Below are 219,950 nucleotides of genomic sequence, written 5' to 3'. Positions count from 1 at the left end.
TGAGGGGTGTGAGAAGCGTCAGCGACGAACGCCTTGAGCGGCCGGCGAAAGGCAGCAACGGGGTACCGTGCGGCCCCCTCATCCGACCCTTCGGGCCACCTTCTCCCCGCCGGGGAGAAGGGGGAGCAAGGTTGGTGCCTGCCGCCCAATTGGCTGTGTCGCCTTGAACCGAAAGCCTTTATTCCCTAAATTGCCTGCCATCGACCATTTCAACAGGATGTGTGCCGCAATGGATTTTAACCCGATCGCAACGCCAGTTCGCCTTGCCAACCGGGAAATCCATATCCATGCCTGCATCCATCACCCTCTCCCAAATTTCGTGGTCCGCGCCTGACGGGCGGCCGCTTTTTTCCAATCTCGACCTGAGTTTCGGGGCCGAGCGTACCGGTCTCGTCGGGCGCAACGGCGTCGGCAAGACGACGCTGCTGAAGCTCGTCTCCGGTGAAATCCAGCCGCATTCGGGCACCGTATCCGTCAACGGCAGCCTTGGCGTGCTGCGGCAGAGCGTTCAGGTAGCATCTGACGAAACGGTTGCCGATCTCTTCGGCGTCACCGATGCACTCGCTATTCTTCGCCGCGCCGAAGCCGGCGCGGCAACGGCCGACGAGCTGGCATCCGCGGACTGGATGCTGGAGGCCCGCATTGCCGCAGCGCTCACTCGGACCGGGCTCGACGCGTCACCGGAAACCCCGCTTGCGGCACTCTCCGGCGGGCAGCGCACACGTGCCGGGCTGGCGGCGCTGATCTTTACCGAACCGGATTTCCTGCTGCTCGACGAGCCCACGAACAATCTCGATCGCGAAGGCCGCGAGGCGGTGATCGCGCTGATGTCAGGCTGGCGGGCCGGCGCCATCATCGTCAGCCATGACCGCGAACTGCTCGAAAGCGTCGACGCGATCGTCGAACTGACCTCGCTCGGCGCCACGCGCTTCGGCGGCAACTGGAGCCATTATCGCGAGCGCAAGGCCCTCGAGCTCGTGGCGGCACAGCATAATCTCACTGAAGCCGAAAAACGCATGGCCGAGGTGGCAAAGAAGGCGCAGGCAACGGTGGAGCGCCAGGCGCAGAGGGACAGCACCGGGCGGAAGATGGCCGCCAAGGGCGGCATACCGCGCATCATGCTCGGCGGCATGAAGGAGCGGAGCGAAACGACAGGCGGCGACAATGCCCGCCTCGCCGACCGCCGGCGCGCCCAGGCCCTGGAAGAGGCAAGGGCAGCGCGCGAGAAGATCGAGATCCTCCAGCCCTTGTCGGTCACCTTGCCGCCGACCGGGCTGCCCGCCAGCAAGATCGTGCTGAGGATGGATGGCGTGACATCGGGCTACCAGCCGGGTGATCCCGTCATCCGCGATCTCTCCTTCGATGTGACCGGACCGGAGCGTATCGCCGTCACCGGCCGCAACGGCTCGGGCAAAACGACCTTGCTGGCGCTCATCACCGGCGACCTAAAACCCTGGGCGGGCACGATCGGCGTCATGACTGCCTTCTCGATGCTCGATCAGACGGTCAGCCTACTCGATCCGTCGGTCTCGATCCGCGACAATTTCCGCCGGATCAATCCGCTTTCCGATGAAAATACCTGCCGGGCGGCCCTTGCCCGCTTCATGTTCAGGGCGGATGCGGCGCTGCAGACCGTATCGACGCTCAGCGGCGGGCAATTGCTGCGCGCCGGCCTTGCCTGTGTGCTCGGCTCAGCGCCGCCGCCGCTGTTGATCCTCGATGAGCCGACCAACCATCTCGACATCGACTCGATTGCCGCCGTCGAGGCCGGATTGCGCGCTTACGACGGCGCGCTCATCGTCGTCAGCCACGACGCGACATTCCTCAGGAGTATCGGGATAACGCGGCGGCTGGATTTGTCTGCCGGCCACCCGGGATAACTCCGGCTCATGCCTGCTGCCGGCCTCCGACGCGACGATTCCGGCAGACGGCGACGATCAACGCGGTGACGCAGATCAGGAGTTCGAGAACGAAGGTCCAATGCAGCATGAAACTCACGATCCAATTGCTGTAGGTCGCCGGCACCGTCGTCAGCTCGAATTTCGACCAATCGAATGGCGCGAGCCAAAGCATCGGCGCAGCGACGGTATCCATAACCATATGAAGCACGACGGCTGCGAAAAAGACGGCGGCCGTGGGAAGCCAGTCCGGCGCCAGTCGACTGATCGCCGGCAGGGCCGTGGCGGCGAAGCCGAGCCAAAAAAGCGGCCAGTGGGAGACATAGTCGTGATGGTGGACTTTGCCGCCGGTCAGGAAGAAATAGACCATATCGAAATCCGGCAATACGCTTCCGATCAAGGCTACGGTCATGATGCCGGGTGCGGCGGACCGTTGCCGCGCGGCGCTCCCGAGAAGGTAGCCTGCAGGCAAATGGGCAATGAGCATGCGTCTTATTCTCCCGGTCGGTCCCGAAGAATCCTCTATGCGCGGTTTATGGCTAGAATCGGCGCAGGTCCGGCTCTCTTGCCTCTTTTTGCGGGCAATGTTATTTGGGTCTTGCAAGCTTTTGAGAAAGGAGGGTCACGCAATGCAATATTATTTTCGGTTTAATCGCCAGCGTGGTCCCGTCAACGCCCTGCAAATGCGTTTGCAGGGCTGACCAGAGACCGTTTCTCGACATCTCTTCCTGGTCTGCCCTTCGTGGCCAATGCCGCGCCGTAATTGACAGCGCGCATTCCTCTCATTTCCCGGGCTCGAACCGCGCAATCCCGTGATGGCTGAATGCCCGGATCGTGCCGACCACCCGGTCAAGACCAGAGAACGATCATGACACTCATCAATATCCGCAATCTCGGCGTGACGCTGGGCAATCCGTTGTTTTCCAAGCTCAATCTCGTCGTCAATGCCGGCGACCGCATCGGCCTAGTCGCCGCCAACGGGCGGGGGAAATCGACGCTGCTTGCCTGCATCACCGGTAAGCTGGAGCCGAGCGAGGGCGAGATCACCAAGGCGCGCGGGCTGACCATCGGCCATGTCGCGCAGAATGTACCGCCTGCCCTTTTCGACACGCCGTTCTACGATGCGGTGCTGCAGGCGCTGCCGGCCGATCAGGCCGAAAGCGAGAGCTGGCGCGTCGACGTCGTGCTGGAATCGCTCGACGTGCCGGAGCTCATGCGGAGCCGGCCGCTGAAGCAATTGAGCGGCGGCTGGCAGCGGCTTGCCATGCTTGCCCGCACCTGGGTGAGCGAGCCCGACGTGCTTCTGCTCGACGAGCCGACCAACCATCTCGACCTTGAAAAGATCGCGCAGCTGGAGGGCTGGCTGAATGCGCTGCCGCGCGACGTGCCGGTTATCCTGTCCAGCCACGACCGCGCCTTCCTCGATGCGACGACCAACCGGACGCTGTTCCTGCGGCCGGAGCAATCGCCGGTCTTCGCCCTGCCCTATACCAGGGCACGCGCCGCACTTGACGAGGCGGACGCTTCCGAAGCCCGGCGCTACGAGCGCGACATGAAGGTGGCGGAGCAACTGCGCAAGCAGGCGGCGAAGCTCAACAATATCGGCATCAATTCCGGCAGCGACCTGCTCGTCGTCAAGACGAAGCAGCTCAGGCAACGGGCGGAGAAGCTGGAGGACGCGGCAAAACCGGCGCATCTGGAGCGCTCGGCCGGGGCGATCCGGCTCGCCAACCGCGGCACCCATGCCAAGGTGCTGGTGACGTTGGAGGATGCGGTGGTGACGACGCCCGATGGAACGCCGCTGTTCAAGACCGGCCGGCAGTTCATCTGCCAGGGCGACCGCATCGTGCTGCTCGGCCTCAACGGCGCCGGCAAGTCGCGGCTGGTGTCGATGCTGAAACAGGCGATCGAAAGACCGGAGACAGCGCGCGACAGCATCAAGGCGACGCCCTCGCTCGTGCTCGGCTACGGCGACCAGGCGCTTGCCGATCTTGCCGACAGCGATACGCCGATCGGCACGATCATCCGCCGCTTCGATGTCGGTGACCAGCGGGCGCGGGCCTTGCTGGCAGGCGCCGGCATGACGATCGACATGCAGGCAAAACCGATCGGCCAGCTCTCCGGCGGCCAGAAAGCGCGGCTCGGCATGCTGGTACTGAGACTTGCGGAGCCGAACTTCTACCTGCTCGACGAGCCGACCAACCACCTCGACATCGAGGGCCAGGAGGCGCTGGAGAGCGAGCTGATGGCGCACGAGGCGAGCTGCCTGCTGGTATCGCATGACCGCAGTTTCGTGCGGGCGGTGGGAAACCGGTTCTGGCTGATCGAGAAGAAGCGGCTGGTGGAGGTGGAAGGTCCGGAAGGGTTCTTTGCTTCGGTTGGAGGGTGATGGTGGTGGGTGGTGGGATCCGGAGCGTAATTGTTGTTGACGGTGTGCCGTGAGGCCCCCTCATCCGGCTGCCGCCACCTTCTCCCCGCTGGGGAGAAGAAACTCGTGGCGACGTCTCGATTCCCCCTTCTCCCCTCGGGGAGAAGGTGCCCGTAGGGCGGATGAGGGGGCTGCACGGCACACCGCCAACGTCGCTCCCAAACCTACCGCTTCGGTGCGACCAGACAGAAGAAGGCGCCTTGCGGGTCGGTGGCCTGGACGATCCAGCTGCCGCCAGGGACTTCCATCGGGCCGTGGACGACCTTGCCGCCGCCCGAGGTGAGGCGTTCGGTTGCAGCGTCGAGGGTCGGCACGATGAAATAATAGCACCAGAAGGGCATCGGAAGGTTTTCCGGCTTGGTCATCATGCCGCCGATCTGCCTGCCGTTATGGGCGAAGAGATAATAGACGCCCATCGGACCCATGTCGAATTCGCTGTGCTTCGTCCAGCCGAACCGCTTGGAATAGAAGGCCAGCGCTTCTTCGCCATTGGCAGCATAGAGTTCGCGCCAGCCGATATTGCCGGGGGCGTCGAAGGCCAGTTCCGGCATGGGATTTTCCATCGGCGCCGGCGTCATGATGCAGAGCACCGCGCCATGCGGATCGGCGACGACGGCGAAGCGGCCGATGGTCGGGATGTCTTCCGGCGGACGGCGGACCGAACCGCCATTGGCGGCAAAATCCTTGGCCGACTGGTCAACGTCGTCAACGTCGACATAACCCGTCCAGTTCGGTGGAATGCCCTTGCCCTCGAGTTCGGCCGGAAATTCCATCAGGCCGGCGACGCCGATGCCGTTCGCCTCGAAGATCGTATAGGTGGGCATGCCCTCCATTTTCATTTCGGAGGTGGTCCAGCCGACGACCGAGCTGTAGAATTTCGCGGCAGCTGATGTGTCGGGGGTCATCAACTCGCACCAGATGAACTTTCCATGCGTCTCAGACATCATACTCTCCCTTTTTCGACGCTCCTCTTCGGAGGCCTCTTTGCAAGGCCCCTATTTCGAGGGTGAGCGCCGTGATTGTCAGATCCTGCGGGCGTAATGCGCTTCCATGAACTGCTTCCAGGCGCCATCCGGCTGCTTGGCGCTGGAGACGAAGGTGCGGTGATCGGCATCGACGAAGATGATCTGCTCGCGGTACTCGGCAAGTCCCTCGTCGTTGAAGTCGGGCCCTGTCGTATAAAGGTCCAGCACATTGCCTGACGCATCGACCTCGCCCTCATAGACCCACATATAGTCCATCATGCTGCCGATCCAGCTGCCGACATACTTGCCCTTTGTGGCGTTGTAGCCGAGCGTCAGGATGCTGGTGGCCTCCTTACCGTCCGGCATGCGGCCGGTCCCTTCGGCGACGAACCAGATGCCGTGCAGCGAGCGGACGGTCTCGGTCCAGGGCTCACCGCCACTCATGTCGGGTGCGGTGACGGTCCAGTCGCCGATCAGCCTTTCCAGAAAGGAATGTTCCTTCAGCACTTCAGCGGTCTTCATCATCCTCTTCTCCCTTGAGTGATGGTGGCGCTTGTTTTCCGCATTCCGGACGCAAAACCGCTTACACTTTTCGGCATCATGCTCCGGCTCAGTGACAGCAGGATGGCGCCTTGGCGGCCTCCTCATATTCGTCGTGGCGGCGCACGAAATTCATCGTGCTGTCCTCGTTGCGGCCCTTCGGCGCGCGGTCGAGGATCATCAGGGTGCCGATCAGTTCTTCCGGCCCGCGAGCATAGCTCGAATAGGTATGGAAGATCTCACCCTTGTCGTTGCGGTAGAAAGCGCTGAGGCCCGGCAGTTCGTCATTGGCATCAGCCGGCTGCATAGGCGTGAAATTGTAGAAGACCTTATCTTTGGCAAGATCCTCGGGGCTAAAAGAAACGTGATAATCGAAATTGAAATCGCTGCCGAAAGAAGAGACCCAGGGAAATTTCCAACCCATGCGCCGTTTGTAGGCGGCGATCTTGTCAAGCGGCGCGCGCGAAACGGCGACCCAGGTAACGTCATGATGGTTCAGATGCGGCAGGGCGCCATCGACATGATCCGATAGGAAGGAGCAGCCGGTGCAGCCGGCATCCCAATCCGGGCCGAGCATGAAATGGTAGATCAGCAACTGGCTGCGACCGTCGAAGAGATCGGCGAGCGACTTCCTGCCCTCGGGCGTTTCGAAGACATAATCCTTGTCGACCTTTACCCAGGGCAGCGCCAGACGGGCAGCGTTGACGCTGTCGCGCAGCCGCGTCGCCTCTTTCTCCTCTGCCAGCAGGGCACGGCGGGCCTCCAGCCACTCTTCGCGGGAAACAACCTCATTCTGCATGGAGTGCGCCCTCCTCCGGCGCTTGCCGGTGAAGCCGGCTCATCTCCTTCTCCTTGACTAAATACATTGATATCAATAGAAATGAAGCATGTCAAATTCGATCGAGATTCCCTTTTCCACGACGCTGATGGTGCGCGACACCTGCCTCTGCCTGCATGTGCAGCGGGCAGCGCGCGCGCTTGCCCGGCTGTTCGACGACGCGCTGAGGCCGGCCGGGCTGACCAATGGGCAGTTTTCGCTGATGATGTCGCTGAACCGGCCGGAGCCACCGCCAATGGGGCCGGTCGCCGCCCTCCTCGCCATGGACCAGACGACGCTGACGGCGGCGCTGAAGCCGTTACAGCGCAAGGGCTGGGTGACGGTGATGGAGAACCCGAGGGACAGGCGCGGTCGGCTGCTGAGCCTCACCACTGAGGGCAAGGCGGTGTTGGTGAGAGCGCTGCCGATCTGGGAAAGCACGCATGCGATGATCGACGGAAAGCTGCCGGATGGCAGGGTCGCAAGGCTGCGGCAGGATCTGCTGGCGCTGTCATGAATGGCGGCAGAAACGCCGAAGCCGGCCGGATAGCACCCTACCCGACCGGCAGATGGCGGCAGCCGATACGGCTGCCAGCTTTTTAAAATCGATCAGGCGACGGTGACCGGAACCTCGGTCGAGGTGCGCATGGCGTGGCTGTAGGGGCAGACGATATGGGCTGCGGCTGCGAGCTTTTCAGCCGTTTCGCGGTCGAGACCCGGAATGTCAACCGTCAGCGCCACTTCGATGCCGAAGCCGCCGCCATCTTCCCGCGGGCCGATGCCGACCTTGGCGGAGACCGTCGTGTCTTCCGGAATCTTGACCTTCTGCTGGCCCGCGACAAATTTCAATGCACCGAGGAAGCAGGCGGAGTAGCCGGCAGCGAAGAGCTGTTCGGGATTGGTGCCGGTCGCACCGTCGCCGCCGAGTTCCTTGGGGACGGTCAGGGTCACGTCCAGAACGCCGTTTTCGGAAACGGCGCGGCCTGCGCGGCCGCCGGTGGCAGAGGCTTTGGTCGTATAGAGAATAGGCATGACGATCTCCTTTGGTTGGCCCTTCGATGGGGTTGGATTTTTAGTATCGCACAATTAAATTGTACGCAAGTGAATTTTGCAAATTGCATTTCGAATTCGAAAGGAGGACAATCGGGCCTTAGAACAGGATGATCTTAGCCGCGCCGGCCTAGAATCTGAATCCTGTTCTAAATTAAAGAGTTAGAGCATGATGTCGCCCGAAAACCGCTGAAACTTTTCGGCATCATGTTCTAGAGCAATTCCAGCAAAAGTGCGCAGCGGTTTTGCGCCCGGAATTGCGTGAAAACAAAGGGATAGAGCATTTCGTGATTCGAAGAAAAACGGGAATGCTCTAGGGATGATGGATATGAAAGCGCACACGACGAAGACGATGGAGATACCGCAAGAGGAGAAGCGGCTGGAAAAACAGCTGTGCTTCGCGGTCTATGCGACGGCGCATGCTTTCACCCGCGCCTACAAGCCGATCCTCGACAAGGTCGGCCTGACCTATCCGCAATATCTGGTGATGCTGGTGCTCTGGGAACGCGGCGAATTGCCGGTCAAGACGATCGGCGAGCAGTTGGATCTCGATTCCGGCACGCTGTCGCCGCTGTTGAAACGGCTGGAACAGAGCGGGCTGATCAAGCGCATCCGCGACCTGCGCGACGAACGGCAGGTGATCGTGTCGCTGACCCCTAGAGGTGAGGCTATGAAGGGGGAGATCGATACGATCATGATGGCGATCGGGCAAGCCGCAGGCTGCACGCTTAAGGAAATGGCCGAGATGCGCGACATGCTGCATCGGCTGCGGGGTAATCTCGGGCGGGCCGGCGCGGACGGAGGCTGAACGCGTCCACCCGGTAGACCCTCATCAGCGTGCGCTCCGAGAGATCAGGGCCGCGGCTTAGCCGGCGACCGACGCTTCTTTGCAGGAGCTGCCTTAGGTTCGGCCTCGGCCTCCTGCTGCAAACGCAGCGCCTTCAGCTTCTCCGTCTTCTTGTCACGGGCCGACGCCTCGGCGGCGATGATGGCACGCGCCGTGTGATCGGTCGCTTCTGCCTTGTCGCGAGACGAGAGCTTGGCGGGATTGAAGAATTCTCCCTTGGTGGCGGTCATGTGCCCCTTTCCCAGGTGATGGCGGCGCTACAGCATAATTCCTTAAATCGGAATTGGCTCAAGGAATTATGCAGAAATTCAAAGTGTTACAGCGTCCATTGCGCGTCTCAAAAGACGCGCAGCGCTGCAAGCCATGAATCCGCGGCTGAAAGCCGTGATCTCACGGCTGAAACCATGATTCCGCGGTCGGACCGTGATGCCACGGCCGGACCGCGACTCCCCGGCCGGGATCAGCGGGTGCGGAGAACTTTCTTCGGTGCCGGCAGCAGACCTTCGCGCTGCAGCTTCTTGCGGGCAAGCTTGCGCTGGCGGCGAATGGCCTCGGCCTTTTCGCGGGCGCGCTTCTCGGACGGCTTTTCAAAGGCGCTGCGCGCCTTCATTTCCCGGAACAGGCCTTCCCGCTGCATCTTTTTCTTGAGCACGCGGAGCGCCTGATCGACATTGTTGTCCCTGACGAGTACCTGCAAAACGATATCCTTCCTGTTGCGGCGGCGAGGCCGCACTGTCCAAAATAAAAAACCCGGGACTACTTCCCGATTTTGATGCTCGAAAACTTCAGCCAGGGTTCGGCGCCATCGGACTTGGCCGCCGCTTGGGGGGAAACCCTGGATGGCGTTTCCCCGGTATCGATGTCGGCCTCAGTGATGCGGCGTTCGAAATTCTCTGCGTCGAACTGGACGCGGTATTGCACATGCCCATGGTCGTTGGGCAGGATGCTGGAGATCCGGCACCGCTTGTCGGCTTTCGCCGTGCGGGTGAGGCCGGACTTCAGCACGATCATGTCGCCGACTTTATAGTTTGGTCTGCCCATTTCAGCGTCCCTTCGACTCTTCGGCTGCTCAATCGGTCAATCAGAACGACCAGGGGCCATTCCGGAACGACCGAGGGCCATTCCGGAAAAGCCTGCGATCAAAGCAAAAAGGCCGGGCTCGGACCCGACCTCTTCCAGTCACTCAGCCCGCTGCCCGTATGGTCAGCTCACCGCCACCCCTGGTCAGCTCGCTGCCAGTACATCCGTGGTCAGCTTGCCGCCAGCACATGGCCAGCCCGCTGCCATACTCATGGTCAGCAGAGGCGAATGACAAATCATGCGGCCTGAAGATTATCAGCCGAATTCTTGCCGGACTTCTTGTCGCGGACGAGATCGTAGCGGATCTTCTGACCTTCAACGAGTTCGCGCATGCCGGCGCGTTCAACCGCTGAAATATGGACGAAAACGTCCGTAGAACCATCATCCGGCTGAATGAAGCCAAAACCCTTGGTGCCATTGAACCACTTGACGACGCCTGAATTCATAACGATCTCCTTTTCAACCGTTTGTGTTCGCCTGCGGAGAGATATCCGACAAGCCGTATCGATGTTGAGAGGATATCTGACGGTGCGCTCAAGCGCGTGGACAAAGGTCGCAAGCAATTCGATACGCACCATGTAGGATATTTACCGAATTAAGCAATGGTATTTCGGAAAATAATTCTCTTGCGGGCGCAATATGAAGCTCTTGTCCAGGGGAAAGCAACCTGCTTGCCCGGGGACAAAGGGATCGGTCCGAGGCGGCCGGATCGCGGCCGCCTGGGTGAAAATTACTGCCAGACGACGATCGGCGCCTTTGTCGGAACGCGATCGTAGAGATCGATGATATCCTGGTTCAGCAGCCGCACGCAGCCCGAAGAGACGGCCTTGCCGATCGAGCGCCAATCGGGATTGCCGTGCAGGCGATAAAGCGTGTCCTCTCCATTCGAGAAGATGTAGAGCGCGCGGGCGCCAAGCGGGTTTTTCAGGCCAGGCTCCATGCCGCCGTTGTCGATCGAATATTTGACGAGTTCCGGCTGGCGGGCGACCATCTCGTTCGGCGGTTTCCAGCGCGGCCATTTCTGACGCCACTGGATGACGCCCGACCCCTGCCAGGCGAAACCCTCGCGGCCGATGCCGACGCCGTAGCGCATCGCCATGCCGTCGCCCTGGACGAGATAAAGGAAACGCGACGGCGTATCGACGACGATGGTGCCGGGCGGCTGGCCGGTGGGATCGACGACGCGCTGGCGATAATAGCGCGGATCGATCTGCTCGTAGGGAACGGCGGGAATGAGAAAGCCGCCATCCTCAACCGGGCCATACATGACGGCAAGCTCGGGCCCGCTCGGCACGCTTGACGCGGCCGGGGACTGGAACAGGCGCATGGGCGAACGATAGATGATCGACGTATCGCCCGATGTTACCGTATTGCCTGAGGAGGCGCAGCCGGTGAGCGCGGAGGCTGCGGTCAATGCCGAAAAGGAAAGAAAGCTGCGGCGGGAAAGATGTCTATCGAAGCTCATGACGCGGGACTGATTTCCTCTGATGCGGGAAGCCGGACGAAAGGGCTGATAAACCAGCGATTCGCCCGATGCCGATAACAACAAGAGAAGATCTATCGGCTTGCGCCAAATAAACCATAGCTTCACGCAGACGTGTCCGGCCTGAAGCGGACGATATGAGCAGCGCTGTTGCAGCGCTACATCACAACGATCTCGGCCCTGGCAGGCACGCGGTCGTAAAGATCGACGACGTCCTGGTTCAGCATGCGCACGCAGCCCGACGATGTGGCCTTGCCGATCGATTGCCAGTCGGGCGTGCCGTGGACGCGATAGAGCGTATCCTGCCCGTCCTTGAAGATATACATGGCGCGCGCGCCGAGCGGGTTCATCAGCCCCGGATTCATGCCGCCATTCTCCGCCCCGAACGGGCGAACCTCAGGCTGGCGCGAGACCATTTCGACCGACGGCGTCCAGCGCGGCCACTTCTGCTTCCACTGGATGACGCCGCGGCCCGACCAGGCGTAACCGTCGCGGCCGAGGCCGACACCGTAACGCATCGCCTTGCCGTTGCCCTCGACGAAATAGAGGAAATGCGCCTTGGTATCGACGACCACGGTGCCGGGACGCTCGGTCGTCTGATAATCGACCTCCTGGCGCAGGAACTGCGGCTGCACGCGGCTGACCGGGATCGCCGGCAGGGTGAAATCCGCGTCGCGAAGCTCCCCATACATCGCCATATGCACGGGATTGGTGACCGGCAGGCCGTAGGTCTGGTGGAACTGGGTCTTGTAGAGTTCACGCGTCTGCGGCACCGGCTGATCGGGGATAGGCCGCACCCGGCGCGGATCGACGCCAGGCGGCTGATAGAAGACCGGCGAGGTTTCCTGGACGAAGCGGGCGGGCGAATCGGCGGCGACATCGGGAATGAGGATGTTGCACCCGCTCAGCGACGCAACCGCAATCACGAGCCCGGCAATCGGGAAGACCCGGCGCAGAAAATTCATGGAACCACCCTTATCAACGATCGGCAGACAACGACATCTGCCGGGACGATGGCATCCGCGGCTGGCGCGAGGCTGGCGTTGGGGTGGAAAAGGCACAAGGTCAGGAACGACCAGCCCGCCGCCATCGGTGGCGGGATCGCGGATCAATCGTCCAGGGCACTTAATCGCAATTGCCGGTGGCGGCGAAACTCAGGCCGCCACCCCGTGGAAGAAGCGGATGCTCTGTTCGATCTCGGCCGGCAGCGCCGAGGTATGATTGCCGGCGACGGTTTCGGTCTCGATATGGATGCCGGCGGCGCGGGCGCGGCGGGCAAGCAGATCGGCGCGGTCGTTGAAATGCGGCTCCTCGGTGCCGTGGACGACACGCACCGGGCATTTGAAGCTCTGGGCGTAACACAGAGCCGAGCGCACCTCGAATTCATGCTCATTGCTGTCGTCGAAGCGGATATCCTGGGGATAGCGGCTGAAAAAGCGGAAGGCGTTGGGGTTGCCCGAAATCGGCGCGGCGGCGCGGAACTTGTGGGTGGTCATCGCCGTCAGCATGGTCAACGTGCCGCCGATGCTGTGGCCGGCGATGAACAGCCGTTCGGGGTCGACGCCCGGCAGATGCGCCAGGCGCTCGGTGGCGGCCAGCACGTCGTCGACCTCGTCGTAGAAGCCGGAGAAATTGCCCATCTGGCCGTTTTCGCCGCGCAGCGACGGCATCATCACGACATAACCGGCATCCATATAGGGCTTCATCAGCTGCCAGTGGCCGATGCCCATGGCATTGCCGCCGTGCAGGAAGAGCACGGCCGGTTTGGCGGCGCGCTCGCGCTTGTATTTGGAAACCCAGGCCGCCAGTTCCAGCTCGCCGTAGCCGGAGCGGTAGAAGATCTTGTCGGCATCGGCAGGCGCATTCAGCGGTTCGTATTTGTCGGGCGCCGGGCCTTTCTGCAACAGCTTGGTGCGGAAATGGTGGCGGACCTTGGCATAGTCGTGCTTGGCGAGGCGCGGCTCGTCCGGGACATCAAACGCGGCTGCCATGCGCGGCAGGATGAGTGCACCGGCAAGACCCGCCAGAACGGCACGGCGTTGACGGAAAAAGGAATTTTGTTCAAGCGAGCTCATAACGCACCCATCATTTCCCCGGCACGCAGAATCTGCACCGGAAGATCGTTGCCGCCAATACACATGATGTTGAAAATATTGCCCTGCGTCATTGTTGCGCAGGGCATGCAACCTCATTCCGGCTTGGCGTCGATCATGGCGATCAGCGTGCGCAGCCGGTCGGCCTCGTAGGAGGGCTTGTCGGGGCGAAGGCGGGCGATGCGGGGGAAACGCATGGCGACCCCCGATTTGTGCCGGGTCGAGCGGTTGATGCCCTCGAAGGCCACTTCGACGACGAAGCCAAAATCCTTGTCGGCGCGCACGGCGCGCACCGGGCCGAAGCGCTCAGTGGTATTGTCACGCACGAACTTGTCGAGCACCTCGAGTTCGGCATCGGTGAAGCCGAAATAGGCCTTGCCGACAGGCACCAGCTGTTCGCCGTCCTCGTCATCGGCCCAGACGCCGAAGGTGAAATCAGAATAGTAGCTGGAGCGCTTGCCGTGGCCGCGCTGGGCATACATCAGCACCGCATCGACATTATAGGGGTTGCGCTTCCACTTGAACCAGGGGCCCTTCATGCGGCCGGCCTGGTAGATGCTGTCGCGGCGCTTGATCATCACGCCTTCGATGACCGGATCGGGCGGCGCGGCGCGGAGAGCGTCGAGCTCTTCCCACGACGAGAACGGCACGAGCGGCGAGAGATCGAAACGGTCATGGGGGGCGCGGTCGATGATCTCGGTCAACCGGTCGCGGCGATCGATATAGGTCCGGCCGCGGACATCCTCCTCGTCGTCGAAGAGCAGGTCATAGGTGCGGATGAAGGCGGGATAGTCGCCGAGCATCTTCGTCGTCACCGTCTTGCGGTTCAGGCGCTGCTGCAGGTCGGAGAAGGTCCGGGTCGGGCTGTTGGAGCGGGCGGTGCCGCCAACCAGCAGCTCGCCGTCGACGACGCCGGAAAAACTGATCGCGTCGAGAATATCGGGAAAGGCGCCTGAAATGTCGTCGCCGGAGCGGGAATAGATCTTGCGCCTGTCGCCGGAGCGGGAGAGCTGCACGCGGATGCCGTCCCATTTCCATTCGGCGACATAGTCGGCCGGATCGAGACCAGTGAGATCGCCCTCCTCCACCGCATTGGCGAGCATGACGGAGTGAAAGATTGCCGGTGTGGCCAGCACCGGTTTTTCGCCGCCATTCGCCAGCCATTCAAACAGCGTCTCATAGGGCGGCTGCAGACCGTGCCAGAGGGTTTCGATCTCGGTGACGTCCTTGTCGCCGAGATCGGCCAGCGCCTGCTTGGCAAGGCGAGCGGAAACGCCGATGCGCATGGCGCCGGTCGCCAGCTTGATGAAGGCGAAACGGCCGGACGAATCCAGCCGGTCGAGCAGGTCACGGACGAAGCTGCGCACTTCTGTGCGGCCGAGTGCGTTCATGCCGGTGACGACCTCGCCGAGACGCGGCTGGGCGAGCGCCGAGCGGTCGAAATCCCTCTCATTGTCCCAGACAAGCGAGATGGTTTCGGCGAGATCGCCGACATAATCATAGGAATAGCGGAACAGCACCTCGTCCATGCGCTCGAGCACCAGCTCACGCAGCATGGCGGGCTTGACGTTGCGCACCTCCAGCGTGCCGGCAATGGCGGCAAGGCCATAGCCGCGGTCAGGATCGGGCGTATCGCGGAAATAGTCGGTCAGCAGCTTCAGTTTGCCGTTGCGGCTGGGTGTGAGCACCAGGCGGTCGAGGAGGTCGGCGAAGGCTTTCATGGGCGCCTCCCGACTTCGGAGGGGTTTTGACGCGGGATATTGCTCATCTCCTCAATCGGCCTCATCCTCATAACCTACCAGATGCAGCGGTTTCGCCTTGATGCCCTGCAATTGGCACCAGCGCACCAAGGCCTCCTCGCGGCCATGCGTCACCCAAACCTCGGCCGGGTGCAATTCCCGGATCGTTTCGGTCAGCTCCGGCCAGTCGCAATGATCGGAGATGACGAGCGGCAGTTCGACGCCGAGCTGTTTGGCGCGCTGGCGCACCATCATCCAGCCGGAGGCGAAGGCCGGCAGCGGCTCGTTGAAGCGCCGGGCCCAGCGGTCGGCGAAGGCCGATGACGGGCCGATGACGACCGCACCCTTGAAGACTGATTTGTCGCGGCTTTCGATCGTCGCCGGCAGCAGCTCGCCGAGATCGATGCCCTGCTCGATATAATAGTCGCAGAGTTTTTCCATGGCGCCGTGGATATAGATCGGTTCGGCATAACCGGCATCGCGCAGCAGCCGGATGACGCGCTGGGCCTTCCCCAGCGCATAGGCGCCGACGAGATGGGTGCGCTCGGGAAATTGCCGCAGCGACGCCAGCAGCTTGGCTATCTCCTCCATTGGATCGGGATGATGGAAGACCGGCAGGCCGAAGGTCGCCTCGGTGATGAAGACATCGCAGGCAACCGGCACATAGGCGGCGCAGGTCGGATCGGGGCGGCGCTTGTAGTCGCCGGAGACGACGATGCGTGTGCCGTTCTTCTCAATGGCGATCTGGGCGGAGCCGAGCACATGGCCGGCGGGATGAAAGCTTACCTTGACGCCGTTGACCAGCAGTTTCTCGCCGAAGGCTGCGGCCTGCTCGCTGGCACAAAAGCCGTCGCCGTAACGCAGGCGCATGATGTCGAGCGTCTGGCGGGTGGCAAGCACGTTTACATGGCCCGGGCGGGCATGATCCGAATGGCCGTGGGTGACGAGCGCCTGCTCGACCGGCCGCACCGGATCGACATAGAAGCCGCCCTCGGGGCAATAGAGCCCCTCCGGGGCGGGATAAAGCAGCGCATCAGGTCTCATGAAACGAGAGATAGCGGGAAATGGACGCGAGGCCAGAGGGCGGGAAGAACGGACTATGGAATGGGGCGCGGCTCAACGACTGCAATGTCATGACCCTATCCCGTCGAGAAAGTTGACCACAGCGACATTAAACTCACCCGGCCGCTGCAGCGGCGCGAAATGACTGACGCCTGTGAGATAGATCATCTCAGCGTTCGGAATGCTGCGAGCAAGATATTCGGCATGGTCGGGCTTGATGAATTCGTCGCGCTCGCCGAGAACGATTGCGACCGGCACCCGGATCAGGCCCAAGTCGGCGGCCTGATAATTCGGCTCCGTCCGCATCATCAGGCTGACCGCCTCGACGAATGGATTAAAATCGTCAGGCGTGGTGGACAATGCGGCATAGTCCTTGGCGTGCCGGCTGAAGCATCGGTCGATGACCGGGCTCGGAACAAATTCCAGCGTGCCGCTCGGATCCATGTTGCAGGCGAAAAAGAAGACCCCCTCGACGCGTGACGGCGCCGTCATGGCGAGAATCAGGGCGATGCAGGCGCCGTCGCTCCAGCCGACGACGGCCGCCTTGTCGAGATGCAGCGCGTCCATGACGGCGAGCACGTCGGAGGCCATCAGCTCATAGCTATAGGGACGGGCATCGCGGGTGCTTCTTCCATGGCCACGGCTGTCGATCAGCACGACGCGGCGGCCGCGGCGCAACAGTGCCGGGACCTGATAGCCCCAGTTGCCGCTGTGACCAAGGCCGCCATGCAGCAGAATGACAGGGGGACCTGCGCCGTAGGACGCATACCAGATGCGGGCACCGTCGCGCGCGACATGCCCTTCAACTGCTGCCGGCGGCAATGGGGCGCCGCCATGCGTCTCGAAATGGATGAGCTCGTCGTCTTGTGGTTCCATAGCGATGAGGCTCCCGTCCGGCGAATAGACCGATGGCATAGAAAAGCCGGAAAACAGCCCAAGAACAACCAGAATCGCTTTCTAGCCCTTGCGATGCAACCAGGGGGATCAGCATTGGGCAGGAAGTTTTTCTATTGTGCGGCGGCAATCGCGGTCGTCGCGGCGGGCATCTACCTCAACAATACCAGCCTGATAGCCGAACACCGACCGGGAAAACCGGTGCTGCTCGCCCATCGCGGCATCGCCCAGCGCTTCGACGAAACCGATCTCAAGAACGACACCTGCACGGCGAGCCGCATGCTGCCGCCAAAACACGATTATCTCGAAAACACCATCCGCTCGATGCAGGCAGGCTTTGCGGCCGGCGCCGATATCGTCGAGATCGACGTACATCCGACAACGGACGGGCAGTTCGCCGTCTTTCACGATTGGACGCTCGACTGCCGCACCGACGGGCATGGCGTCACCCGCGAGCATTCGATGGCTGACATGAAGAGGCTCGACATCGGCTATGGCTATACCGCCGATGGCGGCAAGACCTTTCCCTTTCGCGGCAGGGGCATCGGCATAATGCCGACCCTTGCCGAGGTGCTGTCGACCTTTCCGGATCGGCGCTTCCTCATCAACGTCAAGAGCCGCGATCCTTCCGAGGGCGAAAAGCTCGCCACAGTGCTCAACGGACTTTCCCAGGAAAGACGGGCCGAGATTATCGTCTATGGCGGTGACGAGCCGATCGACGTGCTGCGCCGGATGGCACCCGATATCAAGACCGCCTCGCGCAAGAGCCTGAAGGGCTGCCTGTTCGGCTATATCGGCTATGGCTGGACCGGCCTGCTGCCGGACGAATGCAAACATGCGATGATGCTGGTGCCGATCAATATCGCCCCGTGGCTCTGGGGCTGGCCGGACCGTTTTCTCAACCGGATGGCGGATGCCGGGACCGAGGTCTTCGTGCTCGGTCCCTATCGCGGCAGCGATTTTTCCACCGGCATCGATGACCCCGCGCAACTGGCGCGGCTGCCGCCAAACTATGCGGCGGGCATATGGACGAACGAGATCGAGGCGATCGGCAAGCTTGCGAAATAGAGCTTGAAAGACGCCGCATCGACCTGATCGATGCGGCGTCTTTCAATGTTTCCTTTTGTGCATGTCGTTCTCCCAAAACCGCTGCACACTTTTGGGCGACATGCAATAGAGCCTTTCCGGGTTAGATTGAAGCATTCTGTTGGCTCAAACGGAGTCGGATGGTCGACCGGCCGGCGCGCGTCGTAGCCCGGCTCTACGGCCAAGCCGGCCGGTCGATCAGCCGGCCCGTTTCAGCCAACCCGAAGGGCCGGGCATCTTTCCGCCAGGATCAAAGGCGATCGGCTCGGACGTACCTTGGGGTATGCCCGTCGCCAATCGCCTTTGATCCTGACGAAAACCTGCTCCGGCAGAATGCTTCAATCTAACCCGGAAAGGCTCTAGAGGCTCCGCGCCCGCAACAATGCCGGGATCTCCTCCGGGGAGACGGGTTTCGAGAAGCGGTAGCCTTGCGCCTCCTCGCAACGCGCCTGGCGCAGGAAATCCATCTGGGCGTCGGTTTCGACACCCTCGGCGAGAACCGAAAGCTTCAGCGTCTGCGCCAGCGAGATGACGGCCGAGGCGATGGCGACGGCGGTCTTGTCGCCCGGCAGGGCCTCGACCAACGAACGGTCCATCTTCAGGCGGTCGAAGGGGAAAGTCTTCAGTGCAGCGAGGCTGGAATAGCCGGATCCGAAATCGTCGATCGACAGGCGAACGCCCAGCGCCCGCAGCGATTCCATCATGGCGAGCGCGCGTTCGGCATCGTGCATCACCACGCTTTCGGTGACCTCCAGCTCCAGCCAGCGCGACTGCAGGCGGTGGCGCTCGAGCGCTTCGGTGACATGGGTTGCGAAATCCGGATCGGCAAACTGCTTGGCGGAGACGTTGACGGCGATCGTCAGCGGCGGCAGGCCCATATCCTGCCAGTTGCGCGCCTGGCGGCAGGCCTCGTTCAGCACCCAGAGACCGAGGGGGACGATCAGGCCGGTCTCTTCGGCGAGCGGAATGAAATTGACCGGCGGCAGCCTGCCCTTGGCCGGATGGTTCCAGCGAACCAGCGCCTCGAGCCCGGTGATGCGGCCGGTGGCGACATCGACCTGCGGCTGATATTGCAGGAACAGTTGGTCGCCGGCGATCGCCAGGTGCAGTTCCTCGTGCTCGCCGAGCGGCATTCCGAGGGGCGTGCTGCCGCCCTCGTGATGTTGCAATGTGTTGCGGCCGAGTTCCTTGGCGCGGTACATGGCGCGGTCGGCATTGGCGAGAAGCTCTTCCGAGGTTGCGCCATCGAAGGGGAAGGCAGCGACACCGATGCTCGAGGTGACGGTGATCTCGCCGTCCGCGCCGCGGATCGGCCGGTTGATCGCCTTCTGCAGCTCGCGAAGACGGCGCGTGATGCCGGCATCGTGGCTCGACTGGTGGACGAGCACCACGAGGAATTCGTCGCCGCCGAGACGCACCACCATATCTGACGCCCTGACGCTATTGGCCATCCGGGCGGCGATCTCCTTCAGCACCTCGTCGCCGGCGGCGTGGCCGCGGCCATCATTGATGTCCTTGAAATTGTCGAGATCGATATAGGCGACGGTCACCTTGCGGTTGTTGCGCCGGGCCTGGTCGAGGATACTCGCGAGCCGCTCCTTCAGGAAGGCGCGGTTCGGCAGGCCCGTGAGATCGTCATGATGGGCCATGAAATGAATGCGGTCGTCGACACGCTTGCGCTCGATGGCGATGCCGGCGATATGGGTGGCGAGCGCCACCAGCGTCATCTCGTGCTCGGTGGGACGGCGGACTTCCCTGGAATAGAGCGCGAACGTGCCGAGCACATTGTTCTGCGATGTGGCGATCGGCGTCGACCAGCAGGAGCGGAAACCGAACGGGGCAATCAACGCGCGAAAATCCTCCCAGAGCGGATCGCTCATCACGTCCTCGACGATCACGGTCTGACCGCGCCACGCGGCGGTGCCGCAGGAGCCGACCTTCGGACCGATCGTGACACCATCGATGAGGCGGCTGTAGCCGCCGGGCAGATTGGGAGAGGCGCCGTGATAGAGCCTGGTGCCCTCGCTGTCGAGCAGCAGCACCGATCCGTCGATCCCGGTCAGTTGCGCCTCGATCATCAGCACGAGCGCCTCGAGGATCATCGGCAACGGCTCGTTGCGGGCAATCATTTCGAGCAGGCTCGCCTGGCCGCGATGCAGATCCTCCTGGCGCTTGCGTTCGGTGATATCACGGGAAACACCGATCAGGCCGACGATTTCGCCGCGATCGTTGCGCAGCGGGATCTTCGAGGTCAGCCGGCATATCGGTCTTCTACTGCCGGGAAGGACGTAGGATTCCTCCATGTCGATGCGGGCTTCGCCCGTCGTCATGATCTGCTGCTCGATATCGAAATGGTGGAGCGCCGTCTCGAAATCGAACAGGTCAAAATCGCGCTTGCCGGTCATCAGCGCAGCGCTCTCCAGGCCAAGGCTGCTGGCGGTGACGGCATTGGCAAAGACGAAGCGGCTGTCACGATCCTTGACGTAGAGAAAATCCGGAAGCTCGTGGACGATTTCCTTGAGGCGGAGGTTCTCGATACCCTCGGAAAAGTGGTGGGCGGTCGATGCCATCATTGCCTCCGTCGCGGCGACGATGCGCCGCGTTTCGGCCGTCAGGGCATCGGCTGATTCCCATCGCCTGGCACTCGGTTCGTGCATGCCGCCATTCTCCCCGCCGGCCGAAGGCCGTATCCCACACCCGTCATCATAGAATTTCCCTTAAAAGTAGTCCTCATTTCCTTCGGCTTGCTTAAATGAAAGGGTGAACAAGACGACAATATAAGCGGCGATATCCTGCCGTCGCGCTCGCCACGACGGCAATTTCGCCCGCCTTTGCCAAGCTTGTGCCAAAAGAATACATGCCCGCCTGGCACGTTTCCTGCTACGGGCGCCTTATGAAAGGAGTACCCGGGATGCCCTCACGCCGCGACATGCTTTTATTCCTCGCGGCCTCGGCCGTTGCGGGAGGGACATCACGCGCCGTCGCCTCGCCGCTGACGGCGGCCGCTCAGCCCGACCTGCGTGGGACAATCGACGCGGTGGAATATCGCGCCATTCCCGAAAGTGGCGACCGCAAGACACGCAACCTTGAGCAGATGATCAAACAGGCGGCGCGCGCGAACGTGCCGGTGTTCCTGCCGCCCGGCACCTACCGGGTCTCCAACCTCACCTTGCCCGACAATACCCGCATCACTGGCGTGCCTGGCGCTTCACGGATCGTCTATACCGGCGACGGCCACCTGTTTTCGGCCGAGAACGTGCGGCGGATCGAGCTTTCCAATCTCGTCATCGACGGCGGCAACCGCTGGCTTGGCGACGATGCCGGCGGGCTGTTGCAATTTACCGGCGTCGACGAGGTGCTGATCGACAATTGCGAGATCGGCGGCAGCCGCAAACATGGCCTGCAGCTGGAGCGCTGCGGCGGCAGGATCGAGCGCAGTCACATTTCGGGGGCTGCCCAATCCGGACTTTACGCGGTGGATTCCACCAACCTTTCGGTCACCGGCAATACGATCTCGGATTGCGGCAATGGCGGCATCCTGGTGCATCGCTGGAAGAAGGCGGAGGACGGCACGGTTGTCTCCGGCAACCGCATTTCCAACATCCGCGCCAATGACGGCGGCACCGGCCAAAACGGCAACGGCATCAATATTTTCCGCGCCAACGGGGTGATGGTGGCGAACAACCACATCTCCGACTGCGCCTTTACGGCGATCCGCGCCAATTCGGCTTCGGATATCCAGATCAGTAGCAACCAGTGCCGGCGCTCCGGTGAGACGGCGATCTATGTCGAATTCGCCTTCGAAGGCGCCGTCGTTTCCGCCAACATGATCGACGGGGCGGCAAACGGCATCTCGATCGCCAATTTCGACGAGGGCGGCCGGCTGGCGAGCGTTACCGGCAATGTCGTGCGCAACCTGACGCTGAAAGGTCCCTACCAGCACGAGGTCGGTTTCGGCATCGGCATCGCGGCGGAGGCCGACACGCTGATTTCAGGCAATGTGATCGAGGGCGCGCCGCGCTGGGGGCTGCAGATCGGCTGGGGTCCCTATCTGCGCAACGTCGTTGTGACAGGCAATGTGGTGCGCAAGGCCCCGGTCGGTTGCGCCGTCTCGGTCGCCGACGGCGCCGGGACCGCGGTCATCACCGACAACATCTTCCAGGAGATCACCGAAGGCGCGGTTTTAGGCTTCCAGTGGGAGAAGAAGGTGTCCGGCGAGATGGCAGGCGGCGGCTCGCCCTATGCGCAGCTGACCGTGGAGCGAAACCGTATCTCCTGAAGGCCATCAAAAGCTTTCATCATCCCATCAGCCACAAGGACTTTTCCCACGCCGATCCGGCATTTACGGTCTCTCGGACACATCGAGGGGATATGGACATGCTGACAATCTACGGAGTCTATCGATCGCGCGCCTCACGCGTCTACTGGATGGCGGAGGAACTCGGGCTCGAATTCCGCTCGGTGCCGGTGCTGCAGGCAAGGCGGCTCGCAGATCCGCTATCTCAGGATGCGCCACTCAACACGCATTCGCCTGAATTCATTGCCGTCAACCCGATGGCCCAGATCCCCAGCATTCGGGATGGCGACCTCGTCATGCACGAGTCGCTGGCGATCAATCTTTACCTCGCCCGTAAACATGGCGGACCGCTTTCCGGCCAAACCGTCGAAGAAGACGGATTGCTGACGATGTGGACGGTCTGGGCGGCTGCGGAGGTCGAACCGCACACAGTGAAGATCGTACTCACCTATGATAACGGGCTTGAAAACAGCGAAGGTGGCCAACAGACGATCGCGGTTGCCTGCCGCTCGCTGCGCAGGCCGCTGGCGGTTCTCGAAGGCCACCTCGCCGGCCGGCAATGGATCGTCGGCGACCGTTTTACCGTTGCCGATCTCAACATCGCCGAGGTGCTGCGCTACGCTCAGAGCGAAGAGGCGCTTTTCCAGGCGCATCCGAATATCAAAGCCTGGATCGAGCGCTGCCAGTCCCGCCCAGCTTACAAGGCCATGCAGGCGACCCGCGGCAAGGAGCCGATCGAAATTTGAGGACTACTGGAAAAGTGTGAGCGTGCCGGCCATTTCCTCACGGATCCAGGCCTTGAAATCCTTGACCTTCTTCGGCTCGCGCGTGCCTTCGGCGGTGACGAAATAATGACCGAAGCCGGTCGGCGCGCGAATGCCGAAGGGGGCGGCCAGCCGGCCTTCGGCGAGCGCAAAGGCGGCAAGGGTCTGCCAGGCCAGCATGACGCCCTGCCCTGCAATCGCCGCATCGAGGCAGAGCGAGGCGTCGTTGAAGACGTGACGGGTCGAAAGCGTAGCACCGGATAGTCCGACCTCGCGCATCCAGACCTCCCAGGTGAACATGGCATGGCCATCGATGATGGCAGGCAGTTCGAGAATATCGGCAGGCTCTTTCAATTTTGCCGCCATCTCGGGCGAACAGACGGGAAAGACCTCCTGCTCCAACAGCAGCTCTGCCTTCACGTCCGGCCATTTTCCGGTACCGACGCGGATACCGATATCGACGTCGCAGAGGGCCGGATTGACGAGATTGGTGGTTGCATCCAGCCGCAGCTTGATGTCGGGATGGCGCTCGGCGAAGCGGTCGAGCCGGCAGACCAGCCAGCGGGCGGCGAAAACCGGCGCCACCGAGATGGTCAGGATCGTATCGTCCTTGCGGCTGGCGATCGACACCGCCGCCGAAAGACGGGCGAACCCCTCGTCGAGCGCCAGAAGCACCGGCTGGCCGGCTTCGGTGGCGATCATGCCCCTGGCGGTGCGCTCGAAGATCACCTGACCAAGCTGGGCTTCTGCCTTGATGACCTGCTGGCTGACGGCGCCAACCGAGACGCCGAGTTCGTCGGCCGCCGCCTGGAGCGAGCCGAGACGACCGACGGCCTCCAGCGCGCGCAGGCCGTTGAGATGGACCATGTTCAAGTTCTTCATATAGTTTTTCTATAGCGCCGCCGCATTAATCTCAATTGAAAATCTACCTGTTGAGGCCGACATTGCAAGCACAGGCAATCCATTCAAACGCAGGACGCGAGCGGATGGGATGGTTCAGCAGGCGCCAGCCGCCATTGATCATCCTTCTGCGCTACTGAGAAAGCGAGGCATGCCATGTCTTTGTTGAAGTTTTTCTTCACCCCTGTTCGGCAGGTGGCAAGCGCGGAAATTGCCCCAGCCTGGAAGGATGATCCGCTGCGACATCCCGAGGTCGAGCGCATGTCAATGCGCGAAATCGCCGATCTGCCGCTCGGGATGCCGGCCGGCTTTCCCAAAGAGACCAAGCCGCCGCTGGCGAAATGCGCGTGAGATATGGTAGGTTCGCCCTAACCGAAAGGGCGGAGCAATGGCCGACGACGTCGATGCGATCTTCGAACGCCTGAAGCGGCTGGCGGCGGAAGCCGGCCTGCCTGATGTCGAGGAGAGCACCTCCTATGGCAATCCGGCGCTGAAGGTCGGCGGCAAGAGTTTTGTCGCGGTGAAGAATGCCGAGACGATCGTGATCTCGATTTCGCTCGACGACAAGGATCACCTGCTGGAAATGGCGCCTGACGTCTATTTTCAAACCGATCATTATGTCGGCTGGCCGCATCTGCCGGTGCGCGCCGCCGTGATCGGCGACGAAGAACTGCGGTTGCGACTGATCGGCGCCTGGCTGTTCCGGGCGCCGAAGAAGCTTGCCGCAGGTTTTAACGGTCAGGCCCGATCGTAGGCCAGCGCCCGCTGGACGGCGGGGCGCAGCAGCATGCGGGCGTGGTGGTCGCTCGCCTTTTCGAACCGGGCGGGATCGACGCCGTCCGATGGCAGCCAATCGGTCATGACGAAGAGATAGGGATCGGCGAGCGAATAGGCCTCACCCATCACCCATGGGCCTTCGAACATCGTCTGCTCGATCAGCGTGAAACAATCGGCCATGTTCTCGGGCACCTTGGCCTTCATTGCCTCGATTGCCGCCGGCTCGTCGGCCCAGCGCGAGCCGCGCGGGCGATGGGCATGGTTCACATGCACGGTCGAGCAGATATAGCTGTTAAAGGACTGGAGCCTGGCAAATTCGAAGGCATCGTCAAGCGGCGCCAGCTTGGCGGCCGGCGCGCTCTGGGCGATATAGGCCAGGATCGCCGGCGTTTCCGTCAGCACGCCATAATCGGTGACCAGTGCCGGCACCCGGCCCTTCGGGTTGATCTTCAGATAGTCCGGCGAACGCTGCTCGCCATCGCGGAGGCTGATCTTCTTCGTTTCGAAGGCCAGGCCGGATTCTTCCAGGGCAATAAGGCTTGCGAGCGCGCAGGTTCCCGGCGCGTAATACAGTGTCAGCATGGTTCTCGACTCCCTTTCGGCAAGGGTTATAGCGCAGCGGTCGGTGGGCCGGAACTGGGGAGATTGGGTTTTGATCGTCCATGGGGACAAGGTGGGTGCGAGTGTGAGGACATGATCGGTGTGCCGTGTGGCCCCCTCATCCGACGGGTCGGTTGAGGGGGTGAGCGACAAAGCTGCGAATGCGCTGAGTGTAGCGAAGGGTAAAGCGCGGGCGCTGCAATCCGCTCAGCCGCAGCCCGGCACATCCTCCAGCCTGTGCCAGACCGGAATGCCGCGTTCCCTGGCGATGCGCACGTCGTTATCCGCTCCCTTGGAATCGCCGGGCAGGCGCAGCACGCCTTCGCAGAGATGCAGCAGCCGGCCGGCAACCGGGTGGAAGATCTCTTCGTAGAGCGCATCGCCGACCGACCGGCCGCCGGCGGCATGCCAGATCGGCAGCGCCACCCATTCGCCGATCATCGGCACGTGGCCCGCCTCAAACAGCGCGTGTGAGGGTTCTTCCAGCCGCTTCAGGTTGGCGGCCATCTTTTCCGGGTCGTCGCCCGTTCCGGACCGATAGGGCCCGGCAATCAAAATCAACATGATCCACTCCTTCGCTCCGCATCTGCGTGAGCACTCCCGGCCTCATGCACGGGATTTCGTGAAAATGCACGATATTTCTTGAATGTCGAGTCGTTTCGTGCAATATCGGGCTATTATGTTTAATTTCGTGCAGAGAGACGATGCTGTCAACGCAACGCAAGACCCTCATTCTCGACATCCTGCGCCGTGACGGCCAGGTGATCGCCAAGCGCGTCGCCGAGGATTTCGCCCTTTCGGAAGACACGATCCGGCGCGACCTCAGGGAAATGGCGGCGGAGGGGCTGCTGAAACGGGTGCATGGCGGGGCGATGCCGCTGGCGCCTGACCTGCCTGACTTCACCGCCCGGCGCAGCGTGTCGTCACAGATCAAGGCACGGCTGGGAGCAGCGGCGGCGGCGATGATCAAGCCCGGCCAGATGATCTTCCTCGATGGCGGCACGACCACGGCGGAGATCGCCCGGCATTTGCCGCGCGACATGCCGCTGACGGTTGCGACCCACAGCCCGACGATCGCCGCCGAGCTGGAACACCACCCGACAGCCGAGGTGATCCTGACCGGCGGACGGCTCTACAAACATTCGATGGTGGCGACGGGCGCAGCGGCGGCAGCGGCGATCTCGCAGCTTCGCCCCGACCTCTTCTTCCTCGGGGTGACGGCGGCGCATCCGGTGCACGGGCTTTCCACCGGCGATTTCGAGGAAGCGGCGATCAAGCGGCACATTGCCCGCTGCTCGGCCGAAACGCATGTGCTGCTGACTGAGGAGAAGTTCGACCTCGTCTCGCCCTGCCCGGTGCTTGGCATTTCCGAGGTGGCGGGGCTGATCGTGCCCATGGAGGTGACCGCCGAACGGCTGAAACCCTATCGCGATCTCAACGGCGCAATCGCCGCAGCATGATGGTGCTGCGGGAGGGCTGCGGTGCTGCAGCATGCGGCAAGAGACTTGCGGCAAGGGCCGCGATGAAGGCCGCCAACACGGCATAGGCCGGCGCTATGCTGCCGGTTCCAAAGGTGAGCACCGTCTGCAGATATGGCTGCGCCAACGCGATGACGACGGAAAGTGCCGGCATGTCGAGCAGGGTCCCGGCGATCCGCGACAGTTCCGGCATGAAGGCTGCGCCAGAAAGCGCGCCGTAGACCGCCGTCAGGCGGAGTGTGAGGCGCAACGGCACCGAGGCTGCAAGCGGCGGCATGTCGCCATCCTCGAGGGCAACCATGAGATAGGCTGCGAAAGCCGCCAGAAACAGGAAGGCGACGGGCAGTGCGGCCAGGGTAGCGGATTGCGTCAGCGCCGCCCCATCCGCCGCCAGGAAGAGCAGGATCGGCGTGGAAGCGACGAACCAGATGGCGACGATCGGCCCCCAGAACCAGATGAGCGAGAGAGCGTGAAGACGGAGCAGCGTCGCCATGAAGAGCACGCCGATCGCGGTCCAGATGCAGGCGGGTTTGAGCACGCCCGATATCAGCCGCAGGGCCGGCTCGCAGGTCCCGGCCATCTCGCCGCAGCCGGACAGCTGGATCGTGAGCCAGGTGAGATAATCGAGGCTCAACGTAGCGAACATGAAGATGCCGATGCCCATCAGCATCCACCAGAGATAGCGGCCTGCAAACATGCCCTGCCCTCACGGCTTCCAGGACTGTGCTCACGTCGCCGCGAAAGGGTGCATCCGCGATCGCAGGACGTACCCCTTTATATTAGGCAATTCTTATTTTTCTAATAACTTATGTAAGCAAGCTCGACTCATCCGGCCAAGGCGGAGGTGACCCTGACATCGCCGACATGGATGCCGTTCCAATTGCGCATTGGCTTCGTGGCATGGGCGATCAGGGCCGCATGCACCTCGCTCTCGGTCTCGAAGAAGCGGGCGAGGGTCGCCGCCACCATGGCTTCGGCGGCGCGGGTCGTGCCATCCTCGCATTTCAGCGCGATGGCAATGCCCTTTTCCGGGATGGCGGCGCAGAAGACGCCTTCGGCGCCTGTTTTGCAGAAGATACGGCCGGGGGCGATCTGCATCAGTTCCGTGCAGGCGCGGCCGGAGCCTGCGACATAGAAGGGCTCGGCCATGCAGGCCTCGATCAGGCGGCGGGAAGCCTTGGCGCGCAGGGGTTCGAGGCCGGTGCCGGTCGCCATTTTGGCAAAACCGTGGGCAAGGCTCTTGAGCGGCACGGCATAGGTCGGAATCGAGCAGCCGTCGGTGCCGCAGCTCTCGGCGCCGAGCACGGCGCCGGTCAGGCTTTCCATCGCCGCGCGGATCTCGACCTGCAGCGGGTGCTGATAGCCGACATAGCCCTTCGGATCGAGGTCCTGATGACAGCACGCGCAGATGAAGCCGGCATGTTTTCCCGAGCAATTGTTGTGCAGCGCGTTCGGTGCCTCGAGCGTGCGGGCCTGATGGATCAGGGTCTTCTGATGGAACGACCAGTGGGCGCCGCATTCCAGCGCCTCGGCGTCGCGACCGGCGCGCGACAGCATGGAAGCGGCCAGCGCCACATGCTCGTCCTCGCCACTATGCGAGGCGCAGGCCAGCGCCAATTCCTTGTCGCCGAAGCCGTAGGCATCGGCAGCACCACTCTCGACCAGCGGCAGCGCCTGCATCGCCTTGCAGGACGAGCGCGGGAAGACCGCGGCCTCGATGTCGCCCAGCGAGAAGACAAGCTTGCCATCGCCATCGATGACAGCCACCGCGCCACGATGGCGACTTTCGACGAGCAGGCCGCGGGTGACTTCGACGGTGACGGGATTGGTCATGAGCTCTCATCCGGATGCTGGCGGGTTGCGCAGTCCATAACGCGTCACGCGGCGAAAGCCAACGGGGTTGACGTGGCGTCGGGGTTTAGGCGGCTGCGCGGGTGCCTGCTGATAGTGCACCGGCTCTATGGGTGGCTGGACATCACCGCATATTCCGCCGTCCCAGCCCTTGAGTTTAGACGGCTCGAGACGTTATGCCTTGCAACCCAATTCACAATCCGAGGGATTGTTTTGCAATCGGGCATATCTATCACCGAGTCCACGTTGTTGGCACTTTTCACGATTGTCTCTCTGAGCTTGGCGTGTTGGTTGGCACGCCAGCCCGCAAAGACGAGCGTCGGAATCACCCTTGGAGTCCTTCTTGGGCTGGTGTTGATATACACCACCTCAGCGCTCGTCGCTTTTTTGGCAAATGTTCTTCCCTTCGGGCAAATCGACTTCTGGCTCTCGAATTTGGTCGCGAAATTCTGAAATAGGCATTCAGCCCCCTTGCAGGCTTGGACGCGATCACATCGTCCAAACATTCATCACAAAAATTGACGGAGACGATCTAAAACTATCGTTTCTCTGATAGGTCCGATGCAGCTAAGAGTGGTGCATCAGGAACCGCCCCATGCCATCCACCTTTTCCTTGATCCTTCGCGACAACAGGATCCGTATTCCGACCGTGACACTCGTCGCGCTCGCCTTCACCTATGCTTCGACCGCGCCCTACCAGTCGATCATCGGGATCAACGAACTCGGCTTGAGCAATGGCGCCTATTCGGCGCTGGTGTTCTTCTCGGCAATCGTCAACGTGACGACGAGCCTGACGCTCGGCATCTGGTCGGACAGGCTGAAAGAGCGCCGGCCGCTGGTGCTGGGGCTTTGCGTCGCCGGCATGCTCGGCTTCGGGTCGATCGCGATCATTCATAGCCCCGTGGTCTTCATCTTCTCCACGCTGTTGCTGGTGCCGATGAGCAATTCCACCTATTCGCTGCTGTTCGCCAGCCTGCGCGCCAGGACCAATCAAATGGACCGTGGCCAGGGGGCGGCGATCACCGCAACGGTGCGAGCGCTGTTTTCCGGCTCATGGGCGCTGGCGCCGGGGTTGATCGGCCTCTATCTCGTCAGTTCGCCGTCGATGACGCCGGCCTATGGGATCGCGGCATTGGCAAGCTGCACCTGCTTCTGCCTGTATTTCTTCTTCGCACCCCGAAATGGCGCCGCCGGCCCTGCCCCCGATCACGCCGGATTCTTTGCTTCGCTGAAACGGATTTTTGTGCCGCACGTGCTGTCGCGCGTTATCGTCATGGCGATGCTGTTCGGGCTGCAGCGGCTGAACAGCATGCTCTTGCCGCTGATCATCACCCATGCGGCCGGCGGCACCGTCGTCGATGTCGGCTTCATGGCAGGTTTGACGGCGCTGCTCGAGATGCCGTTCATGATGATGTGGGGCTTTGCGCAGCGCCACTTCCGGACCGTGCATGTGCTCGCCTTCGGCGCGCTGATCTACTGCGCCTATCTGCTACTGCTTGGTTTTGCTTCCGCGCCCTGGCACATCTATGCACTACTCCTCCTCAATGCCTGCGGGGCGGCAGCGATCCTCAGCGTGCCGATCACCTATCTGCAGGACCTGATCGCGGACCGACCGGGGCTTGGAACCTCGCTGATCTCGCTGAACACGTTCATTGGGACCGGCATCAGCGCCGGCCTCTTCGCTTTCGGCACCGCGATCACCGATTATTCCGGCACCGCCTTTGTCGGCGCGGCCGCGGGTCTCGCATCGATCGGAGTGCTGCTCTATCTCGAAAGCAACTGGCGGCAGGCGCGGCAGCCGGCGTGAAGCGCCAGCCGGTTGCGAGCGATATCGGTCAACGCGGCATGATGCGGTAGGCGCAGCGGCGCGCGCCGGCGAGGATGTGTTCGCTGCGCTCGATATCGGCGCCGAGGACGGCGCGGAAGGTTTCGAGTTCGGAGCGGCAGAAGCCGGCGCAGGCGGTAGCGGCGGCGCAGATCGGGCAGTGGTTTTCGACCAGCATGAAGGAGCCGTCCGCCTCCTGCCAGTGATCGGCCATATAGCCCTCGCGGGTGCGGATGCCGGCAAGGCCTTCGATGCGCGAGGCAAGGTCATGCGCCTCGCCGAGTTCCTGCCGATAGCGCTGCAGCGTCTCGGCCTCGCGGGCGGAGATGACGGTATCGAGGGCTGCGGCCCCGAGCTGTTCGACCAGCGTGCCAAGGAGATTTGCCGTCAGCTCGGCATGGCCATCCGGGAATTGGCGGTTGCCGCTGGCCGTGAGGTGCCAGAGCTGGCGCGGCCGGCCCCTGCCCGCGGCGGCAACGGTGACCGGTTCCACCAGCCCCTCCTCCGCCATCTTCGACAGCTGCTGCCGGGCGGCTTCGCCTGATATGCCGAGCGCATCGCCGATCGCGGCGGCAAGCTGCGGGCCATCGGTCTTTATCAGGATCAGGATCCGGTTGGCTGGGGACTGGCGCATATTTTCCAAGTCACGTCTTGTTTTAATCGAAGCGGCATGCAATTTTCCAATTTATAACTTGGAAAATAATCCTTCGCCAGTAAAAATCTCGGGGTCCTCCCATGTCGAATATCGACCAGACCGCAGCCGTCTCGAATTCCAGCTCGGTCTTCCGCCTGTTCCTGCCCGAGCACCTGCCGGCAACGCTGATGCTGGCCGGCGGCGTGACGCTTTATGCTGTGGAGAGTTACATCATGGCGACGATCGCGCCTTCGATCGTGCGCGATATCGGCGGGCTCGCGCTGTTTTCCTGGGTCACCAGCCTGTTCGTCGCCGCCGCCGTGCTCGGCTCGATCTTCGTCGCCATGCGGCCGCGCGGCATCGGGCTTCGATCCGTCTATGTGATCGCGGCACTGGTCTTCGGCGTCGGCAGCCTGATTGCCGCAGCCGCACCGTCGATGCCGGTGGTGCTGATCGGACGCGCGGTGCAGGGTCTGGGAACTGGGGCGCTGGCCGCGCTCGGCTATGCCTTCATCCGCTTCGTCTATCCCGAGCCACTCTGGCCGAAGGCCTCGACGCTCTATGCGGCGATCTGGGGCGTGGCGACCGTCATCGGACCGACGCTCGGCGGCTTCTTTTCTTCGGGCCACACCTGGCGCTACGCTTTCATCGTGCTCGTGCCGCTCGGGCTGTTGATGGCAGTGCTGGCGCCACGGCTTCTGCCCAAGGTCGAGGACGACCGCGAGCAGGAGAAGACCCCGGTTGCCCAGATCGGACTGCTGCTTGCGGCCGTGCTGATGGTGAGTGCGGCCGGCGCGATCGAGACAACAGGCGCGAAAGCGGCGCTGATTGCGGCCTCGGTCATCGCGGTGGCAACCATGCTTCTCATCGAGCGGAAGAGCCCGAACCGGCTCTTGCCGTCCGGCGCCGTCAGCCTTTCCCAGCCGATTTCCCGGGTCTACCTGGCGATGCTCGCCATGACCGTCGTCCTCGTCAGCGACGTCTTCATTCCCTATTTCCTGCAGACCCTGCATGGGGTGGCGCCACTCCTATCGGGATATCTCGTCGCACTCGTCGCCCTCGGCTGGACGTTTGCGGCCTTCCTCAGTGGCTCTTGGACCGGCAGGCCGGCTTACCGGGCAATCGTCATTGGTGCCCTTATCGAGACGGCGGCGACCGCTTCGCTCGCGATTTTCCTCGCGAGCGACAATTCGGAGGGGCATATGCTTCTCATCGTGCCGGCGGCGATCGGCATGTTGATGATGGGCTTCGGCATCGGTCTCGGCTGGGCGCATCTGGTCGCCATGGTCCTGAGGCTTGTTGCCGACAACGAGCAGGACAAGGCCTCTTCGGCGATCCCGACGATGAGTTCGCTCGGCGGCGCCTTCGGTGCGGCCTTCTCGGGCGTCATCGCCAATGGCGCCGGCCTCGTCGATCCGGGCGGCGTTGCAGGCAGCATCTCGGCGGCCCACTGGCTCTATGTCGCGATGGCGCTGCCCGGCATCGTCGCGATTGTGGCGGCGATGACGCTGAGAGACAGCCGAAATTGAAAAAGGCGCCTCGGGTTCGGGGCGCCTTTTCATAACTGAATGCTTGCTGCGCTCTTAGAACAGGATGATTTAGGCCCTATCGGCCTAAGGTCCGAATCCTGTTCTCAATTCAAGAGTTAGAGCATGATGTCGTCCGAAAACCACTCACACTGTTCTGACGACATTATGCTCTAAAGCGCGTCGCATCAAATTTGCTTCATGCAACACGCTTTAGCTCTTTGTTTTTATGCATGTCGTTGTCCCGGAACCGCTGCACACTTCCGGGCGACATGCATTAGGCGACGTTGCGCTCCGGTTCCGGCTCCTGCTGGACGGCCTGCTGCTTCACGCCGAGATAGAGGACGGAGCTGCGGCCGATGCCATAGGTATCGCAGACCTCGGGCGTCAGGAATTCGGTGACCGGAACTTGCTGCACCGCCAAACCGGCGCGCTGGATCACATCGATGAACCCGGACCTTGAGAAGAGGCGCACATGGTCGTCTTGGCCGAAATGCGCCCAGCGGCCTTCCGGCGTCGTCACTTCGGGATTTTCATAGTTGTCCTCGATCGACAGGCAGATCGGCGCCATCAGGATGGCGATGCTGTGTTCCTTGAGAACACGCCGGATTTCGGCGGTGGCACGCACCGGATCCTCGACATGTTCGAGCACATGGGAGCAAAGCACGAAGTCGAAGCTCTCGTCGGCGTAGGGCAGGTTGTGGATATCAGCTTTGTCGTCTGCCTCGGGCATATACATGTCGCAGCTGCGGTAGAAGATATGCGGGTGGCTCTTGAGCCAGAAGCTCAAGGCCCGTCCCGGCGCAATGTCCAGGAACCGGAAGGGGTGCGCCTGGTTGAGGCGCTGGAACACTGGCGTCAGGAACAGCGCGTAGAGCCTGTCGCGATCGGACGAATGACAATTGGGGCAGCTATAGGCCTGATGGTTGATCGTCTCGAATTCATCGACGCGATAGGGAAAGCCGTGCTCGACCGCCTTGTCGATGTAGTAGCGCGGAAGCGGTATGAAATGCGGAATTCTGCTGCGGCAGATGGGGCAGGCGTGGAATAGAGCCATTGCATTCCTCGTAGGGACCGTACAATGCGCAAGCAACACCACATCAAGATGCGCAGTTTCGGGGCCGGGTTTCGATCAGACGACTGTTCAACGACCCGGGGAGACTCACAAACGGCCAGGATCAGCTTCACCTTGCGCACAAATGCTGGTCCGAAGCTGACCTCAGACGGTGAGCATGACCTTGCCGACATGGCTGCCGCCTTCCAGCAGCCGGTGGGCTTCGATAACCTCTTCGAAGGCAAAGACCTTGTGGATGACGGGGGCGATGGTGCCGGCTTCCAGCAGCGGCCAGACCTCGGAGAGCAAGTCGTCGCGGATGGCGCGTTTTTCTTCTGCCGTGCGCGGCCGCATGGTGGAGCCGGTGACCGTCAGCCGCTTGACCATGATCGGCGAGAGATTGACCTTTTCGGCGATCGCGCCGCCGAGGAAGGCGATGATCGACAGGCAGCCGTCCTTGGCCAACGAACCGATGTTGCGCTCGAAATAGGAGGCGCCGATCATGTCGAGGATGATATCGACGCCGTGGCCGGTCTCGGCCTTGATCACCTCGGCGAAATCCTCGGTCCTGTAGTTGATCGCGCGTTTGGCGCCGAGCCTCTCGCAGGCCTCGCATTTCTCCTTCGAACCCGCCGTCGCGTAGACTTCAGCGCCGAAGGCGCGGGCGAGCTGGATCGCCGTCGTGCCGATGCCGCTGGAGCCGCCATGGATCAGCACCGTTTCGCCTTCCGTCAGCCCGGCCATCTGGAAGAGATTGGCCCAGACGGTGAAGAAGGTCTCAGGCAAAGCGGCCGCCTTTACCGCGTCATAGCCCTTGGGAAAGGGCAGGATCTGGCCTGCCGGCAGCAGGCAATATTCGGCATAGGCGCCACCATTGGCGAGCCCGCAGACCTTGTCGCCGACGCCATACCCGCTGACGCCGGGGCCGACGGCAACGATTTCGCCTGATAGCTCCAGACCGAGGATCGGGCTCGCATCCTTGGGCGGGGGATAGCTGCCCTGGCGCTGGGCAATATCGGGGCGGTTGACGCCGATCGCCTCGGCGCGCACCAGAACCTGCCCGTCTTGCGGTACGGGAAGCGGTCGCTTGCCGATCGTCATCACCTCGGGCCCGCCGAAGGACGGCAGATCGACGAAACGCATTTCCTGAGGCAATGGCATGACCCGGCTCCTCCCTGGAGCAGTTCAGCTTTTGGTGGAAGTGCGCGGAACCGCTCTGGCTTTTTGTCTAAAACACAGGAAGTAAATCAGCCCCGCAGGCTTGGGAAGACTTGATGTGGCAGAGGCGTCAATTCGCCTCGCCCACTGCATAAGTGCTACAGCGTCCTTTGCGCATCTAAAATGACGCGCGGCGCTGTAGGAGATGGAAGACCAGGCCTCCCTCGCTGTCCTTGGCGGCCGACTTGATGATGGCGATTTCGGCGCTGACGCGGTTGATATCGTCGATGACCAGGCCCTCCGGCAGTTCGATGACGCCGATCGAGCAGCGCATCAGCGGGAACAAAGCTTCGGCGCCGGTGCGGTCGTGACCGAGGATGCGGCCGGCGGCGCGATCCTCGTCGGAATAGAGGTCCCGCACGTCGTCATGGAAATCGCTGATCAGCCGCTCGAGGATTTCCGTCAGCTCTTCCTTGGTCCAGCCGACGACGCCGATGAAGAAATCGTCGCCGCCGACATGGCCGAGGAAATGACGTTCGGCGAAGAAATAGCGGCGCATCAGCGCGGCAAACAGCGAGATCGCGTGGTCGCCGAGATGGAAGCCATAGGCATCGTTGAACGGCTTGAAATTGTCGAAGTCGCAATAGCAGAAGTGGCGAAGCGCATCGCCGTCGCGGCCGGACTGACGCATGAAATCGCGGATGGCACGATTGCCCGGCAGGCCGGTCAGCGGGTTCTGGTCCTGCGCGGTCTTCAGCTGTTTCTCGTTGATGACCTTGATCAGCGACGCGGCGGAGACGACACCGGCATAGCGCATATTGTCGGTCAGGATCAGGCAGTTGCTGCCTTCCATATTGGCGAAGATGGCCATCAGTTGCTCGGCGTCGCTGTCGAGGCCGACGATCGGCGCCATCTCGACGAAATGCGAGATGCTGCGCTCGTACATCTTGTTCTTCAGGAGATCGCGGCCGAAGGGCTGGTAGATATATTCCTTGAGGTGATGCTCGTGGATGATGCCGCGCGGCTCGTCATTGGCGTTCAGGACAGGAAAGAAGGCCTGGCGCGGATTACGCCGGAAGAGTTCGAAGACGCTGTCGATGCTGTCATTCTCATAGACCGTCGGCAGCAGCTCGATCTGCTTGCGGATGAGGATTTCGTCGAGCGACTGGCTGCCCCGCTTGCTCTTGCCGAGCTCCTGCAGGTGCGGGTAGGACGGCGCCAGCTCTGATATATGCGTCGTCGGGCGGGAGATAAACCAGCCCTGGACGAGGTCGACGCCATATTCGCGGCAGGCGATGAATTCGGCCTCGGTCTCGATGCCTTCGGCGATGACGCGCGTGCCGAGCACATGGGCAATGTTGACGATGCTCCTCAAGAGATGGCGCTTGCGGGGGCTGCGGTCGATCTCGGCGACGAAATGGCGGTCGATCTTGAGATAATCGACGGCATAATCGCAGAGCAGCTTTATCTCGCCGTGGCCGACGCCGAAATCGTCGATCGCCAGTTTGAAACCGGCCTTGCGCAGCCTGGAAACGAGGCCGGAAAATTCCGGCACGCTGGTATTGTCGAAACGCTCGGAGAATTCGAAGCAAACGGAAGACGGCGGAATATTCGCCTTGCGCAGATGCTGCAGCAGGCTCTCGACCAGGTGTTCTCCATGCGGGATCAGCCGGACATCGAGATTGAGGAACAGCGTCGAGGTGGAGAAATTCGATAGCGTCGCGAATTTGGCGAGCGCGCGGCTGGCGACCATCTGTTCGAGCTGCAGCAGCTGGCCGGCCTGGTGAGCCTCGTCGAGGATTTCGAGGGGCGTATCATAACCGATGCGTTCCTGGCCGCGCATCAGGGATTCGTAGCCGAAAACCGTGCCGGTGCCGGCCTCGACGATCGGCTGGAAGGCATTCTCGACCACGAGCTTGGCAAGGGTGACGATCTGATCGCTGGCGTAGCGGCGCAGGACATCCGGCGCGACGGTGGCAGCCAAGGACATGCTGGTCTTCATTGTGGGCCGATCTCCACTGTGACTTGTTCTTTTTCGTCCGGAACATGCCGCAGAAGGATCAATGAACTCTTTCGCCAGTGTGAAAGTTTTATGAAACGCGCAAGAGCATCCTGCGCGTTCCGCGTTCATTCAATTTTTCCAATGCAATCAAATGCTTGTTCAGGCGGAGCGACGGCGCTCCGCCTCGTGATCGGCGAACATGTCGGCGACGCATCTGCCGCCGGATGGAGCGCCGTCGTCAAGAATATCGTCCCGGAACTCATTGAGCTTGCGGGCGGTATCCCAGAGGCGGAGCGCCTCGCGGACGACCTCACTGCTCGAGGCATAGCCGCCATTGTCGACGGCGGCGCGGATGCCCGCTGCCTGTTGCGGAGAGATGGAAACGGTGACCATCGGCATGAACTTCCTCCCTTTTCTGATCAGGCAGAACCCTGCCTCTGGGGGACGCATGACCATTTTCAGCATTCTCGGCGATCTCGCCGGTGCCTTGGTGCATTCGCACTCAGACCGTTCACTTGACTTAGGACCGGTCTGTAACCCGTTAAGTCTAATCCCCTGTCATAGTCTTGTCAAAAAAGAACGGTCAGCGGCATCAGTTTCGACTGCGGATGCCGAGGCTGAAGGCAATCATTGTCGAGCCCTGGACGATGAGATCGGCGGCGAGGAACAGGCCGAGGATCCACAGGCTGTTCACCGGCCAGCCGAGCGCGATGACGAAACCGGCAAGAGCGGTGATGACGCCACTTGCGACGATCCAACGCCAGCCCTTGGTGGGCTTCATGCGCATGCCGACCCAGGTGCGGAAGACGCCGGCGATGACCAGTGCGAGCGAGAGAAACAGCGTCAACGCCGCCGAGGTCAGGATCGGATTGACGAAAGCGCAGATGCCGGCAAGCACATAGAGCAGGCCGCTCAGTATCCAGAACAGCACATGATCCCAGCCGCGCACCTGGAAGGCATGGACGAGATAGATCACCCCGCCGAACAGCATCAGCATGCCGACATAATAGACCGAAACGACGGTGGCGAGCATCAGATTGCCGAGCGCGATCAGACCGCAGACGAGCAACAACACGCCGAGGCCGGCAAACCAGATCCATTTCGACTGTAGCGAAGATGTCGGCGTTCCCTCGAAGACATCGGTCATGATGCACCTCCTGAGATTCTGAATATGTTGCAGCAATTTGACAGGGAAAGATCCGCGCCCAGTCAAATCGCGAAAGATTTTTATTGATTGATCAGTCAATCAAAAATAACCTGCCGCTGATTTCAAGGAGTGGTTTGTTGCCGAAAGTCGGAATGGAGCCGGTGCGCCGCAAGGCGCTTGTTGATGCAGCGCTGCGGGTGATCGGCGATCACGGCTCGCTTGCCATCACCATGTCCGATATCGCCCGGCAGGCCGGCGTGTCGCCAGCCCTGGCGCATCATTATTTCGGCAGCAAGGAACAATTGCTGATCGAGACGATCCGCTCGCTTCTCCGACAGTTGCGCAGCGATACGGTGGCGGCACTTAAGGCCGCCAGGACGCCGCGGGCGCGGCTTTCCGCCATCATCCGCGTCAGCTTCCACGCCGACCAGTTCGCGCCGGAGACGATTGCCGCCTGGCTTGCCTTTTACGCCGAAGCGCAGCGCTCGGAAGAGACGCGACGCTTCCTGGTGATCTATGCGCGGCGGCTGCGCTCCAATCTGCTGGCCGACCTCAAGGCGCTGTTGCCAGCTGACGCCGCAGAACGCATCGCCGAAGGCGCTGCGGCGATGATCGACGGGCTTTATATCAGGCAAAGTCTGAAATCCGCGCCGATCGGCATTGAAGCCTCGATCGCGCTGACGGAAGATTATCTGAATGCGCTTTTGGCCACCGCCTCCCCCTCTCCCCGGAGCGAGAAGGGACGACCACATCGAACCACCCAAGGACAAATGACATGAAAGCCCAGCCGAAAGCCTCGCACTTCATCGACGGCGAATATGTCGAGGATACCGACGGCACCGTCATCGAGAGCCTCTATCCCGCGACCGGCGAGGTGATCGCCCGGCTGCATGCCGCAACGCCCGCGATCGTTGAACGGGCGATCGCGGCGGCCAAGCGCGCCCAGCCGGAATGGGCGGCGATGAGCCCGATGGCGCGCGGGCGCATCCTGAAGCGGGCAGCCGACATCATGCGCGAGAGAAACCGGGCGCTTTCCGAACTCGAGACGCTCGACACCGGCAAGCCGATCCAGGAGACTGTTGTCGCTGACCCGACCTCGGGTGCCGATGCCTTCGAATTCTTCGGCGGCATTGCGCCGGCCGGTCTCAACGGTTCGCAGATCCCGCTCGGCCAGGACTTTGCCTATACCAAGCGGGTGCCGCTCGGCGTCTGCGTCGGCATCGGCGCCTGGAACTATCCGCAGCAGATCGCCTGCTGGAAAGCTGCGCCGGCGCTTGTCTGCGGCAATGCCATGGTGTTCAAACCGTCCGAGAACACGCCGCTCGGGGCGCTGAAGATCGCCGAGATCCTGCATGAGGCAGGACTGCCGAAGGGCCTCTTCAATGTGATCCAGGGCGACCGCGACACCGGGCCGCTGCTCGTCAACCATCCCGATGTCGCCAAGGTGTCGCTGACCGGCTCGGTGCCGACCGGCCGCAGGGTGGCGGCGGCCGCCGCCGGCAACCTCAAGCATGTGACGATGGAACTCGGCGGCAAGTCGCCGCTTGTTGTCTTCGACGACGCCGATCTCGATTCGGCGGTCGGCGGCGCGATGCTCGGCAATTTCTATTCGACCGGGCAAGTCTGCTCGAACGGCACACGCGTCTTCGTGCAGAAGGCTGTTAAGGCCGAATTCCTGAAGCGGCTGAAGGTCCGCACCGAGGCGATGCTGATCGGCGATCCGATGGACGAGGCGACGCAGGTGGGCCCGATGGTTTCCTGGGCGCAGCGCGAGAAGGTGATCTCCTACATCGAGAAGGGCAAGGCCGAGGGCGCAACACTCATTGCCGGCGGCGGCATTCCGAACAACGTCTCCGGCGAGGGTTATTATGTGCAGCCGACGGTGTTTGCCGATGTCACCGACGACATGAGCATCGCCCGCGAGGAGATCTTCGGGCCGGTCATGTCGGTGCTCGATTTCGACGATGAGGACGAGGTGATCGCGCGGGCCAATGCCAGCGAATTCGGCCTTTCCGGCGGCGTCTTCACCGCCGACCTCACCCGCGCCCATCGCGTCGTCGACCGGCTGGAGGCGGGCACGCTCTGGATCAACACTTACAATCTCTGCCCGGTGGAAATCCCCTTCGGCGGCTCGAAACAATCCGGCTTCGGCCGCGAGAATTCGCTGGCCGCGCTGGAGCATTATTCCGAGCTGAAGACGGTTTACGTGGGCATGGGGCCGGTGGTGGCGCCTTATTGAACTGAAGAACATCTGCGCTGCCCTTTGCCCCTCACCCTAACCCTCTCCCCGCGCGCGGGGAGAGGGGACGTGCCAAACGTAGCGTCGAGGTTAGGGGAAGCCGGTGCGGCATATCCCCTTCTCCCCGCGAGCGGGGAGAAGGTGCCGGCAGGCGGATGAGGGGCAGGCTCTGGGAAAAACAAGAAGCAGCCGGATGATGGCAGCTCGAGGGAAACAAGACTATGCAAGCAGATTTCGTCATCATCGGCTCGGGCTCCGCCGGCTCCGCCCTCGCCTACCGTCTGTCGGAAGACGGCAAGAACAGTGTCATCGTCATCGAGGCGGGTGGCAGCGATTTTGGGCCGTTCATCCAGATGCCGGCGGCACTCGCCTGGCCGATGAGCATGAAGCGATATAACTGGGGTTATCTGTCCGAGCCGGAGGCGAACCTCAATAACCGGCGCATCACCGCGCCGCGCGGTAAGGTGATCGGCGGCTCCTCGTCGATCAATGGCATGGTCTATGTGCGCGGTCATGCCGAGGACTTCAACCGCTGGGAGGAGCTCGGCGCCAGCGGCTGGGCCTATGCCGACGTGCTCCCCTATTACAAGCGGATGGAGCATTCGCATGGCGGCGAAGAAGGCTGGCGCGGCACCAATGGGCCGCTGCATGTCCAGCGTGGCGGCTTCACCAATCCGCTGTTTCGCGCCTTCGTCGAGGCCGGCAAACAGGCGGGCTTCGAGACGACGGAGGATTATAACGGCAGCAAGCAGGAAGGCTTCGGGCTGATGGAACAGACCATCTTCGGCGGCCGCCGCTGGTCTGCCGCCAATGCCTATCTGAAGCCGGCGCTGAAGCGGCAAAATGTCGGGATCGTCTATGGCTTCGCCCGCAAGATCGTGATCGAGGACGGGCGGGCGACCGGCGTCGAGATCGAACGCAACGGCAAAGTGGAGGTGGTGAAGGCGAACCGCGAAGTGATCGTCTCGGCCTCCTCCTTCAACTCGCCGAAGCTCTTGATGCTCTCCGGCATCGGCCCCGGCGAACATCTGAACGACATGGGCATCGAGGTGAAGGCCGACCGGCCGGGCGTCGGCGCCAATCTGCAGGACCATATGGAATTCTACTTCCAGCAGGTGAGCACCAAGCCGGTGTCGCTCTATTCCTGGCTACCGTGGTTCTGGCAGGGCGTGGCCGGCGCACAATGGCTGCTCTCGCGCGGCGGGCTCGGCGCCTCCAATCAGTTCGAGGCCTGCGCCTTCCTGCGCTCGGCGCCGGGGCTGAAGCAGCCCGACATCCAATACCATTTCCTGCCGGTGGCGATCAGCTATGACGGCAAGGCGGCGGCGAAGAGCCACGGCTTCCAGGTTCATGTCGGCTACAACCTGTCGAAGTCGCGCGGCAGCGTGACGCTGCGTTCGGCCGACCCCAAGGCCGATCCGGTGCTGCGCTTCAACTATATGAGCCATGCCGAGGATTGGGAGAAGTTCCGCCACTGTGTGCGCCTCACCCGCGAGATCTTCGGCCAGAGCGCCTTCAACGACTATCGCGGGCCGGAGATCCAGCCGGGCGAAGGCGTGCAAAGCGACGAAGAGATCGACGCCTTCCTGCGCGAACATCTGGAAAGCGCCTATCACCCTTGCGGCACCTGCCGGATGGGCGCCAAGGACGATCCGATGGCGGTGGTCGACCCGCAAACGCGGGTGATCGGCGTCGATGGCCTGCGTGTCGCCGACAGCTCGATCTTCCCGCACGTCACCTACGGCAACCTGAACGGACCCTCGATCATGACCGGAGAGAAGGCGGCCGACCATATCCTCGGCAAACAGCCGCTGGCGCGCTCGAACCAGGAACCCTGGGTCAACCCGCGCGCGGCGGTCAGCGACAGATAGTCAGTGGTAGTCTTCTTCGCGCTGGTGACGGACGGCGATGACAATGACGCTCGTTTCGCTCATCACTTTGAAAAGAATGACATATCCGGCTGAGCCGAATGGTACGACGAGCTCGCGCAGCAAGGGATCATCCGCAGAGGCGCGTCTGGCCATCAGCGGGAAATCCTGAAGTATCATCAGAGCTTTTTGGATGGCGTTGATGGCACGTTCCGCCAAATCCGGATCACGTTCGATCAGAAAATCGGCGAGCCGGTCCAGATCTTCATAGAAGGTCTGGGTATACTTTAGCTCGAAGGTCATTTTTGCTGTGCAGCTTTACGAGCTTTCGCCTTTTCAAGCTTTTTGCGCATCAACTCCTGAATGTCGTCCGTTGTGTAAAACACACCGGTGCGCTCTGCGTCCGCCAAGCCAGCCAGACCCCGCGCGATGAACTCCGCTTGGGTCTTTCTATAATCGATCTGGCGGCGAAGAGAGTCCTCTATCAGCGACGACAAGCTCTCGCCTTCTTTGAGAACGCTTTCGGCGGCAGCGCGCAATTCAGGATCCACGCGAAGGGACGGGAGAGATGCCGTTTTCATGACGTTCCTCATGCGTTGCAATTGCAATGCAATATGATGGATCATCGTGTTATATTCAACTCCCCTCCACCTGACGCAATTCATATGCGCCGCGGTTGAGAAAATCGGGAGCGATCCCATCAGAGAAATCCGATCCAGCGTCCCGCCACAAGTGCGGCGATCCATGTCGCCGCCGACAGAGCCGCCGAAACTCTTATGGCAGGGCGAAGAATGCCGACAGTGGTTACCGTTCGCCAACCCTGCCCAGCGTGCACGACCAGCACGTTGAGTAATCCGAAGGCAATCAGCCCGAGCTTGGCGAGGAAGGCGGGATTGGCGGCGTATTCGACCGCCCGGACGCTGAAGAGACAGAAGCCGGTTAGAATAGCCGCGGCAAGGCCGACGCCGGCGGAGCGGGAGAGAAACGGGGCAACGACTTCAACAGGCAGCTTGCGGAAGAAGCCGGCGAGCTTGAGATCGAGCGGCAGGATGGCGCCGATGAGAAGACCGATCGCCAGGATATGGGCTGCGTTGACGAACATGTAGAGTGTTCCGGAGCGCCGGAGCGCGACCGCAGGCGTGGTGGCTGACAGCCATTCGAGAATGTCGATCACAGCTCGGTTCGCCCAGAGGTCAGTTCGTCTTGATGCGGTCGGGATAGATATCGTAGCGCTTCTCGCCGATGGTGAGGCGCACCGCCTTCATCCGCTTCTCCTTTGGATCCTGCGAACGGTTTCCAAGGGCCACCACCTGGTCGCCGGGCTTGGCGACACCTTCGACGAAGCCGGAGCGTTCCGTCTGGCGCGGATTACCGAGCTCGACGAGCCAGACGCCGTCATTGGCGGTCGCGACGTTAAGGGTCGGATGCGGCCCGCCCATGGAGATCTTCTCGATGGTGCCGCGAAGCTCGATCTGATCCGCCTCTGCCCAGGACCAGCCGTGATGGGCCATTGCGCCGGTGGCGAAAGCCACAGAAAGCATGGCTGCAGCCACTAGAGTATTTCCGTTTTTCTTCGCACCACGGAAATGCTCTATCTCTTTGTTTTCACGCAATTCCGGACGCAAAACCGCTCTGCACTTTTGCTGGAATTGCTCTAGCCGCTGTGCTGAAATTATAGACATGACGTCCTCCCTACCCGTATTGACGGGCAGGTGGAGCATTAGAGCCGGAAGAAAAGGGATTTCACCAAATCTTGAAGAAAGATGCGGGCGTCAGTTCACCCTGATGCTCAGGCCAGCAGACGGGTGACTTCGGCGCTGTGCGCTGGGGCGACGGCATCGGCGATGGTCGTCGAGAACAGCACCTTGCGGGTGGCGTCCGCCACCTTGGCGAAGACGTGGCGGATCTGGCAGTTCTGTTCGCCGTCGCAATCGTCGCACCGGCGGTAGGCGGTGATCGAGAGGCATGGAAGCGGGGCGATCGGGCCGTCGATGATGCGCAGGATCTCGCCGAAGGTGATGGTGTGGGCGGGCTTGAGGAGGAGATAACCGCCCTGCTTGCCGCGGCGGCTGGCGACGACGCCGTGATGTTTCAGGTCGAGCAGGATCTGTTCGAGGAACTTCTTCGGGATCTTCTGCTGCGCCGCGATATCGGAAATCATCACCGGTTCGTCGGCATCGGCATCAGCCAAGACCGTGAGCGCCCGCAGCGCATATTTCGCCTTTTGCGTAATCATTTTTGACCATCGACACACACAGGCAGTGCGAATTTCCGCACTGCTACGGAAGTACTTTCACCTCTATGGCACAACCAGCATGAACGGAATTTGAACGCGCCGGAGAAAGCCTTGAGAGACAAGCGTTTTGGCCTTGTTTTTTGCTCTCGGCCAAGCTCTCTTAATCTATGCCAAAACTGCGCCTTCTGCACCATTTTCGGCATCACTTCAGATTTCGGATTGACAGGCTGCGTGTAACTCTACTATTTCTATAGACATTCGAGCTGCCGATGTGGATTTTCATCCGCAGGCGGCTGCTTTTCTGCATCGCGGCAGCTTCGGAGAGATATTTGCTCTTCCGGCCGCAGCTTTCGAAATCCCTTTTTCTGTCCGATCCCTGTGTGAACTGCGATACTCCGGTCAACAAAGGACAGGATTCTCATGACTGCTATCAATCCGATTGCGGAAGACGGGCCGATTGCGGAAGAAGGACCGATTGCGGAAGCCAAGGCGCTGAATGACAGACTGGCAGGCATCGACCTTGCCGGACGTCTGTCGCTGGTCTCAGGCCTCGGCGGCCGCGTGGTGTTCACAACGTCACTCGGCATCGAGGACCAGGTGATCACCGCCGAGATCGGCACGCACCGCCTGCCGATCGATGTCGCCACGCTGCAGACCGGCCGGCTGTTTGCCGAAACGCTGGCACTGATCGAAGAGACCGAAAGCCAGTACGACATTCGCATTCATCGTTACGAGCCCGAGAAGGCCGATATCGACGCCTATGCGGCGCAATACGGCCTCAACGGTTTCTACGAGAGTGTCGAAGCCCGGCATGCCTGTTGCGGCGTGCGCAAGCTGAAGCCGCTTGCACGGGCGCTCGAAGGTGCTGCGATCTGGATCACCGGCCTGCGCCGCGGCCAATCGGCCAATCGCGCCGAAACGCCCTTTGCCGAATACGACGCCGAGCGCCACCTGCTGAAGGTCAATCCGCTCGCCGACTGGGACCTGGAGGCGATCAAGGCCTTCGTTTCCGCAAATGGCGTGCCGGTCAATCCGCTGCACCAGCGCGGTTATCCTTCGATCGGCTGCGAGCCCTGCACCCGGGCGATCAAGCCCGGTGAGCCGGAACGCGCCGGCCGCTGGTGGTGGGAGCAGGACGAAACGCGCGAATGCGGCCTGCACGTCGCCGAAGAGGCCGCAGCGATCGCCGCACAGTAAATCACCTCACGGCTTTCCCAATCGGGGCGCGGCGACCACCGCAGCCTTGGGAAAGCCAACATTCCCGGGGAAAGCCACCGTTCCCGGGGAAAGCCAACATCAAGGAATTGTTTTGCGGCGAGCCGTAAACGACCGATAGCCTGGAGTAAAACATGCCCGATAGCCGTCCGGATACGGAACTCAGCAATCCGCAGAGCGCCAAGGCGCCGCTCGACCCGCATCTGAAAGCGCTGGAAAACGAATCCATTCACATCTTCCGCGAGGTTGCGGCCGAATTCGAGCGTCCCGTCATGCTCTATTCGATCGGCAAGGACTCCTCGGTGCTGCTGCATCTGGCGCGCAAGGCCTTCTATCCCGGCCGCGTGCCCTTCCCGCTTCTGCATGTGAATACCGGCTGGAAGTTTTCCGAGATGATCGCCTTCCGCGACGAGACCGCGAAGAAGTATGATCTCGATCTGATCGAGCACATCAATCCGCGCGGCAAAGCCGAAAACATCACGCCGTTTACGCATGGATCGGCTGCTTTCACCGACATCATGAAGACCGAAGGCCTCCGTCAAGCGCTCGATGCCGGCCAGTTCGATGCCGCTTTCGGCGGCGCGCGGCGCGACGAGGAAGCGAGCCGCGCCAAGGAACGCATCTATTCCTTCCGCACGCCGGACCATCGCTGGGATCCGCGCAACCAGCGGCCCGAACTCTGGAACATCTACAACGGCATGATCCGCAAGGGCGAGAGCGTGCGCGCCTTCCCGCTGTCGAACTGGACTGAGGTCGATATCTGGCGCTACATCCAGGCCGAGGACATTCCGCTGGTGCCGCTTTACTACGCCAAGAAGCGGCCCTTCGTGGAGCGCGACGGCATGATGATCCTCGCCGAGGACCCACGTCTGGAACTGCTGCCCGGTGAAGTCCGCCAGGAAGGCATGATCCGTTTCCGCACCCTCGGCGACTTCCCGCTGACCGGCGCCATCCGCTCACAGGCCACCACCCTCGAAGAGGTGATTGCCGAACTCGAAATTGCAACGGTGTCCGAACGCCAGGGCCGCGCCATCGATCGCGACCAGTCCGGCTCCATGGAAAAGAAGAAGCGTGAAGGATATTTCTGAGATGACCGCAGCCCAAACCGCCGTCTCGGCCGCCACCGTCGTCAGCCTGCCCGCCGCCGAGCAGCAGAAAGCTCTGCGCGACTCGCGCCCGCTGCGCCTCATCACTTGCGGCAGCGTCGATGACGGCAAGTCGACCTTGATCGGCCGCCTGCTCTGGGACACCAAGGCCGTCAAGGAAGACCAGGCCGCCACCCTGCAGCGCGATTCCACCGGCAAGCAGAACGATCTCGGTCTGCCCGACTTCGCATTGCTGCTCGACGGCCTGCAGGCCGAGCGCGAACAGGGCATCACCATCGATGTCGCCTATCGCTATTTCTCGACCGACAAGCGCTCCTTCATCGTCGCCGACACGCCCGGCCACGAGCAATATACCCGCAACATGGCGACCGGCGCCTCGACCGCCGATCTCGCCATCCTGCTGGTCGATGCGCGCTTCGGCATTCTCGAGCAGACGCGCCGTCACGCGACGATCGCCTCGCTGCTCGGGATCAAGCAGTTCGTGCTTGCCGTCAACAAGATCGACCTGACGGGCTATGATCGCGCCGGCTTCGACAAGATCAGCCATGACTTCCGGGAATTTGCCCTGTCGCTCGGCGTCAAGCAGATCACCGCCATTCCAATGTCGGCGCTGAAGGGCGAAAACGTCGTCTATTCCGGCCAGGCCGCCATGCCCTGGTACAGCGGCCCAACGCTGGTGGAGACACTGGAGCTTGCCACCGTGCGCTCGTCGCAGACGGTCGGCTTCCGCCTGTCCGTCCAGCGCGTCTCGCGTCCCGGCGAAAGCTTCCGCGGTTATCAGGGCACGGTTGCCGGCGGCTCGGTCAAGCCGGGCGACAGCGTCATGATCCTGCCGTCCGGCATGGTCGCCAATGTCTCCAAGATCGTCACCTTCGATCTCGTCCGCAATGCCGCCGTTGCCGGCGACGCGATCACGCTGGTGCTCGACCGCCAGGTCGACGTGGCGCGCGGCGACATGATCGTCTCCATCGACGCCCAGCCGCAGGTCGGCCTTGCCTTCGACGCGCAGATCGTCGCGCTGCAGCCTGAGGGTATCGAGCCCGGTAAGCGCTACTGGCTGAAGAGCGGCAGCCGCCGCCAGCGCGTGCAGGTGCAGCCGCTCAGCCAGCTGGAGCTGAAGACCGGCAGTTGGAACGCCGCCCAGCGGCTCTACATGAATGCGATCGGCAAAGTCCGGCTCGTCTTCGACGAAGCGGCGATCTTCGACCCCTATGAGCAGAACCGGCTTTCCGGCTCCTTCATCCTGATCGATCCGGAGACCAACAACACGGTTGCCGGCGGCATGGTCACCGGCAAACGCACGGAACTCGGCGGCCTACACAATGGCGAAGCCCGCGTCATCCTCTCGCTTCCGGCCGATCTTGCCGAGCAGATCATGGCAAGCGAACTCTTCGCTAGCCGCAGCCATGAGGCCGAGGTGCGGCGCATGACGGCAGCCGAAGCGGCCGACCTCTGGTCGAGCGCTGCAAGCGATATCTAAGGGATAAGGGGCCAGCAAGTCTGGCCCCTCATCGAGACCGAATCCGCTGGCTGCAGGGCCGGCGGATTCCCTGTCGAGCGGCAAAGAACCGATCAGAACCTGAGACTTTGCGATAGGGGCTCTCCACTACGCGGCCCCACGCTGCTTGAACGCAAAATCGGCAGGTCCCCCCGCTCAATTTTCTGTGTCCGCCTCTACGGCGGCTAAAAAAATCAGAGTTTGCAGAAAACGGACTTTTTCAATTCACGATTCGCTGTTTAACGCTTGCCCGCAGGCCAATGTGGGGCCATTCTTAGATCGGATCCTGGCGGTGCGGTAAGACGAGAGGTCAGGCCTTGCAACGCTCAATCTCGACCTCGAAGCACGTGGCGCCTTTTCTCGACTGATCCCCGAGCGAGGAGGTTGTCCATGTCCACGCCCTTTGTCGACCATCCGCTACAACCGGGCGACCGGGTCCCGAACGTTGTGTTTGATGCGATCTCGCGCGAGGGGAAGATCGCTCTTGATGATTTTCGCGGCCGCAGCCCGTTGTTGATCGGTTTGTTTCGAGGCCTGCATTGTCCGTTCTGCCGGCGCCATGTCGCGGCCATGGCATATCTCAACCCGATGCTGCGTGAGAAAGGCGTCCAATCCCTGGCGGTGGTCAACACCCCGGTCGAACGGGCGCGGCTCTATTTCCGTTACCATCCGATACCCGATCTTCTTGCTGCTTCCGACCCGGTACGGGCTTCGCACCAAGCCTTCGGCTTACGCGAGGTCGGGATCGACACGGTCATGGCGATACGGATCGATCTTCCGGGCGAGTTGCCCGAGCCGATGGGCGTGATGGCAATGGACGAGTTCATCAACGAGAAGGAAGGATATCAGATTACGGAAGCCGATCAGCAGATGATGACTGCCGACCACGGGCAGCTTGTCGGTCAGTTCCTCATCGACCGGGAGGGCATCGTACGCTGGAGCTTCACTGAAGTTCTGGAGGCTGGGCTCCAGACATTCAAGGCACCGAATTCCGAGGAATTGATGTCGGTAGCTTCCCAAGTCGTACATTAACAACGAAAAACTCGCTGGACGACCCGCCACAAGTCGGCCTTGCCGGTGCGGCGCACGACGGCCGCCGAAGCGGCCGACCTCTGATCGAGCGCTGCAAGCGATATCTGACAAGGGATAAAGGATAAGGGGCCTGCAAGACTGGCCCGTCACCGAAATGCGGGATCACCGAACCCGCTGGCTACAGGACTGGTCAGAACCTGAGACTTTGCGATCAGGGCTCCACATCCGCTCCGGCCCGAAGCGGTCCGATGGCGTTCCTCTAGACTTCGGCATTTCCGCGATCTACATTTGAGCTTCTGTGAGCCTGAATTATATCAGCTCTCAGCCCATTCGCATCGCCCACCCTCACCATTTGCGGTTCGGGCCTGCGCTTCACCCCCCATTCAACGTAATTTCGCCGTGCAAGCGGGAGGAGTTTCCATGGCCAATGCCCAATGCGCCTGCGGCGCTCTGAGACTGATGCTCAGCGAGCCGCCACAATTGACAGCTCTCTGCCACTGTTTGGCTTGCCAGCGCAGAACGGGTGCGCCGTTCAGCGCAAATGCTTTCTACTCGATCGGCTGTGTCGAAATATCTGGAACGTCTACAGAATTCATTCGCACTGCCGAGAGCGGTCGCAAGGTCCGCATGCATTTTTGCCCAACTTGCGGCTCGACCGTCTATTGGAAGGCCGATGCTGCGCCGTTCTGGATCGGGGTGGCGGTAGGTTCCCTTGCCGACCCGGCCTTCGCCCCTCCTGCCCTATCAGTCTTCGAACAATCGAAACATAAGTGGGTGCAGCTTGACGAAGCGGTAGAGCACTTTCAGAGCCATCCAATCCGCCAATTGGAATGAATCGACACGGGCTTTCGGCCTGAAGCGGACTTTGGATCATCGGCAGCGGAAGCTCTTTCGCTGCCTGCTAGATAACCCTTTCGCGCAGACCATTGATCGCTGACAACACCGTTGCCTCCGGACCGAGCCCTCTCGGCAGATAGTCGCGCAAAACTCAGAGTGATCGTTCGAAAAGAAGCTCATTCTCCTTTTCGCCGACATGCTCCCAACCAGCCGCTCGATAAAATCTCTCGGCTCGGGTGTTTGGATCGGTGGTGAGCCACGCGCGTTCGATGCCCGCAGATTTGAGGCAGGCGCAGGCTTCGGCCAGCAGAATCGAGCCAATCCCTTTTCCTTCAAATCCGGGAGCGATAAAGAGCGCCCAAATGTTTCCGTTGCGTGGGTCAGCCGCGGAAAAGCCGACCACATCGCCGTTCTCTTCCCAAATGGCCACTCCCGGATTTCTTACATACCATTCATAATCGTGATCGGTGACCTTAGAGGGGTCAGCCAATACGTTTTCGACGACTGAAGAACGGACAACTTTGAGCGCCATGAGGTCACTCGCAACCGCTTTTCGGAGCATGCAACGATCTCTCGATAGCTTGTGAAGGCTTGCAGAATGCCTCTTTGTGGCGATCAGTTCAATGACTGCCTCTGCCGCTTTGCGGCCCTAGCCAACTGAACGGACTACTTCCCCAGAGCATTCTTCAGCGCCTCGACGACGACGCGGACGGAAGGGACGTCTTTGATATCAGAATGGACAACCAGCCAGACCTCTCTTGTCAAAGGCCGTTCGGTCTCAATGCGCTGGAGACCAGCGAACTCCAGGACGGCGAAATCGGGCAGCATGACGACACCGGCGCCCAGGCTTGCGGTTGCGGCCTGAAACTCCAGAACGGATGACCTCACAGCGATCGGCCGGCCGGCGGCCAGTTCGATCAGCCGCAATTGTTGCGGCGAGGCGTTCATGGTTTCGTCGTAACCGATGAAGGTCCAGTCCGGCGGTGGAACCGTCTCGAGATAGGTCTTTGATGCGTAGAGATGGAAGCTTGTCTCACCGAGCTTGACAATGGCGTAATCGCCGTCCTCGGGACGCGACATTCGCACGGCGATATCCGCCTCTCGTCTGTTGAGGGACGCGAGGCGCTTTTCTCCGACAAGCGTGACCTGCACACCCGGATGGTCTCGCCTGACGGCCGCGATCGGCTTTGCCAGGAGCACGCTTGAGAGAGCAGGAGGCGCGCTGATCCTCACATGGCCACGCAATTCCATGGCGCTGCTGCGACCAAGCTGCTCGATTGCCGCAGTTTGCGCCGCGACAAGAGCTGCGTGCCTGGCAACCTGCTCTCCGTCCGCGGTTAACATGATGCGCCGTCCGCGGCGGTCGACCAGCTTGCGTCCCAGGCTGGCTTCAAGCGACGAAATCCGCCGACTGATCGTGGCGTGTTCGACGCCGAGCTGCTTTGCGGCACCAAGCAATGTTCCGGACTGCGCGAGCGCCAGGAAATGCCGAAGGTCGTCCCAGTCGATCTTTGTGAATTCCCTCCCAATCATTGTGAAGCAATAGGGAATTTTCACACATCATGCCATCACTTATTTTGTGCCCATGAAGGAGCACGAGATGACCGACCAAATCGTATGGCTGAACGCCCCTGGTGACATCACCCAATTCCATGTTGAGCATCATCATTGTGAGCCTCCCGGTGATGGCGAGATAACAATCCGTCATCAGGCGATCGGAACCAACTTTCTCGACGTCTATCATCGAAAGGGCATCTACCCCATGCCCTCCTACCCCGCGGTGATCGGTGCGGAGGCGGCGGGCGTCGTCGACGATGTCGGTCCTGGTGTCTCCCTGTTCCAAAAGGGTGACCGCGTTGCCTATGCCGGGCCTCCGGTTGGAGCCTATCGCTCCACGAGGAATATTGCCGCTGAACGGGCGATCAAGCTTCCGGATGCCGTTTCAGCAAAGACGGCAGCGAGTTCGCTGCTCAAAGGCATGACCGCCTACATGCTGTTGAAAAAGACCTATAATGTGCGTGCAGGCACTCAGGTTCTGATCCATGCGGCTGCGGGTGGGCTTGGGAGCATCCTCGTTCGTTGGGCCAGATCGCTCGATGCCACTGTGATCGGGACGGTCGGCTCTTCCGAAAAGGCCGCATTCGCCGCATCTTATGGCGCCGATCACCTTATTGTTGGACGAGGCGCCGATATCGTCGCGGACGTGAAGCGGCTCACGAACGGACTTGGTGTCGACGTCGCCTATGACGGGATAGGCGGCGACACGCTTCTCAAAAGCATTCGTTCTGTCCGCCCATTCGGCATGGCTGTCACCATCGGTCAGGCCGCCGGTGCTATTCCACCGGTGCCTGTCGAGGAACTTCGACCGGGAAAGGCACTCTGCCATCCGAGCATCATGGCCTGGTGCGCTGACGTCGGACAATATCGCGAGGCTGCTCTCGCTGCAGTCGGGGCGATGGAAGCGGGGATCGTTTCGCAGATCGGTGCCGAATATCGTTTGGCCGATGTTGCCAAGGCGCACGAAGAGATGGAATCCGGACGCTCGGCCGGCAGTATCCTGCTGATACCTTGATCGGTCAGCGTCCGTTATTTCGGTTTGCGCAGATGGAGAGATCCTGTCGGAATAGGAACCACACTGGCAAGTCGTTGGCCTACCACGGTACCGATTGTGGCAACCCCGGACGTATTCCTGGATGCAGGCTCGATTTGGCGAAGAAACAGTCCGCTATCATCTGCAAGAGATCCGATGGTAATCATCGGCTCATCGTCGACGAAAAGTATCAATCCAATGCCGGATCCGACCTTATCCTCCACCCTGCACGGCAGGGCTCTCAGTACGGTCTCCGCGTTTGTCGAAAACAGGGATTTCACAAGCCCGCCAAGGGCTTCGACCTTATTGACGAACGGCCGCACGACAAGCGTGACCGCGTCTTCTTCAGATAAAGAGAGTTTGACTGAAAACTGAGCCGGCGCAGAACCGGTTGGCAGGCAAGCACTATAAAGCTGGAAAATCGCGGCGCGGGCGAAATTCAAGCGTGTATCATGGGATTCGGCTTCGACGATTGATTGAAGAAAGCGTGAAGAGTTCACTGCCGCAATCCCTATTTCGAATCGGGGTAGCCCGATGAGGTTTCATTATACGATACCGCTTCTGCGTGCGAGCCGTCCGCATTATTCATATTAACGAATGCTGACCTTCGAAAATCTCCGGCTTGTCCCCGATATCCTGGATAGACCGCGAATATTTGGCGAAGCTGGAAAGCCAGTTTAGATCGCAACAAAATATGAAAGCATTTAGGTCAATACTCTGGCGTGTCGAGATCGCTATCACTCGTCTATGCGACGATTGTGGAGGGTGGAAAGCCCCCGGAGCATGATGCCGAAAAGTGCCCGCAGTATTCGGAAGACATCATGCTCCATAAAAACCGGATTCAGATTTCAGGCCGACCGGCCTAAATCATCCTGCTCCAGGGGAAAGAACGCGCAACCGTTCCGGTCCGCAGGAGCGCTTCCGATCTTCGTGTCACGCATATTGTCTTCTTGAAATCGGTTTCCGCCTTCGAGCGAGCCCTGATTATTGAAACTTGAGGGCGGCGGCGCGCAGAGCCTGCCAAGCAGGGCCTCCATCGTTATGAATGTCGAATTTGTCGTAGTCGTCCTGGGGATAGAGGCCTGAGTCCTGTGTGCTGACAAGCCGCCAAACCACCCAGCCTCCGCAATCCGACATGGCGATCGTGTTCAGCCAAGTTTGATAGGCATTTGCCTGATCGGGATCGGATCGCGGAACTCCAAATTCCTCCAGGATCACCGGTTTTCCGATATTTCGTCCGATCTCGCAGTATTCGCGAATGCGAGCATCGAAATCGGAATGGCTGATTTTGACATAGGATGGGTAGCCATGCCATGTGCCGAAATCGACGCTCGGAATGTTCATATCCGACAGCTTCTGATCCATGTTCCCATGGCCCGTCGTCACGAGCTGTTTCGGTGCCAGGGTTTTGACATAGGCTGACATTTCCGACACCCAGTCGTGAAGGAGCGGTTTGGGATGAATGTCAGGTTCGTTGGCCAGGTCCCAGGCAAAGATGGTGGGGTCATCGGAATAGCGGACACCAGTAATCGTGTTGACGCGCGACAAAACATGCCGAATCCATTCCTTGTAATCGCGTCGGGTTCGCGGATCAGCGGCAAAAAAGGTGTATTTGTCCGAACTCCCGTACCAGGCGTTCATTTGTTGGGCACCGCCCGTATAGGCCCAGAAATCGACGAATGCGAGGATCAGCTTAAGCTTGCGCTTCGCCGCTTCCGCGATGAGGTAATCGACCTTTTGCAGGCCGTCAGGTCCATCGTTGGGGACCATCCGTTTGGTTGTCGGATCCCAACTCATCATATAGATGCCCTTGGTACCCAGATTGCTGGAATCGGACGTGCTTTTTGAGTTCCAGATCGTCGGCACCCGGCCGTCCAGCGACCCTATAACCGGTTGGAGGAAGGTGCGCACCACATTGGCACCCATTGCCGTGGCATCGTCCAACACGCGGGTGACTTCGCCTGGCGAGCCAAATGTCAGATAATGGTTGTTTACGCCGGCCACGCGGAATGGCTTGCCGTCCAGCAGGAAGCCCTCCCCTTTCGTCGTGACGAAAGATTGCTGCCTAGATGACTGCGCGGCCGTAGATCCGACCTGAGCAGACCAAAAAAGCGCCAGCGCCGCAGCGCCGACAGCGAAATTCCGGAAGCGTTGAATAGGCCTCATGCGAAGAACTCCCTTTCAAGCCCGTGACGCAATTCCGATTTGGTCGGTCTGGTCGAGGGAATTGCCATATGTCGAGACACCGGCAGCCGCTGATGGCGCGGTGGTGGATGGCGTCGCAATGCGCCGCGCAGCCCAATACAATGCCGGGCACAGAAGGAGGCCTTCCAGCGAAACAGCAATGACCCAGAAGTTGGCTGTGCCTGCGATCCCGAATTGCGCACCGGCGGCAGCGGCCACGATCTCCAGCACCGCACCGCCGATCAGAACGAGCGTGGCAAAACCCAGGCGCCGCCGGACACGTTGAACCGCGAGATAATGATACTTGGACGCCATTCCGAAAGCGGCAAAGCCAAGAAACTGGAGACTATTTCCTGCAATCACAGCATAGGCCGGATTGAATATCCAGAGCATGAAGCGCGACAGGAACAGGAACGCCAAGGCGGTCGCCGCGCAAACCAGCATCGACAAGCCGAGCGACAGGCGCAGGCGCGCGGGAAACAGCTCCGGCTCCCGCACAGCGATGGCAAACAACACCGAGGCGAGTGACGCAGGGACTAGAAGCGCAACGTTCAGCACCGTCCAGGCGGCATAGAAGGCGGCGTTGATCTCAGCGGACAGCATCACCGTGACGACGAAGGGCAGCAGCAGCGCCGGCGCCTGAACAGCCATGCTGAGGGCATGATGACCTAAAACCTGTCCGAGCGCCGGGCGGAAGGCGTGGATGTCCGGCCGGTGGAAAACGCGCCCACCGGCATAAACAAGTAGCCCGGCCACGACGACCAGTGAGACAAGCTGCCCGGTAAACCAGGTGGTGAAGATCGCCAATTCGCTGCTTGCGCGGCCAAGTGTCAGGCCGAGAGCGATCAGTAGAAGAAGCTTGCTGGCGGCGAAGACGACATTTCGGGCCAGTTGAAGGCCGCTGCGCAGAAGGCCGACCAGGGCCTGGTCGAGCACGAGGGTCACGGCCGTCAGAGCGCAAGCAACAACGAAGAAGAGATCGGTCGCGGAGGAGCCGACGATCGAGCCAAGCTGCGTCGATGTCCAGGCTGCGATAGCAAGATAGATCAGCCCCACCACGATGGAGGCGCTGAACGAGGCAAGGAGCGCGCCCGTCAAAAAAGGGCCTGCTCTTTTCTGGCGGCCTATCTCGCCCATCAGGAAGGGTCCGAGACCGACTTCCCCGAGATTCGCGAGGAGGTTCATCAACGATATGGCGGCGGCGGCGAGCCCAACAGCCTCGGCCGAGAAGGAACGCGCCGCGAACCACCAGTAGACGAAGCCGAGAATGGCCGTCATCAACGTTCCAAGCCCCAACATGCCTGCATTGAGGAGCAGGACCGCCTGATTCATCAGGAGGCTGCGGACCTTGGCAATAGCGGCGTTGAGGGTCATCATGCCTATTCCACCGGTTCGAGAGCGCGAGCAGGAACGGAGGTGAACGGTCGCGTAAGGGCAGCGCGGATCCTGCCGAGAGCGAAGGCCGCCGCGGTGACCGCCAGGCCGGCGCCCAGCGCGACGGCGCGAAGAAGGCCGCTCGGCTGGCCAAGCAGCACATCAGCGAATCCCCGCATAACCCCTTGCGGCAACGTCCTCGTCATATAGGTCTTTTCCGACGCCAGCGCCTCGCCGGAGCCCGCCATCAACGATAGGCAGGCCTTTGAAAGCCCTTCGGCCCAGCAGCGGTGGAGGAAATATTTCCACGTCGCGCGATCGGCGGGTATGGCGTGATCGCTGCCGCTCGATGGCTCGAAGACGAAACGGCCATGCGGCAGGGCCTTGGTTGCACGGATGCAGAGTTCGGTTTCCTCGCATCCGAGCGGCAAAGCCTTGGCCGTTCGGCCCAGGCCGGAATCGAAGCCGCCGGTATGATCGAAGACGGAGCGGCGGATGCACATCGACGCGCCGATGAGGTTGCGCACCGGCCCTGGATGAAGACCGCGATAGGTGCAGCCAAGAGTCCACAGGAATTCGTCGGGAAACCAGGACGGACGGTCTGTTTCCCACAACGGGCGGATAGCCGACACGGCGCCCAGCACCGAGGGGTCCTCGAGTTGCCAAACCAAGGTCGCCAGCAAATCTTGATCCGACACGGCGTCGTCGTCGAGAAACAGGATGACCTCACCGCGGCTGACTGAAATCCCGGTGTTGCGGGCACCGGAGAGGCCGGGCGGATGAATATTCTCGACGATCCTGACCGGGGTTTCGAAGCACTTGGCGCGCAGACGCAGCGCCAGTGCCGGATTGTGATCGACGACGACAACGATCTCGTCCGCGGTCGGGACCTGGCGGGCTGCCGCCGCGATTGCCTTGTTGAGAATGTCCCAGCGCTTGTCGGAATAACAGCAGATGACGATTGCCGTCGTGAGCTTGCCGGGCACGGGGTGCTGGAAATCATCCATTTTTCGTCTCCGGAGCGGACTGAAGGGTTATTCCGGTCGGTGCCGGGGACTGGAGCGTGTCGATGGTCATCCAGACCTTGCGGTAGATCGTTCCCCTGTCGCCGCCCTTGTAGAGCCAGGCTTCCAGCCGTGCGGGTGGGCGCGTTTTTGTGGGTACGGAGAATTCGAAGGTTTGGCTGGAGGAAGGCGCCAGTTCGAAGGTTGGCATCTTTCCAATCAACGTGCCGCCCAGAACAAGGTCAAAACTGTAAAGCGTTTTGGCGTCTTCCGAATTGCGCACGCCGACCGTTACCACATTGTTGGTCCAGTTCCATTTGGGCACCATCCAAAGCTCGGTGAAATGAAACGGCTTGCGTTCAAGCGCGACCGGGCGCGCCACGAGGACGGAACTCGCCGCCAAGATCATGGAAACTGCGAAGATCGCAAAACGGCGGCCGGGCCAAGCCCAGGGGATGGCTGGAACCGGCCTTGCGAGCAGCAAAACGACATTCAGCCACCGAAGGGCGATAGTCGTCAGGCCCAGCGCGTAGACCCAGCCTCGCGCATCGAGATGGCCGACGACATGCAGCAGAAGCCCCAGAAAAATGCAGGTCGCGAAGCTCAGGAACACCGCGAACGTCCCCCTGGTGACCCCATCGCCCTCGAAGCGCAGGGTGTCCACCAGCATGCGGCCCGGGAAATACAGTAACAGCGGCGCGCAGAGCGCCAGACGGACCAGCTTCTCCCAGGTCGAAAAGGTTTCGGGCAGCCACGTTACGGCCAACGCAGCGGCAAGAACCCCCAGCGGAATGATTCCCAGAAAGACACGGCGGGCCATCATCGGGGGCGGGCTCCTGCATTCGCCCATGCCGTTGCGCCGATGATCTGAGCGGCGCCCGGGTTCACCTTCATGAGCTTCTGGCGGATCACATTCGGGTCGAAGGATTTCTGGACGAGATGAACGACCTTGCTGTCCAGCCGGCTCAGCGTGAGGCCGAGGCGGCTATGGATCTGCGTCAGATAGGCCCCGCGCGCATCGCGCATCGTCGGCGACAGGTGCATCACATCGAGCAGAAAGACGGAATAGAGTGTCCATTCTCCGAACCGCGTCTGGTCTTTTGACGCACTCAGACCCTTGAGCAGCTCGACGTAGGGTGTTGAGCCGTATTTCGACGCGATGTAGTCATTCAGCGCGATGAGCCATTCACGCTTGAAGCAGAAGAAATCGTTGATGAAATCGACATAGCGAAAAGACCGGGCCGGCTCGACGCCGAGGATCCTTGCGACATTGCGCAACCGCTTCTTCTCGAAACGGTAGTGAAGATCGGGAAGCCTGTGGCTGGAATAATAGAGAACCGGTTCGCGCCGGTCGATCAGATCGGTCGTCGCGATGGGCCGCAGCAGCAGTGTATCCGCACCGAGATTGCAGAAATGCTCGGTGCGGCAGAATTCGAAGGCGCGCAGCTTGATGATCTGCTGCCGAAACCAGCCGGGAAGTTCCAGTTCGCTGGCTGAAAGCCAGTCGTTGTCGCCGGTGACGGCGGCGCCAGGCACGAGACCCTTCCCGTCGAGGAAGGCTCTCAAAGCGACCGGGTTGTCCGTGACCATGGTTAGGTTTCCCTTGTCGGGGAAATGCTGCTGGTAGGAGCGAAGGGACGCTTCGAGCAAATATTCGATGTCCCGCGAATGGACGCACATGAAAGCGTCGATACGGCTATCGATCATTGTAAATCTCCGTCTGGTCGTCCCAGGGATTGCACCGGCTCTCCGGTCCGCCTAGGAGGGGCGGCGGGCTGCCGTGTTTTCCCGAGCCGCTCGACATCGAAAATGACCATGAAGCCGTTGTCGAAGGTGCGGTCGACATCGGGCTCGGAATTGAACTTGAGCAGCGACGACGCCTGGAGGGGGACCGTGTGGTTTCGGTCCTGCGCGCCGCCGTCGAAATAGACGCCGACGCCGGGCAGGCCGGTGGTCATGCGCAGATCGACCATGACGAAACCGACGCCCGAGTCGATCAGCAGCTTGCGTTCCATCGGGCCGAGATCGGCAGCGGTGATGGCCATGCCTGTATCCTGCCCGCTCTCAAGCGTGGTCGAGACCTTTTGCCGGCCGTAGGTGGACAGGAGCAGGCGATTGATCCGGTCGGTTGCGAAATGCTGCTCGCCGCCCAGCCATTCCCTGGTCCACTTTGCGGCGCTGATCCCCATCGGTTCTATCGACGAGGAGTCGGCCGAAACTTCATAGCCGGCCGGAACCAGGATACGTGGCCCCTCGGAGCTGATGACGCCAGCGATCAGCACCGTCGTTGCGGCGGCGGCAAGCGACGTTGCGCGCAGCCAGCCACGCGAGGTGCCGTGCCAGAATGCCGCGACGGCCACCGCGACGACGATTGCGACGCCGAGGAAAGATAGCGAGCCGATGCGGTTGCCGATCTCCCACCCACTGCGCGTCAGCCGGAAGATGATACTGACGGGATAGGCCAGCGTCACCAAAACGAGGATCTCGAGAAGGCTTGACCGCCATAGGCGCCATCTGGTCGGCGGCCAGAGGATGCTCGCATTCGGGTGCTGCCCATTGAAAACGAGCGAGCGGAGAAAGCCGGTGAGAAGTCCCAGGCAGATCAGCGCGACGCCCGCCATCGTCAGGTAACGTTGCCAAGCAGGCGCCAGGGCTCCCGTGTCCGACACGAAAAGCTTACGCGTCGAGGTCGAACTCGATACGAGTTGCGCTACCTCGTGTATGCCGCCTGCCAGTACGGGAAGGATGTAGCTGCCAGTGGGGTTCCCGACGATCTTCGACCAGGCGACCGGAGCAATCACGGCGATCGAGGCCAGCAGGATCGCCTGCCGCCTCTGCATAGCAGAAGCGCCCTGCCTCAGGCATTCCATCACCGCCGTGCCGCACAAAAGGGCCGTGCAAAAATAGGAGGTGAGATGATGAGTAGCTGCGAGCGCCACGATCAGGACCATGGTGGCGACGACCGTCGGCCAGCCTGCCGTGTCGCCTCGCTCCAGGCGTCGGCTTTCGGAAGCCAACAGCACCGCCGCAAGCATGGGGATCGCCAGGCTTTCATACGAGTAGTGGACGTCGAACAGCAAAAACGTGGACGAACCCATGTAGATCAGGCAGGCGATGGAGGCGATCCGTGCAGAATTCGTGATCTTCTCAAAGAGCAGGAATAGCGTGAGCATCAGCATCATCCGTGCTGCCGCCAACACGATGAGGCCTGCCGCGAAGACGGACAGTCCGGACAGTTTGACCAAGGCGGACGTTACGAGCTCTAGCCCGGGATAGAGGGGGCTGACCGGCAAAAGGGGATTGGGCAGGAACAGTCGCCCCGCCTCCAGAATGTCGTTAACCGTCGCCCAGTGCAGGAATTCGTCATGGTCTATGAAGGCGACGGGCGCGCGGATCAGGCGTACCACGAAGAGGGCTGAGGTCACGATCACGATGAGCGCCAACCGCTCCAGGCGGCTGGCCCCCGGATGGATGATTCGCGCCGCAGCGGGGAGAAAGATCGCGGCGATGGCGGTATAGAACGTGGGAACCGCCCAGCCCTCTCCCAGCCGACTGGCATTTGCAGCAAGAGCGACCACAATAAGGGCGCAACTGCACAGGAAGGCAAAGGCCGGCGACATCCCCAGCGACGAAGGATCGGCAACACCCCCGACCGCGCTGTCCTGCCTGCGCAGGCCCAGAAATGCGGCGATCCACAGATCGATGCGTGGAATGGAAACCCCTACCGTATAGCCATGACGATAAGCTCCGTCCTGGTAGGCCTTCTGCTGGTCTGGAGACGTCCGCCCCTCAACAACGGTCATCGTGCTTCAAATCTCCAAGCAGTGCCGGACCGGTTCGCAGTTCAGGCTGCGGATGCGAAAGTACGCGTCTGTACACCATCAGCAGCCGGTCCGTGCAATCGTCCCAGTCCGGCAAGCTCGTCTCAACCGAGATCGGCCCCGCCTCCATGGCGGCGAGCATTTCACGCGCGGTGAAGTCTGGCGAAGCGTTGAGCGGAATGGATCGCACGAGGCCCTCCTCAGCCAGCTCCCGAAAGCCGGATGTGTCGGTGGTCAGTACGGGAGCCTTGACCGAAAGCGCCTCCATAACCGCCACGGGATGAGCTTCATAATCGCTGAGGAGCACGACAAGAGCGGCCGAAGACAAAAGATCGGCCATTGCGGACCGGTCGGTCGGCGGAATTGCCCCGATCTCGACACGCTTGCCGAGCCCGAGTTCGGCCACCTGCTGACGCAGCTTCGCCTCATAGGGGCCCTCTCCCAGGATCCGAAGGCGCATATCGGGGAATTTCGTTGCGAGCACATTAAATGCAGCAAGCGCCCGATGATGACCTTTGTAGCGCTCCAGCCTGCCGAGCGAGACAATCAGCGGCCTGTCGTGTGGTGAAGCCGGTCGCCGCCCGGACTTTTCCGGCAGGCGCGCGCCATTGGGGATAACGATGAACCGGTCTCTCGCGATTGCCATGTTGTGGCTGAACAGATCTGCTTCGAACCGCGACACGCCAATGAGTTGCGCTGCTCTGGCGGCCAGAGGCGCAAGCATTCTATGTTGGAAGCGCCGGATCGAGGACCGAAATCGTGACGAATGGCCACCGCTGTGAAAGGTGACCACGAAAGGAAGCCCGTTCCGCGATGCGGCGGCCATTGCCAGCGGTGCCAGGAAGGTGTGGTAGCCCTGAACATGCATCAGGTCCCAATCACCTTCGGCGACCGCCCTGAAGACGCCGGGGGCGAAGCACCAATCCCGCCCACGGGGAAAGGTCTTCAGCCTGACAATCTGCACGCCGTCTCGGCTTTCCGCTGCCGGAAGAAGGCCGTCGGGATTGCCCGTCAAGACCGTCACCGTATGCCCCTTGCGCACGAGCCGGGTTGCGACCTCACTTACATGGGTTTCCGTTCCTCCGGCAAAAGGCAGGTATCTCGCGCTGAGCATCAATATGCGCATCATGCGGCCTCGCCCATTAAATCCAGACCTCAGGACATGCCCTGCTCGAGGACTTGGACGCCCGTCGGCGTACTGACGCGTTCTCGGAAGATCGTCTTCAGCACGCGCCAGCCGTCCGGAAGGGCACGCAGATTGCTGACGCCGTAGATACGCTCCGATTCAAAGCTCGCGACTTCCATGATTTTGAGCTTGTTCTTCAGGGCCCGCAAATTGATCAGCGTCTCAATTTCGAAGCCGTCGCAGTCGGCACGCAGCAAGGGAACATGCCGTTTCCAAAAGCCCATGTAGCCGTAGCACAAATCGCTGAAAGAGCTGCCGTAGAGCATCCGGACCAGGAGGGTCAGGCCGAGATTGCCGAAACGGCGGATGACCGTCATGTCGCTGGTGCCGCCACCCTGCATAAAACGAGAACCCTTGACGAAATCCGCACCTGCAACAAGAGCCGCGACGAACAAGATGATTTCGTAGGGATCCATCGACCCGTCAGCATCAAGCATCACGATCATATCACCCGATGCGGCTTCGAAGCCGGTCCGCAATGCGATGCCTTTGCCCTTCTTGGGCTGGAGTACGATTTTGACATCGTCGCGCATGCTTCGCGCTATGTCTGGCGTTCCGTCTGTCGATCGCCCATCGACGATGATGATTTCATGCACCCAGGTCGGTATGCGGGGCAAAAGCAGCTTAATGTTTTCCGCTTCGTTCAAGGTTGGAATGACGAGCGAGGTCCTTGGCAAATTGAACATCGGACCCTGGACCGGCATTGAGGAATGCGAGGATTCTAAAGCTTCGATTGTAGACATAAGCTCTCCATGGCGTTTTGGACCGCGTGACAAATCGCAAATCAACGATGCCCCTGAGCTCTTGGGCCGAGAGGAGGACTAAACTCTCCCAGTCGGGAGGAGTATGCGGCTAAGTCTCAATGGACTTTGATCAGATCGCCAGGCTGTAAGACCGTTTCTTCGGTCGCAGGTTCGACGATGACACCGTTCGGTCCAGGCCGAACGATTTCGAATTCAACATCGGCGGTATCCTCCGACGATACCATGGACCGGAAAATTTCAAGATCGCTCTCGGTCGTCTTCAACGCCGTGGATAGGCCTCTTTCGGCATCCGCTGCTGACTTTTCGATCTCGATCTTGCGTTCGATATGATCGCGCTCGACGTCCTGTTTCGCTGCCGCCAACCGTTGCTTTGCGCTCTCGACATCGATGACGGCCTGCTGCTTTCGATCTTCAGACTCAGTCAGTTCGCTTTGCGCCCGGGTCAACTCGATGCTGGTGACAAGCTTGTTTTTGGCCAAATTCTCGATACTTGCCAGCCGATCCTGACGGACCCGAATTGTGGCATCATAATTGCCGACGCGGGCCTGACGCAGATCGAGATCGGCCTGAGCATCGGTAACAGATTTTGCGTAAGCACTGCTCTGCGCATCCTTGCTCGTCGTTACCAATTGGCGCTGCCATGTCTCATCATCCAACAACTGTTGAGCATCGGGATCGGGACCAAGAACAGGTGTGCCAATGCTGGCAATTTGCACGGAATCGCGCTTCGCCCTCAGCACCTCGGTTCGCGACGCAAGCCGCTTCAGATCGGCCAGCCCAGCCTTCAACCGCTCGATCTGGCGTGTAATCTCCACACTCTGCCATGGCTCGATAGTCTTCGCCGTCATGCCACCCGCTTGCGCAACGGCATGCAGAACAGTCATGCCATCAACATATTGAAACGAGCCTGGATTACGAACCGGGCCGGTAATGTAAATCGGCTGGTGCTCAATCCTGACGATGTTGACGAAACCCTTTCTGCCGACCAGACTTTCGTACGAAGGAAGAATTATCGCCTCCACATCGGCCGGAGGAAGCCCTCGAACCGGGAAGCGTCCCAAAAGCGGAAGCGAAATGGTTCCGTCCGCTTCAACGACGTATTCGCCAGTGAGCTCGGGGCGCTGGTAAAAGTTCCAGGGAACCGTGCCCCGTGAGCCCGTCCAGCGATCTTCTACAGAGGCCAAGCTTTCGTAAAATGCGAGATTCAATTTATCGCCTGAGCGAAGACCATCACGCAGCGATTGAGGCTGCCGGGCCGAAGTCTCGCCAGAGGTCACAACCGGGGCCGAACCTGTGGACGCAGGTAAATCTTCCGCTGCTGACGTCAATGGAACAATTGCTGCAAACACCATGCACAGTATTGTTTGATGGAGGCGAGAACCGATTCTCGACCTATATTGAGGCATCTCTGGCGATATTATCTTCGAAAGCTTCATGTTTCGAATTTCCGCTTTGAAAGCGCTGAACACTGTCCGATCTCTTTAAGGTTAACATAATATTAACCATATTCAATAGTACTTAACAATGATTAATACATCTGCCAGACAGGCCAAGAGTCTGCGTTGAAAAGAATTCAATAAAAGTAATATCTTGCGGCGACTGGGCAGCACTTCGAAACCTTTGGCCCTATCGGTTTATTTGACGATCTGCAGGGTGAACTTGCGTCTTTGCCATGCAGCTCTCAGCATTAGTCCATCAGAGCCGCCATCGGCGAAGAGATGTCTGAGCCAACGCCGGCATTTGAGAAGTGGTTTCAAGAACGACACCTGCGCGGTCGCGATGGATGGCGAACCAATTTGTATCCGGGCCTGGCCGGGACGCCATTTATCCAGAAAATGGCATTACGTTATGCATTTCAGATATCTACAGCCATAGAACCTGTTGCGATAGGGTGCCCGCCATCGAGTGGGCTCTCGGCACAGGCCGACCGCTCTCCCGCAAAACGACGCCTGCCACCGTAGCGGCGTCAATGACAGGGAAAGGTTTAAAGCTCTATGTCTGCACATGAAAAGCCACTGATCGCGATTGTCGGTGCAACGAGCAAACAGGGGCGCAGCGTCGCCGCGACACTTCTTGAGAGCCAACGTTTCCGGGTGCGAGCTTTAACCCGGAAAAAGGATTCGCCTGAAGCTTTGCGCCTGGAGGAACGCGGCGCTGAAATCGTAGCCGTCCCTCTCGAACTTGGCCGTCAAAAGGACCTCGTCACCGCCTTCAAAGGCGCGGATGGCGCATTTCTGATGACGCCGCCGATCGCCCCGCCCGAGACAATCGAGGCCCCTCTCGGCCGACAACTGGCGGATGCCGCCGTTGAGGCCGGCGTCGGGCATATTGTTTTCAGCACGCTTGAGAATGTCGACAAGATCACCAACGGGACGAAATATGCGCCGCATTTTACCGACAAAGCGCGCGTTGCAGACCATATTCGCGGCCTGCCGGTCTCTCATTCCTTCGTCATGCTGGCATTCTTCTACACGAATCTTCTCGAATATTATGTGCCGCGCATGGAGGGCGATACGCTCCTCTTGCCGATTTATCTTCCTGAAGATTTCCGAGCGCCGTTTGTCGATCCGCTGACGGCCACCGGGCCGGTCGTGCTTGAAATTTTCTCAAATCCCGAGCGTTACAACGGGAAAACGCTGCCGATCGTTGGCGATATCATTTCTCCGCGCGAGATGGTCGAAACCTTTCAGCGTGTGACCGGGCTCAAGGCCGCGTATCGAAACGCTTTCACCAGGGATGGCTTGCTGCACTATTTTCCGGAGTTTGCCGCCAACGAACTTCTCGTTCGAGAGCTTCTGGGGATGGTCGAATATGCTGTCGACCATGGCTATTTCGGCAAGGAGCACGACCTCGAATGGAGCCGTCGCCTGAACCCCGACACTCTCAACTGGGAGCAGTATCTCAGGACGACGGGGTGGCGTGGCGATAAGCGGTCTTTCGGATTTTGAAGCATGTCGCGCAAATGTGTGCAGCGGTTTTGCGATAACGACACGCTTGAAAACAAGGGCTTACGATGGCCGAATTCCCGGCAATTTGGAAACCTCGCCGACAAGAAAGTCGACGAGAAGCCGAACGCGGGCAATGGCGGCACGCTCTGGAACGATCAGCAAGCTCACCGGAACCGGTAAAGGACGATAGTCGCCAAGCACGACCTCGAGCTGGCCGTCGTCCAGAAGATCGTGGACCAACCAGAGATGTGTAGGACCAATTCCGCGTCCGGCGGCAAAGGCTTCGCGCGCCGCAAGCCCGTGATCGACGCGTAGCTTGCCACTGACCGGGATCATCACGCTTGTGCCGTCGGGAGAGGAAAGAACGAGCTGATCGCTCCCCGCCACATTGGACATCACGACGGTTTCGTAGCGTGACAGATCGGCTGGGCATTCCGGCCGTCCGTGGGAGGACAAATAGGTCGGAGCGCCCACCAGCAGCCGATGGCTTTCTCCCAGCGCATGAAGTTTCATCGCGCTGTCCGCGAGAGGCCCAAGACGGAGTGCGACGTCAACGCCTTCGCGAACCAGGTCGATCCGCTCGTCCGTCAGGTTGAGGTCGACCCGAATGTCCGGATGCTTGTCCTGAAAGTCAAAGATGAGGCGGGTGATGTGCATCACGCCGAGTGCTGCCGTACAGGAAAGCCGAACAGCCCCAGCAGGAGCCCGGCGGGCATCTCTCGCTTCTTCCGCAGCCTGTTCGACCAGGCGTAATATCTGAAGGCAGTTCGTATAGTAGCGGCTGCCTTCGTCGGTAAGGGTGACGCGTCGCGTGGTTCGGCTGAGAAGCGGTACGCCGACAGCCTCCTCAAGTTCATTGAGGTGCCGCGTCACGGTGGATTGACCGACACCCAGCTCTCTTGCGACCATCGACAGGTTGCCGCGTTCGGCGACGCGGACAAAGGTGCGCATTCTGTCCAGAGACAGTCCTGCACTATCCATTTTTCAGCACAGTGATCCTCATTCATTCTATATAGGGAATAATCTCGGCTGTGCCTACTGCATAATTCCTTAAATCGGAACCGATTTAAGGATAAAACTACGCAGCAATTCAAGGTGTTACAGCGTCCTTTGCACGGCTGAAAAGATGCGCGGCGCTGTCGTTCGAGCAAATCGGCCGGATTGATCCGGCCGATCGCTGTTCATCCGAATTTGACGAGGTTGAGGACAGGCAACGGCCCGCCGGGGAATTGCGCGAGCTTGCCGCCGATCGAAATCGGCCCGAGATCGATGCCGGCAAAGCCCAATTTGGAGATCAGCGTCCCCACTTCGGCCTTCGATTGGGCATCGTCGCCGGAATAGAAGAGCACGCGGCTGCCGCCCTCGGCGCGGGGATCGGCTGAAACCACATGCGCCTGGAGATGGTTGAATGCCTTCACAACGCGAGCACCGGGCACCAGGCCGGCGAAGACCTCAGTCGACAAACGACCATTCAGCTCGGCTGGTTTGAACAGCGGCCCTTCGATCGGATTGTTGGCGTCGATTACGATGCGACCCGCCCAGTTAGGAAGACCCGCCAATGCCTTGGGTAGCTTCGACCAAGGGACGGCGACAAGGACGAGGCCGGCTTTCGCCGCCTCTTCGATTGTCCCCGCCGTAATGTGCGGCGACAGTTCCTCGGTCAGATCCTGCAATGTGTCGGGGCCGCGACTGTTCGAGATCGTGGCGGCGATGCCGTTGCGGGCAAGGGCTCGGGCGAAGGCGGAGCCGATATTGCCGGCGCCAATGATGCCGATGGTCATTGCGATAACTCCATTGTTTGGTTTCGATGGAGTGAATATCGCCTTGTTATTCCCTTGTGATTAGACAGAATTGCCTGTTATCAATTTCAAGCATTGATTGAAAGTGATGGTATGGAGACACTTGCAAACCTGGAATCCTTCGTGCGCAGCGCCGAGCTTGGAAGCTTCTCCTCGGCGGCACGACGGCTCGGCCTGACGCCGGCGGCGGTCAGCCGCAATGTCGCAGCACTTGAAGGCAACCTGAAACTAAGGCTGTTTCAACGAAGCACCCGAAGTCTGACGCTCACGGAAGCAGGCGAGCGCTTTCTGCACTCAATCCGAGATCACCTGGAAAGCCTGCAGGGAGCGATCTCGGAGGCATCGAGCGAACAGTCCGAACCATCCGGCGTGCTGAAACTCAGCATGAGCCCGACACTCGGCATAGGCTACATCCTTCCGCTATTGCCGGAGTTCATGCAGCGATATCCGATGATCCGCCCGGAATGGATGTTCGAAAACAGACAGGTCGATCTGATCGCCGAGGGCTATGATGCTGCGATCGGCGGGGGTTTCGAGTTGACGCCTGGTGTCATCGCCAGGCCATTGGCCCCTGCTCATATTATCCCCGTGGCATCACCGGGATATCTGGGCGATCGGGTTCCGCCTCATGATCCGTCCGGCTTGCACGAACTCGACGGTATCGTCAAGCGTTCGATGCGGACGGGTCGAATTCACCAGCGGCAGATGCGCAATCTTGCTGGAGATGAGCAGCCTGCGGCCTTGAAAGAGACGATCGTCGTCAACGATCCCGCGGCCATGCGATCCGCCGCCCTTCTCGGCCTTGGTGTCGCGATGATCGCCAAGGCGGATGCTCTTGCCTATCTGGAGAGCGGCGAGCTGATCCGATTGATCCCGGCATGGTATGCCGACGCGGGCCCGATTTCGATCTATTATGCAAACCGCACCCTGTTGCCCTCCAAGACAAGAGTGTTCATCGACTTCCTGACGGAGGTTTTTCAACGTGAGCGATGGCCGGAACGATTTGCAGGAACACTGGGCTGATATCGATATTTTGGCTGCCCGCATTGCTCGAGCATGATGCCGAATGGTGTAAGCGGTTTTCCCCTAACTATTTAATTTAGAACAGGTTTATCGCGTCGAGCCGCGCGGGATGATGGAGAAGCCGCAATCGACCTTGTTTTCGCCGGGCGGCTCGTCGCGGATGGCGCGCCGCAGCATGTCGGCGACGCGGTAGCCGATATCGTAGCGTGGAATCTGAACCGTCGTCAGGGTCGGTTGGGTGAAGGCTGAAAACTCCAGATCGTTGAAGCCGCAGATGCCGACATCCTCCGGCACGCGGATGCCGCGCGCGGCGCATTCGATGAGGACACCGAGCGCCAGATCGTCGCTTTGAGCAAAGACGGCATCGATATCCGGCACGCGCTGCAACAGGCGGGCAAACAATTCCCTGCCGAGGCCGGTGCTGCTTCCCTCATTTCCGCCAATGGCGAGATCAGCATCGAAACGGCCGGCTTCGCCCATCGCGGCCTCATAGCCTTCCTTCCGGCGACGCGAGCGAATATCCGTGCCGCGGCCGATGAAGCCGATCCTCTCATAACCCCTCGATAGCAGGAAGCGGGTGGGTTCGGCGCCGGCCGCATAATGATCGAGGCCGACGACCAGCCTTTCCGGCTCCTGGCTGAGATCGGTGATATGGGCGATCGGACAGGCGGCGTTTTCGATCAGCGACAGAAGATCATGATAGGATTCGGCGCCCGCGATAATGACGCCGGCCGGCTTCTGCGTCAGGAAGGATCTGAGCTCGCCGGCCTCGCCGTCGGCATGGTGGAGCGTGTTGGAATATTGCACGCGGAATTCGGTGGTGCGCAAGCAATCCTCGATGCCGATCATCAGGCCGGCGAAGCCGTGATGGTGCAAAGCGGGCGTGATTACGCCGATGATGCCGTTGTGGCGGCCGGCGAGTGCCCGGGCGGCAAGATTGGGGATATACCCCATCTCGTCTACCGTGCGCAGGATAGTCTGGCGCAGATCCTCCGAGACGATTTCGGGATTGCGAAGCGCGCGCGAAATGGTGATTGGGCTGACACCCACCTTCTTCGCCACATCGCTCAACTTCACATGCGCACCGCGCCTGGCCTTCCGCCCCCGCTCCACTGCCGTCCTCACCGCCCCCGTTATATCTCGCCCGCGAGACTCGCTTGCCCTCGAATCGCGACCTTTACTTTCTGAAGAAGAAATAATTTAGAGTCTACTAACATTTTATATTCGCAACAGAATCCGGGAATAGAACTTCCAGAAACAGCAACGGGATCGTCTGTCGGCAAATTACGGGCGCCTGCGGCGATCGGATCACCGCCATCGGGAATAAGTCCATTTATTTTCGAATGAAAACATCGCGAAGGACGCGAAGCGAGACAAAACCGGGCCGGAAGTTCTGCAGCGGGGCAGCCGGCCGGAACGCACGGGCAGCGAAGATTAAATTCCCGTCATAACTTACAAATCGGCAATATAAACATGATCAAACTTTAATTTGTAAATCCGCTTGGTGGGATCATATGAATCCCGAGCGCCAATTCTTCTCTTCCCCCGGTCGCCGCCCCTCGACGACTGCGCGTTCCCAAGAGGAATTGCCGCCAATAGCCATCCGACGCCAGGTCCCAGGACATGGAACCGCGACGCCATCCAAAGCCAACGCTCTCGCAAGGGACCACCGCCCAAGGGATCACCACCATGTCACACATCTTACGCAAACATCGCACCGCAGCGCTTGTCGGAGCCGCCATCATCGCCGGCGCGGCATGCCTGCCCTTTACGATCAATTCGTCCAGCGCCTTTGCCGCGCCGTCCGATGCCGGCGGCGTTCTCGCGCCGAGCGGCTCCTTCGCGTCCATCGTCGATGCCGACAAGCCGGCGGTCGTCACCATCACCACGACAATGAAGGCGACCGATGTCAGTGCCGACCAGCAGGAGTCGCCGATGGACGAGCAGTTCCGCCAGTTCTTCGAGGACCAGGGCATCCCGCTGCCGCACCAGGCGCCGAAAAACCGGCCTTCGCAGCAGGCGATGGCGCTCGGCTCCGGCTTCATCATCAGCCCCGACGGCGTGATCGTCACCAACAACCATGTCATCGACAATGCCGTCGACATCAAGGTGGCGCTGGATGACGGCACGGAACTGCCGGCCAAGCTGATCGGCACCGACCCGAAATCCGATGTCGCCGTGTTGAAGATCCAGGCGGGCAAGCCGTTGCAGACCATTGCCTGGGGCGATTCCGACAGGCTGAAGCTCGGCGACCAGATCCTGGCGATCGGCAACCCCTTCGGCATCGGCACCACGGTGACGGCTGGCATCGTTTCGGCGCGCGGCCGCGACCTGCACAGCGGCCCCTATGACGATTTCATCCAGATCGACGCGCCGATCAACCATGGCAATTCCGGCGGCCCGCTCGTCGACCGCAGCGGCAATGTCGTCGGCATCAACACCGCCATCTATTCACCAAACGGCGGCAGTGTCGGCGTCGGTTTCGCCATTCCCTCCGACGAGGCCAAGGCGATCGTCGCCAAGCTGCAGAAGGACGGCTCGATCGATCACGGCTATCTCGGCGTGCAGATCCAGCCGGTCACCAAGGATGTCGCCGATGCCGTCGGCCTTGATAAAACAGGGGGGGCGCTGGTTGCCGCCGTCACGGCCGATACGCCGGCCGCCCATGCCGGCCTGAAGCCGGGCGATATCGTCACCTCAGTCGGCGGCGAGACCGTCAAGACGCCGAAAGATCTGTCGCGCCTGGTCGCCGACCTTTCGCCGGGCGCCAAGGAAGCGCTCAGCGTCTGGCGCGACGGCAAGACGATCGATCTCAACGTTACCGTCGGCACCAATGAGGAAGGCCAGAAACAGGCCGCGGCCGAAAGTCCCGCCAGCAAGGGCGAGAGCAGCGGCCAGCCGAGCCTCGGCATCGGCCTTGCCGACCTGACACCCGACGTGCGCCAGCAGCTCAACCTGCCGCGCTCTGTCAACGGTGCGGTGGTCGCCAGTGTCAACCCGGACAAGTCGGCCGCGGCCGCCGGAATTCAATCCGGCGATGTCATCGTCTCGGTGAACGACAGACCGGTCCACAACACCCGCGACGTCAAGACCGCGATCGCCGATGCCGGCAAGGCCGGCCGCAAGTCGGTGCTGCTGCTCGTCGAACGCGATGGCAACAAAACCTTCGTCGCCGTGCCGTTTGGGGCGGCCTGACAGTCTCCCGAGCTTTTGCCGCAAACAGGAAAAGCCCGCCTGAGGCGGGCTTTTCGACAGACCCCGAGCGAAAAGGCCTTGGAGCCAAGCACCGCTCAGTCAGCAAGAAAGCTATAGGGCGCCGTCTGCCCCTCTATTCCTGCTCAGGGAGATTTCAGCGTCGTTGTCTTTGCGCGCAGGCGGGATTTGCCCTTTTGGCGGTTTGCCTCTTGCCGCTTTATCGCGTCGGATTGGCTGCGTTGCGCCGCCTCCAATTGCTGTCGCGTCGGGAGATCATGGTCGTAGGTGGCAGCGCTGAATGCCGTTGCGTTGTCGAACGGACCTTTGTGTGGACGCGCCAGACCATAGGCTTGCTTGTCAGTGCTATCGATCCCCTGCTCCGCCGACGGTGAGCGCGCTTGACGAGCCTGCGTTATCAGATCGTCGGCGGTCGAGCTTGACGTCGCGTTTTTCCGCACGGGGGCGATGGTCTCGCGTTTCCTGGCCCGATCCTTTTGATCGGCGTGAATCCCAGACATGTCTTCTTCCTTGTTCGTCATGTCATCGCGACGATCGATCGGGCGTTCCCGGTGACGTCGCAGCAGGCGCGTTCACGGGATCTCGGACAATCGTTCAGGCAGCCTGGTTTTGGGAAAGCGGTAAGCTGGCGGCCGCAGCGGTGCGTCCGCGCGACCAGACGCCGTATACCGCGCGATCCGATAGGCTTTCACCGGGGCGCCGCCGTCATCCTGCCATCTGGCAAAGGAGCCGTCTTCCATGGCCTGCGGAAGCGGGCCTGAACTCAACTGTGTCGCGAGATACATTTTCAGAGCCGATTTCAACGCGGCCTCATCGACGATCCCCATCTGGAAACAATGAATGAGGAAACTTGTGGCGCTGATCTCGCCATCATCGGTCGCGTAGGTTTCGCCGCCGCGAAAGCCGGCCTTTCGGAGGATACGGTCCAGCATTCTCAAATTGTGGATATCGAATAATTGATCTGATGTGGAAGACATTGTGTCCTCCTTCGTTGGGGCTAGGGTTCGCTGGCGCCAGGGCTTAACTGGCGCGCCCCAAGCAGCGGTGCCCGTATCGTGCCCGCCGATAGTTCAGCTTGCGCTCTTTGCCATCCGACCGCAACCTCATTCGGCGGTAGCCATTGATAATGGCGTGGCGGAACCCATTTTAGAGAGAGGAGGATACGCATCATGCAGTTCAACGGTGAAGCGACCCTCACAAAGCCGTCGGCACTGGCGGTTTCAGAACGGCGTGCGCTCATAGATCACCTCAGAGAGGTGATCGCAGGCCTGGCTCACGGGCTGGCCGCCGATGGATTGCTGGACCTTGTGCCGCCTCTGCTTGAGATAAACAAAGTCCTCCGCGATATGACGGACGAAATTTCGCGTGCGGACCCGGTCTATTCCGACGAGATCATCACTGGTACGGTGCGCTTGATCAAGACATCTCAGGCTTTGCTCGATGACCGGGTCATCGTGCAGACGATCCATTGAGACCTGCCGACGATCGGGCATGGCGGCAGACTGGTTGCCAACCATCTGGCATCAAGCTGCCCGTTCCGGTCAGCCGTGCATCGACAATCATCGCCGGGTCCGAGGGTCGCACAGCGGCTCCCACCCACTTCCAAGGACAACCGCAATGGCACTTATCTTTCCCAACAGAAGCCGCAGCTTCGACGAAGCAAGAAAAGGTGTCCGCTTCACCGGCTATGACGGCATGTTCGAGGTCAGGTTTCTGGTCGAAGAAGCAGCGCTCGGCAGCGCGATCACCCAGAATTCTTCCGAAGCCGCCTATCTCAATGCCTTCGATGCGGCGCGGTCTTCCATTCAGGAGGCTGCATCGAGAGTCTATCAGCATCGACGCGGAAACAACTTCACGCTCACGGCTGCAGATTTTCGCTGATTGCGAGAAGGCGTATGGCCGGTGAAATGAAACGGCCACCATCCTGCTACTGCCGGATGAGACAGGGGGAGCAAAGCATATGGTTGCCACACGATACCGCCTGAAAGACCTGAAGCTGGCGCGTCGCCATATCGTGAAGGCGGCGCATCGCGTTGCCGATCAGGAAATGCTGATCAGGAAACTATTGCGCAAAGGTAGACCCTCCGGATCGGCCTATGCGCTGCTCAGCAGGCTCTACGACGATCAACGGCGGAAACTCGATCGGCTGAAACTGATCGAAGCGATGGTTGAGGTCGAAGCGCAATCCTGTATGGACGTGCCCCGCAATCCTGCCCCCTCCGCGCCGCCATTGGCGATCGTGCACAGCAGCGGGATCTCTCTGCCGGACCGGCAATCCGCCACGCCTTGTAGCGCAGAGGATTGGCGCCCATATTTGGTGTAGTGGCAGTTTGTGAACGGGCGCTGCTTCCCGGGTGATCAGAGTTATCCGGCCCCAACCAAAGGAGGGCATGATGTCTTCCACGGTAAACATCCATTCGTGGAAACGCCTGGCTCAGCATATCGGCAGGTTCCGGTACATCGACTTTCTGGTGAAATCGACACCGGCCATCTGTCTGGCCTTTATCGTCTATATCATTCTCAACGATGTCTTCTGGTAGGCGCGGCAAGACTGTTGCGGCGAGCCAGGACGCTTTGCTGCCTATCAAACGAAGGGCTGAAACGCTGACGGAATTGGATAACGCGATGCAACTGCGAGAAATGGGTGAACAAGACTGCCTCGCCTTTCTGGCAGGCCACACCCGTGGCCATCTGGCATGCCTGGGCGAAAAATATCCCTATATCGTTCCCATTCAGTATGCCTATGAAAAAGGCCGGCTTTTCATATTTTCCATGCCGGGCCTGAAGATTGATCTATTGCGGGCCCATTCGCCAGCCTGTGTTCAGGTTGAAGAATTTGGCGAAAACCGAACGTGGAAGAGCGTGCTTGTTCAGGGCACCTATGATGAGCTGACCGATACGCCGGCCCGGCATGACGAACGCATCCACGCCTGGTCCCTCCTGCAGAAGCAACCGTTCTGGTGGGAACCCGGATCGCTTGCCTTAAACTCGGAAAGCGAAGACAGCCCTGCTCCCTCCATATTCTTCGGTATTTCGATTGAGATGGTATCGGGGAGGCAAGTGGTTTAACATGCGTGCGTTCAGACTGGCCGTGCCTTGATCCTTGATTCGCAAGGCGGCGCTGCTGCATGATATATGGAACTCCAGACAGACACCCCCAGCTAAACGCTGTCCGATACCAGCCTTTCCCATAGGGGCGCGGATTGCTTGATGCATCTTACCAACGTGGCCTGCCGAACCGGCACCGCGTTGAATGCCACGCGACCATAGGGAAAACGATGACAGACGCACCTGAGAATGAAGCGCTTTTCAACATCACCGGACACTATGTGCAGGAATTGAAGGCCGTTCTTCAAAGCGAGAGCATTGTCGAAGGCACCGACTACGAAAACAGCGCCTTTAACGAAAAACGACGGGCGGAAGGACTGCACCTGCTGCGCTTCCACAAGACCGGCACGGCAGCGCAGGCGACGCAGATCTGGGAAAAACATATGACGGCCCGCGCGCATCGATAAGACGGCACGAAGCCCATTCTTCGATTGATGCCGACTTGAGAGCGCCGGTTCTCCGATCCTTTGTCCGGAGACGGGGTTGGCACGTCCAGCTCAACATTTCCATGGAAGGAAAAATCATGTCCAATGACAAAACGAAAAAGATCCAACCCGCCAAAGAGGCTGTCACTGAGGCGCCCTACGAAGTCATCTACTTCGCCAAGAAACACCGCATTTCCAACGAGGATGCCAGGGACATCATCGAAAAGCACGGCGCCAATCGCAAAGAGGCTGATAAAGCCGGCCGCCGTATCAGCGTCTAGCGCAAAAAATAGCCTCGCAGGCGCTAAACTCTAAGGGCTTTATTGGATGCATGTCATTTTCCCAAAACCGCACACACTTTTGGGCGACATGCTTTATTTGATGCATGTCGTTATCGCAAAACCGCGCACACTTTTGAGCGACATGCATTGGCCGCGGCTGGCTTTGCACCTGCTTGCGATGCCACGATGCAACATCAGTGGACGAATTAACCCTACTGGCTTACCTTAATATCAGCATGCGCTTGAATACATCCGCCCCTATGCCATCGTAGCTTCAACGACAACACTTCTGGTTCCTGAAGCAGCTCGCCGGAACCGTGGCCCCGCCTTTCCCTGGAGAGGCTGGGTTGCCTTCAGAGGCCCCGAGCTAGATCGAATGGAGGGTATGCCATGAACAACGTCTTGGAATTTCGTCCAAAATGCCCGCATGACGAAAGTCTGTCCGACTGCCGGGAAGCGCTTGAACCGGCCGTGATGAAAATCGTCAGCGACGCCATCGGCAAGGGATACACGGCCGCGGAAGCCGCCATGGTGGTTGCCGATATCGCCGACGATTACATTCTCATGCTCTCGCGGCAACTGCAGCGTTGACAGGCTTTCCTGGCGCGCAGCTGTGCCTTCTTGATCCATCGCAGATACTGGCGCCGACGCGGATCGATGCGTCTTCGAGCGTGTGAACTTCCAAAGTCGACAAACGACAAATGACTTTGCCCGCTGACGACAGCCGGGAGCAAAGCGCCATCATACCTGCATGAGTGGACCGCGCAGCAACTGCAGGGGTAGCAGTAGGTACAGGAGACGAGACCTGCCGCGCGATCCGCCGGCAAAACCCCTGATATTGTCGGAAGTTCCCCGGCAGAGATACGACGCCACGATCCCGGAAATTCCGCCGGGGATGATCGACAACCTGCCCGGGCACGTTGCGACCGTCACACCGATAAGCTCGCGCTGGGCGAAAACCGACAGGCTCATTAGAACGCCAACGAAAAACCCCGCCGGAGCAGGGCTTTCAGCAGGTCCAAGTGGAGCAAGCCGGAGATTCGGCCCACGTCTCAAACAAGATCGATCATGTCAAAACACGGCAAAAGCACCTCTTTCGCGAGCGTTCACGGCGCTGCTCTGTTCCGCTCAATCTTTGAATCATTGCCGTAATGTGGCGTGTATTGATCCCTGCGACGTCTTCCGCGACCCTCGCCATCTAACGCCACCTCGGCTGCCGCGGCGGAGCATTGGCCTGGATTTCATGGAGCGGCGCCCGAGAGCCGAGAAGTTTCTTCAGCTTCTTCTCCTCGGCCGGGCCGATCCCAAACTTGCGGCAATGTTCCGCAACATCGTGCTCTCGCGGGCCGGCAATGCGAACTTGGCGATTGCTCATGGTTTTCATGACCGTTTCCTCCTGAGAGGAAAACCAGCAGGCCGCCGTTTTGTTCGTTAGTGACGCCTAAAATTTAGCTGTCTGGTTTGCTTCGGTTTTGGGGCGAGCATGAGTATCCGTCTGCCGGGCGCCACGGCGGAGCCTAAAGGGATCACCAACGGGTTCCATTTTCATAAAACGAAACAGCGCCATCGCGACCGCAATAGTAGGCTATCTGTAGAGCACGAGATGCATCTGCGCACGGCACACCCAAGACCGGCCGCCGAATGACCGGCCGCCGAATGACCGGCACCACCCATCAATTGATCTTCAACCAATGCCGCAGCGCCGCCACCGCGCCATCGCTCGCATAAGCGATCATCCCGCCGATCGTCAGGCCGGCGAAGGCAATCAGGCCTGAGATGCCATAGCCGATCGTTTTCATCCGTTTCCACTCTTCAACCGCCGGCCCGACCGCCTCCTGGTTCTTCTCGACGGTCTCCTTGAGGCTTTTGATTTCCTCGCGGATCTGCGCATCCGCACCGCCGCTGATCGCCACCCTGGTATCGAGATGGGCGATCTGCCTGGCCTGTTCGTCGAGCCGCTGGTGGATCACGGCGCGGCTATTGTGGGCATTGGCCTTTTCGTCGCTGACCTCCTTGCGCAGAAGCGCGACGTTGTCCTCGATGCCTGTCAGCCTGCCCTCGACGCGCCCGAGAGCGCGGAGAATATCGTCATTGGATGTCATCTCTCAGCGCTCGACTAGGGGTAAAATTTCAGCTTTTCGGATTGTGGCAAGCGGCCGACAAATCGCAAGATCCCATGCAGCGTCGGATGGACATAAGACGTGGTATCGAGGTTCATGCCGTGAGCCAGCAGCGCGGCATTGTCCTGGACGTTGGTGGCGAATATCTCCTGCACCTTATAGTCGGCCGTCCCGTCGCCATTGTCGATGCGGCCATAGGTGTTTCTCGACGTCCATTGACCAGGCTGATATTCGAACATGATGCGGGTGCCGTCCGGCACTGAAGCCGGCAGCTTGATCGTGTCCCACGTCGTCACGCCGTCCTGATTTCCAGGATGCCCGACGACGTTTCCGACCGGAAACATTTCAGCGGCCGACGACTTCGTCGGATCAGTGTCCGCCGTGAAGGCAAGCAGCTGATCGATGACCGGTCGTCAGACCCAGCTGGCGGGCTTTCAGCAGCACATTGAGGTAATGCATCTGCTCGAAAAACGTCATCTGCGTCCAGTTCATCTCGAACCTGACGCGTTTGCCCGATTTGTCGGTGATCCAATAGAGGTTGTTCAGCCGCCAGCGCCAGTCGGAAAACTGGTCAACTGCCGTTTGGAAGTCCGCGCGTCTTACCATTGATATCTTCCAGCAACTGCGAAACCTCGCCGGTCACGACGCCTTGGTCGGGCTCGACCTTGGAACCGTATTTCTTCGGCTTCAGCTTTTCGGCGACCCATTGGCGGGTGGCGATGCGGAGCTGCGACCGCCGGATGGCCTCGCCATTCTCCTGCCAGCCGGTGGTCTCGCCGCTCGCATTCTTCTTTTCGATCCAGTCATTGCTGCGGTCGTCGGCAATCTCGACCATCTCGTCGACAAAGCCGTCGGCCAGGATTTCGCGGGCCAGCGCATACCGCGCCCGAAAGGCCGCCTTATCGTCGTCGGCGAGCCAGGACAGCACGGTCGACTTTGACGGCATATCCTCATCCCGGCAGATCGACCGCAGGCTTTCCCTGTCAGCAATGCGCTCGCAGATCTTCTCGGCCAGCGCCTGGCTGAACTTGGTCGGTCTTCCCATGGGGCGCGGCTTCTGGAAGGCTCAGAACAGCGCAATGATGTTGGATGCGGTGGTCCCGGTCAGCGCCACGATGGCGGCATGAACAGGCAGGATCGTTCCAGCCGGCACGCTCTTGAAGATGACAGGATCCATGTCACGACGCGGCGCAATGGCAACATCACCGGCCGTGCCGATGTAAAGCGCGCGGGCTCCGACGATGGCGGTATCGTTCGGCGTTACCGCCGCTGCCCGGGAGGCCGGAGCAATCGAAGGGTCCATTGCAGTTCTCCTTGGAAGAGGCGAGCGCTACCCTGCCCGATCCCTATGTGATTGAAGATGAGAGGTCAGCCGGAAAAGGATGGGGATCAAGGGCGATCCGAGGAAGCGGACCGGACGTCTGAGATGACCGGTTCTCAAGCCTTGGCGAGTGACGCAAACGATTGAAGGGGCGGCGCCGATTTTATCGACATCACCTCTGGACTCAAATTTCGCAGCTTGGATTTACGGTAGTGATAAATGATCTGCCAGGGGGTGATCAAGGACTAATTGTGGGTCTCGCGCCAGTTCGAAAACCGAGGCTGCTCGATCAAGTGGGCGCCAGAATGCCATTCGCTGCAGCGGCAAGTTTGGCAAAACGTCCCTCCGCTCTCCCTCATCCCAGGCCTTGAGCCTAGGATCCATTCCGCTTCTGATGGAGACCAACGTGGGTCCTCGGGTCAAGCCCGAGGATGACGGAGCAAGAGGTGGGCCGTGTGACAAATCCGCAAGCCTTAGCAAGTGGCGCGTACGATCAGCCGGCGGCGCCGATTTGGTCGACATCACCTCTGGACTCAAATTTCGCAGCTTGGATTTGCGGCAGTCATAAACGATCTGCCAGGGGGTGATCAAGAGCTTCTAATCGCGGTGCGCGGTTAATTTAACTCCGCCGAACCCGACCCAATCGGCGGCAACCCCCCTCACCCGCTTTGCGAGCCTTCAGGTCCGGCGTACAATGAGCAGGCTGTTGATCAAATGGCGGAGAAGTTCAGTGAAAACCACGAGACTTTTTCTGTGCCTCGTCGCTTTTCTCAGCGTCACGCTCGCTGGAAACCCGGCTGATGCCGACGAACGGGTTCACTTCGAAAGCGCGCCCGTAAAGCTCAGCCCGTTTCGAATAAGCAAGGCTAGAGAACAGGGAGAAATTATTTCTCAACCGCAAGGCACACCCCTGCTGGGATATTTGTCCCGCCCGGAGGGTGATGGCCCCTTCCCGGCGGTCGTCCTCCTGCATGGATGCGAGGGCATGCGGTTGAGCGTCAAAGACCTTTGGCCGAAACGGCTGGTTTCGTGGGGTTACGTCGTGTTGGTCGTCGATAGCTTCACTACCCGCAACATCAAGGACACGTGCCAGGGTTCTCTCCCCGATCGCCTCTTCGACGCCTATGGGGCTTTGAATTTTTTATCGAAACACAGCTTTGTCGATATCAGGCGCGTTGCCTTGATGGGCTTTTCAACCGGCGGCACGGCGACGCTGGAGGGGACAAAAATCGAAGGCAACGAACAGCTCATGGACCACAAATTCAAGGCAGCGGTTGCCTACTATCCCCTCTGCGCGGCAAGTCAGGGTGACGCGACGGTGCCGACCCTGATTTTGAGTGGCGAACGAGACAATAGGAGCCCGGCTGACCGATGCCAGAAGAGGCTTGCCCGTCTGAGTGACAATGGCCCGCCCATCGAGCTCAATGTCTACAAGGGCACTTACCACGATTTTGATGCTCCGGAGTTTAAGGTGGGAAGGCGGGTGTTTGGTCACATCGAAAAATACAATCCAGACGCCGCAGGAAAATCCATCCGCAGCGTTCGAACATTCCTTCAAACGTACCTCTCGAACTAAAGCCCGAGCTTTGTCCGCATGAGCGCCGATACTGTTGAAACACGATGCCCGGTGTTATGGTGGATGCTCGCAAGAGGAGCGAGCGGATGATCTGGATCTACTCTGTCATCGGCGTCTTGAGCGGCGCGCTACTGATCGGCCTCGCGATCTGGGTCGGCATGTCACCATCATTATCCGACCGAAAATCGTGGCTGCCGGAACCGAGTGGAAACTCCGTAGAGCCGAACGATTCGAGTATTGCGGGATCGGGTAGTGACTTGGCTTAGATCTGCGGGAGATTGAGCGTCGGCTGCGAGTTTTACACCAACGCACCCGCATTCTCCGTCATTCCAGGCCTTGAGCCTGGAATCCATGCCGACCGGCCGCGGAGGCACTACCGCGTGAGCATCGCCTTCAGTCGCTGTTGCAAGGCAGGAGGTTCGCTAGACATTCGAACCTGACCGAGCGCATACCGCATGGCAGGCGTGAACGGCAGCCAATGCTGCAAATGATCCAGCAATTCATCCGACATCATGTCTTCGAGCGGGCCGGCGCCCATTTGACCGAGCGCTTTCTCGTGATCAGGTAATCTGGCTTGCTCGACAATGGCGAGAACGCGCTTCAAGACGCTCTCTCTCGAATCATGCAGTAAAATCGTCGACCAATACCATTCGCCAGAATCTGCGAGATAAGCCTGCACATAGGCTTCAGCGCTAACCGGTGGCTTTCCGACAGCCGTCACATCCGGCAGCCACGTCAGATCCGATGCGAGCGCGCTGCTTGTGAACGGTTTGGCCGCTGGAGCGTCGGCGGTGTGGCTCCCCGAGCGCGGGTTGCTACGGTTTTTCTTGGTCACTTTGGCTTTCCATTTCGAAAGCACTCTGCATCAGCAAATGGTTGTCCGCAACTCAACTCCGCTATCCCCGGCCACTCGACGCGCCATCCGCTGCGCCGGCGGCAAGTTTGGCGGAAACGCGCCCCCACCCTCCGTCATCCCAGGCCTCGAGCCTGGGATCCATGCCCGTGGCTGATGGAGGCCGACGTAGATCCTCGGGTCAAGCCCGAGGAAGACGGAGCAAGAGGCGAACTCCCCACCAAAACAAATTAGCCTTGACTCATCAATTAGCATAGGCTATTTATTTCCTCATGACCGAAGCCGCTTCCATCACCACCGTCATGCGCGCCCTTGCCGATCCCACGCGGCGGGCCGTGTTTGAGCAGATCGTCAATTCAGACGAAATCACCGTCGTCGAACTGACGCGGGCAAGCAGCGTCACGCAGGGCGCCATTTCTCAGCACCTCAAGGCGCTGAAGCTGGCGGGCCTGGTCGCCGAGCGCCCCGAAGGCCGGAAGGTCTATTACCGCGCCGAGCCGGAAGGCCTGGAGCCGCTTGTCGACTGGATGAGCCATTACGGCGTCTTCTGGCGCGACCGCTTTGCCAATCTCAGAACATTGCTGAAGGAAATCGATCCATGAGCGACGCCGCATTGAAGCCCGACACGCAAGAGATCGTGGTCGACGAGGTCTTCCCGCATCGGCCGGAGACGATCTGGAAAACGCTGACCACGGCCAATCTGATGGGCCGCTGGCTGATGATGCCGGCGGGCTTCGAGCCGGTGGAAGGCAAACGCTTCACCTACCAGACGACACCGGCCGGCGCCTGGGACGGCACCATTCACTGCCAGGTGCTGGAAGTGAAGCCGAACGAGCGTCTCTCCTATGCCTGGAAAGGCGGGCATGAGGGAAATGCCGGCTACGGCTCCCCGCTCAACACCGTGGTCACCTTCATTCTGTCCGAGGTCGAAGCCGGCACGCGGCTTCGCCTCATCCATTCCGGCTTCGTCCTGCCGAGGAATGAAACCGCCTTCCAGAAAATGGGCGAAGGCTGGAAGAAGGTCGTGAAGAACATCGGCGCCATCGTCGACGAGACGGACTGAGGCGACCGACATCGCGCTTGCCGACGCAGCGTTTTATTCGGCGGCGCTTCATCAGGAGAGAGATATGAGCAAGCCTTACACCGGCGGATGCGCCTGCGGTGCGATCCACTATGAAATCTCGGCCGAGCCGATTGCGATGAACGACTGCCAGTGCCGCGATTGCCAGGCGACCAGCGGCACCGGGCACGGATCCTACCTGACCTTCCCGAGCCGGCAGGCGGTGAAGCTCGAGGGCCAGGCGACGCATTGGGAGATGGTCGCCGACAGCGGCAACGTCAAGACGCGCGGCTTCTGCCCCGCCTGCGGCGCGCCCGTCTATCTGACCTTCTCTGCCATGCCCGATCTCTTCACCATTCACGCCGCCAGCCTCGACGATCCCACCCGATACCAGCCGCAGATGGTGACCTACACGCTGCGCGGCCTCGGCTGGGACCGGGTCGATCCGGCGGTGCCGAAATTCGAGACGATGCCGCCGATGTAAAACTGGGGCAGCGGCCCTGGCAAAATGGTGCGATCGGCTGGGTCCCCGTGTGTCAGTGAACCCCATGCCCACCTGACCTGGCGCAAGCGATGCCAGGAGAGTTCAATTCCGGCAAGACGCTCGATCGGCTCGGCCAGGTCGAGCCAATGCGGGCGATTGCCCCACCAATGAACATGATCCGGCGTCTAAACATCTAAAGCTGGCGGACGGTGTCAGCTGGTAATGCAGAAATTCGCCTCGGCCTGCGCGTCCTGGTGAAACCTGAGGCAAGGGCGTTCTTAGCCCCGCCGCCTCCCCCATTCGGCATGGTGAAAAGGCGCCGTGCAGCAGCACGGCGCCGGTGCATCACGCGCGCGTCATGCGGCGATGGAGGGATAGTCGGTATAGCCTTGGGCGCCGCCGCCATAGATGGTCGCCGGGTTCACCTCCGCCAGCGGAGCAGCGGTCTTCAGTCTCTCGACGAGATCAGGATTGGCGATGAATGGCCGGCCGAACGAGAACAGATCCGCCGCGCCCTCCGTCAATCGCAACGTTGCGCGGTCGAGGTCGTAGCCATTATTGGCAATGTAGGTGTTTGCGAACTTGGCCCTGAGCTCCGCGTAGTCAAAGGCAGCAGCCTCATTGGGCCCGCCGCGCCCAGCTTCGACGACATGGAGATAGGCAATCCCCATCTGGCCAAGCTTCTCGGCGATATAGTTGAATTGCGCCTGCGGATCGCTCGAGGTGACGCTGTTGACCGGCGAAACCCGCACTCCCGTCCGCTCGGCGCCGACCTCGGCAGCCACGGCGGCAGCGACTTCCAATATCATCCGGGCGCGATGTTCAACCGAGCCGCCATAGGCGTCGGTGCGGGTGTTGGCGCCGTCTTTGGCAAACTGTTCCAGCAGGTAACCGTTGGCGCCATGGACTTCGACGCCATCGAAGCCCGCGGCAATCGCGTTGGCGGCGGCGCGACGGAAATCGGCGATGATGGCCTGGATCTCATCCAGTTTGAGCGCGCGAGGTTCGGACACGTCGACGAAGGCATTGTTCACGAAGACCTTGGTCTCGGCCTTGATGGCCGATGGCGCGACCGGCGCCTGCGCATTCGGCTGCAGATCGACATGCGAAATACGACCGACATGCCAGAGCTGCAGGAAGATGTGTCCGCCTTTGGCATGCACCGCGTCGGTGACTTTCCGCCAGCCGTCGATCTGGGCTTGCGTATAAATTCCCGGTGTATCCTGGTAGCCCTGCCCTTCCTGCGAAATCTGCGCGCCTTCCGAGATGATCAGGCCGGCTGTCGCCCGCTGGGCATAATATGTCGCGGCGATATCGCCCGGCACGAAGCCGGCGCCGGCTCTGTTGCGGGTCAAGGGCGCCATCACGATCCGATTCGCCAGCGTCAGGGCGCCGAGTGTGTAGGGTTCAAAAAGTGCGTTGTCAGTCATTTCGTTTCTTTCGTCAGGATTTCGGGGGTCTCTGTCACATCTCGGAGTTTCGCGCCGGAACACGGCACAGGCCGGCCTTGCGACACAGCCTGTGTTGGTGACGGCGCGTTTCCGCGGGAAGCGCTACGAGGCGGCGCGATAGCGCTCTGCCGGCTCAGACTGCGAAAAGCCCGGGATCATCGTCTGGCGCGCGGACTGATAGGCGTCCCATTGGGCGGCATCGTGCAGAGGCGGGATGGTGACGGGCTCGCGCTTGTCGAAGCCTGCCAGGGCGGCGTCCACTAGTTCGCCCACTTCCATCACGCCGGAGAGCGTGTTGACGTCAATGCCGGAAAGCTCCCAGATCTCCGTCCGTGTCGCCGCCGGCAGGACTGCCTGGACGTAGACGCCTTTGGGACCGAGTTCGAGGCTGAGCCCCTGGGAAAGGAAGGTCACGAAGGCCTTGGTGGCGCCGTAGACCGTCATTCCGAATTCCGGGACGAGCCCGACGACCGAGGAGACGTTGATGATGGCGCCCGAGCCCGCTTCGACGAAGCGTGGCGCAACGGCGCTGGAAAGGCGGGCAACCGCCGTCGCGTTGAGCGCGATCAGCTGGGCGATATCATTGACGGGCTGATTGACGAACGTGCCTTCGAGGCTCGTGCCGGCATTGTTGACGAGAATCCCGATCCGATGATCGTCGCGCAGACGGATTTCCACCGCCGCAAGCTCATCGGATTTGGTGACATCGGCCTGCAGGATGTCGATCGTTACGCCGGTTTCCTCGCGAAGTCGCGCCGAGAGAGCCTCCAGCCTTGCCTTATTGCGCGCGACCAGTACGAGATTGTGCCCACGACGGGCGAAACGGTCTGCATAGGTCGCTCCGATACCCGAGGAGGCGCCGGTGATGAGGACGGTGGGAGTGTCAGTCATTGTCTTGTTCTCTTTCGAATGAGCGTTATATAATTATGATGATGATCCTAATTACGAGTTTAAAGTGATGGCTATCATAAAAAAGTCAATGGCAGAGAGGGAGAAATCTCAACATGAAAATCAGCCGTGAGCAGATGGCCGAAAACCGCCAAAGGATCCTGGAAGTCGCAAGCCGGCTGTTTCGGGAGAAAGGATTCGAGGCCGTCGGCGTTGCCGAAGTGATGAAGGCCGCGGGCCTCACGCATGGCAGCTTCTACGGTCATTTCAGCTCGAAGGACGACCTGATCGTCCAGGCGCTCGCGCATGCGCTTGGCCAGCGCAATGGCGCGTCACTCCCGCTTGGCGCCTATATGGAAGAGTACCTGTCGCCGCGCCATCGCGACAACAGGGCCGGTGGGTGCCCGATTTCCGGACTTGCCGCCGACACGCTGCGCCAGACGCCTGAGGCCCGTGCGGCGGTGACGGAGGGTGTGCGGGCGCAGATCGACTGGATGAGCGAGAAGGACGAAGGGCCGGACGCCAACCGCCGACGCCGGGCAATCGCCAACTGGTCGGCGATGGTCGGGGCAACGATCCTCGCTCGCGTCATAGTCGATCCCGCCCTGTCGAAGGAAATATTGACTGAGACGCTGGCCTGGATCGATGACGGAGCCGACCGACCTGCTTCGACACCGGCAAAAGCCGAATGAGGAAATGCCACGGTCAGCGGCCGCGTCCCGCCGCAGTTGTCATCCCATCGCCGGATCCAAGATACTCGATGCCAACCTGCCATAGGTGGGCAGCCGTCGGCTGAGCGTCCAGCTCTATCTCGGGCATTTTAGTCCCGATCGTAGCTCGGCCGCCAGCCGCGGGTCATCCCGCCGCCCATGGCGCCTTCTGCCAATATCAACTGCCGGCGCAAATGTCGGACGTCCTCCAGCAGCGTGCCTATCGCGGCCCGCATATCGCCATTGTGATAGGCGACCACCTCGGCAAGCTCATTTTCGACCGGCCGCGACGATGTTTCGGCTTCCATGGCGGCGCTCAAGAGAAGATGCCCGCCATTTTGAGTTTGCCGCAGAAGCTCGCTATCGCTTTCGCGACGCCCTCGCTGCAGGGAAACTTGAACGGTCGCGTGGCCTCCTCGGTCAGAACCGGCTCGCCGGTTGCGGCGTCGCGGCCGGTGACATGCTTCGTCAGCAGGATGCCACAGGCCGCGCCGGCGGCCTCGTCGATCGCCATCTGGACATCGCCAAGATAGGTATCGCTGGGGATGTCGATGATGAAGGCGGTGAAAAATCTCACGCCGCGGCTCCCCGCCACGGCCTTGACGAGGCTTGCATGCGCCTCGGAGACCTCAATCTCCTTCTCCGGCGGCCACATCACATCACTTGCAGGCCACGCATCATCTTCCACGGCTTCGCAAATCGGCTGCTCACGCATATCCGCTCTCCACATCTTCGGTTTTCAGATGGCGGCCGCCGCGCCGATGTTCTTATTATGTTCTGATAGCGAAGAGTGTCAAGACGGATGTTTTGCTGTGAGCGACCTTTCGGACAACCGCCGGAGAATGGGGCATGATCAAGAGATCCGCACCACGCTCCGGCCCTGTCTTAAACCCTCAATGCTTGAGCACGACCTTGCCCGGGGCGCCCGCCGCAACCGCATTCTGCGCCGCACCGATCTCCTCCAGAGTGAAGGTATGGGAAATCGGGATGACCAGCAGGCCGCGCACGGCAGCATCCAGCACGGCGTCGAGCGTCGCCGCCTCGGTGCGGTGGAAGAGTTCATGGATGGTGACGCGGTCTGCGGCATTGGCGCCTTCCGGCACCGGAACGATGCTGGCGACCGTGCCGCCATCACTGATATGGCCGATGAGATTGCCGGCCACCGGCCCGGCGGCACTGATCCCATAGGCAAAGTCGGGGCTTGCGGCAGGGAGCGTGATGTCGAGCGCTTCGCCGGCCAGGGCCTGACCTTCGCTCAGCCGCTCTGGACGGACGCCGGCCACCGGCTGGGCGGCGATCTGCTTGAGATATTGGATGGCCGAACGGCCGACGGTGCCGAGACCGCCGGAGACCAGAACCCGGTCGCCAGCCTTGACATCAAGCGCCTCGACGGCCTGGCGCCCGGTCAACCCGGCCTTGACCAGCGACGCACCCGCTTCGAAGCTCAGGCCAGCCGGCAGCTTGGCGACGGATGTGGCGGGAAGCACACCATATTCGGCATGGGCGCCTTTGCCGTTTGCCGCGAAATCGGCGACGACCCGATCACCGACCGCAAAACCGGTGACGCCGTCGCCGAGTGCCGAGATGGTGCCGGCTGCGTCGCCCCCGAGCACGGCCGGCAGCGGAAGCGGGATGAACTTGGCCATGAAGCCCTGGCGGAGAATGAGATCGAAAGGATTGACGGCGGATGCTTCGATCTTGATCAGGATTTCGCCCGGTCCGGGCGTCGGCGTCGGGATATCGCCGATTTCGAACTGATCGACATCGCCGTAGGATTTGAGAAGGGCCGCTTTCATTGTGGTCTCCAGATTTTGTCGTCGCGCTTGGGCGTGAGACCAGGCTGCTGGCTGGCAGCCCGGTACAGGCGCTTCCCGCCGTTAAGCCGTGGCCGGACGACGCGCGGTGTCGAGCGTCCATGCGCCACCACCGGCAAAGGCGAGGTAGAGGAAGATGAAGCAGAACAGGATGGCGACTTCGCCCATGTTCAGCGCCGGCCAGAAGCCATAGGGCATGTGGCCCATGAAATAGGCGGCCGCCATTTCGCCCGAGGCGATAAAAGCGGCGATGCGCGTTTGAAAGCCGACGAGCATCAGAGCCGAGGTGATCACCTCGATGGCGCCGGCGATGATCATGATCGTCGGAAGCGGATAGGGCACGCCCTGAATTGGACCCGGAAATTGCAGGAATTTCATGGTCGCGTGTTCGAGGAAGAGAAGCGCGGTGATGATGCGCAGGATTGCGAGGACGTATGGCGTCCATTTGCTGATATCGGTCATCGAGAGTTTCCAATGTGGGTTATGGGAGGTCAGGCGGCGGATGCCGCTTTCTTCAGTTCCTGGTTTTCTTTCCAGAGCTTCATCGACATGGCGAAGACGCCGTCGACATAGTTGCGGTAGACCGTCATGCCGGCCGGATCGCGGCCTGCCTTGGCTGCAAAGAACGCAACGATGTCGTCGGATTCCGTGACGTATCGGCCGGGCTCAAGCTGCGCGGAGGGAAAGCTCACCTTGTCGAGATGCGGCAAAAGCTCGGCGCGGATCTTCGCCTCCTGCTCGCTGTCGGGAACGAAGTCGCGGGTTTCAACGTCCGAGGCCAGTCCCGATTCCAGGAGGAACAGGCGAACCTTGAGGCAGAATGGGCAGTTTTCCTTGAGATAGACGATCGGTTTGAACGTTGCGCTGGTCATTGCGCATCTCCTTTTGATTGAGGGGCAGAGGGGACATCGCCGAACCGGAAGCTCGACGCGGTCAGGCCGCCGGCGAAGTCTTTCTGGTGGTAGGTGACGGCGCCCGGTTCGTCCTCGGCCGCACCCACCGCCACCATCAGGGGGATCAGGTGGTCTTCACGCGGATGTGCCGCGCGGGCGGCGGGCGCCTTCTCCCATTCGACAAGCCGCTCGGTGCGCGTTTCGGATGGCGACCGGATCAGCGTCTCCTGCAGCCAGGCGTCAAACTGACGGGAGGGGCCATGTCCGGCCGTGCCCTGTATGGCCGACAGGTTGTGGTAGCTGAGGCCGCTGCCGATGATCAGCACGCCCTCTTCGCGCAGCGGCGCGAGCGCCCGGCCGACCTTGAGATGCAGCGCCGGATCGTAACCGGCATCCAGCGAGAGCTGGACCACAGGGATGTCTTCGTTGGGATAGAGCGGCTTCATCAGGCTGAACGTGCCGTGATCGAAGCCGCGGGTGGGGTCCGGCCTGGCGTCGATGCCGGCGGAATGCAGCAGATCCTGCACGTGACGCGCCAACTCGGGGGAGCCCGGCGCGCCATATTTGATCTGATAGAGATAGTCGGGGAAGCCGTTGTAGTCGTAGACCATGCCCGGGTTACTGCCCGAAGAGACGGCAAACCCCCTCTCCTCCCAGTGGCCCGAAACGACCAGCACCGCCTTGGGCAGATCATGAAGCTCGGCCCGCATCTCGATCAGGGATTGCTCGAGCTTGTCGAAATTGCTGCGAAAGCCACCGGTCATATAGGGCCAGGGGCCGCCGCCATGGCTGAGGAAATAGGTGGGCAGCCTCGATGTCTTCACGTCGCCATTCCTTTTCGGCACCGCCGCTGCGGCTGGCCTTGTTCAGCGACTGTCTTGGTTTTCCCTGGATTGATCAATCGGCTTTGCCAACATGCATCATTTCCTCTAAGTTGATGATCATGGATACGATGATGAGCCTGCGGGTATTTTGCTTGGTCGCGGAGCTGAAGAGCTTCACCGCGGCAGCAGGCCGTTTGAATCTGTCGCCGGCGATGGTGAGCAAACACGTGATGCATCTGGAGACGCGCCTGGGAAGCCGGCTCTTGAACCGGACCAGCCGGAGTGTCACCCTTACCGAAGCCGGCGCGCTTTATTTCAACCAGACCAGGCAGATGCTCGAAGGGCTCGACGAAGTGGAAGCGTCGATCGGCAATGTCACGGTCGCGCCGCGCGGAACGCTCAAATTCAGTGCTCCCGTGTGGGCGGCCAGTTCAGGCTTTGTCAATATTCTGGCCGAATACAACCAGCGTTATCCCGATGTCAGCCTGGATATGGATCTCAGCGGCCGGATCGCCAATCTGGTCGAGGAAGGCTTTGACCTTGCGCTGCGGGCAATGTCGTCCGAGCGGCTCGATCCGGGTCTGGTTGCGCGCCCATTGGCGAAGATAGAATTCCGCCTGATGGCATCGCCGGACTATCTCAAGCGCGCCGGGCGACCCCAGAGCATCGCCGAGCTGAACGGCCATGCGCTGCTTCGCTATAATGGCATCAATGTCAGCGAAAGCCTGCTGTTGGGCCGCCAAAACGACCGGCGCAAGGTCACCTTCCGCAATGTGCTGCTGAGTGCCAACGAGACGCTTCTGCACCTGGCGGCTTTGCGAGGAATGGGGCTGGTCTTCCTGCCGGAATGGCTGGTGGAGGAGGATCTGAAAGCAGGCCGGCTGGAGGTGGTGCTTGCCGGGGCGCTCGGCATCAGCAATACGCTGCATGCCGTCTACCCGAGCCGGAAATACCTTTCCGCCAAAGTCCGCACCTTCATCGATTTTCTGGTGCTGCGCTCGCCACAGATATTCTGACGCTCGCAGAAATCTGCGCATCGCACAGTATGCAGCCCGCGATATTTAGCATGAAGCGATTGCGCGTCACGCGTGTTAAAGTCTTTTTGTCCAGCTGAGCCTTCCGGCCGGTTGGTATTGTTGCCGAGTGATGACTTGCTTCGTGAGTCTCCGGCCCTTGAGGGCCTCTCCATGCAAAAGACACCCACAGTGCGTTTCGAAGCGGCGAGCACGCTTGCTGTGGTGGTATCGTCCAATGAGCCGTTGCTGTACCTATCCGACGACCAGAAGGTCATCGCGGCGAGCGCATCCTTCTGCCGGGCCTTCGACATCGACCCCAAGACGGTTTGCGGCCAAAGCCTCAGCGAAATTGGAAACGGCGAATGGGCGATGCCCCAGCTTGCGTCACTGCTGACGGCCACCGCCTCGGGCAGCGCCACCATCGAGGCATACGAAATCGACTTTCAACGGTCGAACCAGAAGACACGGCACCTGGTCGTCAATGCACGGACGCTCGATGACGGTGACATCGATCATATTCGCCTGCTGCTCGCCATCACCGACGTGACCGATGCGCGCGCCGAGGCTCGGCTGAAAGATGATCTCGTTCGCGATAATGCCATCCTGCTGCAGGAGGTCCAGCACAGGGTCGCCAACAGCCTGCAGATCATTGCCAGCGTTCTCATGCAGAGCGCCCGGCGGGTCCAGTCGGAGGAAGCGCGCGGGCATCTCCACAACGCCCATCACCGGGTCATGTCGATCGCGGCCCTGCAACGCCAACTCTCTATGTCCAACGGCGGCAAGGTTGAACTCCGTCACTATTTCACTCAGCTTTGCCAAAGCCTCGGCGCGTCGATGATTGCCGACCCCGACAGGCTTTCGATTCAGGTGATGGTCGACGACAGCGCCGTGGAAGCGGATGTTTCCGTTCGCTTGGGGCTTGTCGTGACCGAGCTTGTCATCAACGCCCTCAAGCACGCCTTTCCCGATGAACGACCGGGCGCAATCGTCATCGACTATCACTCATCCGGCAAGGACTGGACTCTCTGCGTTACCGACAACGGCATCGGCATGCCTGCTGGTCGCGAAGCACTAAAGGCGGGCCTGGGGACTGGCATTGTGGAGGCGCTCGCAAAGAGCCTGAATGGCGACATTCAGTTGAGCGATGCGGGTCCCGGCGCCGCCGTCACAATCAACCACCGGGAAAGCGCCGGTTTGCGAACCGACATTTCTACGGCCGCTTAGGAACCGAATGGCTTGCGAAACGCTATCCCATCGGAGCCTGCGAGGCTCACACCTCCAAATTGACCGAGTGAGCGATGAAATATGGCAAAGCGGTCGTCCTGGTCGTCGAAGACAGCACGATTATTCGGATGAGTGCCGTCGATCTGGTACTCTCTGCGGGCTACGAAGCGCTTGAGGCGTGCGATGCCGACGAGGCAATTCGCATCCTTGAGTCGCGAAACGACATCGATCTGGTTTTCACCGATGTTCAGATGCCCGGCACGATGGACGGCATCAAGCTATCTCATTACATCCGGGATCGGTGGCCACCTGTCAGGTTGATTGTTGCCTCCGGCGCGGCCATCCTCAAAGAGAGCGATCTCCCCGCGGGAAGCAGGGCCTTCTCGAAACCCTATGACAACCACGCGATTACCGATGCGATGGCTCATCTGCTGTCGATCGGGAACACGACTGAGTTGGCAAGTTAAGGGTTTTTCGACAAGCTTCCAGGATGATCAGGACGTCGTCGACCGCCATCGTCTCGGTCAAGCGCTGAGGAACTGAACATTGACACAACCCGCAGCCGACAGGGTCCGCTTTCAATTTGTCACGCAATGTCCAAGGGATGATGGCTGCGGCGTCTTCGTCTTGCAGATGCTGACGGGCAAACCCTACGACCAGATTGCCGGCATGATCGATTGGGGCGCTCAGACCAATCATTACACAACGTGGACAGAACTGCGCGGCGTCCTGACCGAGTTGGGCTGGCAGACTGGCGGATTACGCAAGGCAGAGAGCTGGGGCGATGTTTGCGGGGTAGCGGTCGTCCATGTCGAAGGAGACCACTTCATCCTCTATGACGCCGATAACGGCATCTTCTATGATCCGGGGCAACCCGACGGCCCCGATCTGCATAGCCGCCTCGTTCCTGTGAACTACCTTGCAGTGCAATCGCCAGAGAACGGTGTCTAAGTCCCAGGCCCTGAGCCTGGGATCCATGCCCGCCCCGATGGTCCGCGCCGATAGCTCACTCGCCGTGACCACCGTTCCAGGCTCGCGGGTACGGAAAGGCGCAGCCGCCGAGCCGCGTACTCACCCAAAATATGCAAATGACCGAACCATGTTTGCCTCCAGCCGGCTTGATGCCAAGCCAATCCGGGCGTAGTTCAGAGATAGCCACCCTCTCCTTCGACACCAATTTGAAACGACCCCATGGCGCACTCCCTCAACACAGCCCCATCGCCCGCCGGCGGCCCCAACCAGCCGAAACTTGATACGGACGACATCTGGCAGGCCCGCGTCGATCTTGCTGCCTGCTTCCGGATGGCGGCAAGGCTCGGCATGGAGGAAGGGATCTGTAACCATTTCTCGGCCGTCGTTCCCGGCTATGACGACCTGTTCATCGTCAACCCCTACGGCTACGCTTTTGCCGAACTGACGGCCTCGATGTTGTTGATCTGCGACTTTCACGGCAACGTGGTGTCGGGCAGCGGCCAGCCCGAGGCCACCGCTTTTTACATCCATGCCAGGATTCATAAAAACGTTCCGCGCGCCAAGGCGGCGTTCCACACCCATATGCCCTATGCCACCGCTCTTTCGATGACGGAGGGCGATCCCCTGATCTTTGCCGGGCAGACCGCCTTGAAATTCTATGGACGCACAGCCGTCGACCGCAACTATAACGGCCTGGCGCTCGACGCGCGCGAGGGCGATCGCATCGCGGCCGCCATCGGCGATGCCGACATCGTCTTCATGAAGCACCACGGCGTGATGGTCTGCGCACCCAATATCGCCGAGGCCTGGGACGACCTTTATTATCTCGAGCGCGCCTGCGAGGTGCAGACGCTCGCCCTGTCGACCGGACGCGAAGTCCTTGCCGTCGCGCCTGAGATCGCAGAAGCGGCGTATCGGCAAATGCGCGAGGGAGACCCGGAGTCGGCCCGGCTCCATCTGGAGTCCGTGAAGCGCGCACTCGATCGCAGCGAGCCCGAATACAAGCGCTGAGCCGCAGACCGCGGCTTAGTCGTGCGCCGGGCGCCAATGCGGATAGGTGACATAGGCGGTGAGCGCGCCCTCCTCGTGCGAGCGGATGGTCACCGCTTCTCCCTTGGGCATGTAGACGATCGCGCCTGGCCCGGCGGTGACCGTCCCCGCATATGTCGAGACCGAAAGCCCGATGCGAGGATTGAAAGTGTTAGAGTGCCTCCTTTGTGCGTCCGAAAGGACGCACGGCGCTCTAAGCCTTGCCCAGATGCTTCGGCCAGAATTGCTGATGGACTTCGGCGGCTTCGTCTTCGAGGTTCGTTGGGCCAACCACGGTGACGTTGCGCGCGCCGGTTTGCAACACCGCCCGGCTCGGCACGTTCAACCCGATCCCGGCGATCTCGCCAAGCCGCGTTTCGGAGCAGGCAAACACCATGCGCCCGATGCCCGACCAGTAAATCGCCCCGGAGCACATCGCGCACGGTTCCGTGCTGGTGTAGAGCGTGCACTCCGCGAGAAAAGCAGTGTCGTAGTGCTGCGCCGCCAGTTTAACCAGGTTCATCTCGGCATGGTTCGTCATATCGCGGCCGGTGAAGACGCTGTTTTCGGCGCGCAAGATGACTTCCCCGTCCTTCACCAGCACCGAGCCAAACGGTTCGTCGCCATGGTCCATCGCGGATTTCGAGAGCGCAATCGCCTCGCGTAAAAACGGCTCGTGGTTTTCCATCAGAGTCCCCCAGCTAGAGCGGCATGATCTTGTCTTGAATCGGAGGGATTTCCAAGGGGCTGCACATCAGGCGATCGCGTCGTCTTGGTCATCGTGTCATGGCTCAAGACACCGGATCCGATCGCCGAAAGAATAGCCTGTGCAGGGATTGGGCCACGCTCAGGCGTCACCGGCACCCAATCCTGCGTGATGCAGGCGCCGATCTGGGTGGGATCGTTGGAAACCATCGCCGCGTTGAAGGCGCGCTCAGCCTCCTCGAGCGCTTCAAGGGCTGCGGCACTTACGCCGACATGTCCTCGTTCCAGCGGCGTTGCATCTCCTCAGGCGTGACCTGTTCGATGGTTTGCGACAACATCCAGCGATGACCGAAGGGATCAAGCACCTGCGCCACCCGCTCGCCAAAACTCTGGTCAGTCGCCGGGCGCAACATCGTCGCCCCAGCCGACAGCGCCTGCGCCAGTGCTTCGTCGGTCGACACCGTGTCCATGTGGAAGGTCACCGGCGAGCCTCCGACGGTATCGGGAGACAGGGCGCCGAAGTCCGGATATTCGTCTGCCAACATCATCAGCGTCTCTCCGAAACGCAGCTCGGCATGGCCGATCCGCCCATCCGAAGGATCGGTCATGCGGAAGACTTCCGTGGCGCCGAAAGCCTCCTTGTAGAAGTCGATGGCCCGTGCCGCATCCTTGACGATGAAGTAGGCGCTCACTTTTCGGGCAAAACTCGGCATGGATGATCTCCTTGACTGGTTTATATATTAACGTTACGTATCGTAAAGATATGAGTCAAGAGAGTAATGCAATACCGAAGAAACGAGGGCGGCCGCCAAGCGCTGCCGCGCAGAAGCGTGCCTTGGAGGCCGCCCATGAAATCCTGATGGCCGAAGGTTTTGGCCGCATGACGATCGAAGCCGTGGCGGCGCGGTCCGGTGTCGGCAAGCCGACGATCTACCGCTCCTGGGCCAATGCGCAGGAACTGGCGATGGCCGCTCTTCTGGTCAACCGGCTACCGGAAGCGGAGGTTGGAGGGGGCACGGCGCAGGCGGCTCTCGGCGCGCAGATGAGCGGACTGGTGACTGCCTTTGCGAGCACGCGCGGGCGGCAGATCACTATGGCACTTGCGGCCGCCGACCCGGAAAGCGAATTCACCAAGGCCTTCCGCAATCGGGTGATCCTGTCGAGCCGCAACGCGGGTCGTGTCATCCTGGAGGAGGCTCTGGCTCGGGGAGAGATCGTTCCGCCGCTTGATATGGAGGCGCTGCTCGACATGATCTACGGACCGGTCTTCTTCCGGCTGCTGGTCGGCCATCGCCCGGTCTCGCCGGAATTCGGCGATGCGATCGTCAGGACCGCGTTGCGGTCCGTTGCACCGTCGGGCACGTGACCCTCACGTCGCGATGCGCGAAGCCGACATCCTGCCTGCCTGCTCACCGCCGCGCATGAAGGTGAGAACGCCGTTCTCGGAGTCGGGCTGAGCGCCTGTTCCTGTTCGAATGTCTTGTGCGGGAAGTGTTCCCAACACCACCAGCGAGTCGGCACGGCCGGGGATGGGCTGTTTCCCCAGCCTCCCCACTCCTTGCAGCGTGTGCCGTCAGCAAGCCGGTGCTCGCAATAATGTTCAACGATCACGTTGGCGCCTGGTGCGCTCGAATGGCCTTCGATGCTCATGGGTGCGTCCTCCGTTTCCCGCTCTTGATGCTCTCATAGATCATTTCCAGCCGCCTCGAGGCGACATAGGCACTGTCCTCGTATCCCGCCGATGGCCAATCCAATCGATGGCTGCCGTCTGTCGCCACGATCCAGAACCATCGATTATCGATCCCTCCGCCTGCCTGTGAGCGGAATATCCTGCCGATCTGGGTATCGCCGTCAAAAGCGACGTAATCGTCGCCGGGTTTCTCTTTCCAGGCGTGCCGCCATTTGTATTTGATTTCCCGGCCGCTGACATGTTCCCACGATTTCCATGTGATTTGTTCTGGCATGCGTCGTCCTGTCCTCTCGCGAGGTTTTCCTTTGACCGCATGGTTGATGGATGGCTCCCGCCCGAGCCGGTGAATTCAGATCAGCGTCGGCTCCGGATCGGGGTCGATCGGATCGATGATGTCAGCCGTGTCATTCTTCGGCGAACCCACATTGCGGCCGATCGGCCACATGGTCATCAGCTCCGCCGGGAACGGCTTCATCAGGTCGGCCGGATCGGGCTCCGGCGACAGCCAGCGCTCGTAATCTTCGCGGTGCAGGACGACCGGCATGCGGTCATGGATCTGCGCCATCATCGCATTCGGCTCGCAGGTGACGATTGCGAAGTTTCTGATGTCTACGCCTTCCGGGCTGCGCCAAATCTCCCAGATGCCGGCGAGCGCAAAGGGCGAGCCGTCAGCCATGGCGATCGCATAAGGCTGCTTGTTCTTGCCCGTGCCGAAGATATCCTTCCACTCGAAGAAGCCGTTGATCGGCACCAGGCAACGGCGAGACCTGTAGGCCGAGCGGAACAGGCCGTTGGTACTGATGCCCTCGCAACGCGCATTGATCGGCGGCGGCCGCCCACCCGGCTTCATCCATGCCGGCATCAGACCCCAGCGCGCCGAGGCGAACACCGGCCCCATGACATCAGGCTCGCGGACCATGTCGCGAATGATGATCGGATAATCCAGCGTCGGCGCGCCGTTGTAGCGCGGAAATCGGTTCCCGAGCGCATCGATCGCGCCCCGCTCTGCGAAGGCGAAATTGCGCACCAACTCCTCAAGCGATGTCTTGATATAGACGCGACCGCACATCCGGAACTCCATCCCGCATATTAGATGTTCTGATTATGTTCTGGGTATTCGAGGCGAGTCAAGGCCGGTCGCTACAACCGATGCCGCCATCACTTTCACCAGAGTCACGGTGAAGCCTGTCACCGCCTCCATCACCGATGACGGCGAAAAATCTGCTTTCCACTTGACAGCCTTCCTACTGGAAGGTAGATGGAGCCCATGAGCAATGTTTTGACGACCTCCGACGAAATCCTGGCCTCCGCCCGCGCGCTGATCATGACCGGAGGCTATAACGGCTTCAGCTATGCCGATATTGCTGCCGTCGTCGGCATTCGCAAGGCCAGCATCCATCACCATTTTCCCAGCAAAACCGACCTAGTGCGCACGCTTGTCGTGCGATATCGCGAAGATGCCGAGGCGGGTATCGCGGGACTGGAGCAGCAGGTGCGAAATCCGCTGGCGCTCCTCCAAGCCTATGCGGGCCACTGGGCCCAGTGCATCGAGGATGCCAGCCGGCCTTTTTGCGTCTGCGCCCTGCTGGCGAGCGAACTGCCGGCGCTGCCGCCGGAGGTCGCAGTCGAAGTCAAGGCTTTCTTCCGCTTTGCATCGACATGGCTGACCTCGGTGATGGAACGGGGCGCTCAGGACGGCAGTTTGAAACTGTCGAGCGAACCGCGCGTCGAGGCTGAAGCCTTCATGGCCACCGTCCATGGCGCCATGCTTTCAGCCCGGGCTTACGGTGCCCCGGAGATCTTCGCCACCATTCTGGCCCCCACCCTGGCGCGGCTGTCTCCGACCGCTGCTCGATAAAGTTCCGGGCGGATAAAAGCCCGGAGCGACAAACGACGTCAGTGAAACTACCAACTAGTAGGAAGAACGACATGATCAAGAACATTCTCCCCGCCTTCGTGCTGGGGCTCACCACTCTCGCGTCGGCGGCCCTTCCCGCGGCGCCTGTCCATTCCGAAGACCAGAAGGCCGAAGACCAGAAGCCCGAGCAGATCCATGTCAGGGGCAGCATCGTCACCTACAGCGGCTCCGCTCTCAAGGTGAAGACCCGCGAGGGAGAGACTGTCGATGTCACCCTCGCCGACGGCTGGAAGCTGGCAAGCGTTGCAAACGCTGCGGTCACCGACATCAAGCCGGGCGACTTCGTCGGCATCGCATCGCTGCCCAGCGCAGGCGGTGGCGACGGCGCGCTTGAGGTGCTGATCTTCCCGCCGGCGATGAAAGGGGCCGGTGAAGGCAGCTACGGCTGGGACCTCAAGCCCAACAGCAGCATGACCAACGCGACCGTGGCCGATGCCGTCAAGGGCGTCGATGGCCGCACCGTCACCGTCTCCTATCACGGCAAGGAAAAGAAGATCGCCATTCCGGACGGCACGCCCGTCGTCACCATCGCTCCGGCCAGCAAGGACGATCTCGTTCCCAGCGCCGTCGTCTTCATCCCCGCCGAGAAAGCTGCCTCGGGTCCCCTCGCCCATCAGGTGCTTGTCGGCAAAAATGGCGTGGTCCCGCCCATGTGACCACGTCGTCGCCGGTCGGCCGGGCCGCCCCCGGTTCGACCGGCGATTTACCAGAAAATGCGGCCTGACCGGCAGCCGATGCACCCGAACGACGGAGAACACCGTCTCGACAGCCGCCCGTCGGTGCTGGGGCAGTTCCGGGAACCTCATGAAACCCAATCTCGATGACGGACGCCGCCGCTCACGGCGGTGAGCCGCCCCCATCAGACCAACACCATCACATTCAGGAAAGAGATCCTAATGAGCAACGATCAAACCACCGTCGCGTCTGGCGACAGGGAAGAGTGGCTGACGCGCTATTACTTCACCCGCGCAGCCTTTTCCGCAATCTGGGTCGCAGCCGCCTTGACGGCCGGCCAGCAGTCGCTCGCCGTCGCGGCGGCATTGCTGATCCTCTACCCGGCTTGGGATGCAGCCGCGAACCTCATCGACGCAGCGCGCAATGGCGGCCTGGCAAACAACCGCAGCCAGGCGATCAACGTCGCCGTCAGCGCGGTGACAACAGCTGCCGTGATCGTCGCCCTGACGATGAGCATGAACTGGGTTCTCGGCGTCTTTGGCCTCTGGGCGATCTTTTCCGGCCTGCTGCAGCTTAGAACCGCTGTCCGGCGCTGGAAGACCAATGGCGGCCAGTGGGCGATGATCCTCAGCGGCGGCCAATCCGCGGTGGCAGGCGCGTTCTTCATCGCCCAGGCGCAAATGCCGGAACCGCCCTCCATTGCCAACATCGCCGGCTATGCCGGCCTCGGCGCCTTCTATTTCCTGGTCTCGGCCGCCTGGCGGAGCGTCACAGAGATGCGACGGAAGCGGGCCTGAGCCGATCGGGGGCGGGATCTTCCGTTCGGCCCCATGACAGAGCAGTCATTGCGTGGGGCTGTAACTCGGCAGCGTCCAGATGAGCCATGGCCAACCAAGATCGCTCTGAGCAGCGGCTAAAACTTCTTTCTTGCCCTCTGTCTCCCTGTTATCGTGGAAGTTAGGAGACAGCGCCATGAGCGAGAACCGAAAGCTGGCTGCAATCCTGGCCGCGGACGTGGTCGGGTACAGTCGGCTTGCCGGCGCTGACGAGGACCTCACCCTGGCGAGGTTGCGCACACTGCGCAGCGATCTCATCGATCCGACGATCGCCGTGCACCACGGCCGGGTGGTGAAGCGCACCGGCGATGGTGCGCTGGTCGAGTTCCGCAGCGTGGTGGACGCCGTGCGCTGCGCCATTGAGGTGCAGAACGGTATGGTGGAGCGCAATGACGGCGTCCCGCAGGACCGTCGCATCGAGTTCCGGATCGGTATCCATTTGGGCGACGTCGTCGAGGAAAGCGACGGCGATCTGATGGGCGACGGGGTCAACATCGCCTCGCGATTGGAGGGCGTCGCCGCGGCGGGCGCGATCTGCCTGTCCGAGGATGCCTATCGCCAAGTCAAGGCGAGGCTCGACCTTTCGGTCAGCGATCTCGGCAGCACGCAGCTCAAGAACATCGCCGAGCCGATCCGGGTCTATTCGCTGCAAGTCGGCAGCGCAGCGACCAAGGCAGCCGCGACCTCGGAAACCGCGACGAGCCGACCGGCGACGGCAGCGTTGCCGAAGCTGTCGATCGCCGTCCTGCCCTTCGCCAACATGAGCGGTGACGCCGAACAGGACTACTTCGCCGACGGCATCTCGGAAGACATCATCACGGCGCTATCGAAGCTGTCGCAGCTCTTCGTCATCGCTCGCAATTCGTCGTTCACTTTCAAGGGCAAGAACGTCCATGTGCAGGAGGTGGGCACGAAACTCGGCGTGCGGTATGTGCTTGAGGGCAGCGTACGCAAATCGGGGAACAGGGTACGCATCACCGCGCAGCTCATCGACGCGACCACCGGCGGGCATCTATGGGCGGAGCGGTTCGATCGCGACCTCACCGACATATTCGCGGTTCAGGACGATGTCACGCAGCAGATCGTCGGCGCGCTGGCGGTCAACCTGACAGAGGGCGATCGGCAAAGACTTGCGCCGGGGCAGACGCGGCACCCCGAGGCGTATGACTGCTTCTTGCGTGGCCGGGAGCTGTGGCACCGGCTGACGAAGCAAACGAACAGCGACGCCCGCGACCTTTTGCAACGTGCCGTCGAACTGGACCCGAACTTCGCCTCGGCGCACGCCTTCCTCGCCCTTACCCACGGGCTCGACTACCTGAACCGGTGGAGCGCGTTGCCGCAGCGCTCGATCGAGCAAGCCGAAGAGGCGGCGACGCTGGCGGTAGCGCAGGATGATAGCGATCCCGTGGCGCACTGGGCACTGAGTGTGGTCAAGCTTTACTCGCGACAGCACGATAGAGCCATCAGCGAGGCCGAGCGTGCGATCGTCCTCAATCCGAACTTCGCCGAAGGGCATGTCGGCCTCGGCGAGGCACTCATCTATTCAGGCAGATCCGAGGAGGCACTCGCCTATTTCGATCGGGCGAAGGTCCTGAACCCGTACTTTCCGGATGTCGTTCTTCACTTTCAGGCCTTGGCCTTGTTTCCACTGGGAAGGTACGAAGAGGCCGTCGAACTGTTGCTGCAGCGCGTGAGCCGCAACCCCGTCACCGATGTCTCGCGCGCGCTTCTGGCCGCCTGTTACGGGCACCTCGGCCGTTTCGAAGAGGCTCGCGCGACGTGGCAAGAGGTGATGCGCGTCAATCCCGACTACTCCCTGGAATACCGTCGCAAAGTCTTGCCCTTCAAGAACCCCGCCGATTTCGAGCTCGTCGTGGAGGGGCTACGCAAGGCCGGTGTCGTACAATGACGGTGATTAATCTCCGATCTTGAACCTGTTGGGTGGCGTGTGGAGCAAGGAGAGCGACGGATCTGGACATGATCGGCGACAGCTCTCTGTTGAAGATGCGCAGTCCACATCCGGTAGCCGATGCGCCAAGCGACTGATGTCATCAGCCGCGACGGGGCGCGTTTCCTCCCGCATCCACGATCGCCTGAACGACAAGCGCGATGCGTTGGTCACGCATGCCGGGCCTGATGCGGCCTGAACGTTCGAGCTCGGCAAGCCCATGAAGGGCTGCCCAGAAGGTCTCGGTCACGATCTCCACATCCGCACAGAACGGAGACACGGCTGCGGCAATGGCGTCGAAACCGGCCCGAAGTTCCGATCTCGTTTCGGCCTCGGCGAACTGCAGTTGGGTCGGCAGGATAAACATGGCCTGGTAGAGTGCTGGGCGACTGAGCGCGAAAGCAAAATAGGCCATGGCAACGTCCATGAGGGCATCTCGTCGCCCGTTTGCCCCGCCTGCCGCTTCCTGAAGAACGGTTGCGAGTTCCTTGAAGCCCTCGACTGCAACCGCGGCAACGATGGCGTCCCTGTTGGCGAAATGCGAATAGAGGATCGGCTGGCTGTATTCGATTTCCTTGGCCAGGCGGCGGATCGTCACGGCATCCCATCCTTCGCTCTCCGCGACGGCACGTGCTGCCGCGACAATGCGCTCTTCGCGCCCTGCCCTTTCCCGGCTTTTTCGCTCTGCGATCCCCATTGCTCAATCTCCATGCCCTCGCAGGGCCAGCACTCATCAAAGATTATACCAATGCTTGACTAACTAGCAATGCTAAGGCATTTTATCTAGCAGTGCTAGATTTTGTATCAACGGTAGAAGGATTGTCTCATGCTTTGGCTTGCCAACGGGGCTGGGTTGCTGCTCGCCCTCGCTATTATCGCGATCGGCACCGGCTATATTGCGAGCCCGACGACCACGATGCGCAGTTTCGGCCTGCCGCTTCCCGAAGAAGGCCCAAACGTCGCTTGGTGGCTCCGCCTCAAGGGTGTTCGCGATATCGTCGCGGGATTACTCGTGCTGGCGTTCATGGTGTGGGGTTCCCAACGGGAGGTCGGCATCGTGCTTTTGATCGAAGCGATGATCCCTGCGGGCGACATGCTGCTCGTTCTCGCAGCGAAAGGCTCCACCAAGAGCGCCTTCGGCATTCACGGCCTGACGGCGGTGATCATGGTGCTGGTCGCCATCCCCATGATGATCGGGGCGCACTAAGATGGTTCACGTTCTTTCCATCTGGTTCCTGGTTGTCGCCTTCGCTGGCGCAGGTCTCGTCAACGCCATCGGCACGGCGGGGACGCGAAGCGAATTCGCTCGGTGGGGCTACCCGCGCTGGTGGGGTATCGTGACGGGTGGGCTGGAGATATCGAGCGCCGTCCTGATTGCGCTTCCTGCCAGCCGCATTGTCGGCCTGGGGCTTGGGGCGGTCATCATCGGGGCTGCGGTTTTCACGGTTCTACGCCATCGCGACCATGCACACCTGGCGCCGCTCAGTGTCTTTGTCACCCTGATTGCTCTTGCCGCGATCTCAACTTGAGCACGATCGGCCGCTTTCACCGACAGGCGTGGGCGATGCACTATCATGTGGTTCCTGGCGCCACCTGATTGTAGCGGTAATCAGCCTCAAGCCTCACCCTCTACCGCTTTGGTTATCGAAAGCCCGCCCCCACCCTCCGTCATCCCAGGCCCTGAGCCTGGGATCCATGCCCGCTGCTGATTGAGGAGGCCAGAGTGGATCCTCGGGTCAAGCCCGAGGAGGACGGAGCGCGGGGTGGCGTCTGCAGCAGGAACAGCGACGTATCCCGACATGATCGGCAGTCTTCAACGCCGATTTTTGCCCCGTGATTTCGCCCATGCAAAACCGTTGACATTACGCTGAACAGAATATATCCATTCGGTTATATAGCTACATGGTGATATATGGACGACAAGCTCGATGCGATTTTCTCCGCACTCGCCGATCCCACGAGGCGAGCAATTCTTGGGCGGCTTGCGAACGGCAAGGCGACGGTGGCCGAGCTCGCTGATCCCTTCGAGTTGTCTCAGCCTGCCATATCAAAGCATCTCAAGGTCCTGGAACAGGCCGGATTGATCCGCTCCGGCCGTGAAGCGAATTCGCGTCCCCGCGTCCTCGAGCCGGCTGCGTTGAAGACAATTGCTGATTGGATCGCCGATTACAGACGCTTCTGGGATCAAAGCTTTGATCGTCTCGATGACTATCTGTCCAAGGTACAAGGATACGAAAATGACTAATCCAGAGACCGACACCGACAACGCCCGCGACCTGGTTCTTGTACGAAGGTTTGATGCCCCATGCGATCTGGTTTTCAGGGCATGGACCGACCCGAAAGCGTTAGCACAGTGGTGCGGTCCTCACGGTTTCAAGGCGGTGGGCGACCGGCTTGAAGCCTGGCCCGGCGGTAGACACCGCGCCTGTCTGATCGCGCCAGATGGAGACGAGCATTGGGTCGGCGGAAAATATCTGGAGGTCGAGCCGCCGCACAGGCTTGTCTTCACACATGCCTGGGAACTCGCAACCGGCGAAAATAGCCCGGAAACAGTCGTCACCATCACGTTTAGGGAAAGCGACGGAGGTACGGAAATGACTTTTCGGCAGAGTGGATTTGATAGCGCATCGTCACTTAAGGGTCATGAAGCCGGCTGGTCCCAAAGTCTCGAGCGATTGAGCATCTTTCTCGGGACTGAATCCGAGGGGCCGGATCATGTCTAAGGCGGCGATGAAGCTCTATTATTGCGAGACGCTCAATCCGCGGAAGGCCTGCGCCGCTGCCCGTTTTCTTAAAGCCGACGTCGAGTTCGTCAGGGTTGACCTGGCAAGCGGAGAACAGCGCACCGCAAAATTCCTGGCGCTTAACCCGAACGGGAAAGTCCCGGTGCTGCAGGATGATGCCGGAACTTTATGGGAAGCGAACGCCATCATGTGCAGGCTGTCTGACAGCGTCGCATCGGATTTTTGGCCGCATGACCACCGGCAGATCGACGTGCTGCGCTGGTTGAGTTGGGATGCCAGTCATTTCACCCGGCACGGTGCAACGCTGTGGTTTGAAACCTTGATCAAGCCGTTGTTCGGCGGGGAGCCTGACGTCGCCGTGATCGACGATGCGAAGACGAGTTTTCGACTCCATGGTCGCGTGCTCGACGATCATTTGGCCAAGAACAGCGTCGCCGTCGGGAAGACACTGACTGTGGCAGACTTCGCATTGGCCGCTGCACTTCCTTTTGCAACCACCGCCGGGATTCCAGTCGCCGAGTTTCGGCATATCCAAACGTGGTACGGACGGCTTGAAGAACTGGATGCGTGGCAAAACCCTTTCCCGGCCTAGGAGGGCACGGGCGAAGGACCCTTTTGCCAGGGTGAAAGGCGTTGGCGGCACTCCTCCTTTGTCGCCGAGGCTACATCGATCCGGCCAGGCAAGTTCAGCGATCGACCCCTCTTCGACGCTGAAGATGGCAGCTCATGCATTCGCAGGGCGCCAATGCGGATAGATGCCATAGCCGGTGAGCGCGCCCTCGGCATGCGGTCCGGTTCAGATGCGACGAACAGTCGAGCCTCTTCTCCATAGGATCGCTTTGTGCCTATATTGCCGCTGCGCTGAGCACACCACGCCGCAACGGGCCGCGGTTGCCGCATAGCGTTCTGGTCATTGCCAAACCGGCGGGTACAGTTTGTCGTGAGCGCTACAAGGTACTTGCTGATCTTGCCGCTGATGGCGGTCGTCGCCTACGTGGCGCTCGTGGGTCTGACCTATCTGTCTCAGCGAGCCCTGCTTTACCCCGGAGCCGGCGCCACACCTGTTCCGGAGCACCCGAGTTGGGGCGAGACGGTCCACATCAAGACGCCCGACGGAGAGATGCTTCAGGGACTGTACAGCCAGGGCGACAGCGACAAGCCCTGCGTGCTCCTCTTCTTCGGAAACGGTGACCGCCTCGACAATTACGCGTTTCTCGCCCAGGCGCTGACCACGCGGAGGATTGGATTGCTGGCGATTTCCTATCGCGGCTATCCCGGATCGACCGGCTCACCCAGCGAGCAGGGCCTGTTGACAGACGGGATCGCCGCGTTCGACTGGCTTTCGGCACATGGCGGAAGCGAGATCATTGTGCTCGGCCGGTCACTTGGCACTGGCGTCGCCGTGAATACCGCCGCGAAGAGGCCGGCCGCGGGCGTCATTCTCGTGTCTCCGTACCTGTCGGTACTGTCGGTTGCGCAGACGCATTATCCGTTCCTCCCGGTCGAGGTTCTTCTCAAGGATCCCTTTCGCTCGGACCTCAACATAGGCAAAGTAAGACAACCGAAGTTGTTCCTCCACGGCCGGCTTGACGATAGCATCCCGCTTTCTTCAGGGCAGGCGTTGTACCGCATCGCACCCGAGCCCAAGCGGATGTTGATCTATGACGGTGCGGGTCACAACGATATCTTGAACGACAGGATGGCCGGTGACGTCATCCGTTTTGTGGAAGAGCTGCAAGGAAACCGGCCCTAAATCCCGTCACGGACGGGAGCGGTTTCCCGGTCCTAGTGGGAGGCAATGCCCGGGAGCGGCTCGCGAGGCGACCAGAGTGGATCCTCGGATCAAGCCCCGAGGAGGACGGAGCGCGAGGTGGCGTCTGCGGCAGGAACAGCGACGTATCCCCACATGATCGGGTGCCATCAACACCGATTTTTGCCCGGCAATTTCGCCCATGAAGGGCTCGCCGAGGTCTCGAACACGCGTCTTCAGTGTCCAGTCATCGCTTCTGCCGCCGGAGCGCCGGAAACATCCTTTGCCACCTCTGATATCAATGACCTCAGCCACCGATGAGCCGGGTCGTTTCGATAGCGGACATGCCATGCCAGCTCTACCGGAAAGCTGCCGAGATCGACCGGTGCGGGCAGGACTTTGAGACGCGGGTCGCGGGCAAGGCGCTGGCAGATCAGCCGGGGCAGTGTCGCGCAATAGTCGGTGACGGCCACCATTTCCGGGACCGCCAGGAAATGGGTGACGGAGACCGAGACGTCGCGCCTGAGACCGGCCTGCTGCAGCATCTGGAACAGGCCGACACGCATCCGGCCGGGCGGAAGCACGTTGACATGCCGCATCCGCTGATACTGTTCCTCGGAGATGCTTTCGGCGATCTCGGGATGATCGCTGCGCACGACGCAGGCCAAGCCATCATCCATGAGATGCTGCACGACCATATTGTCCGGCGGCTCGACGATCCTGCCGAGCACCATTTCCGTCGCCCCTGAAATCGCGCCGGTCTCGGCCAGATCATTGCCGAAGGGCGTCAGGCGAAGCCTGATCCCGGGAGCGCATTCGCGCAGCCGCGCCACGATCACCGGCATCAGGACAAACTCGACGTAGCTGTTGGGCGCAATGGTGAACTGCCGTGTCGCTCGCGCCGGATCGAACGCCTGCTGACCGAGAATGACGTCATCCAGGCTCGCCAGGGCCCCGCGGATCACTGGAGCAAGTGCCTGCGCCATCTCAGTCGGCTTCATGCCATAGCGCTCGCGGATGAACAGCGGATCACGCAGCGCCTCGCGAAGGCGGTTCAAGGCGTTGGAGACGGCCGGCTGCGTCATGCCCAGTTGTTCGGCTGCGCGCGTGACATTGCGCTCTTCCATGAGCGCCACGAAGACAGGCAGGAGGTTGAGATCATACTTCATCCAGATATATTGCCGAACGTATATCTGAAATCAAAGAAATAAATTTCCGGAATGAGAATGGCCGAGGCATGATCCGCTCATCGACAGCAACCGATCACATCTGTTTCGAAAGGATCTCCAGATGAAAATCCTCATGGTTCTCACCTCGCACGACGAACTCGGCAATACCGGCCGGAAGACCGGCTTCTGGCTCGAAGAGTTTGCCGCCCCCTATTATGCCTTCCTTGAAGCCGGCGCCGACATCACCGTCGCATCGCCCAAGGGCGGACAGCCGCCTCTCGACCCGAAGAGCGACGAACCGGGCTTCCAGACCGACCAGACCCGTCGCTTCCATGCCGACCCGGATGCCCAGGCCGTGCTCGCCTCGACCGTAACGCTCGCTTCGGTCTCCCATGAAGATTACGACGCCGTCTTTTATCCGGGCGGCCATGGACCGCTTTGGGATCTGGCGGAAGACAAGAATTCGATCGCCCTCATCGAATCGCTCTATCAGGCCGGCAAGCCCGTCGCCTTTGTCTGCCACGCACCGGGTGTGTTGCGCCACGTCAAGGCTGCCGACGGCACGCCGCTGGTTCAGGGCAGACAGGTCACCGGCTTCAAGAACTCCGAGGAAGACGGCGTCGGTCTGACCCAGGTGGTGCCGTTCCTCGTCGAGGACATGTTGAAGGAGAACGGCGGCATCTATTCCAGCGGCGACGACTGGTCGTCCTATGCCGTCCAGGACGGCCTGCTGATCACCGGGCAGAACCCCGGTTCATCGGTGGAGACTGCCGGCATTCTGCTCGCGGCTGTGACGGCGGCAAAGGCCGCCTGACACACGGCGGCTGGTCGGGGATCAACCCATGACCAGCCGCTTTGTTATTCGTGTTGCGGCCATACTCAGAGCTTTCCCTTGCCAGCAGTTCGCGGTCCGCTGGAGACCTGCCCCGGCGCGCTTTATCGCGCGTATGATCGGCGGCCCGCTGTTTTATCTGGACCCGCCCTATTGGGATGGACGCGCAACGAGAGTTTCTCCATGGAACTGCAGGCTGCACAGCAGGCACGATCTCTCACCCAACCGGATTATTGAAATCACCGGTCCGGTCTATATTTGAGCAGACTTCGGCGACGCCACGCGAACTAGTCGTGGAATGGGCTCGATCTTCGCGACGAATTCTCTTTTTTAAAGATCATGCCCGAGGCAAGCAGATGTGGCGGTGTGTCGTCGGATGACGCTTGAAAGTCAACGGCATGCGCAAAACAATGGCAGTCGGCCTTGCCGCCTTGATCGCCATGTACTTTCTCGGCGGCATGAGCGCGAGACATGAGATCTTTCCTTGGCCACAACTTTCCGCGCTGAGGACAATGGTTGGCGGAGAGAAGGCGGCGGCTCCAAGCCGTTATGCTTTCGACGACAAGGAACGACTCATCGGGGATGAATCAAAAACGCTTGTGACCTGCCCGACTCAAACTGACCGAACTGCTGTCTTACTCGTTCTTGGTCAATCGAACGCGGCCAACGACGGTGGACAACGGCACAGGTCGAATTATGGCGCTCGCCTTGTAAACGCCTTTGACAAACGGTGCTTCATCGCCGCCTCGCCACTTCTTGGATCGACCGATACCAAGGGAGAGTACTGGACGCTGCTTGGGAACAATTTGATCGCATCGGGACAAAATGACAGCGTTATCCTCGCACCTCTCGCATATTCCGGATCTGAGGTCGCACGATGGGCGAAAGGCGGTGACCTCAATCCTGTGCTGGTCGATACCGTGAAACAGCTTCAGGATTCCGGTTATCGGATAACGAGCGTCCTCTGGGTGCAAGGAGAGAAGGACCTCGTTATCGGCACCACTGCGGAGACCTATCAGGAATATTTCATGTCGATGGTTGACACGTTGCGTCAGCACGGCGTCGAAGCACCCGTCTACATTTCGATCGCATCGAAATGCCTCGAACCGAGCAACGGCGGCTTCAAGGAGCATATTCCGGACAATGCGATAGTACGGGCGCAACTGGCCCTGTCAAAAAGCGGCCACGGTATCCGAGAGGGCATAAATTCTGACGCGTTACTCGATGGAGACGACCGCTACGACGATTGCCATATCGGGGGCACAGGCGCGGAGAAAATGTCGGAGGCCTGGTTGAACCTTCTGCGCGGCGATCGCCGCCTGGAAACCTCGGGATAGTCTTCCTAGAACCGGTTTTCGCGCCTTCGCGAGCCCGGCCTCGGGCTCTGTCCGGTATTCGACAGCTTGTCACTATCGGCCGGTGATAACAGCGCTTTGCCGGCGTCACCGACGAGCTCCGCGTCGCATGATTCAGGGAGCGTGCATCGGCTCCTATCAGATGACGAGGGCGGAGAATGCCTTCGCCGGGAGCCTCCTTCGAAGAAAGCTGCCCTGCTCATGCATAATTCCTCGAATCAAAGTCGATTTTAGAGTAAAATCGATCAGTTTACCTAGAGGGCTGAAACGTCCTTGCGCGCCGACTTCGACGCGCGGTGCTGTAGAAGGAAAGATGAGCCAATGAAAAGGTTAGCAATCGTTACCCTGTCGCTGGTGACGGCGCTGACGAGCGTCCCGCCGGCCATGGCGTTTCCCACCATTGCCGTGCCGAACATCGAAGGCGCACAGGCGCAGCCGGTCCAGTACAGACATCACGGCGGCCACGGCGGTGGATACCGAGGCGGCTATCGAGGCGGCTATCGAGGCTACCGCGGGGGTGGATACCACAACGACAATTGGGCCTGGGGACTCGGCGGGCTCGCGGCCGGCGCAATCATCGGCGGAATGCTGGCGCAGCCATATTACGGCCAAGGCTACTACGGTCAAGGCTACTACGGTCAGGGCTACTACAATCGGGGTTACTACGGCCAGGGCTATTACGGATCCGCCTATTACGGTGCTCCGCGCTACTACGGGTCGACCCTGTACCGTCCGCGCTACTATGCGCCGCGCTATTACCGCCAGGCCTATTATGGCGGCAACGGACATACGAGCTGGTGCTATGCGCGCTACCGGTCTTACCGGGCCTACGACGACACGTTCCAGCCCTACAACGGTCCGCGACGGGCGTGCGTCTCGCCCTACTAAAGCATGTCGCGCAAAAGTGTGCAGCGGTTTTGCGATAACGACATGCGCAAAAACAAAGAGCTAAAGCGCGACAAGCGAAATTGAAAGATCGCGACGCGCTTTAGCCGTTTAATTCAGAACAGGATTCAGGTTTGAGGCCGACCCGGCCTCACATCATCCAGTTCTAGCGGAAACCGCCGCTGGCGGCCAATCGCTCGCCGGTCAGCCAGCGGGCATCGTCGGAAGCGAGGAAGACCGCGACACCGGCGATATCGTCCGGCTGGCCGGTGCGGCCGAGCGGCGTCTGGGCCACCAAAGCCTGCTCGAAATCCGAGCCGATGACGCCTGCGGAGTGCGTGCCCTCGGTCTCCACGATCCCCGGCAGGATGGCGTTGACCCGGATCTTGCGCGGCCCCAGCTCCTTGGCAAGCACGCTGTTGATGCCCTCCACGGCGCCCTTCGTGCCCGTGTAGACTGAAGAGTCTGGCGGCGCCAGGCTGGTGACCACCGACGAGATGTTGATGATGCTGCCGCCCTCGCCGAGATGCTTGGCCGCGGCCTGGGTGGTCAGCAGAACGCCCAGAACATTCACGTCGAACATGCGACGATACTGTTCCTCGGTCACCTCACCGATCGGTGCGAATTCATAGACGCCGGAATTGTTGACCAGCACGTCGAGCTTGCCGAACTCCCTGACCGCAGCATCGACCAGTCCCTGGGCCTCACCGGCCTTCGAAACATCGCCCTGCACCGCGATGGCTTTGCCACCGGCCGCACCGATCGCCTCAACGACGGCGTCCGCGCCCGCCTTGCTCGAAGCGTAGTTGACCACCACTTGCGCACCCTCTGCTGCGAGTGCCTTGGCAATCGCAGCGCCAATGCCTTTGGAGGCGCCCGTCACCACAGCGACCTTTCCTGTGAGCTTAGCCATTTCTCGTTCCTTCCGATCTGGATAGCCGCCGGGATTGGCGAACTTGTTCCATAGTTCGGAAATTCGGAACTATTGATCTCAATGTCAAGGGACGCTATATAAAATTCATGAGACCGCTCTTTCACCCAGCCCTGGAGGACATCAAGCCCGAGGCGATCCTCTATGCGCTGTCCGATCCGGAGCGCGTTGCCATTTATGCAAAGCTTGCCGGCGCCAGCAGTGGCGGGACGTGCTCCGCCCTTGCCGATCTCGGCGACCGCGTCATTCCAAAGTCGTCGCTGTCCAACCATTTCAAGGTGCTGCGCGAGTCCGGGCTGATCATCAGCGAGCGCCAGGGTGTGGAGATGCGTAATCAAACGCGCTGCACCGAGCTGGACGAACGCTTCCCGGGCCTGATCAAGGCCATTCTGACGGCTTACGGCCAGCCTCCCGGGCAGCCGAAGACGGACTGATCGCCCCTAAGTGCTTGCAGGCGGCACGAATGGTCGCATGGATCCAGTCGCCCTTTCCATCTGCCGCAAGGAAGATGTGGTGGACAGTCCTTGAGGCAGGATGGAAGTCATGCTGCCCTCCTGAAGCTACGTGGTGCACGCCATAATAGCATTGCGTTGAGGCCTATCCTGGCGCTCTTTCCGGAGCGCTGGCTATCGGATTCTTCGGCTTCTCCAAGTGGGGAAACCGCTGAGGTATGCGCGAAAAATCGCGAACCCAGCATTTTGTTTTTCATCTCATAGTTTTATTAGTAGCGTCATCACCCTGATCCAATCCGCAGCTCATTGCAAAGGTACGGGCCTACGCCGCGCCCGCCTCTACGGTCTCCTCTCTACGGAAGCAGCCTTCCAGCAAAGCCAGGTGGTACAGCGCCCATGCTCGACTTTGATCCGCTTTATTCAACTCCCCAGGTTGCGGCTATCGAACAGTTCATCGATCAGCACTATCCGCTTGCAGGGCCGGTTTCTTGCCGGATGCTGCAACGCGGCTTGAATGATGTGTATCTGGCCCTCGGGAGCAACAGCGAGCGTTATGTGTTCCGGCTTTCTCATCGCCGCGCGCGTGGCCCGGCCGACGTCAAGACCGAAACGGCTTTCCTGGCGCATCTCTCGCAATCGGGCGTTCCGGTCGCAGCACCCATCTCGACCCGCGAGGGCCGCTTGTTCGTTGAGGGAGATGCGCCGGAGGGCGTGCGCCAGGCCGTGCTCTTCCGGGCGATCGACGGCCGCAAGCCGGATGCGGCGGATGCCGGTGATGCCCGGGCCAACGGCAAGACGCTTGCTTTGATGCACAACGCAGCCGAGACATTCCAGCCAGAGGGAGCGCTCTATCGGCTTGATCTCGAACACTTGCTGCATCGGCCCCTCGCCCGCATATGCGACAGCGGCGTTGTGGAAGACGCCGAGGTCCGCCGCGATCTCGAAGACATCGCTGCGCGGACCGCAAAAGCGATTGAAGCCTTCGCCAATCTGAGCTGGACGTATTGCCATGGTGACTGTCACGGCGTCAATGCGCGGATCAACGACGCCGGCGAAGCCGTATTTTTCGACTTTGACGACGGCGGTTCGGGATACCTCGCCTACGACCTGTCGGTGTTTTTGTGGGCGCAAACGTCCTTCGGTCGGAGGTCGACCGCCATGTGGGACGCGTTCGTCGATGGCTATCGGGCCATCCGGCCGATCACGCCTGATGACTTCGAAGCCGCCCATCGGTTCGTGATCGTCCGCCACATCTGGCTGATGGGAGAATATGCAAGCCGGGCACAGGAATGGGGAAGCGAGGCCGTCGGCTGGATTGCGCGGGAAGCAAATTTCCTGAGGCAGTGGGAGACCGAGCGATGTGTCGCGCGGCTATTTTGAATGCAGCTTTGCTCAGCAGCCGGAGGATCGGAGCAGCCCCAGAGGTAGACGAAGACGGTGCCCCATAGCGGGCGGTGCGTTGGCGTAGTCGATGATCGCTTTGACCTTCGCACTCCTGGTGCAGGTCAAGAGACGCCCGTGAAGGTCGATATATGGGAACTTGTCGGGAATATCAGCGAAGGAAGCGTGGCGCGATTTTCGGGACTGAGAGCGATACCCACGACTCTGGTCACGCCAAGCCATCGCCGCTTCCGGAATGCGCCCAGGAGCAGTCGTTGGGCTTGGGGTGAAGGAACGACCGATTTGGGGCGGTTAACGGTACCGGATGATGCGAGTTCGAATGTTGCCAGGGGCGCCAATCGGGATGTACATTCCAAAATCGTGTAGCGCGACGTCCGGTTTTGACCCCATTCCAGAGCTTCCGATGCATGCACAGCAAAGGGCCTTGCGGCGATACAATGCCTCCGACTTCTGCTACGCTGCATTCCTCGGCATAGGTGATCTTAAAGAACGCCGTCGTGGATCACAAGCTTGCTGCCAATCTTGCTGCCGATGTGGTGGGCTACTCCGCGCTGATGGAGCGTGACGGCCAATCAGGCGGCCGACGCGCGCATGTCGGCCGGCGTCCATTTTCGCTCCGATGTGGTTGCGGGCCAAAAGATCGGTGGGGGTGTGGCCGAGCAAGTCATAGCGTTCGCGGTTCCAGCGCCCCAGCGGTGGGCGCCACGCTCGCCTTCGATTGGGGGCTCCTTGGTGGGGCTAAGGACCCCGGAACCCCAGGTTCCCTAGTCCTTAGCCCAGAGCTATCGGAAAAAGTGGCGAAGTGCACGGGGGAGAGGCGAATTGTCAACCGAGCATGTAGAGCGGCGACTTACCGCCATTCTGGCGGCCGACATCTCCGGCTACAGCCGGCTGATGGGCAACGACGAAGAAGGTACGCTCGCCCAGCTGAAGGCGCATCGGCGTGCTCTGCTCGACCAAAAGATCGACGAACACCGCGGGCGGATTGTCAAGACCACCGGCGATGGGATGCTGGTCGAGTTCGCGAGCGTGGTCGAGGCCTTGCGCTGCGCCGTCGAGATCCAGCGCGGCATGGCGGAACGCAATATCGCGGTGCCGGCAGGACAACGTATCGAGTTCCGCGTCGGCATCAATGTCGGCGACATCATCATCGAGGATGACGACATTTTCGGGGATGGCGTCAACGTGGCGGCTCGCCTGGAAGGGCTCGCGGAGCCTGGCGGCATCTGCGTATCGGGCCGCGTGCAGGAAGACGCGCAAGGCAAGCTCGACATTGCCTTTGAGGATATCGGCGAACAGAAACTCAAGAACATCGCTCGGCCGGTGCGCGTCTTTCGCGTGCGGCTCGACGCCACGGCCGCTCCGGCGCCCGCCGGCTGGCGCCGGGGATTGTTCGCCGCTCTGGCTCTGATGATTTTGCTGACTGCAGGCGCGCTGTGGGCCGGTCTTGGCTCTGAGTGGAAATTTCTCAGCATTCTGCGCTCTGACGATCAATTCACAAAAAGTGCTGAAGTCGGCACAAAACCCGCGATCGCCATTCTCCCGTTCCTGAACCAGAGCGACGATTCGGCTCGTGAGTATTTCGCGGATGGATTGACGCAGGATATCATCAACGCACTGGGTCGGTTCTCCGCGCTGACCGTGATGTCGTGGAACGCTGTCTTCCCGTACAAGGGAAAGCCCGCAAGCCCGGAGGAGATCGGCCGCGGTCTCGCCGTCAGCTATCTGGTCGAAGGCAGCGTCCGCCAGACCGGCGACCGCGTGCGGGTCATCGCGCAACTCGTCGACACAAGGCAGGGACGGGTGATTTGGTCTGCCCGCTTCGAGGAGGCGCTGGCGGACGTGTTCGCGCTGCAGGACACCATTGTCACTCGCATCGTCAGAGCCCTGGCGATTCGCGTGACGCAGATCGAACAAAATCGGGTGTTCGCAAAGCCAACCGAAAATCTCGCAGCCTATGATTACGTGCTGCGCGCCAGGCCGGCATTGCAGCGCCCGACGCATGCAAACAATGTGGAGGCGCGCGCCCTGCTCAGACGCGCCATCGAGCTTGACCCGAACTACGCTGCTGCCTATGCGGCACTTGCCGAAACCTATCACATTGCCAGCTCGATGGGCTGGGCGGAATCGCCAACCGCCTTCCTGAGCCGTGCCGAGGAACTGGCAAACAAGGCGCTGAGCCTTGATGATTCCGACGTGCGCGCGCACATCACTCTCGGCCACATCCACCTCTTTCGTCAGAGATACAACCAGGCAGAGGTTCAGATCGAGCGCGCCATTGCGATCAATCCGAACGATGCTCACGGCCTCGCCGGGCGCGGCACCATCCTGTTGTGGCTAGGACAGACGGATGAGGCGATCGAGGCCTTGGAGCAGGCGCAGCGTATCGACCCCGATCTCAATGCGATCGATCGCTTTGCGCTGAGCCTGGCCTACTATCTGAAACGGCGTTACGACGCGGCGATCGAACAGGCGGAACTTAGTCTTCAAACAACTGCCGCCGCGAACTTCAGCCGTATCCTGCTGGCGGCCGCCTATGCACAAGACGATCGAGCGGAGGACGCCGCGCGTGTCGTGACTATGATACGCCGCCTCGACCCAACCTTCGACCCACAGGAGTTCGGAACCAAGTTTCTAAGCTCTGGCGATCTCGAACATCTGCGCGACGGATTCCGCAAGGCCCGCCTCTACCCCGTCACAGGCGACCTGCCACCGGCCGAGAGAATGAACCGCTAATGTCCTTGAAGTAGCGCGCGGTTCTGGTTGGCCTTCGCGATGTTCGCATCGAGGTCCTGCTGGAAGAGCGCGGGTCCCATCGGGGCCGGTTTGCCGAAAATATAAAGCTTTCCGTCGCTGATCAGCCAGTTCTCGGGGTTGGCCTCCTCGAGCTCGCCCAAGGCCAGCGCCATTGCACAAAAATTTCCGAACTCTGGCGCGTAGCGAACAGGATCGGCCTTGAAAAGCTCGCGATGCTCGGCGTTCGCGAAGAGGTAGCGGTGCTCGTCCCATTCGTACTCGTTCTCCGGCAGCCCGCGCGTGGGGCTTCCGATGGTGAAATAGGCGACCGGGTCATAACCCTTGATCGCCAGCGGAACCGCTTCCGTGGCAAAAGAGGGCATCGAGGTCGCAAACAGGGCGGCTGCGACCGCCAGAACGAGGCGAATGGCATTTCGCCGAGAGACATTATGCATGGCGAATTCCCTGATTTGCCCTTCCGGGGCGGCCGCGAACGGCCCCACCTCCGCGGCAAACGAAGCCGTCTGCGTCATTTCGTTCGAGCACTAATTATCGCTCTTGTAGCGCCCGGCCGCAACACGTTTCGGAGATTTTCGGAGTTCGAGTGTGGTGAGGGCCGGCGCCCATTGCAGGGCCGCCGGGCTCCATTCTTCGTCCGCTTAGAGGGCGCAAAGCAGCCCTATCCTTCGACAACGAAAAAAGTCCGCTTCTGGGCCGAAAGTGGACGACTACTGATTTCGGAAAGCGCCGATCGGTGCCCATCATTTGATGATGCGGTATCGTCTCGTCAAAGCTTGCGCCCACTCTTCCGCGACGGCCGAGGGTTGCGAAGAAGAGCTCCGAAAATCCAAACAACGAAAGACCACACCAACAAGTACACAAATGCCCATTCCGGATAGTAACCTTCTAGGAGAAAATTGGGCCAGGAGAAAATTGGAATTGCCGTCAGCTCTGCACCTGCGAGCGCAGCCAGTCCTGAAGCTTGTCGACCGCTTCGGACTTCCGATATCGCGGCTTCACCAGATAGAAGTGCGACCGTGCTCTGAGGGCGCCGTCGAAGACCTGCCTCAGCCTGCCCGCCTCGATGTCGGTCGAGACGAAAGCGCGGGTCGCCACAGCGATGCCCTGTCCGGCGATTGCAGCTTCGATCGCGTGCGATGTCTGTGAGAAGCTGATGCCGCGAAACAGCGTGGCATCACCGCCGCCGAGGAAGCGATCGATATATTCGGGCCAGGAATTATGGGCATCGTGAAGCAGCGTGTAGTGCGAGAGTTCTTCCGCGTTCTCAGGCTCGGCGCCCTTGGCGACGAGGCTTGGATTGCAGATGGCGATGATCTCCTGCTCGAACAGCAATTCGGCGGCGAGGCCTGGACCGAAGGGAGGGCTGCCATATCGGACGGCGAGATCGACGCCGTCGACCTGGAAGCTGGAAATGCGGTCCGTCGCCAGGATGTGGAGATCGAGATCGGGATGTCTCGAGGTAAAGTCCGGAAGACGCGGGATCAGCCATCTCGAGGCGAAGGTCGGTGTCGTGCTGACCACCAGTTTGACCGGCTGAGGCTTCAGGTTCGCCGTCGCGTTTGCGAGCAGTTCGAAGGCGCGCCTGACGTCGGCGACGTAGCTTCGCCCCTCGCCGGTCAGCGCCAATGACTTCGGCAGGCGCTCGAACAATGCCACCCCGAGTTCCGCCTCGAGCCCGCGCACGTGCTGGGCAACAGCTCCCTGGGTGACGCCGAGCTCTTCGGCCGCCAGCCGGAAGTTCAGATGACGCGCCGCCACGTCGAAGGCCTTGAGGCCGTTGAGGGAGGGAAGATTGCCGATGGACATGGACTCTCGATAGTTTTTTTACTGGGACATTTCACGAAAACTGGTTCGCTCTCGCTTGAAGCCCATGGTATTCGAAGGATCAGAGCCCGGCAATGGGTGCAAAATCTGGTAGGGAGAGCGACGATGGCAGTAGAAAAGGTAGCGATCATTACGGCTGGCGGCAGTGGCATGGGTGCGGAAGCCGCGAGGCGGCTTTCGGCCGATGGCTTCAAGATCGCCATCCTGTCCTCGTCAGGCAAGGGCGAGGCGCTTGCCAACGAACTGGGCGGCATCGGCGTCACCGGCTCGAACCAGTCCAACGACGACCTCAAGCGCCTGGTCGACGCATGCATGGAAAAGTGGGGTCGGATCGACGCTCTCGTCAACAGCGCAGGTCACGGTCCGCGTGCGCCGATCACCGAGGTCACCGACGAACAGTGGCATACCGGCCTCGACGTCTATCTGATGAACGTCATCCGTTCGGTTCGCCTGGTCACGCCGATCATGCAGGCGCAGAAGTCGGGCGCAATCGTCAATATCTCCACCGCCTGGGTGGCCGAACCGTCGGCGATGTTCCCGACCTCGGCCGTCTTCCGCGCCGGGCTCGCCGCCTACACCAAGATTTACGCCGATACCTATGCAGGCGACGGCATCCGCATCAACATTGTGCTGCCGGGCTGGATCGACAGCCTGCCGGCGACGGAGGAGCGCCGCGACAGCGTGCCGATGAAGCGTTACGGCACCAGCGCCGAAGTGGCGGCGACGATTTCCTTCCTCGTTTCCGAAGGGGCGGGCTATATCACCGGCCAGAGCCTCAAGATCGACGGCGGCCTTACCCGGTCCGTCTGACAGGATCGCTTACAACGCCAGGGAGAACAGCGATGTGCTGCGACTACGTCAAGGCCGGTGAGATAAAGAAGGCCGAGGCGGAGGCAACACTGTGAACCTCACCGAGGTCGATGCATCGGCCTGGGCCGAGCTGGAAGGTGCTGCCGCCGATCCGCAGTCGGCCTTCCGCTACCTGAACCTGTGTTCAGTCGACGCCGGCGGCCGGCCGCAAGCCCGCATGGTCGTGCTGCGGCGCGCGGATGCGGCGCGACGCGCCCTGGAAATTCATACGGATATCAGAAGCCCCAAATGGCAGGAAATAACGGCCAATCCTTTGGTCACCCTCCTCGGCTTTGGCCCGCAGGCGAAAGTGCAGCTTCGCCTTCAGGGATCGGCCGAACTCCATGGACCGGCAAGCGAACGCGCGACTGAAGCCTGGAGCCTGCTGCCGCGATCGACGCGCAGTACCTATATGGGTGGGCCGCCGGGCGACGAAATCGGCGAGCAGCCGGCAAGCGAGGCAGCGGACGCAGACGCCTATGGACGGGCCTTCTTCGGGGTGCTGATATTTCGGGCCGAGACGCTGGACTGGTTCCAGCTGCGCCACGCCGACAACCGACGCGCAGTCTTTGCCTACGACCATCGGGGCACGCTGACCTCCTCCCGCTGGGTCAATCCGTGAACGCCGGACGACCACGCGTGAGCGCGCGAAAACGCGATGAAGGCGGCCGGTTTGCGGGCCGCCTCCTGTTTGATCAGGCCGTACGTCTGACCATTCTCGCAATGGCTATCAGGATGCAGGCTCCGATGAAGCCCGCGATCAGATAACCCAGCCAGCCGCCAAGGGCGACGCCGAAGAGCGACAGAATAAAGTTGGCGACGATGGCGCCGACAATACCGAGAATGATGTTCATCAGCACGCCCATGTTGCTCTTCATGAGCATTTCGGCGAGCCAGCCGGCAATGCCGCCGATGATGATTGCGGCGATCCAGCCGATACCTGCACTTTCCATAGCAATTCCCCATTGTGAATGATTGATCAGCCGGCGCCGGCTATCATGTCTCGCCGATCGAGCTAAACCGATGGCCAAGCGACAACACTATAACCTTCCGCCGCGCCAGTTGGTTCCATAAGCCCGCGTCCGCAAGAGGTCGCGTGCCCCGCGCGATCTGGTTCAGGTCACCTGTCGGCCGCGGGCCAATCGTTCGCAGGCTCCTCTATGACGGCAACGTCGTCGTCCGCAGGGTCAGGATCGCGCTCAAGGGCTGTGCGCAGATTGCCGATTTCCTTGATGATCGCATCGAAGACGTCCTGCTGCCTTGCCCCGGCCACGACGCAGTCGTCGACGAGCTGCTCCAGCTTCGCGCGAAGTTGCTCATGACCTTCTCCTCCTCTGATCGATCCACGCGGAGCATGGTCGCTCGCGTATTCCACCCGCTTTGATGGGCAGGCGGCGCGATGAGGCCGCGGCGAACGGGTAAGGTGCTCTCCTGGCGTTTCCGCCCGCACCGAGAAATCGGAAAAACCGGTGCGTTCACCATCTCCGTCACGTCCGATTGGCACGCCGCGACCTCGGCGGATTAACCGATAGCCGCAGCAACGGTTCCGCCCTGCCCGGACTCTTTGCGTCCGTGAAACCGTCTCGCCTTTCACCTCTGGAGCCGATATGCAAGTCCGGCATTTTTTTCGAGCCCGAGACTATGCCGAGGCAATCCCTAAAGTCCGCGGCTTCCCGGTCCAGCCCGGCATATTTCCCGCTGTGCGCGCGGCGAATTTGCGCCAATGGCAGACATTGCCGGCATCGCAAATCCGTCTATTCTGCGAGGTTGCAAAAGTCAGCAAAACAAGTGTCGCTTTCATCCGGAATTTCGCGACAAAAGAGAACCACAATATGGAATCGATTATCGAGATTGCGACCATAAAGGATGTTGAGTCGTGGGCGGAGCTTCGCGCTGCGCTGTGGCCGCATCACTCGCTCGAAGATCATCGAGCTGAGTTGGGCCGGGCGTTTCTTTCAGAAAGTGGAGAAGCCATCGCGTTCATCGCTCGAAATGCTGCGAATGAAGCTGTCGGGTTTGCTGAGGCCACTTTGCGACATGATTATGTGAATGGATGCAGCAGCTCGCCCGTTCTATTCCTCGAAGGGATTTTCGTCCGGCCCGTTGACAGGCGAAAGGGTATCGCACGATCGCTTTGCAATGCCGTTGCCGATTGGGGAAAGTCGCTTGGGTGTGTTGAGTTTGGCTCTGACGCGCGGCTTGAGAATTCAGCCAGCCATGCGCTCCATACTGCTCTAGGATTTGAGGAGACACAGCGCGTCGTGTTCTTCCGAAAGCCACTGTAGGCCGGTGTTGCCCTTCCACGAGGATGGTTTGCCGCACAAATCCTAAGACTTGTTGCGTCAGAGATTTTGGTCGCAAAATGCGTCGCAGGTTTCGGGAATTTTGCGACAGGGAACTATTCATCGGAGTTGATCTGCTGATGACACCGGACGAATTGAAGATCGTGCGTCGAGCTTATGCGAAGCAGATCACGGCGGCTGTGAAAGTTGTCGATGAGCGTGTTGAAACTGCTTTTGCCGAAGTGCCGCGAGAAGATTTCCTTGGTCCCGGTCCGTGGCCGATCTTCCGAATGCGAAAAGCCTATGTTCCGACCCCGGCGGCCGACCCGGTTTACCTCTACACGGATGACATTGTTGGTATCGTCCCTGAGCGCCACATCAACAACGGACAACCGTCACTTCATGCCTTCCTGCTTTCGCAGGCTGCGCCGCGAGCAGGCGAGCATATCGTGCATGTTGGCGCTGGTGCCGGCTACTATTCTGCGATCATGGCGAAACTCGTTGCCGCATCCGGCAAGGTGACGGCGATCGAGTTCGAGCCGGAGCTTGCTGTGCGGGCAAAAGCAAATCTCACTGCCTATCGGAATGTTTCCGTGGTTCCGGGCGATGGCAGCTCCGCAGCTTTCGATGCAGCCGATGTGATCTATGTGAACGCCGGCGCAACCCGACCGGCGGATATCTGGTTGAACCGGCTCAATGATGGCGGAAGGCTTGTCCTACCGCTTACGACCGATCTTGGGTTTACCAGTAGCAATTGGAGCAACATGCACCTTCGCGGAGCTGTGTTCCTCGTGACGCGCAGGGGTGAGGAATTTCACGCGCAATGGATTTCGCCGGTGGCCATCTTCCCCTGTGAAGGGATGCGCGACGCGGAATCGGAAAAAGCGCTTGCGGCGGCGTTCGAGAGCGGGGAGCACAAGAGGGTGACGCGGCTGTACCGCAACGATGAGGTGCCGGCCGAACGATGCTGGGTTCGCGCTTCCGGCTGGTGTCTAGCCTATGCTTAGGTAATAAGCCGGCATCATACCGTCGCACAAATCCTGACTTTTGCGACACTCCGGTCTTTCCTGAAAGCGTTCGAGGATTCTCGCCGCAAAACTCTGTCGGAAAAGTTGGAGTTTCGTGGCCGCTTCCGCGCTCAAGAACGTGATCGATGTGTGGCCCTGGTTGGCGGTTCGATCCTCGCGAATCCTGTTCTGCGGGATGAGGTCGCGGCGAACGGGTGAAGGTGCTCTCCTGGCGTTTCCACCCGCACCGAGAAATCGGAAAAACCGGTGCGTTCACCATCTCCGTCACGTCCGATTGGCACGCCGCGACCTCGACCGATTAACCGATAGCCGCAGCAACGGTTCCGCCCGGCCCGGACTCTTTGCGTCCGTGAAACCGTCTCGCCTTCACCTCTGGAGCCGATATGCAAGTCCGGCATTTATTTCGAGCCCGAGACTATGCCAAGGCAATCCCTAAAGTCCGCGGCCTCCCGGTCCAGCTCGGCATATTTCCCGCTGTGCGCGCGGCGAATTTGCGCCAATAGGCGACATCAGGCGCTGTCCGCATGACCCCTAGGCGAATTGGGGACATCGGAAATGAGAGTTGACCTACAAGCTCGGCAGGTCGCGGGCATGCCAGGTGCATCCAGCGGATTTCTAACTTGCCCTACGTTTCGAGCACGTCCACGAACGTGGCGATGGAGACGGTCAAAGAAACTGGAGCGGCGGGACGCGGTGCGCGCTCTGAGGCACCCGCGGTGCCCGACCAATACGATGACCCGCAGAGTTATTGCGAAGGCGACGGTCCCCAAGCAGGCGGTACCCTGCCGATCACTTGACCGCGAGCGGCGTCGACGCAGTCGGCCAGTGTGCCGATACGCAATTTCCTCCCGGTCAATCCGGGGCCGTAGTGAGCGAACTTGGCAGAGTTCGTGATGATGGTCTCAGCCGTCTGCGGAATCACTGGCTCCCCGAGCATGCACCAGCAGGTGTCGGTGATGAACTGAACGCCGAACTCCCTCAGCTCCCGGATCAGTCCGGCCTCCGAGGCCCGGAGGAACGTGTCCCGATTGCAGGTGACTAGGACGTGGACATCGGGATGCTTCTTCGTGCCGCGACAGAGCGAAGCCAGCTTGCCTATCTCGTCGAAGGAAAAGTGCGGATTGCCTAGGGCGACGAGCCCGATGAGTTCGGCCTCGGCATTCAACGAGGCCCACTCGGCCGCGAGATCGGCCGGCCGGACATCGTGTCGGGACAAGACGGTTCCCGCCAGCACGTCTTCGAGGCTTTGAGCTTCCGGCGTGACACCGACGATGTGGAACATCGGCGAACCGGAGGTCGTCGCGAAGCCCGCGCCGAAAGCCTTGAGGTCGTCAAGGTTGGGCTGCCAGCTCTCCAGACCCCTAAGGACCGGGATCGCGTCGCCGACCAGCTTTCCGACATGATAACCCAGAAGCGGATACACCATATCGTCATGCGCGGCGAACCCGGACACCTCGACTACGATCGTCGCCTTGCGGTTCTCGGCGACGTGAGCGCCCGTCAACGGCGCGCGGCCCGTGAGGGCAATGCAGAGGTCGAGATAGTCGGGATACTTCGTGGTCCGCGCACCCAGCACGCTGTTCGCGTAGACGACCGCGTTCGACTCGGCCCACACGACCTGGTCGCCGAGCTTAGGGGCAGTGTCGAGTTGATAGGGCGCACAGGTAAACGTCTTCTTCGCCCCCATCGACGCGTAGGCTTCGCCCAACTCCGAGGCCGGACCCGCCAGTTCTGCGGCGACACCCTGTTCCCGCCATCGCATCTGGTCCACGGAGATCGAGTTGAGGGAGGTCGGGACAATGACCGCAGCGCCCCAGCCGAGCATCCGCTTGGCAAATTCGAGGCTCGTCGGTCCGGTGTAGATGCACCCGTCGACATGGACCTGGGACACGTCGATCAGTTCCTCGGCATCTTGTATGTCCGCCATCCGGGCGGTCACCTTCATGGCGACCTGGGCAGCCTTGCCCATCTTGCCGTCGAGGATGGCACGGTCGCGTTCGGTCAGCCGGAGGGAGCCAACATGCGGGCGCTCCAACCGTGCTGGAGCGGCCGATGGACCGGACGACGCCCCCACAAGCACGAGGTCGCCGTCGATGCTCGCCTGCGAACAGTCGGCAAGCGCCTCGAAGTCACGCTCGGAGATCTGGACGACAGGGATCGATCGTCCGAACACCTCTTCGGCCACGATCACGCCGAGCGAGAGAATCTCCTCCTGGCGAGAAACGACGATGCCTGCCGGAGCGTTGCCATTGACGATGAGCTCCATGATCACGCTGCTGCCCGTGCACGAGCCGCGGCCACCGGGGATCGCCAGAATCTTGCCTGAAAGGTTCCTTCCCGAAAGCGGATGATGGCGGTCGATCACCTCGCCCGAAAAGGAATCGACGCCTCCCCAGAAACTGAGCGCGGTGTCGCTGAATTCCACCTGTCCGGCGGCCCGGCCGCGGACAAGCGCTTTGCCGACATATGTCTTAGGAGCTTCGACACCCATGGTGAACAACCTTTCAGCGCGAACGAGAGTTTCCTATCGGAAACATGCGTTGGCCGCAAGCGGGTTTGGATTAGATATCCAGAGCGATCTGGGTGCACACCCAGACGACTTGCGCGTCCTCAGGACCGACCGAGACGCAAGCGTGTCCCATCTGACTGTCGAGGTAGACGGAGTCGCCCGGCTTGAGGATCGCAGGTTCGTAGTACTCCGTGTAAATCCTGACCTCGCCGCTCAGGACTATGAGGAATTCCTCGCCCTCGTGTTTAACCCAGCCGCCGAATTCCTCCAGGCTCCTGGCGCGGATCGTCGCCTTCAGGGGAAAGAGCTTCTTGGAGCGGAGTTCGGTTGCGAGCGCCTCGTAAACATATTCTTTCGTCTCGACGAAATCGCCCGCCCCCGCCTTGGTGATGCTGCGTCTCCCGGCGGGCGCGTTGGCCATGTCACTGCTGAAAAGCTCGGCGAGGTCGACATCCAAGCCGACGGCGAGCCGCTGCAGCACGTCAAAGGTCGGGGACAACTGGTCGTTCTCGATCTTGGATATGGTGGACCGCGCGATGCCTGCTCGCTCCGCCACCTTCTGCATCGTGATTTCTTTCTGCTGTCTGATCCTCTTCAGCCTAGCCCCCAGCTTTTCGCTCTCCTCCCGAAAACCCGCCGCAGGTTCTGGGAGCGGTGTGGCCTTGGGTTGTTTCCGAGCCATGTTGCGGGCGTTCGCGACCAAAGAAATCTCCTGTGAATTACCGGGCATTATCGGCAACAAATTTTGCAGCATCCATCTTGGTTTAGCCATTTGAGAGGCTTCCGAGAAGCGATCTCCGCGGAAGACCAGTTAACAAATCGCTGCTGAGCCCGTCTTGACAGCGAAACTTCTGCCATTTAAGGGAAATATAGTTTCGTATTGGAAATTTATGTTACTGCAAAACGGATGTCAAATTTGGTCACGACGCTTTCGAACCGCGGACTGCCGATCGACTTCGCGACAAGCTCAATGTCGAACGGCGACCTCAGGATTGCGGCGCGTGAAGGACACAGTGTTCCGATGGGGACTGGCATCGACGCCAGCGGCGCATTGAGCGATAGCCCATCCGACATCCTCAACGGAGGCGCCCTACTTCCGTTCGGCGGGCACAAGGGTGCTGCGGTATCCCTCATGGTCGAAGTCCTGGCGTCCGCGCTGACAGGAGGCCAGTTCTCCGCCCAGGTCGACTTCTCCGGCCACCCGGGTGCAGAGACCCCAAAAACGGGCCAGATCGTGATCGTGATCGATCCGGCACGGGGCAACAACGCTGCATTCTCCTCGCGCGTCGCCAAGCTGATCGACGTCATCCGCCAAGCCGGACAGCCCCGGCTTCCTTCTGACCGCAGATACAAGGCCCGAGAGGAAGCCGAGCGGAGCGGGATACCCCTGAAGATAGAGACATACCAATACCTTCTCTCAACCGCCCAGTGACGGAGCGCGACATGACCCTGAAAATCCTGGACGCGGCCCGGACCGCGCAGTTCCTGCCGTTCCCCGGTCTCGTCGACGCTCTGCGCGCGGGCTTCACCGACGGATGCCAGTTCCCGGAGCGCCATCACCACGCGATGAAGCGGACCGACGAGCCCGACGCGACGCTTCTCCTCATGCCCGCCTGGACCAATCCGGACGAGGCCTCCCAGTTCCTCGGCGTGAAGCTGGTCACCGTCGTGCCGGGCAACGCCTCGCGCGGATTGCCCGGTCTGGTCTCCACCTACATCCTCTATGACGGACTGACCGGGGAGCAGCTCGCCCTCATGGACGGCAACACGATCACGGGACGCCGCACCGTCGCCACCTCCGCGCTGGCCGCGAAGTACCTTTCGCGTCCGGACAGCTCACGGCTCCTCGTCATCGGCGCTGGGCGCGTGGGGAGCTTGATCCCCGAGGCCTATCGCGCGGTGCGTCCGATCGAGGAAGTGAAAGTCTGGGACATGAACCTGGAGGCCACAAGGCGAATGGTGCAAGACCTCGAAGCGAAGGGTATCCGAGCTACGGCCGTCGAAGACCTGCGCGACGCGATTGCATGGGCCGATATCGTCAGCTCGGCCACCTTGGCGACGGAGCCGATCATCAAGGGCGATTGGTTGCGGCCCGGCACGCACGTCGACCTGATCGGCGGCTTCACGCCGAAGATGCGCGAGGCGGACGATGCGACGATCGCCGCTTCAGCGCTCTATGTCGACACGCAGGAGGCGCTCCACGAGGCGGGCGACTTGGTCCAGCCTATGAAGTCGGGTCTAATCGACGAGAAATCTGTCCGGGCGACGCTGGCTGAACTTGCGCGCGCCGATGCCCAGGTTCGACGGGACTCCGTCGAGATCACTTGCTTCAAGGCCGTGGGTTCGGCGCTGGCTGACCTGGTCGCGGCGAAGATGGTCTACCGGGAACTGGGCGGCTCTGAATGATGCCGCGGAGAACCGCGATGAATAACTGAGTTCGCATGTCCGGTTGGGGCCGAAAGCAGACCCATCGCCCCATCATCATCCAATGGCAAAGGTAAACCGACGACCACAGATCGAGCCTGTGCCGCTCGGCACGTTCTTAGAAAGACCGGCACGGGCCGGTTTTTCCGAGTCCGGCGCTTCAATGTCGACCCCGGCCGTTATTTTACGGCTTCGATCTCGCTCAGCCGCCATTCTTTGGTGAAGAAGGTCTCAAGCGGACTGTAGAGCCGAAGGATCGTGAAGTACCCCTTTCCCGGCATGGTCTGAACCCAGTTCCCGTCTTTGACGCCCTCCGGCTTCTTTGGGCCGTAATACACGATTGTGGAGCCGTCATCCTCGGCGGATGCGGCGGGTGTCGGATAGCTCTGGCTGCCAGCACGCGGATAACGCTGGGGCGTTTGGAGCATCGACCGGGTCTGGTTGTCGTAGAGAGTGAACGACCAGAAAGCAGCTGCGGGAATGTTCGGCGGCAGCGTCACTTTGTAGGTCTTTGCACCATCAAGGTCTTTCTTGTCGGCGTCGAGGAATCCGATGAGATACTGCGAGCCGACGCGCGGAATGCGCATGATCATGCCTGGAGAGTCGAGGGTGTAGGCATAGTAGAACGCGGTCTTCGAATCGAGGGTCCGCGCTCCGGTCGACGGAAGCGGTTCGAACTTGCCGTCTTTGGTAAATAATGGCGGGGGCGTCTCGAAGTTGGCGCCACCCTGCCAGAGCATGTTCGTCCATGAGGAGCCGGGATAGTAGCTCCAGCCGAGAGCTTCATTCGGCCGCCAATTCAACACACGCCCTGCCGCGTTTCCGACTTTTGCGGCATCGGTCAGTATCTTCTTCATGCGGTCGTCCGGCTTGAATTCCTTACCCTTCACAATGCCAATCGCCGCCAACTGCCCTGCAAGCTCGGGATTGTAGGAGGTGGCGGGTTCGTCCTGAATATTGGCGTCGATCATCTCGAAGAACGAGTCGTCGGTCGGCGGGATGGTGTTGAACGATTTTCCACTCGCTTCGACGAATTTCGTCTCCGGAATTGCCGGACCCACTTCCAGTTTGACATCGCCCTGGAGCGCGGTCGCGATGCTCGTGCCAACGCCTCCTGGGGTGTAAGGGTATATCTTGAGCGATTTCTTGATCAGCTCGGCAGTGGGCTTCGGGTCGTTGTCGGTCAGAAAGGCCCGCGCCGCATACAGAACGCGATTTGTCTTCGACCGCGCTACAAAAAAACCACCCTCGGGAAGTGGACCATCATAGGCTGGCGGTACGACCAGATATTTTCCGCCTTCGCCGCGGTCGGGGCCGGGAAAGCCGATGTCGACGACCCATTGAAACCACATATCGTTTATGGTGCCGAGCCCCTTCGGTGGTTGCTCGATCACCATCGGACCCTTCGTCAGATCGACGACTGCCATGTAATAGAGGGTGTCGGCGTTCGGCGTGAGGAACAGCGAATTCGAGTCCATCAGTTCCGAATAGATAATGACGGAATTGTCCTCAGCACCTGCACTGATGAAGCCCTTACGGATTGCATAGGCGGATGCGCCGCCGTAGCTGTTGAGGTAGGCGTCCAGAGCCCGTGTGAAATCCAGCGTGTCGTAAACCTTGTCGACGGTCTCGGCTGTTGGAGCGCCGTCCTTGAACTCAAGCATCCCGATACGGCTATCGACTTTGTCCGGCGTAACGAGGATTGGCGGCGTCTCGTCGGCTGCAGCGACAGGAATACCACCGAGAATAGTCGATGCCAGCAGCATCATTCCGGGGAGCATGCATTTCATGACACATCCCTTTCATCGATCTCAGAGATTGACGCATTTTCGCCGGCGGGCTTTCGCAGCGAGGCTTGCTGCGCGTCGAGCAAGATTTCAAAATTGGAGCGCATGGGGGAAACCGCAACGGGTAGATTACAGTACCGTGACCGTATCATACAGGTAGCATCCGGTCGCCCGCGGAGTGGATTGCTGTTGCTGGCCGCTCGCAGGGGTAACCACCTGATTTACGTGGGATCAGTCGGCACGGGCCTCAAGGAAAGCGACGCTTGGAGGTTGCGCGCGATGATGGACAAAGCGGCGCCCCGCCCGGACTCTTTGCATCCGTGAAACTGTCTCGCCTTCACCTCTCCAGCTCGGCCTATTTCTTATTGCGCGCGCGGCGGCTTCGCGCGAATTGCGGTCATCCGCAAAGAAGGCCCAAAAGTCTTGGTCATGCAGACCGAACGGGTTCTCGATTTGGCCGAGCTACCAGTCTGGTGCAATCTCCACGAGCGGTTGATCCGGGCTTGCGGCTAAGGCGTCCAGTAACTCCAATTCACCGCCGATCACCGCGCGTTTGGGCTGAGGCGCGTCCCGCCAACGGTCCCAACTCGAAGTCTCGCGACCGTTCAGGACATAATGGTCGCGCAGCACGTTGATTTTCACGAACCACAGACCGGTAACGTTGCCATGCCCGAAGGAAGCTGGGTCTGCTTTCGCTCGCCGGCATTCCAGCCACGCTTCTCCCGCCGACATGAAGGACTGGCGTGGAACATTGGCCGGAGCGAACGAGATTTGGTTCCTCTGCCGCAGCATCTGATCGATTTGGGGATCGCACAGGCACCATTCTCCAGCGCTGGAGTCCCAGTATTCGCATACCCAGTGATCTTCCCATCCATGGGAGAAATAAGCTGCAAAACCACAGCGCACACGGGCGGGAATTTCTCTGCATCGCAGAAAGGAGCAGAGCATCAGCGCGTAGTCGCGGCAGGTTCCGACAGACCGCTTGTCGGCCGACCGCGCGATGTTGAGAGGCCGTGGATCCCTTCTTAAGACGTCGTCCAAGCGCTCCGCGATCGGCAGTGTCGTTCGCGCCGTCGAATTCAGAATCGTCTCGTCAAGGCCGTACTCTGTTATCCAATCAGAATGAACCAAGACGCCTTGAATGATTTGGATTAGAGCGCCAACCTCGGTCGGAAGTACAGCGATTGCACTGGCGTGACGACCTGGATTGGTCATTGCACTATACGGAATCCAGCGATCGACGCCTTCCATGTGTCTCTCCATCACACTGATTGGAGCACAGACTGAGTTGATTTTTGCGTAGTCAGCAAGGTCGGTAGCGGCTCGAGCCGGCACCTCGCTCAAATCTCTTTGATCTGCGGATCTTCGCTGGCGGCGATCCAGAGGGCGGCATTGAGAGCGGCGGCGCTCAGCAACCGGGCCGCCGCCTCCGGCTCAAGCGGCTTGAGGATGCCTTGGGCGATCAGCCGCTCCACCGTGCTCTTGGTCACCTGCAGACAATTGTTCTGGCTCGACCATTGCGATGGATCGCCCAACACCGCCGGTCCGTCGAGCAGAACGATGCGCTGGACTTCCGGATTGAGCGCCATCTCGATCTGCCCGGCTATCCACCTGCGCGCCCTATTTCGCCAGCCGATCCGGCCCGAGTTTGTAGGTCAGCTTGTCGATCGTCCCGGTGAAGTGGAACGGCAGCTGGTAGCTGTCGTCCACCGCCGAGCGGGTATCGCTCCCAATGTCGAAGGACTCGTCGATGGCCATGAGAAACGGAATGGTGTGAGGCATCGTCTTTTTAGCAAACTCCTTGCCATCCACCGTCATGATGCCGGTGCCACCCTTGCCGGGGCCGGGACCGTCATACTTGAAGTCGAACACGACCGTGTGCTTGCCCGGCTCGAGCGCGCTGCCGCCCAACCAGTCTTCGGCCCCCACGCCGCCCTCCCAGCGGTAGCGCTCCAGATCGAGGAGGTTGTAAACGAAGACTGGCTTGCCTTTGAGCAGGTAGAGACCGTAGCCGCCAAAGCGGCCGCCCATGGTCGCGATCATACCTTCCGCGCCGCCTTCGGGGATCGTCACTTCGGCGGTTATCGTGTAGTCCTTGTTCATAATGCTCGGAGCATTGCCCACGGGAATGTTGGCATTCGCGCCCGAGTAGGTCAGCTCCGTTCGGCCGGCGACCGCGCTCGGTCGCGGGGTAATGGCGCGTGTGATGACCGTGTTGTCCAATGGCAAGACCTGGTATTTCGCGGCCTCCGCAATGAAGACCGCCTGCAGTGCCTTTAGCTTGTCAGGATTCTTGGCCGCGAGGTCGTCGTATTGCGAGTAGTCCTCGGTGAGGTTGTAGAGCTCCCACTTGTAATCGTTGACGTCGGGAAGCTTTGAAGCTCCCATGAGCCAAGGCGCGGCGGCCGGCGTCGTGCAGGCATACCAGCCGTCCTGGTAGATGCCGCGGTTGGCGAACATCTCGAAATACTGCGTGTCGCGCTTCGACGGCGCATTGGCATTCGCTTGGTCGAACGTGTAAGCCATGCTGATGCCTTCGATCGGCTTCTGCTTGATCCCGTTGACCACCTCAGGCGCCTTGATGCCCGTGGCCTCCAGGATCGTCGGAACAATGTCGATCACATGATGGAACTGGGTTCGAATGCCGCCCACGTCCTTGACATGGCCCGGCCAGGAAATGGCCACGCCTTGCCGGGTCCCGCCGAAATGCGACGCCACCTGCTTGGTCCACTTGAACGGTGTATCAAACGCCCAAGACCATGCCACCGACATGTGCGGATAGGTCTTGTCGGAACCCCAATCTTCATAATGCAACATCTGCTCGACTTCGGGGAGGGTCAGAATTCCGTTGTAGGCGGTCATCTGGTTAAACGTGCCCTCCAGGGTGCCTTCTGCGCTGGTGCCGTTGTCGCCGCTGATGTAGATGATCAGCGTGTTGTCGAGCTTGCCCATGTCCTCGACCGCCTGGATGACCCGGCCAATCTCATGGTCCGTATAGGCCACATAGCCGGCAAAGTTCTCTGCCTCGCGCGCATAGAGTTTCTTCTGCACTAGGGAAAGCGTCTCCCATTTCGGCAGGTCATCCGGCCAGGGTGTCAATTTCGTGTTTTCCGGGATGACGCCGAGCCGCTTCTGGTTGGCGAAGATTTGCTCGCGCAACTTTTCCCAGCCCATGTCGAACTTGCCTTTGAATTGGTCTCTCCACTCCGCCTTCGGCTGGTGCGGCGAGTGGGTGCCGCCCGGCACGTAATAGACCAAGAACGGCTGGGCGGGTGCAGCCGCGTTCAGACTGCTCATGTACTTGATGGCCTCGTCCGCCAAGTCGGTGGTGAGGTTGTAGCCGGGCTTGCCAATCCATGGAAAAATCGGGGTCGTGTTTTGATAAAGGTAGGGCGTCCATTGGTCGGTCTCGCCGCCCATGAACCCGTAGAAATACTGGAACCCCATGCCAATCGGCCATTGATCAAAAGGGCCGGCCGCGCTGTACACGTAGGTAGGCGTGTTATGGTTCTTGCCAAACCACGAGGTGGCATAACCGTTCTCCTTGAGGATTTCGCCGATCGTGGCGTTCTCCAGACCGATGACGGAGTCATAACCGGGGTAACCAGTGGACAGTTCGCCGATCACCCCGTAGCCAACCGAGTGGTGATTGCGGCCGGTGATGAGAGCCGCCCGCGTCGGCGAGCAAAGCGCGGTGGAGTGGAACTGTGTATAGCGCAATCCTGCCTGGGCGACGCGTTCCATAGCCGGGGTCGAAACGACACCGCCGAAGGTGCCGGATACGCCATAGCCCTGGTCATCGGTCATGATCAGCAGCACGTTCGGCGCGCCCTTGGGTGGCGCGACCGTCGGTGGCCAGTAAGGCTTGGAATCCATGGCGCTTTCCTTGATCACGCCGCCGAACGGCACCGGCGGCGGCGGAATTTGTTTTCCGTCGATCGTGACGGTCGCGTCGGGCGATCCTGGAGTGCCAGTGATTTGTTGCGCATTTGCGCCGAAACAGCCGATCAGAATTGCCATGATCGCGGTCGATGCCATCGCAGTCGATTTCATCGTTCGAGCTCCTTAAAAGGGACGCTTGCCGAGTGTTTAACTATCGAGGATTTCTTGACGCGGGAGCAACGTAGTTACTGTAGTCTACGGGCGGAATTGGACCTGGCAGGCCGTTGAAGACGTCGCTCGCCCAGGCCCGCCGTGATCGTGATTCACTGTCTCCGGATTGCTTCGGAGAGCGGAATGCGAGGCTTCCTGCGTGTCGAGCAAGATTTCAAAATTGGAGCGCATGGGGGGAACCGCAACGGGTAGGTTACAGTACCATGGCCGTCTCATACAGGTAGCATCCGGTCGCCGGCGGAGTGGCGCTATGGGTCCCCAATAGCTGCCGCTGGCACTGCTTCGGCTTTGCCTGCCGACAAAGCTGGAAAGTTGATCGGCACCGACCCGTCGCCCTTCGCAGATCACAAACGCTCCACCAGCAGACCTGCCGCCATGGCCTGAAAAGCCTCGACCGCCTTCGGCAGCACGCTCTGCGGGTCTTCGCTGGCGGCGATCCAGAGGGCGGCATTGAGAGCGGCGCCGCTCAGCAACCGGGCCGCCGCCTCCGGGTCGAGCGGCTTCAGGATGCCTTGGGCGATCAGCCGCTCCACCGTGCTCTTGGTCACCTGCAGACAATTGTTCTGGCTCGGCCATTGCGAGGGATCGCCCAACACCGCCGGTCCGTCGAGCAGAACGATGCGCTGGACTTCCGGATTAAGCGCCATCTCGATATAGGCCGCGCCCTCGGCGAGCAGGCCCTGCCAATCGGCCCCTGCGCGCGCGCCAATCTCTTGCGCGCGCACCGCCATCTCCGTGTCGATCTGATCGACAACTGCCGCCAGCAGCCCGCGCTTGTCCTGGAAGTTGTGGTAAAGCGCGCCCCGTGTCAGACCGACATCGGCCGTCAGTTCGTCCATGGATGCTGCGGAGTACCCCTTTTCCGCAAAGGCCTTCCGCGCCGCCGCGATCAATTTAACGCGGTTTTCCTGCATCGTTTCGCTGCGCTTCCTGACCATTCCATCCCTCATTTCATATACGAAGCGTATATGGACTTGACATGCGCTCGGTATACCGCATATTTCACATACGAACCGTATACCAAATTGGACGCGAGATGTGAAGCTTTCCCTCGTGCTCATCGGTCGTTGTCAACAATGAAGAGAGATCAGAATGACCCAACGCGAAGCAATCTTTCCCGCCAACCGGCACGCTCTTTACGAAGAGCACGGCTATTCCGCCGCGATCCGATCCGGCGATCTGCTGTTTGTGTCCGGACAGGTCGGCAGCCGTCCGGACGGAACACCCGAACCCGATTTCGAACGGCAAGTGCGGCTGGCCTTTGACAATCTGAAGGCCACGCTGAGTGCCGCCGGCTGCACGCTGGATGATATTGTCGATGTCACCAGCTTCCACACCGACCCCGAAAACCAGTTCGGAACGATCATGGCCGTCAAGCAGGAGATTTTCAGCAAGCCACCCTACCCGAACTGGACTGCGCTCGGCGTCAACTGGCTCGCCGGCTTCGACTTCGAGATAAAGGTCATCGCCCGTATTCCTGGAAGTCACTGACATTGCCGGGGCCGCATCCGTCGCCGCACGAAGCGCCGGCAGGAGAGCGGCCCCGCGCTGCCACCCTCTGGGATAATTGACAGAAACACAACTTTAAGAGTTAGAGGATCGGCCTCACACCGAGAGGCTTCCTCAAGCCGCCCGTGGATCGCCGGTTACCCCTCTGTTATTGCCTGCTTACATTGCCCAGGCGCCGCAAAGAATGACCCCGTAGCGCGCCGCTTTGCCATATATTTAGAAAAATCAACCGCATAATCTCTGGGAACAAAGATCTCCCCTGCGTGTTTTGACCGCATGGATCTCATCTGATCCGCAACTGGAGAAAACACATATGAAGAAGATCGTCTTCGCGGCGGCAATTCTCGGCGCGTCCGCCGTTGCAGCCTTTGCCCAAACCACACCGGCTCCATCCAAGGATGGAAATACACCTGCGGTTGCAACCCCAGACAGCAAAAATCCGACTGCGCCCGTTGAGGGCGCCAATAGCTTTACCGAAGCTCAGGCGAAGGATCGCATTGCGGAAGCGGGCTACACCGACGTCAAGGATCTCAAGCTCGATGACAAGGGGATCTGGATGGCCTCCGGCATGAAGGACGGCAAAGCCGTCGCCATTGCCCTCGATTATCAAGGCAACATCGTCGCCAAGTAACCCAAGGAGAAGCATGATGAGAACTGTAACCGGACTTTTCGACGACTACTCGGACGCTCGCTCCGCCGTCAGCAAACTGGAAGCGGCAGGCATTCCGTCAAACGACATCAGTATCGTCTCCAACAAGGCAGGCCGCATCGATCGCGACTCTTACGTTGGCGAGGATGCCGCGACGGGTGCTGGCATTGGCGCTGCCGTCGGTGGCGCTGGCGGCCTGCTCACCGGACTGGGCCTGATGGCCATCCCCGGTGTCGGGCCGGTGGTTGCCGCAGGCTGGCTGGCCGCGACTGCGGCCGGGGCTGTCGCCGGCGCCGTCGCTGGCGGTGCCGCCGGCGGCCTGATCGGCGCCCTCACCGACTCCGGCGTCCCGGAAGATGATGCTCACCTCTATGCCGAAGGTGTCCGCCGCGGCGGCAGCCTGGTCACGGCCAAGGTCGACGATGCCCGCGCTCCCGAGGCGCAGGCCATTCTGCAAGGCTCAAACTGGGTCGACCCGATCGAACGTCGGCGTGCCTACAACGAGCAGGGCTGGACCCGGTTCGACGACACGCTCGATCCATACGCCCCCGAGCAGATCGCGCAGGAGCGCGACCGGTATCGGCGGACCGCCTAACCGGCCTTGAGCTCAACCCTCCTTGCACGTCGCAAGGAGGGTTGAAGCGGTGATCTCACGCAGAGAAGCGGGCGAGACCGTCCGCAAGACGTGCGCAGAACCGCACGTCAGTCGAGCGCAGAGGGGATCGCGAACTCGTCGTAACGCGGACATTCAATGCGCCGCCGAGCACGGTTTACAGGGCGTGGAGCCAGCCCGAGCTGTTCCAACGCTGGTGGGTGCCAAAATCGGTATCCGGCGTTTCGCTCGTATCGTGCGATATGGACGTCCGTACCGGCGGCAAATATCGGCTGGAATTCGGCTCCGGCGGTTCGGACACCATGACCTTCTATGGCAAGTACCTCGCGTGAACTCATAAAAACGCAGCCATAGTCGGATGGAGGCGGCGGGGTCCGCTCGCCAATGGTTGCATCTCCTGATAAGATCAGCATCACACTTCAGCTTAAGCCTCGATCTGGAGGCCTCGCATGCCCTGCAGCAATGCGCTCGCTCCGTTCGTCATCGCCGCTCTCGTGGCCCTCGGTCCGCTGCCGGCTGGAGCGCAGAACAATGCTGCGCCACCGCCGGCGGCAATCTCCCACAAGGCCAAGCTTTGCCAGATGTGTCACGGTAAGAAAGGTCTGCCGACTGTTAAGAACACGCCGATCATCGCCGGCCAGCACGAGTCCTCTTTGCTGATAGCTTTGCAGGAATATCGCAATGGAGAGCGCACCGGCGACCTCATGGGCCGGATCGCGAAGAATCTTTCCGACGACGACATGAAGGCGCTTGCGGCCTACTTCTCCGCACTGCCCTGGCCTGCCTACCGCGAGCCGGCCGACGCAGCGAGCATTACCCGCTTCCAAGCGCTCGACGCCGGGAAGATGTGCACCTCGTGCCACCGGGAGGATTTCGTCGGATACGCCAACACTCCGCGCGTCGCAAATCAGAAGCTGGACTACCTGATCAAAACCCTCTCCGACTTTCGCGATAACAAGCGCCCGAACGTGCCCCGCATGACGGCCTTGGTGCGCAATTTTTCGGCCGACGACATCGCTGCCATGGCTCACTATCTTGCCGGCCTCTGACGATCAGTTCGGGGTCGGCGATCCACCGAATAGGGCCGCCGGCGCGATTGCAGTTGGGATCTGCTTGGCATTGATACCCTTAAGATCACCGAGAGCAGACATCAGTCCTGCAAGGCCCAGTCTGCGACCTGCCAACGCATCTCCCCATGATCAGCAACGACACGACCGAGCCCAGGGAACGGCATGTGCGTGGCAGCGATGAGTGCGCCTTCCGACGCGGCACGCGGAAAGAAGCGATCACGCATGGCTTTCGCAGCGGCACGGTCCTGCTCAAACAGGAAGAACACATCGGTCGCGGCCGGATGCACGACCGGAAAAATCATATCCGAAACCATGATCATGCTCTTCCCGCCATCTTCCACCCGCACGCCGATATGGCCGGGTGTATGGCCGGTTAAGTCGACGATCGAAACGCCCCGCATGATCTCGCGCTCTCCGTCGATCGCTTGGAGCCTCGGATATAGCCGCACCACCTCCTCCGCCATCCTGAAGCTCGTCTGCAGGTATTCAGGCGCGCCGCTGCGCTTGGCCGGATCGGTCCAGTGAGCGATGTCGCGACGATCGATATAAAGCTCGGCTCCGGGGTAGTTGTTCTTACCTCCCAGAACCAGCCCACCCATGTGGTCTTGGTGCATATGCGTCACGATGACCGCGTCGATCTTGTCGGTCTTCAGACCGAGCGCGGCGAGTGCCTGCGGTAACTGTCCGGTCTGCCCGATCGAACCTGCCGCACCGGCATCGATCAGGATGCGGCGCTCGCCATCCTCGACGAGATATTGGTTGAAGAGGAACCGAACCCCACTCGGCCGGGCGGTAAACTGTGCGCTTGCCGCCCTCTCGACCTCGGGCGCTGAGCGCCCCGGAAAGTAGTCATAGGGCATATCGGCATAGCCATCCGTCAGTGCCGTCACGGTGAACCGACCGATGCGGATCTGTGCGAAGGGGTTCATCGCAACAGGCGCCTTGGCAGCTTCCTGCGTCGCCGCACGGGCGGCGGAGTCGCCGAGCAGGCCTCCACCGAGGAGGCTTCCGCCGATGAGGCCGAGAGGCAGGGCGCCAGCGAAGGCGCGACGTGAAAGTTGAGGCATGACATCTTTCTCCGGATCAGTAGCACGATGGGAGCTACGTCGAGCCCCTTGACGACGCGAATGCTATGACATCCACAATCAACCGGGTATCTTGGCAATGTGGAAACATTCTTCTCATTTTATGGAAGGCTTCGATGGATCGTTTTGACGCGATGGCGGTGCTATTGGCGGTGGTCGACGCCGGCAGTCTTTCTGCCGGGGCACGGCGGCTGAATGCGCCGCTGGCCACGGTCAGCCGCAAAGTGGCCGATCTTGAAAAGCATCTTGGCGTTCGCTTGGTCGTGCGCACCCGCCGCGGCCTCGCCTTGACGGAGGAGGGACGCGCCTTCGTCGCCGCGTCACGTCGTATTCTCGAGGAACTGGACGCGGCGGAGCGGCAGGCCAGCGGCGATTATGGAGCGCTGCGTGGCGGGCTGCACGTGACCGCGCCGATTGCCTTCGGCGAGCGCCATCTGCTGCCAATTGCGCTCGAATTCCTGAAGGTGCAACCCGATATCAACCTGCGGCTGACCCTGACTGATCGGCAGCTAAGTCTGAGGGATGAGCACGTCGATGTAGCCCTACGGATCGGGCACCTGCCGGACAGCGCGATTATCGCAACACGGGTTGGCGCCGTCCGCCGGGTGATCTGCGCGAGCCCCGACTATCTCGCCCGCCGAGGAGTGCCGCGTCAGCCGGAAGACCTCGCCCCGCATGATGGCATAAGCTTCCAGGGCTTCGCGACCGCCCCGGAATGGCGATACCGCCGGGACGGCGCGGCCTTCGCCGTCGAGCCGCGCCTCAAACTCGCGGTCAACACGACAGAGGCTGCCATTCAGGCTGCGCTGGCCGGTATCGGCATTATTCGCGTGCTTTCTTACCAGATCAACGACCATTTGCGCTCTGGCGCTCTGCAGGAATTGTTGGCGGAGTTCGCACCGGAGCCGCTGCCGGTAAATGTTATTCACGGACCAGCCGATCCGCTGTCGCTGAAGGTGCGGTCCTTCCTTGACTGGATCGGCCCCCGCCTGCGCGCGCGGATGGCAACCTAGCGTCCCGCCTATCAGACGCGCCTCCGTCAATGGCGGTCAGGCTCACTGGTAGTCGATCGTCCTCTGCCGTTCAAGGTCGATCCGAGGAACGTGCGATATGTGCTAGGATGCGGCCCGAAGGCGGAATGCGACGGACGCACTGCGAGGGGCGGTGTGATCGCACAGGAATTCGCGCGACCGAGAGCCGACGTTGTGTCTTGAAAGGGGAGACGAGGACGATGCCGACACCAGAGCAACCCAGTCTAATCGTTCGACAGAAATCCCCACAGAATATCGAGTTTCCGTTTGCGTCGCTCTCCGATTGGCTGATCCCGACCGAGCTGTTCTTCGTGCGAAACCATTTCCCGTCGCCGGACCTCGATGCGCGAGACTGGAGATTGCGCGTTGGCGGGGCCGTGGAGCGGCCGATCGAACTTGACCTCGACAGCATCAAGGCGATGCGGAGCACGACTTTCACCGCCGTCGTCGAGTGTGCAGGGAACGGGCGCGTCTACTATGAGCCGCCGAGGGAGGGGTTGCAGTGGCAGAACGGAGCCGTCGGCAATGCCGCGTGGACAGGTGTTCTTCTGCGCGACATTTTGGAAATGGCGGGCGTCAAGCGAACCGCATGCGAAGTTCTGCTCGCAGGCGCCGACAGCGGCATCGTCGACACGAACAAGAAAACAGCTTCTCCCGGCCCCATCGCTTTTGCGCGCAGTTTACCGCTTGAGAAGGCCATGGCTGACAGCACGATCCTTGCCTATTCGATGAACGAGGAGCCGTTGACGCGCGATCACGGCTACCCGCTACGCGCGGTCGTGGGTGGCTGGTTCGGCATGGCTTGGGTCAAGTGGATCACTGATATCACGGTTGTGGAGCAACCGTTCCTTGGCTACTGGCAGGCGCGCGACTATTTCCGTTGGGAGCGCAGCCTCGGGGAACCGACGCTGGTCCCCCTTGCGGAGATGGAGGTCAAAGCGCAGATCGCGCGTCCGGTACAGGGGGCGCAGCTCATCGCCGGCCAACCGTACCGGATTTTCGGAGCCGCCTGGAGCGGAGAGGCTGCTATCCGGCAGGTGCAGGTCTGCACCGGAGATGGCAAGGGCTGGCGCGAGGGAAGGCTCCTCGAAACAGAACGTCCCTTTGCATGGCGCTTGTGGGAGTACATGTGGACCCCTGAAGAAGTGGGGCGATATACACTGCGATGTCGCGCGATCGATGGGGCGGGGTGCGTGCAGCCCGACCTCCAGCGTTCCGACTGCGAGAGCTACGCGGCCAATTGGATCATTCCGGTGGAGGTTACGGTCGTTCCCAAGCCACAGACGTACGAGGAGGAATTCGTGATCTAATCATCCGCATGGGGCGGAATGGCGGTTTTTGGCGCAACTGCGACCGCGTTGTCACTGCGTCATGTCCGCTTTGCATGTTCGCCAGGATCAGGCTGGGACCAAGCCTCGCACCACACGGAACATCATGGGAAATGATCGGGGTCCATCGGGCAAGCCAACCAGATACCCGGCACGAACATGCTGTTCGATCGAACCGCGGGCGTCGTCCGAAAGTGCCATCAATGTGCTTGTGATGCTGCCTGGGCCGTCGGTGAACGTAGCCCAATAATCCGCGAAGGACGCATACTCACAATCCACGACAACGGGAATCTCCGTCACGTCGACGAGGCCGATCTTCCGCCACAACGTCGCCTGACCATTAGGCCAGAAGAGCTGGCGCCCCGCCCGCATAGATCTCAGCCTGGCGAAGTCGGTCTCAAGCACGGCGCCGGTGTTAATGACGAGATCGAAGGCGGGCATGCCACCCAAGAACTGAGTAACGGCGGACGCGACCACGCCGCCTGGACGGGTCACGCGCTTCATCTCGGCAACGACCTGTTCAATTTCCGGGATAACGTCCAGGGCCAGCGTGGAAACGGCCGCATCGAAAAAGTCAGTGTCGAACCGCATGTGCCGGACATCGCCGTGTTCATAGGCGATATTGGGGTGGGATCGTCGACGGCGGGCTCCTCCCAGGTATCCCTCAGATGCGTCAACACCGATCACATGCGCTCCCGCCTCGGCGAGAGCTTTCGACAACACACCTGTCCCACATGCTACATCGAGCACGCGACTGCCCGGAGCAATATTAGCACAGGCGAGAAATGGGCTTGCCAGATGTTCGCTCCAGCGCCCTATGAATGTCTCGTAGACGTCGGGATCAGCCCAATTATATCGCAGTTCTGCGGCTTCCATGGTTTGCCATCCTCTCTCGATCAAGAATGGACGGTAACACGGCCATTCGGTCGCGCGTATTGCCGTCACACCGGGTAATCCAGCGAAACCTTGTTAACGCTTCTCAAGAAAATATGACACAGCCGGCGCGATGCTGAAATTGATGGACAGCCGGATCGTCTGGATCGCCCTTCAGGGCGGTGAACCCGTGGCAACAGCAAGCCTTGACGGGGATATGGTCAGGATTAGAGACGATAGCGGCATGCGAGAGCCGAGGAGGCTGCTTCCCGGAGGTTTGCTCTCAAGCGTTCTTCCAACCAATCGACGCATGAATGGACCATTTCAATCCGAGGCTACGCTTATGCCGTTGCGTCCAGATTTTCTTCCCGGACCTGCAGGATGCGGTCGACCAACCCCCATTCCAGAGCTTCCTCTGCGGTCATGAAACGGTCGCGGTCCATCGCGCGTTCAAATTCCTCATAGGTGCGTCCGCAATGCTCGGCATAGAGACGTGTCATCCGGTCCTTGGTCCGTCTGATTTCCTCGGCATGGATGAGCATGTCTGATGCCTGTCCCTGAAAGCCACCGGATGGCTGATGGACGAGGATGCTTGCATTGGGCAGTGTTGCCCGCTGTCCGGGTTCACCCGCCATCAGCAGGAACGATCCCATCGAGCGGGCTGTCCCCATGCAAAGCGTATGCACCGGAGCGCGGATGTAACGCATGGTGTCATACATGGCGAGGCCGCTCGTCACCATGCCGCCGGGGGAATTGATATAGAGGCTGATTGGCTTCTTGGGGTTTTCCGCTTCGAGGAACAACAATTGTGCGCAGACCAGCGCAGACACGGTGTCGTTCACTTCGCCATTCAAAAAGATAATCCTTTCACGAAGAAGGCGGGAATAGATGTCGAAAGATCGCTCCCCTCTGCTTGATTGCTCTACCACCATAGGGACGAGTTGCATCGCTTCGCGCATCGGCGAACTCCAATCTTCCAGAATTTAAAGGGAAGCTCGCCGCGTCAGGCGGCGAGCATGAGGGACAGGCTATTATTGTTTGCGGCGGTGCCGGTCATCCGATCGAACCTGACGTCCGTAAGCTGGTGAATGATCCGCAGCTTGGTTCCGCCGGTGTCGTTGGGGGTAATCCGAAAGATGACCACGCTTTCAAGGAACGGCGGCTCGCTTTCGCGCATCCGGTAGCGGACCTCTTGCCCCGCCGTCAGAGACGCAGCCTCCGGATCGGCCAATGCCTCTTTCGGCAACCAGTTCTCTCGAAACTCCGGAATGCTTATCGCGCGCCAGACCTTGTGCGGCGGCTCGTCGATTTCGTACTCAAGCTCGATGCCCCTGTCGTGATCGTCGGTCTTGCTCTCGTTCATTGATCCATATCCTTCAGCAGAGCTTTGAGGGCGTCGATGCGCGCGGGCCAGTAGGCGCGATACTTCGCCAGCCATCCGGCAATGAGTGCCAAGCCTTCTGGATCGACCTCGTAGTTCACAAAGCGCCCCTGTCGTTCCTCCCGCACCAGTCTCGCGCTCCGCAGAACGGAGAGGTGTTGGGACATGGCAGGCTGACTGATCTTCATGCCATCGCGCAAAGCGCTGGCATTCATGCTTCCGGTCGCCAGCTTCTCAAAGATCGCGCAGCGGGTGGGATCAGCCAAAGCCTTGAAGATGTCGTTCTCTATCATGCCAACACATAAGCACATACTTATGCGATCCGCAAGGCGTCTCCGCCTATTTCCAGCTGAAAATGCCGCCGGAAACGCGGCGCCTGCCGGGCTTGCAGCAGCCGACGGCACCACGATGCCCGGATGACGGTGCCGTCCTAGACAGTGTGCGGACGTCGACGCCGCTGGTACGGGATACGACCGTGCCCTTTTCGCAAGACAAGTGTCGGTATTGGCTTTGCTTACTCGTCTTTACCAAGTGGCTACATGCGATGGGCCAAGGCGCAGAACGACAGGAGGGCGAAATGAACAGGACAAGGGTTCGGTTGGAAGACCGGGGGCTGGTCGAATGCCCACGATGGCATCACGGCGAGCTGTGGTTCGCGGATTGGACAAGCGGCGAAATTCTCGCCTTGAGCGAGCACGGAACTGTCAGAGTGGCGACAACCGCGAAAGCCCCGCCCCTATCATTCGACTTCGGACCACAGGGCGACATGTACGTCATCGCGTCAGGGGCATCGCACTTGCTGCGGTTCAACGGCTCCGGACTGGAAGAGTTCGCCGAGCTGGGAGCGAATGGCTGGAACGAGATCGTGATCGATCCGCAAGGCCGTATCTACGTCAACGGACCCGCGATCCTGCTGATACATCAAGACGGGACGGTCGAAACACAAGCGGAAGGCTTTCAGTTTCCAAACGGAATGGCTCTCTCTGCGGACGGGCGCACACTGGTTTGCGCCGAAAGCTGGGCGAAACGGCTGACATCGTTTGACGTCGCCGCCGACGGGCGACTTTCCCATCGAAGGGTTTGGGCCGATCTTCCCGGGTGGCCCGATGGCATATGCTTCGACGCTGAAGGGGCGATCTGGTACGCCGACGTACCCAATGCCTGCTGCTGCAGGGTTCGTGAAGGCGGCGCGCTCCTCGATGAAGTGAAGCTCGATCGCGGCGCCTTCGCCTGCATGCTGGGTGGACCTGATCGAACCACCCTCTACATAACTGCCGCCAGATGGTTCGGGATGGACAAGATGGACCAGATGGGCGGAACTGGCCAGCTGTTGTCCGTCGAGGTCGAGACGGCCGGGGCGGGTTGGCCTCACGGCTAGGTCAGCCACCCGCTTCGAAAAGCACAGCGAAAACAACCTGGCTCTCGTCAAACTCGCTTCGGCCAAAATCTGGATGCGCTTCACGAGTCGGAGAGCTATAGGTCCCCTCGGACGCTCGAAGAGGCGTTCAGGCAGGAGCCCGACCATGATCAAGATGAGCGTCTACTATCCGGCCAATGGCGGCTCGAAGTTCGATCACGACTACTACCGCACCCGCCACATGCCACTGATCCAGGAACGGCTCGGCGATGCCTGCCTGCGCTACGAGATCGAGAAGGGCCTTGCGGGTCGCGAACCTGGAAGCGCGCCGGAGTTCGTCGCGGCGTGCCACATCTACTCGCCGACCCTGGGGACATTACAGGAAGCGTTCGGTCCCCACCGCGCGGAGATCGTCGCGGACGTCGCCAACTATACCGACATCGCGCCCATCGTGCAGATCAGCCAAATCGTTGCGGGGTAAGGGGCTTCGGCGCGTCAGGCGTAGCCGTTGAACTTTCCGGGATCGGCGTAGTGCTGGCGCACCTGATCCATGGTGACGTAGCCGGTGCCGGACCGATCGGGAACATGTGGTTGCCGTTGAAGCGTCGGTGGCCTAGGCTCAGGACTCGTTAAATCAAAGCCAGAAGATGACGGCTGCTGCGATGCATATGGTTGAAAAGAAGGTGAATTCACCGACGCTACCGCAAGATCGCGAGCTTCCATCGAACTCACGGAATAAGGCCATTCGCCCGATAGGTTGCGATGATCTCTTCGTAGAGTGAGACATCGTTTCTTGTATGGGCAATGAGCTGCGCGCCTTGCACTGCGGCATAGATGGCGCGAGCCTGACGCTCGTTCTCCTCGGGCCCGCCGGGGTTGCGCAAAGCCAACACGCGGGCAAGCCAGCGTTCATTCATCTCGCCGTATTTGACAACTTCGGTCTGAACTTCTTCAGGCAGCTGATTGCGCTCGGCTCCCAGCATTCCTGCAAGGCACAGGCGGTTGTCGGCGCGCAGCGTTTCGGCGAAGACATCCGTGTAGCGCGCCATGCACGTCTCGACGTCAAGTCCCTGCGTTAGCAGTTCGTCGAGAACAGCGCCATAATGGGCTGTATAGCGATTGGCGAGCGCCGCACCCAACTCGCCCTTGGTCGCGAAGTAATAGTGAATGCTGGCACTCTTGATGCCGACATCCTTGGCGAGCTCGCGAAAGCTAAGACCGCCATAGCCGAGGTCCTGCACAGTGAGCCGTGCCGCCTCCATGATCCTATCCCTTGTATCCACAGTCACGTTGTTTCCCTTTCGTCGTCCCGACATTTTTATCTACCTGACGACAGATAGTCGTTGACAACACCAAAAGCAAGGCGTAGGTGTAGCCCACTATCTACCTGACGACAGGTAGAAATGGTCACCGCCCAACCAGCCAGCCAAACCAAAGGGAACTCCAGAATGTCCGACAAACTTCACCTCTTCACATCGCCCTCCGCTTTCCCGAACCCGCAGCGCCTTCGCCTGTTCATGCACGAGAAGGGTATCGCCGACCAGTTCGAGGAGCAGGTCTACAACATGAGCCCGGTCGGCGAGCAGCGCCAATGGCGGCATGTCAAGATGAACCCGTGGGGCGAAACGCCCACCCTTAAGATGGCCGACGGCACCTACATTGCCGAGACCGATGCCATCGCCCGCTACCTCGATCAGTCCATGCCTGGCCGCAAGATCATGGGCGAAACGGCACTGGAGCAGGGGCTCGACACGATGTGGGGCAACCGCATCTGGGTGCATATTCTCTATCGTATCGTCACTGCCTTCCACGTTCTGCACCAGGGCCTCGGCCCCAAGCTTGAACTGACCACCAACCACGCCTGGGGCGAACATTGCCGCAAGGAAGCTTTGGCCCATGCAGGCCTGGTCAATCAGCATCTGTCGGACGGACGCGAATGGATGCTTGGCGGCGACGCTCCGACCTTCTCGGACATGACCATGGCAGTCGCCATCGCCTTCTCGAAATTCCCCATCAACGCAACGCCGCTCGATGAACGCTTCGAGCACATCGATGCCTACTGGAAGCGCTGGCAGGCCCGGCCTTCGTTCCAGACCGCTTATGCCGACCGCAACAGCGGCGTGCCCGAAATCGACGAACGCTAGTCGATGACGCCAGTGGCAGGTCCATGACCTGCCACTCCCCGGAAGACCTAACACGTTAAGCTCGTAACCTGCACTTCACCCCAATCAAAGGAGACGACCATGCCCTTCGCACGTATCGATCTGATCAAGGGAAAGACACCTGAATACCGCTCCGCCGTCGCTGACATCGTCTACAGGGGCATCGTCGATGTCCTAAAAGCGCCGGACGGCGACCGCTTCGTCGTTGTTGGCGAGCACACTGCCGACAACCTAATCTACGATCCCAAGTTCCTCGGCTTCGACCGCTCGCCGGACTTCCTGCTCATCCAGGTGACCAGCACAGTCGGCAACGATAAGCCCTCCAAACTCGCCTTCTTCCGTTTTATCGCCGATGAGCTGAAGGATAAGCTTGCAGTCCGCCCTGACGACATCATGATCAACATGGTCTATGTCGATCGCTCCGACTGGTCCTTCGGTAACGGTGAACCCTGGAACTGACAATCAGAGGCGTCACGGTCGCCTCACTGACAACGGGCGGCCGTCGCTGGACGATATCCCTCCGCGCAAACTTTCGACATAGATCAATCCTTCAGACCTGGGAGAGGTAAGTCAATGACAACGTCAATCGAACAACTCAAAGCCGATGGCTTAAAATCTCATCGATCGCAAACTCGCCCGCACGAGCGAGGCGTTCCGCGCCTTCCTCGACGGCTCGACGGATCCGGGTGTGACAGGGGCATACATTGAGGGGCCTGGCCGGGGCCCTCGGCGCTCTTTGATTTTGATGGAACAACCTTCCAATACCTAGACTCAGGACTCGTTAAATCAAAGCCAGAAGATGACGGCTGCTGCGATGCATATGGTTGAAAAGAAGGTGTGAGCGCAGCGATCGTATCGGGTGTGAATTCTGCGCCAGTCCTTGAGCCTGCCGAACATGTTCTCGATCTTGTGGCGCTCTACAAAAAGCGCCACAAGATCGGATCGTCGCGCTCTCCAGAAGTGTGGGCGGCCGCTTGGGGTATTCTGCACAAGCGGCGGTGTGACCGATATCATCACCTTGTGTAAGCTTTCAAAAAGCGGTTAGCTGCCATCGTTGAGCTTCGTGTGCTGAGACGTGTCCGCATTCCGAGGAAAATCTCGTGCACTGGTCGAAACCGCTAAGACTGCATCTCGGCGTCCTGGTCGTCGCATCGCTGCTGTGCACGTCGACGCCGATCATCTGGATGGCATTCAGCCATGGACGCGATGCTGCGGTGAGCGCGGGCGTGCAGCAGATGCGCGAGATGAGCTTGCGGCTGATCGAGGGATACCGCAATACGCTGCAGGGCGGCACCGAGGCGGTCGCACTCGCCGCGACCCTGCCGCAGCTAATTTCCCCGCCGCCCCAAGATATCAAGGCGAAACAGCAATTCCTTCTGGAAGTTCTGCGAAACGTCCCGAACGCGACGAGCATCTACACGGGCTATCCCGATGGCTCGTACCTGCAGGTCATCAATACGGTAAGGGACGATGTTCGCCAGACCCTCTCGGTGCCTGAAGGCACGGCTTTCGCGGTCAGGACGATTGCACAGAGACAAACGACCGAGGTCATATCGACGCTTCGCTTTCTCGACAGCCAAGCCATTGAGATAGGGACGAGGAACGTCGAGTATGCATCCTTCGATCCGCGGCAACGCCCGTGGTATCAATCCGTCGTTCAAGACGGTATTCCGGTTTCCGTTGGACCCTATGTCGCCGGCACGCTCAAGGTTCCGACGCTGACAATCGCAGCGCCGATGCGGGACAATGGCCAGGTGGTGGTCGGCATCAACATTCACCTGCAGACCGTCAGCCGCCTGCTGGACGCGGGTCAGATTTCGCCGCGAGCAAGAGCCTACATCATCAATGGTGGCGGTGATCTCGTCGCCCATTCCGACCCGGCTGTCATGAGCAGGATCATCGGGCTATGGTCGAGAACGGCAGGCGCCTTTGCCGCGAGCGCCAACGGTTTCGACACCAGCCTCGCAACCGTGGCCCGGCTCAGGCAGGATCCCGCTTTTGCCAATGGCGGCCTGGCGCGGGTCGATTTCGATGGTGAAAGTCATCTGGTGCAGATTGCCCCCGTCAGCGTCTCTGGCCTGTTTCACGGGAGCGTGGCCGCAATCGTCGTGCCGCTGGAGGACCTGGTGGCTGAGGCCAATCGGCTGCTTGTGCGCAATCTCCTCATTGCCAGCGCCTTCGTGATCGCCGGTGTCGCTGCAACGGTGATGCTGTCGCGCATGGTCAGCCGCTCTCTCTATCGCCTGGCGGACGAGGCGCGCAGGATCGGCGATCTCGACGTCGGCGAGAAAGGCGTCTCCCATTCCTTTATAACGGAGATCAACACGCTGGCGAGCGCGCTGGCGGCAAGCCGCCACGCCATCGGCCAGTTTGCCCTCTATGTTCCGCGCGAAGTCGTCAGGCGGATCATCGATCCCCAGGGAAGAACCGCCGTCAAGGCGCAGCGGCAGGATGTGACCGTGCTGTTCACCGACATCCGCGACTTCACCACCATATCCGAGCAGCATTCGCCCGAGGACGTGGTCGATACGCTGTCGGCCTATTTCGAACTCTTGAACACCATCGCCGAGCGCCATGGCGGGACTGTCGTGCAATATCTCGGCGACTCCATTTTCGTCATGTGGAACGCCCCTGTTCCGGATGCCGGACATGCCGAAAACGGCTGCCGATGCGCGCTTGCCATGAAAGCGGCGGTCGACGACTTGAACGAAGCCAATCTGAAGAATGGCCGTCCCGCGCTCATCACGCGATTTGGATTGCACACCGGCCCGGCGGTCGTCGGCAGTTTTGGCGCGATTTCGCGCCAGCAGTACACGGCCATGGGCGATACGATCAATGTCGCCTCACGGCTGGAGGGACTGAACAAGGAATTCAACACCTCGATCCTGGTGAGCGCGGCCACACGCGACGCGGTCGCCGATCGCTTCCACCTTCGCCCGCTTGGCCTGGTGCAGCTCAAGGGACGCGCCGAGAAGGTCGATCTATGGGAGCTTGTCGGGGATATCCATCACCTTACGAATCCGTAAGTTGTGGCCAAGCCGTCCTCTCGGCTAGATCTCGCCCCCAGGCATCCGGGAACGATCGGGCTGATGCGAATCCTGCTTATCGAGGACGATACCAAGACGTCCGATTATATCGCCAAGGGTTTTTCCGAGGCCGGGCATGTCTGTGACGTGTTCGGCGACGGCCGCGATGGGCTGTTTCAGGCGCAGCGCGAGGCCTATGACGTCATCGTCGTCGATCGCATGCTGCCGGGCCTCGATGGCCTGGCGATCGTGCGTTCACTTAGGGCCGCCAAGGTCGGCACGTCGGCGCTGTTCCTGACATCGATCGGCGGCGTCGACGATCGGGTCGAGGGGCTGGAGGCGGGCGGCGACGATTATCTCGTCAAGCCCTTTGCCTTCTCCGAGCTGATGGCGCGCGTCAATGCGCTTGGCCGCCGGCCGCCGGTGCAGGAGCAGAGGACGGTGCTGAGGGTTGCCGATCTCGAGCTCGATCTGATCCGGCGGGAGGCCCGCCGCGCCGGCCAGGTGATTGAGCTGCAGCCGCGCGAGTTCACCCTGCTCGAGGTGCTGATGCGCGGCGAAGGCCGGGTCATCACCAAGACGATGCTTTTGGAGCGGGTCTGGGATTTCCACTTCGATCCGAAGACCAGTGTCGTCGAGACCCATATCAGCCGCCTCAGGGCCAAAGTCGACAAGCCGTTCCAGGCCCAGCTTCTGCATACGGTTCGCAACACCGGATACAGCCTGCATGCGCCTCGAACAGGATGATTTCAGGCCCATCGGCCTGAAAATCTCAAATCCTGTTCGCAATTTAAAGAGTAAGAGCATGATGTCGTCCGAAAACCGCGCACACTTTTCGGCATCATGCTCTAGCCTGCGCAGGAGCACGCCCTTCCGGCTTGCCGTCACCTTCGGCGTCCTCTTCGTCGTCACCTTCATGTTGAGCGGCGCGATCATCTATCACATGCTGCGCCTCGGCCTCGGCCGCGATCTCGACCAGTCGCTGACCGAGATGAATTCGCTTGTCGTCTCGACCTATGAGCCCAACGATACCGAGGATCTGGTCAACACGCTGAACAATTATGCGAGCTTCCAGTCGACCTCCGACGGGCTCTATTCGCTGACCGACCATGCCGGCAAGAAACTCGCCGGCAATTTCGCAGCCCCCCGCATCCCGAACGGCGTCTATACCGTCACCTCCAGGGATGTCGGGCTGAAGGGGCATGAGCGCTACCGGATGCAGGTCTCGACCATCGGCCCCTACAGCCTGGTGGTGGCGGAAAACTTCAACGATGTCGACGAGATGCTGCGGATCGTGCTGGTCAGCTTCGAATGGGCGGCCGCGATCGTCGTGGCGACCGCGATCGGCGGCGGCGTCTTTCTCGCCGTTCGCGCCCAGGCGCGGCTCGACCGGGTCGCCCTCACCATGAACGATGTCTCGCTTGGCCAGCTTCAGGCCCGCATTGCGATCACCGGAAACGGCGACGATCTCGATACGGTGGCGATCCAGATCAACGCGGCACTGGAACGGCTGCAGAGATTGGTCGAGAGCATGCGGCAGGTGAGCGCCGATATCGCCCATGATCTGAAGACGCCTCTGAACAGGCTGCGCCTGACGCTGGATGCCGCGGTGGCGGGAAACGACCAGCAGGCGGATGTTTCGGCTCTGCTTGACGAAGCGAGAAACGAGAGCGACCGGATCAACGCCACTTTCGAGGCGCTGCTGCGCATTTCCCAGATCGAGGCCGGCGCCCGCAAGGAGCGTTTCCAGGCGACCGATATCGACGCCGTGCTTGCCGTCATTTCCGAGGTCTATGCCGATGTCGCGGAAGACGCGCTGATGGCGCTTGATATCGCGGAGCGCTGTCCCGCGCTCATCCGGGGCGACCGTGATCTGTTGACGCAGATGATCGCCAACCTGGTGGAGAACGCGATCAACCACTGCCCGGCCGGAACCGGCATCACGGTTTCGCTCCGTTGCCAGGGCGGCCGCGCCATCCTTTCGGTCGCCGATACCGGCCCCGGCATTCCCGCCGGCGAAAGGGACAAGGTCTTCCGGCGTCTCTACCGGCTCGACAAGAGCCGCACGACGCCGGGAAGCGGGCTTGGGCTCAGCCTCGTCAAGGCGATCGCCGAGCTGCATGCGGCCGAGATCACCATGGCGGACAATCATCCCGGCCTCATCGTTTCGATCGGCTTCCCACTGCTCTCGGCGGGAGGATCCTGAATCGCGTCGCGATCTTTCAACTTTGTTCTGTTGAAAAACCTAACGTCGGGTTCCGGGCAGCCTGGGCCGGCCTCGCACCCTTGCGGATAGGACTCAAGCCAGCGGCGTGATGTTCTGATTGAGACGGAACAGATTGTGCGGATCGAACCGCGTCTTCAGGCACGCAAGCCGCTGGTACTTCTCCGGGCCATACGCATCTAAAGCTACGACCGTCCCGGCATCAGCCTGCTCGTTGACGTAGTTCCCGGCCATCGAGAGCTTCGAAAGCGATTTGCCCGTGATCCGTCCCCAAGCAATGCATCGGTCGTCATCGGCAGCAACGTCCCAGACCGGCTCTGCAATCCAGTAGTAGCTTGCACCTCTTCCCGTATACGCAGTTGCCTCGTCCGGTACATCGGAGACCGCTCCGCCAAGCTGCAACACGTAAATTTCGGAATCTGGCGTTGGCGCATCGGCAATTGCCAGCATGATAGCATCTATTACTTCATCGGTGATTTCCGACCAGAATCCTCCCTTGCAATAATATCGTCGTGACCATGCGAAGTGCTCGTCGTTACGGCTCTGCAGGCTGAGATAGGGCAGCTTGTCGACGCTCCCTATGCCGCCATCGGTAAGCGCCCCGAACGGTGACAGAACCGAGTGAGTGAGGGCAGCATCCCCTGACCAAACCGCTATAACGCTGAGACCCGTGGCTGTCGCGGTGAAGTTGAGCGTAAAGTCGCGCGGCTGGCCATGCGCGCGGTCGCGCAGCGCCTGTAGGGCTTGCCTCATGTTGGCTGCAGGATAGCTCCACTGGCCGACTACGATGGAACCAAGCGGATGCATCCTGAACCTAAATCGGGTGACTACGCCGAAGTTTCCACCGCCGCCGCGGATACCCCAGAAGAGTTCAGGTTCAGACGTTGCGCTTGCCCAAACGACGTCGCCAGCCGCGGTCACGATCTCCGCGCCCAGCAAGCTGTCGATGGTAAGGCCGTATCTCCTGCTGGCCCATCCCATGCCGCCACCCAGGGTCAGACCTGCCACGCCCGTATGCGAAATCACACCTGCCGGTACCACGAAACCTTCGGGAACTGTCGCGCGATCGAGATCGCCAAGTAGTGCCCCGCCGCCGACCTCGATCGTGTGCGTATCCCGATCGATGGCAATGGCAGTTAGGTCCGATAGATCGAGAACAAGTCCCCCATCGCAGGTCGAGAATCCCGGAAGGCTGTGGCCGCCGCCGCGCACCGCAAGCAGGGCGTGAGATGCCGCCGCTGCATGCACGACCTTGCGGACATCATCTACACTTTGCGGGCGGACGATCGCAGCAGGCCGTCGATCGGCGACACCGTTCCATACTTTGCGATAGCGCTCATAATCCCGATGGTCCGCCGTGATGATGGGGCAGCGGTGTCCTACTAAAGAAAGTTCTCTCAGCAGTAAATTGGACATGTCGTGTCCCCCGACGCTCGCACAACTTCTAGCACAGGGTGATCGGCTCCGGAATATCCTTCGATCGAGTAAACGTCAGGTGGCAGTTGCTACCGAACAGCGCAGATTCGCTCCTCGCGCTTTAGGTCTTTGTTTTCCGCATGTCGTTGTCGCAGAACCGCTGCACACTTTTGCGCGACATGCCCTAACCGCCCATCCCGGGGGAGCGGTCCTGACCGCTCAGCCGCCAAGCCGCGAGACGGCGGAAGCGACGAGCAAAACGGCGCACCTCAGCCGCGGTTCGATAGGGCAGGACACTCCACGGCCGGCGGCGGCCCAGCCGATAGGTCGAAAGCCCTGCCTGGATCTGGGAACAGGGATCGGCCCTTTGGCTGACCGGCAGCGGATCGACGAAGCAGGCGCTCAGCCCATCATCGAACTCCAGATCGAAGGCGAGATCATAGGGCAGGCGCATGGGGACAAGCACATCGGCAATCCAGCCTGCCGCCTTGCGATTGATCAGATAGGCGCCGGACCCCTTCTCGCGGGTGAGTGCGATGGCAAGCGAGCGTGACGCGGTCAGCGGCTCCACCTTGTGCTTTTTCCCGGAATTGACGGTCGACAGGCGCAGGATGTCCCAGCGCGCCTGGTGCTCAAGAGCGGCCTCGAGCAGCTCGGCCAGATCGTCATCGAAATCGAGATCGTCTTCCAGAATGAGCGCGAACTCGGCATGGCTTCCGAGGAACCGCTTGGCGCATTCGACGTGGCTGAGATAGCAGCCGATCTCAAAAGGGTTCGGCCGGCGGCCGTGCCGGCTGAGATAGGCTGCTTCGTCGAAGCCCGGATGCGGCAGGCTCAGCCCTGCCCCATCGACCGCCGCCACACGCTCGAAGGCAAGGCCGAAGCTTGCCAGCAGGCGTTCCATTCGAAACCGGCGCAAGGGCGCACGGTCGAGATTGATCAGGTAGGTATTCACCCGCAGGCTGACCGGATGAAGGGCCGGCATAAGGGCGGCAGGTGCGGTGCGCATGTTCATGAGAGAGCTGACCTTCGACTTGGCAATGATGGCGCCAAGCCTGCGCTCCAAACCTCACGGGGACTTCGCTGGAACTATACATTTTCGTAAAGTGCGAGGGTCGAACGACCGAGGCTGCATTTCTTACGGATTGGTATGATCCCGGCAAAGTGCGCGTGAGAATGCCGCGCTACCAGCTCTCGTGCGGCACGCAGTGGACGCCTCCCTTCCCGCGATCGAAACCGACAACCAGCGAGCCTTCGATGACGACAGCGACCCACTGCGTGCCGCCCCGGATGATCCCTGGCTTGAGCAATCGCTCAGCGCCTGCCTCCTCATTGATCAGAGTCGAAGGTGACGTGTTGGAACTCCATCTGTGTCTTCTCAAACCAGCATCGACTGCTGGGCGGAGATACCCGCCGTCGCGCCCTGCGATATTGCCGTGGTGACCGAGGCCATGGCTGGGTTTGCAAGATCGCCGGCAGCGTAGATGCCGGGCGTGCTGGTTTCGCGGCGCTCGTCGACCTTGAGGGCGATGCCGAAGGGCGTATTGACCGTGGCGAGGCCCAGTGAGTCATGCAGGCTTGCAGACGGCTTGTTGCGCGGATGTGCGAACAGGATGTCGACCGCGGCATTGCGGCCGCTCTCGAGATTAACGGTGGTGATATGGCCCCGGTGATGGGCGATTTCGGCGATGCGGCCATCAACGACAGGTATGTTGCGGCGCGCCAGATCGGCCCGGATATCGGGCGAAATGTCGTGACCATCGGCGAAGACCGTCAACGTGTCGGTCCAGTCGTGGTACAGCCTGACATAATTGTGCGACGGCGGGCCGGACCAGACGAGGCCCCAATGCTGGCCGGCGACTTCAAAGCCATCGCAATAGGGGCAGGGCACGATGGATGTGCCCCAGCTTTCGGCAAAACCCGGAACAGCAGGCATCTGGTCGGCAACGCCATAACTCAGGATCAGGCGGCGCGCGCCAAGGCTTTCGCCATCGCCAGTGAGGACCGAGAAATCGTCGATGGTGCCGGAGATGCTGTCGGCCCGGGCATTGACCAGCTTGACCGTGGGATAACGCGCGAGCTGCTGCCGCGCCTCGGCCAGGATGTCCAGCGGTGGCTTGTGATCGTGGCCGAGCAGACCATGCGAGTGGCCGGCGAAGCGATTGCGCGGCAGGCCGGTATCGAGAACGGTGACCTTGCGGCGGGCACGGCCGAGCTGAAGGGCGCCGGCGAGGCCGGCAAAGCTGCCGCCGATGATGATGACGTCATCCATGGTGATGGGCTCCGTGTTGCGGATGGAGGGGGTTGGGTTGGGCCAGGCGCAAAAACTCATTCAGCGATAGGCATTCGATATCGCCAAGCGGCCCAGGGAAACTTGATTTGGAAGACAGGGTAAAATCCATTCTTCGGCTTGCGCATTTCAGATACTACGTAGTATCGTAATGCCAGAATTAAGATACTGTCAAGGATCGTAATTGTCGTGACCGAAAATAGCCAGGCCCGGCGCGGCCGGCCCGCCAACGAGGCGCTTGGCCAAACGATAGTCGACGCCGCGTGCGAACTCTTTGTGGAATTGGGTTTTCAAGCGACGACATTGGACAAGGTCGCCCAGCGAGCGAGGATCTCCAAGCTCAGCATCTATCGGCACTTCGAGAACAAGGAGGCGCTGTTCAGTGCGGCCATCGCGGCCCACTGCCATCAGTTTGCACCACAGGCCCTTGTTGAAGGCGTCGACGGTTCGGCAGAACATCAGCTCATGGCGGTGGGAACATCCCTGCTTCGCACGCTGTTGAGCCCGGAGGTGCGCAGTGTCGAAGCCATGATCATGGCCGACAAGACGAATCAAAAGTCGTTAAGCAAGCTCCATTACGAAGCCGGCCCCGCCTATGTCATCGCCCAAATCGAGGCCCTGTTGCGTCAGTTGCACACGAAGGCGGTTCTGAACGTGCCCGATCCTCTCCAGTCCGCCCGCTTATTTGCCGCGCTTATCAAAGGATCCGATCTCCTGATTATCGCACGCTTCGATGAGGCGAGAGCAGAGGACGATAACGAAATAGAATCCTATTGCCGGTCGGCCGTCGCCATGTTCGTCGCCGCGCACGGTGGCAACAATCACGCGGGCGGATAGCTTGATTAAGAACGGATCAGAACAAGGATATGGCATGACAGAGGAAAATGTTTATCAGGTCGCCGACTGGAAAGGCCAAAGCGGGGAGCGCTGGGTCACTTACCAGGCCCGGCTCGATGCCATGATGGCGGTGTTCGGCCAGGCCGCGATCGAAGCCGCCGCGCCCGCTACAGGCGAACGCGTGCTGGACGTCGGCTGCGGCGCGGGAGCGTCCAGTCTGGATCTGGCCGCCCGCGTCGGCGCGGGGGGCCATGTGCTAGGCGTGGACATATCCGAACCGCTGATCGGCAGAGCGCGCGCGCGAGCGCCGCAGGATACGCCGGTCCTGTTCCAGGTGGCCGACGCCAGCAGCACCGAGTTGCCCGAGGGCGCGTTCGACATCCTGTTCTCGCGCTTCGGAGTGATGTTCTTTGACGATCCTACGGCGGCGTTCGCTCATATGCGGCGTGCGCTCAAGCCGGGCGCGCGGGTCGCTTTCGTCTGCTGGCGCGGCATGGCCGAGAACGATTGGGTTCGCTTGCCGATGGGCGCAATCAAGGGCATCCTCCCGCCGACGGCGCCGCCCGATCCCGAAGTGCCCGGCCCGTTCTCGTTTGGCGACCAGGGGCGGGTAGCGCGCATTCTAACGGCGGCTGGCTTCACCGATGTCGCTATCGCGCCCTTCGATGCCTCTATCCCATTCGGCAAGGGGGAGACGCGGGATGCGGCGCTCGACGACGCGGTGAAGATGACACTCGAAGTCGGCCCGCTGGCGCGCTCTCTCGCTGATCAGCCCGACGATATCCGCGCCCGCGCCTCGGCTGCGGTTCGTGCCGTCTTCGCGGGCTGCCCCGGTGAGCGGTCGGTGATGATCGACGGCGCGGCGTGGATCGTCACCGCGCGCAATCCGGCAAGCTGACAGGGATTAATACGCCAAACGAGAGGTTTGCGATGGGAGCAGCGATTTCATTACGGGCGGATTTTGACGCGGAAGGTCTTCGGCGTCTGGCCCGCAAGAGCAAGCATGCGGCGCAGGCGTGTCGTCTTTTGGCACTTGCCTTGATCTATGGCGGAGGCTCGCGCTCGGATGCAGCGCGTCTTGGCAATGTCACCCTTGAGATCGGGCGTGACTGATCTCGGCCTATTTGCAGGTCGATCGAGCAAGCCTCTGACACAGAGGCGTCTTCGAACAGTCTTCGGAAAGGGAAAAATCTTGGCCGAGAATGATTATGATGCGTTCGCGGCGGCTTATGATGCCGATAACGAGGTCAATGCCTGGAATGCCTATTACGAACGGCCGGCTATACTTGCCCTGGTTGGCAATGTCGCCGGGCTTTCCGTGCTCGATGCGGGATGCGGCGGCGGGGCGCATGCGGCAGCGCTGCTTGAGCGCGGGGCAGTTGTGACCGGGATCGACGCCAGTGCCGGCATGCTTGCCATCGCGCAACGTCGCCTGGAAGGACGGGCGCGGCTGCTATCGGCGGATCTCAACGAAGCATTGCCGTTTACCGACAAAGCTTTCGATCTGATCCTTGCCTCGCTGGTCATGCATTATCTGCCCGACTGGACGAGGCCCCTTGCGGAATTCAACCGGCTGCTGCCCGAAGGCGGTCGCCTGGTTTTTTCCACCCACCATCCCTTCATGGATCACGCCTCGACCGGCCGCGACAATTATTTCGAGACCTACAGTTTCGATGAGACCTGGCAGCGCGGCGGAAAGGATATCGCCATGCGCTTCTGGCATCGGCCGCTGCATGCCATGTTCGACGCGCTGAAGTCGGCCGGATTTCAGATCGATATCGTCAGCGAGCCGCAGCCCGACCCTGAAGCCCGCACGCTTTTTCCGCAGGCCTATCAGAGCCTGACGACCAAGCCGCGGTTCCTGTTCTTCTCGGCTGTGAAAGCATGAGCACGTGGATGAGGAGAGCCTCGCTGTTACGGCCAGGACCGCAGCGTATACGGAATTTCGAAGCCGTGCGGAGTGCCTTTCCATGCCGGATCGTTGCGTAAGGCCCCGGCGACATAAGGTGCGTCAGGCTGCTCTGGGCTTAGCTACGAAAGTGGGCAGCCCCTGCGAGCTGCCCTTCGAAATGCAGGACTGCCTATTGCGCTTGCTTCCTCATGGCTTCGGCAATCTGCGCCTTGACGGCACTCAACCCGAAGCTCGCGCCCGTCTGCATGGGTGGGAATTCGACGGCGGATTTCGCCAATTGTTCTACCCGCTGCTGTACAAGCACGAAGCGCCAGAACTCGAATTTATACCATTCGAAATATTCGAGGGAGCCGGTGTTCCCCCCCTTGTAAAACGCTGTCCGCTCGAACGGGTCCAGACGTAGATTGACGATGGTTGGCGCACCCAATGTCACTGTGTCACCGAGCCAGCCGCCGGGCTGTTCCTTGAAGGTATATTTGTAGTCTTCGACGCGGGCGGCACCGAGAGCACTTTCGGCGAAATACCAGATTTCGTGGCGGTTCGACGGACCCGACCCGGTGATCATGCTCGTTTGGTCATAACCGTCGAGGTACACTTTGTACTTCTGCCCGTTCATTTCCTTTCCGGCCTTAAGTTCCACGGCAATATTGGCATTGCCTGCGGCCGCGGTGAAAGTCGGGAACCAGTCGAGGCCCGAAATCAAGCCGTTGCCGATTGAGCCGGCCGGGACATGTCCAGGCCAGCGGATCATTGCCGGTGCGCGAAAGCCGCCCTCAAAGGTCGTGCCCTTCCCGCCATAGAACGGCGTCTGCCCGCCATCAGGCCAGGTAAAGTTCTCGGTTCCGTTGTCGGTGGTGAACATGACGATGGTGTTGTCGTCTACGCCCATATCCTTGAGCTTTTGCATCGTAGCGCCCACGATGTCATCAAGTTGCGCCATGCCAGCCTCGTGAATGGTCCATCCATTCTCCGAGTTGCGCATATTTTCATACTTCTCCGAGAGATGCGTTACGATGTGCATGCGGGTCGGGTTGAGCCACAGGAAGAACGGCTTTCCCTCCGCCTTGGCCTTTTCGATGAACTTGAAAGAGAGGGACTGGATTTCGTCGTCAACGGTCTTCATGCGCTCAGGATAGAGCGTGCCGGCATCCTCGATCCGTTGTTTGCCCACCTTGCCCCAGCGCGGCATTTCTGTCGGATCATCCACCTCTGTCGCCCAGGAATGGACCATGTTGCGTGGCCCGACGACGTTCAGTTGGTCCTGCGGATAACCAGGGTGCGCGGGGTCTTCCATCGCATCGAGGTGGTAGAGATAACCGAAGAACTCATCGAAACCGTGAACGGTCGGCAGGAACTCGTTCAGGTCACCGAGATGGTTCTTGCCGAATTGCCCAGTGGCATAGCCCATCGACTTGAGCACGGTCGCGAGCGTGGGGGCAGCAGCCGGCAGACCGATCGGAGAACCCGCCTGGCCCACCGTGGTCATGCCCGTGCGGACCGGCAGCTCGCCGGTGATGAAGTTCGCACGCCCTGCCGTGCAACTCGCCTCGGCGTAGTAGTCGGTGAAGAGCATGCCGTCGGCCGCAAGCTTGTCGAGATTTGGCGTGCGGCCCGCCATCATACCGCGATTGTAGGCCCCGATATTCCAGATGCCAACGTCGTCGCCCATGATGACGACGATGTTTGGTTTCGGCGTTTGGTTCTGAGCGATTGCCGGTGCACTTAACGTGACAGCAAATGCCGAAGCCAGTAGTCCGAAACAGAGGTTTTTTGTATAGCTCATAATTACTCCTCCTCCTGATTTTTGCGCGCCCGTTACGGCACCGGTTTGAACGGTGCTACGGTGCGTGCAATGCGGTAGGCTGAAAGTTGTTCGTGGCTATGTATTATGCGCCGAAGGGGCGATCAGTGCCTGCTAGTGCAGGTGGGATCGGCGTCAAGGACGGCTGTGTTTGCCGGCATCGGCAGATTGTCTCGCAAAGAGCTGCGGTAGACAGAGTTCGATCCCGCTTTGAATATCGCACAACTTTAGCTCAGCGACTAGGCGAGTTTCTCAGCTTATGCGAGACAGCCCAGCTGGAATAGGACGTCTGCTTCTGGCGCAATTCGACAGACCCGGCTGCCGCCTGTCGCCCCAAAGCTGCCAAGCGCAATTCAACGGAGATCGGGCTTCCGTCAATCGCGACATCTGGAAAGGTCTTCCGAGGAAGATGGCAATGACAAAGCGTGCTTGTGTTATACAGCGGTTCCCGCAATGGGTAAGGCAACAGACCAGGCGACGGGCGCCGCCCCGTCATTTCGTCTCCTCCCAATGGCTTTGCCAGAGGTCGAGCCTCGGCTTCAGCGGATCGGCTCCGACCGTTGCGCCGTCATTGCCGAAGTCGATGACCCTGTCGGCGAATGGGTCGTGGTGAGGCCATTTTGGCCGTGAGCCGCTATTGGGGTCACCCCTCCTTGCAAATTCGAGCCAGTATTCGCTTGCCAATGTGGCCATGGCCCAGTCGGCAGGTGTCACCTTGTCTTTCACCAGTGCGTTTGGAATGCCCAGCGTATACGGAATTTCGAAGCCGTGCAGGGTGCCTTTCCATGCCGGATCGATGCGGAGAGCCTCGGCGACATAGGAGAAACGATACCACCACGTCGGTTGACCAGCGCGGATCATCTCGTCAGCGAGGTGGCGGGATGGTTCGACAAGCGTCTTGTCGGCCAGAACCTGCTGCTTCAGCTCATCGAGGGTCTGTTGGCCGCTGGGATCGTAGAGGCTGCGGGCTTCGGCTGCATGATTGCCGAAGAGCGCGAAGAGATCGTCTTTCGTCGGGGCCTCACCGATGCCGAGATCACGATCATTTGCCCCGACGATGACCGGAACCGGCGCCTGACGGCCCGCCGCAAAAGCCGCTTCCGGCGTTTCGAGCAAAAACCGTCCGTCAATGATCGCGCCTGAGATGCCGATGACAGGCTTGCCTGTCGACATTCCCACAAGCACCTCTTGTGCCGATGCGCCTTCGGTGAGCTTTTCCGCAGGCAGCGCCCGAAGGGCCGCCAGAGCCTCGGCATCGCTGCCATTGATTCCCAGAGAAGCCGCATAGTCCAACGCGATTTTCTCTGCTTCCTTCAACGATGACAAGGGCGTGCTCTGCGCCCGCGCGGTCGGCAGACCCGGCGACTGTAGAATGGCGCCCCGGAACAGCCCGCGTGACAGTGGCGATATCATGTGCGCCATCACCGAGCCGCCACCGGCCGACTCTCCGAAGATCGTCACTTTCTTCGGATCGCCGCCGAAGACTTCGATATTTTGCTGGACCCATTTCAGGGCGGCCAGCTGATCCATGTAACCATAGTTGCCGACGGGCTCGTCAGGGGATTCCTTCATCAGCGCCGGATGGGCAAAATAACCCAGTCGGCCCATGCGGTAATTCATGCTGACGAACACAACCTTCCGGGCGGCGAGATGGCCACCGGGATACTGAGCGGTGTTTCCATGGGCAAGAGCGCCGCCGTAAATCCAGACCATCACCGGCAGCGGCGTGCGGAGACGCTTGACGGGTGTCCAGACATTGAGGGTCAGACAATCCTCCGACTTCGGCAGGTCGTCGGTCTGCATGCAGGACGGACCGAAAGCGCGGGCATCCCTGGTCCCGCTCCATGGCTTCATCGGTCTGGGATTGCGCCATCGCAGATCACCAACCGGTGGCGCCGCATAGGGTATGCCTTTGAAGCTGAAGACCGTGCCCGACCTCTCACCCTTCAGCATCCCGCCGTCGATGGTAACGGTGTCGTCTGCCGCAGCTGATCGTGGCACGAACGCCATCTGACAGGATGCGACCGCCAAAAAGAGCAGAAACGTGCGACGGCCGTCCACAAACACTGCACTCTCCACCGCTCAGTTGAGTGAGAGCAAAATACTCCGATAGAGCGGCAGCGAAAAGGGTCCATCCGATGTCGCTAAAGTACGCTATTGCTCCACGGCGGCTGTCGGCTCGACCGGCGGGGAGTTTGGCGAAAACGCACCCCCAACCTCCGTCATCCCAGGCCTCGAGCCTGGGATCCATGGCCGCGGCTGATGGCTGGGCCTCGGGTCAGGGCTACGGCAGTTCGCTTTTCGCCAGAAGCAGCCAATCAAACTTCTCTATTTCGGAAACAGGAACGTCGGCGCTACACGGAAACCCCATCCCTCCGGGCCGTGTTCGGATGACTAGACCCAGTAGCGTGCTCCTGCAGCGAAGCTCACTGGTTGCTCGCCGAACTTCAGAACTCTCAAGCCCTATCCCCTCTGGATAATCGAACTTGGCAGCGTCGGGACTACAGTTCCTTGGTCATCGGCGGATGCTTCCACTTGCCCTCCAGCGCTTCCTCCTTCGGCCAATATAGCCGCATGAAAGCGATGAACGGCCCTTTGGGCGCGGGTAACCAGTTCGCCTCCTTGTCCTTGCCGGGCGATTCGTTCTGGACATAGAACGTCAGGCCGCCGTCGGCGTCCTTCACGAACTGCGGCAGCATCGGCGAGTTGAGCAGGTAGCGGTTGATCGGATTGGCAACGAGCAGGCTCTGCGGAAGTTCGTACATCGTCAGCGACCAGAAGGCGTTGACGGGTGGCAGCTGCCCCGGCGCGAAGCGCAGGGCATAGCGGTTGGCACCGTCCAGCTTCTTTCCGTCGGCATCGACGGCATAGACCGGATACATTGCCTCCTGTTTCGAATTGCCCCCGATGCCGAGCACGGCACCAGCCATGCGGTAGAGGTAATTGTTCTTCAGATACTCCCGCGTGCCGAAGACGTCGCCGGAGGTCACTTCTCCCGTGTCGATTTTCTGTTTCTCAAGAGTTGCCAGTTCCTTCCAGGCATCGGCCATGCCTTGTTCGAAGGCAGCCTTCATCTCCGGCGAAAGCTTGTCGAAGTCGATGGTCTTGCCAGCGCCGACGCCGATCTTGGCAAAACGCGCCATCAGTTCGGTTTCCGACGGATCGGTCGGGCAATATTGCAGGATGAAGTTCAGGATGTTGAAAAACTCCGGCGACGTCTTCTCCTCTTTCGGCGTCAACGTCTTGATGAAATCAACAGCAGGCGCGGCTGCTGGCGCTGTTTGGCCGAGAAACGCCGAAAGCGGCTCTGCCTTGTAGCCGGCCTGAACTTTCTTGACGTTGTCGATATCGTCCGGATTGAAAAGCTGCGTGCGGTAGGCGGCCCAGATAAAATCGGTCTCCGAGCGGATCACTTTCTTCACACCCGAGGGCGTCTCACCTTTCCAACCCGGACCGGCGACGAGGAAGCTGCCCCCGTCATTGCCGGTCGCGCGGCTGCCTAGATAGGCGAAGTTGAAGGTGTAGGCGTCGAGCATTTGGACGCTGAAATAGCGATCCTTTTCAATCGGAGGCACGGTGAGCACCATCGGTTCGGTGCGCAGGTCCAGGCCCAGCCATGAATACGGCGTATCCGAGTTGGGCGTTTGGATTGCCGTGTCAGCGGGCGTGTAGACACGGGGAGTATTGACGATCTGGTTCCATGGCCCCTTGTATTCGGGATTTTTGGTATCGACGAAATAGGCGTGCTGGATGCGGTAGCTGTCCACCATCGGGAAGCCGTAGACATAGGCTTCCTTGGCGATGGCGCGGACTTCGGCCGCAGTGGCTTCCGCAGCTTGAGCGGCCCGGGGGCCAAATCCCGCTACGGCCGCGGTAAGAATCAGGCCATTTGTGAACTCGCGTTTTGTTAAATTCATGGCGTTTTCCTCCCGCGCCAATTGGCGCGCTCGAAGCGCGAAAACGCAAGTATGTTACAGTAACCTACGAAGGCCTGTGCGATCGAGCGCCCATTGACGTGAACAGGTTTCACCCCAATACGGTCAGGCCAGCCAGTCGACAACAGGAGTGTAATCGTGAGCGAATCGACCGTAGCAGATGCAACAAACCGCATTTATGAGTCGCTTCAGGCGGACAACGCCGACATCGACGTGCATATCGCGGCCCTCAAGGCAGCGTTGACGCGGGCGGGTTTAAAGGAGGCCGTATTCGACCCCGCTAGGCTCGTGCAGAATAACCGTTCTGGCAGGAAGCGGATGGAGGCCTACTTTCGGCAGCGCGGTGTCATGGTGAAATTCTCAGCCTCGTGAAGCCTTCCTATGAAGGCAGACGGCTGTAATCGCAGATGTCGCAGCATGCCCCCTCGCCCCGCTCCCGCCCGTGTCTCCAGGCCGCTGCTGATGGAGGCCGGCGTGGATCCTCGGGTCAAGCCCGAGGACGACGGAGGGTGGGGTGAGCTCTGCGGCAAGGACAGCGATGGCGGATGGAAGACCATGCGATGGACCTGATCAGCGCCCACGCGGGTGAGCGTCAGGCTTTTGGCGCAGAGTTTCCATAGCGACTAAGGCCGCTTGTCTTTGACACCGAAACCGGATCTTTTTGCCCAGGTGTGAGCGGAGCGGCACACCGCTTACGCATCGGAAGAGCAGAAAGTATTATGTCCGAAGACAACGTCAACGCGCTTTCGTTCGAGTTCGATCGCTCGAATATGTTTGAGCCGCTTTTGCAGGCTGACCCATCGTTTCGTGAAAAGTGGGAGGTATTCCGGGAGGAGTATCGATCTGCTGACGAGTTGCCACTTTACTTGGCACTGTCAGATCTTGCTCGTCATCTGATTCAGGATTTAAAAACCGGCAACACGCATCGGTTTGAAGCGATCTTTGATGTTGTCGAACGCTGGCACATCAACGGCGACCCATATGTGAAAGAAGCGGCTACGGTAGGTCTCCTCGAAGATTTGCAGAATGGACGTTTACATCGCAAAACTCGCCCAGAGGATTTTCTCCCATGGCTGCAACCGGAAACTCTCAAATGGTGGACCAAGGTTCATGAATTTTGGGCCACGGGAAAACCGATAATTTGAGGTCAGGCCAGTGGCTCTGGAGACGAAAGTCTGGAGGGATTGAGAAAGTCATTCTTGACCACTGAGTTAGTCTGAAATTAGCCTCGGAGTATGTTGATGACGCGCGTTCTTCCAGGTCTTCCCGCATACGGACCTCCCGCCCTCTCTTTCCCCAAGCCAAACGCTTTTCGGGAAGGTTTAATCGTGGAGTTCATCAACGCCAAGGGAGAGGCCTGGGTAGCAAATTTTGCGAAATTTAGTCCAGATGGCTTAAGTGCCGTCTATTCAGAATTTGGTCCCCGAGCTGTTTTTGTTGTGGCTGGAGGCGCTGGATACATCGTTGATTCCGATGAGCGCAAACTTACCCGCGAGATTGGGGGTCCCATTGATCAATGCTGGTATCAACCCGAGTTGCACGCGATGGTCTTCTCGAATGGGTTGCGTTTTGAATCTTTCGATGGACACCGAACACTATGGCAGAGTCCTCGCGTGTCCTGGGACGGTATACGAAATATCGATTGCTCGGGAATGATCGTCGTTGGTGAGGCATACGATCCGTTCTCCGATAGCTGGTTACCACTGCAACTGAACCTCAATAATGGGAAAATAGAGGGCGGCTCTTATCCGACTCGAACGCAGGAAGATAACGTCGCAGAGCCGCGACCACCAAAACCCAACGTGTGAATTGAAGTACCAAGACCGTCCTTCACTCGGTCTCTAAGGCGTCTTCTTCGGCGCAACACAGGTCGCAAAAATCGACCTCAAAAGCCAAGACTGACTGTCAGGCATGTCTCCGAACACCTGTCAGCTATGTCTCCGGGCTTTACACTTGAGCCTGGGATCCATGCCCGTTGCTGATGGAGGCCGGCATGGATCCTCGGGGCAAGCCCGACGAAGACGGAGGGTGGGGTGAGCTCTGCGGCAAATACAGCAATGGCAGACGGCATAAGGGCGGCTTAGCTCGACTTTTCTGCCCATTCTGCGGCGAACAGCTCGCTCCAGCGAGACAGAACACCGTAGAAAAGACCAGCGTCCAACCATTCTTCGCTGAGCGTGGCACCGACATCTTAGGGAGAGTCCGTGTTGATGAAGGCGATAAGGCGAACCTTGTTTCCGACGTCCAACTGCAGAACGTAGCTTCCGTCATCAAAGGCCTCATCGCCGTCCGGAGCCCATGTTACTGCGCTTGTATGGATAGCTTCGGTAAATTCCTCACGCGACAGGCCGAAATAGTCAGTTCGTGTGGTTTCCCGAAATATGGCATCAAGATAGGCATCGGCGATCTGGGCTGCGTCAATATCCGCCAAAACAGGAATACAATGTGTTCCCCGTCGTCGCAGACGATCATTCACCTCATGGAACGAGTGACCCAACATCGACGCATCCGGCTCCTGGACGCCAAAGGTTCGTCCCCGGATGTGAAGGACAAAGGAACCCAACGCGCGCTGTGAAATACTGGGAAATGCCTTCGTGATTTCGCTTTCAATGGCAAATGCGGTGCGGTCCCCGACAATCACAGCGTTATCTCCCTATCGCGATCCATGGGCATGTAACGCAAAAAGACAGAACCCACCAACGCTGTCTGAATTCATCACCCACCCCGCGCGCCCCGCAACGCCGTCAGCCCTCTCCGCAGCCACAGCAGCTGCTGCGGCGGCATCTGGCGCAGATGGTCGTAATCCATCACCGTGACGTTATAGACCGTGCTCCTGACCTGCGGTCCATCCGGGCAGCGCAGCAGGATGCCCTGCAGGGCCATCATGCGGTTGCTGGCCTTGCGGGCGCGGTCGGCGAGGCTGTCGGTGACCTCGCCTTCGTGGCCTTTGACTGAGAACAGCGATTGCGCCCTCGGGCTCGGGGCCGGGATGCCGGTGGTCTTGTGGTAGCGGGCGATTGCCTCGGCGTAATCGTCGCCGGCCTGGCGCTGCTCTGAAGTGATCAGGCCGTCGAGGAACATGCGGCCGAGGGTGTAGCCGGCAAACGGGCTCTTGACCGTCTCGTCGGCGACCGTCCTGCCGAAACCGTGGATGCGGCGGCGGGCTGATATCGCCACGCTGATATTCTCCTTCTCGGTTTCGAAGGGCTTGATCTTGCCGCAGGGAAAACGCTCGACATTTTCCTTGCGCGGCCGGCCGGCGCCCTTGTTGACCCGCCCTGTCTTCACCTTGGTGGCTTTGCCGCCCATGCTGATCGTCCTTCTATCGAATGATGCCGTTTCTGAGTGCCGCGGCGACCAGCGCCGTATCCTTGAAGACGCCGAGCCTCGCCTTGGCGTTGGCAATGTGCGTGTTCACGGTGATGTGGGAGATGCCGAGAATGGTGCCGATCTCGGCGGCCGTCTTGCCCGCCGCCATCCAGCGGATCACTTCGGTTTCGCGTGGGGTGACGTTGCTCATGGCTCTGCAGGCCCATCGATGCTGGGCACGCGCGGCATCGTCACATGCGCGCCCGACATCGTCACCCGCGTCACCCGGTCGGGGTGGCGGATCGGCTGGACGGGCGGGCCCGCCTTCGGCTGCGGATGCCAGGCGTCCTGCCTGGAGGGGAACCTGTCGCGGTTGCGGTGCGCCATGTTGATGACGGTGTTCTTCTTCGAGCCGAAGAGGTTGGCGATCTCTCTCGCCGACAGCCCTTCTTTCCAGAGCTTTTCCGCCTTGACGATCTTGTCTTCCGTCCAAAAGGTGATGGTCATCTCAATGCCTCCTCGTATCGTGCGGCCCTTGCAATGATCGGGTTGTCGGGAAACATCCTCGCCAGTTCCCGCTTGGCGCTGCGGCTACCGTTCGCCGCGTCCCGCAGCAGCTGCATCTTGTAGGCTGTGACCTTTGGCTGCGGCGTCTCGGGTTCGGCTTCCATGCGCGGGCGGCTCTCGGCCTCGATCGCCGCCTGCTGATGGCGGCATTGCTCGGCGAAACTGGCGCTGCTCGGGGCGAAGGCGCGGTTATGGTCCCTCACCTTTCCGGAGATGAAGAGTTTGGCGGCCTGCCAGACCGCCTCCAGCGGGATGCCGTCGATGGCGACGAGATAGGCGCGGATCTGCATGTCGGGATCAGTGCCTGCGGATGCCGGGAAACCCGAAAGCATCCCAGCTATGATCTTCACCGGAGAGGAAATCTCTTGCGGCATCGACTGTCGTCCTCCTCGTACTGCTGTTGATCGACCCGGCTTCCCTCGCCTTCTCCTTGAGGTACCAGTCGCATTTGATTGCCTGCCAGCCGCGGAAGATCTGCATCTCGGCGGCGCCGACCGGGTCGCCGGTCAGCAGATATTCCCTCGCCTGCATCCTGGCGGCATAGACCGTCAGCGGCTTCTTCAGCGTGCGCTTGCGATGCTCGATGATCGCTGCCGCCAGCTCCTCCCCCAGCACCGGGCTGAGGATCTCCATGATCTCCCGGCTCACTGTGTCCTTACCCATGCGATGTGCCTTTCCCGATTGAGATGGCCGACCTCAAACCCGCAGCCTCCGTCGCCCGCCGGCAAAATTCACCGGGGCGCCCGGCCTGGCGGTGCGGCGGGGAAACCGGCGGATCTCTGAGCCGGCATGGTCCTCGTGGGCGGTGTCGCCCTTCTCGGCGCTTCGAAGTTTGTGGATCTCGGTTTCCACCGACGGCACCGACGTGCCGAGGTGGGCCGCGATTTCGATATAGTCCCGGCCGGAGCGGAAGAGCTCGAGCGCGTTCATGTGAGCGCCTTGCTGCGCCGGGGCGGCCTTGGGCTGGATGCTCATCGCTTGATCCTTCCTTCCCGCGAACGCGGTCCGCCATTGCCGCCGAAGCGGGTGCCAACAACGTCTTTGATTTTTCAGGGGTGACGACCGGAACCCCGGCTCTGGGAGCAAAGGCTCCGGTCGTCTGCCAGGCCGCCGCCTGGGTCGGGCGCGAGTGCGCCCGGGAGCTGGCGTCGCCGAGGGAGGAGCGACGACGCCAGCCACCGATAGCCGTCAGGGAGGGGCTGGGCTATCGGGGTTGGTGATCGGCGGAGCGCCGGGCGGGATCATCGTCTCGCTGATCTCTTCCGGGCGCGTCGGCCGGTCGCAATTCTCGCAGTGGCGTTCGATCACCTCGGCGATCGACAGCGCCTTGCCGCAATTCGGGCAGCCGGTGTAGCGGCCGCTGCGGCGCTGGATCTCGCCGGCGGTCGTCAGGATGGAGATGGTCATAGCGATTCCACCTCCCGATTGGCGTTCAGCACCTGCTGCAGGGCCTTGGCGAGGAAGGGGATATCCTCGTTGCGAACAGGGATCACCGACATCCGCCCTCCCCTTGGGCCTTGTGGCCGGTGAATGACGACGCCGGTCGGCATGACGTCCATGGCGAGCTTCTCTTCCGAGGAGATGGTGAACCTCATGGTGCCGTCTCCCCATCCCGGAAAGCTTGTCCGTTGTTGATGATGTCGCTCTGTGTCATGGCGATTAGGGTACACTTAATACCCGATATGTCAAGCACATTAGGGCATGACATGTACCTTAATTTAGGGTATTTTTTATATCATGTTGAAAGAGCAGGAACAATTTGAACGCGAAGAACGCGCAAAGCGCCTCGTCATGGCCAGGAAGAATGCTGGCTTTGCCGGGCCGAAGGCGATCGTCGATCGGTTCGGCTGGAATGCGAATGTCTACAAGGCGCATGAGTCCGGCCGCAACGGCTTCGGCATTGCCGATGCGAAGAAGTATGCCCGCGCTTTCAAGGTCAATCTCAACTGGCTGCAGTTCGGCACCGGCAACGCGCTCGATCCGGATGAGCTGCCGGTCTCCGTCGCCGATATCCCGAAGATCTCCTGGGTCAGCGCCGGCCAGCTGAGCGAGCAGGCGCCGATCACCGACTTCTCGGAATTCCCGACGGTCGCCGCCCTCGATCTGCCCGATGGCGAATGGATCGCACTCGAGGTCGAAGGCAATTCGATGAACAAGATCTCGCCGCCGGGCTCGATCATCTTCGTCAATCTGCGCGACAAGCGCCTGGCACCGAACGCGCTTTATGTCGTCGCCGACGAAACGGGGGCTGCGACCTACAAGCGCTATCGCCCGAACGACAATCCGCCCTTCCAGCCGGCGTCCTACGAGGACGTGCCGCCGCCGGAATTCCAGGGCGCCGTCACCATCGTCGGCCGCGTCCGCCGATCGATCATCGAGATGTAAGGGATGAGCGCTCAAAGGCTCGGAAATAGTGCCGTGAATCAATCATATTTCAATAGGGAAAACAGGATGATCCGCCCTTCCTCACGCGCCGGCAGAATCTGGTTCTATATCGTCACGATAGCGGTGTTGCTCCTCGCCTACAGTGTCGCGCGCGAGATGTACGGCCTGTAGGATTTCGCTCCGAAGCTCGCCGATCCGGCAGCCGGGATCACGAGGGGTATCGGGAGGATTCATCCTCTGAAACCACAAATTGCGGCAGCTCAGGATGCCGTTCGCGCACCACTCTCGACACCGCCACCAGGATGGAACGAATGGCTGCGGGGAACATGTCCTTCGGCAGCTTCTCCTCCCACGGATCGTAAAATTTGGTGATCGCATCCAGGCCCGCTTCGATCACTTCGTCGGTGATTTCGATTTCGCTGCGCATCGCCGGCCTCCTTTTTTCTCTTAGCATCATACTCCAACTTCAGTTCTCATTCCTCTCTCTTCAGCTTAGGAGGAGAAGGTTCCTGAAGGCTGGTGAGGGAGGGTTCCGGCCAAAGCTTCCCCCTACCCCATGAGCAAAGCCCATGAAGCCGGGAGAGCATTGGCCAAGTCCTGAAGGCCGGAGCCGGGATGGGACACGTGCCAGAGGGGCCATTCGCTTCGCCCTCGTCCTGATTTTCTGACAGCGCACTTAAGGACTTTCGCTTCCCGCGCCGCTGGGCTTCGTCAGCACGGGAGTTGCACCCGGTCGCCCAATCACTTGATCCAGACATACGCCTATGATTCGTACCTGGTCAATCAAAGGGGTACTTTTTATACCTTTTACCGTTGACGTGATCAGGTATAATAAATACCTTCTCCTCACAGGCCGATCAGAAGCGCGAGAGGACAGGCGATGCAGCACATTCGCAATATCGAGACCGAGGAGAGCAAGCGGGATGCCCGCTGGAATGCGGCGCGCACGATCCACGACTGCCGCGCCTATATGGCCAACGAAGCCCAGCGCATGGGCGCCCTCGGCTTTGCCTACCTCCGCCGCCCCGAACATTCGATCCGCGGCCCGTCCTGGCTGCGTGGTGCCGCGGCCAGCGTCGAGGAGCACTACCGCTATGCCCGCGAGATCATGGGCATCACCGAGACCGATCAGCTTTACGCCTGAGGGACCGGAGATGTCTGCCGCCAATCTTACGCCTGAGCCATCGACCGAGAGCCCTTCCCTTCTCGCCGCCCGACGGGCCGGGGCAACTGAAAGGACCCGCTTCACCGCCGGGGCGCCCGATCTCCTGAAGGCGCTGGTCGAGGCCGAACGCTTTTTCGACGGCAGCGACGATCACGGCTGCCCGCTTCACCAGAAGATCCTCGCCGCCATCGACACGATGAAAGGCGGTGCAGCATGAGTGATTGCCTCATCAAGGCCTTTTCCGGCTGCGCCTGCCCGCCCGGCGAATGCGCGGAAAAGCCCCTCACCCCGGCGCCGGTCACCTTCGTCTCGTGGCGGACCCAGGCAATCACCTGCCTCACCTTCGGCTTCCTCGCGGCCATCGTTACGGCCGCCTGGATGGAGACGCAGTTCAAGAACCAGGATCTCAGCCATCAGGAACAGGTGTCATGGAAGTGAGATACCGCCGATCAGGAGCTGAACTTGATGTCGCTGGCCTTCGCCGCGGTGATGAATGCGCGGCGCACCTGCTCGGGCCCGGCGGCATCATTGAACACATCGAGCACAAGCCGTTCGGCGGCCTTCGCCGCTGGCGTCTGCTCGGGCCAATCGTTCAGCAAGGTATTGCCCGCCTGAACGACATTATAGACCGTTCTCGTCTTGCCATTGATGGTGATTTTCACCGGCTTGAAGCTTCGTCGCCTGCTCATGATGCAGCCCCCTCACGCTGGACATCCGACTCAACGAATCACTTCGAGACTCGTTCCAGTTGAGGTGATTCTTCGTTTGCCAACCAGGCGCCGAGCCCGATGTCCTCCGTCTGCATGACAGAGCACGGCTCGGATGCGTGCGAGAATGCGGCAGATGAAGCCCGTACCAGGAGGCAACACAATGGACCTTCAAAGTCTCGTCGCCGCGCACATGCCAAACCGCCGCCGCAAGACGCAGATGGGCGCCGCGGCCGAGGACCGATACTACCGAAATCAGATCACCCTGCCGCGCCTGCGGCTTCGGCTCCTCGGGCTGACTGCCGCGACCGCCGGCGTGACGCTGCTTCTGGCCGGCGTCATCAACACATGAGGTGCCGTCATGCTCCGACAGACCGATCATGCTATGCTGCGATCCGTTGTCACGGGGGACCGCGCGATGGACGACAGCGAGGCTGACCGGGCGGCGATCATGGCAGTGATCCGCGCCGAAACCGAGGCCTGGCTGCAGCGCGACTTCGAGGCGCTGGCAAGCCACTGGGTGCAGTCGCCGCAGACCCGGCGGATGGAATATTTCGCCTCGCTCGGCGTCCGGGTGGACGAAGGCTGGGACCCGATCGCGGCGCGGATCAAGAAGATCGTCGAGCGATTCCCGGAGAAACACGCTTTCGCGGAGCGCGTCCGCTGGGAAAAGGTCAACATCGTCGTCGACGGCAACATGGCCTGGATGACCTTCGATCAGATCGGCAGCGACACCGGCGAGGATCGCAAGCGCCAGCTGCGGATCCTCCAGCGGATCGACGGCGCCTGGAAGATCGGCTGCATGGTGATGATGGAGAGCAGCGTCGAGGAGGCGAACTGCCCGCTGATCGAGGTCGACGTGGATGCAAGGATCCTCTGGACGAACCGGCTGGCGCGGGAGCGGATGCCTGGCCATCCTGGGCTCGTCGCCGCCGCCGGCCGCCTACGTGCCCGGCAGCGCGAATGCGACCCTGCGCTACGCGAGGCGGTGCGCCTGGCGTTCCGCGAGCTGCAGAGCCAGAGACCGCTGAACATCGCGCCGAAGCAGACCTGGGCGGTGGCGCTCGGCGAGGACGCGGCAGGGGGACCGCTCCACTGCTGGGTCCTGCTCGAGGACGGCAAGACGCTGGTCTCCTTCGACGACGCCGAGACGGTGGCGCGCCGGATCGCGAGCGCGCGGGAGCTCTTCGGCCTCTCGCCGGCGCAGACCCGGCTTGCGCGCCTGATCGTCGATGGCCATGACCTCGCGGCCGCCGCCGATCTGCTCGGGGTCAGTGTCAACACGTTGCGCACCCAGCTGCAGCGCATCTTCGACAAAACCGGCGTACGCAACCAGGCGGCATTGGTACGGGCGCTGTTGAGCGCTGGAGCTCCGAGCCAATAGCCTCGACCGCCGGCGTCTGGTTGGGCCAATCGTTCAGGCTCGAACTGGATCCATGCGGACGATGCACCGTTCCTGTTCAGCCGCGCCTTGGCTATAACTTTCCTGCGGAAAAATTATAACCAGAGGAAGGGTGGGCTTTCGGTCGGTTGATTCTAAAGCGCTGCTGCATCCCTGGAAAACTCCCCTCTTGATTCCGTCGGCGGCAATGTCTATTTTGACCATATATGGTCATTTAAGACAGGAGGCCGCAATGTCGACGATCAGCGTGGCAGAGGCAAAGGCCGGTTTCGCCGGACTGGTGGATGAAGCGGCAAACGGGGAATTCGTGACGATCACGCGACACGGAAAGCCGGCTGCCGTGCTTGTGTCCGTCGAAGCAGCCGAGGCCGCGAAAAGGGCTTTGAAGACGCCACGGCCGAATTTCGGGGATTTCCTGTTGACGTTTCCCGGTGGGGTCGAGCTGGAGCGGAACCCATCGAAAATGCGCGATATTGATCTGTGACCGCCTACCTTCTCGACACGAATATCATTTCGAAGTTCGCGCCGGGCAAGGCGTCGCCGTCCGATCCGGTGCGGGCATGGTTCCGTGAGCAAGGCGAAGCCGATGCTCTCTTTCTGTCGGCTCTATCGGTCGCGGAGATCGAGAAAGGAATGCGGAGCCTTCAGCGTCGCGGCGGGATCGAGCGGGCAAAGCGCCTTTCGGCTTGGCTGGACTTCGTCACCGACAGTTTCGGGGATCGGATCTTGCCGATGGATACCGTTGTCGCGCGGATCGTCGGCGCCCTGGAAGATGACGCCGAGAGCCACGGCCGTCATCCCGGCCTTGGCGATCTCATCATCGCGGCGACCGCGCGAGCCTACGACCTCACCGTCATTACGGAAAACTTGCGGCATTTCCAGCCGCTTGACGTCGCTGTTGATCTTCCCGCCGCGTTCCGGTCGGAATGATCCGAAGCATCGCCGATCACGAGCCGCACTTGATGTCACTCGCCCTGGCTGCCGTTATAAACGCCCGCCGCACCGGCTCGGAAGCACGAGCAGCCTGGCTGCTTCGACCGCCGCACCTGCTCATGGCGCAGCACCTCTAGCACCGATCTAAACCCGACCGTCCAAGAGAGATCGTGATATGGTTGGAGTCCAATTTGGAGGGGGAGCTATGCTGAAAAATCCCATAGTTGGACTGGCGGTTGGCGCGCTGATGGTTTTTGTGACCCACGCCGCAGCGATTGCCGATCCGCTCCCCAAGGGTTTTGAGCGCCACAAGTTCAACGGATCGGTCAGACCGGAGGTCAAGGACGGCGTGACCCGGTTTGAGATATTCGACCGTCAATGTTCCAATGTCGACTATGGCGATGGACGCGGCGAAAATGATTGCCGCAATGGCAACGTCCGTTCAACAATTCGCTATACGCGAGACATGAAGGTTGGCGAAAGCGTCGAATACAAGTTCGATTTCCGGCTCGATCCGACCTTTGCCTACAAAGGCTGGCACAACAACTCCGCCAATGGCTTTTATCCCGATGGCTGGGACAGCCATCTGCGCTTGGCGTCCTGGGAAGGACCGGCAATCCACAATTTCATCTACATGCTGAAAGCCGACACGCGCAACGGCGTGAACTTTCTCGCCCGCCAGTGCCAAAAACCGCAAGATTTCGGCAAATGGGCGACATTCTCGCTGAAAATCCGATGGGCAAACGATGAGAGCGGCTGGGTTACGGCAAGCTGCGACAACAAGGTGATCTATGCCGCCGAAGGCGAAGCAACCAACCAAGCTCCGCATTGCTGGGAATCGAACGAGTGCGAGCCGCAATCAAACCGCGACCCAAAATCATTCAACTTCATTCTCGGCCCGGTGATGATGGGTTGGGGCGGTGACTGGAAGAGCTATGACCATCATACGTCCCAGTTTGACGTGGTGCAGCCGGATGGTATCGGCATCGATGTCCGCAATGTCAGTGTGACCCGCGGTGTCGGCAACTATTCCGCCGAACAAGCAGCTTTGCTCAAGAGGTTCCAGCAGCAACTGGCTCAGTTGGGCTGCAAGCCAGGGAATCTCGAGGGCAAGCCTGACAAGGCAACACGGCAAGCCGCGCTCTCTTGCCGCAAGTTCGAGAGCGGTTCGCTTCCCCAAGCGCTCAACCTCACGACGCTGCAAGCCTTCGCTGACGCCTATGCCAAGCCGGAGACGGCAAGTCTGCCGTCAGGCAACGCCGCGGCTGGCACCGAAAACCTTTCGTCAAAACCGAGGACCTATATCAAGCTCGGCGAAATGCTTGCCATGAAGACGGGTAAAGACACCAAGGTGAATTCCAACTTCTTCGGCAAGATCAAAGGCGCCAGGAAGGGGCAGAACGAGCTGGACTTCATCATACTGGGTCAGTTCGACTACACTGACAAGACTTTCAGCCAGCTGTCATTTCTTCTGCAAGACAATCTCTCCAAGGCCGAAGTGAATGCGGCGGCCAAATGCGGCTATGGGACGATCCGGTTTCCAGACGGCACAGATCATGTGGAGATCCGTATGAACCATTCAGGAAACACGTTCTCGTCCCCGCCAAGAACTGACTGCCTGATTCAAGCGCTCGGCAAACGACCGGCATCGCAGGTTCCCTACCTCACCAAGGGGTTTGCCGATCTGGCTAAATCAATGGTTTCCGACGGCGGCTGGAAGAAACTGAGGCATGAAGGTTTGAAGATATTTGTCAAACGTGTCGCGGATGGTGAGATCACAGTCGGCGGCTAAGATCGCACCCGGTCAAGCTCATGCCGCACGGATGATGCCGACGAGATAGAGCGATCCGGTGACGAGAACCCATGCGCCCGATTCCGTGGCGCCCGCCAGCGCTTCTTGATAGGCCTCGAGCGGGTCCAACATGACGATGCTCAGCAGCCCGAGGGTGTCTGCAATCGTCTTCAGCTGTTCCGGCGAACGCGATCTGGCGCCGACGGTGGTGAAGATGATCGATATATCGTGGCGCACCATCGTCGACAGCAAGCCTGCCGCGTCCTTGTCGTCCGCGATTGACATGACGGCAATGCAGGGAGCGCGGTATTTTTCTTCTTGTGAGAGGTCACTCAGAACCGCAGCAAGGTTGAAGGGGACATGCGCTCCGTCCAGCACCACGTTGACCTTGGCATTGTCGCCGTGGCTGGTGATGACAGCGATTTTTTCGAGCCGTCCCGGCAGGCGGGCAGATTCGATCGTTGAGGGATCGAGGAGCTGTTCTCCAAGTGGCTCGGACATCGCGCTTGCGCCCTTTGTCATGACGCCCATTTTCCCGAGCACATCCAGAACCGCGCCCGCCAGGGCTACATTCCGCTGCTCGATGGTTGCGTCGGCCGGCACGGTGGGGCGTCGCAGGGCACAGCCGAGTTCTGCTGCCCGGGCGGATACGACGGCGCCTGCCTCGTCCGCCTCCGGCAGGAGTGTGACGACCGCAGCGCCGGGCTTTATGATTCCTGCCTTCTCGAAGGCAATGGCCGCGCGGGTTTTGCCGAGGATTTCGGTGTGCTCAAGATCGATATTGGTGATAACGGCGACATCGCTTTGAACGATATTGGTCGAGTCCCACCGCCCCCCAAGTCCGGTTTCGAGAACGGCCCACTCTACCCTTTCCGACCTGAAGATCACCAAGGCCGAAACCGTCAGAATATCGAACCAGGTCGCTCCCTGCCCGCTCGTCGCCTCTCGCCTTGCGTCTTTGAACGCCGAGAGCGCCGCGCCGAGCGCATCCGCCAGGCGCTCCTCGCCGACCGGGCGGCCATCAATGCTGACCCGCTCGGTGATATGCATGACATGCGGCGAGGCATATCGCCCGACCGAGAACCCCGCCCGCGCAAGACCAGCTTCGATCAGGGCGCAAGTCGAGCCTTTGCCCTTGGTGCCGGCCACATGGACGATACGGAAGCTGTTCTGGGGATCGCCAAGCCGACGAGCGAGATCGCGCATCGGCTCCAAATCGACCCGCATATCGCCGCGCGGCCGGCGTTCCCAATTCGTGAGTTGATCAAGTTCGGCTAGGGAATTCGAAAGCCGTTCACTTTCGATGTGGGACGACATGGGGCACCTTCTCAAACATGATCCAGATGCCCAGGCGAGCGGCCAAACTCCTGCGCTCCCCGGTGGTATCCACCTTCATCGCCAGTCACGCAGGCCTTCGATGCTAGCATAGATGATTCCGAAATCCAGAGCGGCGCTGGTGTGAAGCACAATTGCGGGCATCTGGATGGAGACGCCGCTCAAGACCTGGGATCCTCCCGCCAGCCGCGCCTCAGTTATACCTTTCCTGCAGAAAAATTATAACCAGGGGAAGGATGGGCTTTCGGTCGGTTGAACTCGCTACGGTGAAATCCCCCGGGGGAATTTCGGCTGAGATCAGCAGAAACGAAAAACCCCGCCGGAGCGGGGTTTCTAGCTGGTCGGAGTGGAGTGATTCGAACACTCGACCCCCACGTCCCGAACGTGGTGCGCTACCAGACTGCGCTACACTCCGTGACCAGCGGCGCTTCTATAGAACAGCCTATCTGGTTGCACAAGCACCAAATTCCAAAAAGCCGGGGGAATTTTTGACGGTGACGTGACAGGTCTGAGGTCACGCGGCTGCAGCAAAAAGCCACACCTCTCGCAAATCGAACGGAAGTGTCAAAGGGGCAATTTTCTTTTGCCAGGTTCCGCGCTAAAGGGCAGACGGGACAGGCGAAACCGCTGCGACGGCGGCTTCGCAGCCACTGCGCTTGAGATCAGGGACGACACGATGAATTTCCGCACCATGACCGCGGCCGGGCTTGCCATTGCGCTTGCCGGATGCACGACCATTCCTTCCGCCGGCAATCCGATCGAGGCCCGCTGGGTGGGCAAATCGGCCGGCATCTTCTTTGCCGCCTACGGCCCGCCGATCAGCGACAGCGAGCAAGGCTCGACCACCATCTATACCTGGCGCGGCGGCTACAAGACCGTGCGCATTCCGGCGAAATATGCCGAAGGCGCCGACGGCAAGCGCGGCAAGCAGATCGCGTCCGCCCGCACCGCCTATCTGCGCTGCCAGGCCGAAATCACCACCAGTTCCGATTACACCATCCGCGACATCCGCACCGTCGCCGATATCCCCGGCGTCGACGGCCCGTCCTATTGCGCAGAGTTTTTGGCGCCCGAACAGAAGTAACGGACGGTTTTTTTGAGATGCAGAACAGGCGGCCGGGTGCCGCCTGTTCTGCTGCTGACCACGTCTCGGCGTTGGCGCCGGGGCGGCCCCTCATCCGGCTGCCGCCACCTTCTCCCCGTAAACGGGGCGAAGGGACCATGCCGCGACCTCTCGGTTCCCCACAGCCTCTCGCAGGGCACGTCCCCTCGCCCCGCAAGCGGGGAGAGGGTTAGGGTGAGGGGCAATCGCGATCTCCTAGGCCGAGGGCCCCGCCCTCACGCCGCCTCCACCCCCTGCACCGCAGCTTCCGCCAACTTCCGCGCCGCGACGAAATCCACCTTGCCCGACCCCAGCACCGGCACCTTGCCGATATTGACCTCGGCCGGCACCATCATGTCCATGGCGCCCTTGGATTTGGCGAAGGCGAGGAATTCGGCGCGGGTGGCGGTGGGGGCGTCGGTCAGGAGCACCAGGCGCTCGCCCTTCTTGGCGTCGGGCAGCGAGGAGACGACCGAGAGGGCGCCCGGCCACAGTTCGGCGGCCAGCGTCTCGACGGCGGCGAGCGAGATCATTTCGCCGCCGATCTTGGCGAAGCGTTTGGCGCGGCCGCGGATCTTGACGAAGCCGTCTTCGTCGATGGTGACGATGTCGCCGGTGTCGTGCCAGCCGTCGATCAGCGGCTCGAGCACGCCGGGCTTTTCGGCGCGGAGGTAACCGGCCATGACATTGGCGCCGCGCACATGCAGCCTGCCGCCTTCATCGATGCCGGGCACCGGTTCGAGCTTCCATTCCATGCCCGGCAGGATTTTGCCGACCGTGCCCGACTTGTTGTACATCGGCGTGTTGATGGAAATGACCGGCGCGGTCTCGGTGACGCCGTAACCTTCCAGGATGCGCAGGCCGAATTTTTCCATATAGGTCTGGCGGGTCGAGGCCTTCACCGGCTCGGCGCCGGAGAAGATGTAGCGGATCGAGCGGAAGTCGTAGGGATGGGCCGTCCTGCTGTAACCATTGAGGAAGGTGTCGGTGCCGAAGATGATCGTGGCGTTGGAGACATAGATCAGCTCCGGCACGATGCGGTAATGCAGCGGCGACGGATAGAAATAGACCGGCACGCCCGAAATCAGCGGCAGCACCGTGCCGGCCGTCAGCCCGAAGGAATGGAACACCGGCAGGATGTTGAACACCTTGTCGCCGCTGTGGAAATCGATGCGGGCGGCGGCCTGGGCGGCGTTCGACAGGATGTTGCGGTGGGTGAGCACCACGCCCTTCGGCGTGCCCTCGGAGCCCGAGGTGAAGAGGATGACGGCCGGATCATCCGGCTGGCGTTTGACCAGCGGCCTTGCCTTCCTGAGATAGCCCAGGATCTTGTCCTTCAGTGAGATCTCGGCCCTGAGATCATCGAGCCAGACGATCGTCACCTGCTTTTCCATCTCCTCGATGACGGCACCGAGCTTCGCCTGGGTGACGAAGGCGCGCGAGGTCAGCACATGCTTGACTTCGGCGGCCTTGCAGGCGGAGAGGATATTGGCGGCACCCGCGGTGAAGTTCAGCATCGCCGGCACCTTGCCCGCCGTCATCACGCCGAGAAGGGTGGCGGCGGCGCCATTGGCATTCGGCAGCATGACGCCGAGGTTGGTTTCCGGGAAGCGGGCGCGGAATTTTGCGCCGAGCACGGCAGCGCCTGTGAGCAGCTTGCCATAGGTCAGCCGGCCGGTGACCGGATCTTCGACGGCAAGCTTGCCCATGCCGAATTCATGGCCGGCCCGAATGACGCGGTCGAGCACGGTCGACGAGGTATCGGCGGTCTGGAACAGCAGGTTCGACATCACCTGATAAAGGGCGGCACCTGCTGCCGTGCGGCGTTTGCGGCCCTTCAGCTCCGGCGGCACTTCCAGCTTCACCGGCTCGAGAATGGTGACCTTGACCTTGGGAAACAGCCGGCGGCGGATCTTGCCATTATCGAGATAGGAGAGATAGCTCTTCTCCAGCCCGTCGATCTTCACCGGCACGACCATCGAGCCTGTCTTGTCGGCGACCATGGCGGCGCCATCATAGACCTTCATCAGCGTGCCGGTCACCGTCAGGCGGCCCTCGGGGAAGATGCCGATCGGGTTGCCGTCCTGCACCACCTTGATCAGCGAGCGCGTCGCCATCGGCTTGGTCGGGTCGAGCGGCAGGAATTTGCACATCTTCAGGAAGGGCCGCACCCACCAGGCCTGGGCGATCTTGTAATCGACGGCAAAGGTCGGCTCTTCCTCGGTGATGGCGAGCGCCAGCGCACCATCGAGCAGGCTGACATGGTTGAGCGCGATGATCGGCGCGCGGCCGGCCTTCTTGATATTCTCCAGACCCTCGACCTCGAGGCGCATGAAGGCGCGGAACAGGATCGAGATGAAATCGCGGAAGGGATTGGTCGGCAGCGTCTTCAGCATCAGCCAGGCGACCGCGAAATTGATGATGCCGAGGCCGATCAGGATCTGCGGAATGGAGGCGCCGAGCGCCTGGACGGCGGCAACCAGGCCGAGGCCGACGGTGATGAACAGCGCCGAGAGCACATTGGCGGCGCCGATGACGCGGGCGCGGCGGTCCTCATGCGCCCAGGTCTGCAGGGCGGCAAAGGTCGGCACGGCGATGAAGGCGCCAGAGATCGCCATGCCGGCGAGATCGATGGCGACGCGGATGGTATTTTCACCGGCAAAGAAGCCGGCGATCGTCGTCGCGTGGCTCACCGAAGCCAGACCCCAGAGGTTCCAGGCGAGATCCAGGCTGAAGAGGCCGAGCAGCGCCGTGCCGACGGGGGCCGGCAGCAGCACGATGCGGCCGGACGACATCCAGGCGGCAATCGCCGAACCGACGGCGACGGCAATGGCAAAGACGGTGAGATAGGCCGGCACGACGAGCTCGGAACCGCCAAGCAGTTCGGTGACCATGGTCGGCAGGATCGACAGCACGAAGGCGCCGACCAGCCAGAACCAGCAGTTCATCAGCGCCGAACGCCACAGGCGCTTATCGGCGCGGATTTCCATGACGAGGGTGTAGCTGGAGCGGATGACATTGCGGTCGATTTCGAGATCCGGCGCCTTGGAGCCGGTGGGCGGGATCATCCGGCTGGCCAGCCAGCAGAGCACCGAAAGCCCCATCATCATCGTGCCGAAGATCAGCACATTGTCGCCGCCGGAGAAGGCGAAGGCGGCGATGATCGTGCCGGCGAGGATGGCGATGAAGGTGCCGCCCTCGATCCAGGCATTGGCCTTCGGCAGGTCGCGGCGTTCGAGATGATCGGGCAGGATGCCGTATTTGATCGGCCCGAACAGCGCCGAGACGACACCGAAGCCGAACAACGCCGCCATCAGCACGAAGATAGAGGAAAAGGCGAGACCAACGACGGCAAGGCCGGCGATGGCGATTTCGCAGCGTTTCAAGAGCTCGGCAATCTTTGCCTTGTCATGCTTGTCGGCAAGTTCGCCGCCAAGCGCCGAGAGCAGCAGGAAGGGGACGATGAGGATGACGCCGGCCAGGGTCACCAGGGCAGCACCCTCGCTCGCCGACATCTTGAAGAGAATGAGGAACACCAGGGTGTTCTTCAGAAAATTGTCGTTGAAGGCCGTGAGGAACTGGGTCCAGAACAGCGGCGCGAATTTCCTTGATGTCATCAGATTGTGTTGCACGGGCTCGTTCCTCTTTCGGCAGGCAGAGAAGGCCACAGAGTTGTTACGCAAAAGTTGAGTGCGGCAACAACTCTGCAGTGCGGTTAACGAAGATTAATCTTCATCGTTACGATTGAACTTGACCAGCAGTTTCTCGGTGCGGGCATCCTCGACCTTGCGGATCAGCTTCTCGGATTCGGCATTGTCGCGCAGCGTCTTGGTGATATTCACCGTGGTCTGCACCAGCATCAGGATGCCCATGGCGAGATAGCCTTTGCCCCAGAGATCGAGCGGCATCATGTAAAGGCCAAGCGCCAGCATGAAGGCGGCCGAGCCGAAGGAGATGTAGGAGAAGCTGACCCAGCTTGAGGAATGTTTCTGGAAACTGTCGTTCATATCAGTGGTCCCTATGGTTCGATGGATGGATGGTTGGATGGATGCGATTTCAGGCAGCAGGCGTGATGCGGCTCTTCAGCCGCGCCAGCACATCATCGGCAGATGAGCGGAGCGGCGCCCCGCAGCCGGCATTGGCAAGCTTTTCGATGATGCCGGCCGGGCGGATTGAGCCTTCCATGTCCTTCAGGGCGGCGGCCGTCAGTTCATTCTGGCTCTGGCGCAGGCGAAGGCGGGCCAGGGTCTCCTCGGCATCGTCGAGCGTCGCAAGGCCCGGACCGGCGACGACGACATCGAGCTTCTGCGCCTCCTGCGTGGCCCGCGCCAGCCGCTCGCCGCGCTGCAGCTCCTGCAGCCGCGCCTCGGAGGCCCGGACGATGCCTTTCAGCTTGTCGATCGCTCCGGTGAACTGGGCTTGCGCCTTTTCCGATGCATCGCGCTCGGCTTCGAGATAGGCGATCGCCTCGGCCGCCTCGCGAGCCAGGCCCTCATTGCCCTTCGCCAATGCGGCGGAGGCGCGAACTTCGAGATCGGCGATGCGGGCAACGATCGTTGCGTGCTGCCCCTTCTCCTGTTCGTTCTGGGCGATGGCGACCGCCACACTGCGGCGGGCCGACTGGATCGATTGGGCGGCATCGCGGATCTGCTGGGCAAGCAGCGGCACGGCGTTGCGATCGGCAAAAGCCTGTTCGGCATCATGCGCCCTGCCCCGCAATAAAATGGAAATCAGTTTGAACATTTCCTTCCTCCGGTTTATGAACATTGTTCACGAGAGGTGTTATGCCAGAATCATGAACGTCGTTCAAGATAAATTTTGAACGACGTTCAAAAAATCGAAGTGGAATGGTAAATGGCCGGCAGACGAGAAGAAAAACGCGAAGACCTGAAGGCCCGGCTGATCGAGGCGGCGCGCGAGCGGATCGCCCGCGACGGGCTGACGAACCTTAGAGCCCGCGACATCACCCAGGATGCCGGCTGCGCGCTCGGCGGCCTCTACACGGTCTTTTCAGACCTCGCCGAGCTCGTCATCCACGTCAACTCCGCGACGCTGAAAGCGCTGGAGGCGAGGCTGACGCTCGCCGAAACCAAGGACAAACCGCCGACCGACCGGCTGCGCAACCTGGCGCAGGGATACCTCAGCTTCGCCGTCGAGCACCGGAACCTCTGGAAGGCGCTGTTCGACCATTTCCCCCCCGACACCAGCCCGACGCCGCAGTGGCATCTGAACGAGCACCTCTTCCTGATGGACGTGATCGCCGAACCGCTGGCCGAACTGCAGCCCGACATGCCGGCGGAAGACCGGGCGATCCGCGCCCGCACGCTGTTCGGCGCGGTGCATGGGGTGGTCAGCATCAGCCTCGAAGGCCGCTTCGTCGGCTTGCCGCTGGAGCGGCTGGCGCGGGAGGTGGATGAGCTGGTGCAGACGATTGCGGCCGGGGCGGAGAGGCGGCGGGAAGCGGGCGTGTGAGGTGGCGTTTGGTGAAGTGGCGGGGTCAGTGGCGCAGGCTGACGTTGCCGTTTTCGCCGAGCCCCACCCCATCCTCCGTCATCCTCGGGCTTGACCCGAGGATCTACACCCGCCGCCATGATGCCGGCGGGCACTGGAGTCAAGCCACTGAAATCACCGCGAAAAATGCCCCTCATCCGCCTGCCGGCACCTCTGCCTGGGTCGAGCCACGTGTCTCGCCCCGTCCTTCGGACCCCCGCAGGCGGGGCGAAGGGGATATGCCGCAACCTCTCCGTCCCCCACTAACCTCTCGCGAGGTACGTCCCCTCGCCCCGTTTTTACGGGGAGAGGGTTAGGGTGAGGGGCAGGCATGGGCACGAAGGGGCAGCCGTAAATCCTCACGCTGAGAGGACAGACCTGCGAAGCGCCACCATCGATATTACCGAGCGGGAAAATTCATTAGCCTCAACCCTGCTCCACATCCCGAAATATCCCGATCGGTAAATTCCCATGGATCCTCACCTGGGAGCACGGGAACCCACACCCCAACTCCCGCATTGAGCAGCCCAACGAAAGCTGCTTGACTGACGCCCTCCACACCACCGCGAAAGGAAACCCCATGAGCCGTATTTTCATCACCGGTTCCACCGATGGCCTCGGGCTTGCCGCCGCCCGCACCCTGATGAAGGAGGGCCATGACGTCGTGCTGCATGCCCGCTCCCGGGAGCGCGCCGCTGCCATATCAGAGATTTCCTCTGCCGCACTCGGCCTCGTCATCGGCGATCTCGCCAGCGCCACGGAAACGCGATCGATTGCCGAACAGGTCAACGCCATCGGCCGCATGGACGCCATCATCCACAATGCCGGCATCTACCTCGAGAGGAGCCGGGGCGAAACGCCTGATGGTCACGCCAAGACGCTGGCGGTGAATGTGCTTGCCCCCTATCTGCTCACCGCCTGGATCATCCGCCCCGATCGCCTGGTCTATCTCACGAGCGGCATGCACCGCGGCGGCAGCAGCGCCCTTGACGATATCGACTGGAAGAAGCGGCCGTGGAACGCCAGCCAGGCCTACTCGGAAAGCAAGCTCTACATCGCCACCCTCGCCGCCGCCATCGCCCGCCACTGGCCGGATGTTCTGAGCAACGCCGTGGACCCCGGCTGGGTGCCGACCAAGATGGGCGGCGCCGGCGCGCCCGATGACCTTGAGATGGGACATCTCACGCAGACATGGCTGGCGGTGAGCGATGAAGGGGCTGCGAAGGTCAGCGGTGGGTATTGGTATCATCGGCAGCGGCGGGAGGCAGCGACTGAGGTTGGCGATCTTGGGTTTCAGGATGCGCTGGTGGGGAGGCTTGCGGAGTTGACGGGTGTTCGACTGTTTGCAGAGCGCGGGTGAGGTTTAAGACCGGCGGCTTGTCATCGACACGACATGAACCGTTTGACATTGGACTCGCTCAGATGGAGCGCCGATTCATCAAGGAGCGTCAACGGGAAGGAATCACGCGAGCCAAGGCGTAGGGCGCATACGGCAGAGGCAAAATTAGGCTTGACTCCGCCCAAGAAATGAAAAAGCGTTGAACAGCTTCTTAGTGGGTGGCATCCGGAATTGGCTGGAGAAGCTTGAGAACGAGAGGGTCCAGTTCCGGCGAGGTCGCATGCTTCTTGAGGGTTTCTACGCCAACTTCATCGACGACCGCGTTGTCGATGTTTTGGCCACACTCTTCACCAATCGAGCGGAGACGAACATAGTCCAGCTCCACGCGAGTATTATCGACTAGGTCGATGGCGCTATCGATCGACTTCCTAGTTTGATCAATAATTTTAGTGAAAAAGAGAGTTTTACCCTCGGTGGCGAAACCGCGGTAAAGCCCGACGGTCGAAAGGTTGTAATGAAGATCCTCTAGCGCGTTGCCATAAGCTTCCCGCTGCTCGATCGAAATATCAACCTCCGCGTTGCCGATGATTGGTTTTTTCGCGGGCCTACCGTCTTCGCCGCGATAGACTTTCCACTTTCGAGCACGAACAGGGCCATTCCGTATCGTTCGACAGGCAGTCATAAGTGCCTCGCTAATCCTCAAGGATCCAGCATTACGGTCGGCCGCAATCAGTTGTTCCTTCATCAGGTCAGTTTGACGCCAAGTGCCAACCGTTGCAGCAGCCGACATGATCAGAGCCAAGGTCGATACGATGAGCGCAATCCGCTCCGAGGACCCACTCGCGCTACCTCTAATGAAAATCGCGTTTTCCTTTTTCCAAGGAAACCAAGCTTCACGAGCGCGTTCGATCATTAATTCCTCGCGAATCTTAAGGTGTAGCTCAAGCGAGTTTCGCGTTTAGATTTTGGTTGTCAAACTCAAATGAACCATCGCGCAAATGATACGGAAACATGCCACGGAAACCGTTACGGCTATCTTTCACTGTACATTATAACTCATTGATTTTATTGAGTAAACAAACAGTGGCTGGGGCGCCTGGATTCGAACCAGGGATGACGGTACCAAAAACCGTTGCCTTACCGCTTGGCGACGCCCCACCAGAGCTTGAGCGGAAACCGCTTGCTCAAATCGACGCCTGATTAGCAAAGCTCTTCGCCTGTCACAATGACTAAGTTTAACCCGGCGCAGATTTATGCGCTGCGTAGCGGCCGCCGTCGTGCTAGGAATTGGCGACGTCATCGGCCCGAGATCATTCCTTCATGGACAGTCCCGCATTCGACCTCGCTTTCGAGCCGGCCTATGGGCAAGCCGTGCCGGTGGTTGCAAGTGTCGAGCGGGTGACAGTGAACAATCCCGGCCCTTTCACCTTTTTCGGCACCAACAGCTATATCGTCGGCTCTTCCTCGGTCGCGGTCATCGATCCCGGCCCTGAGGACGAGGCGCATTTTGCAGCGTTGATGGCGGCGCTTGCCGGCCGCGCGGTGACGCATATCTTCGTCAGCCACACGCATCGCGACCACTCTCCGCTCGCCGGCCGCCTGCAGGCGGCAACAGGGGCGGTGACGGTGGGCCAGGGGCCGCATCGGCCGGCGCGGCCGCTGCGGGAGGGCGAGATCAATCCCTTTGCCGAAAGCTCGGATATATCCTTCGTGCCCGACATAACGATCGGCGACGGTCAGACCCTCTCGGGCGATGGCTGGGCGCTGACGGCGGTGCTGACGCCGGGGCACACGGCCAATCATGCCGCCTTCGCGCTGGAGGGCCGCGACATCCTCTTCTCCGGCGATCACGTCATGGCCTGGTCGACCTCGATCGTCGCGCCGCCGGATGGTTCGATGGCGGATTACATGGCCTCGCTCGAGCGGCTGATGGAGCGCCAGGACCGGCTGCTGCTGCCCGGCCATGGCGGGCCGGTGACGGAGCCGGCCGGATTCCTCCGGGCGCTGAAGGCGCACCGGCTCAAGCGCGAGCAGGCGGTGCTGGCGCGCGTGCGGGCGGGCGACACTCAGATTGCCGAGATGGTGAAGGTGATCTATCGCGATACCGATCCGAAGCTGCATGGGGCGGCCGCCCTTTCGGTGCTCGCCCATATCGAGAATCTCATGGAGCGCGGCGAGATTGCGGCCGATGGGCCGCCTTCGCTTGCCGCCACCTACCGGCTGTTGTAAGCGGGAGATGGGGAGATTACCATGAAGCGTGCCGCTTACAGCTATCGCAGCGATGCCGATGTGCCTGATTTTGCCGATGACCAGCCGCTGATCGTCTTTGATGGCGAATGCGTGTTCTGTTCCGGCTGGGTGAAATTCGTGCTGAAACATGACAAGCAGCAGCGATACCGCTTCCTCGCGGCGCAGACGCCGCTGGGTGCCGCGCTCTACCGGCATTACGGGCTCGATGCGCGCGACTACGAGACCAATATCCTGATCGAAGAGGGCCGCGGCTTCTTCAAATCCGACGGCACGATCCGCATGGTGGCGGGCCTCGGCTTTCCCTATTCGCTGGTCAGGATCTTCCGGCTGCTGCCGCGGCCGGTGGCCGATGCGCTCTATGAATTCATCGCCCGCAACCGGCTGAAGATTGCCGGGCGGCAAAGCTGCATGGTGCCGACGCCGGAGCAGCGGCGCCGCTTCATCACATGAGCGCCGACCGGTTTTCGCTGCTCATCATCGGCGGCTACGGCACCTTCGGCGGGCGGCTTGCCCGGCTGCTTGGCGATCAACCCAGGCTCAGGCTGCTGGTTGCGGGGCGCTCGCTTGAAAAGGCCGACGATTTCGTTGCAGATCTCCGGACGCCGAAAGATGGAGCCGAGGGCCTGGGAAGCAATAATCTCGGCGCGATGGTGCAGGCAGTGGCCTTCGACCGAGACGGTGATCTCACCGAACAGCTGACGCGGCTGAGGCCCGATCTCGTCGTCGATGCCTCGGGGCCGTTCCAGACCTTCAGGGAGGATGCCTATAAGGTGGCCGAGGCCTGCATCGACCTCGACATCGATTATGCCGATATCGCCGACAGCACCGGCTTCGTCGCCGGCATCGGTGGGCTCGATGCCGCGGCCAGGGCCAAGGGCACCTTCGCGCTTTCGGGGCTGAGCAGCCTGCCCGCCCTCTCCTTCGCAGCACTCGATGCGATGGCGCCGCATTTCTCGCGGATCGACAGTGTCGCGGCGGGCATTGCCCCGTCGGCGCATGTGCGGATCGGGCTCAATGTCGTGAGGGCGATCGCGACCTATGCCGGCAAGAAGGTCACGGTGCTGCGCGCGGGACGGCTGGCCGCCGGGCGCGGGCTGATCGATGCGATGCGGGTGACGGTGGCGCCGCCGGGGGTTACGCCGCTGCGCAGCCGGAAGTTCCTGCTTGTGGATGCACCGGATCTGGCGCTGCTGCCGGCGCGCGCTGCCGGCCTGCAATCGAGCTTCACCGGTGTCGGCACCGAGCCGCAACTGCTGCAGCGCTTGCTCAGCCTCGCGGCACGGCTTGTCCGCCTCCGGCTCCTGCCATCGTTGCTGCGGTTTGCGCGGCTGCTGCAAGGCGCCAGCCATCGTTTCGCGATCGGCGAGCATCGCGGCGGCATGTTCGTCCGCGTCGGCGGTCTCGACCATGTGGGAAAGCAGCTGACTTCAGGCTGGCATTTGATTGCCGAAGGTGATGACGGGCCGTTCATCCCGATCATCGGCGTGGACGCGCTGGTGCGCCGGCTGCTGACCGGCGTGCGGCCAGAGCCCGGTGCGCGGCCGGCGGCGGGGGAATTGCAGCTTTCGGATTTCGAAGCGGCCTTCCGGCGGTTTTCGATCACATCGGGCATCCGGATGGAAAACGAGGAGGCGCCCCTGCCTCTCTACCACAGGATTCTCGGCAGCGCCTTTGAGCGGCTGCCACCTGCCATTTCAGCCCTGCATGCCGGCGGCGCGCGCGTCGCCTCCGGCCGGGCGCGGATCGAGCGCGGCGGCGGGCTGCTGGCGCGGGTCGTCGCCCGCGTCATCGGCTTTCCCGAAGCGGGCTGGGAAGTGCCGGTCACGGTGCGCTTCGCAACCGATGGCGACAGGGAGATCTGGACCCGGGATTTCGGCGGCACGGTCTTCCGCAGCTTCCAGGTCGAAGGCAAGGGCCGCGACCGGCATCTGCTCACCGAAGTCTTCGGGCCGTTCCGGGTGCTTTTGGCGCTGGTGCCGGAGGGAGAGAAGCTGCGGCTCGTCGTGCGCGGCTGGCGGTTTTTCGGAGTTCCACTGCCGCTGTTTCTGGCGCCGGGTGGCGATACCTATGAGGAGGAGCGCGATGGGCGGTTCCACTTTCATGTGGAGATTGGTGGGCGGCTGACGGGGTTGGTGGTGCGGTATACGGGGTGGTTGGTGGTGGAGGGGTGATGGGGGTGGTGGCGGCCTTGGGAGGTGTGCCCTACCTCACCTTACCGGCGCGCCGAGATACCCCCTCTGCCCTGCCGGGCATCTCCCCCACAGGTGGGGAGATCACAGGTAGCTTGAACTTCCTGCCCATCTATCGTTTCGCCGTTCTGGACGTTCATTGCTTGGGGAAGCCGGTGCGCCCAGCCAATCTCCCCACCTGTGGGGGAGATGCCCGGCAGGGCAGAGGGAGGCTGACACGGCACTCCGTTTCGCCGTCATTTCTTCCTCGGATCGATTGCTGCCGCCTGCGGCGGCACCGTAGGGGCGTCGAAGGGTGAACATCAATCCGTTTTGCTATTGAGCGCGACCACTTGGAAGACCGGCGCGTGCAAGGTCTGCGGCGGCTTGATCGAGAATGGAAGGATCTCGGAAGTTCCAGGCCTGCCGCCACGACTGGATCGTCGCAGCCGGCGTTGACTTGAGCATCTTTTCGACGGCAGCTCGGGCGTCTGCCTGGCGACCAAGACGCATATAGGCAATGGCGAGTTGCAGTGGCGCGTCGGCAAATTCCGTGGTCTTCAGCACCTCAACTGCGTCTTCGTTTCTACCAAGCACGATGAAGATGAAGCCTCGCACGTAGTTAAAGAACCAGGACAATCCCGGATCCCGAGCGGCTGCAGAGTCGGTCAATTCCAACGCCTTTTCGGGTTCACCGGCCTGTAGGAAAATACTTCCTGCATCGGTGAGGGTGAAGGCATTGTATGGTGCCGCCGCAATGGCCTTGTTCATTTCCGCAACAGCCCCATCATGGTCCCCCTTGAGCGTTAGAAGCCACGCACGGAGCCAGTGTGCCAATCTCGCTACCTGCGGGCTCAGGTTCTTGTTTGAGAGGACCTTGTCGGCCAGTCGGCCCGCGTCCTGAAGATCAGCCTGCGGGTCAGAACTGTAAAGCAGCCCAACCTTCATCCAGTGAGACCACCCCAACTCCACGGTCAATAAGGGGGAGTCGGGGAACACCTGCAGCCCCTGCTGCGAGATGTCACCTGATCGCTCGAGTCCTTCCTTCGTGAAAAGGTTCAATTGGCTTTCCGCACGCAGGTAGTAGTCGTATTCAGCCAGGTTGGTGCTGTCCTTGCCCCAAGCCTGACTGTAGTCCGCTTTGCGTATGGCTCCCCATTCGCCCGTCATCGCCCCCACAATCTTGCCGGTCAACTCATCCTGAAGCGCCCATGGGTCGGTTCCGGCCTTGTCGAAGCGGTCTGCCCAAACATGGTCCCCCGTCTCAGCGTCGATGAGTTCCCCAACGATGCGCACCCTATCGCCTTCCTTGCGCACGCTGCCTTCGACGATATAGCCGACGCCCAACTCCTTGCCGATCTGGCGGACGTCACCTTCCTTGTCCTGATACGCAAACGATGACGTTCGCGAGACGACCGCGATATCAGCAAAGCGCGAGAGGATAGCGATGAGGTCGTTCGCCACTCCTTCTCCCAAGTATCCCAGGCTCTCGTCGGCACTCAGATCCTTGAAAGGAAGCACGGCGACGGATGGGATCGTACTGGAGACTGCAGGGGAGCGCGCTGTCAGTGGATAGTACAGCGCCATCCAGGCGGCCACCACGGCCACAATGGCTGCCGCGACTCCGAGTGCCCACCACGGACGGCCGATCCCGCGCTTGTGCGGAAGGCGTCGGCGTGGCGAGGCGTCGATGCGTACGTAGTAGACTTCGACAAGCTCTTCGATGTTCTTGACCTTCCGCTGCCCGGCAGAGTCGAAGGCAAACGCGAGCTTATTCTCGACTTCCTTCGCCACCTTGCCTGAAACACAGATCCCACCTGGGGGGGCGAGTTGCTCCAGCCTGGCCGCGACGTTCACACCTTCGCCATAGCGGTCATCGCCGTCCATGATCACTTCGCCGAGGTTGATGCCGATGCGGACGTTGAGTCTCTCCTCCTCCGCTACAGAAGCGTTGCGCTCCGCCATTCCGCGCTGGAGAGATACGGCACACTCGACAGCGTCGACCACGCTGCCGAACTCCGCGAGCAGGCCGTCTCCCATGAGCTTGAAGACCCGCCCGTGATGCCCCGCAATCTCGGGCTCAAAAAGCTCAGTGCGTCGGGCTCGAAGGCGGTCAAAGGTGCCCGCTTCGTCTTGCTCCATAAGTGCGGAGTATCCGACTACGTCGGCGGCCAGGATTGCAGATAATCTGCGTTCCATGTCTTCGCTCCCAACAGGAATTCCGCGCTAAACACCGTACATGATTTTGCTGCACGTTTCACGCGCGGCCGCAGAGTCGATCCAAAGGTGCTGGGTCTTGGTCTTCCGTTTGCTTCACTGGTTTACCTCAGCGTGACGCAGCTCCGTTTTTTCACACGGTGCGTGAGGCTGAGGCCGCATGGCAGTCGAGACGCAATAGCGATGGGTACGGTTCGCGCGGTGCTAGATTCGGCCGCGCCGTTGACGACTCGAGGAACCAGCGTTTGGTGGCAGTTGCTACCTTATAGCGCGAGTTTGCCGCACCGTATCCCGGCCCTTCGCTTTGGGCTCAGGGCGTTCGCAACTGCAATCGATTCACTGGATCGATTGCTGGCGCTTTGCGCCACCGTTGCTCACCCCCCAGCAATTCCTAGCAGCTCGGCATCCAGCGCCTTCAGAAAATCGCCGGCGATTGCGGCGCTGAAGCCGAGGTCGTGTTGGCCGTAGCGGGAGGCGACGCGGATGTCGACGAAGGTGGTTTCGGCCTCTTCGCGCAGCCGAATGAGGATATCGAAGCGCAGGCCGAGGATCAGCGTGCGGGTGGTGCCCTGCAGCGTCACGCCGGTGGCGCCGCGGATCAGCTTGGCGACATCATCGTCATAAGGGCGCGGCGTCGGCACGGGGACGACATCGGGCGCATCGGCCACGGCATCGTCGCTCGCCGGCGGCGGCTTGACCGGTCTGTCCTCGGGATCGCGGCCTGGCTCGGTGTCGCCACTGCTTTTGGTGATGGTAATGCCGCTCATCTTGGCGACCTTGCGCACCGCTTCCAGCACGCGGTCGAGCGCGCCCTCATAGCGCCGGCCGGTCAGTTCGGGATAGGCAGCGAGCTGCTTTTCGCGATCCTCCGGCGTCACATCAGCGTTGCGCTTCAGCCAGATCTGGTCGGAATAGCGCGGCGACAGCCAGTCGGGTGCGGAGACCGGATCGGTGGAGACGTCGTAGATATCAGGCAGTGTCAGATAGTGCTCGGTGGCATAGGCGCCGAGGCCGAGCGGAAAGGCGGCATAGATCAGCGCCGCCAGCGCCGCCAGCCCGCCTTCGGCCCCCGTCATCCAGAGGCTGCGCAGCCCGAGGGCTGCCAGCATGACGGCGAGCAGCGCGCCGCCGGCGGCGGCAATCAGCAGCAGCACCAGATAGGGTGTGGCGAGGCCGCCGAAGCGGTGGGCGATCATCACAGCCAGCGCCAGCACCAGGGAAAACGCCCCGAGCAGCCGCGAAAAGCGGGCGGCGTTGGAAACGGGGCGGTCGAAGCGGATGGCCATCAAACTTACCGGTTGCTCGTCAGCGCCCGCGCGTTCGAACACGCAAATCGCCTCACCCTGTTTAGAGCATGATGCCGAAAAGTGTGAAGCGGTTTTCGGACGACATCATGCTCTATTCTTTGATTTAGATCCGGATTCAGATTTTAGGCCGGCCCGGCCTAAAATCATCCGGATCTGGGGCAAGGTTCGGCTAAATTGAAACTATTGTCTGAGGCATTGCGTTGGAATCCACGGCGGAAGGTCATGGTGAAACGGGGGCTGCTTCATAAGCCCTTGCTGATATGTCAAAAAAGAGCCATTCTGCCGCGGTTTCATCTCCAGATGTAGAGGAGAGACGGGATGATTTCACCCGAGATTGCAGCAAGGCCGCAGGCGTCTGCGCTTGGCGGGATCGACCACCAGTCCGAGCCGATGCTGCCGATGGAGCTGCTCGAGCTCGAACTTTCGCTCGAAGGTTATGCCGGCGGCGATGCCGGCTTCTGCGAGGCGGTGCGCCAGGCGGCGGCACGCTCCGGCGGCGAACTGCTGTTCGACCTGCCGGCCGGCGGCCTCGTGCAGAATTGCCGGCGCATCGCCGTGCTGCGCATTCCGGATGACGGCCAGGAGATGCGCGTGGTGCTGGCGCTGCTCGACGATCACGGCACGGAGATCCGCATGCAGGCGCCTGACGAAGAGACCGCGCCGCTGGTGCGTTTCGCCGATGCCTTCATCGAATTGCTGGAGCGGATCTAGGTCTAGATCAAGATGTCAGCGGCGCTCGGCCGCGGCTTCCGCAACACTGCGGAAGGGAAACTTGCGCCCGCATTCGCATTTGATCATGAAATTTTCCTGGTTGTTCGAGGGCCGCTGCACGCCAAAGCCGCGCGGCAGCTGATCGACCTTGAAATCCGGGTGCTTGCGCTTGGGATCATCAACTTCCGAGGCTTCGGCAAAGCCCTCATTGCCGCATTGCGGACAGTTCAGTTTTTTCGAAAATCGATCGCGAAGGGCCATGCTCGTTCCAGTGATTCCGGCCTCTTTTCGAGAGGCCATGCTTTCCTCATACAGAGGAATGCCCCTCATGCATAGAAAGCTTGGCCGGCGAAATTGGAACCAAGTGCTAGGGCTGCCGTTCCTTTTTTCGAAAAGGAGGCACTCATGCCCAACAAAGATCCGATCCCGACACCCAATGCCGATACGCCGCGCGGCCCGACGCCGACACCCGGCATTCCCGACCCCATCCAGCAAAAACCGCCGCTGACGCCGGCACAGGATCCGGCCGATACGAAGAACCCGCAGGATCCACCGCTCAATCCGGCGCTGCTGCCGATTGGGGATCCGGCGGGGGCGGCGTGAAAGGTCCGGCCGGTGCCGGCGGCAAAGCCGCGATGCACTGAGCGTAAGCGACGGGCAATGAATGGCGTGCCGTGCGGCCCCCTCATCCGCCCTACGGGCACCTTCTCCCCGAGGGGAGAAGAGGGGATCGAGACGTTGCGGCAAATCCCCTTCGCCCCAGCGGGGAGAAGGTGGCCCGAAGGGTCGGATGAGGGGGCTGCACGGCACATGGCTCGCGCAATCCCCCAGCTCTCAGCGATCTCCTGGGAAGAGCAGCTTGACGCCCTCGCCCGAATGGCCTTTGCTCGGAGCAGGCATTCCAAGGAATAAACCAATGCGTATTCGTCTTCTCATCACCGTCATGGCCACCATCGTCGCCGGGCTGTCGGCCTGCCAGACGATGACGCCGGAGGAGCGGCGGGCGGCGGATGAGCAGCGGTGCCTGAGCTATGGCTTCCGCCGCGGCACCGATGGTTTTGCCACCTGCCTGCAGCGCATCGATCTCGACCGGCGGGCCGAATCGCGGGCGCAGAGTGCCGAGATGATGCAGAGCATGGCCTGGGATCTGAACGGGCCTTATATCTACCGCGATCGCTGGCGGTATCATCACTGAGCGCCACGGGCGCCCTGCCCAACTCCACCGAATATCTTACAAGCCAGCCCGCAGCTCTTTCGGACCGCGCCGGACCTCGTCCAGACCATTTGAAATCACCGCCTGCGCCGCCGCCAGCCTGGCGATCGGCACGCGGAACGGCGAGCAGGAGACATAATCGAGGCCGATCGTCTCGCAGAAGCGGATCGAGGCCGGGTCGCCGCCATGTTCGCCGCAGATGCCGAGCTTCATGTCGTTGCGGGTGCGCCGGCCGCGTTCGGCGGCGATGCTGATCAATTCGCCGACACCGTCGAAATCGAGCGAGATGAAGGGATCGTGCTCGATAATGCCCTTGCGCTGATAGGTGGGGATGAAGGCCGAGGCATCGTCGCGCGAGATGCCGAAGGTGGTCTGCGTCAGGTCGTTGGTGCCGAAGGAGAAGAATTCGGCAGCTTCTGCAATCACATGGGCGCGAAGGGCCGCACGCGGCAGCTCGATCATCGTGCCGACGAGATAATCGATCTTCATGCCGGCCTCGCTCATCACGTCGCCGGCGACGGCATCGATCCGCGCCTTGACGTAATCGAGTTCGGCGCGCAGGCCGACGAGCGGCACCATGATCTCCGGCACGACGGCAGCCCCGGTCTCCTGGGCTGCGGCAATCGCCGCCTCGAAGATGGCGCGGGCCTGCATCTCGACGATTTCAGGATAGGAGATCGCCAGCCGGCAGCCGCGATGGCCGAGCATCGGGTTGAACTCGTGCAGCGCATCGACGCGCTGGCGAAGCACGGAGGGCTCCATGCCCATGGCGAAGGCGACCTCGGCCACCTCGTCGTCTGTTTTCGGCAGGAATTCGTGCAGCGGCGGATCGAGCAGGCGGATCGTTACCGGCAGGCCGTGCATGACGGTGAAGAGGCCGGTGAAATCGAGGCGCTGCATCGGCAGCAGCTTGTCGAGCGCCAGCCGCCTGCCCGTCTCATCGACGGCAAGGATCATCTCGCGCATCACATGGATGCGCTCGCCCTCGAAGAACATGTGCTCGGTGCGGCAAAGGCCGATGCCTTCGGCGCCGAAGGAGCGGGCGGCCAGCGCATCGGCCGGCGTATCGGCATTGGTGCGCACCGTCATGCGCCGGGCGCGGTCGGCCCAGCCCATGATGCGGCCGAAATCGCCCGACAGCGCCGGCTGGATCATCGGCACCTCGCCCTTCAGCACCTGGCCGGCCGAGCCGTCGATGGTGATGATATCGCCCTTCTTCAGGGTGACGCCGATGCCGAGCAGCCGCTCGTTGCGTTGATCGATGCGCATGGTGCCGGCGCCGACGACGCAGGGGATGCCCATGCCGCGGGCAACGACCGCCGCATGGCTGGTCATGCCGCCGCGGGTGGTGAGAATGCCTTCGGCGGCATGCATGCCGTGAATATCCTCAGGGCTGGTCTCGACCCTGAGCAGGATGACCTTGCGGCCTTCGGATTCCGCCTCGACCGCCTCTTCCGCTGTGAAGACGATGGCGCCGGTGGCAGCGCCCGGCGACGCCGGCAGCCCGGTGCCGATCACCTGGCGGGTGACGCGCGGATCGATGGTGGGATGCAGCAGCTGGTCGAGGCTGGAGGGCTCTATGCGCAGCACCGCCTCGTCCTCGGTGATCACTCCCTCATCGACCATGTCGACGGCGATCTTCATTGCCGCCCGCGTCGAGCGTTTGCCCGAACGGGTCTGCAGCATCCACAGCCTGCCGCGCTCGATGGTGAATTCGATATCCTGCATGTCGCGGTAATGGATCTCGAGCTCGGTGCAGATGTGGCAGAGCTCGCGAAACGCCTCGGGCATCAGCTTTTCCATCGAGGGTTTTTCGGAGCCGGAGGAAATCCGCCCCTCCTCGGTGATGCTTTGCGGCGTGCGGATGCCGGCCACCACATCCTCGCCCTGGGCATTGACCAGGAATTCGCCGTAAAGCGCCCTCTCGCCGGTCGAGGGGTTGCGGGTGAAGGCAACGCCGGTGGCGGACGAATTGCCGAGATTGCCGAAGACCATCGCCTGGATGTTGATCGCCGTGCCCCAGCCTTCCGGAATATTGTGGAGCTGGCGGTAGGTGACGGCGCGCGCGCTCATCCAGCTGGAAAAGACGGCGCCGACCGCGCCCCAGAGCTGGACTTCGGGATCCTGCGGGAATTCCCGCTCCAGCTCCTCCTCGATCAGCTTCTTGTAGAGCGAGACGATATGCTGCCATTCCGAGGCGCTGAGTTCGGTATCGAATTCATGGCCGAGCTTGGCCTTCTCGTCTTCCAGGATCTCCTCGAAGGCGTCGTTGCCGAGGCCCATGACGACATCGGCATACATCTGGATGAAGCGGCGGTAGCTGTCCCAGGCAAAACGCGCGTCGCCGGCATCATGACCCAGCGCCTGCACGGTCTCGTCGTTGAGGCCGAGATTGAGCACCGTGTCCATCATCCCCGGCATCGAGACGCGGGCGCCGGAGCGCACCGACAGCAGCAGCGGCTGGCTGACGGAGCCAAAGTGGCGGCCGGTGACCGCCTCGATCGCCGATATGCCGGCGCGCACCTCAGCCTTCACCGCTTCCTCGATGTGGCGGCCATTCTTGTAATAGGTGTTGCAGGCATCGCTGACGATCGTCAGCCCCGGCGGCACCGGCAATCCGAGCGCGCACATTTCCGCCAGATTGGCGCCCTTGCCGCCCAGAATCTCGTGATCGCGCGCCCGGCCCTCAGCCTGCCCGTCGCCGAACCTATAGACCCACTTGGTCATCTTCCCCCCAACACCAAATCGGGATTAGCTTAATCCGTTGGTGTTGAAATGAAAATCGACAAATGCGGCAGAATGTTGCGCTGCACAATAAATCTTGGCCGTGGCCGGCATCGAAACGGTTGAAAGGCGCCCAAACAGCATACAAGGCATAAAAAAAGCTTTGCGGGACTGCAACAATGTCCCGCAAAGCCTTGTTTCCGTCCGGCCAGGAAAACCGGACGGGGGGTCCCTCAACCCAGGAACGGCTCAGCTTTTTGTAAAGAGAACCGCTCTGACCTTGTCATACGCAATTCCTGGGAAAATAGATCGCTACTTCCCAAGATTTGCTCTCGGTTTCCGGTTCTTGCCCTCGCCCGGAAAACCGCACGCAAATTCGACAATGCGCAACCTTTGGTCGCCCGCTTTCCAGCAGAGTAATTAGGTTGCGTTGAAACAACTTCTAATGCAAGTCAGCGAAAAGAGCATCACCCAAATGGGGTACAAGCGACAAGAGAGCCGACCTTTTTTGGTGTTTATTGCTCGGCCCTTGATTTTACGCAATTTCTGGGCGCAAAACCGCGCCGCACCTTTGCTGAAATTGCGCCTGCCTGGTTTCGCGCAATCCCGGACGGAAAACCGCTGCGCACTTTTCCTGGAATTATTGTCTTTGGTTTCACGCAATCCGGACGGAAAACCGCTGCGCACTTTTCCTGGAATTATTGTCTTTGGTTTCGCAATTCCGGACGGAAAACCGCTGCGCACTTTTCCTGGAATTGCTTTAGGCAATCTCGCGCAGGCGCTCGGCCATTTGCAGGTCGACGGAGACGAGTTGGGAGACGCCCTGTTCGGCCATGGTGACGCCGAAGAGGCGGTTCATGCGGGCCATGGTGATCGGATTGTGGGTGATGATGACGAAGCGGGTTTCGGTGGAGGCCGCCATTTCGTCCATCAGATTGCAGTAACGCTCGACATTGTGGTCGTCGAGCGGCGCGTCCACTTCGTCGAGCACGCAGATCGGCGCCGGATTGGTGAGGAAGACGGCGAAGATCAGCGCCATTGCCGTCAGCGCCTGCTCGCCGCCCGAGAGCAGCGTCATGGTCTGCGGCTTCTTGCCGGGCGGACGGGCGAGGATTTCCAGGCCGGCTTCCAGCGGATCGTCGGATTCGATCAGCTGCAGCTCGGCGGTGCCGCCGCCGAAAAGATGGGTGAACAGCCGCTGGAACTGGGCGTTGACGATGTCGAATGCGGCGATCAGCCGTTCGCGGCCCTCGCGGTTGAGGCTCTGGATGGCGCCGCGCAGCTTGCGGATCGCATCGATGACATCGTCGCGTTCCTTGATCAAGGCTTCGAGCTTCTCGCTCAGCTCCTTCTGCTCCTCGTCGGCGCGCAGGTTGACAGCACCCAGCCGCTCGCGCTCGATCCTCAGGCGTTCCAGCTCGCGCTCGACTTCGCGCGGATCGGGAAGCGCCTGCATGGTCGGGCGCCCGGTCAGCTGCAGCGCCTCGTGCGGCGCGACGTTCAGGACCTCGCGGATGCGGCCTTCGCTTTCCTGCCGCTTCTCGCGGGCGGAGACCAGGCGCTCCTCGGCGCGGCCGCGGCGTTCACGGCATTCGGCAAGTTCCGACAGCGCCGTCGTCGCCTTTTGGTCGGCCTCGCGCTGGATGCGTTCGGCCTCAGCCAACAGATCGCTGGCCTGGCGACGCGCCTCCTCGGCCTTCTGCAATTCGCTGAGCAAGGCGCGGCGCTTGTCGTCGAATTCATCCGGCGCCAGTTCGAGCTCGGCTGCCTCCTCGCGCGCCTCTTCCTCGCGTTCGCGCAGGGTGGCGACATGGTCTTCGGCGCTTGCCGCCCGCTGGCGCCAGGTGTCGCGCTCCTGGCCGATTGCCATGATGCGGCGCTGGCGGGCTTCGTTTTCCCGCGCCAGGCTTTCATGGCGGGCGCGGCTTTCGGCCAGCGCACCGCGATCGGTCGCAACTTCCGCCTGCTGGAACCGCAGCCGCTCGTCGATCGCCGTCAGATCAGGCGCGTCCTCCAGCTCGATGCGGGCATTCTCTTCCTGGATAGCGATCTCCGCCAGCTGCGCGCGCAGCTGGCTGGCGGCCTCGCTGACGACATCGCGGCGGCGGATGAGGTCGCCGGAAGCACGCTCGGCGGCGGCAAGCGCATCGCGCGCTTCGGCGAGATGACGCGCCGACAGGCGGCTCATGTCGCGCGCCTCGGCAAGCCGGCGCTCCTCGGCGCGGATCGCTTCGGCGGCGGCCGCCTGCCGCTCTTCGGCTTCGGCAAGCACGTCGCGGGCAAGGGCTGCTTCGCTTTCGAGTTCGGCCAGGCGGTTCTTCTGGGCAAGGCGGAGCGCCGCAGCACTTGGGGCGTCGGCACCGGTGACGTGGCCGTCCCAGCGATAGACCGCACCCTCTTTCGTCACCAGCCGCTGGCCGGGCTTCAGCGCCGCCATCAGCGACTGCGCCTCCGCTTCCGCAACCAGGCCGATCTGGCGCAGGCGGCGGGTGAGTGCCGCCGGGGCGCGGACATGATCGAGCAGCAGCGCAACACCGGATGGAAGGGCGGGATCGCCAGAACCATCGCCATTGTCCGACCAGTGGGCCGGCGCCTCGGCATCGAGCGGCGATTCCAGATCGTCGCCGAGGGCGGCACCGAGTGCCGTCTCGAAGCCGCGATCGACCTTCAGTTCGTCGGCAACCGGCGGAAATTTGCCGGCGGCGGCACCGGCGGCGAGCATGCGGGAAATGGTGCGGGCCTCGGTCTCCAGCGCATTCAGGCTCGAGCGGGCCTGATCGACCGGCGCGCGCGACAGCGCCTCGGTCTGGCGGGCAACGGCAAGCGCCTGGTCGACCAGCTGAACCGCGGCTTCTGCGTCGGCGACGGCGATCTCGCCAGCCTCGACGATGGCGCGTTTTTCGTCGGGATCGGGCAGGCCGGCGATCTTCTCGCCGACGGCTGACAGTTCCTGGTTTGCCTCATCCATCTGGCGTTCGAGGCGCATCCGGCGGTCGGTGAGATCGCGGATGGCGCGTTCCAGCTGGTTGCGGCCGGCAGCCGCCTCCGCGCGCTCGGCCGTCAGCGCTGTAAAGATGCGCTCGCTGTCGGCAAGCTTTGCCGCCGCCTCCTCGAAGGCCTCGCGGGTTTCCTCGGCATAACGGCCGGAATCGGCAAGGATTTCTGAAATCTCCGCCTCTTCGGCATCGAGCCTCGCCAGGATGACGGCATTGTCAGCCACCAGCCGCTCTTCGCGGCTTATATCCTCCGCAAGCTGGGCGAGACGGCGGGTCAGCTCGTCGCGGCGGCGCAGGATGCGGCCGGCATCCTCCTCCAGCTGGCTTCTGGCGATCTGCAGGCGCTGCAGGGCGGCGGCCGCACGCGCCTCGCCCTCGCGCAGTTCCGGCAGTTTCAGGCTGGCGATGCCCTGGTTCTTCGCCGCCTCCATCTGCATCTGCGCCTTTTCGGCGACGACTGAGGTCGCCTGGTTCAGCGCGCTGTCGGCCTCGGCCTCGGCTTCCTTGGCCTGCACCCAGCGGATATGCAGCAGCATTGCCTCGCGGGCGCGGATATCGGCAGACAGCGTCTTGAAGCGGTTTGCCTGGCGGGCCTGGCGCTTCAGGCTTTCGATCTGGCTTTCGAGCTGCGAGGTGACGTCGTCGAGACGCTCGAGATTGCCTTCGGCGGCGCGCAGCCGCAGTTCGGCCTCGTGGCGGCGGGAATGCAGGCCTGAGATGCCGGCCGCCTCTTCGAGCAGCTGGCGGCGGGCCTGCGGCTTGGCCTGGATCAGCTCACCGATACGCCCCTGCCCGACCATAGACGGCGACCGCGCGCCGGTAGAGGCGTCGGCAAACAGCAGCTGCACGTCCTTGGCGCGGCTTTCCTTGCCGTTGATGCGATAGAGCGAACCCTGTTCACGTTCGATGCGGCGGGTGACCTGGATCTCGTCGCTGTCGTTGAAGGCGGCAGGCGCGGTGCGCTCGCCATTGTCGAGATAGAGCGCCACTTCGGCGGTGTTGCGCGCCGGGCGGTTGCCGGAGCCCGAAAAGATCACGTCGTCCATACCGGAGGCGCGCATGTTCTTGTAGGAATTCTCGCCCATCACCCAGCGCAGCGCCTCGACGAGATTCGACTTGCCGCAGCCGTTCGGGCCGACAACGCCGGTCAGTCCGCGCTCGATGATGAATTCCGTCGGCTCGACGAAGGATTTGAAGCCGACCAGGCGCAGCTTGTTGAACTTCATGCAGAAGCTCCGCAGCGCGGGACGGGCTTGTCATGCAGCCACAAAAAAACGGGCGCACGGCTTTCGCCGTCGCCCGTTCTATCGAAACGATCCGGTTCAGAGCAGGCTGTCGATGAGCTTCGACATGGTGTCAACCGGCATGTCTCCAGAGTAGCGCTTGCCATTGATGAGGAAAGTCGGGGTGGCGTTGACGCCGAAATCCTTGGAACCTCTTTCCCGCGTGGCGTTCACTTCATCCAGAAGCTTCTGGTTCGTCAAGCATTTCGTGAAGCTATCCTCAGTAAATCCGGCAAGCTTCGACATCTGCAGCAGTGCGGCGCGGCCGTCATCGGCGGCGGCCCAGATCTGCTGCTGCTTGAACAGCATCGAAACCATCGGGAAATACTGTTCCGGCGTGCTCAACTGTTCCGGATTGGAAGAGCTGCAGCGGGCAAGCATGAAGGCTGCGGCAGCGCGCGGGTCGAAGGGGAATTCGCGGATAATGAACTGCACCTTGCCGCTGTCGACGTACTTCTGCTTGATCGTGTCGAAGGTGGTGTTGTGGAAATGAGCGCAATGCGGGCAGGTCATCGACATATATTCGACGATCTTGACCGGGGCGTCGGCCTTCCCAAGCGCCATTTCCGGCAGCGCGCCGGGCTTCAGCACTGCGGCCATGTCGACATCGCCGTCGGACTGCGGCATTTCGGTCGCCGCTGTGGCCGCCGTCTGCATGGTGTCGACATTGGTGCCATCAGCCATGGTCTTGCCGGAGGACGAAGCATCGGCAGCGTCCTTACTGTCGTTGCAGGCGACAAGCGCAACGGCAGCTGCGGCGATGGCGATACCGCTGAGCAGGCGGCGTTTCGTCAGTTGCATTTCGGACATCTGCATGGATTCCCCATAACTAATGAGATTGACGGCGTGACTGTGCGATATAACGGCTGACGGCCGCTCACAAGCCACGCTTCACCAACTTCCTTCAAAGAATTGTGACCGCGGGAAGACGACTAGACCAAAAATTGCAAGATTGGTCCGTCTGCGAATTTTGCCGATAGATATCGCGGCGGCTGCCAGCCGGTATCGGCTGGTCGATGAAACTCAATTGTCCACCCCGTAACGCGCCGTCAGCTCGGCCAACGGCACGCTATCGCCCTCGTCGCGGCGAAGTTCTTCGAGGCGCCTTTTGGCAAGATAGACATCTTCCAGATCGTCGAGATGCGCGAGGATGGCTTGCCGCACATAGAAGCTCTTGCTGCGGCCGGTACGCCTGGAAAGCTCATTCAGCCGCGCTTCGATATCAGGGGGCAACTGCAAGACCAGCATGATTTTTCTCCCGTCTGCTATATACAAATATGGCATCCGAAGCGTTTTGCCAGTGCCTCTACACCGCCGAGGAAAGTTCAAGAGGGTAGCGTCAAGGTTCGGTGAAGATGTCGAGGATCAGCGTCGTAGCGGCTGCTCGGAGCCCGCAAAGCTCTCGATCATGGCCTCGATGACACGTTCACGATCAAGCACTTCCGCATTGAATGGCAGGCCGACCGGATAACAGAGGGGATCGGATTCGGCGGTATAGACCAACGCTTAGGCGCACTTGCGCGTGAACTGGGCGCGGATCGCCTGGCGGCGTTCTTCGGGCGGCTGATCCTTGGTCTCGGCGAGGAGCTTGCGCATGCGCGGGCTGAGCACCAGGCCGTCAACCGCACTGATCTTTTCAGCACAGGCTTCAGTCAGGCCGCCGGTCTTGGCGTTGCCGGTCAAGTTGGGCGTTTTGCTCATCAGCGTTGATTCCCCCGCTTGCCCATCACCGCTGTCCCCAAGCGCTGGATTGCCTGGCGCAGCTTGTCGTTCTCGATCCCCTCCATCATGCCTTCGAGCTTGCGGGCGGCTTCGCCTTTCAGCGGCGCCGGGGTGCGGGAGCGGCGGATCGGTTGTGAGACCGGCTTCTGGACGATGCGGATCTGGTGGACGGCGGCAAAGCCGAAGAAGCTGTTGATGCGCTGGATGAGTTCGCCCTGGGCATGGGTGAGGAAGAGCGCACGCGCGCCTTCGCAGGCAATGGTCAGCACGCCGGGGCGGAAGCCGCCGACCTCATTGCCGCCGCGGGCCCAGGCGATCTTTTCCGGCCGGGTGCAATCGGCGAAATCCTCGCCGGCGATTTCGCTCCACGAGCCGAGCAGAGCCGTGCTGATGCCGGCGCGCCGGGCAAGAACGGGATCGATCAGCCCGTTCGCCAGCTCGGAGATCTGCTTCACATCTTTGCGTGGATAACTCATCGAAACCCTTCGGCGCCGCCGCCAATTCGCGCTTCAATTCGCATAGGCGACTTGATCGCGCGGCATTGCTTCGCCAAGTATAGGCACTTCCCCCCATCGCGGCAAATCATGACGATCACCACACTCGACACGCCCTCAGCAAAGCCCCTGCTCGACTGGTACGATCGCCACCACCGCGAGCTGCCCTGGCGCGTTTCGCCCGGCATGGCGGCCCGCGGCGTCAAGGCCGATCCCTATCGCGTCTGGCTGTCCGAGGTGATGCTGCAGCAGACGACGGTGCAGGCGGTCAAACCCTATTTCGAGCGGTTTCTGCAGCGCTGGCCCGAGGTGACCGATCTTGCCGCGGCCGAAAACGACGCGGTGATGGCCGCCTGGGCAGGGCTTGGCTATTACGCCCGGGCTCGCAACCTGAAGAAATGCGCCGAAGCGGTGGCGAACGAGCATGGCGGCGTCTTTCCCGATACCGAGGAAGGCCTGAAATCCCTGCCGGGGATTGGCGACTATACGGCCGCGGCCGTCGCGGCAATAGCCTTCAACCGGCAGGCGGCTGTCATGGACGGCAATGTCGAGCGGGTGATCTCCAGGCTTTATGCGATCGCCACACCGCTTCCGGCGGCAAAGCCCGCGATGAGAGAGAAGGTGGCGCTGTTGACGCCCGCCGATCGGCCCGGCGATTTCGCCCAGGCGATGATGGATCTGGGTGCCACGATCTGCACGCCGAAGCGGCCAGCCTGTTCGCTCTGTCCTTTCCCCAGTGCCTGCGAGGCGCTCAAACTTTCCGATCCCGAGCTCTTTCCGGTCAAGGCGGCGAAGAAGGAGAAGCCGGTCAGATATGGCGCGGCCTTCATCGCGGTAACAGGTGATGGCGAGATCCTATTGCGGCGGCGCATCGACAGCGGCCTGCTCGGCGGCATGACCGAGGTGCCGACGACGGCGTGGACGGCACGCATCGACGGCGAGACCTCGGCGAGCGCCGCGCCCTTCGAAGCGGCATGGCAGGCCGCTGGCACCGTCATCCATGTCTTCACCCATTTCGAGCTCAGGCTTTCGATCTGGCGTGCGGCAATCGCTGCCAAGGTCGCAATGAATGACGGATGGTGGGAGCCGGTTACAAATCTTGAAGCCCAGGCCTTGCCGACCATCATGAAAAAAGCGATCGCAGCGGCTATTCCTCTCGCGTTTAAAACATCCAAGGGATGACCATGACCACCGACATAAGACATATCGTTTTCGATATCGGCAAAGTCCTTATTCATTACGATCCGCATCTTCCCTTCAGCCGCCTCATCCCCGATGAGACCGAGCGCAACTGGTTCTTCGCCAATGTCTGCACCCATGACTGGAACATCGAGCAGGATCGCGGCCGCACATGGGCGGAAGCCGAAGCGCTGCTGATCGAACAGCACCCGGCGCGTGAAGAGCATATCCGCGCCTTCCGCAAATATTGGCACGAGATGGTGCCGCACGCCTATGACGACAGCGTCGCGATCATGGAAGGGCTGATCGCCGAGGGGCGTGACGTAACGATGCTCACCAACTTCGCCTCCGACACCTTCCGCGAGGCGCAGGCGCGCTTCCCCTTCCTCAACCTACCGCGCGGCGTCACGGTTTCCGGCGATGTCGGCCTGATCAAGCCCGATATCGCCATCTACGAGACACATACGAAAAGTTTCGGCCTCGATCCCGCTGCGACGATCTTCATCGACGACGCACCGGTCAATGTCGAAGGTGCCAAGGCCTACGGCTGGAATGCGGTGCTGTTTTCGGGGCCCGAGAAGCTGCGCAGCGATCTCACGGCTTACGGATTGAAGGTCTGAGACCGATGGCATTCGACCCCGCAGAAGAGATCGAACGTTTTCACGCCGCCATCAACGCCCTCGATTTTCCCGCCATCGAGGCCTATTTCGCCGAGGACGCCACCTATGTCTCGAACGGCGTCGGCAGCCTTGCCGGCCGCGCCGAGATCATGGCTGCCTTCCGGCGTTATTTCGACGACTATCCCGATCAGACGGCGGAAAATTCGCTGGTGGAAACGTTGACGCCGCTCTCCGGCCGATCGGTCTGGTCGGTGCGCGCCACCCACAGCAAATCAGGCAAGCCGCTGATCCGCGAGGGTGAGGAGACGATCACCTTCAATGCGGAAGGGCGCGTCACGCGGGTCGACGTCACCGATTACCAGGAGTTCTGACTGGAGCAATTCCAGCAAAAGTGTAGAGCGGTTTTGCGTCCGGAATTGCGCACAAACAAAAGAGGACGCCCGGGGCTTGACCCCGGGCGCCTTGGTCCTTCTTCCGCAACTGGAGGGAAACCGGAAGAAGATATCTCGATCTCGCGAAGGCGCTGCTCACTCCGCCTTTGCCAGATCACTGCGGATGACGGACCTGAGATCGTCGATCGGGCGCAGGGACTGCCCGTCTTCGAAATGCCAGAAGGTCCATCCGTTGCATGCATCGAGACCCTGCACCTTGGCGCCGAGACGATGAATAGAGCCGGCCTCGCCGGCTGAAGCGACCGTGCCGTCGGCACGGACGATGGCGCTATAGCGGCGCTTGGCGTCGGTCAGCACCTGGCCGGGTTTGATCAGGCCGCTTTCAACCAGCACGTTGAAGGCGACGCGGACTTCGGCCTTCTTGCCGGTCATGACGGTCAGTTCCGCCTTGCCGAGCGGCTCGACGGCGGCGATGCGGGCCGAGGCCGCATCGATATAATCCTGCTCGCGCTCGATGCCGACGAAATGACGGCCGAGACGCTTGGCGACCGCACCCGTCGTTCCCGAGCCGAAGAAGGGATCGAGCACGATATCGCCGGGCTTGGTCGAGGCCATGATGACGCGCGCAAGCAGCGCTTCCGGCTTCTGCGTCGGATGCGCCTTCTTGCCGTCCTCGCCCTTCAGCCGCTCGCTGCCGTTGCAGATCGGAAAGAGCCAGTCGGAGCGCATCTGCACGTCGTCATTGGCGGCCTTCAGCGCATCGTAGTTGAAGGTATAGCCCTTGGCCTTGGCGCTGGGGCTTGCCCAGATCATCGTCTCATGGGCGTTCTGGAAACGGCGGCCCTTGAAATTCGGCATCGGGTTGGTCTTGCGCCAGATGATGTCGTTGAGGATCCAGAAATTCAGATCCTGCAGCGTGGCGCCGACACGGAAGATATTGTGATAGGAGCCGATCACCCAGATCGAGCCGGTCGGCTTCAGCACACGCCGGCAGGCCAGCAGCCAGGCGCGGGTAAAGGCGTCATAGGCCTCGAAGGAGGCAAACTGATCCCATTCGTCGTCGACCGCATCGACCAGCGACTGGTCGGGACGATGCAGCGTTCCGCCGAGCTGGAGATTATACGGCGGGTCGGCAAAGATGATATCGACGGAGTGGCTGGGCAAAGCTTCAAGGGCGCTGACGCAATCGCCCTTGATGATCGTGTCGACCCAAGAATCCGGCCGGGAATCCGACTTGACGGAAGCCTTGAGGTCGGCAAGCGGAAAAACTGATGCCATTCTGATACTCACTCATACGCTCTACGCTTAACTGTCCGTTATGGTTACGCAACTTAGTTACCAAAGCCTGAAGCGGTGGCCGATTTCGGGAATTTATTCGGGCGGCCGATGAGTGAGCGGCAGACTTTGCCGACGCCGGCCGGCTGCCGAGCGGCGGCAAGAATGCCGCCGCCAGCGATCAGGCGGCGTCGTGAACCCTGCGGCTGTCATCAGGCGCTTCGTCGCGTTCGAACATGCCGTAATCGCGAACGACACTGGCAATCCGCAGGCGATAATCGGCGAAGATGCCGCCGCGTCCGGCCTGCTGCGCTGCCCGGTGCGCCTCGAGATTGCGCCACTGCTTGACGGCTTCCTCATCGCGGAAAAAGGAAAGCGACAGCAGCTTGCCGCGGTTCGTCAGGCTCTCGAAACGCTCGATCGAGATGAAGCCGTCGATCTTTTCGAGCTCAGTGCGCAGCTCGCCGGCGAGATCCAGATATTTGTGGCGTTCACCCATGTAGGGCACGACTTCGAAGATCACGGCGATCATGACTGCACCAGCTTTGCGTGAGGCGCGGAGACATTTTTGAGGAAGATGCGATCCTCCTTCAGGATGAAGCCTTCGCGTCTGGCAAATTCATAATTCTCGCGGCCGAGCGGGTCGGCGGCCAGCCTGGCGCGATAGGCTTCGTAGGCGGCGAAGCTTTCGATATTGTAGACACCGTAAGCCGTCGTTGCCGATCCCTCATGCGGGCCGTAATAGCCGATCAGATCGGCGCCGTTTCGCGGAATCGCCTGGCCCCAGTTGCGGGCATATTCGGCAAACGCCTCCTTCTTGAAGGGGTCGATTTGATAGCGGATGAAGCAGGTGATCATATCGTTTCTCCTTTGCTGTCTCAGTGCTCTCCTGGGCCGTTTTCGCACATTGCCTGACGGCGATGCTTCGGTTACGATCGAACTATGAAGGAAGGTCCTGACATTGCGCAGATCGGCGCGCTCATCGGCGATCCCGCCCGCGCCAACATGCTGGCGGCACTCACCGGCGGCCGGGCGCTGACGGCGACCGAGCTTGCCGGCGTCGGCGGCATCACCGTGCAGACGGCGAGCACGCATCTCGCCAAGCTCGAAGCCGGCGGGCTGCTAACCCAGCGCAAACAGGGCCGCCATCGCTATTTCACGCTGGCCGACGAGGCCGTCGCCCGGCTGATCGAAAGCATGATGGGCTTTGCCGCCGGACGCGGCCATCTGCGTCACCAGCCGGGACCGAAGGAGCCGGCGCTGCGCAAGGCGCGCATCTGCTACGATCACCTTGCCGGCGATTACGGCGTGCGCATGCTCGACAGCCTGATTGCCTCCGGCTCGATCGATGCGGTCGGCGACGGCCTGGCGCTGACGGAAAAGGGTGAAAGCGATCTCGAATGCATCGGCATCGATGTTAGCGACCTCAGATCGTCGCGCCGGCCACTCTGCCGCTCCTGCCTCGACTGGAGCGAAAGACGCGCCCACCTCGCCGGCAGCCTCGGCAAGGCCCTGCTTTCAAGCTTCCTCGACAAAGGCTGGGCGCGGCTCACGGCGGAAAGCCGCTCGATCCTGTTTTCGCCGGAAGGCGATCGGCAGTTCCTGAAGCTTTTTCCGATTGATGGGTAGGTTTGTTACGGATCTGCAAAAGATTCAAGTTCAGCATCCACCTCCCTCACGCACCTGCCCTCTTTTCATCTTCCTGCCGCACATGCGCGCGCAGCGCCGCCAGCGTGAGCGCCAGCGCCGCGTGATTGCTCTCGGCTTCACCGAGCACGCTTTCACCCTCCTTGATCTCGCGCAGCTGCGCACCGTAGAGCGACTCGTCCGCTGTCTGGCGGCCGCGGGCGAGGTGCCAAACCGCATCCGGCCGGACTTCCCGGCACAGGTCGATGGCGTGATTGACGTCGTGTGTGAAGGGTCGCGCCATCAGGAAACCGTGCCCTGACTTGATACTGCTCGGCAGGTAATCGTTAGGACCGTCGAAATCGTTGGGCTCGGCCGGCCGGAGTTGCTTCAACAGAAAGGCACAGGTGATGAAGGCGTCGATCCGGCTGTCGGGCATGTCAGTCTTTTCCAGGGTTTCGATGATGTCCTCGATCGTCATGCAGTCTTCCTCTTCATCCATTCTTTGGCATGCCGCTTGTTCTCCTCCCAAGAGCGGCGGTGGCGTCCTCCTCGATCGCCATCTAGTGCATGAGTTTGCCAAAGGTAGTCCCCGGACTGCGGTTCGTCTGGCATGACGCGGATTTGATGGATGTCGGGCCGTCCTCAACGAAGGCACATCTCTGCCGTCTCGGGAACAGGCTCGCCTGCTGCCAGACCATTCTCTCGGTGCTCGCAAGCTATCGGCGACTTGCCTCTAGCAGCCTTTCTTCCTCATCTTCCTTTCGATCTTGGCTCTCTTGTCGGTGCCATCCCCGGCATGCTTTCCGCCGGTCAGGGCGTTATCCTTCATCGCCTGCAGCTGCGCACAGCTTCGGTGCTTGCCCTTGGCGATAACGTCGGTGGATGTGAAGGCAAACAGCAGCACTACGGCTGCCGCCGGTCGGACGAAAGCTGAAAGCCTCATTGTCCCTCTCCTCTTGCGCATGCATGGTACGCCCCAGACCGTGAAGCAGCAATGAGCCTCGACGAGGCCCCGGCACTCGCGCAGATCCGTCATTCTATCGGCATCGGGGATCCGCTCGACCCACAAAGAGCTCAACTTTTCATCGAAAGCGAAATATCCGCTGCAACCTATTGTTTTCGCGCCGCTAAGCGGCACGCCGCTGAGAAATCATTAAGCATGTTCTGTTACTCTCACCTTCTAAATTAACGAGAGAGCCCTATCATGGCGTCGATCCAGCATAAGATCATCATTGCGAGCATCGCGATTTTCGCCTTGGCGGGCGGCGCGACTGGCGTCGGCATCTGGTCCGCCTCGACCCTCTCCGAAAACAACGCCGACGTTGCCCGATCGGCACAGATCCTGCGCAACCACATGCAGGCCGACATGATGCATGACGCAATGCGCGCGGACGTGCTGGCATCCATGCTGGCGTCCAATCCGGCAGCCGGCATAGACGCTGCCGGGGTGAAGGCGGATCTGGCGGAACACGACGCGTCGTTTCGCGAGATGATTGCTGCCAACAAGGCGCTTGCCGCCGACGAAAAGACCAAAGCGCTGCTTGCCAGCATCGAACCTCCCCTTCTGACCTATGTCGAAAGCGCCAAGAAGATCGTCGATCTGGCGAGCCAGGATCCCTCGGCGGCATTGAAGGCCTTGCCCGAATTCATGCAGCAGTTCTCGACGTTGGAATCGGCCATGGAACAGGCCGGGGATGAGATCACCGCGGCGTCGGACGAAATTTCCAAGCATAGCGCCGACATAAAAGCGTCGGTCGATATTGTTCTGAAAGCACTTCTCGCCGCGGCCGCGCTGTTTGCGCTCGGCCTCTATTTCCTGACCCGCAAGACCGTCACCAAGCCTATCCTTTCGCTTTCCAACGACATGCAAAGGCTCGCCGGTGGTGACACAGCTATTGCCTGCACCGGGATCGGCCGCACCGATGAAATCGGAACGATGGCATCGGCCGTCGAAATCTTCCGCCAGGCAGCGATTGCCAACAAGCAGCTTGAGCAAGACGCCGAGGCAGCCCGATTGCAGGGCGAAGCCGAGCGGGTCACGGCGCGCAAGCAGGCTGACGACGATGCCGCCGAACGGCTGCGGGCGGCGACATCGGGTCTCGCCGCAGGCTTGAAGCGGCTTGCATCCGGCGATCTCGCCTTCCAGATCGACGAGCCCTTCGCCCCCGATTTCGAGGGCCTCCGGCATGATTTCAACATGTCGATCCGCCAGCTCGATCAGACGCTCAGCGCGATCGCAACCGCCATTGCCGCGATCGATGAAGGCACAAGGGAAATCGCATCCGGGGCCGGCGATCTGTCGAAACGAACCGAACAGCAGGCAGCCTCTCTCGAAGAAACCGCCGCAGCGCTCGATCAGATCACCGCCAATGTCTCGAACTCCAGCAAGCGGACCGATGAGGCGCGCACTGAAGCGACCGATGCCAACCGCAACGCCGCCAAGTCTTCCGAAGTCGTGTCGCATGCCGAAGAAGCCATGCGCCGCATCGAGGCTTCGTCCCAGCAGATCTCCAGCATTATCGGCGTGATCGACGAGATCGCCTTCCAGACCAATCTGCTGGCACTGAACGCCGGCGTCGAAGCGGCACGCGCCGGAGACGCGGGCAAGGGTTTTGCGGTGGTGGCGCAGGAAGTGCGCGAGCTCGCCCAGAGATCGGCGCAGGCGGCAAAGGAAATCAAAGGCCACATCCAGAAATCGTCGGTGGAAGTGGAAAGCGGCGTCAAACTGGTTCTCGATACCAGCCAGGTTCTGAAGGCGATCAGCGAGCAGATTGCCCGCATCAATCAGCACATGGATGCCATCGCCGTATCGGCCAGAGAGCAGTCGACCGGCCTTGCCGAAGTCAACACCGCCGTCAACTCCATGGACCAGGTGACCCAGCAGAACGCGGCGATGGTGGAGCAATCCACCGCGGCATCCGGCCAGCTTGCCCAGGAAGCTGCCAAGCTGCGCGAACTGGTTTCCCGGTTCAGGCTTCGGGCGACGGCCTCGACGCCAACTGCAGCGGCACGCCGGGGTGGGCAGCTGGCGGCCTGACGGCTGCTATCTGCTCGCCATTTGTCCATTCCCGCGACGGCGGGGACCTCAGATCATCGCGGCTGCCGCTCTGCCGCTCCTGCCTCGACTGTAACGAAAGGCGGGCTCATCTTGCCGGCAGTCTCGGCGGGTCCCTGCTGTCAAGTTTCTTCGACAAAGGCTGGGCGCGCCGGACGGCGGAAAGTCGCGCCATCATCTTCTCGGCGGAAGGCGGCGGGCAGTCACTGCACTCTTCAGCAGATCTGGCAGCAGAGCCTATCCAAGAGGGCAAGTGATAAATCAGATCAAAGCCCACTACCCCCTCGCCCGCAGCATCGAGGACATGCGGAGCACCCTGATACCAAATAGGTTCGTTTGTAGGTCAAAAAAGGCAAAAGATTCAAACCGTCATTCGAAATACAAATCAAATAATAAATGGTTGCGTTGACTCAAATATGCTACCTGTTGTTTAATGACGACGTCATTAACGGAGGAATGCAAGATGTCCGTCACGTTAAACTCTCCAATATCATGGAAAAACCCATCGGCTGATGACAGCACTATGCTCGACAATCTTCAGCCAAACATCATCAAGGCGCATGTTCGTGAGTTTTTGACTCTAATTTTTCTGCGGTTTGACGATAAGGAAGCTGCGAAAAGCTTCCTTCGGGCAATTTCCACGACGCTGATGAAATCGGCAAAGCAACATTTAATGGAAATTGAAGCATTCAAAGCCAAACCTTCGACGCCGGGAACGCCGTACATTGGGCTTGGCCTTACTGACGAGGGCTATCAAGCCCTCCAAATCGCCCAAAGACCGAGCGATCCGATATTCCGCGCGGGTATGCAAAAATCCGACTTGAATGACCCTGATGTCAGCAGGTGGGATTCTTATTTTCGCCATCCCATTCATGCGGTCGTTTTGGTGGGAGATATGCTCAATGACACCAAGGTCACTGCTCACGATCAGGTGGTAGCCTTGATCCAAGCCTCGCAAGGGGTAACAATCGTCGGGACGCAAGATGGCCTGGGCCTTCACAATGACAATAAAGAAGGTATCGAACACTTTGGCTATGTCGATGGGCGAAGCCAGCCGCTGTTTCTGCTGGAAGACATCGACGCGGAAGAAAACGCGACAGATGGGATTGCGAACTGGGATCCGGCTTTCCCATTAGAACAGGTTATTGTTCCTGATCCAGCAGCGCCCGATCCGGCCGTTCATTTCGGAAGTTACTTCGTATACCGGAAGCTGGAACAAAACGTCCGCCGCTTCAAAAGGCAAGAGCAGAAACTTGCAGATCGCTTGTTCGGATCTGATGACGAAAGGGCCGGCGCCATGGTCGTCGGGCGCTTTGAGGACGGAACGCCGGTCACGATGCAGTCAGAAGACGGAGTTGAGTCACCCGTCCCGAACAACTTCAACTACTTCAGCGACAAGAGCGGCGCGAAGTGTCCCTTTTCAGGGCATATCCGAAAAACCAATCCGCGAGGGTCGGGCGGGTTCGAAAACAGTGCTGGCGAGCGAAAGCACCTCATGGCCCGACGCGGCCAGACCTATGGCGTGCGAACAGATAATCCGAACGATGGCAAGATCGAGAACAAACCGAGTAAATACGTCGGCCTGCTGTTCATGGCGTTCAACAGTGACATAGGCAATCAATTCGAATTCACGCAGAAAAATTGGGCCAACAATCCCGGTTTCCCAGCCGTTCCGGCTGGCTTTCCACCGCCTGGGGTCGATCCGGTCATCGGTCAAACAAAACAAGATGCTGCGCGACCAGATATGGAAGGAGCTGCCATCTGGGGTGATCCCAGCTCCCTCAAGACCGTTGCAACCGTTCCTCAAGCGGTGAAGATGAAGGGAGGCGAATATTTCTTTATGCCGTCCCTCGCGTTTCTGAGCTCGCTTTAAACTTGCCATGACGTCGGCGGGCAATCCTGCCGACGTCATTCCACCGTCATCTCCAGGCGCTCTCATTTTACAGCGCCGCGCACGATGCGCTCGACGAGCATTCGGCTGATGCGGCTTGCGATTGCGCCTTCCGGTTCCCTCCCCATGCGCGTTCGGCAGCGAGCGGGTACCTGCTTGTCGAGGCCGGATGACGGCGACCTACGCCGCTGATCCGGCAGCGACGCCGGAGCCGGTCGCTTGCCGCATCGCAGCCATGCTTGAGATCAGGTTGAGCTTTGGCCGGGCATCGTGTAAAGCCGCAGCATTCCCGGACAAGACCCAGGCTTCCAGCCCAGACTTTCAGCAAGGCGTGAACATATGGACGGCTTCGACCTCATCATCTTCGACTGCGACGGCGTTCTCGTCGATTCGGAAATCATCGCGGCGGAAGTCGAATCAGCGCTGCTGACAGAGGCCGGATATCCGATCGGCGTCGAAGAAATGGGCGAGCGCTTCGCCGGCATGACATGGCGCAACATCCTGCTGCAGATCGAGCGCGAGGCGAGCATCCCGTTTTCGGCCTCGCTGCTCGATAAGTCAGAGAAGATGCTCGACCTCAGGCTGGCGCAGGACGTCCAGGCCATTCCGGGCGTCGAATTCGCCGTCTCCAAGCTGCCGATCAAGCGCTGCATCTGCTCGAATTCGAGCACCAAGCGGCTCGACATGATGCTGACCAAGGTGGGCCTGAAGCCGCTTTTTGCGCCGAACATTTTCTCCGCCAAGGACCTTGGCCCGGACCGCGCCAAGCCGAAGCCCGACATCTTCCTGCATGGCGCAAGCCAGATGGGTGTTTCGCCTGACAAGGTTGTTGTGGTCGAGGATTCCGTGCACGGCGTCCATGCGGCGCGCGCCGCCGGCATGCGCGTCATCGGTTTTACCGGCGCCTCGCACAGCTATCCCGCCCATGCCGATAAATTGACGGATGCCGGCGCCGAAACGGCAATCTCCCGCATGAACGACCTGCCGGGCGTCGTCGCCGCACTGGCGGCCTGGGACAACGTTCTCTAAACGCTTTAGGCCCGCAATCCGCGGGCTGTGTGGAAACCATTTCATGGTTTCTCCCACTGCTGTCCCGTTCGCGCCGATGGTTGCCCCTCACCCTAACCTTACCGGGGTGGAGGCACGTGGCTCGACCCAGGCAGAGGTGGCGGCAGCCGGATGAGGGCCGATGTCAGGTCGAAGCCCGAACTTCCTTTAGCTGCTCTTCTTGGTCTTTGCCGGCTGGGTGTCGAAGCCGACATTGACGCGCACCAGAGCGCCGGAGCCGACCGGCATCTTGATGCCGTCCTTGCGGAAGATGACCTGCGCACCCGGCGTGCCCGGCGGGATCTCGGTCGGGAACTTGGTGACCTCGGAATAAAGCACGGTCTCGCCGTCGAGGACGGAGATGCGGATCGGCAGCGTCACCGGGCCTGGCGTACCGGCCGGGCCGGCAACGAGGCGCAACTGGGCGACAACCGTCATCGTCAGGTTCGTGTCGTTCAGCGTGCACTGGCGGGTGTAATCGCCGAAGGAGGCCTGGAAGACGACCTGCTGCGGATCGTCCTTCTTGCCCTTGGCATAGGTGCGGAAGATCGCGTCCTGGTCACGCATGAAGATCTGCGGGCAGGCGCCCTGGACGACGGGGGCGACCGTGCCCTGCGCCGTCGTGGCGGTGCCGATCGAAGGATTGTTCGAAGAGGGGTTGGCGGGCGCCAGCGGCATGATCTGGGCGGTGCCGTTCGGCTGGGTCGTCGGCGCTGACGACTTGCTGTCGCCGCCTATGCCGAGCGAGTTGCAACCAGTCAGCAGGGCAAGAAAAGATGCGGAGACGATGAGACGCGAGACCTTGCCGAGCACCATATTCCATCCCTTGTACAAGCGTTTCTTGGAGGCCCCATGTCTTTTTCGCGAGGCCTTTCATGACGGTTTGCGATGGTCTATATCAGCGGCGCAAACAAAAATCGATTGGGTAAGCGCCGTTTTGATGCACTTTTCGACGCCGGATGCGGGCAAGTTCAAAAGCATACAAGCAGAGCCCTGCCCGCAGGGCGGCCCCTTTTCGATTTCCGGCCCAGATTTCCGGCAGAGCGGGCCATGGCGCGCCCGGCCGGATTTCCTCCAGCGATAGATCAAGGATGACGAACGTGGACTATATCTCGACCCGCGGCGAGGCCCCTTCCCTCGGCTTTTGCGACGCCCTTTTGACGGGGCTGGCGCGCGATGGCGGGCTCTACGTTCCCTCGAAATGGCCGAGCTTTTCCAAGAAGGAGATCCGGGCGCTCAGGGGCAAGACCTATCAGGAGATCGCCTTCACCATCCTGTCGCCCTTCACCAATGGCGAGATCCCCGACGACACCTTCCGGGCGATGATCGACGAGGCCTATGGCACTTTCCGCCATCCGGCGATCGCGCCGCTCGTCCAGACCGGGCCGAACAGCTTCGTCATGGAGCTTTTCCACGGCACGACGCTCGCCTTCAAGGACGTGGCGATGCAACTGCTTGCCCGGCTGATGGATTATGCGCTCGAGAAGCGCGGCGAGCGGGCGACGATCGTCGGCGCCACCTCGGGCGATACCGGCGGGGCTGCGATCGACGCTTTCGCCGGCCGCGAGCGCACCGACATCTTCATCCTCTTCCCGCACGGCAAGGTCTCGCCGGTGCAGCAGCGGCAGATGACGACCTCGTCGTCACCAAATGTGCATGCGCTTGCCGTCGAGGGCAATTTCGACGATTGCCAGAACCTCGTGAAGGCGATGTTCAACGACGTGGCCTTCCGCGACAAGGTCAGACTGTCAGGGGTCAACTCGATCAACTGGGCGCGGATCATGGCCCAGATCGTCTATTATTTCACGGCGGCGGTGGCACTTGGCGGCCCGGACCGGAAGATCTCGTTCACGGTGCCCACAGGCAATTTCGGCGATATTTTCGCCGGCTACTGCGCCAAGCGCATGGGCCTGCCGATCGACCGGCTGGTGATCGCCACCAACGAGAACGACATTCTGGCGCGGGCGCTGAAGACCGGCCGCTACGATATGAAGGCGGTCAAGGCGACGAGTTCGCCGTCGATGGACATCCAGATCTCCTCGAACTTCGAACGGCTGCTCTTCGAAGCCTATGACCGCGACGCCTCGAAGGTGCGCGCGGCGATGGAAAGCCTCAAGCAATCCAACGGCTTCGAGATCGGTGCGCAAGCGCTGAAGGCGATCCGCCGCGACTTCCGCGCCGGGCGAGCCAGCGAGAAGCAAGTGGCCGAAACGATCCGCCAGACCCATGCCGAGACCGGCTATCTGCTGGATCCGCATTCGGCGATCGGCGTCTTCGTCGCGCAGAAGAAAGAAAAGCCGAATACGCCGATGGTGACGCTTTCGACCGCGCATCCGGCGAAATTCCCCGCCGCCGTAAAATCCGCCTGCGGTATTGACCCGGCGCTTCCGACGTGGCTTGCTGATCTAATGCACAGGGAGGAGCGTTTCCAGATCATCAAACCGGAGCTGAAAGCCGTTGAGACTTTTATCGGCAAGCATGCCCGCGGCGAGACGACAGCAGGCGCAGAAAGATAGCCAATGACAGTTGAGTGCACCCGGCTTAAATCCGGGCTGACAGTAGTCACAGAAACCATGCCGCATCTTGAAAGCGTTGCGCTCGGAGTCTGGATCAAATCGGGATCGCGTAACGAGACGGATAACGAGCACGGCATCGCTCATCTGCTCGAACACATGGCCTTCAAGGGCACGGCGCGCCGCACGGCCCGCCAGATTGCCGAGGAGATCGAGGATGTCGGCGGCGAAGTCAATGCCGCGACCTCGACCGAGACGACCTCCTATTATGCCCGCGTGCTCAAGGACTACGTGCCGCTTGCCGTCGACATCCTCGCCGACATCCTGACGGAATCGGCCTTCGAGGAAGAGGAGCTGGAGCGCGAGAAGCAGGTGATCCTGCAGGAGATCAACGCCGCCAACGACACGCCCGACGACGTGGTGTTCGACCGGTTCTCCGAGGTCGCCTACCGTGACCAGACGCTCGGCCGGGCGATCCTCGGCACGCCGGAGACCGTCGTCTCCTTCACGCCGCAGCAGATCCGTGGCTATCTCAGCCGCAACTACACGACCGACCGCATGTTCGTGGTCGCCACCGGCGCCGTCGAGCATGAAGAATTCCTGCGCATGGTCGAGGATCGTTTCGCGAGCCTGCCGACGGCCCCTTCCGCACCGCCCGTCATGGAACCGGCGCGTTATATCGGCGGCAGCGTGCGCGAACCGCGCGACCTGATGGACGCGCAGATCCTGCTCGGCTTCGAAGGCAAGCCTTACCACGCCCGTGATTTCTACTGCTCGCAGATCCTCGCCAATATCCTTGGCGGCGGCATGTCGTCCAGGCTCTTCCAGGAAGTGCGCGAGTTCCGCGGCCTCTGTTATTCCGTCTATGCCTTCCACTGGGGCTTTTCCGACACCGGCATCTTCGGCATTCATGCCGCGACCGGCGGCGAAAACCTGCCGGAGCTGGTGCCCGTCATCATCGACGAGCTGCACAAATCAGCCGATCAGATCCACCAGAAGGAAATCGAGCGCGCCCGCGCCCAGATCCGCGCCCAGCTGTTGATGGGTGCGGAAAGCCCGGCGGCACGCGCCGGCCAGATCGCAAGGCAGATGATGCTTTACGGCCGGCCGATCTCCAATCCGGAGATGATGGAGCGGCTGGAGGGCATCACCATCGAGCGGCTGACCGACCTCGCCGGCCGGCTGTTCTATGACACGGTGCCGACGCTTTCGGCGATCGGTCCGTTGGAACAGCTCGCGCCGATGGAAGACATCACCGCCTCGCTTTCGGTCCCGGCGTCGAAGACGCTGCAGGCAAGCCGCTGAGCCGACGTCTGTCCTGCCGGGAGTGATCGATGCCAAAATCGGTTTTTCGGTTCCTGTCGCGGCAGCCGGAAGCGGTGGAGCTGGAGAACGACAGATATCTCCTGCGCCTGCCGCGCTATCAGGATTTCAACCAGTGGCACCGGCTGCGCGCCGAAAGCCGCAAGTTCCTGGAACCCTGGGAGCCGACCTGGCGGCGCGACGAGCTGACGGAGGGCGCCTACCGCGCCCGCGTCGTCCGTGGCAAGCAGGAATATGCCTCGGGCCAGGCGGTACCGCTGTTCATTTTCCTGAAAGGCGACATGACGCTCGTCGGCGGCGTCACCATCGGCTACATCAGAAGAGGTGCGGCACAAAGCTGCATGATCGGCTACTGGATGGGCGAGCGCCATGCCGGCCAGGGGCATATGTTCGCCGCCCTTCAATTGGTTATTCCTTACATCTTCGCCGGGCTTGAGTTGCACCGTATCGAAGCAGCCTGTATTCCAGATAACGCGCGCAGCATTCGTCTGCTTGAAAAAGCCGGGTTTCAACAGGAAGGCTATCTGCGCGGATATTTAAAGATCAACGGTCAGTGGCATGACCATGTGATGTTTTCACGTCTCGCCACCGATACGGATAAAGGCAGGAAAACCGACAGCCGATGACAAGAGACCGCATGCTGCCCAAGTCACCGTCCGGACGAGTGATCGCGGTGATCGCAGCCTTTTTCCTGGCGGCCTTCGCCTTCGTGGCGGGCGTTGCCCAGGCGGCCGAACCTGTAAAAATTTCCCGTGACGATACCGCGCTCGATCTGACCGCGACGACCGAGATCTACGCCAACCAGGGCGAGGCCTTCCAGGTTTCGACGGCGGCCGGCGCCGACGGCATTCGCCGCCGCATCGAGGTCAGGGCAAGCTCGGAGAACCATCAGGGCGACTGGGCGGTGTTTGCGCTCGCCAACGTTTCGGAAGAACAGCTCGAGCGCGTCATCGTCGCGCCGCATTTCCGTCTGGTCAATTCCAAGCTGTTCTGGCCGGATCTCGGCTCACAGCGCATCAGCGCGATTACGCCGAGCGAAGGTTTTGCGCTCGATCGGCAGCCGAGCGACGA

239 protein-coding genes, 2 tRNA genes, 10 pseudogenes and 1 riboswitch (1 of these 252 running past the window's edge) are annotated in these 219,950 nt (G+C 61.0%); of the genes and pseudogenes, 120 read left to right on the top strand and 131 right to left on the bottom strand.

What is annotated here, in order from left to right:
• Positions 1-287: 287 nt before the first annotated feature.
• On the top strand, positions 288-1,880 hold the full coding sequence (locus ACD590_RS04840) for an ABC-F family ATP-binding cassette domain-containing protein (protein WP_018241193.1): 1,593 nt from the start codon (positions 288-290) through the stop codon (positions 1,878-1,880).
• 7 nt (positions 1,881-1,887) lie between these two features.
• On the opposite strand, the gene ACD590_RS04835 is transcribed toward ACD590_RS04840, so the two are convergent.
• Positions 1,888-2,385 (bottom strand): metal-dependent hydrolase, encoded by a 498-nt coding sequence (locus ACD590_RS04835; protein ID WP_182565382.1) that lies wholly within the window; start codon positions 2,383-2,385, stop codon positions 1,888-1,890.
• Between the two features lie 381 nt (positions 2,386-2,766).
• Between ACD590_RS04835 and ACD590_RS04830 the strand changes: the two genes are divergently transcribed.
• Entirely contained in the window at positions 2,767-4,287 is a 1,521-nt protein-coding gene (locus ACD590_RS04830; protein WP_026188317.1) for an ABC-F family ATP-binding cassette domain-containing protein, read from the top strand.
• Between the two features lie 203 nt (positions 4,288-4,490).
• Here ACD590_RS04830 and ACD590_RS04825 read toward each other — a convergent pair whose 3' ends face one another.
• The 3 genes from ACD590_RS04825 to ACD590_RS04815 form a co-directional block, all read right to left on the bottom strand.
• Positions 4,491-5,270, bottom strand: a complete 780-nt coding sequence (locus ACD590_RS04825) for a VOC family protein (RefSeq protein ID WP_028733807.1) — start codon at positions 5,268-5,270, stop codon at positions 4,491-4,493.
• A gap of 78 nt (positions 5,271-5,348) precedes the next feature.
• Positions 5,349-5,816, bottom strand: a complete 468-nt coding sequence (locus ACD590_RS04820) for a DUF1579 domain-containing protein (protein ID WP_182565383.1) — start codon at positions 5,814-5,816, stop codon at positions 5,349-5,351.
• Between the two features lie 85 nt (positions 5,817-5,901).
• The gene (locus tag ACD590_RS04815) at positions 5,902-6,630 is read right to left on the bottom strand and encodes a DUF899 domain-containing protein (RefSeq protein WP_018241189.1); all 729 of its coding nucleotides are present in this window, start codon (positions 6,628-6,630) and stop codon (positions 5,902-5,904) included.
• 88 nt (positions 6,631-6,718) lie between these two features.
• On the opposite strand from ACD590_RS04815, the gene ACD590_RS04810 reads away from it, so the two are divergent.
• A complete protein-coding gene (locus ACD590_RS04810) occupies positions 6,719-7,165 on the top strand; it encodes a MarR family winged helix-turn-helix transcriptional regulator (RefSeq protein WP_018241188.1) in 447 nt (148 codons plus the stop codon).
• 92 nt (positions 7,166-7,257) lie between these two features.
• On the opposite strand, the gene ACD590_RS04805 is transcribed toward ACD590_RS04810, so the two are convergent.
• Positions 7,258-7,680 (bottom strand): organic hydroperoxide resistance protein, encoded by a 423-nt coding sequence (locus tag ACD590_RS04805; RefSeq protein ID WP_018241187.1) that lies wholly within the window; start codon positions 7,678-7,680, stop codon positions 7,258-7,260.
• A 337-nt stretch (positions 7,681-8,017) separates the two neighbouring features.
• Here ACD590_RS04805 and ACD590_RS04800 point away from each other — a divergent pair, with 337 nt between their 5' ends.
• On the top strand, positions 8,018-8,506 hold the full coding sequence (locus tag ACD590_RS04800) for a MarR family winged helix-turn-helix transcriptional regulator (protein ID WP_018241186.1): 489 nt from the start codon (positions 8,018-8,020) through the stop codon (positions 8,504-8,506).
• Positions 8,507-8,550: 44 nt separating this feature from the next.
• Here ACD590_RS04800 and ACD590_RS04795 read toward each other — a convergent pair whose 3' ends face one another.
• The 10 genes from ACD590_RS04795 to ACD590_RS04750 form a co-directional block, all read right to left on the bottom strand.
• The gene (locus ACD590_RS04795; protein ID WP_003546479.1) at positions 8,551-8,775 is read right to left on the bottom strand and encodes a hypothetical protein; all 225 of its coding nucleotides are present in this window, start codon (positions 8,773-8,775) and stop codon (positions 8,551-8,553) included.
• Positions 8,776-9,005: 230 nt separating this feature from the next.
• On the bottom strand, positions 9,006-9,242 hold the full coding sequence (gene rpsU / locus ACD590_RS04790) for a 30S ribosomal protein S21 (RefSeq protein ID WP_018241185.1): 237 nt from the start codon (positions 9,240-9,242) through the stop codon (positions 9,006-9,008).
• Between the two features lie 59 nt (positions 9,243-9,301).
• Positions 9,302-9,586, bottom strand: a complete 285-nt coding sequence (locus ACD590_RS04785) for a hypothetical protein (RefSeq protein ID WP_018241184.1) — start codon at positions 9,584-9,586, stop codon at positions 9,302-9,304.
• A gap of 275 nt (positions 9,587-9,861) precedes the next feature.
• Entirely contained in the window at positions 9,862-10,071 is a 210-nt protein-coding gene (locus ACD590_RS04780; RefSeq protein ID WP_003546468.1) for a cold-shock protein, read from the bottom strand.
• Between the two features lie 284 nt (positions 10,072-10,355).
• Positions 10,356-11,090, bottom strand: coding sequence for a L,D-transpeptidase family protein (locus ACD590_RS04775; protein ID WP_439002258.1), 735 nt, complete (start codon positions 11,088-11,090; stop codon positions 10,356-10,358).
• Positions 11,091-11,266: 176 nt separating this feature from the next.
• Positions 11,267-12,073: a L,D-transpeptidase gene (locus tag ACD590_RS04770; protein ID WP_439002257.1), complete on the bottom strand. Its 807-nt coding sequence runs from the start codon at positions 12,071-12,073 to the stop codon at positions 11,267-11,269.
• 189 nt (positions 12,074-12,262) lie between these two features.
• Positions 12,263-13,183 (bottom strand): alpha/beta hydrolase family protein, encoded by a 921-nt coding sequence (locus ACD590_RS04765; RefSeq protein ID WP_018449444.1) that lies wholly within the window; start codon positions 13,181-13,183, stop codon positions 12,263-12,265.
• Between the two features lie 113 nt (positions 13,184-13,296).
• Positions 13,297-14,922 (bottom strand): cisplatin damage response ATP-dependent DNA ligase, encoded by a 1,626-nt coding sequence (locus ACD590_RS04760; protein WP_018241180.1) that lies wholly within the window; start codon positions 14,920-14,922, stop codon positions 13,297-13,299.
• 51 nt (positions 14,923-14,973) lie between these two features.
• Complete coding sequence (locus ACD590_RS04755) at positions 14,974-15,984, bottom strand: ligase-associated DNA damage response exonuclease (RefSeq protein ID WP_439002256.1); 1,011 nt, start codon at positions 15,982-15,984, stop codon at positions 14,974-14,976.
• Positions 15,985-16,071: 87 nt separating this feature from the next.
• Entirely contained in the window at positions 16,072-16,878 is an 807-nt protein-coding gene (locus ACD590_RS04750) for an alpha/beta fold hydrolase (protein ID WP_018241178.1), read from the bottom strand.
• Positions 16,879-16,992: 114 nt separating this feature from the next.
• Between ACD590_RS04750 and ACD590_RS04745 the strand changes: the two genes are divergently transcribed.
• On the top strand, positions 16,993-17,964 hold the full coding sequence (locus tag ACD590_RS04745) for a glycerophosphodiester phosphodiesterase family protein (protein ID WP_439002255.1): 972 nt from the start codon (positions 16,993-16,995) through the stop codon (positions 17,962-17,964).
• Positions 17,965-18,341: 377 nt separating this feature from the next.
• On the opposite strand, the gene ACD590_RS04740 is transcribed toward ACD590_RS04745, so the two are convergent.
• Entirely contained in the window at positions 18,342-20,639 is a 2,298-nt protein-coding gene (locus ACD590_RS04740; protein WP_018241176.1) for a sensor domain-containing protein, read from the bottom strand.
• A gap of 254 nt (positions 20,640-20,893) precedes the next feature.
• On the opposite strand from ACD590_RS04740, the gene ACD590_RS04735 reads away from it, so the two are divergent.
• Positions 20,894-22,261, top strand: a complete 1,368-nt coding sequence (locus ACD590_RS04735) for a TIGR03808 family TAT-translocated repetitive protein (protein ID WP_439002254.1) — start codon at positions 20,894-20,896, stop codon at positions 22,259-22,261.
• 98 nt (positions 22,262-22,359) lie between these two features.
• Positions 22,360-23,025: a glutathione S-transferase family protein gene (locus ACD590_RS04730; RefSeq protein ID WP_439002253.1), complete on the top strand. Its 666-nt coding sequence runs from the start codon at positions 22,360-22,362 to the stop codon at positions 23,023-23,025.
• Positions 23,026-23,028: 3 nt separating this feature from the next.
• On the opposite strand, the gene ACD590_RS04725 is transcribed toward ACD590_RS04730, so the two are convergent.
• The gene (locus ACD590_RS04725) at positions 23,029-23,925 is read right to left on the bottom strand and encodes a LysR substrate-binding domain-containing protein (protein ID WP_439002252.1); all 897 of its coding nucleotides are present in this window, start codon (positions 23,923-23,925) and stop codon (positions 23,029-23,031) included.
• 174 nt (positions 23,926-24,099) lie between these two features.
• On the opposite strand from ACD590_RS04725, the gene ACD590_RS04720 reads away from it, so the two are divergent.
• Both ACD590_RS04720 and ACD590_RS04715 read left to right on the top strand, forming a co-directional pair.
• On the top strand, positions 24,100-24,294 hold the full coding sequence (locus ACD590_RS04720; protein WP_028734130.1) for a hypothetical protein: 195 nt from the start codon (positions 24,100-24,102) through the stop codon (positions 24,292-24,294).
• 37 nt (positions 24,295-24,331) lie between these two features.
• Entirely contained in the window at positions 24,332-24,697 is a 366-nt protein-coding gene (locus ACD590_RS04715; RefSeq protein WP_018241170.1) for an MmcQ/YjbR family DNA-binding protein, read from the top strand.
• Here ACD590_RS04715 and ACD590_RS04710 read toward each other — a convergent pair.
• Positions 24,682-25,302 (bottom strand): glutathione S-transferase family protein, encoded by a 621-nt coding sequence (locus ACD590_RS04710; protein ID WP_028734131.1) that lies wholly within the window; start codon positions 25,300-25,302, stop codon positions 24,682-24,684. The genes ACD590_RS04715 and ACD590_RS04710 overlap by 16 nt on opposite strands.
• Before the next feature lie 225 nt (positions 25,303-25,527).
• Entirely contained in the window at positions 25,528-25,884 is a 357-nt protein-coding gene (locus ACD590_RS04705) for a hypothetical protein (protein ID WP_028734132.1), read from the bottom strand.
• Positions 25,885-26,024: 140 nt separating this feature from the next.
• On the opposite strand from ACD590_RS04705, the gene ACD590_RS04700 reads away from it, so the two are divergent.
• The gene (locus tag ACD590_RS04700) at positions 26,025-26,780 is read left to right on the top strand and encodes a DeoR/GlpR family DNA-binding transcription regulator (RefSeq protein WP_439002251.1); all 756 of its coding nucleotides are present in this window, start codon (positions 26,025-26,027) and stop codon (positions 26,778-26,780) included.
• Here ACD590_RS04700 and ACD590_RS04695 read toward each other — a convergent pair.
• Positions 26,755-27,495, bottom strand: a complete 741-nt coding sequence (locus ACD590_RS04695; RefSeq protein ID WP_439002250.1) for a hypothetical protein — start codon at positions 27,493-27,495, stop codon at positions 26,755-26,757. The genes ACD590_RS04700 and ACD590_RS04695 overlap by 26 nt on opposite strands.
• Before the next feature lie 128 nt (positions 27,496-27,623).
• Positions 27,624-28,631 carry an asparaginase gene (locus ACD590_RS04690; protein ID WP_439002249.1) on the bottom strand — a complete coding sequence of 336 codons (1,008 nt, stop codon included), beginning with the start codon at positions 28,629-28,631 and terminating at the stop codon, positions 27,624-27,626.
• A 613-nt stretch (positions 28,632-29,244) separates the two neighbouring features.
• Here ACD590_RS04690 and ACD590_RS04685 point away from each other — a divergent pair.
• On the top strand, positions 29,245-30,456 hold the full coding sequence (locus tag ACD590_RS04685; RefSeq protein ID WP_018241163.1) for an MFS transporter: 1,212 nt from the start codon (positions 29,245-29,247) through the stop codon (positions 30,454-30,456).
• 28 nt (positions 30,457-30,484) lie between these two features.
• Here the strand turns inward: ACD590_RS04685 and ACD590_RS04680 are convergent, their stop codons facing one another.
• On the bottom strand, positions 30,485-31,108 hold the full coding sequence (locus ACD590_RS04680) for a helix-turn-helix transcriptional regulator (RefSeq protein ID WP_439002248.1): 624 nt from the start codon (positions 31,106-31,108) through the stop codon (positions 30,485-30,487).
• A gap of 101 nt (positions 31,109-31,209) precedes the next feature.
• On the opposite strand from ACD590_RS04680, the gene ACD590_RS04675 reads away from it, so the two are divergent.
• Complete coding sequence (locus ACD590_RS04675) at positions 31,210-32,637, top strand: MFS transporter (protein ID WP_439002247.1); 1,428 nt, start codon at positions 31,210-31,212, stop codon at positions 32,635-32,637.
• Positions 32,638-32,911: 274 nt separating this feature from the next.
• Here ACD590_RS04675 and ACD590_RS04670 read toward each other — a convergent pair whose 3' ends face one another.
• From ACD590_RS04670 to ACD590_RS04650, 5 genes are all read right to left on the bottom strand, one after another.
• Complete coding sequence (locus ACD590_RS04670; protein WP_018241160.1) at positions 32,912-33,691, bottom strand: class I SAM-dependent methyltransferase; 780 nt, start codon at positions 33,689-33,691, stop codon at positions 32,912-32,914.
• A gap of 162 nt (positions 33,692-33,853) precedes the next feature.
• A complete protein-coding gene (locus ACD590_RS04665) occupies positions 33,854-34,849 on the bottom strand; it encodes an NAD(P)H-quinone oxidoreductase (RefSeq protein WP_439002246.1) in 996 nt (331 codons plus the stop codon).
• A gap of 175 nt (positions 34,850-35,024) precedes the next feature.
• Positions 35,025-36,848, bottom strand: a complete 1,824-nt coding sequence (locus tag ACD590_RS04660; RefSeq protein WP_439002245.1) for a bifunctional diguanylate cyclase/phosphodiesterase — start codon at positions 36,846-36,848, stop codon at positions 35,025-35,027.
• Between the two features lie 159 nt (positions 36,849-37,007).
• Entirely contained in the window at positions 37,008-37,247 is a 240-nt protein-coding gene (locus tag ACD590_RS04655; protein ID WP_018241158.1) for a ribbon-helix-helix domain-containing protein, read from the bottom strand.
• 193 nt (positions 37,248-37,440) lie between these two features.
• Entirely contained in the window at positions 37,441-37,995 is a 555-nt protein-coding gene (locus ACD590_RS04650) for an HdeD family acid-resistance protein (protein WP_018449469.1), read from the bottom strand.
• A 152-nt stretch (positions 37,996-38,147) separates the two neighbouring features.
• On the opposite strand from ACD590_RS04650, the gene betI reads away from it, so the two are divergent.
• The 3 genes from betI to betA all read left to right on the top strand — a co-directional run bounded on the left by betI (position 38,148) and on the right by betA (position 42,105).
• Entirely contained in the window at positions 38,148-38,774 is a 627-nt protein-coding gene (gene betI, locus ACD590_RS04645) for a transcriptional regulator BetI (RefSeq protein ID WP_439003513.1), read from the top strand.
• Positions 38,771-40,234 carry a betaine-aldehyde dehydrogenase gene (gene betB, locus ACD590_RS04640; RefSeq protein WP_018241156.1) on the top strand — a complete coding sequence of 488 codons (1,464 nt, stop codon included), beginning with the start codon at positions 38,771-38,773 and terminating at the stop codon, positions 40,232-40,234. Before betI ends, betB begins: the two co-directional genes overlap by 4 nt.
• A gap of 221 nt (positions 40,235-40,455) precedes the next feature.
• Entirely contained in the window at positions 40,456-42,105 is a 1,650-nt protein-coding gene (gene betA, locus ACD590_RS04635; protein ID WP_439002244.1) for a choline dehydrogenase, read from the top strand.
• Here betA and ACD590_RS04630 read toward each other — a convergent pair whose 3' ends face one another.
• The 5 genes from ACD590_RS04630 to ACD590_RS04610 all read right to left on the bottom strand — a co-directional run bounded on the left by ACD590_RS04630 (position 42,106) and on the right by ACD590_RS04610 (position 44,338).
• A complete protein-coding gene (locus tag ACD590_RS04630; RefSeq protein WP_439002243.1) occupies positions 42,106-42,405 on the bottom strand; it encodes a type II toxin-antitoxin system RelE/ParE family toxin in 300 nt (99 codons plus the stop codon). It abuts the gene before it with no gap.
• The gene (locus tag ACD590_RS04625) at positions 42,402-42,683 is read right to left on the bottom strand and encodes a YlcI/YnfO family protein (RefSeq protein WP_003546405.1); all 282 of its coding nucleotides are present in this window, start codon (positions 42,681-42,683) and stop codon (positions 42,402-42,404) included. The genes ACD590_RS04630 and ACD590_RS04625 overlap by 4 nt, the downstream gene beginning before the upstream one ends.
• Positions 42,684-42,802: 119 nt before the next feature.
• Positions 42,803-43,276, bottom strand: a complete 474-nt coding sequence (locus ACD590_RS04620; RefSeq protein WP_018241152.1) for a DUF6644 family protein — start codon at positions 43,274-43,276, stop codon at positions 42,803-42,805.
• Between the two features lie 19 nt (positions 43,277-43,295).
• Positions 43,296-43,643 carry a DUF6152 family protein gene (locus tag ACD590_RS04615; protein ID WP_050565096.1) on the bottom strand — a complete coding sequence of 116 codons (348 nt, stop codon included), beginning with the start codon at positions 43,641-43,643 and terminating at the stop codon, positions 43,296-43,298.
• Between the two features lie 248 nt (positions 43,644-43,891).
• Complete coding sequence (locus tag ACD590_RS04610; protein WP_018241150.1) at positions 43,892-44,338, bottom strand: RrF2 family transcriptional regulator; 447 nt, start codon at positions 44,336-44,338, stop codon at positions 43,892-43,894.
• A gap of 420 nt (positions 44,339-44,758) precedes the next feature.
• On the opposite strand from ACD590_RS04610, the gene ACD590_RS04605 reads away from it, so the two are divergent.
• The 5 genes from ACD590_RS04605 to ACD590_RS04585 all read left to right on the top strand — a co-directional run bounded on the left by ACD590_RS04605 (position 44,759) and on the right by ACD590_RS04585 (position 50,023).
• Entirely contained in the window at positions 44,759-45,535 is a 777-nt protein-coding gene (locus tag ACD590_RS04605) for a phosphoadenylyl-sulfate reductase (RefSeq protein ID WP_439002242.1), read from the top strand.
• A gap of 152 nt (positions 45,536-45,687) precedes the next feature.
• Positions 45,688-46,641, top strand: coding sequence for a sulfate adenylyltransferase subunit CysD (gene cysD / locus ACD590_RS04600; protein ID WP_003546395.1), 954 nt, complete (start codon positions 45,688-45,690; stop codon positions 46,639-46,641).
• A gap of 1 nt (position 46,642) precedes the next feature.
• Positions 46,643-48,139 (top strand): sulfate adenylyltransferase subunit CysN, encoded by a 1,497-nt coding sequence (cysN, locus tag ACD590_RS04595; RefSeq protein WP_018449476.1) that lies wholly within the window; start codon positions 46,643-46,645, stop codon positions 48,137-48,139.
• A 408-nt stretch (positions 48,140-48,547) separates the two neighbouring features.
• The gene (locus ACD590_RS04590; RefSeq protein WP_047619530.1) at positions 48,548-49,189 is read left to right on the top strand and encodes a peroxiredoxin-like family protein; all 642 of its coding nucleotides are present in this window, start codon (positions 48,548-48,550) and stop codon (positions 49,187-49,189) included.
• A gap of 420 nt (positions 49,190-49,609) precedes the next feature.
• Positions 49,610-50,023: a GFA family protein gene (locus ACD590_RS04585; RefSeq protein ID WP_439002241.1), complete on the top strand. Its 414-nt coding sequence runs from the start codon at positions 49,610-49,612 to the stop codon at positions 50,021-50,023.
• Positions 50,024-50,177: 154 nt separating this feature from the next.
• Here ACD590_RS04585 and ACD590_RS04580 read toward each other — a convergent pair whose 3' ends face one another.
• Together ACD590_RS04580 and ACD590_RS04575 are read right to left on the bottom strand one after the other, a co-directional pair.
• On the bottom strand, positions 50,178-50,558 hold the full coding sequence (locus tag ACD590_RS04580; protein WP_245472625.1) for a GNAT family N-acetyltransferase: 381 nt from the start codon (positions 50,556-50,558) through the stop codon (positions 50,178-50,180).
• 134 nt (positions 50,559-50,692) lie between these two features.
• A complete protein-coding gene (locus ACD590_RS04575; RefSeq protein ID WP_439020849.1) occupies positions 50,693-51,583 on the bottom strand; it encodes a LysR family transcriptional regulator in 891 nt (296 codons plus the stop codon).
• A gap of 43 nt (positions 51,584-51,626) precedes the next feature.
• Between ACD590_RS04575 and ACD590_RS04570 the strand changes: the two genes are divergently transcribed.
• Positions 51,627-52,598 carry a quinone oxidoreductase family protein gene (locus ACD590_RS04570; protein WP_439002240.1) on the top strand — a complete coding sequence of 324 codons (972 nt, stop codon included), beginning with the start codon at positions 51,627-51,629 and terminating at the stop codon, positions 52,596-52,598.
• Positions 52,599-52,612: 14 nt separating this feature from the next.
• On the opposite strand, the gene ACD590_RS04565 is transcribed toward ACD590_RS04570, so the two are convergent.
• From ACD590_RS04565 to ACD590_RS04515, 11 genes and pseudogenes are all read right to left on the bottom strand, one after another.
• Positions 52,613-53,116 carry a hypothetical protein gene (locus ACD590_RS04565; protein WP_020572948.1) on the bottom strand — a complete coding sequence of 168 codons (504 nt, stop codon included), beginning with the start codon at positions 53,114-53,116 and terminating at the stop codon, positions 52,613-52,615.
• Between the two features lie 484 nt (positions 53,117-53,600).
• Positions 53,601-54,782, bottom strand: a complete 1,182-nt coding sequence (locus tag ACD590_RS04560; RefSeq protein ID WP_439020848.1) for a glycoside hydrolase 5 family protein — start codon at positions 54,780-54,782, stop codon at positions 53,601-53,603.
• Positions 54,783-54,797: 15 nt separating this feature from the next.
• On the bottom strand, positions 54,798-56,177 hold the full coding sequence (locus tag ACD590_RS04555; protein ID WP_439002239.1) for a hypothetical protein: 1,380 nt from the start codon (positions 56,175-56,177) through the stop codon (positions 54,798-54,800).
• Positions 56,178-56,179: 2 nt separating this feature from the next.
• Positions 56,180-57,181, bottom strand: a complete 1,002-nt coding sequence (locus ACD590_RS04550) for a glycosyltransferase family 2 protein (protein ID WP_439002238.1) — start codon at positions 57,179-57,181, stop codon at positions 56,180-56,182.
• Positions 57,174-58,001, bottom strand: coding sequence for a hypothetical protein (locus ACD590_RS04545; RefSeq protein WP_439002237.1), 828 nt, complete (start codon positions 57,999-58,001; stop codon positions 57,174-57,176). The genes ACD590_RS04550 and ACD590_RS04545 overlap by 8 nt, the downstream gene beginning before the upstream one ends.
• The gene (locus ACD590_RS04540) at positions 57,998-58,885 is read right to left on the bottom strand and encodes a DUF6492 family protein (RefSeq protein ID WP_130715965.1); all 888 of its coding nucleotides are present in this window, start codon (positions 58,883-58,885) and stop codon (positions 57,998-58,000) included. Before ACD590_RS04540 ends, ACD590_RS04545 begins: the two co-directional genes overlap by 4 nt.
• On the bottom strand, positions 58,882-60,981 hold the full coding sequence (locus tag ACD590_RS04535; protein ID WP_131605211.1) for a hypothetical protein: 2,100 nt from the start codon (positions 60,979-60,981) through the stop codon (positions 58,882-58,884). Before ACD590_RS04535 ends, ACD590_RS04540 begins: the two co-directional genes overlap by 4 nt.
• Positions 60,968-62,128: a glycosyltransferase family 4 protein gene (locus ACD590_RS04530; RefSeq protein WP_439002236.1), complete on the bottom strand. Its 1,161-nt coding sequence runs from the start codon at positions 62,126-62,128 to the stop codon at positions 60,968-60,970. Before ACD590_RS04530 ends, ACD590_RS04535 begins: the two co-directional genes overlap by 14 nt.
• 26 nt (positions 62,129-62,154) lie before the next feature.
• Positions 62,155-62,871, bottom strand: coding sequence for a glycosyltransferase family 2 protein (locus ACD590_RS04525; RefSeq protein ID WP_245268248.1), 717 nt, complete (start codon positions 62,869-62,871; stop codon positions 62,155-62,157).
• A gap of 173 nt (positions 62,872-63,044) precedes the next feature.
• A complete protein-coding gene (locus ACD590_RS04520; RefSeq protein WP_331841348.1) occupies positions 63,045-64,301 on the bottom strand; it encodes a polysaccharide biosynthesis/export family protein in 1,257 nt (418 codons plus the stop codon).
• A 285-nt stretch (positions 64,302-64,586) separates the two neighbouring features.
• A pseudogene (locus tag ACD590_RS04515) lies at positions 64,587-64,715 on the bottom strand (IS5/IS1182 family transposase); the annotation flags it as partial.
• A gap of 228 nt (positions 64,716-64,943) precedes the next feature.
• Between ACD590_RS04515 and ACD590_RS04510 the strand changes: the two are divergent.
• On the top strand, positions 64,944-65,897 hold the full coding sequence (locus ACD590_RS04510) for an NmrA/HSCARG family protein (protein ID WP_439002235.1): 954 nt from the start codon (positions 64,944-64,946) through the stop codon (positions 65,895-65,897).
• A gap of 60 nt (positions 65,898-65,957) precedes the next feature.
• Here the strand turns inward: ACD590_RS04510 and ACD590_RS04505 are convergent, their stop codons facing one another.
• Positions 65,958-66,878 (bottom strand): LysR family transcriptional regulator, encoded by a 921-nt coding sequence (locus ACD590_RS04505; RefSeq protein WP_130759460.1) that lies wholly within the window; start codon positions 66,876-66,878, stop codon positions 65,958-65,960.
• A 200-nt stretch (positions 66,879-67,078) separates the two neighbouring features.
• Complete coding sequence (locus ACD590_RS04500; protein ID WP_439002234.1) at positions 67,079-67,678, bottom strand: NADPH-dependent F420 reductase; 600 nt, start codon at positions 67,676-67,678, stop codon at positions 67,079-67,081.
• A 111-nt stretch (positions 67,679-67,789) separates the two neighbouring features.
• On the opposite strand from ACD590_RS04500, the gene ACD590_RS04495 reads away from it, so the two are divergent.
• Positions 67,790-68,719, top strand: coding sequence for a LysR family transcriptional regulator (locus ACD590_RS04495; RefSeq protein ID WP_439002233.1), 930 nt, complete (start codon positions 67,790-67,792; stop codon positions 68,717-68,719).
• A gap of 87 nt (positions 68,720-68,806) precedes the next feature.
• On the opposite strand, the gene ACD590_RS04490 is transcribed toward ACD590_RS04495, so the two are convergent.
• Entirely contained in the window at positions 68,807-69,796 is a 990-nt protein-coding gene (locus tag ACD590_RS04490) for a LacI family DNA-binding transcriptional regulator (protein ID WP_063829411.1), read from the bottom strand.
• A gap of 612 nt (positions 69,797-70,408) precedes the next feature.
• Between ACD590_RS04490 and ACD590_RS04485 the strand changes: the two genes are divergently transcribed.
• Complete coding sequence (locus ACD590_RS04485) at positions 70,409-71,914, top strand: DegQ family serine endoprotease (protein ID WP_439002232.1); 1,506 nt, start codon at positions 70,409-70,411, stop codon at positions 71,912-71,914.
• 143 nt (positions 71,915-72,057) lie between these two features.
• Here ACD590_RS04485 and ACD590_RS04480 read toward each other — a convergent pair whose 3' ends face one another.
• The gene (locus tag ACD590_RS04480) at positions 72,058-72,432 is read right to left on the bottom strand and encodes a hypothetical protein (protein ID WP_439003512.1); all 375 of its coding nucleotides are present in this window, start codon (positions 72,430-72,432) and stop codon (positions 72,058-72,060) included.
• 72 nt (positions 72,433-72,504) lie between these two features.
• Positions 72,505-72,909, bottom strand: a complete 405-nt coding sequence (locus ACD590_RS04475; RefSeq protein WP_018241126.1) for a hypothetical protein — start codon at positions 72,907-72,909, stop codon at positions 72,505-72,507.
• Between the two features lie 192 nt (positions 72,910-73,101).
• Here ACD590_RS04475 and ACD590_RS04470 point away from each other — a divergent pair, with 192 nt between their 5' ends.
• The 8 genes from ACD590_RS04470 (at position 73,102) to ACD590_RS04435 (ending at position 76,337) form a co-directional block, all read left to right on the top strand.
• Positions 73,102-73,404 carry a hypothetical protein gene (locus ACD590_RS04470; RefSeq protein WP_018449489.1) on the top strand — a complete coding sequence of 101 codons (303 nt, stop codon included), beginning with the start codon at positions 73,102-73,104 and terminating at the stop codon, positions 73,402-73,404.
• 145 nt (positions 73,405-73,549) lie between these two features.
• Positions 73,550-73,813: a DUF1488 domain-containing protein gene (locus tag ACD590_RS04465; RefSeq protein WP_018241124.1), complete on the top strand. Its 264-nt coding sequence runs from the start codon at positions 73,550-73,552 to the stop codon at positions 73,811-73,813.
• 79 nt (positions 73,814-73,892) lie between these two features.
• Entirely contained in the window at positions 73,893-74,255 is a 363-nt protein-coding gene (locus ACD590_RS04460; protein WP_018241123.1) for a hypothetical protein, read from the top strand.
• Positions 74,256-74,325: 70 nt separating this feature from the next.
• Complete coding sequence (locus tag ACD590_RS04455) at positions 74,326-74,472, top strand: hypothetical protein (protein ID WP_017959492.1); 147 nt, start codon at positions 74,326-74,328, stop codon at positions 74,470-74,472.
• An 85-nt stretch (positions 74,473-74,557) separates the two neighbouring features.
• A complete protein-coding gene (locus tag ACD590_RS04450; RefSeq protein WP_439002231.1) occupies positions 74,558-75,001 on the top strand; it encodes a pyridoxamine 5'-phosphate oxidase family protein in 444 nt (147 codons plus the stop codon).
• 209 nt (positions 75,002-75,210) lie between these two features.
• A complete protein-coding gene (locus tag ACD590_RS04445) occupies positions 75,211-75,447 on the top strand; it encodes a hypothetical protein (protein WP_018241121.1) in 237 nt (78 codons plus the stop codon).
• A gap of 116 nt (positions 75,448-75,563) precedes the next feature.
• Complete coding sequence (locus ACD590_RS04440) at positions 75,564-75,746, top strand: DUF3606 domain-containing protein (protein ID WP_018517836.1); 183 nt, start codon at positions 75,564-75,566, stop codon at positions 75,744-75,746.
• A 390-nt stretch (positions 75,747-76,136) separates the two neighbouring features.
• On the top strand, positions 76,137-76,337 hold the full coding sequence (locus ACD590_RS04435; protein WP_018241119.1) for a hypothetical protein: 201 nt from the start codon (positions 76,137-76,139) through the stop codon (positions 76,335-76,337).
• A gap of 607 nt (positions 76,338-76,944) precedes the next feature.
• On the opposite strand, the gene ACD590_RS04430 is transcribed toward ACD590_RS04435, so the two are convergent.
• The 6 genes and pseudogenes from ACD590_RS04430 to ACD590_RS04405 form a co-directional block, all read right to left on the bottom strand.
• The gene (locus ACD590_RS04430) at positions 76,945-77,130 is read right to left on the bottom strand and encodes a hypothetical protein (protein WP_439002230.1); all 186 of its coding nucleotides are present in this window, start codon (positions 77,128-77,130) and stop codon (positions 76,945-76,947) included.
• A gap of 289 nt (positions 77,131-77,419) precedes the next feature.
• Positions 77,420-77,848: a DUF1515 domain-containing protein gene (locus ACD590_RS04425; RefSeq protein ID WP_113542617.1), complete on the bottom strand. Its 429-nt coding sequence runs from the start codon at positions 77,846-77,848 to the stop codon at positions 77,420-77,422.
• A 14-nt stretch (positions 77,849-77,862) separates the two neighbouring features.
• Positions 77,863-78,273, bottom strand: a pseudogene (locus ACD590_RS04420) (hypothetical protein); the annotation flags it as partial.
• Position 78,274: 1 nt separating this feature from the next.
• Positions 78,275-78,472, bottom strand: a pseudogene (locus ACD590_RS04415) (terminase); the annotation flags it as partial.
• Positions 78,438-78,911: a terminase small subunit protein gene (locus ACD590_RS04410; RefSeq protein ID WP_130759453.1), complete on the bottom strand. Its 474-nt coding sequence runs from the start codon at positions 78,909-78,911 to the stop codon at positions 78,438-78,440. The gene ACD590_RS04410 and the pseudogene ACD590_RS04415, both read right to left, overlap by 35 nt.
• Positions 78,912-78,932: 21 nt before the next feature.
• Entirely contained in the window at positions 78,933-79,169 is a 237-nt protein-coding gene (locus ACD590_RS04405) for a spike base protein, RCAP_Rcc01079 family (protein ID WP_018449515.1), read from the bottom strand.
• A 712-nt stretch (positions 79,170-79,881) separates the two neighbouring features.
• On the opposite strand from ACD590_RS04405, the gene ACD590_RS04400 reads away from it, so the two are divergent.
• Together ACD590_RS04400 and ACD590_RS04395 are read left to right on the top strand one after the other, a co-directional pair.
• Entirely contained in the window at positions 79,882-80,763 is an 882-nt protein-coding gene (locus ACD590_RS04400; RefSeq protein ID WP_439002229.1) for a dienelactone hydrolase family protein, read from the top strand.
• 86 nt (positions 80,764-80,849) lie between these two features.
• A complete protein-coding gene (locus ACD590_RS04395; RefSeq protein ID WP_245510096.1) occupies positions 80,850-81,029 on the top strand; it encodes a hypothetical protein in 180 nt (59 codons plus the stop codon).
• Between the two features lie 107 nt (positions 81,030-81,136).
• Here the strand turns inward: ACD590_RS04395 and ACD590_RS04390 are convergent, their stop codons facing one another.
• On the bottom strand, positions 81,137-81,598 hold the full coding sequence (locus ACD590_RS04390; RefSeq protein WP_439002228.1) for a hypothetical protein: 462 nt from the start codon (positions 81,596-81,598) through the stop codon (positions 81,137-81,139).
• A 290-nt stretch (positions 81,599-81,888) separates the two neighbouring features.
• On the opposite strand from ACD590_RS04390, the gene ACD590_RS04385 reads away from it, so the two are divergent.
• From ACD590_RS04385 to ACD590_RS04375, 3 genes are all read left to right on the top strand, one after another.
• Entirely contained in the window at positions 81,889-82,218 is a 330-nt protein-coding gene (locus tag ACD590_RS04385) for an ArsR/SmtB family transcription factor (protein ID WP_439002227.1), read from the top strand.
• Positions 82,215-82,679, top strand: a complete 465-nt coding sequence (locus tag ACD590_RS04380) for an SRPBCC family protein (RefSeq protein WP_024322774.1) — start codon at positions 82,215-82,217, stop codon at positions 82,677-82,679. The genes ACD590_RS04385 and ACD590_RS04380 overlap by 4 nt, the downstream gene beginning before the upstream one ends.
• Before the next feature lie 64 nt (positions 82,680-82,743).
• A complete protein-coding gene (locus tag ACD590_RS04375) occupies positions 82,744-83,160 on the top strand; it encodes a GFA family protein (protein ID WP_168319597.1) in 417 nt (138 codons plus the stop codon).
• 356 nt (positions 83,161-83,516) lie between these two features.
• On the opposite strand, the gene ACD590_RS04370 is transcribed toward ACD590_RS04375, so the two are convergent.
• Both ACD590_RS04370 and ACD590_RS04365 read right to left on the bottom strand, forming a co-directional pair.
• Positions 83,517-84,590: an alkene reductase gene (locus tag ACD590_RS04370; protein ID WP_439002226.1), complete on the bottom strand. Its 1,074-nt coding sequence runs from the start codon at positions 84,588-84,590 to the stop codon at positions 83,517-83,519.
• A gap of 123 nt (positions 84,591-84,713) precedes the next feature.
• Positions 84,714-85,502, bottom strand: a complete 789-nt coding sequence (locus tag ACD590_RS04365) for an SDR family NAD(P)-dependent oxidoreductase (RefSeq protein ID WP_439002225.1) — start codon at positions 85,500-85,502, stop codon at positions 84,714-84,716.
• 113 nt (positions 85,503-85,615) lie between these two features.
• Between ACD590_RS04365 and ACD590_RS04360 the strand changes: the two genes are divergently transcribed.
• Entirely contained in the window at positions 85,616-86,191 is a 576-nt protein-coding gene (locus ACD590_RS04360) for a TetR/AcrR family transcriptional regulator (protein WP_439002224.1), read from the top strand.
• 128 nt (positions 86,192-86,319) lie between these two features.
• Here ACD590_RS04360 and ACD590_RS04355 read toward each other — a convergent pair whose 3' ends face one another.
• From ACD590_RS04355 to ACD590_RS04330, 6 genes are all read right to left on the bottom strand, one after another.
• The gene (locus ACD590_RS04355; RefSeq protein WP_026188308.1) at positions 86,320-86,517 is read right to left on the bottom strand and encodes a hypothetical protein; all 198 of its coding nucleotides are present in this window, start codon (positions 86,515-86,517) and stop codon (positions 86,320-86,322) included.
• Between the two features lie 8 nt (positions 86,518-86,525).
• Complete coding sequence (locus tag ACD590_RS04350) at positions 86,526-86,924, bottom strand: hypothetical protein (protein ID WP_027685566.1); 399 nt, start codon at positions 86,922-86,924, stop codon at positions 86,526-86,528.
• A gap of 178 nt (positions 86,925-87,102) precedes the next feature.
• The gene (locus tag ACD590_RS04345) at positions 87,103-88,005 is read right to left on the bottom strand and encodes an NADP-dependent oxidoreductase (protein ID WP_131705774.1); all 903 of its coding nucleotides are present in this window, start codon (positions 88,003-88,005) and stop codon (positions 87,103-87,105) included.
• Between the two features lie 81 nt (positions 88,006-88,086).
• A complete protein-coding gene (locus tag ACD590_RS04340; protein ID WP_018241094.1) occupies positions 88,087-88,485 on the bottom strand; it encodes a DoxX family protein in 399 nt (132 codons plus the stop codon).
• Positions 88,486-88,514: 29 nt separating this feature from the next.
• On the bottom strand, positions 88,515-88,895 hold the full coding sequence (locus tag ACD590_RS04335; RefSeq protein WP_283186237.1) for a glutathione S-transferase N-terminal domain-containing protein: 381 nt from the start codon (positions 88,893-88,895) through the stop codon (positions 88,515-88,517).
• Positions 88,892-89,740 carry a DODA-type extradiol aromatic ring-opening family dioxygenase gene (locus tag ACD590_RS04330; protein ID WP_439002223.1) on the bottom strand — a complete coding sequence of 283 codons (849 nt, stop codon included), beginning with the start codon at positions 89,738-89,740 and terminating at the stop codon, positions 88,892-88,894. The genes ACD590_RS04335 and ACD590_RS04330 overlap by 4 nt, the downstream gene beginning before the upstream one ends.
• 119 nt (positions 89,741-89,859) lie before the next feature.
• Between ACD590_RS04330 and ACD590_RS04325 the strand changes: the two genes are divergently transcribed.
• From ACD590_RS04325 to ACD590_RS04305, 5 genes are all read left to right on the top strand, one after another.
• On the top strand, positions 89,860-90,756 hold the full coding sequence (locus ACD590_RS04325; protein ID WP_026188307.1) for a LysR family transcriptional regulator: 897 nt from the start codon (positions 89,860-89,862) through the stop codon (positions 90,754-90,756).
• Between the two features lie 171 nt (positions 90,757-90,927).
• Positions 90,928-91,980: a sensor histidine kinase gene (locus tag ACD590_RS04320; protein ID WP_439002222.1), complete on the top strand. Its 1,053-nt coding sequence runs from the start codon at positions 90,928-90,930 to the stop codon at positions 91,978-91,980.
• Between the two features lie 74 nt (positions 91,981-92,054).
• Positions 92,055-92,447: a response regulator gene (locus ACD590_RS04315; RefSeq protein ID WP_113542601.1), complete on the top strand. Its 393-nt coding sequence runs from the start codon at positions 92,055-92,057 to the stop codon at positions 92,445-92,447.
• Between the two features lie 79 nt (positions 92,448-92,526).
• Complete coding sequence (locus tag ACD590_RS04310; RefSeq protein WP_245484447.1) at positions 92,527-92,931, top strand: hypothetical protein; 405 nt, start codon at positions 92,527-92,529, stop codon at positions 92,929-92,931.
• Between the two features lie 240 nt (positions 92,932-93,171).
• Complete coding sequence (locus ACD590_RS04305; protein ID WP_105005312.1) at positions 93,172-93,963, top strand: aldolase; 792 nt, start codon at positions 93,172-93,174, stop codon at positions 93,961-93,963.
• Positions 93,964-93,978: 15 nt separating this feature from the next.
• Here the strand turns inward: ACD590_RS04305 and ACD590_RS04300 are convergent.
• From ACD590_RS04300 to ACD590_RS04290, 3 genes and pseudogenes are all read right to left on the bottom strand, one after another.
• Positions 93,979-94,131: pseudogene (locus ACD590_RS04300) on the bottom strand (ethanolamine utilization protein); the annotation flags it as partial.
• Positions 94,132-94,195: 64 nt separating this feature from the next.
• The gene (locus tag ACD590_RS04295) at positions 94,196-94,669 is read right to left on the bottom strand and encodes a nucleoside deaminase (RefSeq protein ID WP_113542599.1); all 474 of its coding nucleotides are present in this window, start codon (positions 94,667-94,669) and stop codon (positions 94,196-94,198) included.
• 280 nt (positions 94,670-94,949) lie between these two features.
• The gene (locus ACD590_RS04290) at positions 94,950-95,399 is read right to left on the bottom strand and encodes a VOC family protein (protein WP_018241084.1); all 450 of its coding nucleotides are present in this window, start codon (positions 95,397-95,399) and stop codon (positions 94,950-94,952) included.
• Between the two features lie 50 nt (positions 95,400-95,449).
• Between ACD590_RS04290 and ACD590_RS04285 the strand changes: the two genes are divergently transcribed.
• Positions 95,450-96,052 carry a TetR/AcrR family transcriptional regulator gene (locus tag ACD590_RS04285; RefSeq protein ID WP_439002221.1) on the top strand — a complete coding sequence of 201 codons (603 nt, stop codon included), beginning with the start codon at positions 95,450-95,452 and terminating at the stop codon, positions 96,050-96,052.
• Positions 96,053-96,120: 68 nt separating this feature from the next.
• Here ACD590_RS04285 and ACD590_RS04280 read toward each other — a convergent pair.
• From ACD590_RS04280 to ACD590_RS04270, 3 genes and pseudogenes are all read right to left on the bottom strand, one after another.
• Positions 96,121-96,336 (bottom strand): annotated as a pseudogene (locus ACD590_RS04280) (hypothetical protein); the annotation flags it as partial.
• Positions 96,333-96,650 (bottom strand): hypothetical protein, encoded by a 318-nt coding sequence (locus tag ACD590_RS04275; RefSeq protein WP_018449539.1) that lies wholly within the window; start codon positions 96,648-96,650, stop codon positions 96,333-96,335. The pseudogene ACD590_RS04280 and the gene ACD590_RS04275, both read right to left, overlap by 4 nt.
• Positions 96,651-96,725: 75 nt before the next feature.
• Positions 96,726-97,445: an SOS response-associated peptidase gene (locus tag ACD590_RS04270; RefSeq protein ID WP_166480386.1), complete on the bottom strand. Its 720-nt coding sequence runs from the start codon at positions 97,443-97,445 to the stop codon at positions 96,726-96,728.
• 198 nt (positions 97,446-97,643) lie between these two features.
• Between ACD590_RS04270 and ACD590_RS04265 the strand changes: the two genes are divergently transcribed.
• The 4 genes from ACD590_RS04265 to ACD590_RS04250 all read left to right on the top strand — a co-directional run bounded on the left by ACD590_RS04265 (position 97,644) and on the right by ACD590_RS04250 (position 101,714).
• The gene (locus ACD590_RS04265) at positions 97,644-98,234 is read left to right on the top strand and encodes a TetR/AcrR family transcriptional regulator (protein ID WP_166480387.1); all 591 of its coding nucleotides are present in this window, start codon (positions 97,644-97,646) and stop codon (positions 98,232-98,234) included.
• A gap of 71 nt (positions 98,235-98,305) precedes the next feature.
• A complete protein-coding gene (locus ACD590_RS04260; RefSeq protein WP_166480388.1) occupies positions 98,306-98,950 on the top strand; it encodes a hypothetical protein in 645 nt (214 codons plus the stop codon).
• Positions 98,951-99,190: 240 nt separating this feature from the next.
• Complete coding sequence (locus tag ACD590_RS04255; RefSeq protein ID WP_050566343.1) at positions 99,191-99,766, top strand: DUF308 domain-containing protein; 576 nt, start codon at positions 99,191-99,193, stop codon at positions 99,764-99,766.
• A gap of 175 nt (positions 99,767-99,941) precedes the next feature.
• Entirely contained in the window at positions 99,942-101,714 is a 1,773-nt protein-coding gene (locus ACD590_RS04250) for an adenylate/guanylate cyclase domain-containing protein (protein ID WP_113542591.1), read from the top strand.
• Between the two features lie 142 nt (positions 101,715-101,856).
• Here ACD590_RS04250 and ACD590_RS04245 read toward each other — a convergent pair whose 3' ends face one another.
• Positions 101,857-102,450 (bottom strand): TetR/AcrR family transcriptional regulator, encoded by a 594-nt coding sequence (locus ACD590_RS04245; RefSeq protein ID WP_439002219.1) that lies wholly within the window; start codon positions 102,448-102,450, stop codon positions 101,857-101,859.
• 129 nt (positions 102,451-102,579) lie between these two features.
• Here ACD590_RS04245 and ACD590_RS04240 point away from each other — a divergent pair, with 129 nt between their 5' ends.
• The 6 genes from ACD590_RS04240 (at position 102,580) to ACD590_RS04215 (ending at position 106,250) form a co-directional block, all read left to right on the top strand.
• Positions 102,580-102,960 carry a DUF4267 domain-containing protein gene (locus tag ACD590_RS04240; RefSeq protein WP_113542589.1) on the top strand — a complete coding sequence of 127 codons (381 nt, stop codon included), beginning with the start codon at positions 102,580-102,582 and terminating at the stop codon, positions 102,958-102,960.
• A 1-nt stretch (position 102,961) separates the two neighbouring features.
• Positions 102,962-103,282, top strand: a complete 321-nt coding sequence (locus tag ACD590_RS04235; protein WP_018241070.1) for a DoxX family protein — start codon at positions 102,962-102,964, stop codon at positions 103,280-103,282.
• Between the two features lie 383 nt (positions 103,283-103,665).
• A complete protein-coding gene (locus ACD590_RS04230) occupies positions 103,666-103,998 on the top strand; it encodes an ArsR/SmtB family transcription factor (RefSeq protein ID WP_018241069.1) in 333 nt (110 codons plus the stop codon).
• Positions 103,991-104,476, top strand: coding sequence for an SRPBCC family protein (locus ACD590_RS04225; protein WP_439002218.1), 486 nt, complete (start codon positions 103,991-103,993; stop codon positions 104,474-104,476). Before ACD590_RS04230 ends, ACD590_RS04225 begins: the two co-directional genes overlap by 8 nt.
• On the top strand, positions 104,469-105,089 hold the full coding sequence (locus tag ACD590_RS04220; protein ID WP_439002217.1) for a glutathione S-transferase family protein: 621 nt from the start codon (positions 104,469-104,471) through the stop codon (positions 105,087-105,089). Before ACD590_RS04225 ends, ACD590_RS04220 begins: the two co-directional genes overlap by 8 nt.
• A gap of 348 nt (positions 105,090-105,437) precedes the next feature.
• Positions 105,438-106,250, top strand: coding sequence for an alpha/beta hydrolase (locus ACD590_RS04215; RefSeq protein ID WP_166480395.1), 813 nt, complete (start codon positions 105,438-105,440; stop codon positions 106,248-106,250).
• A 233-nt stretch (positions 106,251-106,483) separates the two neighbouring features.
• On the opposite strand, the gene ACD590_RS04210 is transcribed toward ACD590_RS04215, so the two are convergent.
• A complete protein-coding gene (locus ACD590_RS04210; protein WP_439002216.1) occupies positions 106,484-107,416 on the bottom strand; it encodes a LysR family transcriptional regulator in 933 nt (310 codons plus the stop codon).
• A gap of 121 nt (positions 107,417-107,537) precedes the next feature.
• Between ACD590_RS04210 and ACD590_RS04205 the strand changes: the two genes are divergently transcribed.
• The 4 genes from ACD590_RS04205 to ACD590_RS04190 all read left to right on the top strand — a co-directional run bounded on the left by ACD590_RS04205 (position 107,538) and on the right by ACD590_RS04190 (position 110,491).
• Complete coding sequence (locus ACD590_RS04205; RefSeq protein ID WP_427146368.1) at positions 107,538-108,230, top strand: type 1 glutamine amidotransferase domain-containing protein; 693 nt, start codon at positions 107,538-107,540, stop codon at positions 108,228-108,230.
• A 28-nt stretch (positions 108,231-108,258) separates the two neighbouring features.
• On the top strand, positions 108,259-108,510 hold the full coding sequence (locus tag ACD590_RS04200) for a hypothetical protein (protein ID WP_130651953.1): 252 nt from the start codon (positions 108,259-108,261) through the stop codon (positions 108,508-108,510).
• Between the two features lie 136 nt (positions 108,511-108,646).
• Positions 108,647-109,585: a sialate O-acetylesterase gene (locus ACD590_RS04195; RefSeq protein WP_439003511.1), complete on the top strand. Its 939-nt coding sequence runs from the start codon at positions 108,647-108,649 to the stop codon at positions 109,583-109,585.
• A 339-nt stretch (positions 109,586-109,924) separates the two neighbouring features.
• The gene (locus ACD590_RS04190; RefSeq protein WP_439002215.1) at positions 109,925-110,491 is read left to right on the top strand and encodes a BA14K family protein; all 567 of its coding nucleotides are present in this window, start codon (positions 109,925-109,927) and stop codon (positions 110,489-110,491) included.
• 163 nt (positions 110,492-110,654) lie between these two features.
• Here ACD590_RS04190 and ACD590_RS04185 read toward each other — a convergent pair whose 3' ends face one another.
• Entirely contained in the window at positions 110,655-111,401 is a 747-nt protein-coding gene (locus ACD590_RS04185) for a glucose 1-dehydrogenase (RefSeq protein WP_018241058.1), read from the bottom strand.
• A 107-nt stretch (positions 111,402-111,508) separates the two neighbouring features.
• On the opposite strand from ACD590_RS04185, the gene ACD590_RS04180 reads away from it, so the two are divergent.
• From ACD590_RS04180 to ACD590_RS04170, 3 genes are all read left to right on the top strand, one after another.
• Positions 111,509-111,853 (top strand): ArsR/SmtB family transcription factor, encoded by a 345-nt coding sequence (locus ACD590_RS04180; protein ID WP_018241057.1) that lies wholly within the window; start codon positions 111,509-111,511, stop codon positions 111,851-111,853.
• Positions 111,854-112,267: 414 nt separating this feature from the next.
• On the top strand, positions 112,268-113,251 hold the full coding sequence (locus ACD590_RS04175) for a phosphotransferase enzyme family protein (protein WP_439002214.1): 984 nt from the start codon (positions 112,268-112,270) through the stop codon (positions 113,249-113,251).
• 843 nt (positions 113,252-114,094) lie between these two features.
• Complete coding sequence (locus ACD590_RS04170) at positions 114,095-116,008, top strand: adenylate/guanylate cyclase domain-containing protein (protein ID WP_439002213.1); 1,914 nt, start codon at positions 114,095-114,097, stop codon at positions 116,006-116,008.
• Here the strand turns inward: ACD590_RS04170 and ACD590_RS04165 are convergent.
• Together ACD590_RS04165 and gcvA are read right to left on the bottom strand one after the other, a co-directional pair.
• A complete protein-coding gene (locus ACD590_RS04165; RefSeq protein ID WP_439002212.1) occupies positions 116,005-116,391 on the bottom strand; it encodes a YHS domain-containing (seleno)protein in 387 nt (128 codons plus the stop codon). The genes ACD590_RS04170 and ACD590_RS04165 overlap by 4 nt on opposite strands.
• 562 nt (positions 116,392-116,953) lie before the next feature.
• Complete coding sequence (gcvA, locus tag ACD590_RS04160; protein ID WP_439002211.1) at positions 116,954-117,835, bottom strand: transcriptional regulator GcvA; 882 nt, start codon at positions 117,833-117,835, stop codon at positions 116,954-116,956.
• A gap of 123 nt (positions 117,836-117,958) precedes the next feature.
• On the opposite strand from gcvA, the gene ACD590_RS04155 reads away from it, so the two are divergent.
• Together ACD590_RS04155 and ACD590_RS04150 are read left to right on the top strand one after the other, a co-directional pair.
• On the top strand, positions 117,959-118,663 hold the full coding sequence (locus ACD590_RS04155) for an SDR family oxidoreductase (RefSeq protein ID WP_439020847.1): 705 nt from the start codon (positions 117,959-117,961) through the stop codon (positions 118,661-118,663).
• 91 nt (positions 118,664-118,754) lie between these two features.
• Positions 118,755-119,324 (top strand): pyridoxamine 5'-phosphate oxidase family protein, encoded by a 570-nt coding sequence (locus ACD590_RS04150; RefSeq protein ID WP_439002209.1) that lies wholly within the window; start codon positions 118,755-118,757, stop codon positions 119,322-119,324.
• 73 nt (positions 119,325-119,397) lie between these two features.
• Here the strand turns inward: ACD590_RS04150 and ACD590_RS04145 are convergent, their stop codons facing one another.
• The gene (locus ACD590_RS04145) at positions 119,398-119,655 is read right to left on the bottom strand and encodes a GlsB/YeaQ/YmgE family stress response membrane protein (RefSeq protein WP_112906193.1); all 258 of its coding nucleotides are present in this window, start codon (positions 119,653-119,655) and stop codon (positions 119,398-119,400) included.
• 167 nt (positions 119,656-119,822) lie between these two features.
• Entirely contained in the window at positions 119,823-120,041 is a 219-nt protein-coding gene (locus ACD590_RS04140) for a hypothetical protein (protein WP_439003510.1), read from the bottom strand.
• 502 nt (positions 120,042-120,543) lie between these two features.
• Between ACD590_RS04140 and aac(6') the strand changes: the two genes are divergently transcribed.
• Positions 120,544-120,987: an aminoglycoside 6'-N-acetyltransferase gene (gene aac(6'), locus ACD590_RS04135; protein WP_412104588.1), complete on the top strand. Its 444-nt coding sequence runs from the start codon at positions 120,544-120,546 to the stop codon at positions 120,985-120,987.
• Positions 120,988-121,148: 161 nt separating this feature from the next.
• Positions 121,149-121,991, top strand: a complete 843-nt coding sequence (locus tag ACD590_RS04130; RefSeq protein ID WP_439020957.1) for a protein-L-isoaspartate O-methyltransferase family protein — start codon at positions 121,149-121,151, stop codon at positions 121,989-121,991.
• A gap of 766 nt (positions 121,992-122,757) precedes the next feature.
• On the opposite strand, the gene lhpI is transcribed toward ACD590_RS04130, so the two are convergent.
• Both lhpI and ACD590_RS04120 read right to left on the bottom strand, forming a co-directional pair.
• The gene (gene lhpI / locus ACD590_RS04125) at positions 122,758-124,503 is read right to left on the bottom strand and encodes a cis-3-hydroxy-L-proline dehydratase (RefSeq protein WP_439002208.1); all 1,746 of its coding nucleotides are present in this window, start codon (positions 124,501-124,503) and stop codon (positions 122,758-122,760) included.
• Positions 124,504-124,573: 70 nt separating this feature from the next.
• Entirely contained in the window at positions 124,574-125,224 is a 651-nt protein-coding gene (locus ACD590_RS04120) for a helix-turn-helix domain-containing protein (protein WP_439002207.1), read from the bottom strand.
• A gap of 213 nt (positions 125,225-125,437) precedes the next feature.
• Between ACD590_RS04120 and ACD590_RS04115 the strand changes: the two genes are divergently transcribed.
• Positions 125,438-125,953 carry an Ldh family oxidoreductase gene (locus ACD590_RS04115; protein WP_439002206.1) on the top strand — a complete coding sequence of 172 codons (516 nt, stop codon included), beginning with the start codon at positions 125,438-125,440 and terminating at the stop codon, positions 125,951-125,953.
• Positions 125,954-125,964: 11 nt separating this feature from the next.
• Positions 125,965-126,927 carry an ornithine cyclodeaminase family protein gene (locus ACD590_RS04110; protein ID WP_113542571.1) on the top strand — a complete coding sequence of 321 codons (963 nt, stop codon included), beginning with the start codon at positions 125,965-125,967 and terminating at the stop codon, positions 126,925-126,927.
• 197 nt (positions 126,928-127,124) lie between these two features.
• On the opposite strand, the gene ACD590_RS04105 is transcribed toward ACD590_RS04110, so the two are convergent.
• From ACD590_RS04105 to ACD590_RS04085, 5 genes and pseudogenes are all read right to left on the bottom strand, one after another.
• Positions 127,125-128,735, bottom strand: a complete 1,611-nt coding sequence (locus tag ACD590_RS04105) for a DUF1254 domain-containing protein (protein ID WP_439002205.1) — start codon at positions 128,733-128,735, stop codon at positions 127,125-127,127.
• Positions 128,736-129,194: 459 nt separating this feature from the next.
• Entirely contained in the window at positions 129,195-129,983 is a 789-nt protein-coding gene (locus ACD590_RS04100; protein WP_166480419.1) for a transglutaminase-like domain-containing protein, read from the bottom strand.
• Between the two features lie 104 nt (positions 129,984-130,087).
• Positions 130,088-130,336, bottom strand: a pseudogene (locus ACD590_RS04095) (TetR/AcrR family transcriptional regulator); the annotation flags it as partial.
• Positions 130,337-130,352: 16 nt separating this feature from the next.
• Complete coding sequence (locus ACD590_RS04090; protein ID WP_439002204.1) at positions 130,353-132,785, bottom strand: arylsulfatase; 2,433 nt, start codon at positions 132,783-132,785, stop codon at positions 130,353-130,355.
• 404 nt (positions 132,786-133,189) lie between these two features.
• Positions 133,190-133,783 carry a TetR/AcrR family transcriptional regulator gene (locus ACD590_RS04085; protein WP_439002203.1) on the bottom strand — a complete coding sequence of 198 codons (594 nt, stop codon included), beginning with the start codon at positions 133,781-133,783 and terminating at the stop codon, positions 133,190-133,192.
• A 154-nt stretch (positions 133,784-133,937) separates the two neighbouring features.
• Here ACD590_RS04085 and ACD590_RS04080 point away from each other — a divergent pair, with 154 nt between their 5' ends.
• From ACD590_RS04080 to ACD590_RS04060, 5 genes and pseudogenes are all read left to right on the top strand, one after another.
• Positions 133,938-134,336, top strand: a complete 399-nt coding sequence (locus tag ACD590_RS04080) for a RidA family protein (RefSeq protein ID WP_018241042.1) — start codon at positions 133,938-133,940, stop codon at positions 134,334-134,336.
• A 331-nt stretch (positions 134,337-134,667) separates the two neighbouring features.
• On the top strand, positions 134,668-134,985 hold the full coding sequence (locus tag ACD590_RS04075; protein WP_018449574.1) for a PepSY domain-containing protein: 318 nt from the start codon (positions 134,668-134,670) through the stop codon (positions 134,983-134,985).
• A gap of 16 nt (positions 134,986-135,001) precedes the next feature.
• Positions 135,002-135,598 (top strand): general stress protein, encoded by a 597-nt coding sequence (locus ACD590_RS04070; RefSeq protein WP_439002202.1) that lies wholly within the window; start codon positions 135,002-135,004, stop codon positions 135,596-135,598.
• A gap of 86 nt (positions 135,599-135,684) precedes the next feature.
• A pseudogene (locus tag ACD590_RS04065) lies at positions 135,685-135,942 on the top strand (SRPBCC domain-containing protein); the annotation flags it as partial.
• A gap of 123 nt (positions 135,943-136,065) precedes the next feature.
• Positions 136,066-136,665 (top strand): c-type cytochrome, encoded by a 600-nt coding sequence (locus tag ACD590_RS04060; RefSeq protein ID WP_439002201.1) that lies wholly within the window; start codon positions 136,066-136,068, stop codon positions 136,663-136,665.
• Between the two features lie 101 nt (positions 136,666-136,766).
• On the opposite strand, the gene ACD590_RS04055 is transcribed toward ACD590_RS04060, so the two are convergent.
• A complete protein-coding gene (locus ACD590_RS04055; protein WP_439002200.1) occupies positions 136,767-137,753 on the bottom strand; it encodes an MBL fold metallo-hydrolase in 987 nt (328 codons plus the stop codon).
• Between the two features lie 134 nt (positions 137,754-137,887).
• Here ACD590_RS04055 and ACD590_RS04050 point away from each other — a divergent pair, with 134 nt between their 5' ends.
• On the top strand, positions 137,888-138,784 hold the full coding sequence (locus ACD590_RS04050) for a LysR family transcriptional regulator (RefSeq protein WP_439002199.1): 897 nt from the start codon (positions 137,888-137,890) through the stop codon (positions 138,782-138,784).
• Positions 138,785-139,002: 218 nt separating this feature from the next.
• On the top strand, positions 139,003-140,112 hold the full coding sequence (locus ACD590_RS04045; RefSeq protein WP_439002198.1) for a sulfite oxidase: 1,110 nt from the start codon (positions 139,003-139,005) through the stop codon (positions 140,110-140,112).
• Positions 140,113-140,199: 87 nt separating this feature from the next.
• Here ACD590_RS04045 and ACD590_RS04040 read toward each other — a convergent pair whose 3' ends face one another.
• The 4 genes from ACD590_RS04040 to ACD590_RS04025 all read right to left on the bottom strand — a co-directional run bounded on the left by ACD590_RS04040 (position 140,200) and on the right by ACD590_RS04025 (position 142,677).
• Positions 140,200-141,006 (bottom strand): class I SAM-dependent methyltransferase, encoded by an 807-nt coding sequence (locus tag ACD590_RS04040; RefSeq protein WP_439002197.1) that lies wholly within the window; start codon positions 141,004-141,006, stop codon positions 140,200-140,202.
• 338 nt (positions 141,007-141,344) lie between these two features.
• Positions 141,345-141,962 (bottom strand): ATP-dependent Clp protease proteolytic subunit, encoded by a 618-nt coding sequence (locus ACD590_RS04035; RefSeq protein WP_018449585.1) that lies wholly within the window; start codon positions 141,960-141,962, stop codon positions 141,345-141,347.
• A 44-nt stretch (positions 141,963-142,006) separates the two neighbouring features.
• A complete protein-coding gene (locus tag ACD590_RS04030; protein ID WP_439002196.1) occupies positions 142,007-142,366 on the bottom strand; it encodes an SRPBCC family protein in 360 nt (119 codons plus the stop codon).
• Entirely contained in the window at positions 142,363-142,677 is a 315-nt protein-coding gene (locus ACD590_RS04025) for an ArsR/SmtB family transcription factor (RefSeq protein ID WP_026188300.1), read from the bottom strand. Before ACD590_RS04025 ends, ACD590_RS04030 begins: the two co-directional genes overlap by 4 nt.
• Before the next feature lie 284 nt (positions 142,678-142,961).
• Here ACD590_RS04025 and ACD590_RS04020 point away from each other — a divergent pair, with 284 nt between their 5' ends.
• Together ACD590_RS04020 and ACD590_RS04015 are read left to right on the top strand one after the other, a co-directional pair.
• Positions 142,962-143,762, top strand: coding sequence for an SMP-30/gluconolactonase/LRE family protein (locus ACD590_RS04020; RefSeq protein WP_439003509.1), 801 nt, complete (start codon positions 142,962-142,964; stop codon positions 143,760-143,762).
• 145 nt (positions 143,763-143,907) lie between these two features.
• Complete coding sequence (locus ACD590_RS04015) at positions 143,908-144,222, top strand: EthD family reductase (RefSeq protein WP_113542558.1); 315 nt, start codon at positions 143,908-143,910, stop codon at positions 144,220-144,222.
• 247 nt (positions 144,223-144,469) lie between these two features.
• Here the strand turns inward: ACD590_RS04015 and ACD590_RS04010 are convergent, their stop codons facing one another.
• Positions 144,470-145,030 (bottom strand): TetR family transcriptional regulator, encoded by a 561-nt coding sequence (locus tag ACD590_RS04010; RefSeq protein ID WP_113542557.1) that lies wholly within the window; start codon positions 145,028-145,030, stop codon positions 144,470-144,472.
• A 159-nt stretch (positions 145,031-145,189) separates the two neighbouring features.
• On the opposite strand from ACD590_RS04010, the gene ACD590_RS04005 reads away from it, so the two are divergent.
• Together ACD590_RS04005 and ACD590_RS04000 are read left to right on the top strand one after the other, a co-directional pair.
• A complete protein-coding gene (locus ACD590_RS04005; RefSeq protein ID WP_113542556.1) occupies positions 145,190-145,885 on the top strand; it encodes a glutathione S-transferase family protein in 696 nt (231 codons plus the stop codon).
• 99 nt (positions 145,886-145,984) lie between these two features.
• On the top strand, positions 145,985-146,362 hold the full coding sequence (locus ACD590_RS04000) for a tautomerase family protein (RefSeq protein WP_112906173.1): 378 nt from the start codon (positions 145,985-145,987) through the stop codon (positions 146,360-146,362).
• Positions 146,363-146,689: 327 nt separating this feature from the next.
• Here ACD590_RS04000 and ACD590_RS03995 read toward each other — a convergent pair.
• Positions 146,690-146,818, bottom strand: a pseudogene (locus ACD590_RS03995) (transposase); the annotation flags it as partial.
• A gap of 185 nt (positions 146,819-147,003) precedes the next feature.
• Between ACD590_RS03995 and ACD590_RS03990 the strand changes: the two are divergent.
• From ACD590_RS03990 to ACD590_RS03980, 3 genes are all read left to right on the top strand, one after another.
• Positions 147,004-148,929 carry an adenylate/guanylate cyclase domain-containing protein gene (locus ACD590_RS03990; protein ID WP_113543810.1) on the top strand — a complete coding sequence of 642 codons (1,926 nt, stop codon included), beginning with the start codon at positions 147,004-147,006 and terminating at the stop codon, positions 148,927-148,929.
• 63 nt (positions 148,930-148,992) lie between these two features.
• Positions 148,993-149,676 (top strand): winged helix-turn-helix domain-containing protein, encoded by a 684-nt coding sequence (locus ACD590_RS03985; RefSeq protein WP_018449596.1) that lies wholly within the window; start codon positions 148,993-148,995, stop codon positions 149,674-149,676.
• A 58-nt stretch (positions 149,677-149,734) separates the two neighbouring features.
• Positions 149,735-151,135, top strand: a complete 1,401-nt coding sequence (locus ACD590_RS03980) for a sensor histidine kinase (protein WP_113543811.1) — start codon at positions 149,735-149,737, stop codon at positions 151,133-151,135.
• Positions 151,136-151,228: 93 nt separating this feature from the next.
• On the opposite strand, the gene ACD590_RS03975 is transcribed toward ACD590_RS03980, so the two are convergent.
• The 3 genes from ACD590_RS03975 to ACD590_RS03965 all read right to left on the bottom strand — a co-directional run bounded on the left by ACD590_RS03975 (position 151,229) and on the right by ACD590_RS03965 (position 154,841).
• Entirely contained in the window at positions 151,229-152,569 is a 1,341-nt protein-coding gene (locus ACD590_RS03975; RefSeq protein ID WP_439002194.1) for an FAD-binding oxidoreductase, read from the bottom strand.
• Between the two features lie 184 nt (positions 152,570-152,753).
• Positions 152,754-153,584 carry a glycosyltransferase family 25 protein gene (locus ACD590_RS03970; protein ID WP_112906737.1) on the bottom strand — a complete coding sequence of 277 codons (831 nt, stop codon included), beginning with the start codon at positions 153,582-153,584 and terminating at the stop codon, positions 152,754-152,756.
• Positions 153,585-153,947: 363 nt separating this feature from the next.
• Positions 153,948-154,841, bottom strand: a complete 894-nt coding sequence (locus ACD590_RS03965) for an NAD(P)/FAD-dependent oxidoreductase (RefSeq protein WP_210067063.1) — start codon at positions 154,839-154,841, stop codon at positions 153,948-153,950.
• A 207-nt stretch (positions 154,842-155,048) separates the two neighbouring features.
• On the opposite strand from ACD590_RS03965, the gene ACD590_RS03960 reads away from it, so the two are divergent.
• The 4 genes and pseudogenes from ACD590_RS03960 (at position 155,049) to ACD590_RS03945 (ending at position 157,584) form a co-directional block, all read left to right on the top strand.
• On the top strand, positions 155,049-155,696 hold the full coding sequence (locus ACD590_RS03960) for a TetR/AcrR family transcriptional regulator (RefSeq protein ID WP_018449601.1): 648 nt from the start codon (positions 155,049-155,051) through the stop codon (positions 155,694-155,696).
• Positions 155,697-155,730: 34 nt separating this feature from the next.
• Positions 155,731-156,594, top strand: coding sequence for a class I SAM-dependent methyltransferase (locus ACD590_RS03955; protein WP_439002193.1), 864 nt, complete (start codon positions 155,731-155,733; stop codon positions 156,592-156,594).
• 32 nt (positions 156,595-156,626) lie between these two features.
• Positions 156,627-156,806: pseudogene (locus tag ACD590_RS03950) on the top strand (IS630 family transposase); the annotation flags it as partial.
• Between the two features lie 82 nt (positions 156,807-156,888).
• Positions 156,889-157,584, top strand: a complete 696-nt coding sequence (locus ACD590_RS03945; RefSeq protein ID WP_439002192.1) for a class I SAM-dependent methyltransferase — start codon at positions 156,889-156,891, stop codon at positions 157,582-157,584.
• 193 nt (positions 157,585-157,777) lie between these two features.
• On the opposite strand, the gene ACD590_RS03940 is transcribed toward ACD590_RS03945, so the two are convergent.
• The 3 genes from ACD590_RS03940 to ACD590_RS03930 form a co-directional block, all read right to left on the bottom strand.
• Positions 157,778-159,391, bottom strand: a complete 1,614-nt coding sequence (locus ACD590_RS03940) for an arylsulfatase (RefSeq protein WP_047619303.1) — start codon at positions 159,389-159,391, stop codon at positions 157,778-157,780.
• A 510-nt stretch (positions 159,392-159,901) separates the two neighbouring features.
• A complete protein-coding gene (locus ACD590_RS03935; RefSeq protein ID WP_439020846.1) occupies positions 159,902-161,476 on the bottom strand; it encodes a carboxylesterase/lipase family protein in 1,575 nt (524 codons plus the stop codon).
• Positions 161,477-161,910: 434 nt separating this feature from the next.
• Positions 161,911-163,326, bottom strand: coding sequence for a DUF1254 domain-containing protein (locus tag ACD590_RS03930; RefSeq protein ID WP_439002190.1), 1,416 nt, complete (start codon positions 163,324-163,326; stop codon positions 161,911-161,913).
• Between the two features lie 153 nt (positions 163,327-163,479).
• Here ACD590_RS03930 and ACD590_RS03925 point away from each other — a divergent pair, with 153 nt between their 5' ends.
• The 4 genes from ACD590_RS03925 to ACD590_RS03910 all read left to right on the top strand — a co-directional run bounded on the left by ACD590_RS03925 (position 163,480) and on the right by ACD590_RS03910 (position 165,152).
• Positions 163,480-163,716 carry a hypothetical protein gene (locus ACD590_RS03925; protein WP_026188297.1) on the top strand — a complete coding sequence of 79 codons (237 nt, stop codon included), beginning with the start codon at positions 163,480-163,482 and terminating at the stop codon, positions 163,714-163,716.
• A 45-nt stretch (positions 163,717-163,761) separates the two neighbouring features.
• Complete coding sequence (locus ACD590_RS03920; RefSeq protein ID WP_439002189.1) at positions 163,762-163,914, top strand: hypothetical protein; 153 nt, start codon at positions 163,762-163,764, stop codon at positions 163,912-163,914.
• 149 nt (positions 163,915-164,063) lie between these two features.
• Positions 164,064-164,489 carry a DUF7674 family protein gene (locus ACD590_RS03915; RefSeq protein WP_439002188.1) on the top strand — a complete coding sequence of 142 codons (426 nt, stop codon included), beginning with the start codon at positions 164,064-164,066 and terminating at the stop codon, positions 164,487-164,489.
• A gap of 96 nt (positions 164,490-164,585) precedes the next feature.
• A complete protein-coding gene (locus ACD590_RS03910) occupies positions 164,586-165,152 on the top strand; it encodes a hypothetical protein (protein WP_130768838.1) in 567 nt (188 codons plus the stop codon).
• 383 nt (positions 165,153-165,535) lie between these two features.
• Here the strand turns inward: ACD590_RS03910 and ACD590_RS03905 are convergent, their stop codons facing one another.
• From ACD590_RS03905 to ACD590_RS03865, 9 genes are all read right to left on the bottom strand, one after another.
• Positions 165,536-165,985 carry an Imm42 family immunity protein gene (locus ACD590_RS03905; protein ID WP_439002187.1) on the bottom strand — a complete coding sequence of 150 codons (450 nt, stop codon included), beginning with the start codon at positions 165,983-165,985 and terminating at the stop codon, positions 165,536-165,538.
• A 74-nt stretch (positions 165,986-166,059) separates the two neighbouring features.
• Positions 166,060-166,653 (bottom strand): hypothetical protein, encoded by a 594-nt coding sequence (locus ACD590_RS03900; protein ID WP_439002186.1) that lies wholly within the window; start codon positions 166,651-166,653, stop codon positions 166,060-166,062.
• 13 nt (positions 166,654-166,666) lie between these two features.
• The gene (locus ACD590_RS03895) at positions 166,667-166,864 is read right to left on the bottom strand and encodes a response regulator transcription factor (protein ID WP_003546099.1); all 198 of its coding nucleotides are present in this window, start codon (positions 166,862-166,864) and stop codon (positions 166,667-166,669) included.
• Positions 166,861-167,160, bottom strand: coding sequence for a GcrA family cell cycle regulator (locus ACD590_RS03890; protein WP_210067053.1), 300 nt, complete (start codon positions 167,158-167,160; stop codon positions 166,861-166,863). The genes ACD590_RS03895 and ACD590_RS03890 overlap by 4 nt, the downstream gene beginning before the upstream one ends.
• Entirely contained in the window at positions 167,157-167,552 is a 396-nt protein-coding gene (locus tag ACD590_RS03885) for a hypothetical protein (protein WP_182565468.1), read from the bottom strand. The genes ACD590_RS03890 and ACD590_RS03885 overlap by 4 nt, the downstream gene beginning before the upstream one ends.
• Complete coding sequence (locus tag ACD590_RS03880; protein WP_439002185.1) at positions 167,518-167,883, bottom strand: hypothetical protein; 366 nt, start codon at positions 167,881-167,883, stop codon at positions 167,518-167,520. Before ACD590_RS03880 ends, ACD590_RS03885 begins: the two co-directional genes overlap by 35 nt.
• A 33-nt stretch (positions 167,884-167,916) precedes the next feature.
• Entirely contained in the window at positions 167,917-168,195 is a 279-nt protein-coding gene (locus ACD590_RS03875; protein ID WP_439002184.1) for a sigma-70 family RNA polymerase sigma factor, read from the bottom strand.
• Positions 168,196-168,408: 213 nt separating this feature from the next.
• Positions 168,409-168,627, bottom strand: coding sequence for a hypothetical protein (locus tag ACD590_RS03870; RefSeq protein ID WP_439002183.1), 219 nt, complete (start codon positions 168,625-168,627; stop codon positions 168,409-168,411).
• Complete coding sequence (locus ACD590_RS03865) at positions 168,624-168,815, bottom strand: hypothetical protein (protein ID WP_018240998.1); 192 nt, start codon at positions 168,813-168,815, stop codon at positions 168,624-168,626. Before ACD590_RS03865 ends, ACD590_RS03870 begins: the two co-directional genes overlap by 4 nt.
• A gap of 142 nt (positions 168,816-168,957) precedes the next feature.
• Between ACD590_RS03865 and ACD590_RS03860 the strand changes: the two genes are divergently transcribed.
• Entirely contained in the window at positions 168,958-169,605 is a 648-nt protein-coding gene (locus ACD590_RS03860; RefSeq protein WP_018449194.1) for a S24 family peptidase, read from the top strand.
• 33 nt (positions 169,606-169,638) lie between these two features.
• On the top strand, positions 169,639-169,776 hold the full coding sequence (locus ACD590_RS03855) for a hypothetical protein (protein ID WP_155295825.1): 138 nt from the start codon (positions 169,639-169,641) through the stop codon (positions 169,774-169,776).
• A gap of 37 nt (positions 169,777-169,813) precedes the next feature.
• Here ACD590_RS03855 and ACD590_RS03850 read toward each other — a convergent pair whose 3' ends face one another.
• Entirely contained in the window at positions 169,814-170,032 is a 219-nt protein-coding gene (locus ACD590_RS03850; RefSeq protein WP_439002182.1) for a hypothetical protein, read from the bottom strand.
• 453 nt (positions 170,033-170,485) lie between these two features.
• Here ACD590_RS03850 and ACD590_RS03845 point away from each other — a divergent pair, with 453 nt between their 5' ends.
• The 3 genes from ACD590_RS03845 to ACD590_RS03835 are packed head-to-tail and all read left to right on the top strand — an operon-like array spanning position 170,486 to position 171,208.
• Positions 170,486-170,749: a hypothetical protein gene (locus ACD590_RS03845; protein ID WP_439002181.1), complete on the top strand. Its 264-nt coding sequence runs from the start codon at positions 170,486-170,488 to the stop codon at positions 170,747-170,749.
• A 10-nt stretch (positions 170,750-170,759) separates the two neighbouring features.
• Positions 170,760-170,987 (top strand): hypothetical protein, encoded by a 228-nt coding sequence (locus tag ACD590_RS03840; protein WP_439002180.1) that lies wholly within the window; start codon positions 170,760-170,762, stop codon positions 170,985-170,987.
• On the top strand, positions 170,984-171,208 hold the full coding sequence (locus ACD590_RS03835) for a hypothetical protein (protein WP_439002179.1): 225 nt from the start codon (positions 170,984-170,986) through the stop codon (positions 171,206-171,208). Before ACD590_RS03840 ends, ACD590_RS03835 begins: the two co-directional genes overlap by 4 nt.
• Positions 171,209-171,219: 11 nt before the next feature.
• Here the strand turns inward: ACD590_RS03835 and ACD590_RS03830 are convergent, their stop codons facing one another.
• Entirely contained in the window at positions 171,220-171,459 is a 240-nt protein-coding gene (locus tag ACD590_RS03830) for a DUF982 domain-containing protein (protein ID WP_018240992.1), read from the bottom strand.
• Between the two features lie 181 nt (positions 171,460-171,640).
• Between ACD590_RS03830 and ACD590_RS03825 the strand changes: the two genes are divergently transcribed.
• The 5 genes from ACD590_RS03825 to ACD590_RS03805 all read left to right on the top strand — a co-directional run bounded on the left by ACD590_RS03825 (position 171,641) and on the right by ACD590_RS03805 (position 175,604).
• A complete protein-coding gene (locus ACD590_RS03825) occupies positions 171,641-171,829 on the top strand; it encodes a hypothetical protein (protein WP_427149160.1) in 189 nt (62 codons plus the stop codon).
• A 9-nt stretch (positions 171,830-171,838) separates the two neighbouring features.
• A complete protein-coding gene (locus tag ACD590_RS03820) occupies positions 171,839-172,861 on the top strand; it encodes a LuxR family transcriptional regulator (protein ID WP_439002178.1) in 1,023 nt (340 codons plus the stop codon).
• Positions 172,862-173,111: 250 nt separating this feature from the next.
• Positions 173,112-173,363, top strand: coding sequence for a type II toxin-antitoxin system Phd/YefM family antitoxin (locus ACD590_RS03815; RefSeq protein ID WP_003557256.1), 252 nt, complete (start codon positions 173,112-173,114; stop codon positions 173,361-173,363).
• Positions 173,360-173,809, top strand: a complete 450-nt coding sequence (locus tag ACD590_RS03810) for a type II toxin-antitoxin system VapC family toxin (RefSeq protein ID WP_439002177.1) — start codon at positions 173,360-173,362, stop codon at positions 173,807-173,809. The genes ACD590_RS03815 and ACD590_RS03810 overlap by 4 nt, the downstream gene beginning before the upstream one ends.
• A 208-nt stretch (positions 173,810-174,017) precedes the next feature.
• Positions 174,018-175,604, top strand: coding sequence for a hypothetical protein (locus tag ACD590_RS03805; RefSeq protein ID WP_439002176.1), 1,587 nt, complete (start codon positions 174,018-174,020; stop codon positions 175,602-175,604).
• Between the two features lie 18 nt (positions 175,605-175,622).
• On the opposite strand, the gene ACD590_RS03800 is transcribed toward ACD590_RS03805, so the two are convergent.
• Positions 175,623-176,921, bottom strand: a complete 1,299-nt coding sequence (locus tag ACD590_RS03800) for a bifunctional folylpolyglutamate synthase/dihydrofolate synthase (RefSeq protein WP_439002175.1) — start codon at positions 176,919-176,921, stop codon at positions 175,623-175,625.
• A gap of 21 nt (positions 176,922-176,942) precedes the next feature.
• A riboswitch (ZMP/ZTP riboswitch) is annotated at positions 176,943-177,020 on the bottom strand.
• A gap of 257 nt (positions 177,021-177,277) precedes the next feature.
• A tRNA-Pro gene (locus ACD590_RS03795) sits at positions 177,278-177,354 on the bottom strand.
• A gap of 261 nt (positions 177,355-177,615) precedes the next feature.
• Here ACD590_RS03795 and ACD590_RS03790 point away from each other — a divergent pair.
• Positions 177,616-178,023, top strand: coding sequence for a hypothetical protein (locus ACD590_RS03790; protein WP_027685663.1), 408 nt, complete (start codon positions 177,616-177,618; stop codon positions 178,021-178,023).
• A gap of 254 nt (positions 178,024-178,277) precedes the next feature.
• Here ACD590_RS03790 and ACD590_RS03785 read toward each other — a convergent pair whose 3' ends face one another.
• From ACD590_RS03785 to ACD590_RS03775, 3 genes are all read right to left on the bottom strand, one after another.
• A complete protein-coding gene (locus tag ACD590_RS03785) occupies positions 178,278-181,673 on the bottom strand; it encodes an acyl-[ACP]--phospholipid O-acyltransferase (protein WP_439002174.1) in 3,396 nt (1,131 codons plus the stop codon).
• A 93-nt stretch (positions 181,674-181,766) separates the two neighbouring features.
• Positions 181,767-182,048, bottom strand: coding sequence for a YiaA/YiaB family inner membrane protein (locus ACD590_RS03780; RefSeq protein WP_003557239.1), 282 nt, complete (start codon positions 182,046-182,048; stop codon positions 181,767-181,769).
• A 49-nt stretch (positions 182,049-182,097) separates the two neighbouring features.
• The gene (locus ACD590_RS03775) at positions 182,098-182,784 is read right to left on the bottom strand and encodes a PspA/IM30 family protein (protein ID WP_439002173.1); all 687 of its coding nucleotides are present in this window, start codon (positions 182,782-182,784) and stop codon (positions 182,098-182,100) included.
• A gap of 111 nt (positions 182,785-182,895) precedes the next feature.
• Between ACD590_RS03775 and ACD590_RS03770 the strand changes: the two genes are divergently transcribed.
• The 3 genes and pseudogenes from ACD590_RS03770 to ACD590_RS03760 form a co-directional block, all read left to right on the top strand.
• A complete protein-coding gene (locus ACD590_RS03770) occupies positions 182,896-183,513 on the top strand; it encodes a TetR/AcrR family transcriptional regulator (protein ID WP_439002172.1) in 618 nt (205 codons plus the stop codon).
• A gap of 598 nt (positions 183,514-184,111) precedes the next feature.
• The gene (locus ACD590_RS03765; protein ID WP_439002171.1) at positions 184,112-184,891 is read left to right on the top strand and encodes an SDR family NAD(P)-dependent oxidoreductase; all 780 of its coding nucleotides are present in this window, start codon (positions 184,112-184,114) and stop codon (positions 184,889-184,891) included.
• A 53-nt stretch (positions 184,892-184,944) separates the two neighbouring features.
• Positions 184,945-185,010, top strand: a pseudogene (locus ACD590_RS03760) (recombinase family protein); the annotation flags it as partial.
• A 71-nt stretch (positions 185,011-185,081) separates the two neighbouring features.
• Here the strand turns inward: ACD590_RS03760 and ACD590_RS03755 are convergent.
• Positions 185,082-185,783 (bottom strand): hypothetical protein, encoded by a 702-nt coding sequence (locus tag ACD590_RS03755; RefSeq protein ID WP_439002170.1) that lies wholly within the window; start codon positions 185,781-185,783, stop codon positions 185,082-185,084.
• 171 nt (positions 185,784-185,954) lie between these two features.
• A tRNA-Gln gene (locus ACD590_RS03750) sits at positions 185,955-186,028 on the bottom strand.
• A 162-nt stretch (positions 186,029-186,190) separates the two neighbouring features.
• On the opposite strand from ACD590_RS03750, the gene ACD590_RS03745 reads away from it, so the two are divergent.
• From ACD590_RS03745 to ACD590_RS03735, 3 genes are read left to right on the top strand one after another with little or no spacing between them, the layout of a single operon-like run.
• Positions 186,191-187,099: an MBL fold metallo-hydrolase gene (locus tag ACD590_RS03745; RefSeq protein WP_439002169.1), complete on the top strand. Its 909-nt coding sequence runs from the start codon at positions 186,191-186,193 to the stop codon at positions 187,097-187,099.
• A gap of 21 nt (positions 187,100-187,120) precedes the next feature.
• The gene (locus tag ACD590_RS03740) at positions 187,121-187,570 is read left to right on the top strand and encodes a thiol-disulfide oxidoreductase DCC family protein (RefSeq protein ID WP_439002168.1); all 450 of its coding nucleotides are present in this window, start codon (positions 187,121-187,123) and stop codon (positions 187,568-187,570) included.
• Positions 187,567-189,291, top strand: a complete 1,725-nt coding sequence (locus ACD590_RS03735; RefSeq protein ID WP_439002167.1) for a DUF4166 domain-containing protein — start codon at positions 187,567-187,569, stop codon at positions 189,289-189,291. Before ACD590_RS03740 ends, ACD590_RS03735 begins: the two co-directional genes overlap by 4 nt.
• A gap of 333 nt (positions 189,292-189,624) precedes the next feature.
• On the opposite strand, the gene ACD590_RS03730 is transcribed toward ACD590_RS03735, so the two are convergent.
• Positions 189,625-191,487: an adenylate/guanylate cyclase domain-containing protein gene (locus tag ACD590_RS03730; RefSeq protein WP_439002166.1), complete on the bottom strand. Its 1,863-nt coding sequence runs from the start codon at positions 191,485-191,487 to the stop codon at positions 189,625-189,627.
• Positions 191,488-191,879: 392 nt separating this feature from the next.
• Entirely contained in the window at positions 191,880-192,791 is a 912-nt protein-coding gene (locus ACD590_RS03725; protein ID WP_439003508.1) for a DUF1499 domain-containing protein, read from the bottom strand.
• A 339-nt stretch (positions 192,792-193,130) separates the two neighbouring features.
• Between ACD590_RS03725 and ACD590_RS03720 the strand changes: the two genes are divergently transcribed.
• The gene (locus ACD590_RS03720; protein ID WP_018240964.1) at positions 193,131-193,523 is read left to right on the top strand and encodes a hypothetical protein; all 393 of its coding nucleotides are present in this window, start codon (positions 193,131-193,133) and stop codon (positions 193,521-193,523) included.
• Positions 193,524-193,538: 15 nt separating this feature from the next.
• Here the strand turns inward: ACD590_RS03720 and ACD590_RS03715 are convergent, their stop codons facing one another.
• Positions 193,539-193,784 carry a hypothetical protein gene (locus ACD590_RS03715; protein ID WP_018449220.1) on the bottom strand — a complete coding sequence of 82 codons (246 nt, stop codon included), beginning with the start codon at positions 193,782-193,784 and terminating at the stop codon, positions 193,539-193,541.
• 144 nt (positions 193,785-193,928) lie between these two features.
• Here ACD590_RS03715 and ACD590_RS03710 point away from each other — a divergent pair, with 144 nt between their 5' ends.
• Both ACD590_RS03710 and ACD590_RS03705 read left to right on the top strand, forming a co-directional pair.
• Positions 193,929-194,126, top strand: a complete 198-nt coding sequence (locus ACD590_RS03710) for a hypothetical protein (RefSeq protein ID WP_012756389.1) — start codon at positions 193,929-193,931, stop codon at positions 194,124-194,126.
• A gap of 313 nt (positions 194,127-194,439) precedes the next feature.
• Complete coding sequence (locus tag ACD590_RS03705) at positions 194,440-194,718, top strand: hypothetical protein (RefSeq protein WP_018240962.1); 279 nt, start codon at positions 194,440-194,442, stop codon at positions 194,716-194,718.
• Between the two features lie 36 nt (positions 194,719-194,754).
• Here the strand turns inward: ACD590_RS03705 and ppdK are convergent, their stop codons facing one another.
• From ppdK to ACD590_RS03675, 6 genes are all read right to left on the bottom strand, one after another.
• A complete protein-coding gene (ppdK, locus tag ACD590_RS03700; protein WP_283186171.1) occupies positions 194,755-197,463 on the bottom strand; it encodes a pyruvate, phosphate dikinase in 2,709 nt (902 codons plus the stop codon).
• A 757-nt stretch (positions 197,464-198,220) separates the two neighbouring features.
• Positions 198,221-201,682, bottom strand: coding sequence for a chromosome segregation SMC family protein (locus ACD590_RS03695; protein ID WP_439002165.1), 3,462 nt, complete (start codon positions 201,680-201,682; stop codon positions 198,221-198,223).
• Between the two features lie 96 nt (positions 201,683-201,778).
• Entirely contained in the window at positions 201,779-202,549 is a 771-nt protein-coding gene (locus ACD590_RS03690; RefSeq protein ID WP_112906128.1) for a DsbA family protein, read from the bottom strand.
• A 213-nt stretch (positions 202,550-202,762) separates the two neighbouring features.
• Positions 202,763-202,987: a type II toxin-antitoxin system RelB family antitoxin gene (relB, locus tag ACD590_RS03685; protein WP_018245169.1), complete on the bottom strand. Its 225-nt coding sequence runs from the start codon at positions 202,985-202,987 to the stop codon at positions 202,763-202,765.
• A 258-nt stretch (positions 202,988-203,245) separates the two neighbouring features.
• Complete coding sequence (locus ACD590_RS03680; RefSeq protein WP_018245167.1) at positions 203,246-203,440, bottom strand: hypothetical protein; 195 nt, start codon at positions 203,438-203,440, stop codon at positions 203,246-203,248.
• The gene (locus ACD590_RS03675) at positions 203,440-203,937 is read right to left on the bottom strand and encodes a DUF721 domain-containing protein (RefSeq protein ID WP_018245166.1); all 498 of its coding nucleotides are present in this window, start codon (positions 203,935-203,937) and stop codon (positions 203,440-203,442) included. The genes ACD590_RS03680 and ACD590_RS03675 overlap by 1 nt, the downstream gene beginning before the upstream one ends.
• Before the next feature lie 108 nt (positions 203,938-204,045).
• On the opposite strand from ACD590_RS03675, the gene mutY reads away from it, so the two are divergent.
• The 3 genes from mutY to ACD590_RS03660 are packed head-to-tail and all read left to right on the top strand — an operon-like array spanning position 204,046 to position 206,125.
• Positions 204,046-205,137, top strand: a complete 1,092-nt coding sequence (mutY, locus tag ACD590_RS03670) for an A/G-specific adenine glycosylase (RefSeq protein WP_439002164.1) — start codon at positions 204,046-204,048, stop codon at positions 205,135-205,137.
• Between the two features lie 2 nt (positions 205,138-205,139).
• Positions 205,140-205,754: an HAD family hydrolase gene (locus ACD590_RS03665; RefSeq protein ID WP_026188650.1), complete on the top strand. Its 615-nt coding sequence runs from the start codon at positions 205,140-205,142 to the stop codon at positions 205,752-205,754.
• 5 nt (positions 205,755-205,759) lie between these two features.
• Entirely contained in the window at positions 205,760-206,125 is a 366-nt protein-coding gene (locus tag ACD590_RS03660) for a nuclear transport factor 2 family protein (protein ID WP_018245163.1), read from the top strand.
• Between the two features lie 156 nt (positions 206,126-206,281).
• On the opposite strand, the gene ACD590_RS03655 is transcribed toward ACD590_RS03660, so the two are convergent.
• The 3 genes from ACD590_RS03655 to ACD590_RS03645 all read right to left on the bottom strand — a co-directional run bounded on the left by ACD590_RS03655 (position 206,282) and on the right by ACD590_RS03645 (position 208,279).
• Positions 206,282-207,424 (bottom strand): site-specific DNA-methyltransferase, encoded by a 1,143-nt coding sequence (locus tag ACD590_RS03655; protein ID WP_439002163.1) that lies wholly within the window; start codon positions 207,422-207,424, stop codon positions 206,282-206,284.
• Between the two features lie 178 nt (positions 207,425-207,602).
• Positions 207,603-207,953: an antibiotic biosynthesis monooxygenase family protein gene (locus ACD590_RS03650; protein ID WP_018449230.1), complete on the bottom strand. Its 351-nt coding sequence runs from the start codon at positions 207,951-207,953 to the stop codon at positions 207,603-207,605.
• Positions 207,950-208,279: an NIPSNAP family protein gene (locus ACD590_RS03645; protein ID WP_439002162.1), complete on the bottom strand. Its 330-nt coding sequence runs from the start codon at positions 208,277-208,279 to the stop codon at positions 207,950-207,952. The genes ACD590_RS03650 and ACD590_RS03645 overlap by 4 nt, the downstream gene beginning before the upstream one ends.
• A gap of 84 nt (positions 208,280-208,363) precedes the next feature.
• Here ACD590_RS03645 and ACD590_RS03640 point away from each other — a divergent pair, with 84 nt between their 5' ends.
• Complete coding sequence (locus ACD590_RS03640; protein ID WP_439002161.1) at positions 208,364-209,050, top strand: ArsR/SmtB family transcription factor; 687 nt, start codon at positions 208,364-208,366, stop codon at positions 209,048-209,050.
• A gap of 46 nt (positions 209,051-209,096) precedes the next feature.
• On the opposite strand, the gene ACD590_RS03635 is transcribed toward ACD590_RS03640, so the two are convergent.
• Together ACD590_RS03635 and ACD590_RS03630 are read right to left on the bottom strand one after the other, a co-directional pair.
• Positions 209,097-209,528, bottom strand: coding sequence for a hypothetical protein (locus ACD590_RS03635; protein ID WP_439002160.1), 432 nt, complete (start codon positions 209,526-209,528; stop codon positions 209,097-209,099).
• A gap of 255 nt (positions 209,529-209,783) precedes the next feature.
• Positions 209,784-209,993: a hypothetical protein gene (locus ACD590_RS03630; protein WP_003557162.1), complete on the bottom strand. Its 210-nt coding sequence runs from the start codon at positions 209,991-209,993 to the stop codon at positions 209,784-209,786.
• A 261-nt stretch (positions 209,994-210,254) separates the two neighbouring features.
• Between ACD590_RS03630 and ACD590_RS03625 the strand changes: the two genes are divergently transcribed.
• The 3 genes from ACD590_RS03625 to ACD590_RS03615 all read left to right on the top strand — a co-directional run bounded on the left by ACD590_RS03625 (position 210,255) and on the right by ACD590_RS03615 (position 215,025).
• On the top strand, positions 210,255-212,087 hold the full coding sequence (locus tag ACD590_RS03625; RefSeq protein ID WP_113541759.1) for a methyl-accepting chemotaxis protein: 1,833 nt from the start codon (positions 210,255-210,257) through the stop codon (positions 212,085-212,087).
• A 481-nt stretch (positions 212,088-212,568) separates the two neighbouring features.
• Positions 212,569-213,978, top strand: coding sequence for a Dyp-type peroxidase (locus tag ACD590_RS03620; protein ID WP_439002159.1), 1,410 nt, complete (start codon positions 212,569-212,571; stop codon positions 213,976-213,978).
• 357 nt (positions 213,979-214,335) lie between these two features.
• On the top strand, positions 214,336-215,025 hold the full coding sequence (locus ACD590_RS03615) for an HAD family hydrolase (RefSeq protein WP_439002158.1): 690 nt from the start codon (positions 214,336-214,338) through the stop codon (positions 215,023-215,025).
• A 186-nt stretch (positions 215,026-215,211) separates the two neighbouring features.
• On the opposite strand, the gene ACD590_RS03610 is transcribed toward ACD590_RS03615, so the two are convergent.
• Complete coding sequence (locus tag ACD590_RS03610) at positions 215,212-215,859, bottom strand: hypothetical protein (protein ID WP_018449237.1); 648 nt, start codon at positions 215,857-215,859, stop codon at positions 215,212-215,214.
• A gap of 275 nt (positions 215,860-216,134) precedes the next feature.
• On the opposite strand from ACD590_RS03610, the gene thrC reads away from it, so the two are divergent.
• The 4 genes in view from thrC to ACD590_RS03590 are tightly spaced (at most 29 nt apart) and all read left to right on the top strand, a layout consistent with a single transcriptional unit that may run on beyond the window.
• Positions 216,135-217,559 (top strand): threonine synthase, encoded by a 1,425-nt coding sequence (thrC, locus tag ACD590_RS03605; RefSeq protein WP_112906117.1) that lies wholly within the window; start codon positions 216,135-216,137, stop codon positions 217,557-217,559.
• 3 nt (positions 217,560-217,562) lie between these two features.
• Positions 217,563-218,861 carry a M16 family metallopeptidase gene (locus ACD590_RS03600; protein ID WP_018245152.1) on the top strand — a complete coding sequence of 433 codons (1,299 nt, stop codon included), beginning with the start codon at positions 217,563-217,565 and terminating at the stop codon, positions 218,859-218,861.
• Between the two features lie 29 nt (positions 218,862-218,890).
• Positions 218,891-219,505, top strand: coding sequence for a GNAT family N-acetyltransferase (locus ACD590_RS03595; RefSeq protein ID WP_018245151.1), 615 nt, complete (start codon positions 218,891-218,893; stop codon positions 219,503-219,505).
• Positions 219,502-219,950 carry the beginning of a sensor domain-containing phosphodiesterase gene (locus tag ACD590_RS03590; RefSeq protein WP_130715783.1) on the top strand. The gene runs 2,464 nt beyond the window's last position, so the window shows 449 of its 2,913 coding nt (coding positions 1-449); it begins with the start codon at positions 219,502-219,504; the stop codon falls past the right edge of the window. The genes ACD590_RS03595 and ACD590_RS03590 overlap by 4 nt, the downstream gene beginning before the upstream one ends.

The sequence above is a fragment of the Rhizobium sp. 862_C5_N1_2 genome (genome assembly GCF_051811205.1).
GTDB classification, from domain to species: Bacteria; Pseudomonadota; Alphaproteobacteria; order Rhizobiales; family Rhizobiaceae; genus Rhizobium; species Rhizobium leguminosarum.
Note: the sequence above shows the minus strand (reverse complement) of the source record. Positions and strands in the feature narration are given on the sequence as shown.

Bases quoted from the DNA above. Each gene is read 5' to 3' on its own strand.
- ACD590_RS04840 (WP_018241193.1), top strand. From the start codon at position 288: ATGCCTGCATCCATCACCCTCTCCCAAATTTCGTGGTCCGCGCCTGAC.
- ACD590_RS04835 (WP_182565382.1), bottom strand. From the start codon at position 2,385: ATGCTCATTGCCCATTTGCCTGCAGGCTACCTTCTCGGGAGCGCCGCG.
- ACD590_RS04830 (WP_026188317.1), top strand. From the start codon at position 2,767: ATGACACTCATCAATATCCGCAATCTCGGCGTGACGCTGGGCAATCCG.
- ACD590_RS04825 (WP_028733807.1), bottom strand. From the start codon at position 5,270: ATGTCTGAGACGCATGGAAAGTTCATCTGGTGCGAGTTGATGACCCCC.
- ACD590_RS04820 (WP_182565383.1), bottom strand. From the start codon at position 5,816: ATGATGAAGACCGCTGAAGTGCTGAAGGAACATTCCTTTCTGGAAAGG.
- ACD590_RS04815 (WP_018241189.1), bottom strand. From the start codon at position 6,630: ATGCAGAATGAGGTTGTTTCCCGCGAAGAGTGGCTGGAGGCCCGCCGT.
- ACD590_RS04810 (WP_018241188.1), top strand. From the start codon at position 6,719: ATGTCAAATTCGATCGAGATTCCCTTTTCCACGACGCTGATGGTGCGC.
- ACD590_RS04805 (WP_018241187.1), bottom strand. From the start codon at position 7,680: ATGCCTATTCTCTATACGACCAAAGCCTCTGCCACCGGCGGCCGCGCA.
- ACD590_RS04800 (WP_018241186.1), top strand. From the start codon at position 8,018: ATGATGGATATGAAAGCGCACACGACGAAGACGATGGAGATACCGCAA.
- ACD590_RS04795 (WP_003546479.1), bottom strand. From the start codon at position 8,775: ATGACCGCCACCAAGGGAGAATTCTTCAATCCCGCCAAGCTCTCGTCT.
- ACD590_RS04785 (WP_018241184.1), bottom strand. From the start codon at position 9,586: ATGGGCAGACCAAACTATAAAGTCGGCGACATGATCGTGCTGAAGTCC.
- ACD590_RS04780 (WP_003546468.1), bottom strand. From the start codon at position 10,071: ATGAATTCAGGCGTCGTCAAGTGGTTCAATGGCACCAAGGGTTTTGGC.
- ACD590_RS04775 (WP_439002258.1), bottom strand. From the start codon at position 11,090: ATGAGCTTCGATAGACATCTTTCCCGCCGCAGCTTTCTTTCCTTTTCG.
- ACD590_RS04770 (WP_439002257.1), bottom strand. From the start codon at position 12,073: ATGAATTTTCTGCGCCGGGTCTTCCCGATTGCCGGGCTCGTGATTGCG.
- ACD590_RS04765 (WP_018449444.1), bottom strand. From the start codon at position 13,183: ATGAGCTCGCTTGAACAAAATTCCTTTTTCCGTCAACGCCGTGCCGTT.
- ACD590_RS04760 (WP_018241180.1), bottom strand. From the start codon at position 14,922: ATGAAAGCCTTCGCCGACCTCCTCGACCGCCTGGTGCTCACACCCAGC.
- ACD590_RS04755 (WP_439002256.1), bottom strand. From the start codon at position 15,984: ATGAGACCTGATGCGCTGCTTTATCCCGCCCCGGAGGGGCTCTATTGC.
- ACD590_RS04750 (WP_018241178.1), bottom strand. From the start codon at position 16,878: ATGGAACCACAAGACGACGAGCTCATCCATTTCGAGACGCATGGCGGC.
- ACD590_RS04740 (WP_018241176.1), bottom strand. From the start codon at position 20,639: ATGCACGAACCGAGTGCCAGGCGATGGGAATCAGCCGATGCCCTGACG.
- ACD590_RS04735 (WP_439002254.1), top strand. From the start codon at position 20,894: ATGCCCTCACGCCGCGACATGCTTTTATTCCTCGCGGCCTCGGCCGTT.
- ACD590_RS04730 (WP_439002253.1), top strand. From the start codon at position 22,360: ATGCTGACAATCTACGGAGTCTATCGATCGCGCGCCTCACGCGTCTAC.
- ACD590_RS04725 (WP_439002252.1), bottom strand. From the start codon at position 23,925: ATGAAGAACTTGAACATGGTCCATCTCAACGGCCTGCGCGCGCTGGAG.
- ACD590_RS04720 (WP_028734130.1), top strand. From the start codon at position 24,100: ATGTCTTTGTTGAAGTTTTTCTTCACCCCTGTTCGGCAGGTGGCAAGC.
- ACD590_RS04715 (WP_018241170.1), top strand. From the start codon at position 24,332: ATGGCCGACGACGTCGATGCGATCTTCGAACGCCTGAAGCGGCTGGCG.
- ACD590_RS04710 (WP_028734131.1), bottom strand. From the start codon at position 25,302: ATGCTGACACTGTATTACGCGCCGGGAACCTGCGCGCTCGCAAGCCTT.
- ACD590_RS04705 (WP_028734132.1), bottom strand. From the start codon at position 25,884: ATGTTGATTTTGATTGCCGGGCCCTATCGGTCCGGAACGGGCGACGAC.
- ACD590_RS04700 (WP_439002251.1), top strand. From the start codon at position 26,025: ATGCTGTCAACGCAACGCAAGACCCTCATTCTCGACATCCTGCGCCGT.
- ACD590_RS04695 (WP_439002250.1), bottom strand. From the start codon at position 27,495: ATGTTTGCAGGCCGCTATCTCTGGTGGATGCTGATGGGCATCGGCATC.
- ACD590_RS04690 (WP_439002249.1), bottom strand. From the start codon at position 28,631: ATGACCAATCCCGTCACCGTCGAAGTCACCCGCGGCCTGCTCGTCGAA.
- ACD590_RS04685 (WP_018241163.1), top strand. From the start codon at position 29,245: ATGCCATCCACCTTTTCCTTGATCCTTCGCGACAACAGGATCCGTATT.
- ACD590_RS04680 (WP_439002248.1), bottom strand. From the start codon at position 31,108: ATGCGCCAGTCCCCAGCCAACCGGATCCTGATCCTGATAAAGACCGAT.
- ACD590_RS04675 (WP_439002247.1), top strand. From the start codon at position 31,210: ATGTCGAATATCGACCAGACCGCAGCCGTCTCGAATTCCAGCTCGGTC.
- ACD590_RS04670 (WP_018241160.1), bottom strand. From the start codon at position 33,691: ATGGCTCTATTCCACGCCTGCCCCATCTGCCGCAGCAGAATTCCGCAT.
- ACD590_RS04665 (WP_439002246.1), bottom strand. From the start codon at position 34,849: ATGCCATTGCCTCAGGAAATGCGTTTCGTCGATCTGCCGTCCTTCGGC.
- ACD590_RS04660 (WP_439002245.1), bottom strand. From the start codon at position 36,848: ATGAAGACCAGCATGTCCTTGGCTGCCACCGTCGCGCCGGATGTCCTG.
- ACD590_RS04655 (WP_018241158.1), bottom strand. From the start codon at position 37,247: ATGCCGATGGTCACCGTTTCCATCTCTCCGCAACAGGCAGCGGGCATC.
- ACD590_RS04650 (WP_018449469.1), bottom strand. From the start codon at position 37,995: ATGACCGATGTCTTCGAGGGAACGCCGACATCTTCGCTACAGTCGAAA.
- betI (WP_439003513.1), top strand. From the start codon at position 38,148: ATGGAGCCGGTGCGCCGCAAGGCGCTTGTTGATGCAGCGCTGCGGGTG.
- betB (WP_018241156.1), top strand. From the start codon at position 38,771: ATGAAAGCCCAGCCGAAAGCCTCGCACTTCATCGACGGCGAATATGTC.
- betA (WP_439002244.1), top strand. From the start codon at position 40,456: ATGCAAGCAGATTTCGTCATCATCGGCTCGGGCTCCGCCGGCTCCGCC.
- ACD590_RS04630 (WP_439002243.1), bottom strand. From the start codon at position 42,405: ATGACCTTCGAGCTAAAGTATACCCAGACCTTCTATGAAGATCTGGAC.
- ACD590_RS04625 (WP_003546405.1), bottom strand. From the start codon at position 42,683: ATGAAAACGGCATCTCTCCCGTCCCTTCGCGTGGATCCTGAATTGCGC.
- ACD590_RS04615 (WP_050565096.1), bottom strand. From the start codon at position 43,643: ATGCTTTCTGTGGCTTTCGCCACCGGCGCAATGGCCCATCACGGCTGG.
- ACD590_RS04610 (WP_018241150.1), bottom strand. From the start codon at position 44,338: ATGATTACGCAAAAGGCGAAATATGCGCTGCGGGCGCTCACGGTCTTG.
- ACD590_RS04605 (WP_439002242.1), top strand. From the start codon at position 44,759: ATGACTGCTATCAATCCGATTGCGGAAGACGGGCCGATTGCGGAAGAA.
- cysD (WP_003546395.1), top strand. From the start codon at position 45,688: ATGCCCGATAGCCGTCCGGATACGGAACTCAGCAATCCGCAGAGCGCC.
- cysN (WP_018449476.1), top strand. From the start codon at position 46,643: ATGACCGCAGCCCAAACCGCCGTCTCGGCCGCCACCGTCGTCAGCCTG.
- ACD590_RS04590 (WP_047619530.1), top strand. From the start codon at position 48,548: ATGTCCACGCCCTTTGTCGACCATCCGCTACAACCGGGCGACCGGGTC.
- ACD590_RS04585 (WP_439002241.1), top strand. From the start codon at position 49,610: ATGGCCAATGCCCAATGCGCCTGCGGCGCTCTGAGACTGATGCTCAGC.
- ACD590_RS04580 (WP_245472625.1), bottom strand. From the start codon at position 50,558: ATGGCGCTCAAAGTTGTCCGTTCTTCAGTCGTCGAAAACGTATTGGCT.
- ACD590_RS04570 (WP_439002240.1), top strand. From the start codon at position 51,627: ATGACCGACCAAATCGTATGGCTGAACGCCCCTGGTGACATCACCCAA.
- ACD590_RS04560 (WP_439020848.1), bottom strand. From the start codon at position 54,782: ATGAGGCCTATTCAACGCTTCCGGAATTTCGCTGTCGGCGCTGCGGCG.
- ACD590_RS04555 (WP_439002239.1), bottom strand. From the start codon at position 56,177: ATGATGACCCTCAACGCCGCTATTGCCAAGGTCCGCAGCCTCCTGATG.
- ACD590_RS04550 (WP_439002238.1), bottom strand. From the start codon at position 57,181: ATGGATGATTTCCAGCACCCCGTGCCCGGCAAGCTCACGACGGCAATC.
- ACD590_RS04545 (WP_439002237.1), bottom strand. From the start codon at position 58,001: ATGATGGCCCGCCGTGTCTTTCTGGGAATCATTCCGCTGGGGGTTCTT.
- ACD590_RS04540 (WP_130715965.1), bottom strand. From the start codon at position 58,885: ATGATCGATAGCCGTATCGACGCTTTCATGTGCGTCCATTCGCGGGAC.
- ACD590_RS04535 (WP_131605211.1), bottom strand. From the start codon at position 60,981: ATGACCGTTGTTGAGGGGCGGACGTCTCCAGACCAGCAGAAGGCCTAC.
- ACD590_RS04530 (WP_439002236.1), bottom strand. From the start codon at position 62,128: ATGATGCGCATATTGATGCTCAGCGCGAGATACCTGCCTTTTGCCGGA.
- ACD590_RS04525 (WP_245268248.1), bottom strand. From the start codon at position 62,871: ATGTTCAATTTGCCAAGGACCTCGCTCGTCATTCCAACCTTGAACGAA.
- ACD590_RS04520 (WP_331841348.1), bottom strand. From the start codon at position 64,301: ATGGTGTTTGCAGCAATTGTTCCATTGACGTCAGCAGCGGAAGATTTA.
- ACD590_RS04510 (WP_439002235.1), top strand. From the start codon at position 64,944: ATGTCTGCACATGAAAAGCCACTGATCGCGATTGTCGGTGCAACGAGC.
- ACD590_RS04505 (WP_130759460.1), bottom strand. From the start codon at position 66,878: ATGGATAGTGCAGGACTGTCTCTGGACAGAATGCGCACCTTTGTCCGC.
- ACD590_RS04500 (WP_439002234.1), bottom strand. From the start codon at position 67,678: ATGACCATCGGCATCATTGGCGCCGGCAATATCGGCTCCGCCTTCGCC.
- ACD590_RS04495 (WP_439002233.1), top strand. From the start codon at position 67,790: ATGGAGACACTTGCAAACCTGGAATCCTTCGTGCGCAGCGCCGAGCTT.
- ACD590_RS04485 (WP_439002232.1), top strand. From the start codon at position 70,409: ATGTCACACATCTTACGCAAACATCGCACCGCAGCGCTTGTCGGAGCC.
- ACD590_RS04480 (WP_439003512.1), bottom strand. From the start codon at position 72,432: ATGTCTGGGATTCACGCCGATCAAAAGGATCGGGCCAGGAAACGCGAG.
- ACD590_RS04475 (WP_018241126.1), bottom strand. From the start codon at position 72,909: ATGTCTTCCACATCAGATCAATTATTCGATATCCACAATTTGAGAATG.
- ACD590_RS04470 (WP_018449489.1), top strand. From the start codon at position 73,102: ATGCAGTTCAACGGTGAAGCGACCCTCACAAAGCCGTCGGCACTGGCG.
- ACD590_RS04465 (WP_018241124.1), top strand. From the start codon at position 73,550: ATGGCACTTATCTTTCCCAACAGAAGCCGCAGCTTCGACGAAGCAAGA.
- ACD590_RS04460 (WP_018241123.1), top strand. From the start codon at position 73,893: ATGGTTGCCACACGATACCGCCTGAAAGACCTGAAGCTGGCGCGTCGC.
- ACD590_RS04455 (WP_017959492.1), top strand. From the start codon at position 74,326: ATGTCTTCCACGGTAAACATCCATTCGTGGAAACGCCTGGCTCAGCAT.
- ACD590_RS04450 (WP_439002231.1), top strand. From the start codon at position 74,558: ATGCAACTGCGAGAAATGGGTGAACAAGACTGCCTCGCCTTTCTGGCA.
- ACD590_RS04445 (WP_018241121.1), top strand. From the start codon at position 75,211: ATGACAGACGCACCTGAGAATGAAGCGCTTTTCAACATCACCGGACAC.
- ACD590_RS04440 (WP_018517836.1), top strand. From the start codon at position 75,564: ATGTCCAATGACAAAACGAAAAAGATCCAACCCGCCAAAGAGGCTGTC.
- ACD590_RS04435 (WP_018241119.1), top strand. From the start codon at position 76,137: ATGAACAACGTCTTGGAATTTCGTCCAAAATGCCCGCATGACGAAAGT.
- ACD590_RS04430 (WP_439002230.1), bottom strand. From the start codon at position 77,130: ATGAAAACCATGAGCAATCGCCAAGTTCGCATTGCCGGCCCGCGAGAG.
- ACD590_RS04425 (WP_113542617.1), bottom strand. From the start codon at position 77,848: ATGACATCCAATGACGATATTCTCCGCGCTCTCGGGCGCGTCGAGGGC.
- ACD590_RS04410 (WP_130759453.1), bottom strand. From the start codon at position 78,911: ATGGGAAGACCGACCAAGTTCAGCCAGGCGCTGGCCGAGAAGATCTGC.
- ACD590_RS04405 (WP_018449515.1), bottom strand. From the start codon at position 79,169: ATGGACCCTTCGATTGCTCCGGCCTCCCGGGCAGCGGCGGTAACGCCG.
- ACD590_RS04400 (WP_439002229.1), top strand. From the start codon at position 79,882: ATGAGCAGGCTGTTGATCAAATGGCGGAGAAGTTCAGTGAAAACCACG.
- ACD590_RS04395 (WP_245510096.1), top strand. From the start codon at position 80,850: ATGATCTGGATCTACTCTGTCATCGGCGTCTTGAGCGGCGCGCTACTG.
- ACD590_RS04385 (WP_439002227.1), top strand. From the start codon at position 81,889: ATGACCGAAGCCGCTTCCATCACCACCGTCATGCGCGCCCTTGCCGAT.
- ACD590_RS04380 (WP_024322774.1), top strand. From the start codon at position 82,215: ATGAGCGACGCCGCATTGAAGCCCGACACGCAAGAGATCGTGGTCGAC.
- ACD590_RS04375 (WP_168319597.1), top strand. From the start codon at position 82,744: ATGAGCAAGCCTTACACCGGCGGATGCGCCTGCGGTGCGATCCACTAT.
- ACD590_RS04370 (WP_439002226.1), bottom strand. From the start codon at position 84,590: ATGACTGACAACGCACTTTTTGAACCCTACACACTCGGCGCCCTGACG.
- ACD590_RS04365 (WP_439002225.1), bottom strand. From the start codon at position 85,502: ATGACTGACACTCCCACCGTCCTCATCACCGGCGCCTCCTCGGGTATC.
- ACD590_RS04360 (WP_439002224.1), top strand. From the start codon at position 85,616: ATGAAAATCAGCCGTGAGCAGATGGCCGAAAACCGCCAAAGGATCCTG.
- ACD590_RS04355 (WP_026188308.1), bottom strand. From the start codon at position 86,517: ATGGAAGCCGAAACATCGTCGCGGCCGGTCGAAAATGAGCTTGCCGAG.
- ACD590_RS04350 (WP_027685566.1), bottom strand. From the start codon at position 86,924: ATGCGTGAGCAGCCGATTTGCGAAGCCGTGGAAGATGATGCGTGGCCT.
- ACD590_RS04345 (WP_131705774.1), bottom strand. From the start codon at position 88,005: ATGAAAGCGGCCCTTCTCAAATCCTACGGCGATGTCGATCAGTTCGAA.
- ACD590_RS04340 (WP_018241094.1), bottom strand. From the start codon at position 88,485: ATGACCGATATCAGCAAATGGACGCCATACGTCCTCGCAATCCTGCGC.
- ACD590_RS04335 (WP_283186237.1), bottom strand. From the start codon at position 88,895: ATGACCAGCGCAACGTTCAAACCGATCGTCTATCTCAAGGAAAACTGC.
- ACD590_RS04325 (WP_026188307.1), top strand. From the start codon at position 89,860: ATGGATACGATGATGAGCCTGCGGGTATTTTGCTTGGTCGCGGAGCTG.
- ACD590_RS04320 (WP_439002222.1), top strand. From the start codon at position 90,928: ATGCAAAAGACACCCACAGTGCGTTTCGAAGCGGCGAGCACGCTTGCT.
- ACD590_RS04315 (WP_113542601.1), top strand. From the start codon at position 92,055: ATGAAATATGGCAAAGCGGTCGTCCTGGTCGTCGAAGACAGCACGATT.
- ACD590_RS04305 (WP_105005312.1), top strand. From the start codon at position 93,172: ATGGCGCACTCCCTCAACACAGCCCCATCGCCCGCCGGCGGCCCCAAC.
- ACD590_RS04295 (WP_113542599.1), bottom strand. From the start codon at position 94,669: ATGGAAAACCACGAGCCGTTTTTACGCGAGGCGATTGCGCTCTCGAAA.
- ACD590_RS04290 (WP_018241084.1), bottom strand. From the start codon at position 95,399: ATGCCGAGTTTTGCCCGAAAAGTGAGCGCCTACTTCATCGTCAAGGAT.
- ACD590_RS04285 (WP_439002221.1), top strand. From the start codon at position 95,450: ATGAGTCAAGAGAGTAATGCAATACCGAAGAAACGAGGGCGGCCGCCA.
- ACD590_RS04275 (WP_018449539.1), bottom strand. From the start codon at position 96,650: ATGCCAGAACAAATCACATGGAAATCGTGGGAACATGTCAGCGGCCGG.
- ACD590_RS04270 (WP_166480386.1), bottom strand. From the start codon at position 97,445: ATGTGCGGTCGCGTCTATATCAAGACATCGCTTGAGGAGTTGGTGCGC.
- ACD590_RS04265 (WP_166480387.1), top strand. From the start codon at position 97,644: ATGAGCAATGTTTTGACGACCTCCGACGAAATCCTGGCCTCCGCCCGC.
- ACD590_RS04260 (WP_166480388.1), top strand. From the start codon at position 98,306: ATGATCAAGAACATTCTCCCCGCCTTCGTGCTGGGGCTCACCACTCTC.
- ACD590_RS04255 (WP_050566343.1), top strand. From the start codon at position 99,191: ATGAGCAACGATCAAACCACCGTCGCGTCTGGCGACAGGGAAGAGTGG.
- ACD590_RS04250 (WP_113542591.1), top strand. From the start codon at position 99,942: ATGAGCGAGAACCGAAAGCTGGCTGCAATCCTGGCCGCGGACGTGGTC.
- ACD590_RS04245 (WP_439002219.1), bottom strand. From the start codon at position 102,450: ATGGGGATCGCAGAGCGAAAAAGCCGGGAAAGGGCAGGGCGCGAAGAG.
- ACD590_RS04240 (WP_113542589.1), top strand. From the start codon at position 102,580: ATGCTTTGGCTTGCCAACGGGGCTGGGTTGCTGCTCGCCCTCGCTATT.
- ACD590_RS04235 (WP_018241070.1), top strand. From the start codon at position 102,962: ATGGTTCACGTTCTTTCCATCTGGTTCCTGGTTGTCGCCTTCGCTGGC.
- ACD590_RS04230 (WP_018241069.1), top strand. From the start codon at position 103,666: ATGGACGACAAGCTCGATGCGATTTTCTCCGCACTCGCCGATCCCACG.
- ACD590_RS04225 (WP_439002218.1), top strand. From the start codon at position 103,991: ATGACTAATCCAGAGACCGACACCGACAACGCCCGCGACCTGGTTCTT.
- ACD590_RS04220 (WP_439002217.1), top strand. From the start codon at position 104,469: ATGTCTAAGGCGGCGATGAAGCTCTATTATTGCGAGACGCTCAATCCG.
- ACD590_RS04210 (WP_439002216.1), bottom strand. From the start codon at position 107,416: ATGAAGTATGATCTCAACCTCCTGCCTGTCTTCGTGGCGCTCATGGAA.
- ACD590_RS04205 (WP_427146368.1), top strand. From the start codon at position 107,538: ATGAAAATCCTCATGGTTCTCACCTCGCACGACGAACTCGGCAATACC.
- ACD590_RS04200 (WP_130651953.1), top strand. From the start codon at position 108,259: ATGACCAGCCGCTTTGTTATTCGTGTTGCGGCCATACTCAGAGCTTTC.
- ACD590_RS04195 (WP_439003511.1), top strand. From the start codon at position 108,647: ATGCGCAAAACAATGGCAGTCGGCCTTGCCGCCTTGATCGCCATGTAC.
- ACD590_RS04190 (WP_439002215.1), top strand. From the start codon at position 109,925: ATGAAAAGGTTAGCAATCGTTACCCTGTCGCTGGTGACGGCGCTGACG.
- ACD590_RS04185 (WP_018241058.1), bottom strand. From the start codon at position 111,401: ATGGCTAAGCTCACAGGAAAGGTCGCTGTGGTGACGGGCGCCTCCAAA.
- ACD590_RS04180 (WP_018241057.1), top strand. From the start codon at position 111,509: ATGAGACCGCTCTTTCACCCAGCCCTGGAGGACATCAAGCCCGAGGCG.
- ACD590_RS04175 (WP_439002214.1), top strand. From the start codon at position 112,268: ATGCTCGACTTTGATCCGCTTTATTCAACTCCCCAGGTTGCGGCTATC.
- ACD590_RS04165 (WP_439002212.1), bottom strand. From the start codon at position 116,391: ATGCCCTCTTTTGCCACGGAAGCGGTTCCGCTGGCGATCAAGGGTTAT.
- gcvA (WP_439002211.1), bottom strand. From the start codon at position 117,835: ATGTCCATCGGCAATCTTCCCTCCCTCAACGGCCTCAAGGCCTTCGAC.
- ACD590_RS04155 (WP_439020847.1), top strand. From the start codon at position 117,959: ATGGCAGTAGAAAAGGTAGCGATCATTACGGCTGGCGGCAGTGGCATG.
- ACD590_RS04145 (WP_112906193.1), bottom strand. From the start codon at position 119,655: ATGGAAAGTGCAGGTATCGGCTGGATCGCCGCAATCATCATCGGCGGC.
- lhpI (WP_439002208.1), bottom strand. From the start codon at position 124,503: ATGGGTGTCGAAGCTCCTAAGACATATGTCGGCAAAGCGCTTGTCCGC.
- ACD590_RS04110 (WP_113542571.1), top strand. From the start codon at position 125,965: ATGACCCTGAAAATCCTGGACGCGGCCCGGACCGCGCAGTTCCTGCCG.
- ACD590_RS04105 (WP_439002205.1), bottom strand. From the start codon at position 128,735: ATGAAATGCATGCTCCCCGGAATGATGCTGCTGGCATCGACTATTCTC.
- ACD590_RS04100 (WP_166480419.1), bottom strand. From the start codon at position 129,983: ATGGAAGGCGTCGATCGCTGGATTCCGTATAGTGCAATGACCAATCCA.
- ACD590_RS04090 (WP_439002204.1), bottom strand. From the start codon at position 132,785: ATGAAATCGACTGCGATGGCATCGACCGCGATCATGGCAATTCTGATC.
- ACD590_RS04085 (WP_439002203.1), bottom strand. From the start codon at position 133,783: ATGGTCAGGAAGCGCAGCGAAACGATGCAGGAAAACCGCGTTAAATTG.
- ACD590_RS04080 (WP_018241042.1), top strand. From the start codon at position 133,938: ATGACCCAACGCGAAGCAATCTTTCCCGCCAACCGGCACGCTCTTTAC.
- ACD590_RS04075 (WP_018449574.1), top strand. From the start codon at position 134,668: ATGAAGAAGATCGTCTTCGCGGCGGCAATTCTCGGCGCGTCCGCCGTT.
- ACD590_RS04070 (WP_439002202.1), top strand. From the start codon at position 135,002: ATGAGAACTGTAACCGGACTTTTCGACGACTACTCGGACGCTCGCTCC.
- ACD590_RS04060 (WP_439002201.1), top strand. From the start codon at position 136,066: ATGCCCTGCAGCAATGCGCTCGCTCCGTTCGTCATCGCCGCTCTCGTG.
- ACD590_RS04055 (WP_439002200.1), bottom strand. From the start codon at position 137,753: ATGCCTCAACTTTCACGTCGCGCCTTCGCTGGCGCCCTGCCTCTCGGC.
- ACD590_RS04050 (WP_439002199.1), top strand. From the start codon at position 137,888: ATGGATCGTTTTGACGCGATGGCGGTGCTATTGGCGGTGGTCGACGCC.
- ACD590_RS04045 (WP_439002198.1), top strand. From the start codon at position 139,003: ATGCCGACACCAGAGCAACCCAGTCTAATCGTTCGACAGAAATCCCCA.
- ACD590_RS04040 (WP_439002197.1), bottom strand. From the start codon at position 141,006: ATGGAAGCCGCAGAACTGCGATATAATTGGGCTGATCCCGACGTCTAC.
- ACD590_RS04035 (WP_018449585.1), bottom strand. From the start codon at position 141,962: ATGCGCGAAGCGATGCAACTCGTCCCTATGGTGGTAGAGCAATCAAGC.
- ACD590_RS04030 (WP_439002196.1), bottom strand. From the start codon at position 142,366: ATGAACGAGAGCAAGACCGACGATCACGACAGGGGCATCGAGCTTGAG.
- ACD590_RS04025 (WP_026188300.1), bottom strand. From the start codon at position 142,677: ATGATAGAGAACGACATCTTCAAGGCTTTGGCTGATCCCACCCGCTGC.
- ACD590_RS04020 (WP_439003509.1), top strand. From the start codon at position 142,962: ATGAACAGGACAAGGGTTCGGTTGGAAGACCGGGGGCTGGTCGAATGC.
- ACD590_RS04015 (WP_113542558.1), top strand. From the start codon at position 143,908: ATGATCAAGATGAGCGTCTACTATCCGGCCAATGGCGGCTCGAAGTTC.
- ACD590_RS04005 (WP_113542556.1), top strand. From the start codon at position 145,190: ATGTCCGACAAACTTCACCTCTTCACATCGCCCTCCGCTTTCCCGAAC.
- ACD590_RS04000 (WP_112906173.1), top strand. From the start codon at position 145,985: ATGCCCTTCGCACGTATCGATCTGATCAAGGGAAAGACACCTGAATAC.
- ACD590_RS03985 (WP_018449596.1), top strand. From the start codon at position 148,993: ATGCGAATCCTGCTTATCGAGGACGATACCAAGACGTCCGATTATATC.
- ACD590_RS03980 (WP_113543811.1), top strand. From the start codon at position 149,735: ATGATGTCGTCCGAAAACCGCGCACACTTTTCGGCATCATGCTCTAGC.
- ACD590_RS03975 (WP_439002194.1), bottom strand. From the start codon at position 152,569: ATGTCCAATTTACTGCTGAGAGAACTTTCTTTAGTAGGACACCGCTGC.
- ACD590_RS03970 (WP_112906737.1), bottom strand. From the start codon at position 153,584: ATGAACATGCGCACCGCACCTGCCGCCCTTATGCCGGCCCTTCATCCG.
- ACD590_RS03965 (WP_210067063.1), bottom strand. From the start codon at position 154,841: ATGGATGACGTCATCATCATCGGCGGCAGCTTTGCCGGCCTCGCCGGC.
- ACD590_RS03955 (WP_439002193.1), top strand. From the start codon at position 155,731: ATGACAGAGGAAAATGTTTATCAGGTCGCCGACTGGAAAGGCCAAAGC.
- ACD590_RS03940 (WP_047619303.1), bottom strand. From the start codon at position 159,391: ATGAGCTATACAAAAAACCTCTGTTTCGGACTACTGGCTTCGGCATTT.
- ACD590_RS03930 (WP_439002190.1), bottom strand. From the start codon at position 163,326: ATGAATTTAACAAAACGCGAGTTCACAAATGGCCTGATTCTTACCGCG.
- ACD590_RS03920 (WP_439002189.1), top strand. From the start codon at position 163,762: ATGCCCCCTCGCCCCGCTCCCGCCCGTGTCTCCAGGCCGCTGCTGATG.
- ACD590_RS03915 (WP_439002188.1), top strand. From the start codon at position 164,064: ATGTCCGAAGACAACGTCAACGCGCTTTCGTTCGAGTTCGATCGCTCG.
- ACD590_RS03910 (WP_130768838.1), top strand. From the start codon at position 164,586: ATGACGCGCGTTCTTCCAGGTCTTCCCGCATACGGACCTCCCGCCCTC.
- ACD590_RS03900 (WP_439002186.1), bottom strand. From the start codon at position 166,653: ATGGGCGGCAAAGCCACCAAGGTGAAGACAGGGCGGGTCAACAAGGGC.
- ACD590_RS03895 (WP_003546099.1), bottom strand. From the start codon at position 166,864: ATGAGCAACGTCACCCCACGCGAAACCGAAGTGATCCGCTGGATGGCG.
- ACD590_RS03890 (WP_210067053.1), bottom strand. From the start codon at position 167,160: ATGACCATCACCTTTTGGACGGAAGACAAGATCGTCAAGGCGGAAAAG.
- ACD590_RS03885 (WP_182565468.1), bottom strand. From the start codon at position 167,552: ATGCTTTCGGGTTTCCCGGCATCCGCAGGCACTGATCCCGACATGCAG.
- ACD590_RS03880 (WP_439002185.1), bottom strand. From the start codon at position 167,883: ATGGGTAAGGACACAGTGAGCCGGGAGATCATGGAGATCCTCAGCCCG.
- ACD590_RS03875 (WP_439002184.1), bottom strand. From the start codon at position 168,195: ATGAGCATCCAGCCCAAGGCCGCCCCGGCGCAGCAAGGCGCTCACATG.
- ACD590_RS03870 (WP_439002183.1), bottom strand. From the start codon at position 168,627: ATGACCATCTCCATCCTGACGACCGCCGGCGAGATCCAGCGCCGCAGC.
- ACD590_RS03865 (WP_018240998.1), bottom strand. From the start codon at position 168,815: ATGAGGTTCACCATCTCCTCGGAAGAGAAGCTCGCCATGGACGTCATG.
- ACD590_RS03860 (WP_018449194.1), top strand. From the start codon at position 168,958: ATGTTGAAAGAGCAGGAACAATTTGAACGCGAAGAACGCGCAAAGCGC.
- ACD590_RS03850 (WP_439002182.1), bottom strand. From the start codon at position 170,032: ATGCGCAGCGAAATCGAAATCACCGACGAAGTGATCGAAGCGGGCCTG.
- ACD590_RS03845 (WP_439002181.1), top strand. From the start codon at position 170,486: ATGCAGCACATTCGCAATATCGAGACCGAGGAGAGCAAGCGGGATGCC.
- ACD590_RS03840 (WP_439002180.1), top strand. From the start codon at position 170,760: ATGTCTGCCGCCAATCTTACGCCTGAGCCATCGACCGAGAGCCCTTCC.
- ACD590_RS03835 (WP_439002179.1), top strand. From the start codon at position 170,984: ATGAGTGATTGCCTCATCAAGGCCTTTTCCGGCTGCGCCTGCCCGCCC.
- ACD590_RS03830 (WP_018240992.1), bottom strand. From the start codon at position 171,459: ATGAGCAGGCGACGAAGCTTCAAGCCGGTGAAAATCACCATCAATGGC.
- ACD590_RS03825 (WP_427149160.1), top strand. From the start codon at position 171,641: ATGGACCTTCAAAGTCTCGTCGCCGCGCACATGCCAAACCGCCGCCGC.
- ACD590_RS03820 (WP_439002178.1), top strand. From the start codon at position 171,839: ATGCTCCGACAGACCGATCATGCTATGCTGCGATCCGTTGTCACGGGG.
- ACD590_RS03815 (WP_003557256.1), top strand. From the start codon at position 173,112: ATGTCGACGATCAGCGTGGCAGAGGCAAAGGCCGGTTTCGCCGGACTG.
- ACD590_RS03805 (WP_439002176.1), top strand. From the start codon at position 174,018: ATGCTGAAAAATCCCATAGTTGGACTGGCGGTTGGCGCGCTGATGGTT.
- ACD590_RS03800 (WP_439002175.1), bottom strand. From the start codon at position 176,921: ATGTCGTCCCACATCGAAAGTGAACGGCTTTCGAATTCCCTAGCCGAA.
- ACD590_RS03790 (WP_027685663.1), top strand. From the start codon at position 177,616: ATGAATTTCCGCACCATGACCGCGGCCGGGCTTGCCATTGCGCTTGCC.
- ACD590_RS03780 (WP_003557239.1), bottom strand. From the start codon at position 182,048: ATGAACGACAGTTTCCAGAAACATTCCTCAAGCTGGGTCAGCTTCTCC.
- ACD590_RS03775 (WP_439002173.1), bottom strand. From the start codon at position 182,784: ATGTTCAAACTGATTTCCATTTTATTGCGGGGCAGGGCGCATGATGCC.
- ACD590_RS03770 (WP_439002172.1), top strand. From the start codon at position 182,896: ATGGCCGGCAGACGAGAAGAAAAACGCGAAGACCTGAAGGCCCGGCTG.
- ACD590_RS03765 (WP_439002171.1), top strand. From the start codon at position 184,112: ATGAGCCGTATTTTCATCACCGGTTCCACCGATGGCCTCGGGCTTGCC.
- ACD590_RS03755 (WP_439002170.1), bottom strand. From the start codon at position 185,783: ATGATCGAACGCGCTCGTGAAGCTTGGTTTCCTTGGAAAAAGGAAAAC.
- ACD590_RS03745 (WP_439002169.1), top strand. From the start codon at position 186,191: ATGGACAGTCCCGCATTCGACCTCGCTTTCGAGCCGGCCTATGGGCAA.
- ACD590_RS03740 (WP_439002168.1), top strand. From the start codon at position 187,121: ATGAAGCGTGCCGCTTACAGCTATCGCAGCGATGCCGATGTGCCTGAT.
- ACD590_RS03735 (WP_439002167.1), top strand. From the start codon at position 187,567: ATGAGCGCCGACCGGTTTTCGCTGCTCATCATCGGCGGCTACGGCACC.
- ACD590_RS03730 (WP_439002166.1), bottom strand. From the start codon at position 191,487: ATGGAACGCAGATTATCTGCAATCCTGGCCGCCGACGTAGTCGGATAC.
- ACD590_RS03725 (WP_439003508.1), bottom strand. From the start codon at position 192,791: ATGGCCATCCGCTTCGACCGCCCCGTTTCCAACGCCGCCCGCTTTTCG.
- ACD590_RS03720 (WP_018240964.1), top strand. From the start codon at position 193,131: ATGATTTCACCCGAGATTGCAGCAAGGCCGCAGGCGTCTGCGCTTGGC.
- ACD590_RS03715 (WP_018449220.1), bottom strand. From the start codon at position 193,784: ATGGCCCTTCGCGATCGATTTTCGAAAAAACTGAACTGTCCGCAATGC.
- ACD590_RS03710 (WP_012756389.1), top strand. From the start codon at position 193,929: ATGCCCAACAAAGATCCGATCCCGACACCCAATGCCGATACGCCGCGC.
- ACD590_RS03705 (WP_018240962.1), top strand. From the start codon at position 194,440: ATGCGTATTCGTCTTCTCATCACCGTCATGGCCACCATCGTCGCCGGG.
- ppdK (WP_283186171.1), bottom strand. From the start codon at position 197,463: ATGACCAAGTGGGTCTATAGGTTCGGCGACGGGCAGGCTGAGGGCCGG.
- ACD590_RS03695 (WP_439002165.1), bottom strand. From the start codon at position 201,682: ATGAAGTTCAACAAGCTGCGCCTGGTCGGCTTCAAATCCTTCGTCGAG.
- ACD590_RS03690 (WP_112906128.1), bottom strand. From the start codon at position 202,549: ATGTCCGAAATGCAACTGACGAAACGCCGCCTGCTCAGCGGTATCGCC.
- relB (WP_018245169.1), bottom strand. From the start codon at position 202,987: ATGCTGGTCTTGCAGTTGCCCCCTGATATCGAAGCGCGGCTGAATGAG.
- ACD590_RS03680 (WP_018245167.1), bottom strand. From the start codon at position 203,440: ATGAGCAAAACGCCCAACTTGACCGGCAACGCCAAGACCGGCGGCCTG.
- ACD590_RS03675 (WP_018245166.1), bottom strand. From the start codon at position 203,937: ATGAGTTATCCACGCAAAGATGTGAAGCAGATCTCCGAGCTGGCGAAC.
- mutY (WP_439002164.1), top strand. From the start codon at position 204,046: ATGACGATCACCACACTCGACACGCCCTCAGCAAAGCCCCTGCTCGAC.
- ACD590_RS03665 (WP_026188650.1), top strand. From the start codon at position 205,140: ATGACCACCGACATAAGACATATCGTTTTCGATATCGGCAAAGTCCTT.
- ACD590_RS03660 (WP_018245163.1), top strand. From the start codon at position 205,760: ATGGCATTCGACCCCGCAGAAGAGATCGAACGTTTTCACGCCGCCATC.
- ACD590_RS03655 (WP_439002163.1), bottom strand. From the start codon at position 207,424: ATGGCATCAGTTTTTCCGCTTGCCGACCTCAAGGCTTCCGTCAAGTCG.
- ACD590_RS03650 (WP_018449230.1), bottom strand. From the start codon at position 207,953: ATGATCGCCGTGATCTTCGAAGTCGTGCCCTACATGGGTGAACGCCAC.
- ACD590_RS03645 (WP_439002162.1), bottom strand. From the start codon at position 208,279: ATGATCACCTGCTTCATCCGCTATCAAATCGACCCCTTCAAGAAGGAG.
- ACD590_RS03640 (WP_439002161.1), top strand. From the start codon at position 208,364: ATGAAGGAAGGTCCTGACATTGCGCAGATCGGCGCGCTCATCGGCGAT.
- ACD590_RS03635 (WP_439002160.1), bottom strand. From the start codon at position 209,528: ATGACGATCGAGGACATCATCGAAACCCTGGAAAAGACTGACATGCCC.
- ACD590_RS03630 (WP_003557162.1), bottom strand. From the start codon at position 209,993: ATGAGGCTTTCAGCTTTCGTCCGACCGGCGGCAGCCGTAGTGCTGCTG.
- ACD590_RS03625 (WP_113541759.1), top strand. From the start codon at position 210,255: ATGGCGTCGATCCAGCATAAGATCATCATTGCGAGCATCGCGATTTTC.
- ACD590_RS03620 (WP_439002159.1), top strand. From the start codon at position 212,569: ATGTCCGTCACGTTAAACTCTCCAATATCATGGAAAAACCCATCGGCT.
- ACD590_RS03615 (WP_439002158.1), top strand. From the start codon at position 214,336: ATGGACGGCTTCGACCTCATCATCTTCGACTGCGACGGCGTTCTCGTC.
- ACD590_RS03610 (WP_018449237.1), bottom strand. From the start codon at position 215,859: ATGGTGCTCGGCAAGGTCTCGCGTCTCATCGTCTCCGCATCTTTTCTT.
- thrC (WP_112906117.1), top strand. From the start codon at position 216,135: ATGACGAACGTGGACTATATCTCGACCCGCGGCGAGGCCCCTTCCCTC.
- ACD590_RS03600 (WP_018245152.1), top strand. From the start codon at position 217,563: ATGACAGTTGAGTGCACCCGGCTTAAATCCGGGCTGACAGTAGTCACA.
- ACD590_RS03595 (WP_018245151.1), top strand. From the start codon at position 218,891: ATGCCAAAATCGGTTTTTCGGTTCCTGTCGCGGCAGCCGGAAGCGGTG.